The 230686-nt window shown below is 66.7% G+C and carries 214 protein-coding genes and 3 pseudogenes (2 of these 217 only partly in view); 115 read left to right on the forward strand and 102 right to left on the reverse strand.

Features of this window, described 5'->3' with window-relative positions; translation table 11 throughout:
• The 3 genes from EDF39_RS02530 to EDF39_RS02540 form a co-directional block, all read right to left on the reverse strand.
• Positions 1-788: the 5' portion of a cytochrome P450 gene (locus EDF39_RS02530; RefSeq protein ID WP_123940201.1), read on the reverse strand. Its footprint begins 475 nt before the window's first position; only the first 788 of its 1263 coding nucleotides appear in the window; it begins with the start codon at positions 786-788; its stop codon lies off the left edge, out of view.
• A complete protein-coding gene (locus tag EDF39_RS02535; protein WP_123940203.1) occupies positions 785-2326 on the reverse strand; it encodes an FAD-dependent oxidoreductase in 1542 nt (513 codons plus the stop codon). The genes EDF39_RS02530 and EDF39_RS02535 overlap by 4 nt, the downstream gene beginning before the upstream one ends.
• A gap of 342 nt (positions 2327-2668) precedes the next feature.
• Positions 2669-4117, reverse strand: a complete 1449-nt coding sequence (locus tag EDF39_RS02540; RefSeq protein WP_123940205.1) for an MFS transporter — start codon at positions 4115-4117, stop codon at positions 2669-2671.
• Between the two features lie 82 nt (positions 4118-4199).
• On the opposite strand from EDF39_RS02540, the gene EDF39_RS02545 reads away from it, so the two are divergent.
• Positions 4200-4877 (forward strand): TetR/AcrR family transcriptional regulator, encoded by a 678-nt coding sequence (locus tag EDF39_RS02545; RefSeq protein ID WP_123940207.1) that lies wholly within the window; start codon positions 4200-4202, stop codon positions 4875-4877.
• 193 nt (positions 4878-5070) lie between these two features.
• Here the strand turns inward: EDF39_RS02545 and EDF39_RS02550 are convergent, their stop codons facing one another.
• A complete protein-coding gene (locus EDF39_RS02550; RefSeq protein WP_123940209.1) occupies positions 5071-5928 on the reverse strand; it encodes an enoyl-CoA hydratase/isomerase family protein in 858 nt (285 codons plus the stop codon).
• Positions 5929-6034: 106 nt separating this feature from the next.
• Between EDF39_RS02550 and EDF39_RS02555 the strand changes: the two genes are divergently transcribed.
• Positions 6035-6628, forward strand: a complete 594-nt coding sequence (locus tag EDF39_RS02555) for a TetR family transcriptional regulator (protein ID WP_199726119.1) — start codon at positions 6035-6037, stop codon at positions 6626-6628.
• Between the two features lie 362 nt (positions 6629-6990).
• Here EDF39_RS02555 and EDF39_RS02560 read toward each other — a convergent pair whose 3' ends face one another.
• From EDF39_RS02560 to EDF39_RS02580, 5 genes are all read right to left on the reverse strand, one after another.
• Positions 6991-7512, reverse strand: a complete 522-nt coding sequence (locus EDF39_RS02560; protein ID WP_123940211.1) for a hypothetical protein — start codon at positions 7510-7512, stop codon at positions 6991-6993.
• Between the two features lie 173 nt (positions 7513-7685).
• Positions 7686-7982: a hypothetical protein gene (locus EDF39_RS02565; RefSeq protein ID WP_123940213.1), complete on the reverse strand. Its 297-nt coding sequence runs from the start codon at positions 7980-7982 to the stop codon at positions 7686-7688.
• Between the two features lie 306 nt (positions 7983-8288).
• Positions 8289-9038, reverse strand: a complete 750-nt coding sequence (locus EDF39_RS02570; protein ID WP_123940215.1) for a metallophosphoesterase — start codon at positions 9036-9038, stop codon at positions 8289-8291.
• Between the two features lie 100 nt (positions 9039-9138).
• Positions 9139-9708: a hypothetical protein gene (locus EDF39_RS02575; RefSeq protein ID WP_123940217.1), complete on the reverse strand. Its 570-nt coding sequence runs from the start codon at positions 9706-9708 to the stop codon at positions 9139-9141.
• 67 nt (positions 9709-9775) lie between these two features.
• Positions 9776-10309, reverse strand: a complete 534-nt coding sequence (locus EDF39_RS02580; RefSeq protein ID WP_123940219.1) for a hypothetical protein — start codon at positions 10307-10309, stop codon at positions 9776-9778.
• A gap of 298 nt (positions 10310-10607) precedes the next feature.
• On the opposite strand from EDF39_RS02580, the gene EDF39_RS17885 reads away from it, so the two are divergent.
• Positions 10608-10868: a helix-turn-helix transcriptional regulator gene (locus EDF39_RS17885; protein WP_123940221.1), complete on the forward strand. Its 261-nt coding sequence runs from the start codon at positions 10608-10610 to the stop codon at positions 10866-10868.
• Between the two features lie 62 nt (positions 10869-10930).
• On the opposite strand, the gene EDF39_RS17890 is transcribed toward EDF39_RS17885, so the two are convergent.
• Entirely contained in the window at positions 10931-11182 is a 252-nt protein-coding gene (locus tag EDF39_RS17890) for a helix-turn-helix domain-containing protein (RefSeq protein WP_123940223.1), read from the reverse strand.
• Between the two features lie 709 nt (positions 11183-11891).
• On the opposite strand from EDF39_RS17890, the gene EDF39_RS02595 reads away from it, so the two are divergent.
• Positions 11892-12905 (forward strand): hypothetical protein, encoded by a 1014-nt coding sequence (locus EDF39_RS02595; protein ID WP_123940225.1) that lies wholly within the window; start codon positions 11892-11894, stop codon positions 12903-12905.
• Between the two features lie 104 nt (positions 12906-13009).
• Here EDF39_RS02595 and EDF39_RS02600 read toward each other — a convergent pair whose 3' ends face one another.
• Positions 13010-13654, reverse strand: coding sequence for a hypothetical protein (locus tag EDF39_RS02600; protein ID WP_123940227.1), 645 nt, complete (start codon positions 13652-13654; stop codon positions 13010-13012).
• A gap of 1090 nt (positions 13655-14744) precedes the next feature.
• On the opposite strand from EDF39_RS02600, the gene EDF39_RS02605 reads away from it, so the two are divergent.
• From EDF39_RS02605 to EDF39_RS02665, 12 genes are all read left to right on the forward strand, one after another.
• Positions 14745-14978: a hypothetical protein gene (locus tag EDF39_RS02605; RefSeq protein WP_123940229.1), complete on the forward strand. Its 234-nt coding sequence runs from the start codon at positions 14745-14747 to the stop codon at positions 14976-14978.
• On the forward strand, positions 14971-15411 hold the full coding sequence (locus EDF39_RS02610; RefSeq protein ID WP_123940231.1) for a hypothetical protein: 441 nt from the start codon (positions 14971-14973) through the stop codon (positions 15409-15411). Before EDF39_RS02605 ends, EDF39_RS02610 begins: the two co-directional genes overlap by 8 nt.
• Positions 15412-16602: 1191 nt before the next feature.
• Positions 16603-17469, forward strand: a complete 867-nt coding sequence (locus EDF39_RS02620) for a hypothetical protein (protein ID WP_123940235.1) — start codon at positions 16603-16605, stop codon at positions 17467-17469.
• A 322-nt stretch (positions 17470-17791) separates the two neighbouring features.
• Positions 17792-18742, forward strand: coding sequence for a hypothetical protein (locus tag EDF39_RS02625; protein ID WP_123940237.1), 951 nt, complete (start codon positions 17792-17794; stop codon positions 18740-18742).
• Positions 18743-18792: 50 nt separating this feature from the next.
• Complete coding sequence (locus EDF39_RS02630; protein ID WP_123940239.1) at positions 18793-20472, forward strand: hypothetical protein; 1680 nt, start codon at positions 18793-18795, stop codon at positions 20470-20472.
• A gap of 252 nt (positions 20473-20724) precedes the next feature.
• Positions 20725-21489: a type IV toxin-antitoxin system AbiEi family antitoxin domain-containing protein gene (locus EDF39_RS02635; protein WP_123940241.1), complete on the forward strand. Its 765-nt coding sequence runs from the start codon at positions 20725-20727 to the stop codon at positions 21487-21489.
• Between the two features lie 2 nt (positions 21490-21491).
• Complete coding sequence (locus EDF39_RS02640) at positions 21492-22271, forward strand: metallophosphoesterase (RefSeq protein ID WP_123940243.1); 780 nt, start codon at positions 21492-21494, stop codon at positions 22269-22271.
• 68 nt (positions 22272-22339) lie between these two features.
• Positions 22340-23377 (forward strand): hypothetical protein, encoded by a 1038-nt coding sequence (locus tag EDF39_RS02645; RefSeq protein ID WP_123940245.1) that lies wholly within the window; start codon positions 22340-22342, stop codon positions 23375-23377.
• 179 nt (positions 23378-23556) lie between these two features.
• The gene (locus EDF39_RS02650; RefSeq protein WP_123940247.1) at positions 23557-25047 is read left to right on the forward strand and encodes a hypothetical protein; all 1491 of its coding nucleotides are present in this window, start codon (positions 23557-23559) and stop codon (positions 25045-25047) included.
• A 79-nt stretch (positions 25048-25126) separates the two neighbouring features.
• A complete protein-coding gene (locus EDF39_RS02655; RefSeq protein WP_123940249.1) occupies positions 25127-26026 on the forward strand; it encodes a DNA adenine methylase in 900 nt (299 codons plus the stop codon).
• A 373-nt stretch (positions 26027-26399) separates the two neighbouring features.
• A complete protein-coding gene (locus tag EDF39_RS02660; protein WP_123940251.1) occupies positions 26400-26639 on the forward strand; it encodes a hypothetical protein in 240 nt (79 codons plus the stop codon).
• Positions 26578-28137 (forward strand): deoxyguanosinetriphosphate triphosphohydrolase family protein, encoded by a 1560-nt coding sequence (locus tag EDF39_RS02665; protein WP_123940253.1) that lies wholly within the window; start codon positions 26578-26580, stop codon positions 28135-28137. Before EDF39_RS02660 ends, EDF39_RS02665 begins: the two co-directional genes overlap by 62 nt.
• Positions 28138-28409: 272 nt before the next feature.
• On the opposite strand, the gene EDF39_RS02670 is transcribed toward EDF39_RS02665, so the two are convergent.
• The 3 genes and pseudogenes from EDF39_RS02670 to EDF39_RS02680 form a co-directional block, all read right to left on the reverse strand.
• A complete protein-coding gene (locus EDF39_RS02670) occupies positions 28410-28808 on the reverse strand; it encodes a hypothetical protein (protein WP_123940255.1) in 399 nt (132 codons plus the stop codon).
• The gene (locus EDF39_RS02675; RefSeq protein ID WP_158613134.1) at positions 28801-29334 is read right to left on the reverse strand and encodes an ImmA/IrrE family metallo-endopeptidase; all 534 of its coding nucleotides are present in this window, start codon (positions 29332-29334) and stop codon (positions 28801-28803) included. Before EDF39_RS02675 ends, EDF39_RS02670 begins: the two co-directional genes overlap by 8 nt.
• A 135-nt stretch (positions 29335-29469) precedes the next feature.
• Positions 29470-29739: pseudogene (locus EDF39_RS02680) on the reverse strand (YfbU family protein); the annotation flags it as partial.
• A 935-nt stretch (positions 29740-30674) separates the two neighbouring features.
• Here EDF39_RS02680 and EDF39_RS02685 point away from each other — a divergent pair.
• Together EDF39_RS02685 and EDF39_RS02695 are read left to right on the forward strand one after the other, a co-directional pair.
• The gene (locus tag EDF39_RS02685) at positions 30675-33632 is read left to right on the forward strand and encodes an RHS repeat-associated core domain-containing protein (protein WP_158613135.1); all 2958 of its coding nucleotides are present in this window, start codon (positions 30675-30677) and stop codon (positions 33630-33632) included.
• Positions 33633-34704: 1072 nt separating this feature from the next.
• Positions 34705-35817, forward strand: coding sequence for a CHAT domain-containing protein (locus tag EDF39_RS02695; RefSeq protein WP_158613136.1), 1113 nt, complete (start codon positions 34705-34707; stop codon positions 35815-35817).
• A gap of 600 nt (positions 35818-36417) precedes the next feature.
• On the opposite strand, the gene EDF39_RS02705 is transcribed toward EDF39_RS02695, so the two are convergent.
• On the reverse strand, positions 36418-36957 hold the full coding sequence (locus EDF39_RS02705) for a hypothetical protein (protein ID WP_123940267.1): 540 nt from the start codon (positions 36955-36957) through the stop codon (positions 36418-36420).
• A 258-nt stretch (positions 36958-37215) separates the two neighbouring features.
• Between EDF39_RS02705 and EDF39_RS02710 the strand changes: the two genes are divergently transcribed.
• Positions 37216-37689, forward strand: coding sequence for a hypothetical protein (locus EDF39_RS02710; protein WP_123940269.1), 474 nt, complete (start codon positions 37216-37218; stop codon positions 37687-37689).
• Between the two features lie 607 nt (positions 37690-38296).
• On the opposite strand, the gene EDF39_RS02715 is transcribed toward EDF39_RS02710, so the two are convergent.
• The gene (locus EDF39_RS02715) at positions 38297-39139 is read right to left on the reverse strand and encodes a hypothetical protein (RefSeq protein ID WP_123940271.1); all 843 of its coding nucleotides are present in this window, start codon (positions 39137-39139) and stop codon (positions 38297-38299) included.
• A 401-nt stretch (positions 39140-39540) separates the two neighbouring features.
• Here EDF39_RS02715 and EDF39_RS02720 point away from each other — a divergent pair, with 401 nt between their 5' ends.
• Both EDF39_RS02720 and EDF39_RS02725 read left to right on the forward strand, forming a co-directional pair.
• On the forward strand, positions 39541-40344 hold the full coding sequence (locus EDF39_RS02720; RefSeq protein WP_123940273.1) for a DUF1883 domain-containing protein: 804 nt from the start codon (positions 39541-39543) through the stop codon (positions 40342-40344).
• Between the two features lie 294 nt (positions 40345-40638).
• Positions 40639-42204 carry an LA2681 family HEPN domain-containing protein gene (locus tag EDF39_RS02725; protein ID WP_123940275.1) on the forward strand — a complete coding sequence of 522 codons (1566 nt, stop codon included), beginning with the start codon at positions 40639-40641 and terminating at the stop codon, positions 42202-42204.
• Positions 42205-42974: 770 nt separating this feature from the next.
• On the opposite strand, the gene EDF39_RS02730 is transcribed toward EDF39_RS02725, so the two are convergent.
• Together EDF39_RS02730 and EDF39_RS02735 are read right to left on the reverse strand one after the other, a co-directional pair.
• Entirely contained in the window at positions 42975-43253 is a 279-nt protein-coding gene (locus tag EDF39_RS02730; RefSeq protein ID WP_123940277.1) for a hypothetical protein, read from the reverse strand.
• On the reverse strand, positions 43250-43939 hold the full coding sequence (locus EDF39_RS02735; RefSeq protein WP_123940279.1) for a helix-turn-helix domain-containing protein: 690 nt from the start codon (positions 43937-43939) through the stop codon (positions 43250-43252). The genes EDF39_RS02730 and EDF39_RS02735 overlap by 4 nt, the downstream gene beginning before the upstream one ends.
• 482 nt (positions 43940-44421) lie before the next feature.
• Here EDF39_RS02735 and EDF39_RS02740 point away from each other — a divergent pair, with 482 nt between their 5' ends.
• Together EDF39_RS02740 and EDF39_RS02745 are read left to right on the forward strand one after the other, a co-directional pair.
• The gene (locus tag EDF39_RS02740; protein ID WP_123940281.1) at positions 44422-44988 is read left to right on the forward strand and encodes a hypothetical protein; all 567 of its coding nucleotides are present in this window, start codon (positions 44422-44424) and stop codon (positions 44986-44988) included.
• Positions 44985-45164, forward strand: coding sequence for a hypothetical protein (locus tag EDF39_RS02745; protein WP_123940283.1), 180 nt, complete (start codon positions 44985-44987; stop codon positions 45162-45164). The genes EDF39_RS02740 and EDF39_RS02745 overlap by 4 nt, the downstream gene beginning before the upstream one ends.
• 221 nt (positions 45165-45385) lie before the next feature.
• Here EDF39_RS02745 and EDF39_RS02750 read toward each other — a convergent pair whose 3' ends face one another.
• The 3 genes from EDF39_RS02750 to EDF39_RS02760 form a co-directional block, all read right to left on the reverse strand.
• Positions 45386-46534, reverse strand: coding sequence for a hypothetical protein (locus tag EDF39_RS02750; protein ID WP_123940285.1), 1149 nt, complete (start codon positions 46532-46534; stop codon positions 45386-45388).
• Between the two features lie 348 nt (positions 46535-46882).
• Complete coding sequence (locus EDF39_RS02755) at positions 46883-47179, reverse strand: helix-turn-helix domain-containing protein (RefSeq protein WP_158613137.1); 297 nt, start codon at positions 47177-47179, stop codon at positions 46883-46885.
• A 105-nt stretch (positions 47180-47284) separates the two neighbouring features.
• Complete coding sequence (locus tag EDF39_RS02760) at positions 47285-47497, reverse strand: hypothetical protein (protein WP_123940289.1); 213 nt, start codon at positions 47495-47497, stop codon at positions 47285-47287.
• Positions 47498-47515: 18 nt separating this feature from the next.
• Between EDF39_RS02760 and EDF39_RS02765 the strand changes: the two genes are divergently transcribed.
• The 5 genes from EDF39_RS02765 (at position 47516) to EDF39_RS02785 (ending at position 52583) form a co-directional block, all read left to right on the forward strand.
• Positions 47516-47788, forward strand: coding sequence for a hypothetical protein (locus EDF39_RS02765; protein WP_123940291.1), 273 nt, complete (start codon positions 47516-47518; stop codon positions 47786-47788).
• Positions 47785-48459 carry a hypothetical protein gene (locus EDF39_RS02770; protein WP_123940293.1) on the forward strand — a complete coding sequence of 225 codons (675 nt, stop codon included), beginning with the start codon at positions 47785-47787 and terminating at the stop codon, positions 48457-48459. Before EDF39_RS02765 ends, EDF39_RS02770 begins: the two co-directional genes overlap by 4 nt.
• 25 nt (positions 48460-48484) lie before the next feature.
• Positions 48485-49483: a hypothetical protein gene (locus EDF39_RS02775; protein ID WP_123940295.1), complete on the forward strand. Its 999-nt coding sequence runs from the start codon at positions 48485-48487 to the stop codon at positions 49481-49483.
• Positions 49484-49632: 149 nt separating this feature from the next.
• A complete protein-coding gene (locus tag EDF39_RS02780; RefSeq protein ID WP_123940297.1) occupies positions 49633-50688 on the forward strand; it encodes a hypothetical protein in 1056 nt (351 codons plus the stop codon).
• A gap of 188 nt (positions 50689-50876) precedes the next feature.
• Positions 50877-52583: a hypothetical protein gene (locus tag EDF39_RS02785; protein WP_123940299.1), complete on the forward strand. Its 1707-nt coding sequence runs from the start codon at positions 50877-50879 to the stop codon at positions 52581-52583.
• Positions 52584-53519: 936 nt separating this feature from the next.
• On the opposite strand, the gene EDF39_RS02790 is transcribed toward EDF39_RS02785, so the two are convergent.
• Positions 53520-54065 carry a hypothetical protein gene (locus tag EDF39_RS02790; RefSeq protein ID WP_123940301.1) on the reverse strand — a complete coding sequence of 182 codons (546 nt, stop codon included), beginning with the start codon at positions 54063-54065 and terminating at the stop codon, positions 53520-53522.
• Between the two features lie 95 nt (positions 54066-54160).
• Here EDF39_RS02790 and EDF39_RS02795 point away from each other — a divergent pair.
• Positions 54161-54319: pseudogene (locus tag EDF39_RS02795) on the forward strand (IS3 family transposase); the annotation flags it as partial.
• A gap of 346 nt (positions 54320-54665) precedes the next feature.
• On the opposite strand, the gene EDF39_RS17415 reads toward EDF39_RS02795, so the two are convergent.
• Both EDF39_RS17415 and EDF39_RS02800 read right to left on the reverse strand, forming a co-directional pair.
• A complete protein-coding gene (locus EDF39_RS17415) occupies positions 54666-54836 on the reverse strand; it encodes a hypothetical protein (RefSeq protein WP_158613138.1) in 171 nt (56 codons plus the stop codon).
• 147 nt (positions 54837-54983) lie between these two features.
• On the reverse strand, positions 54984-55340 hold the full coding sequence (locus tag EDF39_RS02800; RefSeq protein WP_123940303.1) for a VOC family protein: 357 nt from the start codon (positions 55338-55340) through the stop codon (positions 54984-54986).
• A 199-nt stretch (positions 55341-55539) separates the two neighbouring features.
• On the opposite strand from EDF39_RS02800, the gene EDF39_RS02805 reads away from it, so the two are divergent.
• The 5 genes from EDF39_RS02805 (at position 55540) to EDF39_RS17895 (ending at position 63034) form a co-directional block, all read left to right on the forward strand.
• A complete protein-coding gene (locus tag EDF39_RS02805) occupies positions 55540-56538 on the forward strand; it encodes a type II CAAX prenyl endopeptidase Rce1 family protein (RefSeq protein WP_233572939.1) in 999 nt (332 codons plus the stop codon).
• Positions 56525-57796 (forward strand): sensor histidine kinase, encoded by a 1272-nt coding sequence (locus EDF39_RS02810; RefSeq protein WP_123940305.1) that lies wholly within the window; start codon positions 56525-56527, stop codon positions 57794-57796. The genes EDF39_RS02805 and EDF39_RS02810 overlap by 14 nt, the downstream gene beginning before the upstream one ends.
• Positions 57793-58464, forward strand: coding sequence for a response regulator transcription factor (locus tag EDF39_RS02815; RefSeq protein ID WP_123940307.1), 672 nt, complete (start codon positions 57793-57795; stop codon positions 58462-58464). Before EDF39_RS02810 ends, EDF39_RS02815 begins: the two co-directional genes overlap by 4 nt.
• A 710-nt stretch (positions 58465-59174) precedes the next feature.
• Complete coding sequence (locus tag EDF39_RS02820) at positions 59175-62291, forward strand: RHS repeat domain-containing protein (RefSeq protein ID WP_158613139.1); 3117 nt, start codon at positions 59175-59177, stop codon at positions 62289-62291.
• A gap of 587 nt (positions 62292-62878) precedes the next feature.
• The gene (locus tag EDF39_RS17895) at positions 62879-63034 is read left to right on the forward strand and encodes an antitoxin VbhA family protein (protein WP_158613140.1); all 156 of its coding nucleotides are present in this window, start codon (positions 62879-62881) and stop codon (positions 63032-63034) included.
• A 231-nt stretch (positions 63035-63265) separates the two neighbouring features.
• On the opposite strand, the gene EDF39_RS02825 is transcribed toward EDF39_RS17895, so the two are convergent.
• The gene (locus tag EDF39_RS02825; protein ID WP_123940311.1) at positions 63266-63538 is read right to left on the reverse strand and encodes a DMT family transporter; all 273 of its coding nucleotides are present in this window, start codon (positions 63536-63538) and stop codon (positions 63266-63268) included.
• Positions 63539-63734: 196 nt separating this feature from the next.
• On the opposite strand from EDF39_RS02825, the pseudogene EDF39_RS17900 reads away from it, so the two are divergent.
• Positions 63735-63998: pseudogene (locus EDF39_RS17900) on the forward strand (DUF6578 domain-containing protein); the annotation flags it as partial.
• Between the two features lie 41 nt (positions 63999-64039).
• On the forward strand, positions 64040-64189 hold the full coding sequence (locus tag EDF39_RS17425; protein WP_158613141.1) for a hypothetical protein: 150 nt from the start codon (positions 64040-64042) through the stop codon (positions 64187-64189).
• A gap of 50 nt (positions 64190-64239) precedes the next feature.
• Here EDF39_RS17425 and EDF39_RS02835 read toward each other — a convergent pair whose 3' ends face one another.
• Positions 64240-65262: an LLM class flavin-dependent oxidoreductase gene (locus EDF39_RS02835; RefSeq protein WP_123940315.1), complete on the reverse strand. Its 1023-nt coding sequence runs from the start codon at positions 65260-65262 to the stop codon at positions 64240-64242.
• Positions 65263-65445: 183 nt separating this feature from the next.
• Here EDF39_RS02835 and EDF39_RS02840 point away from each other — a divergent pair, with 183 nt between their 5' ends.
• The 5 genes from EDF39_RS02840 to EDF39_RS02860 all read left to right on the forward strand — a co-directional run bounded on the left by EDF39_RS02840 (position 65446) and on the right by EDF39_RS02860 (position 72646).
• Entirely contained in the window at positions 65446-67347 is a 1902-nt protein-coding gene (locus EDF39_RS02840; RefSeq protein ID WP_123940317.1) for an ABC transporter ATP-binding protein, read from the forward strand.
• A 78-nt stretch (positions 67348-67425) separates the two neighbouring features.
• A complete protein-coding gene (locus EDF39_RS02845; RefSeq protein WP_123940319.1) occupies positions 67426-68640 on the forward strand; it encodes an FAD-binding domain-containing protein in 1215 nt (404 codons plus the stop codon).
• A gap of 124 nt (positions 68641-68764) precedes the next feature.
• Positions 68765-69382: a PadR family transcriptional regulator gene (locus tag EDF39_RS02850; RefSeq protein ID WP_199726121.1), complete on the forward strand. Its 618-nt coding sequence runs from the start codon at positions 68765-68767 to the stop codon at positions 69380-69382.
• Positions 69383-69385: 3 nt separating this feature from the next.
• Positions 69386-71146 carry an AarF/ABC1/UbiB kinase family protein gene (locus EDF39_RS02855; protein ID WP_123940321.1) on the forward strand — a complete coding sequence of 587 codons (1761 nt, stop codon included), beginning with the start codon at positions 69386-69388 and terminating at the stop codon, positions 71144-71146.
• An 84-nt stretch (positions 71147-71230) separates the two neighbouring features.
• Positions 71231-72646, forward strand: a complete 1416-nt coding sequence (locus tag EDF39_RS02860) for an MFS transporter (RefSeq protein WP_199726122.1) — start codon at positions 71231-71233, stop codon at positions 72644-72646.
• Between the two features lie 52 nt (positions 72647-72698).
• Here the strand turns inward: EDF39_RS02860 and EDF39_RS02865 are convergent, their stop codons facing one another.
• Positions 72699-73874: an alcohol dehydrogenase catalytic domain-containing protein gene (locus EDF39_RS02865; RefSeq protein WP_055964143.1), complete on the reverse strand. Its 1176-nt coding sequence runs from the start codon at positions 73872-73874 to the stop codon at positions 72699-72701.
• 156 nt (positions 73875-74030) lie between these two features.
• Entirely contained in the window at positions 74031-75752 is a 1722-nt protein-coding gene (locus EDF39_RS02870; protein ID WP_123940325.1) for a sodium:proton antiporter, read from the reverse strand.
• Between the two features lie 144 nt (positions 75753-75896).
• On the opposite strand from EDF39_RS02870, the gene EDF39_RS02875 reads away from it, so the two are divergent.
• From EDF39_RS02875 to EDF39_RS02930, 12 genes are all read left to right on the forward strand, one after another.
• A complete protein-coding gene (locus EDF39_RS02875) occupies positions 75897-76475 on the forward strand; it encodes a MarR family winged helix-turn-helix transcriptional regulator (protein ID WP_123940327.1) in 579 nt (192 codons plus the stop codon).
• 10 nt (positions 76476-76485) lie between these two features.
• Positions 76486-77388 carry an NmrA family NAD(P)-binding protein gene (locus tag EDF39_RS02880; RefSeq protein WP_123940329.1) on the forward strand — a complete coding sequence of 301 codons (903 nt, stop codon included), beginning with the start codon at positions 76486-76488 and terminating at the stop codon, positions 77386-77388.
• A gap of 143 nt (positions 77389-77531) precedes the next feature.
• A complete protein-coding gene (locus EDF39_RS02885; protein WP_123940331.1) occupies positions 77532-78341 on the forward strand; it encodes a DUF1206 domain-containing protein in 810 nt (269 codons plus the stop codon).
• Positions 78342-78443: 102 nt separating this feature from the next.
• The gene (locus EDF39_RS02890) at positions 78444-79841 is read left to right on the forward strand and encodes a hypothetical protein (RefSeq protein WP_123940333.1); all 1398 of its coding nucleotides are present in this window, start codon (positions 78444-78446) and stop codon (positions 79839-79841) included.
• A gap of 237 nt (positions 79842-80078) precedes the next feature.
• Positions 80079-80783: a GAF and ANTAR domain-containing protein gene (locus tag EDF39_RS02895; protein ID WP_123940335.1), complete on the forward strand. Its 705-nt coding sequence runs from the start codon at positions 80079-80081 to the stop codon at positions 80781-80783.
• A gap of 20 nt (positions 80784-80803) precedes the next feature.
• Positions 80804-81550 (forward strand): GAF and ANTAR domain-containing protein, encoded by a 747-nt coding sequence (locus EDF39_RS02900; protein WP_055964134.1) that lies wholly within the window; start codon positions 80804-80806, stop codon positions 81548-81550.
• Between the two features lie 44 nt (positions 81551-81594).
• A complete protein-coding gene (locus EDF39_RS02905; RefSeq protein ID WP_123940337.1) occupies positions 81595-82221 on the forward strand; it encodes a hypothetical protein in 627 nt (208 codons plus the stop codon).
• Between the two features lie 180 nt (positions 82222-82401).
• A complete protein-coding gene (locus EDF39_RS02910) occupies positions 82402-83670 on the forward strand; it encodes a sensor histidine kinase (RefSeq protein WP_123940339.1) in 1269 nt (422 codons plus the stop codon).
• On the forward strand, positions 83667-84728 hold the full coding sequence (locus EDF39_RS02915; RefSeq protein ID WP_123940341.1) for a hypothetical protein: 1062 nt from the start codon (positions 83667-83669) through the stop codon (positions 84726-84728). Before EDF39_RS02910 ends, EDF39_RS02915 begins: the two co-directional genes overlap by 4 nt.
• A 37-nt stretch (positions 84729-84765) precedes the next feature.
• Positions 84766-86391, forward strand: a complete 1626-nt coding sequence (locus tag EDF39_RS02920; protein ID WP_123940343.1) for a CDP-glycerol glycerophosphotransferase family protein — start codon at positions 84766-84768, stop codon at positions 86389-86391.
• Positions 86392-86453: 62 nt separating this feature from the next.
• Positions 86454-88958 carry a CDP-glycerol glycerophosphotransferase family protein gene (locus EDF39_RS02925; protein WP_123940345.1) on the forward strand — a complete coding sequence of 835 codons (2505 nt, stop codon included), beginning with the start codon at positions 86454-86456 and terminating at the stop codon, positions 88956-88958.
• Between the two features lie 141 nt (positions 88959-89099).
• Positions 89100-90332: an FAD-dependent monooxygenase gene (locus EDF39_RS02930; protein WP_123940347.1), complete on the forward strand. Its 1233-nt coding sequence runs from the start codon at positions 89100-89102 to the stop codon at positions 90330-90332.
• A 228-nt stretch (positions 90333-90560) separates the two neighbouring features.
• Here the strand turns inward: EDF39_RS02930 and EDF39_RS02935 are convergent, their stop codons facing one another.
• Positions 90561-91247 (reverse strand): hypothetical protein, encoded by a 687-nt coding sequence (locus EDF39_RS02935; RefSeq protein ID WP_123940349.1) that lies wholly within the window; start codon positions 91245-91247, stop codon positions 90561-90563.
• A gap of 348 nt (positions 91248-91595) precedes the next feature.
• Between EDF39_RS02935 and EDF39_RS02940 the strand changes: the two genes are divergently transcribed.
• Positions 91596-91985, forward strand: coding sequence for a VOC family protein (locus EDF39_RS02940; RefSeq protein WP_123940351.1), 390 nt, complete (start codon positions 91596-91598; stop codon positions 91983-91985).
• Positions 91986-92036: 51 nt separating this feature from the next.
• Here the strand turns inward: EDF39_RS02940 and EDF39_RS02945 are convergent, their stop codons facing one another.
• From EDF39_RS02945 to EDF39_RS02970, 6 genes are all read right to left on the reverse strand, one after another.
• Positions 92037-92252, reverse strand: coding sequence for a hypothetical protein (locus EDF39_RS02945; RefSeq protein WP_055961719.1), 216 nt, complete (start codon positions 92250-92252; stop codon positions 92037-92039).
• Positions 92253-92465: 213 nt separating this feature from the next.
• Complete coding sequence (locus EDF39_RS02950; RefSeq protein ID WP_158613142.1) at positions 92466-92999, reverse strand: MarR family winged helix-turn-helix transcriptional regulator; 534 nt, start codon at positions 92997-92999, stop codon at positions 92466-92468.
• A 438-nt stretch (positions 93000-93437) separates the two neighbouring features.
• Entirely contained in the window at positions 93438-94127 is a 690-nt protein-coding gene (locus tag EDF39_RS02955) for a triacylglycerol lipase (RefSeq protein ID WP_233572940.1), read from the reverse strand.
• Positions 94128-94280: 153 nt separating this feature from the next.
• Entirely contained in the window at positions 94281-94856 is a 576-nt protein-coding gene (locus EDF39_RS02960; protein ID WP_123940355.1) for a YdeI family protein, read from the reverse strand.
• Between the two features lie 3 nt (positions 94857-94859).
• Positions 94860-95300 (reverse strand): DUF1801 domain-containing protein, encoded by a 441-nt coding sequence (locus tag EDF39_RS02965; protein ID WP_123940357.1) that lies wholly within the window; start codon positions 95298-95300, stop codon positions 94860-94862.
• Between the two features lie 75 nt (positions 95301-95375).
• Positions 95376-96482, reverse strand: a complete 1107-nt coding sequence (locus EDF39_RS02970) for an FUSC family protein (RefSeq protein WP_123940359.1) — start codon at positions 96480-96482, stop codon at positions 95376-95378.
• Positions 96483-96602: 120 nt separating this feature from the next.
• Here EDF39_RS02970 and EDF39_RS02975 point away from each other — a divergent pair, with 120 nt between their 5' ends.
• Positions 96603-96953, forward strand: a complete 351-nt coding sequence (locus tag EDF39_RS02975) for a hypothetical protein (RefSeq protein WP_123940361.1) — start codon at positions 96603-96605, stop codon at positions 96951-96953.
• 4 nt (positions 96954-96957) lie between these two features.
• On the opposite strand, the gene EDF39_RS02980 is transcribed toward EDF39_RS02975, so the two are convergent.
• On the reverse strand, positions 96958-97398 hold the full coding sequence (locus EDF39_RS02980) for a MarR family winged helix-turn-helix transcriptional regulator (RefSeq protein WP_123940362.1): 441 nt from the start codon (positions 97396-97398) through the stop codon (positions 96958-96960).
• A gap of 35 nt (positions 97399-97433) precedes the next feature.
• On the opposite strand from EDF39_RS02980, the gene EDF39_RS02985 reads away from it, so the two are divergent.
• Positions 97434-98126: an MBL fold metallo-hydrolase gene (locus tag EDF39_RS02985; protein WP_123940364.1), complete on the forward strand. Its 693-nt coding sequence runs from the start codon at positions 97434-97436 to the stop codon at positions 98124-98126.
• Between the two features lie 25 nt (positions 98127-98151).
• On the opposite strand, the gene EDF39_RS02990 is transcribed toward EDF39_RS02985, so the two are convergent.
• The 3 genes from EDF39_RS02990 to EDF39_RS03000 all read right to left on the reverse strand — a co-directional run bounded on the left by EDF39_RS02990 (position 98152) and on the right by EDF39_RS03000 (position 99806).
• Entirely contained in the window at positions 98152-98877 is a 726-nt protein-coding gene (locus EDF39_RS02990) for a gamma-glutamyl-gamma-aminobutyrate hydrolase family protein (RefSeq protein WP_123940366.1), read from the reverse strand.
• A 66-nt stretch (positions 98878-98943) separates the two neighbouring features.
• The gene (locus EDF39_RS02995) at positions 98944-99333 is read right to left on the reverse strand and encodes a DUF86 domain-containing protein (RefSeq protein WP_123940368.1); all 390 of its coding nucleotides are present in this window, start codon (positions 99331-99333) and stop codon (positions 98944-98946) included.
• Complete coding sequence (locus tag EDF39_RS03000; protein WP_233572941.1) at positions 99330-99806, reverse strand: XRE family transcriptional regulator; 477 nt, start codon at positions 99804-99806, stop codon at positions 99330-99332. The genes EDF39_RS02995 and EDF39_RS03000 overlap by 4 nt, the downstream gene beginning before the upstream one ends.
• Positions 99807-100026: 220 nt before the next feature.
• Here EDF39_RS03000 and EDF39_RS03005 point away from each other — a divergent pair, with 220 nt between their 5' ends.
• From EDF39_RS03005 to EDF39_RS03015, 3 genes are all read left to right on the forward strand, one after another.
• Positions 100027-101553 carry an AlkA N-terminal domain-containing protein gene (locus EDF39_RS03005; RefSeq protein ID WP_123940371.1) on the forward strand — a complete coding sequence of 509 codons (1527 nt, stop codon included), beginning with the start codon at positions 100027-100029 and terminating at the stop codon, positions 101551-101553.
• Complete coding sequence (locus tag EDF39_RS03010) at positions 101550-102077, forward strand: methylated-DNA--[protein]-cysteine S-methyltransferase (RefSeq protein ID WP_123940373.1); 528 nt, start codon at positions 101550-101552, stop codon at positions 102075-102077. Before EDF39_RS03005 ends, EDF39_RS03010 begins: the two co-directional genes overlap by 4 nt.
• Positions 102078-102192: 115 nt before the next feature.
• Positions 102193-103005 (forward strand): DUF1992 domain-containing protein, encoded by an 813-nt coding sequence (locus EDF39_RS03015; protein ID WP_123940375.1) that lies wholly within the window; start codon positions 102193-102195, stop codon positions 103003-103005.
• 129 nt (positions 103006-103134) lie between these two features.
• Here EDF39_RS03015 and EDF39_RS03020 read toward each other — a convergent pair whose 3' ends face one another.
• Together EDF39_RS03020 and EDF39_RS03025 are read right to left on the reverse strand one after the other, a co-directional pair.
• The gene (locus tag EDF39_RS03020; RefSeq protein WP_233572942.1) at positions 103135-104340 is read right to left on the reverse strand and encodes an AI-2E family transporter; all 1206 of its coding nucleotides are present in this window, start codon (positions 104338-104340) and stop codon (positions 103135-103137) included.
• A 156-nt stretch (positions 104341-104496) separates the two neighbouring features.
• Entirely contained in the window at positions 104497-106878 is a 2382-nt protein-coding gene (locus EDF39_RS03025; RefSeq protein ID WP_123940377.1) for a transglycosylase domain-containing protein, read from the reverse strand.
• A gap of 223 nt (positions 106879-107101) precedes the next feature.
• Between EDF39_RS03025 and EDF39_RS03030 the strand changes: the two genes are divergently transcribed.
• From EDF39_RS03030 to EDF39_RS03050, 5 genes are all read left to right on the forward strand, one after another.
• Positions 107102-108175 carry an acetamidase/formamidase family protein gene (locus EDF39_RS03030; protein WP_123940379.1) on the forward strand — a complete coding sequence of 358 codons (1074 nt, stop codon included), beginning with the start codon at positions 107102-107104 and terminating at the stop codon, positions 108173-108175.
• Entirely contained in the window at positions 108172-109839 is a 1668-nt protein-coding gene (locus EDF39_RS03035; RefSeq protein ID WP_123940381.1) for an AtzH-like domain-containing protein, read from the forward strand. The genes EDF39_RS03030 and EDF39_RS03035 overlap by 4 nt, the downstream gene beginning before the upstream one ends.
• A gap of 106 nt (positions 109840-109945) precedes the next feature.
• On the forward strand, positions 109946-111148 hold the full coding sequence (locus tag EDF39_RS03040) for an alanine--glyoxylate aminotransferase family protein (RefSeq protein ID WP_123942238.1): 1203 nt from the start codon (positions 109946-109948) through the stop codon (positions 111146-111148).
• Complete coding sequence (locus tag EDF39_RS03045; protein WP_123940383.1) at positions 111145-112383, forward strand: allantoate amidohydrolase; 1239 nt, start codon at positions 111145-111147, stop codon at positions 112381-112383. Before EDF39_RS03040 ends, EDF39_RS03045 begins: the two co-directional genes overlap by 4 nt.
• 5 nt (positions 112384-112388) lie before the next feature.
• Entirely contained in the window at positions 112389-113207 is an 819-nt protein-coding gene (locus EDF39_RS03050; protein ID WP_123940385.1) for a MurR/RpiR family transcriptional regulator, read from the forward strand.
• A 92-nt stretch (positions 113208-113299) separates the two neighbouring features.
• On the opposite strand, the gene allB is transcribed toward EDF39_RS03050, so the two are convergent.
• The 8 genes from allB to EDF39_RS03090 all read right to left on the reverse strand — a co-directional run bounded on the left by allB (position 113300) and on the right by EDF39_RS03090 (position 121965).
• Complete coding sequence (gene allB, locus EDF39_RS03055; RefSeq protein ID WP_123940387.1) at positions 113300-114637, reverse strand: allantoinase AllB; 1338 nt, start codon at positions 114635-114637, stop codon at positions 113300-113302.
• Positions 114638-114845: 208 nt separating this feature from the next.
• Positions 114846-115436, reverse strand: coding sequence for a pyridoxamine 5'-phosphate oxidase family protein (locus EDF39_RS03060; protein WP_123940389.1), 591 nt, complete (start codon positions 115434-115436; stop codon positions 114846-114848).
• A 30-nt stretch (positions 115437-115466) separates the two neighbouring features.
• Entirely contained in the window at positions 115467-116279 is an 813-nt protein-coding gene (locus EDF39_RS03065; protein WP_123940391.1) for a creatininase family protein, read from the reverse strand.
• Complete coding sequence (locus EDF39_RS03070; RefSeq protein ID WP_123940392.1) at positions 116276-117601, reverse strand: FAD-binding oxidoreductase; 1326 nt, start codon at positions 117599-117601, stop codon at positions 116276-116278. The genes EDF39_RS03065 and EDF39_RS03070 overlap by 4 nt, the downstream gene beginning before the upstream one ends.
• Positions 117602-117837: 236 nt before the next feature.
• Positions 117838-119013: an ABC transporter substrate-binding protein gene (locus EDF39_RS03075; RefSeq protein ID WP_123940394.1), complete on the reverse strand. Its 1176-nt coding sequence runs from the start codon at positions 119011-119013 to the stop codon at positions 117838-117840.
• Positions 119014-119071: 58 nt separating this feature from the next.
• Positions 119072-119908, reverse strand: a complete 837-nt coding sequence (locus EDF39_RS03080; protein ID WP_199726124.1) for an ABC transporter permease — start codon at positions 119906-119908, stop codon at positions 119072-119074.
• Complete coding sequence (locus EDF39_RS03085; protein ID WP_123940396.1) at positions 119908-120690, reverse strand: ABC transporter ATP-binding protein; 783 nt, start codon at positions 120688-120690, stop codon at positions 119908-119910. Before EDF39_RS03085 ends, EDF39_RS03080 begins: the two co-directional genes overlap by 1 nt.
• A 6-nt stretch (positions 120691-120696) precedes the next feature.
• On the reverse strand, positions 120697-121965 hold the full coding sequence (locus EDF39_RS03090; RefSeq protein WP_199726125.1) for an amidohydrolase family protein: 1269 nt from the start codon (positions 121963-121965) through the stop codon (positions 120697-120699).
• Between the two features lie 231 nt (positions 121966-122196).
• Between EDF39_RS03090 and EDF39_RS03095 the strand changes: the two genes are divergently transcribed.
• The gene (locus tag EDF39_RS03095) at positions 122197-122742 is read left to right on the forward strand and encodes a helix-turn-helix domain-containing protein (protein ID WP_233572943.1); all 546 of its coding nucleotides are present in this window, start codon (positions 122197-122199) and stop codon (positions 122740-122742) included.
• A 28-nt stretch (positions 122743-122770) separates the two neighbouring features.
• Positions 122771-123757, forward strand: coding sequence for a PDR/VanB family oxidoreductase (locus EDF39_RS17830; protein ID WP_123940400.1), 987 nt, complete (start codon positions 122771-122773; stop codon positions 123755-123757).
• Positions 123758-123932: 175 nt separating this feature from the next.
• On the opposite strand, the gene EDF39_RS03105 is transcribed toward EDF39_RS17830, so the two are convergent.
• Entirely contained in the window at positions 123933-125258 is a 1326-nt protein-coding gene (locus tag EDF39_RS03105) for an amidohydrolase family protein (protein ID WP_123940402.1), read from the reverse strand.
• A gap of 185 nt (positions 125259-125443) precedes the next feature.
• Here EDF39_RS03105 and EDF39_RS03110 point away from each other — a divergent pair, with 185 nt between their 5' ends.
• Complete coding sequence (locus EDF39_RS03110; protein WP_123940404.1) at positions 125444-126496, forward strand: XdhC family protein; 1053 nt, start codon at positions 125444-125446, stop codon at positions 126494-126496.
• Between the two features lie 177 nt (positions 126497-126673).
• Here EDF39_RS03110 and EDF39_RS03115 read toward each other — a convergent pair whose 3' ends face one another.
• From EDF39_RS03115 to EDF39_RS03140, 6 genes are all read right to left on the reverse strand, one after another.
• Positions 126674-129478 carry a molybdopterin cofactor-binding domain-containing protein gene (locus EDF39_RS03115; RefSeq protein WP_123940406.1) on the reverse strand — a complete coding sequence of 935 codons (2805 nt, stop codon included), beginning with the start codon at positions 129476-129478 and terminating at the stop codon, positions 126674-126676.
• Positions 129475-130365 carry an FAD binding domain-containing protein gene (locus tag EDF39_RS03120; RefSeq protein ID WP_123940408.1) on the reverse strand — a complete coding sequence of 297 codons (891 nt, stop codon included), beginning with the start codon at positions 130363-130365 and terminating at the stop codon, positions 129475-129477. The genes EDF39_RS03115 and EDF39_RS03120 overlap by 4 nt, the downstream gene beginning before the upstream one ends.
• Before the next feature lie 152 nt (positions 130366-130517).
• Positions 130518-130775 (reverse strand): hypothetical protein, encoded by a 258-nt coding sequence (locus EDF39_RS03125; protein WP_123940410.1) that lies wholly within the window; start codon positions 130773-130775, stop codon positions 130518-130520.
• Positions 130772-131491 carry an ABC transporter permease gene (locus EDF39_RS03130; protein WP_123940411.1) on the reverse strand — a complete coding sequence of 240 codons (720 nt, stop codon included), beginning with the start codon at positions 131489-131491 and terminating at the stop codon, positions 130772-130774. The genes EDF39_RS03125 and EDF39_RS03130 overlap by 4 nt, the downstream gene beginning before the upstream one ends.
• A 14-nt stretch (positions 131492-131505) precedes the next feature.
• On the reverse strand, positions 131506-132468 hold the full coding sequence (locus EDF39_RS03135; protein ID WP_123940413.1) for an ATP-binding cassette domain-containing protein: 963 nt from the start codon (positions 132466-132468) through the stop codon (positions 131506-131508).
• A gap of 58 nt (positions 132469-132526) precedes the next feature.
• Complete coding sequence (locus EDF39_RS03140; protein WP_123940415.1) at positions 132527-132901, reverse strand: hypothetical protein; 375 nt, start codon at positions 132899-132901, stop codon at positions 132527-132529.
• A 443-nt stretch (positions 132902-133344) separates the two neighbouring features.
• Here EDF39_RS03140 and EDF39_RS03145 point away from each other — a divergent pair, with 443 nt between their 5' ends.
• Complete coding sequence (locus EDF39_RS03145; RefSeq protein ID WP_123940417.1) at positions 133345-133719, forward strand: hypothetical protein; 375 nt, start codon at positions 133345-133347, stop codon at positions 133717-133719.
• Positions 133720-133857: 138 nt separating this feature from the next.
• On the opposite strand, the gene EDF39_RS03150 is transcribed toward EDF39_RS03145, so the two are convergent.
• Complete coding sequence (locus tag EDF39_RS03150; RefSeq protein WP_123940419.1) at positions 133858-134718, reverse strand: SDR family oxidoreductase; 861 nt, start codon at positions 134716-134718, stop codon at positions 133858-133860.
• Positions 134719-134809: 91 nt separating this feature from the next.
• On the opposite strand from EDF39_RS03150, the gene EDF39_RS03155 reads away from it, so the two are divergent.
• Positions 134810-135529, forward strand: a complete 720-nt coding sequence (locus tag EDF39_RS03155; RefSeq protein WP_233572944.1) for a TetR/AcrR family transcriptional regulator — start codon at positions 134810-134812, stop codon at positions 135527-135529.
• A 78-nt stretch (positions 135530-135607) separates the two neighbouring features.
• Here the strand turns inward: EDF39_RS03155 and EDF39_RS03160 are convergent, their stop codons facing one another.
• Positions 135608-136087 (reverse strand): nucleoside deaminase, encoded by a 480-nt coding sequence (locus EDF39_RS03160; protein WP_055961594.1) that lies wholly within the window; start codon positions 136085-136087, stop codon positions 135608-135610.
• A 238-nt stretch (positions 136088-136325) separates the two neighbouring features.
• Between EDF39_RS03160 and EDF39_RS03165 the strand changes: the two genes are divergently transcribed.
• A complete protein-coding gene (locus tag EDF39_RS03165) occupies positions 136326-136496 on the forward strand; it encodes a CsbD family protein (protein WP_123940423.1) in 171 nt (56 codons plus the stop codon).
• 161 nt (positions 136497-136657) lie between these two features.
• Here the strand turns inward: EDF39_RS03165 and EDF39_RS03170 are convergent, their stop codons facing one another.
• Genes EDF39_RS03170 through EDF39_RS03180 form a run of 3 tightly spaced genes read right to left on the reverse strand, consistent with a single transcriptional unit; the run spans position 136658 to position 140540 of the window.
• Entirely contained in the window at positions 136658-137647 is a 990-nt protein-coding gene (locus tag EDF39_RS03170) for an aldo/keto reductase (protein ID WP_123940425.1), read from the reverse strand.
• The gene (locus EDF39_RS17430; protein WP_158613143.1) at positions 137647-138552 is read right to left on the reverse strand and encodes a PD40 domain-containing protein; all 906 of its coding nucleotides are present in this window, start codon (positions 138550-138552) and stop codon (positions 137647-137649) included. Before EDF39_RS17430 ends, EDF39_RS03170 begins: the two co-directional genes overlap by 1 nt.
• Entirely contained in the window at positions 138549-140540 is a 1992-nt protein-coding gene (locus EDF39_RS03180; RefSeq protein ID WP_123940429.1) for a beta-galactosidase, read from the reverse strand. Before EDF39_RS03180 ends, EDF39_RS17430 begins: the two co-directional genes overlap by 4 nt.
• Positions 140541-140755: 215 nt before the next feature.
• Here EDF39_RS03180 and EDF39_RS03185 point away from each other — a divergent pair, with 215 nt between their 5' ends.
• The 5 genes from EDF39_RS03185 to EDF39_RS03205 all read left to right on the forward strand — a co-directional run bounded on the left by EDF39_RS03185 (position 140756) and on the right by EDF39_RS03205 (position 148608).
• A complete protein-coding gene (locus tag EDF39_RS03185) occupies positions 140756-142081 on the forward strand; it encodes an ABC transporter substrate-binding protein (RefSeq protein ID WP_123940431.1) in 1326 nt (441 codons plus the stop codon).
• A 71-nt stretch (positions 142082-142152) separates the two neighbouring features.
• Positions 142153-143142 (forward strand): carbohydrate ABC transporter permease, encoded by a 990-nt coding sequence (locus EDF39_RS03190; RefSeq protein WP_123940433.1) that lies wholly within the window; start codon positions 142153-142155, stop codon positions 143140-143142.
• Positions 143139-144056: a carbohydrate ABC transporter permease gene (locus tag EDF39_RS03195; RefSeq protein ID WP_084816092.1), complete on the forward strand. Its 918-nt coding sequence runs from the start codon at positions 143139-143141 to the stop codon at positions 144054-144056. The genes EDF39_RS03190 and EDF39_RS03195 overlap by 4 nt, the downstream gene beginning before the upstream one ends.
• A 40-nt stretch (positions 144057-144096) precedes the next feature.
• Positions 144097-145107, forward strand: a complete 1011-nt coding sequence (locus tag EDF39_RS03200; protein WP_123940435.1) for a LacI family DNA-binding transcriptional regulator — start codon at positions 144097-144099, stop codon at positions 145105-145107.
• 147 nt (positions 145108-145254) lie between these two features.
• Positions 145255-148608 carry a S8 family serine peptidase gene (locus tag EDF39_RS03205; protein WP_158613144.1) on the forward strand — a complete coding sequence of 1118 codons (3354 nt, stop codon included), beginning with the start codon at positions 145255-145257 and terminating at the stop codon, positions 148606-148608.
• A 36-nt stretch (positions 148609-148644) separates the two neighbouring features.
• On the opposite strand, the gene EDF39_RS03210 is transcribed toward EDF39_RS03205, so the two are convergent.
• The 3 genes from EDF39_RS03210 to EDF39_RS03220 are packed head-to-tail and all read right to left on the reverse strand — an operon-like array spanning position 148645 to position 150520.
• Positions 148645-149274 (reverse strand): NTP transferase domain-containing protein, encoded by a 630-nt coding sequence (locus EDF39_RS03210; protein ID WP_123940439.1) that lies wholly within the window; start codon positions 149272-149274, stop codon positions 148645-148647.
• 29 nt (positions 149275-149303) lie between these two features.
• Positions 149304-150029 carry a hypothetical protein gene (locus EDF39_RS03215; protein ID WP_233572945.1) on the reverse strand — a complete coding sequence of 242 codons (726 nt, stop codon included), beginning with the start codon at positions 150027-150029 and terminating at the stop codon, positions 149304-149306.
• Positions 150030-150046: 17 nt separating this feature from the next.
• Positions 150047-150520 carry a hypothetical protein gene (locus EDF39_RS03220; protein ID WP_055961561.1) on the reverse strand — a complete coding sequence of 158 codons (474 nt, stop codon included), beginning with the start codon at positions 150518-150520 and terminating at the stop codon, positions 150047-150049.
• A 274-nt stretch (positions 150521-150794) separates the two neighbouring features.
• On the opposite strand from EDF39_RS03220, the gene uraD reads away from it, so the two are divergent.
• Together uraD and uraH are read left to right on the forward strand one after the other, a co-directional pair.
• The gene (gene uraD, locus EDF39_RS03225; protein ID WP_123940443.1) at positions 150795-151313 is read left to right on the forward strand and encodes a 2-oxo-4-hydroxy-4-carboxy-5-ureidoimidazoline decarboxylase; all 519 of its coding nucleotides are present in this window, start codon (positions 150795-150797) and stop codon (positions 151311-151313) included.
• Positions 151310-151636 (forward strand): hydroxyisourate hydrolase, encoded by a 327-nt coding sequence (uraH, locus tag EDF39_RS03230; protein WP_055961555.1) that lies wholly within the window; start codon positions 151310-151312, stop codon positions 151634-151636. Before uraD ends, uraH begins: the two co-directional genes overlap by 4 nt.
• Positions 151637-151786: 150 nt before the next feature.
• Here the strand turns inward: uraH and EDF39_RS03235 are convergent, their stop codons facing one another.
• Together EDF39_RS03235 and pucL are read right to left on the reverse strand one after the other, a co-directional pair.
• Positions 151787-152263 (reverse strand): nucleoside deaminase, encoded by a 477-nt coding sequence (locus EDF39_RS03235; protein ID WP_123940445.1) that lies wholly within the window; start codon positions 152261-152263, stop codon positions 151787-151789.
• Positions 152264-152268: 5 nt separating this feature from the next.
• Positions 152269-153162 (reverse strand): factor-independent urate hydroxylase, encoded by an 894-nt coding sequence (pucL, locus tag EDF39_RS03240; RefSeq protein WP_123940447.1) that lies wholly within the window; start codon positions 153160-153162, stop codon positions 152269-152271.
• 135 nt (positions 153163-153297) lie between these two features.
• Here pucL and EDF39_RS03245 point away from each other — a divergent pair, with 135 nt between their 5' ends.
• The gene (locus tag EDF39_RS03245) at positions 153298-153513 is read left to right on the forward strand and encodes a hypothetical protein (RefSeq protein WP_123940449.1); all 216 of its coding nucleotides are present in this window, start codon (positions 153298-153300) and stop codon (positions 153511-153513) included.
• A 95-nt stretch (positions 153514-153608) separates the two neighbouring features.
• Here the strand turns inward: EDF39_RS03245 and EDF39_RS03250 are convergent, their stop codons facing one another.
• Complete coding sequence (locus EDF39_RS03250) at positions 153609-153956, reverse strand: MmcQ/YjbR family DNA-binding protein (RefSeq protein ID WP_055961546.1); 348 nt, start codon at positions 153954-153956, stop codon at positions 153609-153611.
• Between the two features lie 36 nt (positions 153957-153992).
• Between EDF39_RS03250 and EDF39_RS03255 the strand changes: the two genes are divergently transcribed.
• Positions 153993-154340, forward strand: a complete 348-nt coding sequence (locus tag EDF39_RS03255) for a LysR family transcriptional regulator (protein ID WP_055962423.1) — start codon at positions 153993-153995, stop codon at positions 154338-154340.
• A 31-nt stretch (positions 154341-154371) separates the two neighbouring features.
• On the opposite strand, the gene EDF39_RS03260 is transcribed toward EDF39_RS03255, so the two are convergent.
• From EDF39_RS03260 to EDF39_RS03270, 3 genes are read right to left on the reverse strand one after another with little or no spacing between them, the layout of a single operon-like run.
• On the reverse strand, positions 154372-156105 hold the full coding sequence (locus tag EDF39_RS03260) for a glycosyltransferase (RefSeq protein ID WP_123940451.1): 1734 nt from the start codon (positions 156103-156105) through the stop codon (positions 154372-154374).
• Between the two features lies 1 nt (position 156106).
• A complete protein-coding gene (locus EDF39_RS03265; RefSeq protein ID WP_199726126.1) occupies positions 156107-157303 on the reverse strand; it encodes a hypothetical protein in 1197 nt (398 codons plus the stop codon).
• Complete coding sequence (locus EDF39_RS03270) at positions 157300-157761, reverse strand: MarR family winged helix-turn-helix transcriptional regulator (protein WP_199726127.1); 462 nt, start codon at positions 157759-157761, stop codon at positions 157300-157302. The genes EDF39_RS03265 and EDF39_RS03270 overlap by 4 nt, the downstream gene beginning before the upstream one ends.
• Positions 157762-157879: 118 nt before the next feature.
• Here EDF39_RS03270 and EDF39_RS03275 point away from each other — a divergent pair, with 118 nt between their 5' ends.
• Both EDF39_RS03275 and EDF39_RS17765 read left to right on the forward strand, forming a co-directional pair.
• Entirely contained in the window at positions 157880-158878 is a 999-nt protein-coding gene (locus EDF39_RS03275) for an alpha/beta hydrolase (protein ID WP_123940453.1), read from the forward strand.
• Positions 158879-158960: 82 nt separating this feature from the next.
• Entirely contained in the window at positions 158961-160127 is a 1167-nt protein-coding gene (locus EDF39_RS17765; protein ID WP_158613145.1) for an NlpC/P60 family protein, read from the forward strand.
• Positions 160128-160367: 240 nt separating this feature from the next.
• On the opposite strand, the gene EDF39_RS03285 is transcribed toward EDF39_RS17765, so the two are convergent.
• The 3 genes from EDF39_RS03285 to EDF39_RS03295 all read right to left on the reverse strand — a co-directional run bounded on the left by EDF39_RS03285 (position 160368) and on the right by EDF39_RS03295 (position 163200).
• Positions 160368-162092, reverse strand: a complete 1725-nt coding sequence (locus EDF39_RS03285; RefSeq protein WP_123940458.1) for an MFS transporter — start codon at positions 162090-162092, stop codon at positions 160368-160370.
• Between the two features lie 80 nt (positions 162093-162172).
• Entirely contained in the window at positions 162173-162751 is a 579-nt protein-coding gene (locus EDF39_RS03290; RefSeq protein ID WP_199726128.1) for a PadR family transcriptional regulator, read from the reverse strand.
• Between the two features lie 95 nt (positions 162752-162846).
• The gene (locus EDF39_RS03295; RefSeq protein ID WP_123940460.1) at positions 162847-163200 is read right to left on the reverse strand and encodes an SdpI family protein; all 354 of its coding nucleotides are present in this window, start codon (positions 163198-163200) and stop codon (positions 162847-162849) included.
• A 53-nt stretch (positions 163201-163253) separates the two neighbouring features.
• Here EDF39_RS03295 and EDF39_RS03300 point away from each other — a divergent pair, with 53 nt between their 5' ends.
• Positions 163254-164768 (forward strand): cryptochrome/photolyase family protein, encoded by a 1515-nt coding sequence (locus EDF39_RS03300; RefSeq protein ID WP_123940462.1) that lies wholly within the window; start codon positions 163254-163256, stop codon positions 164766-164768.
• 24 nt (positions 164769-164792) lie between these two features.
• Here the strand turns inward: EDF39_RS03300 and EDF39_RS03305 are convergent, their stop codons facing one another.
• From EDF39_RS03305 to EDF39_RS03315, 3 genes are all read right to left on the reverse strand, one after another.
• Entirely contained in the window at positions 164793-167588 is a 2796-nt protein-coding gene (locus EDF39_RS03305; protein WP_123940464.1) for a hypothetical protein, read from the reverse strand.
• Between the two features lie 165 nt (positions 167589-167753).
• Entirely contained in the window at positions 167754-168821 is a 1068-nt protein-coding gene (locus EDF39_RS03310; protein WP_123940466.1) for a glycoside hydrolase family 6 protein, read from the reverse strand.
• Positions 168822-168973: 152 nt separating this feature from the next.
• Positions 168974-170188, reverse strand: a complete 1215-nt coding sequence (locus EDF39_RS03315; RefSeq protein ID WP_123940468.1) for a multidrug effflux MFS transporter — start codon at positions 170186-170188, stop codon at positions 168974-168976.
• Positions 170189-170228: 40 nt separating this feature from the next.
• Between EDF39_RS03315 and EDF39_RS03320 the strand changes: the two genes are divergently transcribed.
• A complete protein-coding gene (locus EDF39_RS03320; RefSeq protein ID WP_123940470.1) occupies positions 170229-170729 on the forward strand; it encodes a MarR family winged helix-turn-helix transcriptional regulator in 501 nt (166 codons plus the stop codon).
• A gap of 131 nt (positions 170730-170860) precedes the next feature.
• Here EDF39_RS03320 and EDF39_RS03325 read toward each other — a convergent pair whose 3' ends face one another.
• Complete coding sequence (locus EDF39_RS03325; RefSeq protein ID WP_123940472.1) at positions 170861-172108, reverse strand: mannosyltransferase family protein; 1248 nt, start codon at positions 172106-172108, stop codon at positions 170861-170863.
• Between the two features lie 83 nt (positions 172109-172191).
• Here EDF39_RS03325 and EDF39_RS03330 point away from each other — a divergent pair, with 83 nt between their 5' ends.
• Positions 172192-172770, forward strand: a complete 579-nt coding sequence (locus EDF39_RS03330) for a molybdopterin-dependent oxidoreductase (RefSeq protein ID WP_055961509.1) — start codon at positions 172192-172194, stop codon at positions 172768-172770.
• Between the two features lie 37 nt (positions 172771-172807).
• Positions 172808-173527: an FAD-binding oxidoreductase gene (locus tag EDF39_RS03335; RefSeq protein ID WP_233572946.1), complete on the forward strand. Its 720-nt coding sequence runs from the start codon at positions 172808-172810 to the stop codon at positions 173525-173527.
• 86 nt (positions 173528-173613) lie between these two features.
• Here EDF39_RS03335 and EDF39_RS03340 read toward each other — a convergent pair whose 3' ends face one another.
• The 3 genes from EDF39_RS03340 to EDF39_RS03350 form a co-directional block, all read right to left on the reverse strand.
• The gene (locus tag EDF39_RS03340; protein WP_123940476.1) at positions 173614-174645 is read right to left on the reverse strand and encodes an aldo/keto reductase; all 1032 of its coding nucleotides are present in this window, start codon (positions 174643-174645) and stop codon (positions 173614-173616) included.
• Between the two features lie 68 nt (positions 174646-174713).
• Complete coding sequence (locus tag EDF39_RS03345; protein WP_123940478.1) at positions 174714-175073, reverse strand: hypothetical protein; 360 nt, start codon at positions 175071-175073, stop codon at positions 174714-174716.
• Between the two features lie 38 nt (positions 175074-175111).
• Positions 175112-176272 (reverse strand): acyl-CoA desaturase, encoded by a 1161-nt coding sequence (locus tag EDF39_RS03350; protein WP_123940480.1) that lies wholly within the window; start codon positions 176270-176272, stop codon positions 175112-175114.
• Between the two features lie 194 nt (positions 176273-176466).
• Between EDF39_RS03350 and EDF39_RS03355 the strand changes: the two genes are divergently transcribed.
• Positions 176467-177165, forward strand: coding sequence for a DUF308 domain-containing protein (locus EDF39_RS03355; protein WP_123940482.1), 699 nt, complete (start codon positions 176467-176469; stop codon positions 177163-177165).
• The gene (locus tag EDF39_RS03360) at positions 177162-177449 is read left to right on the forward strand and encodes a hypothetical protein (protein ID WP_199726129.1); all 288 of its coding nucleotides are present in this window, start codon (positions 177162-177164) and stop codon (positions 177447-177449) included. The genes EDF39_RS03355 and EDF39_RS03360 overlap by 4 nt, the downstream gene beginning before the upstream one ends.
• A 198-nt stretch (positions 177450-177647) precedes the next feature.
• Here EDF39_RS03360 and purB read toward each other — a convergent pair whose 3' ends face one another.
• The 3 genes from purB to EDF39_RS03375 are packed head-to-tail and all read right to left on the reverse strand — an operon-like array spanning position 177648 to position 179992.
• Positions 177648-179030 carry an adenylosuccinate lyase gene (gene purB, locus EDF39_RS03365; RefSeq protein ID WP_123940484.1) on the reverse strand — a complete coding sequence of 461 codons (1383 nt, stop codon included), beginning with the start codon at positions 179028-179030 and terminating at the stop codon, positions 177648-177650.
• Positions 179027-179584 carry a low molecular weight protein-tyrosine-phosphatase gene (locus EDF39_RS03370; protein WP_123940486.1) on the reverse strand — a complete coding sequence of 186 codons (558 nt, stop codon included), beginning with the start codon at positions 179582-179584 and terminating at the stop codon, positions 179027-179029. Before EDF39_RS03370 ends, purB begins: the two co-directional genes overlap by 4 nt.
• A gap of 3 nt (positions 179585-179587) precedes the next feature.
• Positions 179588-179992 (reverse strand): phage holin family protein, encoded by a 405-nt coding sequence (locus EDF39_RS03375; RefSeq protein ID WP_055961492.1) that lies wholly within the window; start codon positions 179990-179992, stop codon positions 179588-179590.
• Between the two features lie 53 nt (positions 179993-180045).
• On the opposite strand from EDF39_RS03375, the gene EDF39_RS03380 reads away from it, so the two are divergent.
• Genes EDF39_RS03380 through EDF39_RS03395 form a run of 4 tightly spaced genes read left to right on the forward strand, consistent with a single transcriptional unit; the run spans position 180046 to position 184716 of the window.
• Complete coding sequence (locus tag EDF39_RS03380) at positions 180046-181110, forward strand: histidinol-phosphate transaminase (protein ID WP_123940488.1); 1065 nt, start codon at positions 180046-180048, stop codon at positions 181108-181110.
• A 35-nt stretch (positions 181111-181145) separates the two neighbouring features.
• The gene (locus EDF39_RS03385) at positions 181146-182309 is read left to right on the forward strand and encodes a thiamine pyrophosphate-dependent dehydrogenase E1 component subunit alpha (protein WP_123940490.1); all 1164 of its coding nucleotides are present in this window, start codon (positions 181146-181148) and stop codon (positions 182307-182309) included.
• Positions 182306-183325 (forward strand): alpha-ketoacid dehydrogenase subunit beta, encoded by a 1020-nt coding sequence (locus EDF39_RS03390; RefSeq protein WP_055961484.1) that lies wholly within the window; start codon positions 182306-182308, stop codon positions 183323-183325. The genes EDF39_RS03385 and EDF39_RS03390 overlap by 4 nt, the downstream gene beginning before the upstream one ends.
• A gap of 14 nt (positions 183326-183339) precedes the next feature.
• Complete coding sequence (locus tag EDF39_RS03395) at positions 183340-184716, forward strand: dihydrolipoamide acetyltransferase family protein (protein WP_123940492.1); 1377 nt, start codon at positions 183340-183342, stop codon at positions 184714-184716.
• On the opposite strand, the gene EDF39_RS03400 is transcribed toward EDF39_RS03395, so the two are convergent.
• The 5 genes from EDF39_RS03400 to EDF39_RS03420 form a co-directional block, all read right to left on the reverse strand.
• Positions 184713-185381, reverse strand: coding sequence for a DedA family protein (locus EDF39_RS03400; protein WP_123940494.1), 669 nt, complete (start codon positions 185379-185381; stop codon positions 184713-184715). The genes EDF39_RS03395 and EDF39_RS03400 overlap by 4 nt on opposite strands.
• Positions 185382-185554: 173 nt before the next feature.
• Positions 185555-186199 (reverse strand): response regulator transcription factor, encoded by a 645-nt coding sequence (locus EDF39_RS03405; protein WP_123940496.1) that lies wholly within the window; start codon positions 186197-186199, stop codon positions 185555-185557.
• Positions 186196-187422: a sensor histidine kinase gene (locus EDF39_RS03410; RefSeq protein ID WP_123940498.1), complete on the reverse strand. Its 1227-nt coding sequence runs from the start codon at positions 187420-187422 to the stop codon at positions 186196-186198. The genes EDF39_RS03405 and EDF39_RS03410 overlap by 4 nt, the downstream gene beginning before the upstream one ends.
• Before the next feature lie 132 nt (positions 187423-187554).
• Entirely contained in the window at positions 187555-188373 is an 819-nt protein-coding gene (locus EDF39_RS03415) for an ABC transporter permease (protein ID WP_123940500.1), read from the reverse strand.
• Entirely contained in the window at positions 188370-189299 is a 930-nt protein-coding gene (locus EDF39_RS03420; RefSeq protein ID WP_123940502.1) for an ABC transporter ATP-binding protein, read from the reverse strand. The genes EDF39_RS03415 and EDF39_RS03420 overlap by 4 nt, the downstream gene beginning before the upstream one ends.
• A 116-nt stretch (positions 189300-189415) precedes the next feature.
• Between EDF39_RS03420 and EDF39_RS03425 the strand changes: the two genes are divergently transcribed.
• The 9 genes from EDF39_RS03425 to EDF39_RS03465 all read left to right on the forward strand — a co-directional run bounded on the left by EDF39_RS03425 (position 189416) and on the right by EDF39_RS03465 (position 195777).
• Positions 189416-190321 carry a metal ABC transporter solute-binding protein, Zn/Mn family gene (locus tag EDF39_RS03425; RefSeq protein WP_123940504.1) on the forward strand — a complete coding sequence of 302 codons (906 nt, stop codon included), beginning with the start codon at positions 189416-189418 and terminating at the stop codon, positions 190319-190321.
• 13 nt (positions 190322-190334) lie between these two features.
• A complete protein-coding gene (locus EDF39_RS03430; protein WP_123940506.1) occupies positions 190335-191174 on the forward strand; it encodes a metal ABC transporter ATP-binding protein in 840 nt (279 codons plus the stop codon).
• Positions 191171-192091 carry a metal ABC transporter permease gene (locus EDF39_RS03435; protein ID WP_123940508.1) on the forward strand — a complete coding sequence of 307 codons (921 nt, stop codon included), beginning with the start codon at positions 191171-191173 and terminating at the stop codon, positions 192089-192091. The genes EDF39_RS03430 and EDF39_RS03435 overlap by 4 nt, the downstream gene beginning before the upstream one ends.
• The gene (locus tag EDF39_RS03440; RefSeq protein ID WP_123940510.1) at positions 192088-192495 is read left to right on the forward strand and encodes a Fur family transcriptional regulator; all 408 of its coding nucleotides are present in this window, start codon (positions 192088-192090) and stop codon (positions 192493-192495) included. Before EDF39_RS03435 ends, EDF39_RS03440 begins: the two co-directional genes overlap by 4 nt.
• Before the next feature lie 168 nt (positions 192496-192663).
• Positions 192664-192900 carry a 50S ribosomal protein L28 gene (gene rpmB / locus EDF39_RS03445; protein ID WP_055961461.1) on the forward strand — a complete coding sequence of 79 codons (237 nt, stop codon included), beginning with the start codon at positions 192664-192666 and terminating at the stop codon, positions 192898-192900.
• A complete protein-coding gene (gene rpmG / locus EDF39_RS03450; RefSeq protein ID WP_055961458.1) occupies positions 192900-193067 on the forward strand; it encodes a 50S ribosomal protein L33 in 168 nt (55 codons plus the stop codon). Before rpmB ends, rpmG begins: the two co-directional genes overlap by 1 nt.
• Before the next feature lie 2 nt (positions 193068-193069).
• Positions 193070-193375: a 30S ribosomal protein S14 gene (gene rpsN / locus EDF39_RS03455; protein ID WP_055961455.1), complete on the forward strand. Its 306-nt coding sequence runs from the start codon at positions 193070-193072 to the stop codon at positions 193373-193375.
• A gap of 126 nt (positions 193376-193501) precedes the next feature.
• Positions 193502-193789 (forward strand): HU family DNA-binding protein, encoded by a 288-nt coding sequence (locus EDF39_RS03460; protein WP_055961452.1) that lies wholly within the window; start codon positions 193502-193504, stop codon positions 193787-193789.
• A 101-nt stretch (positions 193790-193890) separates the two neighbouring features.
• Positions 193891-195777 (forward strand): cytochrome c oxidase assembly protein, encoded by a 1887-nt coding sequence (locus tag EDF39_RS03465; protein ID WP_123940512.1) that lies wholly within the window; start codon positions 193891-193893, stop codon positions 195775-195777.
• 111 nt (positions 195778-195888) lie between these two features.
• Here the strand turns inward: EDF39_RS03465 and EDF39_RS03470 are convergent, their stop codons facing one another.
• The gene (locus EDF39_RS03470; RefSeq protein ID WP_123940514.1) at positions 195889-197004 is read right to left on the reverse strand and encodes an LLM class flavin-dependent oxidoreductase; all 1116 of its coding nucleotides are present in this window, start codon (positions 197002-197004) and stop codon (positions 195889-195891) included.
• A gap of 60 nt (positions 197005-197064) precedes the next feature.
• Positions 197065-200982: an SCO7613 C-terminal domain-containing membrane protein gene (locus tag EDF39_RS03475; RefSeq protein WP_123940516.1), complete on the reverse strand. Its 3918-nt coding sequence runs from the start codon at positions 200980-200982 to the stop codon at positions 197065-197067.
• A 132-nt stretch (positions 200983-201114) separates the two neighbouring features.
• Here EDF39_RS03475 and EDF39_RS03480 point away from each other — a divergent pair, with 132 nt between their 5' ends.
• The 3 genes from EDF39_RS03480 (at position 201115) to EDF39_RS03490 (ending at position 204920) form a co-directional block, all read left to right on the forward strand.
• Entirely contained in the window at positions 201115-201726 is a 612-nt protein-coding gene (locus EDF39_RS03480) for a TetR family transcriptional regulator C-terminal domain-containing protein (protein WP_123940518.1), read from the forward strand.
• A 179-nt stretch (positions 201727-201905) separates the two neighbouring features.
• A complete protein-coding gene (locus tag EDF39_RS03485) occupies positions 201906-203687 on the forward strand; it encodes an APC family permease (RefSeq protein WP_123940520.1) in 1782 nt (593 codons plus the stop codon).
• 6 nt (positions 203688-203693) lie between these two features.
• Entirely contained in the window at positions 203694-204920 is a 1227-nt protein-coding gene (locus EDF39_RS03490) for a saccharopine dehydrogenase family protein (RefSeq protein WP_123940522.1), read from the forward strand.
• Between the two features lie 70 nt (positions 204921-204990).
• On the opposite strand, the gene EDF39_RS03495 is transcribed toward EDF39_RS03490, so the two are convergent.
• The 5 genes from EDF39_RS03495 to EDF39_RS03515 all read right to left on the reverse strand — a co-directional run bounded on the left by EDF39_RS03495 (position 204991) and on the right by EDF39_RS03515 (position 210493).
• Positions 204991-206658 (reverse strand): HAD family acid phosphatase, encoded by a 1668-nt coding sequence (locus EDF39_RS03495; protein ID WP_123940524.1) that lies wholly within the window; start codon positions 206656-206658, stop codon positions 204991-204993.
• Positions 206659-206787: 129 nt separating this feature from the next.
• Positions 206788-207189, reverse strand: coding sequence for a DUF6314 family protein (locus EDF39_RS03500; protein WP_123940526.1), 402 nt, complete (start codon positions 207187-207189; stop codon positions 206788-206790).
• A 1-nt stretch (position 207190) separates the two neighbouring features.
• Positions 207191-208429 (reverse strand): ABC transporter permease, encoded by a 1239-nt coding sequence (locus tag EDF39_RS03505; protein ID WP_123940528.1) that lies wholly within the window; start codon positions 208427-208429, stop codon positions 207191-207193.
• Positions 208429-209403: an ABC transporter ATP-binding protein gene (locus tag EDF39_RS03510; RefSeq protein WP_233572947.1), complete on the reverse strand. Its 975-nt coding sequence runs from the start codon at positions 209401-209403 to the stop codon at positions 208429-208431. Before EDF39_RS03510 ends, EDF39_RS03505 begins: the two co-directional genes overlap by 1 nt.
• Positions 209404-209461: 58 nt before the next feature.
• The gene (locus EDF39_RS03515; protein ID WP_123940530.1) at positions 209462-210493 is read right to left on the reverse strand and encodes a hypothetical protein; all 1032 of its coding nucleotides are present in this window, start codon (positions 210491-210493) and stop codon (positions 209462-209464) included.
• Between the two features lie 78 nt (positions 210494-210571).
• Here EDF39_RS03515 and EDF39_RS03520 point away from each other — a divergent pair, with 78 nt between their 5' ends.
• Positions 210572-211882, forward strand: a complete 1311-nt coding sequence (locus tag EDF39_RS03520) for an ATP-dependent RecD-like DNA helicase (protein ID WP_123940532.1) — start codon at positions 210572-210574, stop codon at positions 211880-211882.
• A gap of 111 nt (positions 211883-211993) precedes the next feature.
• On the opposite strand, the gene EDF39_RS03525 is transcribed toward EDF39_RS03520, so the two are convergent.
• From EDF39_RS03525 to EDF39_RS03540, 4 genes are all read right to left on the reverse strand, one after another.
• Positions 211994-212659, reverse strand: a complete 666-nt coding sequence (locus tag EDF39_RS03525) for a heme oxygenase (biliverdin-producing) (protein ID WP_123940534.1) — start codon at positions 212657-212659, stop codon at positions 211994-211996.
• An 80-nt stretch (positions 212660-212739) separates the two neighbouring features.
• Positions 212740-213165 carry a DUF4383 domain-containing protein gene (locus tag EDF39_RS03530; protein WP_055961421.1) on the reverse strand — a complete coding sequence of 142 codons (426 nt, stop codon included), beginning with the start codon at positions 213163-213165 and terminating at the stop codon, positions 212740-212742.
• A gap of 72 nt (positions 213166-213237) precedes the next feature.
• A complete protein-coding gene (locus EDF39_RS03535; RefSeq protein ID WP_055961418.1) occupies positions 213238-214497 on the reverse strand; it encodes a chloride channel protein in 1260 nt (419 codons plus the stop codon).
• On the reverse strand, positions 214494-215567 hold the full coding sequence (locus tag EDF39_RS03540; RefSeq protein ID WP_123940536.1) for a type IV toxin-antitoxin system AbiEi family antitoxin domain-containing protein: 1074 nt from the start codon (positions 215565-215567) through the stop codon (positions 214494-214496). The genes EDF39_RS03535 and EDF39_RS03540 overlap by 4 nt, the downstream gene beginning before the upstream one ends.
• Before the next feature lie 547 nt (positions 215568-216114).
• On the opposite strand from EDF39_RS03540, the gene EDF39_RS03545 reads away from it, so the two are divergent.
• Entirely contained in the window at positions 216115-217080 is a 966-nt protein-coding gene (locus EDF39_RS03545; RefSeq protein WP_233572948.1) for a glycoside hydrolase family 6 protein, read from the forward strand.
• A 16-nt stretch (positions 217081-217096) separates the two neighbouring features.
• Positions 217097-217888, forward strand: a complete 792-nt coding sequence (locus EDF39_RS03550; RefSeq protein ID WP_123940540.1) for an oxygenase MpaB family protein — start codon at positions 217097-217099, stop codon at positions 217886-217888.
• A 339-nt stretch (positions 217889-218227) separates the two neighbouring features.
• Here EDF39_RS03550 and EDF39_RS03555 read toward each other — a convergent pair whose 3' ends face one another.
• Positions 218228-219232: a ketopantoate reductase family protein gene (locus EDF39_RS03555; RefSeq protein WP_123940542.1), complete on the reverse strand. Its 1005-nt coding sequence runs from the start codon at positions 219230-219232 to the stop codon at positions 218228-218230.
• 45 nt (positions 219233-219277) lie between these two features.
• Positions 219278-219886 carry a helix-turn-helix domain-containing protein gene (locus EDF39_RS03560; RefSeq protein WP_123940544.1) on the reverse strand — a complete coding sequence of 203 codons (609 nt, stop codon included), beginning with the start codon at positions 219884-219886 and terminating at the stop codon, positions 219278-219280.
• Positions 219887-220076: 190 nt separating this feature from the next.
• On the opposite strand from EDF39_RS03560, the gene EDF39_RS03565 reads away from it, so the two are divergent.
• Complete coding sequence (locus EDF39_RS03565) at positions 220077-221747, forward strand: NCS1 family nucleobase:cation symporter-1 (protein WP_123940546.1); 1671 nt, start codon at positions 220077-220079, stop codon at positions 221745-221747.
• Positions 221747-222487 carry an aspartate/glutamate racemase family protein gene (locus EDF39_RS03570; RefSeq protein WP_123940548.1) on the forward strand — a complete coding sequence of 247 codons (741 nt, stop codon included), beginning with the start codon at positions 221747-221749 and terminating at the stop codon, positions 222485-222487. Before EDF39_RS03565 ends, EDF39_RS03570 begins: the two co-directional genes overlap by 1 nt.
• Before the next feature lie 99 nt (positions 222488-222586).
• Here the strand turns inward: EDF39_RS03570 and EDF39_RS03575 are convergent, their stop codons facing one another.
• Positions 222587-223690 carry a calcium:proton antiporter gene (locus tag EDF39_RS03575; RefSeq protein WP_123940550.1) on the reverse strand — a complete coding sequence of 368 codons (1104 nt, stop codon included), beginning with the start codon at positions 223688-223690 and terminating at the stop codon, positions 222587-222589.
• 127 nt (positions 223691-223817) lie between these two features.
• On the opposite strand from EDF39_RS03575, the gene EDF39_RS03580 reads away from it, so the two are divergent.
• The 7 genes from EDF39_RS03580 to EDF39_RS03610 all read left to right on the forward strand — a co-directional run.
• Entirely contained in the window at positions 223818-224030 is a 213-nt protein-coding gene (locus EDF39_RS03580) for an Rv0909 family putative TA system antitoxin (protein WP_123940552.1), read from the forward strand.
• A gap of 251 nt (positions 224031-224281) precedes the next feature.
• Complete coding sequence (locus EDF39_RS03585; protein WP_233572949.1) at positions 224282-225658, forward strand: MFS transporter; 1377 nt, start codon at positions 224282-224284, stop codon at positions 225656-225658.
• Between the two features lie 426 nt (positions 225659-226084).
• Positions 226085-226870, forward strand: a complete 786-nt coding sequence (locus tag EDF39_RS03590) for a DedA family protein (RefSeq protein WP_123940555.1) — start codon at positions 226085-226087, stop codon at positions 226868-226870.
• Entirely contained in the window at positions 226867-227895 is a 1029-nt protein-coding gene (locus tag EDF39_RS03595; protein ID WP_158613146.1) for a LacI family DNA-binding transcriptional regulator, read from the forward strand. Before EDF39_RS03590 ends, EDF39_RS03595 begins: the two co-directional genes overlap by 4 nt.
• Positions 227896-227993: 98 nt before the next feature.
• Positions 227994-229319: an ABC transporter substrate-binding protein gene (locus tag EDF39_RS03600; protein ID WP_123940559.1), complete on the forward strand. Its 1326-nt coding sequence runs from the start codon at positions 227994-227996 to the stop codon at positions 229317-229319.
• Between the two features lie 102 nt (positions 229320-229421).
• Positions 229422-230411, forward strand: coding sequence for a carbohydrate ABC transporter permease (locus tag EDF39_RS03605; protein ID WP_055961380.1), 990 nt, complete (start codon positions 229422-229424; stop codon positions 230409-230411).
• Positions 230408-230686, forward strand: partial view of a carbohydrate ABC transporter permease gene (locus tag EDF39_RS03610; protein WP_123940561.1) — the start only. The gene runs 666 nt beyond the window's last position; only the first 279 of its 945 coding nucleotides appear in the window; the start codon lies at positions 230408-230410; its stop codon lies beyond the right edge, outside the window. The genes EDF39_RS03605 and EDF39_RS03610 overlap by 4 nt, the downstream gene beginning before the upstream one ends.

Consider the following 230686-nt stretch of genomic DNA (forward strand, 5'->3'; position numbering starts at 1 on the left):
ATCATGTTGACGGTGGTCTCGTGTCCGCCGATCAGCAGCATGATCGTGGTGCTGATCATCTCTGAGGGTGTCATGGCGCCGTCGGGTCCGTGGTCGTTCACGAGGCCGGACAGGAGGTCGCCCTGGGGTGTTCCGCGGCGAAGCTCGGCGAGGCCGCCCAGGTAGGCGCCGAGTTCCTGCGTCGCCGTCGCGGCCTCGCGCTGGAGCGTTGCGGCCTCGTCGGGTGTGGTCGCCTCGGGGGGTGCGATGATCGCGGCGCTCCAGGCGTGGAAGCGGGGTTCGTCTTCGTGGGGAACGCCGAGGACGTCGCAGATCATCATGACCGGTAGCGGGTAGGCGTAAGCCTCGACGAGGTCGATGGTGCCGGACTCGGGGAAGGCGTCGATGAGTCCGGCGGCGGCCCGTGCGATGTCCTCGCGCAGCGAGTCGATGTAGCCCGCGTGGTTCGGTGGGCCGAAGTGGCGCATGGTTTGGCGGCGGAGCCGGTCGTGGTCGGGTGGGTCCTGCATGACGAACGCGGACGTGAGGCTCGGGCCGGCGTCTTCGGTGTCGGCGCGACCGGCGAGCGGGTTGGAGCTGATTCGCGGGTCGTGGACCACTTGAAGGATCTCGTCGTAGCCGGTGATCAGGAACGCGCCGTCGTCGAGGCGCTGGACGGGTGCCCCTTCGCGGAGGTCCGCGTAGAGCGGATAGGGGTCGGGGCGACTCTCGTGGTCGAGGAATCGGTTCCAGACGGCGGTTCCCCCGGTGACGGGGCAGCCGGAGGTGGGGTCGGTGGTGTCGGTCATGCGCGTGTCCTTTCGTGTGCAGTGGGTGCGATGGCGTTGGGAGTGCCGCCGTGAAGGGGGTGGACGACCCGGGGCTCGGCGGTCGAGCCGTCGACCGTGCGGCCTTGCGGAGGGAACGAGGCACCCGCGGCGACCTGGCGCCGGTAGTGTTCGATCCACTTGACTTGGTCCATGCCCGCAGCGCCGACGATGCGGTCGCCGACGCCGTAGACGGCGACGAATACTCTCTCGGCGAGGGATCCCTGGGCGATGACCACCGAGTCCGCGTCTGCGGGTTCCCCCACGGACTTGACGACGTGGCCAAACTGCGTCGACCAGAAGACCGGCACCGCGTCGTATGCGGCGTCGCCGCCTGAGAGCATGTTGCGCGCGGCGGCATTGGCTTGGGCGACCGCGTTTCCCCAGTGCTCTCTCGAGGTGCGGCGACCGTCGCCCGAGGGATGCAGGAACGCGGCGACGTCGCCGGCCGCGAACACTCCGGGGGCGGTGTCGCCATTGACGTCCAGGACGCGGCACGCGGCGTCGCAGTCCACGCCGAGGGGTCCGGTCGAGATCCCGGACCCTGCGAGCCAGTCGGTATTGCGAAGTGCTCCGATCGCGACGACCACGACGTCTGCGTCGATCTCGGTGCCGTCCGAGAGCGTCGCGGCCGTGACCGCGCCTTCGGCGTCAGCGTGGAGCTTCGTGACGGTGGCGTTGGAGCGCAGGTCGATCCCGTGCTCCCGCTGGATCTCGCCCAGAACGCCGGCGACGGTGTCGCCCAGAGCGCCGGCCAGGGGTGCGGGTCCCCGGTCGACGACAGTGACCGGGATATCCAGGCTTCGGCATACGGAAGCGATCTCCGAGCCGGTGAATCCTGCGCCGATCACGAGGACGCGACGCGGACCGGCCGCGAGTTGCTGCCGCAGGTGTTCGGCGTCATCTGAGGTCCGGATCGTGTGGATGCCATTCAGTGCGGCTTCGTCGCGGTTCGGCCAGGGTCTAGCTCTCGTTCCAGTCGCAATGAGTAGCCGGTCGTAGGACACGGCTCCGCCGTCGGCGAGGTGCACGATCTGCGCTCGAGGGTCGAGGCCCGTGGCTGCGACGCCCAGAATCCAGTCCGCACGGAGGTCGGCTGTTCGCGGGAGCTGAGTGCCCGAGGGGGCGATTCCGAGGAGGACCTGTTTGGACAGGGGGGGACGATCGTAGGGCTCGTGAGGCTCGTCTCCGATGACCGTGATCGATCCGCTGAATCCGCCGGAGCGCAGAGACTCAACGGCGGTGAGCCCCGCCAGCGAGGCACCGACGACGACGACGCGATCTGACGCGGCGAGATCGGTCGGGGTGGGCGTTGATTCTGGTTGTCGGCGCTCGTGATCGATTCGAATCGCCTGCACGGGGCATGCAGCAGCGGACTGGATGACGCGGGCACGAACCGACTCGGATGGGTTCGGGTCGTAGACGAGTGCTTCGTCGCCCTCGAACCGGAACACATCCGGCGCCAGGAAGGCGCACTGCGCGTAGCTCTGGCATTTAGTCATGTCGACGGAAATGCGCATTCTTGTCTCCTCGATTGCTTCTCGTGGTCAGCTGGATGGATTGCTGAGAGCCACGGCCCTGTCCACGGTTTCGAATTGGCGAGTTGAGACCGGCAACGCGTTGTCGCAGAATGCGGCCGCAGGCGACATTCAGCGGTGAACAGGACAGCGGCCGGTTTCATTGAACGGGTGGTGACATACCTCTACTTTCACGGGAATGCGTCCGGTCCAAATCGTGCGACCGAAGCGATCGCGCTACTGCGTTTGCAGTAGTGAGGCGCGCGGACGAGTCGGGGAACCGCGAGGGTTTCCTAGGCGAGACGTCGAGCGCGATTCGTCCCGTGGAATGCGCAGACCGACCGGTCACACTTCGCTGCGACCCGACGAAGGCCGCGTCGTGAGCAGAGCGATGACCGCGGCGACGATCGCAGCTACGGCACACACCGCGAAGAGGATCTGGTAGCCGCCGAGCGACGGCAGCTGTGTGCCCGCAATCGTGACCGTGGCGAGGATGGTGCCGCCGATTGCGCTTGCGAGAAAGCTGCCCAGCGAGCGGATGAGCGTGTTCACGCCGTTCGCGGACGCGAGTTCATGGCTGGGAGTGTTGGCCGCGACCAGCGCAGGGATCGCCGCGTAGCCAATGCCGGTACCGATTCCAACGACGGTGCTTCCGACGACGATCTCCCAGAGGGAGCCGGTGACGGTGATCCGGAGGATCCATCCCACGGCGACGATGAACCCACCGATAGCGAGCGTCTGGCCGGCTCCGATGCCGTTGATCAGGCGGGCGGCGACGGGTGACAACACGAGCATGGCGAGGCCGCTGGGGAGCATCGTGAGCCCGGCGACCAGTGTCGTGGTCCCGAAACCGTAGCCCGACGACTCGGGCGCCTGCACGTAGGTCGCAGTGCCGATGAGCGATGCGAAGAGCGCGAAGCCGATGAAAAGCGAAGCGATATTCGTCAGCAGGATCGGGCGCCTCGTCAGTGAGGCCAGATCGACGAGGGGCTCACGGTGCCGCGTCTCCCATAGGCCGAAAGCGGCGAACAACACGACCGTGGCCACGAACAGGACGATGGTCCGCGGCGAACCCCAGCCCCAATCGCTTCCCTGCGCGAGCGGGAGGAGAAGCGTGACGAGCGCGCCGGCGAGGAGGGCAGCTCCAACGAAATCGATGTGACCGCCCGCGCGATCTTTTGGCTCCGGGACGAGGAGCATGATGCCGAGGAACGCCACCGCTGCAGCGACGGCGGTGACCCAGAACAGCGTGTGGAAGTCGCCACCTTCAGCGATGAGCCCCGCGAAGGGGAGCCCGAGAGCGCCGCCGACACCCAGCATGGCCGAGATGGTGGCCATGGCCGTCGCGCGCCGGCGTGCGGGGAGCAATGTGGCCAGAAGGCTGATTCCGAGGGGGATGGCAGCAGCGGAGATACCTTGGATCGCTCGTCCGATGATGAGCACGACGATGTCGCTCGAGAGTGCCGTGATGAGGGACCCGACGAGCATGGCCCCAATGGCCACGAGCAACATCAGCCTCTTGCCGAACATGTCGCCCAGTCGGCCCATGAACGGGACCGCGATCGCGCCGACCAACAGAGTCGATGTGAGTAGCCACTGGACGGTCTCGGGCGACGAGTGGAGCTGCTGCGGAAGGGCAGGGAGCACGGGAATTAAGAGGGACTGCGAGAGCGAGACGACGAGCGCGCCCAGGCCGACCACCCCTAGCCAGAGGCTTGATCGGCGACTGCCGACGTGCTCGGCCTCCTCTTCGAGTTGAGTGGGAGTGCTGGCCGTATCGGGCTGAGCTGTCATGCAACGCAATCTACGTCAATCAATTGATTGAATCAATTCCTAAGATGGCATCAATCACAATGGAGTGAGGCAAAGGAGGCCCATGTCGAACCAGGTGAACGGGCGATCGGCCCTTGTCGGAGTTCGGGAAGCCCGCGTCGCCGCCACTCGGTCGTCCATCTTGGACGCAGCGGAACGCTTGTTCGCCGAGCAGGGAGTCATGTCCGTCTCGAACCGTCAGATCAGCGACGCGGCAGGTCAGGGCAACAACACTGCTGTGAGCTATCACTTCGGGACGAAAGTCGACCTCGTCCGCGCGATCGTGCAACGACACCAGATCGACATCGATGCCCGGCGCGATCGAATCGTGGCCGAGACTGTCGGGTCGGATTCCGTCCGCGATTGGGTTCGGTGCTTGGTCCAGCCGACGGCAGAGCACTTCGCGGAACTCGTCCATCGCGGACACGAGACGTACTACGCCCGGTTCAGCGCTCAGGTTCTCGCCGATCCTGAACTGCGGACTATCGTGACGACGAATATCGATTCGATGCCCTCGCTTCGCCTGGCGCTGGAGAACCTTGACCGATGCCGTCCCGAGCTGCCTCCCGTCGTGTACGCCGAGCGTGAGAACATGTCGCGGCAGCTCATCTCGTGGGGCTACGCCGGGCGGGAAATGGCTATTGCATCCCAGGCGAATGGAGTCGATTGGAACGCCTACGCCACGATCCTGGTCGATGCCGTCACGGGCCTGTGGCTCGCGCCTTGGACGCCGTTGCAGTGACGCCCCAACCCCGAATTCGCGTTGGCCGTTGAATCCAGTGATCTCACGTGTTCACGTCCGCGCCAGAGAAGCGAACTCAAGGGTGACGAGAGCGAGATCCGTGAAGGCTAGATAAAGCGCTCGCGCGACACTGCCGATGGTGGGCCGGTGCGCCGCATGAGGCACCGGCCCTCCTGTACTCAGAGGCCCCTTGTCACAGTCCGCGGATAAGAGCTTCGAGGTGGATCTCGCCTTCACGGGTCTGCATGCCCGCCACGAGAAGTGACTGGGCGCGGTCGGCCGCCTCGGGAGTGAAGAGCGGCCCGAGAAGGAGGTTCTCACGGGCGAGTCCAGCGCGTGTCACCGCATTCGGGACGGCATTCACCGCGTTCTTTACTGCAGTCACGATCTCGGGCCTCAATTGGCCAATGCGCCTGGCGAGGACTGTGACGAAGGAATCAATCTCGTCGAGGGGAAGTGCCCTGTTGACGAGGCCGTATCGTTCTGCCAGCTCAGCGTCGACGAGCTGGGCTCCGAGCAGAAGCTCGAGAGCGCGCGCGCGGCCGACGAGAGAAGTCATGTACTGGGTGCCGCCGCCGCCGGCCATGATGCCCATCATCACCTCCGGCTGAGCCTGGCCGGCCTTGCCGATCGCGGCGAAACGCATGTCGAGCGCCATAAGGAACTCGTTTCCGCCGCCACGGGCAAGGCCTTTCAGCTTGCCGATTGTGACCTGAGGGAGTGCGCGAACTTCCTCATGGACGACCTGCATGAGATTCAGGTCGGAGGGGAACTCCGCGTCGGGATTCGCCGCGACGGTCGCGGCCCCCGCGGCTGCCATCACGTCGGGTTCCGTGATGAATCGCGTGTCTCCGTGAGCTATGAAGATGTCGGGATCGGCGCTGTCGAAAACGATGACTCGGACGTCGTCGTCGGTCCGAACTTGCGTGATGAATCGGCGCAGCGAGGGAAGGAGTACCTCGTCGGAAAGATTGAGGGGCGGGTTGTCGATCGTGACGGTTGCGACACCCTCCAAGACGATGACTCGAAGGGCGGGAAGGTCGTACGGCATGTGTTGCTCGCTTTCATTAAACTCGGGGTCATGAATGACACTGAGTATCAACATATGCACTTAACTTCATTTGTGCAAGCGGGTTTCTCGCCTGTAGCCTCGGACCGTGAATGGAGTGAGCACGAGAGAAATCGGGCGAGCGGCCGTCCGAGATGAACTCGCCGCGGTTGGTCTGCAAGGTTTCCTCGAGTCGGGTTTTGACGCCGTCACCTTCGATGACCTGGCAAGGCGGGCGGGAGTCTCGAGGAGTACCTATTTGCGGTACTTCGGCAGCAAGGAAGATGTCGTGCTCTGCGTCTTCGATGCCCTCGGTCCGCAGATGGCGGAAGCGCTCACTGACCAGGCGAGCATTAGTGACGATTGGGCGGCGTTGCGGCACGCTGTCGAACCCGGGGTCACGCTTCTGACAGCCGATGCAGCCTTTGAGCTTTCGCGACTTCGCCTCGTCTGGACCACGCCGTCTCTCTGGGCGCGGCTACATGAGAAACAGGAGACTTGGAGGCCGCGGCTGGTGGAGTTGCTTGCGGAGCGACGCCCCGAGTCAGCGGTGCCAATAATCGCCTTGCGGACACGCGTTATGGCGGCTTTGGGATGCCTGATGGTTGCCTACGACGCTTGGATTGAAAGCGACGGACTCGAGAGTCTTGATGACCTGCTCGATCAGGCGTTCGCGTCCTTAACGGGAGACGATCAGGAGTAGTTTCGCCCCTTTCACGTGGTCTACCAGCCCATGACTCCAGAGATTGGGGCGGGCCTGCCGCCCGACTGTGCCTCTGCGAGCTGGCCCGGGCGACTTACGCGGCAGACTAAAGGCTTGAGAGCGTCAGCACGCTTGTCCGGTTCGCGTTCAAGGCGCCCCGTGGCCCCTGACCGCCAATCATTGCGCTGCGCTGGATGAGGGCCGAGAATCGATTCATGCAGAGCGAAGCGAGGGATGATTCCTCGTGGATCACGTCCGAGATCAGGGCGCTCATCGAGGAATCGGAAGCTGGGGACACCCGCTCATTTGAAACCGTTGATGAGATGATGCGAGTACTGCGGGGTCTTCCGGGAAGTACCGACTCAGCTCAGTAACCAGTTGCTCATGCGTGTGATGGTTTTGACACGCTCGCCTCGCCCGGTTTGGGCAAGCCCGGGCGGCATAAAGTTGCCACCTACCGTCCACAGGAATTCCATGCCGACGCGGCATCGTTCGAGACGGTGTAAAGGTACCCCCGGCTTGCAAAGTATGGGAGTTCCATCAAGAGACGGCTCGCCCGACACGGTTCGCTTTGTCATGTCGACCCAGTACTCACCAGCTGAAGTGACGACTTGCCACCCACCCGTGTCGCTATCGAGGAGTTCCACGGTTCGCTCACCCTCGAGAAAGATCGCCCCAATATTGGGACGAGAAGTCATCGGCTCCATGGCTTGGAGCGACACTGCAGCCAAGTCGCGGAGGGAGTTGAATTCGTCCGCTGGCATCAGGATCGCTCGTCCTTTCGGGGCGATGATCGTGATGCGGTCGAGGCGGCTGGTCACGTTTGCCAGGAGGTCCTCTAAGTGGGACATTACTTCGGATGCGTCAACGGTCAGCTCAGGCAAGGCCGCAGGCGAGTTGCGGGCCATCTGTGCCTGCGCCTGGCGCTGCTCTCGTGCATCGTCTGATGGAGGTCTCTGATCAATGCGGCTGATGTTCGTGACGACGCCGCCGGGGGTCGTTTCATTTACGTGGCTCGGGTCGCCAGGGTCCGAGGAGAGCCAGGTCGCCCGCTCGCCTATGCGGCAGCCGAGTAGAGCAACGAGTGTGGACGATGACCGGATTCTCCGCCTCTGGAACCGCCCCCATCAGGCTTGGTGAGTGTCTTTCGGTCGAGGTCGACGATGTAGGCGTCGGGCCCGATCGCGACTCGCCACGAACCCGAGTCAGAATCCAGCAGCTCGGAGACGGTATCCCATCGGTCGGTGCGGGCGCCGGCGTCGGCACGGGGCACGGCGGGATCCGACAAAGCGACGAGGGACCTGGCCAGAGGAACCCAGTCCGCGAAAAAGCCTTCGGGAATGAGAACAGCCATGCCCCAATCGGAGCGGATTCGGACGGGCTCATGCCGCGTGATGCTCGCCAGCAGAATTGATGGGAAGTCGGCTCTTGCCGTTTCAGAGCTGATCTCCCTCATGGCTTCGAACCCACCCCGAGCGTCGGGCGCCTACGAGACATCGTGTCGTTCGACATCGGGTGGATTCGTTGCCGGCGTTTCTGCGGCGCCGTCACTGCCGCTGAGCCGGTCGTTTAGGAGAGCGCTTTTCTGAGCGATGAGCAGCGATAGATGCTGCACCAGTCGGTTTTCTTCGCCCTTCGGCATAAGGCCTCGTCTCGTCGCCTAGATCCATTGGAAGTCGAGCGTGGCCATGGTGAGGATGCCTGCGTTGCCAGGCGAGCGGTTGTCGGCAAGCGAATAGATTCGCCGCGGCGCTCCGGGCTCCGTTTGCCCTCTGACGTGCATGTGGCCGTGGAAGACAATTGCGGGGTCCACTGCTTCGCAGAGGCCTGAGATCAGCTCGCGAGATCGGGCGGAAGCGGCCAATCGCTCAGGACGCCATCTCTTACTTGCCCTGCCGTTGATGATCGCGGCAACGCTCGCGGGACCGCCTAGGACAGCTTCGTGCGTAAGCAGAATGTCGACATGTCCGAGAGCCGCGGCTGCATCGAAGAGGCCGGGCGCGGGCACCTCTTGCGGCCACCAGTTCACACCCTTGACGAGGTCGTCCTGGACGGAAGCGCCCGTACCGAACGAGAGAACGCTCCGTCCGCCAAGGCCGAAGCGATACCCCGGTGGTAGGGCAAGGACGTGTTCCGAAAGCGGTGTCGGCTCGCCCCGCCGCCACTCCTGCTTGGCGTCAAGCCGGTCTCGATCATCGTGGTTCCCAGGCGTGACGAGGACGTAGTCGATGTTGTGTCCGCGGCAACGTTCGTCAATAAAGTTGAGGAAGGCCTTGGCGTACTTGTCGGTTCCGATCTCGAGGTCGCCGAGTTGGAGGATCACGCGGACGTCGGGTGCGGCGGTGGATATCCGTGAGAAGACGTTCATGATCCAGGTACGGTCGTTGTGCCAATCTCCGGCGACGGCCACTCGCTCCTGGGCGGCCAGAGACTTGCGAAGGCGCGCCAACTCGACAGCGCGCCGTTCGTGCCTGTCTGGAGGAAGGGGGCGGTCTTCGGATGCGTGGACCTCACTCACGGTTCGCCTCGAAAAATTGGGGTGATGGTTCGTGGCCTCGAAGTAAGTCGATCACGGCCTGCGGCTCCAAACGCTCTGACAGCCAGCGCGCGGGCGAGAGCGGACTCACGCCCCGCAAGGCTGCTTGAGGGTCATAGATCGCTTCCCCGAAGGACCAGTAGTACATGGGCGCGTCGGCTGCGATGATCTCCTTGCTATGAGGGAGGAGGCCGTCCGAGGTGTCGGCGTCGAATTCCCACATCGGCGTCGCGGTCGTGTCTCCGTTGGTTCGTCCGATGAGCTTGCCGTCGTCGTAGATGTCTTCCAGCCTCTCGACTGGCACCTTCAGCCGCTCGGCCGCGGTCGCGTCCATGTACGAAGCGGCGAGTCCGACAATGAAGGCCAGAATCAGCTCCTGCTGGAATTCACCGGATTGGACGGCTATCTCGGCGGCGGCAAGGTCGCCTTCGGTGACCGATCCCTCGTGGAGAATTGCGCGGCGTTCGCGCTCTGGCAGTCGAGACGGCCGGGCCGGTGGAGCCTGCTCCAGCACGAAAGCCGCTCCTGCGAGGGCAAAGGGCACGTCGATGCCTAGTCGAACGAGTTGGGCGAGGAACCGGCTGAGGCCGTCGTTGTGAGGGGTGACGGGGTTAGTCATGTCGTCCTTCCATGCGGATGACAGCGAGGGCGCTGTCGACGGGAAAGCCGAAGTGCAGCCATTCGACGATGTTGTGGTCGGCTTCGGCAATGAGTGCGGTCTGCGGGGTTGCCATGATGATCGCCAGTTCGATCCACGAAAGGCGCCCCTCGGCGGCAGCCAGGACCGCACGAATGTGCGGGACGAGGCCGCTCGGGCTGCCAGCGTCGTATTGCCAGGTAGGTATTGCGAGCGTTCCGCCAACGGTTACCGCCTGGAGGTCGCCATTGGCGAGAAGCCTTTTGATGCTCACGCCATCCAGGCCCAGGCGTGCTGCGGCCTGACGAAGTGATTCGGCACGCACGGGTCGTCTGGCCAGACCGGCGCTCAATACGGGACGACTCGTCGAGGCTGTCGTGGTCGCCTGAGGAGGAATGTGCAGAGCTTCCAAGTTCGTCGCCACGCTCCCAAGTAGCTGATCGGCATCGATGGACGCCGCGCGGGCTGCAGCGAAGAGGCCGGCGATCTTGTCGGTGATGTCTGTCATGAATGGGAGCCTTCGATTCGAGGGGTCGGTGGTCTTTAGCAGCCGTGTGGCTGCTTCCTCTCAAACCGGCGTCCCTCACCGGTGGCAACGCAAAACCTGGTTGGCGGTTTGGCTAGGGCGAGCGTCCGCACCCGCCAGCCGAGAGACCTTCGACCGTCTCTGCACGGTAGATTTGCAACGTCGGGAGGCATCGCAGGGCGCCAGGTCGCGTCGGATGAGCGGCCAGGAATGGACCTATCCGAGATGTCGCCTGCGATGCCATACCCCGAGTTTAGTCCTCATATGAGGACTGCGCCACATGAGCAAAAAGAGGAGATGCCCCGTGACTGCCACGAACGAGCCGAACCTCGACGCTCTGCGGGGCGCCACAGTATCGCTCCGAGTCGCGCGCGGCCTAAGTGTCGACGACCTGCACACGCGATCTGGCATCGCACGCTCAATGCTGTTCAGGATCGAAAATGGCTCCGCCACCGGAAGCCTCGTGACTTGGTTCCGGATCGCTCAAGCCCTCGAAGTTCCACTCTCTGACCTGGTCCAACACCTCGAGTCGCCCCGGTAGGCCGACGCACCTGCCGACGAAAGCACCGAAGCTCCCTGTTGACGAACCCCGTTCGGTGCAGGTCAGTCTTTTTCAGAAGACAACGATGCGACGACATCCCCTTCGGCTTTGGCTTGCCGAATCCACGTCGAGATTGTTCCTTCGGGTACGTCCAGCAACCGGGCCAGATTCCGAGCTGAGAGGCCACCCTGATTGGCCTGAAGGACGAGACGTCGCCGCTCCCGAGTGACCTCCCTGCGGGCGATCGACATGGCGCGTATGAGGGCCAGTAGGGGTTCGTCTCCGGGGCTGGGCTGACGTGAGAGCTTCGGCATGAGTGATTCCTTCGTAGGCGGCGATTGTCGTCACGCTTGCGGCCCGAATTTGAGCATGCAAAAATGCGTGGCGTCACCACTCATGCGTCGGAGATGTGCCCACGGCGAAAAAGCCGGAAGATCCCTCTCGTCCTGTTTGCAGCAGGAAGGGAAGAACACTATGACCGGATGGAAATTCACAGATTTCCAAGCCGGTGTTTGACGTTCCTAAAGTTACTGGATCACCGCCCTCAAATGAAGTTGCGCGCATCAGGGGGCCACCCACTTGCCCCGTGACACTTCGTGTATGGCGTGTACTGTACGTCAACCTTTCTCTACGAACATTTCAGAAAACACCGAGATATTCTCGGGACTCGCAAAAATCTCTCGACCGCATAAATCCCCCTGCCATGATTTCTCGCGGCGTCCTTCGGCCTTGCGCGAAGGCTGGAGGCGCAAGGAAGCGTCCTGGTTCTTGTCGTGAACCGCCTTCCGGGGCGTCGGTTCTCTCGTAAGTCATCCCGCCGGCGCCCACCCCTACTTGAGAAAGCGTGTACATGCCAGCCCTCCAATACGGCCTAAGCTTCGGGACTGACCAGCGGACGTTTCGGTCAGGTCAGACGCCCAAAGGCTGGGAGTTTTGGCGGCCGCACGCTTCGCGACGGGGTTACACGGCACCAGCGCAGGACGGGCTCCGAGGCTCAGATGTCATGACCGGCCGGCAGCTGGCATGAGCGCGGAAAGCGATAAGCAGGTCCGCCGGGTGCACAAGATTGGACTGCCTGCGTACTGCGCCGAGAGAAACGTTCTCTACGAGTTCGTGGGATACGACGACGTCGACGGACCGGACTTTGGCGCGCAAAACCCCCTACTTGTTGCCCTAGTCATTGGACTGTGCCAAGGCGGAGCGTTCGCCTCCGAGGTAATGCTTCGAGTGTTCGATGTAACCGTCGAATCGCGGGACTATATCGAGTTCGAGGCCCGCCCGCCGGCCGAGTTCATCACTCAAGCTCGGTTCGATTACAGCGACCCAGCCGGCATCCCCGTAATCGCCATCCCCGGTCCGGCCATCGGACTCGGGCAAAACCCTCATAAGGCCAAACCGGGCCACGCCAGCGAAGTCATGCACGCAGCCGTACTCGCCAGCCTCCTAGCGACCGAAGAGGATCTGGACCTACGAGATGACACGAGTATCCACGACCCCTTCGAGGATGCAGCGTATTACGTGCTCAGCTTCTATCGCGTAAAGGTGCTCGCGGGGCTATTCGCCCTGAGCGAGCCGCTGACTGGCGACAGTTTTGACCTCGACGCCAACAGCTTCGACTACATGGCGACCAAGCTCAAGAAGCGGCTCGCGCCTCGACCGGCTAACCCCGCCTTGGGCCGCCACGACATGTTTGTTGATCGTCGGTCCATCGCGGACCAGGTGATCGGCATGGTGACTGCCTTATGGTGCACAGTCGCCGGCGCGGCCGCCGATTACGCGGTTGCCCAGATTCCCATACCGCCGGCCGCACTCGAGAGCATCCATTGGGACACGCAGGTGGGCCACTTCTGGGCCGAGATGCGGGACACGCTCGTGAAACTGCCGAGAGGCTCATTCCCGCCTACCCAGTCCGTCGAGGCGGTCGTAGGGAAGCTGGCCCCGATGCTGCACCGATGGCTTATCTTCCTCGGCTTCGAGTACCGACTGAGAGACGGTCGCCCGTGGTTCGGGACCGTCGAGGAGGACGCTGGCTTGTAAGGGCCGAGTCCACACCGGCCAGCGACATCAGGACTCTCGATGAACGCCAAGAATAATGGGTGTCGCCCCATTGGAGAGGAGTTGCCGAGAGCGCATGAGCCTCCCTAGCGCTGCTTGGATTTTTTCTTCCTGGACTTCTTTCGTGACTTCGGTCGCACGTCCGGACCGTCTGCAACTTGCACAGACTCTTGCCGACGTGCGGACGTCTGGAGCGCACCAAGCTGCCTGTCGACAGTTTGCATGTAGGCGTCGTAGTTCTGAACGTTGCTCAGCGTTCGGAGTGCTCGCAGACAAACTGAAATGATGAGAACAGCCGTAACAATGCCGACGACTTGTCCGACGAGTCCAAATCCATTTATGAGTGGACTAATTCGAAAACTGTCAATTACCGAAGCACCTTGCTGAATGGCGAAAAACGCTGCCGTGACAATGCCCCCAACGGACCCGTAAAGCGTCGCGCGCAGGCCCTGGGCGATGAGGTATTCCAGGAGAAGTCGCCTATCTTCATGCATTCGTTCCGCAGCCGTCACCTCACCGGTGACCCGGGTGACTCTTTCAGCGGATCTCCTCGAGCTTCGAAGTGCAAGGGCCTGTTCCACTCTTGGCTGAAGAAGGTTGCCGCCAACCGATAGCGGAATGGCGGCAATAAGGCCAAGAACGAACAGAGTAACTTCCACGATCCACCTTTTGAAATCTGAGAAGTGGGCCTCCCCTGGATGACCATAATTGATGCCCTGCTCAAGCGGCAAGAATCTCTCCTCTGTGCCGCTGACCTCGAGCATTTGGCAGCAGAGATATAGCCCGATGACCCTCCGCACTTTTGCCCTCAAGCTGCCAAAAGCGTGTCTTCGTTATCGCCGACGCCACGCTCTCCCACGTGTGACCATGGGACGCCCGCCCTGTCGATCTAGTCGTTGCGGACTCGCTTGAGAATTGCAGCGGTAATTACCCTCTAAACAGCGGCAGCGGTAGTGACGGATTTCCGCGCACGGACGAGCGCTACGGCTCTTCCCCAAAGTCAGGGGGAAACGGTTGTGGCATGGGTAAGGCCTCTCATAGAACGCGAGAACCTCAAACCCTTGCGAGTATCCAAAAGGTGAGGATCGTCACCGTCAATCGAACGCACGTCAGTTACTGACGGTGCCTCGCGCCTCCTAGCCGCGAATCAGCATGTGTGGATACTTCTCGGCCCAGGCCAACGATCTCAACGCCAAATCAAGGTTGCTTTCCTCTGTCGAAGACCGGAGCCGCTGGTTACGAGGCTCTGGAAACAAAACGTCATCTATTCCGCATGACCTTGCGGGACCGCAAGCACCACATCAAACCGGCCGATTCGCGGTCATGTGAAACGAACAGTCGGCCGCAGGATACGTCCTTCCGCCCCAAACGAGGGGCACTGATGATCTGCTCGCTTCAGTCGGGGACCGATAGCCTCGGGCGAGGGGGCGCAGTCGGGTTGACGACTGGCGCCAGAGGGGAATCGATGAAAGACCTGGATATCGACTTGGCTTCTGCCAAGTCGTATGGGTTGCTGGAACACGACCGGCGGGATCGCGGGGCAGCTCGTTGCTGGGGCTTTGTCGCCATAACTGGGGCGGCGTGCCTAGCTGAGGATCTGTCGCAGAAGAATATGCTCGCAATATGGTCAGGAGGGGGCAGCAGGATCGTCGAGCTGAACGCCAGGCGCATGAGGCTCTCGACGCGTCTCTTAACGATCAGCAACACGGTTCTTACGAACCCCCGGACCGAAATGTCTGTGCCGAGCAGTCCTGGTATCGGCCTGCTGACGATGCAGACACGATCAGGATCGAGCCGCATCTCTGGCGCCTTAGGGGTCGGGTGGTCGATTTCGCTGTCATCGTCAAGACGCAGCAGCTCGACGGTGAGTGGGAAGAGGTGGCCCGTATCGACTGCTGCCATGGGCATGCTCACCTGCATCACCTGAATGGAACGGTCACGTCGCTTGCTCCTCTGCACAGCTGGGAAGACGTCAACGCGAACGTGGCGTTAGCCCTCACGGCGGCCCAAAACTACGCGACTACAATTCGAGACGTGAAGGAGAATGATGGCTGAGAACATCAACACCGCTCTGGACGATTTTCGTTTGGAAATTGACATACTGATTGCCCTCGGTGGTCGACAGCTTACGGTTCGCGATAACAACGGTGAATGCCCCGTAGTGGCTGCTTTGGAGGAAGAGCGCCTTCCCGTGCTCCTCCGGCGAGTGGAGAGCGTCGGTGGTTACGCCAACGTCTTCACGAAGGGTCGGGGGTCCTCGATTCGTCATTTTGTTGTCATGGATGCGACCGGCGCCTTGGACGTTCGCGGGGCCGAAACGATGCTCGACGCGGAGCAGCCCAGTCCCGAGAGCACGGTGGGCATGTTTGTCGACTATTTGTCGCGGCAGAAGGCGGGGGTCCTGCTTCCTGCGCGCCTCCGGTCTGACGGTTCGATGCGGGTCAGCTTGCCCACGAGGCAGGTTGAGTTGATTGAGGCCGACGCTTAGCTTCCGAGAAGCCGTAGCGTTCGGTTCTCATGTCGCGTGACGAGCACGGGTCCAACGCGTCCCAAAGGAGTTGGCGGAATCACCGACACTTGAGCGAGGCGGCCGCGCTGATTGTCTTCTTCGCCTACTGCGTCCTGGTCATGACGGGTATTGCGACCGTTCTAACGGTCTCGGCGGAACCAGTCGACTTCGCCAAGTCCTTTGCCTCACTCGGGCGTCAAGTTGCAGTTGACGCGGTGTGGCTCGTGCCCACGCTGATTGCGACACTGGTGCTTCTCATCGGTGTGCCTTTAGCGCAGGCTCGTTCGGCGACGGATGACGTCGCTCTTATTCGGCGCCGAGTGGCAGTGTGCAGTTATGCGATCGCCGGTGTTGCGGTGGCAGCGATTGTGCTGGCGGCGGTTGGTTCGATTGGGGACGCTGCGACGGCTGAGCGGATGTGGTCTGTCGCTATCGTCTCGGCCGTCGCTGTCGCCATCTCACTGTGGACGGGAGGCCTCGTTTTCGGCACACTGCGCGAGAGGCTCCGGGCAGCGACAAACGGGGTGTCCACCACCCAGGCCGCTTACGTGGCGTTGCGTTCAGCCGGTGCCGGACAGCAGGGCTTGCGCGGGACCGTTCTCTTTCGCATCTTGCTCCTCGTGGGCCTAGCCGTGACTGGAGTAAGCACAGTTGCTGCTCTAGTCGGCGCGCGCGAAGCCGTCACGTCCCTCGTGACTGCCATCGCAATCTTCGCCTTGGTTTTGGCGTCAGTTTCTGTCCCGCTGAGCTTGGCTTTCGTGGGTAGCTTCATGCTCACTGATGCAAGTTCTCCACGATTCCTGCGGTGGGCTCTCGGAGGCATGGCTCTTCTATCGGCCTCCTCCGTAGGCTTTACCGTCCTCTCGACCGGTATTCGCACGGGCATCCCTCTTTCGATAGTCGCAAGCCTTGTCTTAGCCCAGCTGCTCCCTGTTCTGTGGGCGATCATCCCTAGTTGCTGGGGCTCGTGGACCCTGTTGCAGCTCGTTCGTGGCTGGCGGATGCGGCGTATACGCCTGCGTCGTCTCGCTTACCGACAAGAAGTCGTCGACCTGCAACGTCGCACAGCAACCGGGGAATAACAGCCGACAACAGGCTGATTACGACATCGGCCGCCGAACAAGTCCCACACCTCATAGTTCATTTCTGAACTGGAATTAGGGTGTGACTGTGGCGACTAAAAGCAGTGTTCCGAAAGTGATTCCCCGCGCCCTTCCGTCTGGGGCAAGTAAGTGGGAATGGCCTGGTTACGGGGAGCCTCCGGCTCGTCAGCATGTTCCGTATGAGTGGGCCGTCACCAACTTTGCGGCCCGCTACTTCCGTGATCGCTTCTACGAGCACGAGGATTTGCGGATAACACGTGAAGTTACAACGTCGAATGCCGTTTTCATGAGCAAGCTCGGGGCTCGATTTGGCCTGAGCAGGTCGAGTGTGATGCGAACCATTGATGGGACACGCTGGCTAACAAGTGCTGATGTAGGGCACTTTTTGCGGAACCCAGAGACCGCAATGGGCATGCGCGATGTTGTCGATCATTACCGCCTGCTACACAAAAGTCAGACTCAGTCGGTCGAGTCGCTGGCTTCTTGTGTGGGTGCCGTCCGCCTGGAAATGTTGGGTCTGTGGAGGGACGAAATGACTTCTGAGGAACGGGTGGCGACGCTCGATGTGCTTGCTTCTGCCGTGGGTGAACTGCTCACGCTCGGAGCCGAACTGGAGCTGTCGATTGCCAAACGGAACGATTTCTCGCCCACCCACGATGTGAAGTGGATTCAGCTAAGGCAGTTTTTTGCCGAGAGCTTCGGGACCGAAACTTCAGCTACTGATCTCGCGCTGAGCCACATGTCACGAACTGAACACGTCCGGCGCCTCGTCGGAAACACGCCCACGACGGTCCTAGAGGTCTTTATGCGCATGCGCGACGCAAGACCGGATGTCAATCGTGGACAAGTCGCCTCGACTCTCAGCCAGCTCTACCGGCAGAAGCAGTTGGAGCGAGTGTCGAAGGGCATCTACCAACAAAAGCGAACAATCTAAACCAGAAAGGCCCACCTGCCCCCATGAAGAGCCGCTCAGGCGGCGCAAGTAAGGCTCCTACCGATTCGTGCATAAGCACGCCCAGCAAGAGCCTTCAAGCATCCAGTGCCCCCGGATGCTTCGAAGGTACTCCAGCTGTGATTGGTTCGCAAGCCTCTCTGCGTCGTACCCAGATTCCCTTTTCAACGCCCCGAGCTATTGACACTGATGGGCCCCGCCGCCTCATCAGACGGCCTGTTCGACGGCGCCCGCCTGGGCCGTCATCCGCCCCAGTTGGACGTCGCTCCCGCGGGCCCGTCCCTCGTCCAGCGGGAGGTGCGGCATGAGCCACAACCGCGTCCTGCTCAGGCGGGTATGGATCTACGAGCCGGAGCAGGTCTACTCCCTGTACCGACACCGATTCCACGAGAAGGGGTGGTTTGTCACTCATCGCATAACCATCGAACGGTGTGCGCGATCCATCAACCCGGCGACCCCGAGTTCAGCGCTGAACGCGATGGTGGCTGTGTCCTACTTCTTCCGCTGGGCCGTGGAGAACCACCTGTCCTTAGAGATGGAGGACCTGTTCCATCCCGACACCGTCGAGTGGTACATCTCCGACTACCTCGCCCGGCTTAGTCCTCTCCGGGCAACGACGCACAGGTCCATGCTGCGTCGGATCGGACCTGAGGTCACTCGACACGCGCCGTGGAGGCCCAAGCCGGAGGCGTTCACGCGTCTCAAGCTCAAGGCGCCCTACAGTGCCCGTCAGACGACCGGCTTCGACCGAATCCTCACAGAGCAACCCACGGAGAAAGCCCGTCGCATCTTCGCCGCCATCCTCTACCTGTGCCTCGGGGCGGGTCTGCGGGGTCCGGAGGTGGCTCTGGTGCATGCGCACCACGTCACTCGCCACGACGGCTGTGTCTCGGTACGCGTTGAAGGGCCGAAGCCTCGTGACGTCCCAGTCCGTCACGAGTACGCCCAGCAGCTGTTCAAGCTGGCCGTGGAGTACCCGGAGGGCCCGTTAGTGGGCCACGTTCGTGAGAACGAGAAGGACGTCACCTCCAAGCTCAAGCGGTGCCTAAAGGTGCCCGATTGGTCGCCGAGCTTTGTGCCTGCTCGCCTTCGCACCACCTGGATGGTGAACGTCCTCAACGGTGACGTGCGCCTTTCAGCGGTCCTTGAGGCGGTAGGGGTCGAGGGACACTCCCTCCGGGACCTCGTCCCGCACCTGACCGAGCGCGACGATCCCGATGACGAGGCCGTGCGCCTAGCCGGAGGATTGCTGTGAGGGGCGCAGGATTCCGGGCGCCTCGCCCGGTGAAGTCCGATCAACCGCTGATGACCATCCACACCACCCGGAAGGCGTTGAGTATCTCGCGGACGATCATCGACCGCGCGGAACTTGACGGTGGCGCGCTGGTGTTCGATCGGTTGCGCCGCGGGCAGTGCCGTCTGATGTCCTTCCGGACTCTGCTGATCGTCGGCCTTGCCTTCAAGATCCAGGACCCCCGCCGGAACTGGAACTTGTCCCAAGTGGCTCGCTTTGTCCACCAGTTCAACCGAGCCGAGAGGGCCCTGGCCGACCTCGCTGACTTCGCTGGAACGTCTGATCACATCGAGACCGCCCTGCGAGCCATGGCCCGCTTGCTGGAACCGGAAGGCAGTTTCCACCGTGTCAACCCGAAGACCGGTGAGGTTCGGCCTCGCCCTGTGGGAATGATGACCCTCGACCAGTTCTGCAACCGAATCGTTGAGGCCAGCATTCCTCCGGTCTTCCAGCCCGCCCAGGTTCAAGCGTTGGACTCCACCGACGTGCCAACGCCGGCGAAGAAGCAGTTCTGGCCCAAGAAGCCGGATCCGGTCGTCGACAGCGACTACATGCCGCCCGCCCCGGAACCTAAAGATAAGGAGGAACGGGGCTCCAAGGGGTGGCCGCGCGTCGGCTATGACGGGCGACTCCAGTGCTCCCTGGACCTCGACGCCCGTCTCGGGTGGCGGACGCAGACTGAAGACCATGACACCCACGCCTTCAACGGACACGACCTGCATCTGCTGGTCGACGCAGGGTTCGTCGGCTACGAGACGATCGTCTACTTCATCCGCGGCATGCTGTTCCGGCCCGCAGGAACCTATAAGGCCGATTGCGGAATCGCCCTCATCGACTCGCTTCGGTATGGGTTCGAAGCAGAGTGGCTCGCCACTGATCGCGGCTACAGCTACTGCAAAGCCGAGAACTGGGTTCGCCGGCTGGACGAGCGGGGCATCAAATACATCCATGACCTACACGCGAACCAACGGCGTTCCAAGATGCCTATCCGCAACAAGGCCGCGATCTGGATCGACGGGGTGCTGTTCACGAGTGCCCTGCCGAAAGAGTTGCGGAAGCTGGAGAACTTCACCATCGACATGAGCGACGAGGACAAGTCCAAGCTGCGGGAGAAGTATGAACGCCGCATGCAGTACGCGTTCATGGCCAATGGCCCTGTGCGGCCTGACGGCAGCGTGCAGCTCAAGGGCCCCGCGATCTCGGGCCGCCTTCGATGCCCGAACGTCGCGATCTCCAGGCGGTATGCCATGAGCAAGCCCGAGACGAAGTGCCAACCGAACTCGTGCGATTGCGGCTCGACGATTGTTGTCTACCCCCAGGAGAGCGCCCGGGAGCGTCAGCCGATGCCGTTCGGGACGACCCGGTGGGCGGAGCTGTACGGCATGCGGACCGCCGTGGAGAGCGCCAACTCGAACTTCAAGATCTGGCGCGGCGTCCTGCACCGGCACAGCAGTTTCGTTTTCGGGACCACGCCCAACGCGATCCTTCTTGCCCTGCAATGCGCCGCGATCAACGTCAGCCTGTTCCACGACGCCTACGACGACAAGGTCACCATCAAGACCACCAAGTCCGAGCATGTCCCGCCAAAGAGACGTCGCCGGGGCGCAGCCCGTGCGCTGCACCAACGCAGGGCGCGCAGCAAAAAGCGCCTGACGGGACCGCAGCCGGTCACCCAAGGTCGTCGGCGCTGATCACACACGGGGCGGTGCCAGCCCTACTTGGCTGGCACCGCCTGTCTTCCCCTCCAGAAAGGTAAAGCCCTTGTCTCATCAGCAGCTCGTTCGCCCAACCACCCGGGACCCGCACATCGACCGTCGTCCTGTTGCCCATGTCGAACCTCCAAACGCCGGCTGGACGCGCCAGTTGGTGCAGGTCCGTGCGTCCAATCGCGACCTCCTCGTTGCCGTTGGGACACGGCGGCGCCTCATCGTCGGAGTCCTCTCGTGAGCGTTTTCGAGTGGATCTACGAGGCCGAAAGCTTGGACGGCCGCCTGACCCGCTTGGCCGCAAGTACGCACGGCATTTTCACCTCCGAACAAGCCGGGCGAGTCGGCCTCACCCCGGAATATCTGCGCCGCAAAGTCACAGACCAGGTTGTCGAAGTTGTTGACGAGCGTTCCATCTACCGTCATCTCGCAAGCGAGGCGCCCTGGTACGAAAGCTTCTACCGCGCGGAGTGGGCGTCGATCCATCCGGCGCAGTTCGCCGACGAAAGAACACGCTCGTACAGGCAGCCGCGAGACGTCATAACGGGGCAGTGGGCACTCAGTATGCAGGGTTTCTTCCCGTTCTACCCCCGAGGCCTCTTCCTCTTCTCCGAACCGACGTCAACAAGCTCCGCGTGCATCGACGTCGTTGTCCACCCCATTCAGCCAGAGGACTGGACTTGGACGGCTGGGCTCCCAGTGGCCCGACCTGCCACGGCGATCGCGGACATGGTCCTTGCCCAGGACGACGAAGACGCCATCCGGGACAACTTGCAAGAGGCCGTCCGGCAAGGCGACTTCGACTTGCGACGGTTCTCGGAGATCGTCGAGGCCAGCGCCTTTCGCAACCCCGCGATAGCTGAGAGTGGTGCGGAGACCTTTGGGCGGCTCTTTGGCACGGGAAACACCTGGATTACCCGTGACGACGTCGTGACCTCGACAGCCTTTGATGGCCGCGACATCACCGTCACCTCCACCTACCCCTCGATTGAAAGGCCTTGAGCATGTTTCACCTCGACGACGAAACACACGTCCTCATTGCCGGTGACTGGCACAGCAACCTGAGCTGGCTCCTGAACGTCATTCCACGAGCCCGATCGGCGTCCCCGACGGCGCGCACACTTCTGCAGCTCGGCGACTTCAACATCGGCGCGGGGCGCCACGCCAAGGCGTTCGTCAACATGGCCGACTCGCTCTGCCGTGGACAGGGTATTGAGCGGCTTCTCATCACGCCGGGGAACCATGACCATTGGGGGCGCCTAGAAAACATTGAAGGCTGGCACGAGGGGCGTCCCGCTCAGATCTCGGAACGCATCTGGGTCCTGCCCCGTGGGTATCGATTCGCAATCGGAGGTCGCACCTTCATGTCCTTCGGAGGTGCAGCTTCCCTGGATCGCCACGATCGCGTTGAAGGCGAAACGTGGTGGCCGTCTGAGGTTGGAAGCGATCTCGAATTCTCTTCCGCCGCGGCCGCAGGACGAGCCGACGTCATGCTGACGCATGAAGCGGTTGATGGGGCCACGTCCGCCACGGACAGCATCACGGCCGGCCACAATCCGTACCACTGGCCAGGCGACCGGCTTGAAGCCTCCGCGGAGTCGCGGCGACGGACTACTCACCTCTGGAACGTGGTGCACCCGGCGATCCTTTTCCACGGGCATCTTCATGCAGGAGCAACCGGTGCCCTGAATGACGGCAGGAGGGTCTACTCACTCGACATGGACGCCCGACGCGGCAACCTGGGTGTTCTTGACTTGGAGACCCTCAGTTGGGTTTGGCACTGACGCCTGTGGGTCGCGTGACCTGTTCGGGGTCGAGCGGGCTCGGCGGCATCGGTGCAACGCTACTTGACATGGCTCACCTATTGAACGTGGACGGCGCTAACGCCTCGGTCCTACAAGCGACTTCGATGACGGCGGAGGGATTGAGCGAGACGGACAGCCTCGAGGCGTGGATTAAGAAACACCCCGAAGTCATCGACGAAACTCTGATGGTAGTTACGACCCAGTTCAACAGTTGGGAATCTGGTTCGGACGTGGCACGAGAACGGCCGGACGTTCTCGCTCTCGCGACCAGCGGTGAGCTTGTGGTCATCGAACTTAAACGCGATCGCGATCGCCGCATCCACCTTCAGGCAATCACTTACGGAGCCCTGGTGGCGGGATTCACGAAGGAGATCTTGGCCGACGCTCACGCAGAGTGGTTGAGGAAAGAGTCTGGTCGCACGGTTACGGCAGCTGAGGCGCTCCAGATCTTGGAGGATCACGTTGAGCCGGAATGGTCTGAGGATCTGTTCCAGCTCCCCAGGCTAGTTCTGGTTGCAGAAAGGTTCCCAGCCCAGGTTCTGACCACGGTTCAGTGGCTTTCGGCGATTGCACCCAACATGACCATTGAGTGCCACGAATATCAGCTGTTCAATCGGGATGGAGATATTCTCGCGAGCTTTCAAAAGCTCTATCCCGTAGATGACCTGGAAAGTAGGCGTCTGCGTCCCATGATGACGGCCAACACGACTGTCGTCCGCGACCAGTTGACGACCAACACGCGTCGAGCAAAGTCGGTCACCATCATTGATGAGTTCCAGCTGATCCCCGATGGCAGCAGCATGACATTTAGTCTGGAGGGGCTCGTTCGAACTGAGTCTGTTCAGAAGGTTGAGGCTTGGCTGGCGGAAGATGCGGAAAGATCAAGCGTTAGCTGGGCCTCGCATCCTGTGCGCCCGCTCCGCTGGGCATTGGAACCAGGAAAGACTTGGACTCCATCGTCACTCCGAGACGAGATCTTCAAACGCGCGGGCCTTCCCAAAGTCTCGTTTTCTGCCGCAGATGCGTGGCAGTACGAAGGCACAAGTCTCTACTGGCTCGCTGATTCTCGGGACAGTAACGGTTGAAGGACGCAAAGCACACCTAGCTAGGACGAGGCAGAGGGCGGCATCCCTCGATGTCCTGATCTGATCACAGCTGCCCGTCGATCCACGCTGATCACCCGACCATGTGCAAGCGCGCACCTAAACTCGCCGGGGGAGTCGATAGCAGGGTCAACCGAGATCCAAACTCCAATGGGGGAATTATGAACGAACGCATCTCCGTAAGTTGGGACAAGCTGCTCGACTTGGTCCTCGACGACATCAATCCCCGTCATGAACCGACAAACGACCGAGAAGTCATCATCGACTACCTCGTCCACAATGAATCCGTTTACCCGCTGGCAGCAGACATTGCCCGATACGGACTCAGCCCGCTAGAAACGTTCGGAGGTATGCGCGCCACCGGCGACATTGTTGTGCTGGAAGGAAATCGGCGCCTCTGTGCACTCATGCTCCTCCATGACCCCAGCCTTGCACCATCTGCCGAGCGCACAGCCTTCACATCGCTCGCCGCGTCCTTCCAACCCGAGATAGTTGAGATTCAGGTGGTTCTCTTCCCCACACGGGAAGAGGCCAACGTCTGGATCGAACGAAAACATCAAGGGGCCGCAAACGGCATTGGACCCCGTCAGTGGAGCGCAGTCCAGCAAGCACGTCACTTTGGCGAGAAATCACAGAACGCGTTGGCGCTCCGTCTGCTCGACCTCGCCTTCGAATTCAAATTCATCACAGCAGATCAGCGGAGCAGCCGTGTGATCACGACTGTGACGCGTTACGTGTCGAACACCGTCTTTCGAGAGCAGGGTCTCGGGATCACATCTGGACGGTCCTCAGCCGAGGTCAAATGGGACACTTCCAAGGCCTTGTTCAAGAGACGCCTTGAGCGGTTCATGATCGACCTATTTACCGAAAAGGGGCCGGTCAACTCACGATCGAAGTCACCTGAACGCGAGGAATATGCCAGAACGGTTCTAATTCCCCTGGACCCCTCTGCCGCCTCCGAAGAAGGCAGCGACGATGACGACAACTTGCCCGAGGACAAGGTGGACAGTCATGAAGGACCCCGAAGGGAAGAGGCCCGCGACGCGGTCGAGGCAAGTCCGCCGACTCTAGAAGGACAAGGTGGCGGAGGGGAAGCAAGATCAGATCCAGGTGGGAAAATGAAGATGGGCGATGCGGGGGCTGCATCCGGCGTTAATGCCAGCGCCAGCCCGGCAAACCGGCTGCCCAATCCGAGCGCCCGCTATCGGTTTTTCTCAGAGAACAACGGCTTCGACGTCACGGGGGTGAAATTGCAGCGCATCGTTAGCGAACTTGGTCGAACAGACAAGAACCATCCCCTCGCCGCCGCCATTCTTGCGCGGGTCCTCATCGAGTACGTCACGTTCTTCTACAGCGAGAACCAGATGGGCAAAGAGGTCGATGACCGCGCCAAACTTCATAATGTGGTGGTCTGGGTGTGCGAGGACCTTGAGAACAAGTCCAAGAAGGGCGGTTCGATCACTCTCACGCGTGACGAAAAAAATGCCCTACGACGTCTTAAGACCGGGGCGCCTCAGCACTCCTACGTCTTCAGCGGCTCGTATTTGGGGGCGGTGGCTCACGGACACGGCTTCCCAGAGTGGAACGCTTTGATCTCGAATTGGGATGAGATCGAGGCCATCATTGTTTGGCTTGCCAACAGCACGGATTGAAAACGGGTGCAGGACCTACCCCGCCCGGCGGTCGCGCTCCGTTAGCGTCTATCCAAGACCTCATCACGGAAAGACCCGCATGCCTGTCACGCCTTCACCTCTCCGATATCCCGGAGGAAAAACGAGCCTGCAAGGGCTCACGACCCAAATCCTGACGGACAACAGCCTGCGACGCGGCACCTACGCGGAGCCGTTCGCCGGGGGTGCGGGTCTGGCCTTATCGCTTCTCTTTCGCGGGGACGTGCGGAGGCTTGTCCTCAACGATCTTGACCCTGCAATCTGGGCGTTTTGGAACGCAGTCCTCACCGAAACCGAAGCGTTCGCCCGCATGATCGAAGCTGCCGACATATCCATGAGTACCTGGCAGATGCACCGGGACGTGATCACCCACCAGGACGACGTCTCTCCCGTCGACCTTGCTTTCTCGACGCTCTTCCTCAACCGCACCAACCGCTCTGGCGTCATCTTGGGTGGAGTCATTGGAGGCAAGGACCAGACCGGACCGTACAAACTGGACTGCCGTTTCAACCGCGACGACCTGGCCGCAAAGGTGCGTCGGATTGGGCGCTATCGCACAAGCATCGATCTGCACCGGAAAGACGGTCGACAATTCCTGACGGACATCGACGCGGCTTGCGATGGCGTGTTTTTTTTCATCGACCCTCCTTACTTCCATAAGGGTTCAGGGCTTTACGCGAACTCCCTTGAGTACAAGGACCACGAGATGCTTGCGGCAACCGTAACTGGGCTGCGCAATCCGTGGGTGCTTACTTACGACTGGACCCCAGAAATCCGCGACCTGTATGGAGACTTCGACCACCACCAGTTCGACATCAACTACAGCGCCTCCGTCAAACGAGTCGGTCAAGAGCTGCTCGTCGGTAGCCGCGGACTTCACGTCCGTCACGCCCTCGAAGGCCGTGGATTCGATCGAGACGACAAAGCACAGCGACGACTAGCCCGAGCCGCCGCGTCTTAACATCCTGCCCCGGACGATCAGACAGGTGCTTTCGCGCGAGGCGCAGCTCGTTCGCTTCGCGGAGTAACTCTTTGCGCGCCAGCCCTCAGACGCCGAAACGGACCAGGCGACCGGTCGCTTCCTAGACGCCAAATTGGCATAGTGAACGCATCCAGCTACGGCGAGTTGGAGCGCGTCTCGAAATGCAGTGCAACCCGCGTGACGATGTTCGCGACGCGGGCGACGAACAGAGCGCGAGTTGGCGCACGCCGAAAGTACCCCGACTTTGTGTGCGCCGTGACGCCATGGGGGACCGGCATCTGTTAAATTGGAATGTGCGTCGCTGGCTACGAGAGGCGCGGGCGTGAGCAACCGACGAGATAGGGCGATGGCTATGGGCAACTTGGTCGCAATGACATTTGATGAGCAAGTGAAAGCGCTGCGGACGATGGCAGACGAACTGGTCAAAATCCTTCGCAATGCGGGACTTCCGCTGAACGTCGACGAAGCTCTCAGGCAGGCGGCGCGAGCCCTGACCGTGGCCGTGTCAGAAATGCGATTTGCTCTCTCGTATGCGGCGAGCCGCAAGATGGTGCGCATCGACCGGATCAGCGACACGCTCCAAGCCGCGTAGGCCTGTCGTGGGGGAGAACGATGGCACTGCTCTGCCTGGACTTGTTGAGCTGTCTGACGGATCGCTAGTCGTACCGGATCAGCAGGAACGACGGCACGCCAGGAAAGAACCTTCCGAGGCGACTGGAGATGACGTCCGGACGGAAACGGAACGCGATCGTGGGCGGGTTGCCTACTCCCCATTCCTTCGTCGACTTGCCGGAGTAACGCAGGTCGTAAGCCCGCAGCTAAACAGCACTCGGTTTCACACGCGGGGGTCGCACAGTCATAAGGTGTCGTTGCTGTCCAGGGAGATTGCCGAGCAGCTTGTCCGGCGTGCGCACCGAGAGGCCGCCATCGCGGATGTTATTCGACTTGCGGGAGGCCTTGATGTGTCTGCAACTGAAACAGCGGGCCTGGCTCACGACCTCGGGCACCCACCCTTCGGGCACGCGGGTGAGCAAGAACTCAACAAGTGTCTCCGCGATGTGGGGGTGTTCGATGGGTTCGAGGGAAACGCTCAAACATTCCGCATCGTCGCCAAGCTCGCTGTCGGGAGGCTTGGGGATCCTGGACTGAACCTGACTAATGTGACCCTCGCGGCGGTTGCCAAGTACCCCTGGGGTCGACCCAGTGTCACCAAGAAGGCCCTGCCTAAGTTCGGGGCCTACAAAAGTGAAGCAGAGGACCTAATTCGTGTCCGCGGTGCCATCGGGCTTGGCGATCCGGACAACCCCCTACAGCAAAGCCTTGAAGCCAGCATCATGGACCTGGCGGATGACATGGCCTATGCCATCCATGACCTCGAAGATTTCCTGGCGGCCGGAGCAATCAATCCGGGGCGCGCAATCGCCAGCATCACCAAAGCTCTCGAGGACCTCGACGCCGACCAGGCTGTCCAAGACATCTCCCAAAATGCGTTCGTCGTCGAATCCCGCGACCTCGCCGAAGGGCGTGAGGGCTTCTTCTCCATGGGACAGTTCCGTGAGGCCTTGAATGAAACCCTAAAATTTCTTCAAGGGTCAGCTGCTGCAACGGACGAGACTTATATCGAGCAGGTAAAGCTCCGAACTGATCTCAGCGGGCAGATCGCGGACTTGTTTGGAGGCATCACAGTCCGCCCAACCGGCCCCTACGCAAACGGCCCCATGGTGTATCTGGAGCCGCGCGCCTGGCACCAAGTTCAGGTCCTAAAGGTGATCACGAAAAAGTTTCTCGTTGTGACGCCACGGATGGGTTACATCCAACAGTCGCAACGTCAAGTAATCCGTCAACTATTTTTTCGCCTCGTCACGTGGCTGAAGACCGGCGTCGACTTCGGGGAATTGCCGGCAGCATTTCAAGAAACTTTGGCTTTATCCAATGCGCACCCTGTGGTCGACAACCACTTGTTTGACCAGCACTATCGAGCCATCAGTGACTACATCTGCAGTATGTCCGATCACGAAGCACTGGAGAAATCTCAGTGGCTGAACGGGACGGAAGTACCCGGCATGATTACTCTGTCGTCGCCGGCGTAATCGCAGGCGCCGCTTCGCGGATGCTTCGGACGCTGGAGAGGGGGGGATAAGCCCCAAGTTGACGCCAGTTTTGGGGTACTCAAGGTTACTGTTGAGAGACGCGTAGACCCGCATTCAAGTACATGCGATGTTGTTGTAGGAAAGTATGTTTCTGCACTCACTAGCCAGCGATGAACGTCCGAGACTCTTTCTCAGCGGCGGGCAGGTGCAGTCCGCGGTCGCTGGTTACGAGCAACTCAGCTGCTCCCGGCGTCCCGCGACCTGGTCAGCGCTCAGGTAAAAAACCCCTTAAAAATGACTCGCGCGGCAACGACAAAAACCCCGACAACCGCGGATGACAGCCACAAAAGATCCAAGGAGACGCACGCCCAGTAGAGCACAGGCGCGGAGATTTTCTTCTCACGGAAAGCAGGCTTCATGAGATGACCGAACTCGCGTTCGGCTAGGTAGGCGAAGAAGCTTGTGGCGGGATGAAACAGGAGGAAGTATTTGAGGGCCTCCGGGATGCCCGAGTTGTTGGCAACGTAATCAACTTGGCTCTGATTCTCGGAGGGCGTTTGAGAAGTGACCTCCGGAGGCTCGCGGGGTTCGTCAGCGGACTCCTTGAATGCCTCGGCGGCGAGCTTCTGACGTTTGGACCTCGCGGTGCCGTCGGGGGTATCGCTATCCATTGACGAGCAATTTGAGGTTGTTCAGTCTCCAATAAGCAGAGTCGCGCGAGGTGTCGAAGATATCGGCCAGATCATCAATGTCGTCGAGGCGAGCCCACTCACGCCGGACAGCTTGTTCAGGCATCAGGAGGGCGGCGGCCAGCATGTTGGCCTGGACTTCCTTGTACATGTCATCGGGTTTGTCGTAGTCCGCGAGCGGTTTGCGATCCTCGATGAACTCAAAGTCTCGGGCGGGGTCGTCATGCAAGACGGCGTGCGAAAGCTCGTGCGCGATCGAGAACCGCTGCCTTTGCGGGAAATCAAACGCATTCACTTCCAACAGGTAGTCGAAGTGCGCCGCTGACGTGTGCCTTTGGATGCGCGCAGACACAGTGTCAGGACTGAAATCGACCATGACCACCTCGCAGCCAAAGTTTCGCGCAAGACGGGTAACGTTAACTGGGGGGCGCGACGACGCGTTCGCATCTTCCCGCATTTCCACGGCCAAGCGCTCAATGGCGCGGGGCGAAATAAAACGAGGGGGCATGAGCGCAGTGTATTGCCCGAACGGATTCATGTCCGGCGGCAGCCCGAGCTGACCTCAAATTCCTGCGGGACTTCCTCGGCCCCGTTACCCTTAGAGGTTGCAAGACGCGTCGAGCCGCCGCTGCTCTACCTGCTCCTATTTACGCGACGCGTACACGGACGCCTGCCCAATCCGCGTCACTTCCTTCGCCGAGAGAAGCAGGTCGTCTCGGGTGAACTGACGTTCGCGAGAATTGAAGATGCGTCGGTACTCGGCCAACATGCGCAAACAGACGTCGAGCATGGGTGAGTGCGAGGTTCCGTTGTCATTGGCTTCCAGAATCGGTCTCGGCGATGCCCTGCGGTCGGTGGAGACCATGTAGTTAACGTAGGAGCCCATGTGGCTTTCGAGGTTGTAGTCGAAGCCGACGAATTCCTGGCAGGTTGAGGCCTAGCGGGTGTCGACTCAACGTGATGCCATCTGTAACGGCGCGCTCGCGCGACTCATCTGTGCCGGCACTTGGACGAGGCCGCGGGCACGACGCTGAGAAGCGGGTTCCCAGAAAGGCTCCCGGTAGTTGTACGGGCCGCGTGCTGCTTCGGTCCATTGGTAGCAGTGCGAGGCATGTCCCTACAGCGCAATCGACGCGCCGACTGCCAAGTCCGTGGATCGCGGTACTGGCTTCAGAAGGCTTGTGATGAACGGTGCATCCCGTCTTAGCCGCGCGTGAATGGCCAAAGCTTTCCACATAATTCTTGGCTCCATCACCACTCCCCCGTTTGGGGGGTAGACCCTCCGTGCAGGGGTCAATACTGTCGCCTAGGACAGTCGAATCGTGAGGGGCGACTGCTCAGATCACATTTTCCTCCGCCTGCCCAAGGCGGTGATTGTCGCGCCCAAAGGTGGGCGCCTGTGCTCAAGGGGGCCAAGTGGTGTCAAAAACTTCTCGCAGGTCTAGGGGCAAGCGCGCCGCGCTTCGCACCGGACTAATCGCTGTTACATCCCTTGCTCTAGTTGGGGGGGTGGCGCAGGCAGCGCAGGCAGCCTTGCCCACAGGGCCGTCGACTACGGGTGTAACGGGATCCAGGCCAAACGCAACCCAGCTGTCCTTCCCTGTCGACGACCGAGTCCAGGCCAAAGTTGACGTGGCGACAGGCAACCTCATGGTTTCGACGAATGGGTTGTCTCTTGTGGGAGTCAGCGGCTCTGTGCCTGTCGGGGCCACTTACAACTCGCGAGGATGGCAGAGTGCTACCGATACCGGTCTGGCCCATGGGTGGACGCCAAACTTCGCTGGCACGGGTAGCCTCACCACAACGAGTGCGGGAGTCGTTCTAACACAGACCGATGGATCAACGTGGGTGTTCACTTCTCCCCCGTCAGGGTCGAATGCCTACGGCGCGCCGGCAGGGCTCAAGGTCGCTCTGGCTAAGACGTCATCCGGTTTCGAACTAACCGACCTGTCTTCGCGGCAGGTCACGACCTTCGACGCCAACGGCAACGCTCTCTCTGTGGCGGATAAGAACAGCAACAAGACGGTTATCAACCACGACAGCGCTGGCAACGCTACATCGATCGTTTCAACGGCAGGGCCAGTTGATGCGCGAACCGCAACTCTCGCGGACAACGCCACCGGATACGTCTTCTCCCAGACGAATGTCTACTCGACGAGGAACGTTAAGTACACGTACGAGGGTTCGAGTGGGAATCTCACCCAATTCATCGATGCTCTTGGTAAAACGACGTCGTTCACGTACTCCGGAACAGACCTGACGAAGATTACTTCACCCACGGGCGCAACAACCTCCTTCACCTACTCCGGTAACAGCCACAAGGTCACGCAGGTCGATCAGTCGAACAGCACCGTCGGAGCATCGGGTACTTCTACGACGCGGCTCAGCTACCCATCAGCGACGCAGACGTTGGTAGCTGGCCCCAATACGGATTTGGGCACTCCGGTGGCATCCGTCCCGAACACAAAATACACGATCGATTCGGCTCAAAATCTCGTGACCAAGGCCATCGACGCCGAGGGTCGAGAGCGGGGGGCTTCCTACAACACCCCCTATAGCCTGGACGCGAAGACATCGACCGTTGGGTCAACAACATCGTCGACCACCACCCAGGAAGCCACAACTGGCACGTTCGGTCAAAACAACAATCAGTCACTGACTGCGGTGCAGGGCCAGGGCGGTGCAACATCCACGACGGCTTACGGCTCCGGGTCAACGGCTTACATGCCCACGAAAACCACTCGCGACTCGAACATCGCCGCTGGGGGCGCGTACAGTTCCGAATCGATTGACTACGGCTACGACGGTCTCGGCAACTCGATCTCGTCGTCCTCCGGTGTAAGCGGCGGCGGGCAGGTCTCCGCAGCGATCACTCGGAACGGGGACGGCACAGTAGCCACCGCAACAGCTCCGGACAATGGAACGAATAAGACCGTCTACACCTACAATTCAAACAAGCAACTGTCGAAAATTACGCCTGTGACTGGATCAGGTCTTGGCGTCAAGAGCTTCTCGTACGACGACTTCGGTCGGATGTCTACCCAGAGCGACGGGGCCGGACGAAGTACCACCTATACCTATGACAAGAACGACAAGCTCTTGACAACCGCTTTCTCAGACGGCACCGGAACTGTTACCAACACCTACGACGACGCGGGCAACCTCCTGACGCAGGCATCGGCCTCCGGAACAGTCACCAACGCGTACGACCAGCTCTCCCGCCTCACCTCCACCTCGAACAGCGCCGGTGGCGGGACGATCAGCTACGGATATGACAAGGCATCGAACCAGACGTCGTCAACCGACTCACTAGGAACCTACACAAATACATTCGACAACTCTGGCGCGCTGGAGATCACAAAATACCCCAAGGCTGGCGGATTCCAATACACGGACTACGCGACAGACGACCATGGCAGGCGCACCGACACGTGGTTGCAGGCGTCCGGCACATTCGATAACGCTACGACGTCGACTTACCCGAGCAAGTGGGCTGGCCACTACAAGACCAGCTACGACGGAAACGGTCGAGTTTCACGCATCATTGCCGAAACGCAGGCCGCTTCAAGCGCGCCAACCACTGTGTTCGATACCAGCTATTGCTACAACGCCGCGACCAGCACGGCGACTTGTTCGAACGCCAAGGCAACTGATACGTCAAAGCTCCAGTGGTCGAAAGACAACCAATCGGGGCAATTGACAAAATACGCCTACGACAACGGACGCATCAAGAGCGTGACCCAGTCCGGGGGAAGTGCGAACACTACCTGGGCCTACACCTATGACAACCGGGGGAACCGCCTAAGCGCTGCTGCTACGGGTGCAACTACCAAAACATTCACCTACAACGCGGCCAACCAAATTACGAACACTGGCTACTCCTATGATGGGGCTGGCAACCTTACGGCTACCCCGACGCAGTCATTCACCTACAACGGGGCACAGCAGATGACCCAGGCAACGAAGGATGGCAAAACAACCGCCTACACCTACGTAGGAGCTGCGCAGAATCAGGTTCTCTCTGAATCCACTTCGACAGGTAACACTTACAATCTTGTATATGGTAAATCCGGTATTATCCAGTACAAGGTTAACTCCAACGTCGCCGACGTTTATTCCGACCCTGTGACTGGGCAGTCGACCATGTTGACGACTTCGTCGGGAATCGCTTGCATCTACGTGTTCGACGGCATGGGCAACCCGGTGGGCATGCTCACGGATTATGCAACTCAGGCGTTCAACATTGCCTACGACCCTTACGGAGTTGGGACCCTCGCTGACGATTCGTCGACCGGCGGCGGTTACACGCAGAACCCCTACTCCTTCAAGGGCGGGGTGCAAGACCGGGCCTCCGGCCTCGTCAAATTCGGTATTCGTTGGTACAACCCTGCTACGGGCACATGGACTCAGCAAGACACCTTTGACGCTCCCCTAGACCCCAAGAACGGTAATCGGTATCAGTTCGCTGGCAGCGATCCCATCAACGGGTCGGACCCCAGTGGTCGATGGGTCCTGGGTGGGTCCTTGCAGGTGTGCGACGTCATCTGTGGAAGCATCGGAATTAGCCGTGACGCTAATGGCGATTATGGGGTGTCGTTCGGACTTGGTACCGGAACGCCGGGTGTTTCGGCTGGACTCCAAGGGACTGGAGGAACAGTGCAATCGGGGCCGAGCGCCGAACTCGGCTGCAGCGCCGGGCCCATTGGCGGCTCCGTCAATCAAGATGGACAGGTTTCCGGATCAGTGGGGGAAGTGTCGTCACCCCAGTGCTCTGCAACCGTGAGCTACACCCAAAAACTCACCTGACGACATTAGTGAAACGACGATAGAAAGCACAACATGGTTCTCCTAGCCCTGCTCGCAGCGAGTCCGAAGTCCGACTACGTTGCACCCCCGTGGCTGATTGCCATCGTGGTGATATTCATGATCTGTGTCGCGGGTTATCTTTTGATCCGTCGACGAAAGTAAGACCGAAAGAGAAGTGAAGATACCCCGGGCACAGGCCGGGGTATCTTCATTTATCCCGCGAAGACCCTTGATGCGTCGCGAACGCAGAGATCGATCTCCCTGTCTGGGCTGCGGTGTGCCGATTTGGTGGTAGCAGCGAATGTAATTCATCAGGCCACTAACAAAGCCGCCAGCCCTCTCCGGTGTCGACTTACGCCTAAACACCTTTGACTTCGTAGAACCCTTCAGGGTGCAGCTCTCACCGCCTCGCATCTACGGTTGGCCAGCTTGGGGTCGACGGGCTCAACCCATGCACTGTCGATTCGACGCTCTCGCCTCTGTCGAACTGTGGGTGGCCAAGGGTAGCGTCGCAGCATGACAGATAAAGGGTGGCCGAGAGATAGGTACGTAGGGCCAGGCGGGGGAGAGTACGTCGGTCCTGGTGGCGGCGAATACGTTGGACCGGGTGGAGGGCGCTATGTCGGCCCCGGAGGCGGAATGTATGTGGGCCCCGGAGGTGGCATGTATGTAGGTCCTGGAGGGGGCTTGTACGTAGGCCCGGGAGGTGGCCTGTCTGTTGGCCCTGGTGGTGGTCTGTCGGTGGGCCCCGGGGGTGGCTTGTCTGTTGGCCTCCGCGGAGGGTTTTCGGTTGCGCCGGGCGGAGGGCTTTACGTAGGACCGTGTGATCAGCCCTACACGAGCAACGTGCCGCCATGGGAGGTCTTCATTGCCGAGCTGCGGGCACGGGGCATGGACAACTATGCCGATCAAATAGCTAAGGCCCGAGGTATTCGCGGCTAGCTGGCTAGCATCGAGGTCACCTGCACACTTCAAGGCGAGATCCGGCGGGCAGAGTGAGCCGATCGAACTCTCAAGTACGAAGACGACCAGCAGGGCGAGAACGTCCTACTACATGGGGATGAGGACGCATTTGAGCAAGTCAGACGAGGTACGACGGAAACTGGCCGAACTAGCCAAGAAGCGGGCGGCGCTAGAAACCGAGATCGGCAAGGCCGAGAAGAGGAAGAGCGATAAAGAAGCGGAGGTCGCTTCAAGGTCAGCCCGCGCGTCCTCCACAAAGAGTGATTCGAGCCGCCGGACGTATCTGCGGCAAGCAGAGACAGCTCGGAATGCCGCGCTCGGAGAGCAAAAGAAGCTCGCCTCGCTCGCTTCAAAGCGCGCCGACCTTAGTAAGCAGGAAGCGGCCGGCAACCGAGATCTCAACAGCGCCATCCAGCGCGAGAACACTCTTGCGGCGCGGCAGGTAGACAAAGATCGCCGCGATGCGGAAACGGCACGCCGTGCAGACGAACGTCAGCGACAGCAGGATCGCCTCGAACAGCAACGCCACCGTGCGGCCGTAGCCAATCAAATTACTCAGTCCGAAGGGCGCCTGGGCGCCCAAATCGCGGCAATTCGTGAGCCCAAGGCTGAGCCGCTCAGGATCCTCTACGGCACCGCAACGCCCGATGGTGAGCTTCGGGTCAGCCAAGAGATCCGGCGAGTGGAGGCCGCCGTGCGCGCAGCCGTGCATCGAGACCAGGTCTCCATTCGGCACGCACCCGACATCACAAGCGGCGACCTACTCGATTACGTCACGTCCTTTCAGCCCCACGTCGTTCACTTCTCAGGACACGCGAACGCTGAGGAATTGTTCTTCGACGACGGTTCGATGGAGGGCGGCTACCAAAGTGTCCCCATTCAATATTTCATGGACGCGCTATCTGCCGCGGACGAGCCGCCGCAACTAGTCGTCTTGAACGCCTGCAAGTCAGCCGAAAATCTCCAGCCGCTTCTCGCCCGAGTGCCGATGGCGGTTGGGATGAGCGCCTCGGTCGGTGACCCGGACGCCATCACTTTTGCAACCCGCTTTTACCGCGCGCTTGCTGACGGGCAGTCAGTTCAGGGAGCGCTCTCGCTGGCAAGCGCCGACATGAAGATGAATGGCTTGGATGACTATGACCTACCCACCATCGTTGCCGCAGACGACATCGACCCAGCTACGGTACGACTCGTAGTCAACGACAGGTCCGAACGGGAGTAATGAGTCGCTCCAGCACCAGAGCTCGGTGCGCATTGAAGATGAAACAACTGGAGCGAGTTGCCGATAGGGTCCCAGCCCTGACTTGCCTCGCGGAGCCAGCTAGCAGAAACCGCGAGATGGGGGACTTCCTGAACATCCTTTCCACGGGCGCAGCCTCGGTGCCACCAGAGCTGGCTCCTGGCCGTCGGCAACATGTTCGTGATCTCGTTGTCAGCGCGTCGGGGTCCCGTGGCCGAAATGGAAAGGGTTCCAGGGCGATGGAATCACAAAGCTCGACGGAACCGTTGGCGAGAAAAACTCTTATGGAAACGACGCCAACCCGCCCCGCGGCTAGCTAGCTGCCCGCGCGGTCATTTCTTGGCGCGCTTACGTCCGTCCCGCCCGCAATAAGCCTGGGGGCCTTGTTCTCGGCGGATAGGTTCGTTGCCGCTTCCGCGGAATCGGGGTCACGACGCATCCGGGGCACGTGGTAATGCCTTGCTCCTACTGATTGATCCAGTCGAGATCCACGACAGGAACCGCACCGCATCGGCGGCAACGCATGAGCCGTTTGCCGGAGAAGTCGATGGCTCTCTCCGCGGACGATCCTGCTGGCGCCACTCATTGACCTGCTGTCGGCTGCTTTCCGCGTCGAGTGAGGGAGCCGGACAGGGCGACGGACTCAGACATGACATCTATTGCCTCGACGAGACGGCGAAACACCGGTTCGAAGTCGTGTGGGGTGAACACGCGACCGTCGAGCCGAGCATCTCTGCCCGAACGGTCGGCTCGGACGCTCTTGTAGCCAAACCAGACCCCGGGAACGTCTGGGACGGCTCGCGTCCATACGCGTTGCAGTATCTGATTGCGGTCGTCGAGCGCGTCCCGCGCGATGAGCAGCGAGGCCAGCAGCCGAGCAACGACGTCCTGTTCGTGTGGCTCCGTGTAGAGACGGAGGCGCTTACGAATCGTCTTCTCGTTCTCTGCGCGGGTGGCGGCGAAGTACTGTTCGGCAACCTCGTCCTCGACATTGCTTGCAACGGCGGCGATCTTCATCTCCACGACGGAAGCCAGAGCAGCTGTTCGGCCGAGCAGGCCCATGAGTTCTTCTTCGCGGGTTGTCATCACGCGTTGGGGGATGCCGTACTGGTCCTCTGTCATTTCGCGAACCTAGCAGTCGAGGAACGGGCGCCAGGTTCGACCGCTTGCGTCTCGCGCGGACGGCGAGGCGATGACTTCAACAGACACGCATCATGGAGACATGACGCGTGACCCCGACTTAGCCGAGCCCCTAGGCCTCATTCGGGGCTTCGGCTTCCTCGCCTACGGGCGAGGATGCGCCGCCGGTGGTCCCGAACGTGGAGCGTCCGATGCTAGAGGGCCTCCCGATTGGCCCTCCGAGACTCTGGCCCATTCCACGTGATCAATCAACCACACAGCTGCTCGTTTCCGTTTCCCTACCAGCGCAAGCGTGATGACGCTCTTCCCACCATCCAGAGATTTAACTCGGCGATTGCCGTTGTAGTACGGGATTCCGATGCGCGCTTGTCCTGGGAGGGACATCGCGTTCATCGCCATGGCGTGCGCGACGTGGTGGCGAGTGTCTTTGACTCGGTTGAAGACAGCGACGAAATCGCTGCGGTCGCCGGTGACCGAAGACTTGTTTGCAAGGCGCAAGAAGATGGTGCAACGGTCGACATCCCGAATGCGGGGGACGTGCTGCCCGGCTATCGGCATCTCGGTGCTGTCGTCCGGGTGGGCGGCCCGCCACTCGCTGGCGAACCAAGAGAGGTTATCCAGGAGACGGTCCCAGAGGACCAGAAGATCAAGGAGTTCGATAGCGAGTTCTCCGTAGAGAGTCTGATCGTCTTCGGGAATGGAGTCGGAAAGTAGACGCACCTTGCCACCGTAGGGTGGCGAAGAGCGTCGAGAAGACAACGTGTCGGTATCTGTGTGCTGGGTCGCCCGGCCTCCAGGCCGATGCCGTCCGCCATGAGAAACTTTTCGACGCTCATAGTCACAGGTCACACGCCGCCGAGAGTGCAGTTGGTGCGGCATGTCATCGTCAGCGTCAAACCACTCCCGAGGGGCAGCCTGGGCTCTTTAAATCTCGGCCTTGATCCGTTCCTCAAGCCGCATGGGCGCCCCGCGAGGAAGCCTCTTCCTGGGGCCACGCTCAGAGCAAGGTCAGGAACGCGCGACGGGCGTCGTTCGGCCCCAGGCCTCGGCCGGCTGTTCGATCTGCAATTGAGGCCCGACCATGAAGACACTCCTTTGCTCTTGTTTTCCGAAGTGATCATGCCCATTTCACGTACGGTGATGAGACTCCTGTCGTTCGGCGCTTCGATGAGGCGTCCGATCAAGTGGGCGGTCGCGGATAGTTCGGGCGATGGATCCTACAGAATTGATGGTCCATCGAACATGCCGTCAGTATCCTGCTCGTGGCTAGAGACCTCGGCGGCGCGACCATCTGGGAACGATGCTCCTCACTACCGCGATCCTATGGTTGGGGCGGGCGTAGATTACTGTGCTGCTCGGCCGCCCATCGCCGGAAGAGCCCGACGGTAGCCGCGAGATCGGCAACGGCGACTGCGAATAGAAAGCCGAACGTCGACTCGTCGATGGGGTGCTTGGAGGGGACCTGAATGCTTTCTGGCGACATCCCCGCGCCAGCCGATATGGGTACGTTTCCGTGCGAGATTCCAGCGCACGTCATCCAAGCGGCGTAAAGAGCGCCGGGCGAATCCGGGTGGAGCGAGAGACTTGCCCCTCGAACAATGCCGGAGAGACTAACGCGCTGGGACTCCATGATCGAGTCGGCATCCAGACGTTTGATTGGCCCTGCGATTGCGGTGATCCTGCGACGGAGATCGTCGACGCCGCTGAGGTCGGGATCGCTCTCTGACTCGACAGCCATGTCCACGGCGTTCATCGTGTCCCACCACATTCGTTGAAGGACCCGTGCGATGCCTTCGCGCTGGCTCTCGACCGACATTAACCAGTGTGCTGTTGCGGTGCACTCGATCGACGTGCGCAACACTACGAACGAGGCAAGGGTTGGCCACGGACGCACGTCGGCCGCCTCTGCGTACTGGACGCCAAGGCGGAGCTGCGTCTTAATCAGAGTCGATGGAAGAAAGGTCACTGTGTTTGCGAAGTGCCTGTCAAGCGCGTCTGCCTTGCCGCCCGGTTGAACCACAAGAAGGTCGAGGGCTTCCGTAAGGGAGGCGAGTTGCTTCCGGGCTTCGGACATGATTCGACGACCGTTCACTTTGAAAAGCTTGGCCCGTTCCTTTTCCATCATCGCGGCGAGGTACGCGTACTCATCGTCGTTGGCGTGCATGTGGACAGCGTAGTGACGCGCCATCGTCGAATCTGCGTGGTCGGACGCAGCTACTGAACCGTAACCTCGCGATTCACACGGGCTGAGGGATCGGACGCACGAAGTCTGAGGCGCAGCTACCGGTACGGCACGGCAAGACAACATCCGCATTCGAAAAGACTCGCGATCCGACGTGCGCCTGGCGTTGCGGGGCACTCCCTGGCTTGTCGCCTCTTGTCCTTGTATGCCAAACATGCTTATCGAAATATGCTCCACAACCTTCGCTTTCCTCCGGCCGGCCCATGAATGCGGGGCTAGATGAAAGGCCCGGATCAGCCTAGGTGCGGAGACTGCCTGTACAACGACTTCTCGTCAACGTCGGAGGGTGTCGCTACCGTAAGCGCAATCGAAAGGTGGTTGCCATGGAGCACGTAAAGTATGACCTCGGTCATGTCAACAAAGGCGCAACCGTAGTTGTCACGCTAGGCAAGCAGGCGAATGTTCTCCTCATGGACGCGTCCAACTACAGAACCTATGCATCAGCCCGCGGTGGCCGATACCGTTACACGGGTGGTCTCATGAAAAGGTCACCCGCACGCATCCCTGTCCCGAGTTCGGGCCATTGGTACGTGGCTGTGGACCTTGGCGGGGCGGCAGGAACAATCCGAAGCAGTATAGAAATCGTGCCACCGCCAAGAGGAAATCTGCCCGCCTACCGAGAGCCGGCCGAGCGGAGCCTGGCCGACGTAGTCGACACCAGGACCCCGCAAGCTCCAGGTACGGACGACGAACTGGACGGTCGCACGTGGGACGTGTTTCTGTCCCATGCAAGCGAAGACAAGGTAGCCGTAGCGATCCCCTTGGCGCAGGCGCTGCAAGACCGAGGCGTTAGCGTCTGGCTCGACAAGGCCGAACTCAGAATCGGCGACAGCCTCAGACGCCGTATCGACCGGGGCCTCCGAGGTAGTCGCTTCGCGGCCGTCATATTCAGTGAGCACTACTTCACTAAGGGTTGGCCCCAATACGAACTCGACGGAATTGTCACTCAGACAGTTGGCGGTCGTCAGAACCTTCTGCCCATCTGGCACGAAGTCACACGCGCCGACGTCGAAGAGCACAGCCCGTCCCTCGCCGACAAGCTTGCCCGCAGCACCTCCGACTCGTCCATCAACGAGATCGCTGACGAGATCGCCGAGCTGGTCATCTCATCGCGGACGAACGATTAGCTACGTGAAATAAACGGCTCCTCATCAGCCTTTTGTGGAAATGGACATCTTGGGTGCGAAACCGGGTGGACAAGCGGGCGCTAGAAGCCCGTCAAATCAGGGGTGACTTGGACAAGCTGAATAGAGGCGGACATAGTTATCGTGTCGATCCCATACCAGGACTGCAGTGAGCGCTCACGCGGTGCAGTGCCGGTGCAGTAGAGCTGATCGGTGCAGTCGCTGTACCGAGTTGCGGTGCAGTCGGGTTGGCTGTTGCAGTCGATGTTGCGTTCTCTCAAGATGAAAGGCAGCTGATTGGCTTCCACGTTCCGGGATGTCTTCGATGCTGCCGTTGGTGTTGCTGATGTCTCTGACAGTTCGGCGGCATTAGCGCGGCTTCAGGCGCTATCGGACGAAGTGACGCGCGCGGATTATCTGGCCCCGGTCGAGCGGGTCTCGTTGCGGTTCACGTTGTCGTCGATCGCGATCAATGCTGGCTCTGATTTCGAATCGGCGGACTTGATCACGTGGGGTCAAATGCTTGCGGAGTCGGTTGCCCTTGATGACGACAGTCCGGACATCTTGGTGCCGCAGGCGATCTACAACGTCGCCAATGCGGGCTTCGAGTTAGCTGGTCTCGAAGCGAAGGCCGATGGTCGAGAGGCGTCTCGTCCTTCTGAGCGGCTGAAGTATTTGGAGGCTCGTCGCAGGCCGCGTGTCCTTTCTCGCTTTGTGGGCGGTTACTTCGATGCTCCCGCGGAAACGCGGAGTCGTGCGTTGACGAACCTGGCAAACGTCCTCGATGACTCGGGTCGGTGGGTTGAGGCGTATGCGGCGTACGCGGATGCGTTGGCGGTGTGGCCAGTGAATGGGAATGCGGCTGGAAATATGGCCGAGCTGTTGCGCCGGCGTCTGGTCGTGGGCCGCGAGCAGCGCGGTCACGTTGCGGCGGTCTATGACGCGCATGTCCGGCTGGCGAAAAGTTTGCGCGAGAACACCGTCGAGATCGCCGGGCTGGCCGTAGCCGATCGCTGGGAAGCATTGGAGGAGACTGGTAGTGAAGGGCATCTCGCACATGGAAGCGCTGACGGCGATGTGTACGGTTCGTGGGTTTCCGTGAATCGGCTCGCGCTTGCTTCTGCGGTGGAGGGGTTGGGGACGGATGATCTCCGCTGGGACACTGCCACAATCCGGCATCGTGTTCCTACCGTGGAGGATCGGGCGACGCCGGGCATCTTCGCGGCGCTGAACGTTCTGAAGGCGGAGTACTTGGTGGCACGGCGGATGGCGTTCCGTGGCCTTCAAGCGATCGAGGAGTCGCAGGGGAGGCAGCACGATTCGGATACGGGCGTGTATGCCGACACTGAGGATGACGCGTTGTACGGTGAGGCTCCGGCGTCGTTGGTGTTGGCGCAGCGCGCCGCCCTGGACGTCTTGGACAAGATCGCGGTAGCTGCCAACGAGCACTTCGAAGTGGGTCAGCGTCCAGGGGGAGTTAACTTCTCCATGTTCTGGATCGAGGGCAAGACCGGTGAGCCCCGCATTTGCCTCGACGAAGACAGTCAGGCTCAGCGCGCGTTGCTCGCGCTGGCAGAGCTAAATTCCGACATTCACGAAGACGGCTTGTATCCCGCGGCGCGTTTACTTCGCAACGCTGGCACGCACCGGATTGTGCATGCGACTTTCGGGGAGTCGACTGGCGCAACGAAGGAGACGTTCAGCTCGGTGGAGATCCCCGAGTTAGAAGCGGCGGTGATCGAGGCACTTCAAGTGACCAGGGCTGCGTACCTGTACTTCCTGGACTTGGTTGATCTCTCTCTGGATGACGACGAGGGCGACGTCGTTGCGGGTCAAACGCGGGAGATTGGCCTTCAGGCCTAGGGGCACCTCTATTGTCGTCGAGGAAATCTAGGCCAGCGACGCTCGTCGTTGGCGGGTAGTGGCGCCCGGGGAGCGGACGCCACCCTTCAGCTCGTCTGAGGTCGGTGATCTCGTTGAGCCAGGCCATCTTTTCCACGTCGGACATGACACTCAGGTTCCGGGCTGGGTCGATCTCCCGAAGACCCAGGTCGTAGACACGGTCGTAGTCGCCGTTTTTGAGGTGATCCATCTTCGTCCGCGCGGTGCCGAGAGCAGCGTCGTCCGTCTGTGACTTCCGTTCTCCGAACCAGACGATCAGGTCTCGTTCGGTCCAGTCCAGGGTGACATTGAGGAGGTCGAAAATGCTCCTCATGCTGGGCTCCGGGCGCAGGTTTGCCATGAGGGTCTTGGACGAGTAGACGCCGACCTCTGAGCCGTCGAAGTGGGCGTGTAGGAGCAGCATCGATCGGCGATACGGGCGGCCGGTGAGTGATTCGATGGTGCGTCGTGTTGCGGCGGCGAAGTCAGTGGCCCGAATAAAGGGCTCCATGGCGACGTCGGCTGCCCTTGCTGGCGGGGGACCCAGGGTCGCGATGTCCGCGGCGGCGACGAGCTTGTCCAAACGGCTGGGCTGGCTTGCCGGTTTGCTGCTGTCCGAGGCGGGGTCGCGACGTGGCTTCGCGGGTTCGCCGCCTGCTCCACCAGGTTCAGGGAGTGAGTCATGGCCTGAGTCGCTCTCTCTGTCAGGGCTGATGCAGACGCGCCCAGTTGGCTGGAAGGTGCCCATGGTGTCAGCCGATCTTCTCGATGGACGTGAGCCAGTTAGTGGTGCGTCGGGTCAGGATCCCGTAGTCGCGGATCTGGATCATCATCACGAGGGGTTGCCCGATGACAGGCATGGTGCGGGCGAGGAGCGGCTGTTGCTCGTCGTCCCGTCGAAGCTCCTCGCCGTTTTCGTCGGGAAACCTCGCGATGACCAGCGCATCAAGGTCGAGTCGGTAGCGAGAGCTGGACAGGGTGGTGATGAAGTAGACGCCGCCCGGGTTCTCCGGATCGAGATTCCCGCTCATGAGTCGACCACTTCCCCGTCTGCCGGAGGCACTTCGACACCACGGGAGCCCTCTTGGGCCGTGCAGGTGCTTACAAGTTCCATGACGGCTCTTGCCGATCCACCAGAGCGAAGCCAGTCGACAGCGGACATGGCGCAGCCGCCAGGGCCGACGATGTAGGGGAACATCATGATGTGCTTCGACTCGTCCCAGGTGATGCCGGCTCGGGTCAAGCACGAGGCGATCGCGTTGCATCTCGGCAGGAGGTCGCCGAACGGGAACTGCCAACGGGCGAGGCGCCAGTCGCCGTTCACCATCACGGCGAACAACTCCCCGCGCCCGATCATGTCGCGGATCACCCGTGGCGACATGCGGAGCAATTCCGCAGCCTGGTCGACGGACCAGGTGCTGAGCATGTCGGCCGTCCACTCGGCCAAGATGGCCGCCTTGTGACCTACCGGGTCCGAGTGGGCGATTCTGCTGAGACGGTCCAATTCGGTCGGGTCTTTGTGGGCCTCGCGAGAGTTGCGTCGCACCGCGGGAAGCGCCAGCATGACTGTGTCGAACGCCCGGAAGAAGTCGTCGAGGAAGCTGTCGACCGAGATGTGCTCCAGGGCCAGACGCTTCTGGAGGCGAACCACGAAACGTGGGCCGAGGCTGGCGCTGGAGAGCTTCGACTTTGTTCGTGACCACTCCTTTGCGACCATGTGGGCTTCACTGATCACCTCGACGGCGGATGCCGCCCCTTCCTGGAGAGCGAGTAGCCGAGGACTCGGTCCCGCGTGGGGGCCCAAGGTCAGGCCTTCACAGATCCAGAGCGCGGCCTCCCAAGCGCCGCCACCGGCTTGTTCGAGCACGCGCTGCGCGGTCGAAAGCTGAAGGGCTCCGACGAGGCCCACATTGAACGGTTCTTCGGGGTTTTGCGCACCATCTGCTGCAACGCCTCGCCGCCTACAAGCGCCACCGCCCTACGGCTCACGGGAAGAGTGCCGAGATCGACGCCGTCTACCCGATCTGCATCATCGACCGTGTCATCCGAGAAGAGATCGCCACCGTGTACCACTGCGTCGACGGAGGCGGGGTGCATCCCTACGGTGAGGGCCACACGACCTGGGCGCCGTTGCAGAAGCTCGCAGAGAGCATCGCCCGAAACGGAATCCTCCTCTCCCCGAGTAACAGGGACCTCGCCGTGGAACTGCTGCCCATCGAGTGGGTGACGATTGCCGACGACGGCGTGCACCTTTGGAACCGCACCTACCGTGGCGAAGGGCTGATCCCCTGGCGGAAGCGCAAGAGCAACCACCACCAGCACGACGGGAAATGGCCCGTCTACGTGAATTCGGTCCGGCCCGAGACGATCTTCTTCCGCGACCCCGAGACCGGCGTCATCCACGAAGCTCATCAGACCGGAGCGATCGACTACGACGCCCCGCGCGCCATCGAGACCGCGATTGCCTCCGTGAACGTGCCCGAGAACCGCGTCAAACGTCTCTCCAAGTCCAAGCGGAAGCGGAAGATCGGCCGTGCTATCCAAGGGATCGTCGACCGGACTGACGCGTCCCTCGGCATCTCCGACTGGAAGGCCCGGATCGAGGAGCGGGCCAAGGGCCACAGGGACATCTTCCACATCACCCTGCCCAACGACGTCGAACCTGCCAGCCCAGGCGCGGAACGGGTCGCCAGCGTTTCCCCCGCCGACGTGTGGGGGGACGACCAGACCGTAGCAAGTACCGAATCCGAAGGAGAATTCTTGTGACCATCGCAACCGTGGCGTCGTCGCTTAACTGGACCTGGGAGTACGTCTGCTCCCACGCCTCCGCCCTCGATCCACTCCCAGCCCTGAATGTTGGGTTGTCCGATGTGGTTGTTCGACTCGCGCCACACCATGCCGTCGAGGATGTCGGCCGGGTCGACGTCCTCGGCAGGCAGTGACCACGTCTGCCCGAAGGAATCACGCCAGGAGAGCTGCCCGAGGCCCGCCGCACCCCAGCCGGGCCGACCTCGCCCGCCTGGCCGAGGAGAGCCACCAAGCAACGGTTCGACTGGAGGCCATTGCCTAAGCGCCAGGAGCCCATCAGCGCGACGCCATCCGACACTGAGGCGCTGGCATGCCGTGACGCGCTTCACTGCGAGACGTCGTGTTCGCTGCCCGGTCAGATCTCGTACCGGTCGACGGCCCTGGCACGCGTGACGGCCACCTTGATCGCCTGCCGGCACGCGTCGATCGCCGCCGCATTCGATGTCGAGAGGCCGGTCAGCCGTTCGTGCCGGGCAATCACCTGATAATCCGTCATCTCTTCGACCCACCACTTCACGGCGTGACGTTCCTCGGCACTGGAGCATTCAGGCAACAGGAGGCTCAACAACCCGGGCCGGACCACACCCTCAGCCATCAGGATGACGGTGTTGCCGACAGCTGCCGGTTCATCGGAGGCGGCCATCGCGGCCGCGCGCAAGTCGTCGACCTCCTGGCGCACATCGACCGTCGCGGGAAGGACCTGACCCGAGGTCAGGCCGAGGAGCGTCGGCAGCGCCACGGTGCGAACCCAGGCCTCGATGTCGCTCATCTCAGTCTGCAAGGTCACCCATCCACCCGTCAGGGGACGGCGGATCGTCGCCGTCGCCCAGATGTCGAGTCCCACCGGAATGTTGGGCGGGCCCGACGCGATGAGATCACCCACCTTGGCTGGCTGTCCCGATGGTTCAGCGACGATCATCCCGGGAACGAGGAAGTCCGGTGTCACCTGTCCGAGCTGCATCTGCGCGATGGCCGGCACGCGGTGCTTCGACGCGTTCGAGTGCTCCACCAGCAGCGCCAGCGGGGACGGTTTCGGACCCGTCCACGTGAACGGCTGGATGCTGCGGAGCGCCTCGGCAAGCGGCGATCCAACGGACAGGGGTGGCATGCCGGCCCGACGCTTGTCCGCTAACCACGCGTCGAACGATGGCTCGTCCTTCACTGCCGACACCTCGATCGACCGTGCCTCCTTCTCCGTCATGGGCCGCACGAGATCGTGCTCGACCGCAGCGAAGAGAGCGTGTTCGAGGACGTTGCGCAGGTTGTTGACGACGTCCGCCGTCAAACGGGAGACGATGGGCGGGATGGGGCGAATCCCGGCAATTCGCACCTCCACGTTGGCGCCATCCCGCACCGATTCGAGGGCGAACGCCTCGCGTCTCGAATGGTCCCGCAGGAGGGTGGTCAGGTCCACCATTACGTCGTCGACGTGCCCAAGGGTGGCCAGGATGTGCAACTGGTGGTCGGGAAGCCAGAGGAAGTCGTCGGGCGGAGTTACGGTCACCAGGGAAGCCTAGGGGCCGTCGAGACTGCGACCTGTGGGTGCGCGCAGGCTGACGGCCCGTGTCTCAGCAAGTGCAAGCCAGTTCGAAGTCGCTCGAACCCGACGGGGCACGGTCAGCCTCGTCCGCGCCGTCGCTGGAGCTGGGTTGGTGCGGACTGCGTCACAAGCCCGTGGCGTCCACGACGTCACGATCGTCCTCGAAGGTGCCCGGCGCGCCGCCGTCGGCGCCGTGTCCCTCGTATTCCGCGACACCATGCGAACCTGCCGACGTACAACCGGATGAGCGCATCCTCGGCGCGACGCTGAAAGAGAGACTCCAACACCGGACGCGCCCGCGGCACTCACGAACTAGCGGGGCACGTCGTGTCCAAGGAACGCCACTCGGATGTCTGCCCACAGCGCGCGCCGCTCCGGCTCGCTCAGCGCCGCACCGAGGACACGCACCACGCTGCCGATCAGGAAAAAGCCCGGCTCCGGCGACCTCTTCGTCTCCAGCCTGGCCACACTCCCCAGGGACACGCCGGCCCGGTCGGCAAGCTGCTGCTGTGACAAGCCCGCATCGACACGTGCCCGCTGAAGACGATCCGCCAACACGAAAGACGCCCCGTTCGTCAGGGGCGTCTGAGTGCTCTTGTGCCTGGCCACGACCCCATTATAGGCTATTTAAATAGGGCTATTTAAATAGTTGATCGATGCTGTAGAGACTGCTACTCTCGGAGGCACGTTCAACCGGGGAGGTGCCAGCGTGCGTCATGCTCGAACCATGCGGGAGCCCCGCGCCGTGGCCGTGTGGACGCGATGCTGAGTCAGCTCGTCGTGCGACTGGTTGACCACTCCCTTCACCTCGAACCGCGCAACCCCGGTGATGATCCGGTGGGCTTCGACCGACCCGAGAGCGGTCAGAGTGTTCCGCGCCTCGGGTCTCGTGACCTGATCCGCCTGGCCGTATTCGCGGTCGATCACGGGTACTTCCTTGACGCGGTGATCGTGCGGGACCGGACGATGGCGCCGCTTCCGGCCGAGCTGGAAGACGAGGTTTCCGACCGACTCGTGGAGACCCTTCGAACCGGGGCTGCCCTCGCCGATGACGCCCTCTCCGGGGACCGCGGCCCCTACACGGTGGTGGAGATTGAACTGGCTACGACGGATATGGAGACCATCCGGGTCGGTCGACTCGGAACCGTTGAATCAGTCTCGGAGGATGCCACGTCGGAACTCATGGAGCCTGCCTGGACGCAGCTGCACCTGTCGTGAGTGACTCGTTCAAGTCGACCGTCATTGAGGTCGCCAAGGTCGCGATCGGCGTGTGGATGGTCCTCGTCGTCTCGCCGATTCTGTCCGGGTGGTTCCCCGACCTGCCGGAGTTGGCGGGCTACGCGATCACGACGATATTCGCCGCCGTGGTGCTGGAGATCGTGTGGCTGTTCGTCTTTCTCCGGCCCGAACTGTCGCTGACGTGGACCAGGGATGCTGACCCCGACACGCAGACGAGGCTCGATGTCGTCATGGACCGGGCGAGCAACGAGAGCAGCAGCCTGTTCAAGGTGACTATCCAAGGAGTCAGGAAAAGCGGCCTTGGCCGACTCATCGTGCATCTGGCCCTCACGCACGGCCTCACGGTCAAGGTCACCGCCGTAAACGCGAATCTCCTTTTTATCCTGGATGACTACAACACCGGGTTGCAGAATCAGCCCCTCGCACGAAGCGCCACTCGCGAGTGCGGCATCGTCCTCGACATTCCCTCGCCGTTCACCACGGGCGCGATGAACTACGCCGCCGTCCGCGTCCGATCCCGTGGCGCAGAACGCCGCGGCAACTACACGATCGACTACAAGAAGTCGGGTTCCCGTGGAATCGGCGCAATTTGTGCAAGGCTCGTGCATATAGACGCGAAGGTCGTGACTATGAAAGAGCGCTGGAGCTGACATCCCTACGTTTACCGGGCGAAACGTGTCCGTCACCCCGATGACGTTGAACACCGGCGCCACACTCGACCAGCTCCTGACGTCCCTACGGGCGGTGAAGCCGTCACACTCGGCGCTGAACCCCGGGTGGGCCAGCCAGGAGAACACCGCAACCAACATCCGCGTCACCGGGCAGGTGCCACCCACCAGCGACCCGGAGATACTGGACGTCGACGGCTACTACCCACGTCGCCTCGCAGCCAGGTTCTATTACTGGGTCCACGACTCGAACCTGCCGATGCCCGAGGACGGTTCGCAAGCCCCGTCGTCGGACTACTTCCCGGACGCGGTCGACCTTCTCATCAGTGCCCAGCCCGGTGACACCTATCTGGTGCTTTTTTCCACATACAACGACACTCTCGCGGAGGACGCCGCCGACGCGCTGCTGGCGCGGGCTCGAACGGTCGATCCGCAGTCGACCTTGAACCGGTCATCGTCCGCACTGCACCTGTCCAGCTCCGACGTGTTCGTGTGGATTTACGAGCACGAACGCGCCACGAGACGGCTCGCCGCCGGTCTCATGATCACCAAGGTCGAGTCGGTCAGCACGGCCGAGACGGGCAACAAGTCAGGGCTCCTCAAGGGTGTCGTCGACTGGGACCGGATCTCGTTCCTCACTGCTCTCGCCGAGGGGCAGAACTTCGGACCGGTGACCGTGACCGTCCACCTCACTGACCTGAAGGGTGTCAACAGGGTCGTGTTTGCCCTCTGGGCCGACGGCAGTTTCAGCGTCAAAGCGACGCCGACGCACTACCGCGGAATCGCCGACCAGGACCAGCTCAAGCTGAACGCTGTCCACGACGCCGCGTATCGGATCATCCCGGCGGTGCGGGCAGCCAGGAGCGCCGACACTGCCTGGCCCGGGCGTAGGTCCACCATGATCGACGACGCCAAAGCGAAGCTGGCCTCCCACTTCGGATCGGCTGCTGTGGAGGCTCCCACGGCGACCGGAACCATCTCGACGCCCCCGTCACCAGCTCCTTGACCGGAATCCGTCACCCCGCACAGAATCGGCGCGCCATCAGGCACACCTTGTGCTGACCGTCGCAAGTCGTGTTCTCTGGGCGCATCTCGGCGGCGCATGCCACATTGCTCTCTCGAGTCACCGCCGCCGACGGACGATAGGTTTCAGTCATGGTCCTGCAGCGCCTTCCACGCCAGCCGGTACTCGACGGCATCGACCTGTTTCGTCGACTCGACGCAGATGAAGATGGGCTCACTCTCGATGATCCCCATCGGGTCGACAAAGTCGTCGCTGACGTTGCCGACAAACTCCGAGAGGCCCTCGCCACACCCACCACCGTGCAGGGCTGGCGGGCTCAGGCGATGTTCTCGTCGCTCGTGGCTGCACTTGATGAGTGCGATCTCATGACGTTCGTCGACACCGGAGAGATCTACTACGACGGGGCCAAGGTCAAGGCCCCCGACTTCTTCCTTCACCTCCGCAGCGGGCGGAGACTCCTCGTCGACGTCAAATCCCACTCGACGCCCGGCGTCTTCAGCCCGGATGCGAGCGTCAAATTCAAAGCATCCGAAGTCGCGCGCTTGTCTCGATTCGCAGAGATGTATGCCGCCGAGCTGTTCTTCGCGATCTACTTCCCGGAGATCGCGACGTGGATTCTCCTCGCGAAAGACGACTTCGAGACCACCTCGACGGGCAGTAGCCGGATCACCGTCATGGATGCCCTGCGCCGCAACAGGCTCGCGCTCCTGGGAGACCGCACCATCGGCACAGTGTCGCCCCTGGAGTTGGTTCTTCACGTCGATCCGGACAAGCGGCGCTCTGTCGACGAGGACGGGAAGGCGGTCTTCATCGTCAAGAGCGTCGAATTGCTCGCCGCCGGGACAACGATCACCGACGAGACCGAGCAAAAGATCGCGTACTTCCTTATGCTCTACGGGAACTTCCCCGCCGAGCAGGAACCTATTTTCGAAGGCGGACAGCTCACGCAGCTCCGCATGCACGCCGCCTCGGTCGAAGAGTCCGGTCACGGCTTCGAGGTCGTTGGACCCCTTTCCTCCATGTACGCGCGCCTATTCGAAGGCCGGACGACGGGGCCCATGGGAGTGACGGCCCTCGACATCAGCATCGACCCTGGAACGCTCGCGACCCTCATCCCCAAGGACTTCGACTTCGCCGGCAGCAAGTTGCCGCTTTGGGTCATGGAATTGAACCCCGGAGAGGACTAGAACAAGCCCTGGATCTGCCACGGGCACTGCGCCGCGTTGGTGTGGCAGATCTACTGCCTTCGTGACGGGTTCAGATTGGCGGGTACTGTAGCGGCAAGGGTGAAGGACCCTCATGATGCTAGCGCCCGGTTCGATGCCCGGCACCCCTCGTTTCACCCGACACTCGAAGGCACGATCAGTACTTCCACATGACTGACATCCCCGATCAGCGCACGAACCTCGTCTTCGAACCCAATGTGGATGCGCCCGCAGAATTGCAAGAGGTCTCGGCCCGCTATTGGCAGCTCGACGGCTACGACGACATCACCGGGGGGCCGAAGTGGACCCACGCAACGAGATCGATCGGCGCCGATCCGTGGTCGGGTTCGCCCCACTATGCGGCCGCGGCGGGCGGAGTCGTCTCGGCGACAGACCTCGCGTGTGCCACGTGCGACGACATCTTGACCTTGTCGTCTCGCACCACCCTGACCGACGCGCTAAGCGGCAAGCCCGTCCAGTGCCGGCGATGTGCTCGGACTCTCGATGAGCAAGCGGCGCGCATTCTCGATTCGAAAGCCGCGGAGGCCCGACAGAGGCGGGCCGAGAAGGCCAGAGCGGGTCAGGAAGAGCTCCTAGCCGCACAGGAGCAGCACGAGGTGCGTCGCAGAGCCATTGCGGCTCGCTTCAGTGTTTTCGAATCGGAGAACGTCGTGCCGGATGCCTCATTCGTTGCTCGCGTTGCCGCTATGGCTGTCATCGTGGCCGCAGACACCGAAGGCGGACTCGTTCGCGGCATTCCGCTCAGCGACGGAAGTGTGGCACCCAGCCACGCACTGGCCTCTGAGCGCTTGCTCGTCGAAGCCCAAGCCCACGGGCTCTTCGAAGTACACCCGTCCTCTCCGGAGGCGGCGTTCATGTTCGACGGAACCGATTTGACGGACTCCTGGTATCCGGGACGCGCGCACTACTACTCCGGAGGGCTGGGCAACCTGCCGTCGCGATTGGAGAACCTCGCCGACGATCTCCGAGAATGGCTCGTCCTGGAGGACCTCACGACAGAAGACGGGGAAGACCTCCAACTTCTTGTTCGCGAATTGATCGCGGCCGAGATGATCCGCTACTTCACTTTCCAGATCACAGAGCACCGCCTACCCGACCCGAACGAAAAACAACACGAACTCCTCCAGGCCATCGCGGAGCAAGGTGCCGCTCAGTTCGCCCTCGGCCACCTGTACTCCATGGCTTGGACCGCGGCGAGGGACGCCAGTTCCGCCTACCAGCGCAACCGAGGAATGCCCGCCCACGATGCCGTCACTTACGGCGTCAAACAACTGCAGCGCCTCTTGCAGAGGTTCATTGACGGTGAGCTGGAGCTTCGACAGCCCTACAGCGAACTCAAGAAGTTACCTCTCTCTGCGACGACGACGATCGTCTTCCACCAGGTGATGGGCATGAATCCCATGTCAACAACCTGGCCGGAAGCTCGCGAAGCGATCGCCGAGCATGTTGTCCCCGATGACACGGACGATGACGTATGGGGTCCAAGATGCACGCACGCATTCCCGAAGCACACCCATTTGATGGAGTGGATGCGAACTACCGCCCGCGCGTTGCCAGATGGCGCATTCCGCCGTGCGCTCGCACTCGTCGAAGACGAAGCACCGGACTCGTGCGGGCCGACATGCGATCTCAACCTGTTGCCCGGCTACGCTCAGCGCCTCGGCGACCTTCACGACAAAATTGTCGCACGAACGGGTCGGCGGGACGCCGACGTAGTAGTTGCGGAAGCGACGCTTCTCGTCGACTTCGGATCACCGCGAGCAGACGCGATCCTTCACAGAGCACTTAGCGTCGCCGCGGCCGAAGCAGAGATCGAGCCACCCGTCACGATCGAACCGCGCGACACATCCTCCTGAGACTCGGACATAACGACGTGGCTCACTGAGCGAAATGCGAAACGCGACGCAGGAGCGATTGGTCACCAATTCATTCTCGGCGCGGGAACCGAATTGGCTACGTTCAGAAGGTCGTGGACGCTGCGCGGTGCAGTGGCGCTCCGACGGTGCGAAGCCTGACGGTGCAACCGGTGCAGATGGGCACTGCAGTGCAGTCGTTCCTCCCCGGAACGACGCGCACGCGATTGTCGTCTTTCTGTGGGATTGACAGGTAGCCAACTAAAAAAGTCTTGGAGCTTTGATTGGCGGCATGCGAGAGATTCATAGGAGCTGGAAGGTTTACTGACGCGGGTGTAGCCGCGAAGCCTCATGCACCCGTTGGGTCTCACAAACCTCCAATGAGTGCGTCGTCACGGCGATACGTGCTGACACGACATCCCGAGACGGTGCGCGATGTCCTTCATCGGTGCAATTCAAGGGAGTGGATGTGCCGCTCTGGCGGGCCCGGTGGCGGATTGAGACGTCTCGAAGAGCATCAGTTTTTCAAGACAATTCGCGGTATCGCGCAGCCGTGACACACGCACTCCCGTGATCACCGAATGACCGCCGGCCGGGGCCTTCGGAAATGGATCCGCTTCTAGTGGCGGTTGGGCGGGCCCTCAGGAGCTTTTGGCTGATCACCGTTCTGCAGCAACCCAGTGTTGCCTTGCGAGGTTTGCGAGTCGCTTTCGCCCTCGTCGCCGCCTGTGCCTTCCTCAACGTCAGGCCTCATCGTCGGTGTCATCCCCGATGGAAAAGTGTGAGTTCTTGTCTCCCTCTTGGACCAAGCCAATGACACTGCCGTCGTCACCGTCGGCGCCAAACTGGAGGTACCCGACGGACGTCTCAGGCGAATCGTTCTTTGGCTCTTCAGGGGTACCTTCAGAGTCGCTGTCTTCGATATCAGGACGGGCCATGTCAGCTTCCAATCACTTCAAGTGCGTAGGTCACTGTGAGCAGAATTGTGCCAGCAGTGAGAGAGATGAATCCGCCGATAATCCAATGGGCTCGAGCGCGTAGGTCGATTTCCTGGGCTGTGATGATGTTGGCCTTATCGCGAACAATATCTTCCTCGATACTGTTCGCGGTGCGGCTGGAATCAAGGTAACGGTCGACCAGCCGCTGAGCTTGAATACCAAGGCGTTTCCCGGGCCGCATTGCCACCGCGGCGCATAGAAGGCTGAGGCTCGCCAGAGCCAGAGCGCAAATCCCTATGGCACCGGCTGTAGTCCATACCTGAGCCGTGGATGCAGCAACAAGGACTCCGGCTGCAACAGCCAGGAAAGAAGCCCTGTTCGCAACAGATGCTGACCTCCCGGTCGCGTCGGTTACGAGCTTGTCGAGTTCCTCGTTGAGTAGTCGTGTACGCCTCGATTTTTCTTTCGACGCTGCTGACCTCATGTCAGCCTGCACACTCTCCGGAGAGGGCTGGGGAGTGCCGGTGGCTGCGCGCAGGCGTCTCATGGTCTTACCGTAACGCGAACTGCAAGGGGCTGTTCAAGAACGAAGCGATCCGCAACGGCTAGCCGTTCCGGACTGGCGCTCTCAAGGGCCTCGCGGACGTCGAAGAAGTCACCTTCGACTGGGTCTCCTGGTACAACAACGACCGCTTGCACTCGTTCCTCGGCGACGTTTCGCCCGAGGAATTCGAAGCCAACTATCACGCTGTTAAAACCGGCCCGTCAGCCGACGAAGCCGCCAACATAACGGCGGTATGAAACCCGAGACGGTTCACCCTTCTGCCCCCAGGACGGTAGGAAGCCGCCAGCGACCCCCTCATGCGGCGGCATGTGCCCCCGACTCATAGCCCCTGGGCTCGTCGGAGGCTTCTCTCCGCCCGAAACCCCTTTCGAGGCCAGGTGACCTTTACTTGCGCCTCTGCCGTAAGACGACGACCGCCATAACGATAACGATGAAGATGGCCCCAAGGATGTTGAACCAGATCGGGGTTCCGCCAGTGTGGTTTGGAACGGCGGCAGTCAAAAAGAGGGTCAGAAAGCTCACCCGCTCATAGTGCCCTGTCGGAGCCGCTCCGCGGCGCTCCCTCGTATCCACCTCCGGCTCTCACAAGGTCTTCCCCATCAAGTGCGACACCGTCTTTTCCACGAGCCTGTTCTCACTTGTCGCGCAGTCTGCCGACGGGAACACGATCACCTGCAAGATCACGGTCGACGGCAGGGTCATCTCGACCAACACGTCCACCGGTCCGTAAGCCGTTGCTACCTGCTCGGGCAACAGCTAACCAAACAGCAAAGAAAGAGGCCCTCTCCGGCGCACACTAGTGCGGTGGGGAGGGCCTCTGTCTTTGCCAGACCGTTGTGGGTCTTACCTAAAGGCCGGCGTGAGGCTTACTACCGACTTAAATGTATTTGCGATGGTCCACTAGCCCTGCGGCGGCGAGTACAGCTGCAGGTCGTTGCCTTCGGTGTCTTTGAAGGGCAGGATCCGCCCCCACGGGTGCTCACTGATCTCGCCCTGGATGTCGGCACCGTGGTCGTTCAGGCGAGCGAGCTCGTCTTCGATCGAGCCGTCGGGCTGGAACGAGATGACGGCGCCGCCCGACGACGACACCGAGGCGTCTTCGCGGCCGTTGAGCCCGATCATGAGGCCGCCTGCGTCGAGCTCCGACCAGTCGGTGTCTTCGCTCTTCACTTCCAGTCCGAGAGTGTCGCGGTAGAACGCAACCGCTCGTTTCATATCCGTCACAGGAACCCAGACGGTTGCTACTCCATGTGCCATGTGTTCATCCCGCTTCTCTTCGGTCAGCGCGTCTGACCCTCACTCAGCTCTACGCCCCTTGAGCGAGAAGTGCCGCAGGTACCGCCGTGAGATGTCTGCCTGGACGGCGCGTCGGATCCTTTGCATCTTTCGACGCAAGGTTCAGCCGTGCGTTCTTTTGCCGGTCGTTCGGGGGAGGGCTCGTTCTTAGCGTTGGAGTGTGGTCGTTCCGGGCCACCCGACGAACGGAGGCATCATGGCGACGATCATCGAGAACCGCCCCAAGACCGGCACGGAAGCCCCTACACGAGGAGGGATCGGCGGAGTCATAGCCCGGCGCCCTCTCGTCAGCTTCTTCGCCCTTGCGCTGGGCTTGAGCTGGCTGGCGTGGGTGCCGTACATCCTCTCGCCGCACGGGCTCGGGGTGTGGAACATCCATTTTCCGGAGTTCCTCGGGTCAGCTCAGTTCTCCGGCGTGCTTCCGGGAGCGCTCCTCGGGCCGCTGGGCAGCGCCTTCCTGGTGACAGCGGTCGCGGACGGGCGTCCGGGCCTTCGACGGTGGGTCGGTCGGCTCTGGCGGTGGCGGGTCGGCTGGTATTGGTACGCGCTGGCTCTCGTGGGCGTGCCCGCTCTGATCGTGCTCTCGGGGCTGCCGTTCTCCGGCGGAAACGTGCAGGCACCGTCGGCCCTCGCGCTGGGCGCCCTGGTGCCGGGGCTGATCGTGCAGATCTTCTCGACCGGGCTGTCAGAAGAGCCGGGCTGGCGTGACTTCGCGCTGCCGCGCCTCCAGTCGCGCTTCGGCGCCCTCGGCGCCGCAGCCGTGCTCGGACCGCTCTGGGCCCTCTGGCACATGCCCCTCTACCTCAGCGACTGGGGCGGCTGGCCGACCGCGCCCTGGACCGACCCTCTCGTCTTCATCGCGTTCACGATCACGTTCAACGTGATCATGATCTGGGTGTTCAACCGCACCGGTCAGAGTCTGCCGCTGGTGTTGCTGCTGCACGTCGGTGTGAACAACACCATTTCGACGCTCTGGGCAGACATGTATCCCGGGATTACCGCCTCGACGATGTTGATCGGCCTCGCGATCCTGTCGACGATCGGCGCGACCCTGCTGATGGTGATCACACGGGGGCGCCTGGGATACGACCCCGCCCGCGACGACGAACCGACTCCCGCCGGGGCCCGACTCGTAGGATCGACCGATGACCTCCGATGACGCACGCCGGCGACGAACGACCGTCGCCGTTGCGAGCGGCACGGCACTCGTCTCCATCGGCCTCCTCGTCGGACTGCCCGCCCTCGACCGGGTCGACGAGGTCGGGCCGGTCGGGTCGTACCCTGCACCCCTCAGCGGGGAGTGGATCGGTTTCGCCCTCGTGCTGCTCGCCCAGGCCGCGGCGCTCCTCGCCTCGGGGCGCACTCCCCGAGCGACGCCGGTGGCGGTCGCCTTTCTCGCAGTCGCAGGATCCGCCGTCTCGCCGGGTGACTTCCACACCCTGGCGGAACTCGCCGTCATCGTCTCCGTCGCGCTCGCCGTCGTCCGGGTGCGGCTCGGCGTGCTCTGGCCCGCGCTCGCCGCAACGGCAGGCCTCGTTGTCGTTGCGGAGGTGACCAGTGGGATCCTTGGGGCGGATGCGCCGTTCGCGGCGGCCCTGGGGCAGGGGCTGCTGCAGGCGGCTGGGACTGTCGGGCTGCCTCTGCTCGTGGCCCTCGTGATCCGCTCGCGTCGCGATGAGCGATCAGCGCGCACCGCAGAAGCGTCGGCGATCGGCCGAGAGCAGGAAGCAAGGATCGACGCGGCGGTGTCGCGGGAACGGACCGCCATGGCGCGCGAGCTGCACGACATCGCCGCGCACCACCTCTCGGGGATCGCGCTGATGGCCGCTGTGATCGATCGTCAGATCGACTCCGACCCGGAGCGGGCCCACGAGGGCGTGCGGCAGGTTCGGGAGGAGAGCACGGCCGTTCTCGACGACCTGCGCCGACTGGTCGGACTGCTGCGCGACGACGCCCCGGCCGAGCGGGCCGTCGAGACCGTCGCGGGGATCCTCGACCTTGTAGAGCGAACCGCGCTGCGCTCTGATGTGCGGCTCGAGGTTCGCACCGCGGGCGATCAGGCGCACCTCGCCGACGGTGTCGGACCGCTTGCGCAACTCGCCGCGTACCGAACCGCTCAGGAGGCGCTCGCGAACGCCGCTCTGCATGCTGCGGGAGCTCTGGTCAGGGTGACCATCGACGATCTCGACTCGGCCGAGGTCACGATTCGGATCGAGAACGGACCGGCTGCGGTGCCGGCCGCGTCGACCTCGTCTTATGGGGGGAGCGGGGTGCGTGGAATGCAGGAGCGGGCCGATCTCGTCGGAGCTCAGCTTCAGGCGGGGCCGACTGATGACGGTGGATGGCTAGTAGAGCTGACGCTGACCCGTGAGGTGCCTCTTGCCGCTGACGATGAGGGTGCCGGGGTGTCGGCGTGATCCGGGTGCTCGTCGCGGATGATCAGCCCTTGGTGCGCGCCGGGATTAGCGCGCTTCTCGGCGCTGAGCCCGACATCGAAGTGGTGGCCGTGGCGGCCGACGGGGGAGAGGCGTTGGAGCTCGCTCGGCGCACCGCACCCGACGTCGCCTGCCTCGACATCCGTATGCCGGTGCGGAACGGGATCGAGGTCGCGCGCGAACTGTGTGGCCCGGACGCCGACCCGGTCGTGCCGGTGCTGATCCTCACGACTTTCGGTCTCGACGACTACCTGTTCGGGGCGCTGGAGGCCGGGGCATCCGGGTTCTTGCTGAAAGACGCCGATCCTGACGTGATCATCCGGGCGGTGCGCCAAGTCGCCGCCGGGAACGGCACCGTCGATCAGGCGCTTACGCGCCGGGTCCTGCGCGAGTTCGTGTCGAGGCGGAGCCTGCAGCCGGTCACCGGCGATCGGGCCGACGGCCTCCTGACCGTTCGTGAGCGCGAGGTCTTGATGCTTCTCGCCCAGGGCATGTCGAACGAGGAGATCGCGGCCGAACTCGTCGTCGAGGTGTCCACGGTCAAGTCGCACCTGGCTCGCATGCTGCCGAAGCTCGGCGTGCGCTCCCGCCTCCAGGCGGTCGTGTGGGCGTACCAGAACCGGATCGTGGCGGTGCCGGGCGCGGAGTAGGGGGCGGCGGTGGGTGCTGCTGAGTGGTGACGACTGGGTGTTTCGTGCCGCAGCCAGGTCGACACGTTGCCGTTCTCGTTTTTACCTAGCGGAGCTTGCGCGCCTCCGATTCGCCCTCGATGAACGAGGGAGCGACGGTGAAGATGTACAGCGTGATGCCGCCTCCACCCTTGAGTGGGAAAGTCCGGGGGACTTATCCATATAGCGAGTGAGACGCGCCGATCGTTACCGGCGATGGATGGGCATTAGTTGGCGTGCGAGACGCGTGCACGGACGCAAGCGATTGGACCCGAACGGTGGCAACAGAGCCGATGACAAGAGCAAATTATTGTGCACGGGATCCTCGACCGGGAACCCCCCGTAAGGGGGGTGATTCTCCCTCGAATTGGGGGTGTACCTTGCGTTCTAGGGCGGTGTTTTAGGAAATCCTCAGGGGGGAAATCTTCAACCAGCGGTCTCACGCGACCGCTTCGGACTGGCGACAGCTCTTCCTGGTGTTCGTGTTCTTTTCGATCACAAACAATGAGGTTTAAATGCCCAGTTCTGCCACTCTTCCACCGCGCCGCGGGAAGGTTTTCGCCCTGAGAACCGCTCTTGTAGGTGTCACGTGTATCGGCCTTGTCGGCGGATTTGCACAGGTCGCTCATGCGGCCATCCCGACCGGTCCTTCATCGACAGGTCTCACCGGCTCGCGTCCGAGCGCGACCTCTTTGCCGTTCCGTATCAGCGACCAGGTTTCCGCGTCTGTCGATGTCGCGACCGGCAACCTTCTCGTTTCCACGCAGGGTCTCGCTCTTCCCGGAGTGAACAGCACCATCCCGTTGGGTCAGACGTACAACTCGCTCGGCTGGCAGACCGGCTCCAACTCGACCGCTGCCGCTTACAACTGGTCCCTCGGCCTCGCGTCCGCCGGCAGCCTGTCGCTTGTCGGAACGAACGTGGTCTACACCGGTGGCGATGGTGTCACCTGGAAGTTCACGCCCGTCTCCGGTTCCACGACGGGTGCCTACACCTCGCCTGCCGGCTTCAAGCAGGACCTCGTCAAAGGCACCGGCACGACCGGGTACACCCTCACCGACCGCACCTCCCGCCAGGTAGTCACCTTCAACACGGATGGTGTCGCGACGTCGGTCGCCGATCGCAACGGCAACAAGACCACCCTCAACGACTACGCAGCCGGGGTTCCCGCGACCGTCGTGTCGACGGCCGGTCCCAGCGGTTCGCGCACGGCGGCGCTCAACTTCAACCCGAGCACCCTCGCCACGACGATCACCCAGACGGCGGACCAGTACAACACCCGCACGGTGAAGTACCAGAAGGACTCCTCCGGGAACCTGACGGGTTTCACTGACGCGGCCGGGAACACGACCACGTTCGCCTACTCCGGGCACGACCTGACGTCGATCACCGGTCCGACCGGCGCGGTGACGTCGTTCACCTACAGCGGCACCACCCACACGGTGACCCGCATCGACCAGCAGAACACCACCGCCGGTTCCCCCGGCACCTCCACCACCAGGCTCACGTACCCGTCGGCGACGCAGACTCTTGTTGCGGGCCCGAACACGGATGCCAGCGTCGCCGTCGCGACGGTCGATCACACCACATATTCGATCAATTCCTCGCAGGAGCTGGTGAATAAGGCTGTTGATGCGGCGGGCCGTGAGCGATCGAGTACTTACACCGCCAACGCCGACACCGCGACTGCGACCGTCGGTGCGACGGGCGCTGCCGGTACGGGCACCTCGTCCGGAACCTACGGCGCCAACAGCGGCAACTCGTTGACAAAGTCGCAGGCTCCTGGCGGCGCGTCGACGTCAACGACCTATGGGTCGACGACGTCGACGGCGTATCTGCCGGCTTCCACCACGGATGCTGACGGAAACAAGAGCATTCAGACGTTCAACGGTGCCGGTAACCAGCTCACCAACGCGGACGCGTCCGGCGCGACCGCCACGCTGACCTACAACGACAACGGCACCGTCGACACCGCCCTGGCACCCGGTAACGGCACCAACAAAACCGTGTACACCTACAACGCCAACAAGCAGCTCTCGACCGTCACCCCGGTGACGATCACGGGCACAGCTCTCGGGGTGAAGACCTACACCTACGACTCCTACGGCCGGAAAGCCTCTGAGACGGATGGGCGCGGGAACACCACCCGGTACACCTACGACAAGGACGACCGGCTCCTCACGACCGCCCTGGCCGACGGATCCGCCACGGTCACGAACACCTACGATGCCGCCGGGAACCTGACGAAGTCGGTCAGCCCGACCGGCACGATCTCGAACACGTTCGACCAGCTGAACCGTCAGCTGACCACCGCCAACACGGCCGGTGGCTCCGAGACGTACACGTACGACCAGGCCTCCAACCAGGTGTCCTCGGCCGACTCGTTCGGCACGTACACGAACACGTTCGACCCCGCCGGGAAGCTCACCAGCACCACCTACCCGAAGGGTTCCGGCACTCAGGTCGTCCGGTACAAGACCGACGACCAGGGACGCCGCACCGACACGTGGCTGCAGTCCAGCAACACGGCCAACACCACGTGGGCTGCTCACGAGTTGACCAGCTACGACACCTCCGGTCGCGTCAAGGAACTGAAGTCGTTCACCGGCACCGGTGACTCCTCGAACACCCTCGTGTTCGACACGGTCTACTGCTATAACAGCGCCTCCGCTGCACCCACGTGTGGCACCGATTCGACTGCCGATCACGCAAAGCTCCAGTGGACGAAAGACACCACCACGGGTCTTGCCAATAGTGGGCAGCTGACGAAGTACACCTACGACACCCAGGGCCGCCTGACCAAGGTTGCCCAGTCCGGTGGCGCAGGAACCAACAGCACCTACACGTACGCCTACGACGCCCGTGGCAACCGCACCAGCGCGGTCGTCACCGGATCGAACCCTTCCACCCAGTCGTTGGCGTACAACGCTGCGAACCAGATCACCACGGCCGGGTACTCCTACGACGCCACCGGAAACCTCACCGCAGCACCGGGTGCGACGTACACGTATAACGGCTTCCAGCAGATGACCGCTGCGAAGAACACGGCGACAGGCGTCTCTACGAACTACACCTACGCCGGCGCCGACCAGAAGGCGCTGCTTTCCGCAGCTACCGACGGGGGACGTTCGTACAACTACACGTACGGCAAGAACGACCAGCAGGGAAACCCTCAGCTCACCACCAACACGTCCAACGGCAACGGTGCGCACGTGTACAGCGACCCGATTACAGGCCAGGCACTCATGCTGACCACGTCATCGGACATCGACGCCTTGTACGTCTGGGATGGCATTGGCAACCCTGTCGGTCTGCTTACGGACTTCGCCACCAACTCGTTCTCCTACAGTTACGACCCTTACGGCGTTCAGGCCCTTACGGCAGGCGGTACTGGAAATGGCGCAGGCCAGAATCCTTACGCGTTCAAGGCTGGCGTGACTGACCGTGCCTCCGGACTCGTCAAGTTCGGCATTCGCTGGTACGAAGCCGAGACCGGTACCTGGACGCAGCGGGACACGCTCGACGCACCACTCGACCCGTCCAACGCGAACCGATACCAATTCGCTGGTGGGGATCCTGTCAACGGGAGTGATCCCACTGGGCAGGCCATATCCGCTTGTGGGGCGACTGCTGCGGTGGCCGGCATTGCAGGTTTTGCCCTCGCTGCTGGTGCTTTGGTGTTGTCTCCCTTTACCGCCGGGTTGACACTCCCACTTGTTGCTGCTGGTCTCGGTGTTGGGTCGTTCCTCTTTGGAGCTACCGGAGCAGCCCTAGGGGTCTACTACTTAGGTTCAAACGGAAACTGCTAAACGATCTAAAAAGGACTGAAACAGTGGAGATTGACCAGGATGACGTGGAGTCAATGCGCCGTGGCTTTTGGGCTATCGGCCTGGTTCTAGCGCCTATCGAGCTAGCTATAGGCATTGTCGTATTTCTGCTCGGTCAGACTTGGGCCCTCGCCCTAGTGGCCGTCGGCGTCGTTGCCTTGATCTTCTTCTTCATGGGATATCGCAGGGATAAGAGTCACCGCTCGGCCTAATCGCCGAGGCTCTAAGTTCACGAGTGGCGGGTTGGTCTAAAACCGACCCGCCACTCGTGCACCAAGCGGGTAACAAAGATGGTCACCCCGACTCTCGACCTTGTCGGGACCGGCGCTTGATAATCGATCGCCAACGAAAGCCGGCAGAAACGATCGTTTCTGCCGTGGCCGGAGGGCATCTGGGAGGGCCTCGGACCTACAGCCCTGCCGAATCGTCAGAACTCATCGTCAGAACCTTTAGCGTTAAAACCTGGCGTCCTTCGTTTTTGCCGCCGGGTTGGTAGAAGTTATTGACAACGGGGGAGGACCCAGATTGCCACGTCGACGACCGAGACCGAGCGTGCCCGCCGGCAACAGATGGTAGACGAGACTCGCACCTCCACCGCCCTCGAGGGAGGCCAAGCCTCCGACGTCACCACCGCGGCCGAGGATGCTTGGGTTCGAGGAGAGCTGACGCTCGAGCAGATGAGCGCCGTCATCCGACGCGCGCACCCTTCGCTCAACGATCGCTGAGCAGGGATGGCGAACGTATCTGGGCGCCACACATCTGTCGTTGGAATCAATTTGCTCGGCAGCTGAGAACGCAGATGGCCTCCCGGGAAAGTGAGATCGACCGTCTCCCGCGCCGACGCCGCGGAACACCTTCCGCAGTTAGCCGCGGGTGTGGCGGCTAGGTCGCCTCGCTAAGTGAACGCCTAGACGCAACTCGCACGGTCGGGCAGTTTCGACACGACCGTCTGATGCCTACTGCATGCCGGTGGGGTGCTCGGGATGGTCGTTGTGCTCCTCGGTGCTTGAGACTTGCCCGTTTCGATGGCCGGCCAGGATGCGGATGTAGGTGTAGCCCAGAGCAAGCATGACGACGCCCAGAATGATGGACATATAGCCGGATGGATCATTGTGGGCGAGTTCCACGATGCCCAGCGCGAGGCTGAGCACGCCGACCACGGGGGATCCGACCGCCAGGATTCGCATGAGGCGGGGGTTTCGCCGAGGGGGTTGGGAGTGTTCTTCCATTCGCTCACTCTAGGAGTGGGGCTACGCCCGTCGGACGCGGTGAGGGCCGCGCCGCCAGCGGGCGCACGCTGCTGCTCGTGCCGCGGGAGCCGACCGTGTCGAGGACGCCCGCCGACAGGTTATTCGGGACCACCGGGATCCTGAGCTCCTGTGCGGAGTGGGCGGCGACCGAGGCCCGACCTGCGAGCATGGCCCCATGCTCGTGTGGTTCAGTGACTGGCAGCTCGCCGAGGAGCGGCTCCTCATCACGGTCGGCGACGACGTCGAGTGGGAGCTCTACCCGGCCGACGCGGCGTGGGTGACTCGCCTGTTCGGTGATCGCCTCGCGGTCGAGTGGGAGTACGACACGTATGGCGATGCGGTCGAGCAGCCGTCGCGGCGGGTTCGTGGTGCGGTGGTGGATGTTCGCCGTGTCCGGTGCGTTCTGGTCCACGACAGCGACGGTCTCGGGCCTCGTCCGGGTGCGGCGGTCATGAGCCCGGTGCGCGACACGTCGGGCTCATGGATACGGAGACCACGGCGCCGGTGGTGGCGGATCCTGGTCGTGGTGGTCTCCACACCGGGTGGCGGTCATACACGAGCATCTACGGCAGCGGCGACGTCGAGTTTCCCTTCGGCTATGTCGTCACCCTCGCGGTCGACGACGAGTGAGTCTCGGTGCTGCAGGATCCTGGACGGCGAGCGTCTTAGACGACATCTGACTAGGCAGCGGCGGGCGCCCAGCCGAGCTCCGGGCCGAGGTGTTGGGCGAGGTCGGTGAGGATCTGCGCGTAGTCGTCGGGCTCGAGCGCGAAGGGCAACGCGAACGCGACCTCGTCGACGGCCTGATAGGCCGGGTCGGCGTGCAGCGTGTCGGCGATCTCGGCCGAGGTGCCGACGATATCGGCCGCGAACAGCAGCTTGCCCGGGCCCTGGGGCACACCGACGCGACCCGCTCGCGATTCCGCGTATGCGGCGTAGCGGGCCCGTTGCTCCGGCGTCGCCGAGTCGGTCGGCACCACGACGAGGCCCTGCGAGACGCGAGCGGATGCGGAATGCTGATGGGCGTCGCGGTAGGCATCGATCTGGGCGCGCTGGTTGACGGCGAAGTCGGTGCCCTGCTCGGCGCGAGTCACGCTCGATGCCAGCAGGTGGAAGCCGTTCTCACCCGCCCACACCGCCGACCGGGTGCTGCCGACGCCGCACCAGAGGCGATCGACGAGGCCGGGGGAGTGGGGCTGCACGATGTCGCTGAACTCTTCGATGCCGCGTCGTTCCGGTGAGGGGTTGACCGCATCGCCCCGCACCAGGTCGCGCAGGCGAAGGAGGCGGTCGTAGCCGAGGTCTTCGTGGTCGGCGGTGTCGGGGTAGATCGCGTCGCGGTACAGGTCGAAGTTCATCGGGGTTCCCGCCGAGAAGCCGGGGTTCAGTCGGCCGCCCAGCAGCACGTCGACGGTGCCCAGGTCTTCGGCGAGGCGGAACGGGTTCTCCGCACCGATCGGCGTGACGGCAGTACCGAGCTCGATGCGGCTCGTCCGCTGCGACGCGGCGGCCATGATCGCGACCGGCGACGAGATACCCGGCTGCAGGTGCCGATGGCGGAGCCACGCACTGTCGAAGCCGAGCTGCTCGCCGCGCTCGATCACGCGCAGGGTGTCTTCGTGGCCGGCGGCCGGAGACGCGGGGTCGAACGACCCGATCGTGAGGAAGCCGAGACGCTGGAGAGGGGAACCGTGGGCGGGCATGCCCCCAGTCTCGCAGGGACGCCGGTACGGGCCCGGGCGTGGCGGGCCCCCGTGCGCGACATCGGTCGGCGGTCGAGACGCTCACGGCACGGCGCGGAGTGGGTTAGTCTCGCCGTGCTCCCGGCTGCACCACCGCCACGTGCACCGACCAGGCTGGGCCGGGGGTCGACGGAAGGAACCGCAATGAGCATGGAGTCCGCGGCCTGGAGCTCGCTCTACAAGATCTCGTCCGCCCGAGACGGAAAGCACGGTATCTCGCGTGCCTCTGTGCGTCGGATCCTGACGTTCTCGGTGCCCTACCGGGCCAAGCTGATCGTCTTCATCCTCCTGTCGGTCGTGGGAGCGTTCCTCGCGGTAGCGACGCCGGTGCTTGCCGGCAGGGTCGTCGACGTCATCGTCGCCAACGGCGCGATCGCCACGATCGTCTGGCTCGCGATCGGCATCGCCGGGGTGGCCCTGGCCGATGCCGGTGTGTCGCTCGTGACGCGCTGGTACTCGGCGCGCATCGGCGAGGGTGTGATCCTGGATCTCCGCACGGCGGTCTTCAACCACGTGCAGAAGATGCCGATCGCGTTCTTCACCCGCACCCGGACGGGCGCCCTCGTGAGCCGCCTCAACAACGACGTGATCGGGGCGCAGCAGGCCTTCAGCGGCACGCTGTCGGGCGTGGTTACGAACGTCGTGGCGCTGATCCTCACCCTCATCGTCATGCTCAGCACCTCCTGGATCGTGACCGTCCTCGCCGTGGTCATGCTGCCGATCTTCCTGATTCCCGCGCGCCGGATGGGCAGTCGACTCGCCGCGTTGCGCCGTGAAGCCGCCGACCACAACGCCGCCATGAGCACGCAGATGACCGAACGTTTCTCGGCGCCCGGCGCCACCCTCGTCAAGCTGTTCGGCCGGCCCGACGACGAGGCCGAGGAGTTCCGCGTGCGCGCCGCCCGCGTGCGCGACATCGGGGTGCGCGCCGCGATGCTGCAGTTCGTCTTCGTGACCGCCCTGACGCTCGTCTCCGCTCTCGCCCTCGCTCTCGTGTACGGGCTCGGCGGTTTTCTCGCACTTCGCGGCCAGCTGAACACCGGCGACGTGGTCACCCTGGCACTCCTCCTCACCCGCCTCTACGTTCCGCTGACCGGCCTCGCGAGTGCCCGAGTCGAGATCATGAGCGCGGTGGTCAGCTTCGAGCGCGTCTTCGAGGTGCTGGATCTCGAACCGCTCATCCAGGAGAAGCCCGACGCCGCCGGCGTTCCCGATGGGCCGGTTGCCGTCGAGTTCGACGACGTCCGCTTCGCCTACCCGTCGGCGGACAAGGTGTCGCTCGCCTCCCTCGAGGAGGTCTCCACGCTCGACACCCGCGGCGGCGACGAGGTGCTGCACGGCATCTCCTTCCGGATCGAACCGGGGCAGACAGTCGCCCTCGTCGGGACGTCCGGTGCCGGAAAGTCGACGATCGCGCAGCTTCTCTCGCGCCTGTACGACGTCGACAGCGGCGCCGTGCGCCTGTCGGGAACGGATGTCCGCGACGTCTCCTTCGCGTCAATGCGTCACACCCTCGGCATGGTGACGCAGGACGGCCACCTGTTCCACGAGACCATCCTCTCCAACCTCCGCCTGGCGAGGCCGGAGGCGACCGACGACGAGGTGTGGGACGCCGTCCGAAGAGCACGGCTCGAACCGCTCATCCGGTCGTTGCCCGACCAGCTCGACACCATGGTGGGGGAGCGCGGCTACCGGCTTTCCGGGGGTGAGCGTCAGCGGATGACGATCGCGAGACTCCTGCTCGCCCAGCCGCGCGTCGTCATCCTCGACGAGGCGACGGCGGCCCTGGATTCGACGTCGGAGGCCGCCGTGCAGGCGGCGCTCAGCGAGGCGCTCGAGGGACGGACCGCCATGGTGATCGCACACCGCCTCTCCACGATCCGGAGCGCGGACACGATCCTGGTGATCGAGGACGGATCGATCGTGGAGCGCGGCACGCACGAGGAACTGCTGGCCATGGGTGGGCGGTACGAAGAACTCCACCGGACCCAGTTCGCGGTGCAGAAGAACGTCGCGGCAGACGAGGAAGCGTTGAGCCCGAGCTAGTCGAGTCGCGACACCGGCGCTCGCCAAATCCGTCCCCTTTGTCGGCCTTTGCGGCGTCACGGGGCGCACGATGGAGCAGTGTTCATCCCCACCCGATCCGCCGGCCTCGACGCGCTCGATGAGTTCGTCCCCCGCGCGGGCTCCGACTACGCCCGCAACCGCAATCACGACCTCGGTGTGTCGAGGGACAACGTCTCAGAGCTGTCGCCCTACGTGCGCCATCGCCTGGTGACCGAGCACGAAGTCGTCGCCGCCGTCCTCGAACGACACAGCCTTCGCAGTGCCGACAAGTTCGTGCAGGAGGTGTTCTGGCGCACCTATTGGAAGGGCTGGCTGGAACAGAACCCCGAGGTGTGGCGTCGCTATCGCCGCGACGTGGGGGAGTTCGCGACCGGCGATCTCCCGGAGGCCTACCGCGACGCCGTGGCCGGGCGGACCGGCATCGACGCGATGGACGCCTGGGCGCTCGAGCTCATCGACACCGGCTACCTGCACAACCACACGCGGATGTGGTTCGCCAGCATCTGGATCTTCACCCTCGGCCTGCCCTGGCAGCTCGGCGCCGACTTCTTCTACCGGCACCTGCTCGACGGAGACGCAGCGTCGAACACGCTGTCGTGGCGGTGGGTAGCGGGCCTGCAGACCAAGGGCAAGACCTACCTCGCGTCGGCCTCCAACATCGCGCAGTACACGGAGGGCCGTTTCTCGCCTACCGGGCTCGCCAGCGAGGCCCGGGCGCTCGCCGAGGATCCCCTCCCGCCGCGGGCGGTTATCGAGCGGGACGACGTCGTGGGGCAGATCGGTGAGCGTGTCGGCCTGCTGCTGCACGAGGAGGACCTCGAGGCCGCCAGCCTGCTCGCCGAGCAGCCCGGGCTCGCCGACCGGCTGGTGGCGACTGCCGCAGTCGCCGACTCGGGAGAGCGATCTCCGTTCGAGGCATCGGAGGCCGTGGCGGCGTTCACGGCGACGGCCCTCGACGATGCCGCGGCCCGCACTCTCGATGCCGGCGAACGCCCGGCCCGGATCCTCGCCGACACGCTCCCCTCGACCGTCCTGCGCTGGGCGGAGTCCGAACAGCTCGACACCGTGGTCGTCCCCTTCGCACCGGTCGGCCCCGTCCACGAGAGGCTCGAGAAGCTCCGCCCGATCCTCGCCTCGGAAGGGGTCGCCCTCGTCAGCGTCCGCCGACGGTGGGACAGCCTGGCGTGGCCGCACGCGTCGCGGGGGTTCTTCCCGTTCCGAGAGCAGATTCCGACGCTCGTACGCCAGCTGGGTGTTGCGCCCTCGCTGTGACCAGAGAGACGGCAGGATCCGCCGGCTAGGCCCGAACGCTTGAGGACGAGTCAGACGAGACACGCCGTCCAGGGCCGAGATGTATCGTCAAGATCCGCCATGCGTCCTGAAGGGACACCCTGTTATGCGCTCGTCGTCTTCGCCCGGTTTCGATCTGCGGGGTGCCGTCGAAGGTCTCCGGCAGACCTTCTCTTCCCCCTCCATGGCGGACGCGAGCCCCGACGTCCGAGAAGGCGACGGAGAAGGCGGCGACATTCGGGCGGCCATTCTCCGCGAACTCAGCGAGGAGTCGATGCACGGCTACCAGATCATCCGCGCCATCGAAGCCCGATCCGGCGGTGCGTGGAAACCGACCCCCGGTACGGTCTACCCGACTCTGCAGGTGCTCGACGATGAAGGACTGGTCTCGGCCGCGCAGGTCGGCGAACGCAAGGTCTATTCGCTGACCGACACGGGGCGCTTCGCCGCTGCTGCCGCTGCCGACTCTGCTGCCGCTGCCTCTGCTGCTGCCGACTCTGCCAACACCGGCTCCGCCTACGCCGCCTCCGGGTCACCGAAGGCACCGCAGCAACCGTGGGGTCAGGGTGTGCACGGAGCTCTCGCTCTCACGAAGTCCGCCGCGAAACTGGCCCAGGTGATGACGCTGGTCGCCCAGACCGGCACGCCGCGTCAGACCGAGCGGGCCGTCGCCGTCGTGGATGAGGCGCGCCGCAAGCTCTACGCGATCCTCGCCGAGGAGTAGGGCATGCCGCAGGCCAGTGGCACGCCCGCCGCGCCGCAGACCAGCCGAGCCTCCCGGAAGCGCTACCGCAAGATCGTGCGGTTCGCCTGGATCTTTCTCGCGCAGGCTTGGTGGTACGAGCTCTTCCTCCCGCGCATCGGTCTTCGGCGGTTCGCCGCTCGCGGTCGAACCGCGAGGCTGCAGTTTCTCGCCCAGCGCTTTCGCGTGCTGGCGGTCGACCTCGGCGGCCTGATGATCAAGGTCGGGCAGTTCCTCTCGGCGCGACTCGACATCCTCCCGCCGGAGGTCACGAACGAACTGCAGGGATTGCAAGACGAGGTGGCTGCGGAGCCCTTCGACAAGATCCGCGAACAGACCGTCGCCGAGCTGGGCATGCCGCTCGAGTCGGCCTACGCCTTCTTCGACCCGACTCCGATAGCCGCGGCTTCCCTCGGTCAGGCGCACCGGGCGCGGCTGTCGCCCGCGCTCGCGGCCGACCTGGGATTCGAAAACGTCATCGTCAAGATCCAGCGACCCGGCATCGACGAGATCGTCGCTGTCGACCTGGCGGCGCTGCGCCGCATCGGCGGCTGGCTCTCGCATGTGAGCCTCGTGTCGAAGCGCGCCGATGCCCCCGCACTCGTCGAGGAGTTCGCCGCGACGAGTCTCGAAGAGATCAACTATCTGCACGAGGCAGCGAACGCCGAGCGCTTCACCGCCGACTTCGCCGGAGACCCGGTGGTCGAGGCGCCGGTGGTGGTGTGGGAACGCAGCTCGCTGAGAGCGCTGACCCTCTCCGACGTTTCGGCGATCAAGATCACCGATGTCGAGGCCCTCAACAGGGCGGGAATCGATCCTTCGGCAGTCGCCGACGAGTTGGCACGCGTCACCTTCCAGCAGATCTTCGTCGCGGGGTTCTTCCACGCCGACCCTCACCCGGGCAACATCTTCGTCACCCCGATCGCCGCAGGATCCAGCAGGGCAGGGTCCGACACGGCAGGATCCGACGCGGCAAGATCCGACACCGGTGCCGGCGTGAAGTGGCACCTGACCTACGTCGACTTCGGCATGATGGGCGAGATCTCCGACCCGCTCCGCGCCGGCCTGCGAAACTTCATCCTCGCCGCCGTCGGACGCGACAGCCGAGCCCTGGTCGCGTCGCTGGGCGAACTCGGCGTGCTGCTGTCGACGGCTGACACCGACGAACTGGAACGGGCCATGTCGGCGCTGTTCGATCGCTTCGGCGGCTTGGGCATTGCAGAGCTCCAGACCATCGATCCGCGCGAGCTGGAGGCGTTCGGGCGGCAGTTCGGGGAGACGATCCGCGTCCTCCCGTTCCAGCTGCCCGAGAGCTTCCTGCTCCTGATCCGCACCATCTCGCTCGTCTCGGGCGTGACGAGCGCCCTCGATCGCGACTTCAACATGTGGGACGCCGTCGACCCCTTCGCTCGCACCATCCTCAGCACCAATGGCCGCGATGCTCTTCGCGACCTGCCCCAGCAGGCGCTGGCCTACGGCACCACTCTCGCTCGGCTACCGAGGAGGATGGACGAGCTCGCGACCCGGATCGAGCGCGGTCAACTCGCCGTCCGGACACCCGAGGTCGACCGCCGTCTTCGGTCGGTCGAACGCTCCGTCAACCGACTCGGCTCGGCAATCGTCTTCGCGGCCCTCCTCGTCGGCGGCGTCTTCCTGCGGTCGACCGACGAGGTGCTCGGCACAGTTCTCATGGCGACGGCGGCGGTACCTCTGCTGCATCTCGTCTTCACGCTGCGGAGGCGCTAGCTCACGGTCTCGAACACGGCACACGAGTCGTCCCCTGCCCAGGGTTTCGATCCCCGACGTTGGCGGGCGCTGTTCGTCATGCTCATGGGCCAGTTCGCCGCGTTGCTCGACGTCAGCGTCACGAACGTGGCCCTCCCGTCGATCGGACGCTCGACGGGAGCCGGGCCGGCGGAGCTCCAGTGGATCGTCAGCGGGTACATCCTCGCGTTCGGCCTCATGCCCGTCATCGGCGGAAGGCTCGGCGACACCCGAGGGCGGCGCCGCATGTTCATCATCGGAGTCTCGGGCTTCGTGCTCGCCAGCGCCTGCGTGGGCCTCGCTCCCGTGCCGCTCGTGATCATCGCCGCCCGGGTCGTGCAAGGGCTCTTCGGAGGCATCATCGGGCCACAGGTGTCCGGTTACATCCAGAACGCGTTCCCGAAATCCGAGCGCGGCCGGGCGTTCGGCGGTCTCGGGCTCTCGGTCGGCGTCGGCACGGCCCTCGGGCCCGTCATCGGTGGCCTCCTGATCGCTCTCGGCGGCTCCGACTTCGGGTGGCGACTCGTGTTCTTCATCAACGTGCCGATCGGCATCGTCGCGGTGATCCTGGCGCGTCGATGGGTGCCGAAACAGGAGCCCAAAGGATCCGGGTCGGGCCGGCTCGATATCGCCGGTGCGGTTCTCCTCGGCGCGGCGCTGTTCTTCGTCCTGTTCCCGATCGTCGAGGTCAACGAGGTGCACAGCGGCTGGGTGTTCGTCTTCTTCATCCCCGCGGCGGTCTTCCTCGTCCTGTTCCTCCGACGCGAGTCGCGGCTCACGCGCGAGGCAGCGTCGCCGCTCCTGAACCTGCAGCTCTTCCGCGTTCCTACCTTCGTGACCGGAGTCGCCTTCGCTGTGGTGTTCTTCTGCAGCAACACCGGGATCCCTCTCATCCTGTCGCTCTACTACCAGAACGGCCTCGGCTTCACTGCCCTGCAATCGGGCCTCGGAGTGTCAGCGCTGGCGCTCGGCTCTGTGCTCGGGGCTCCCGTCGCGGGCCGACTCGTGCCCCGGATCGGGCGCCCGCTCGTCGTCGGCGCGGTGTCGGTGTTCTTCGCCGGCACGATCGCGATCGGTGCCGTCATCCAGGGCGAGCCCGACCTCACCGACCCGGCCACCGTGATCCTGCGTCTCGCGGTGACGCTGTTCGTGCTCGGAATCGCCGGCGGCGCCATCGTCACCCCGAACCAGACACTCTCGCTCATGGACGTCGATCCGCGCATGGGCGGGGCCGCGGGCGGTGTGCTGCAGACCGCTCAGCGGATCGGGTCGGCTACCGGGCAGACCGTCCTCGGCACGGTGTTCTTCGCCCTGCTCGGCTCGGCTGTCGCCTCCCGGACCGAGGGCATGCCGGCATCCGAGGTAGGTACCTTCGCCGACGCGCTCAGTCTCGCTCTGATCGTCTCGCTGGTGTTCTCGGGAGCGGCGCTCACGCTTGGGCTCGTCGACCTGCGACGCAAGGCAACACACCACCGGCCCTAGCGAGTGCTTGCTAGGGCCGGTGTCACAGCACTGTTAGTGGTTGGCGACCAGGTCAGGGCTTGAGGACGACCTTGATGCAGCCGTCGCCCTTCGTCTTGAAGAGGTCGTACATCTCAGCGGCCTGCTCGAGCGGCACGGGGTGCGTCACGAGGTCTTCGGTGCCGAGGGGATCCGCAGGATCCTCGACCAGTGGCATGAGGGTCTCCGTCCACTTCTGAACGTTGCACTGCCCCATGCGGAGGCTGATCTGCTTATCGAACAGGTTCAGGAACGGGGTCGGGTCGGCGGTGCCGCCGTAGACACCGCTGAGCGACACCGTGCCACCGCGGCGGACGACGTCGAACGCGAGGTGCATGGCACCGAGGCTGTCGATGCCCGCCTTCTGCATGACGGCCTGGCCGACAGCGTCGGGAAGAACGCCGGCCATCTTCTGGAACAGCCCCACCGCGCCGTGCTCGTGGGCTTCCATTCCGACGGCGTCGAGGACGGAGTCGGGGCCGCGGTCGTCGGTCATCTTCTTGATGATCGCCGAGACGTCGTCGGTGAGATCGAGCGTCTCGACACCGTGGCGCTCGGCCATGGTGCGGCGCTCGGGAACGGGGTCGACGGCGATCACTCGGTAGCCCTTGTGGACGCCGATGCGGCTGGCGAACTGGCCGACCGGTCCGAGACCGAGAACGACGAGCGTGCCGCCGTCGGGAACTTCGGCGTACTCGACGCCCTGCCAGGCGGTCGGAAGGATGTCGCTGAGGAACAGGTACCGCTCGTCGGGCAGGGTCGCGCCGACGGTGATGAGGTTGAAGTCAGCACGCTGAATGCGAAGCTGCTCTGCCTGTCCGCCCGGGGTCTGGCCGTAGAGCTTCGAGAAGCCATAGAGGGTGGCGCCGGAGTCGTACTCGGTGACCTGAGTGGTCTCGCACTGCGAGAACAGGCCGCGGTCGCACATGAAGCAGTGACCGCAGGCGATGACGAACGGGACGACGACGCGGTCGCCGACCTTGATGCGCGAGACCTCGGTTCCGACGGCGGTGACGACGCCCATCGTCTCGTGGCCAAGGACGTCGCCCTTGTCGAGGTAGGGGCCGAGGGCGTCGTACAGGTGCAGATCACTGCCGCAGATTGCTGCCGAGGTGACTCGGATGACGGCGTCGGTGGGCTCGATGATGGTGGGATCGGGGACTTCTTCGACAGACACCTTGGTGACGGCCTGGTACGTGAGAGCTCTCATACTTCAGGTCTACTCGGTCTTTGGTTGGCGGCCTCGGAGACTCGGAAAATACGACCCCGGGCTGAGGGAGGAGTCAGTGCTCATCCTTGAGTCCGGTCGCAAAAAGGACGTTCACGAGTGAGACGCCTTCAGCGTCATTTCCTCGTCACCTCCTCGTCACCTCCGCGGAGTGAGCCGCGTCTCTTCGAGATCGAGCATGCGTTGCGCTTCGGCCAGCACCCGAGAGGAATACGCGCCGCGGCTCCTGGCATCGAGGAGGCGTTCTCGCTCGGCTTCGACGATCGCGAGCCGGACCTGCCGGTAGACCCGGTGGGGGGTCTCATCGGACGACGACACGTTCTTCTCCGATCGCTCCCAGGCGGACTCGGCTCGAAGGAACGATGCCTGCCGAGCGCGTTCGAGCACGTCGGGATCGACCCCGTCGACACTGTCGGTGGCATCGTCGGGGTTTCGGATCACTTCGAGGGCGCCGTAGCTGATCTCGTCCAGCAGGGTCGCGAGTTCACGGCGGTCGTCGTACCGGTCGACCCCCTGGATGCGGAGGACGCGAATCAGAATGGGCAGGGTGGCGCCCTGGCCGATGAGCGTGGTCACCGCGACGACGAACGCGATCAACACCAGCTGAGGTCGGTACGGGAAGTCGGGGAGGGACTGGGCGGCGGCAAGGGTCACGACGCCGCGCATCCCGGACCACGACAACACGAGGCTGCCCTTCCAGTCGATTCTCTCGGCACGCAATTGATCGAGGTCCGCACGCTGCCGCTCATAGCGGAGGGTGGCGGTCTGGCGTCGACGGTTCGCGATCAGTCCGCGTTTCGGAAGGCGCAGGTCGTGCTCGAGGGAGAGCCAGCGCCGGAAGGTGTCCCGCTCCTTGTGCCGCTCCCGAAATTTGAGGGCCAGAACGAGGGGGCTGAGCCAGGCGAATCGCAGGGCAATCAGCCCGATGGTGATGAGCAGTCCGATCCCGATGGTCTCCGCGACGCCGGTCTTGCCGGAACTGTGCACCTGCTCGATCAGGGTACGGATCTCGAGCCCGATGATGAGGAAGACCGCGTTCTCCAGGAGGAACTGGATGGTGCGCCAGTTGATCCGATCGCTGATCCTCGCCTGGGCCGTGAATCGACTCGGGCTGGCATGCCCGGAATACAGCCCTGCCACGACCACGGCGAGAACGCCCGAGGCGTGAGCGGCCTCGGTCGGGATGAAGGCGATGAACGGAACCGCGATCGAGAGGGCGGTGTCGAGAACCGGGTCGGTGAACTTCGACCGAACCACGACCGTGGCGTAGCCGGCAGCGAGACCGATCACGACCGCGACGACCACGGCGAACAGGAAATCTCGACCGGCCGACCAGGGCGTGAGAAAGCCGCCGGTGGCCGCTGCGGTGGCGGAGCGCAGAAGGACTAGGGCGGTCGCGTCGTTCATCAGCCCCTCTCCCTCCAGCACCGTGAGGAGGCGGGGCGGCAGCCCGAGGCGGCGGCCGACCGAGGTCGCCGCAACAGCATCCGGCGGGCTGATCACCGCGCCCAACGCGAAAGCAAGGGCGAGGTTCAGGCCCGGGAGAAGTAGGTGCAGGAGAAGTCCGGCGCCCGCGGTGGTGAACAGGACGAGCAGGAACGACAGGCTGGCGATCGACTCGAAGTTGCGGCGGAAATCGACCACGGGCACGCGAATTGCGGCCGCGAACAGGATCGGGGGCAGGAGACCGTCAAGGAAGACGTCGTGCGGGATCTCGATTGCCGGAACCCCGGGGATGTAGGAGAAACCCACACCCACGAGCACCAGGATGATCGGCGCGGCCAAGCCGAGGCGTCTGGAGAATGCCGCCACGGTGACGATGACCGCGATGCCGATGACGGCGAAGAGTTCCAGCTGCACTGGCTCACCGTAGTCGGGTACACGAACTCGGTTGACCACTGCCCGAAGTTGCTCGCACCTTTTGGCATTAGTCGCCATCGGTCGGGTCGTCGCTGGTTCAGATCATCTTTGACAAAGACGATCTTGCAGAGGTACGGTTCAGCTATGGAAACTTCGTCGACGACCGGCACACCGGTGTCGCTTCCGGACATCGATTGGGGTGCCGCCGGTATCGAGACCGAACTCGGTTGGTCTCTCGCGGTGATGTACCAGGGGTTCTCCCGCTTAGGCACGAGGCCGGTCGCCGACATTCCTGGCGGTCCACGGGGGTACCAGGTGCTCGTGGCGATCACCACAGAGGAGCCCTCCTCGCAGTTGGCACTTGCTCACCGTCTCGGAATCGACAAGACCCAGATGACCTATGTGATCGACGGGTTGGAATCGGGCGGGCTTGTCGAGCGTCGACCGAATCCGACCGATCGGCGCGTGCGCCAGGTGTATCCGACTGATGTCGGCAGGACTCTGCTGGCGTCGGCACGTGTGGCCCTCCGTGACGCCGAGGGTGTCCTCATGCGACATCTCAGCCCCGCCGAGCAAACGCAGCTGCGCCGGCTGCTCGCCCGGGTCGCACTGGGGGCCGGCGACGTCGAGTCCTCCATCTCCGACACCCAAGCAGCCAACGAATACCCTGTCGCTTCCCCCGAACGATCCCGCCGCCCGCTTTCTTCAACCTCCCACGATTGAGACGTTCCTCATGACCACAACCATCCTCGTTGCCGGCGCCACCGGTGACCTCGGCCAACGCATCGTCCGCGAACTCCTGCAGCACGATGTCCGGCTCCGGGTCCTCACCCGACCCGGCTCCGCATCGGCCTCCGCGCTGTTCGGCGATGACGACCGCATCGAGGTCGTGAGCGCCGCCTACTCGGACCACACCGCGCTGACCGCCGCGTCCACCGGGGTCGATGTGGTCGTGTCGGCCGTCAGCGGCATCCGGCCCGTGATCGTCGATGCGCAGCGCGCTCTTCTGAAGGCGGCCGTCGCCGCCGGAGTGCCGCGTTTCATCCCGTCCGACTATTCGGCCGACTACCGTTCGATCGCCCCCGGCAGTAACCGCAACTTCGAGATCCGTCGTGAATTCGCAGCCGAGGTCGATGCGGCGCCCATCCAGGCGACCTCGATCCTCAACGGAATGTTCACCGACCTGATCGCCAGCGAGGCGCCGATGATCCTCTTCGACCGTCGGCGGGTCCTCTTCTGGTCGTCCGCCGACCAGATTCTCGACTTCACGACCAAAGACGATGTCGCCCGGGTCACCGCCCTGGCAGCTCTCGACGATACGGCGCCCCGCGTCATCGAGATCGCCGGCGCTCAGGTGACGGCCCGCGACATCGCCCGGACGCTGACCGAGCTCACCGGCACGCCCTTCAAGCTGCAGTGGGCCGGCACGACCGGAACCCTGTCTGTCATGAGCAAGGTCGTCAAGCGCCTGTCCAAGAACCCCGACGAGACGTTCCCGGCCTGGCAGGGGATGCAGTACTTCGTCAGCATGTTCAGTGGCCACGCGCAGTTGCTGCACGTCGACAACGACCGCTACGGCACCCACACCTGGACGACCGTCCGCGACGTCCTCGAGGAGCACCTCGCCGGCGCCTAAGTCGTGCGCCGAGATCGCACTTGCGGTCGGGTGCACCCGACCACAAGTGCGATCTCGGCACGGATGAGGTCACGGGGCGCGAGCATGGTGCCGTCATGGCCCAGAATTGCCCCACGACGCACCACCAGCTATCGGAGAACGCCATGACCAGCCCCAGGGAGATCCGCTCCGCCGCCGGGAAGGTCGGCGACAGCCACGCCCTCGAAGTGCTCGCACGCGCCGGATTCGCCGCCAGCGGCCTCGTCCACCTCCTTCTCGGATACCTCGCGATCCGCGTCGCCCTGCACCAGGGTGGTAAGTCAGACCAGTCGGGCGCCCTCGCTCAGGTCGCCAAGCTCCCCGGTGGCACGATCATCCTGTGGCTGACGGTCATCGGCCTGTTCGCGCTGGGGCTATGGCTGGTGATTCAGGCGGTGCTCGGCATCGGCTCGTCGTCGAAGAAGCGCTGGGTGCGCAGCCTGGTCTCCGCTTCGAAGGCGGCAGCCTACGTGGCCCTCGGATTGACGGCGGCACAGACCGCTCTCGGCAGCGCTACGAGCTCCACCAGCACGTCCACCAATGCCAGCGCATCGATTCTCACGCTGCCGGGTGGTCGGATCCTTCTGGTCGTCGTCGGCCTGATCGCCATCGGCGTGGGCGCCTACTTCGTGGCGAAGGGATCGAGGCGGAAGTTCCTGGATGACATCGCCCTGCCGTCGGGAAGCACGGGTCGTGCCATCACCGGCCTCGGCATTCTCGGCTACGTGGCGAAAGGCGTCGCCGTCTTCGTCGTCGGAATTCTCTTCATCGTCGCTGCCGCCACGCTCGACCCGCAGAAGGCCTCCGGTCTCGACGGCGCGCTGAAGGCGCTCGCCGCTTTGCCTTTCGGGCAGGTGATTCTGATCGCCGTCGGGGTGGGGCTCATCTGTTACGGGGCGTACAGCTTCGCGCGGGCACGCTTTGCGCGTCTGTAGCCGCGCGCTGAGCGGATTCGTTTCTGCCGGGCCAGCTAGCTCGCTTAATGAGAAGACTTATCGATAAGCTCTGAGAATCATTCTTGACTAGAAAAGATTCCCATGAGATCTCCCTCCCTCACCCGCATCCAGGCAGCGGCCGTCGGCCTCGCGCTCCTCGTCGGCGCGGCAGTTACAGCGCCACTGCCGGCCACGGCGGCCACCGCGGCCACGGCAGCCCCCACCCGAGCAACCCACACCACAGCGACCCACACGACTTCCGCCGGCCACGACTGGCTCGTCGCCGCCGACCCCGCGGCACACGCGGTCTACGTCGTCGACCCCGCGACGGGACGACGCACGGGCAGCCTCAAGGGCATCGAATTCGGTACGCACGCCGGCACTGTGCAGCTCGGGCACGGGCGCATCGCCTTCATGGACGAGTCGAAGCCCCAGCTCGAGGTGGTGAGCATCTCGGCCACGGGACGTCCGTCGGTCGTGGCGAGCTATCGGATCCTGAATAAGGATGGGCGGTGGGAGCGCGCGGGCTGGCTCGCCGCCGACCCGTCACGCCGGTACATCGCCGTCGGCTCCGACTTCGACGGGTCGACGAAGCAGCAGGTCAGCGTCATCGACCTCGCGAAGAAGAGGGTCGAGACGGCGCGGATCACGACCTCTGAGGTCAAGCTGGCGACGACGGGGGAGACCGGCACCGAAGAGATGGAGACGTTCCTGGTCGGGTCGCCGCTCCGGCTCGTCGTGACCGCGGGGGGTCGGTTCGATTCGTACTCGGTGTCGAGGATCCTGAAGGGAGATTCGACCCCGCCGGTCACCGCGACGACGGCGCTCGGCGCGTATCCGCACGGCCCGATCATCAGTGCCGACGGCCGCGTGATCGGCTCCACCCTGCACGACGGCTTCGAGACGGTGCTGGTGACCAAGCGCGGCTTCGGGCGCTCGACGAGCACCCCCTACCCGCAGGTCGCGGTCCAGAGCTACCGCCCGCGCATGGCTCCCGACGGCACGACGGCGGTCGGAACGCAGGCTCAGTCGGCGCCGACATCGACGCAGCCGGCCGCCGATATCGAGGCGCTGCTGACCTCCTCGTCGACCCGCACCTCGCGCGTCGCAACCCTCTCGCTCGGCACCGGAGTCGCCACGCGGGCGGCTGTCGCGAAGGGCTTTGCTGCCGCGGTCGTCACCCACGACGGCACCGACACCCTCACTCTCGTCAGCAGGGGTCGAGACGGGCTCTTCACCGGCACGAAGAAGAGCGTTGTTCTGCCCACTCTCGGTCAGACCACCGGCACCGGCTCGCAGGCGCGCTTTCTCGCAGCGACCAACGACGGCTCGCAGCTCTTCGTGACGCGGGCCGGCACGGGAACGGTCATCGAGATCGACCTCGTGCGCGGGGTGCCGAGGGTGCGCGGTGCCGTCGCCCTTCCTTCGGCGCTCGCCGATGGCGGCTACCTCACTACGGTCGACTCGGGGCAGGCACCGTTCGACCTCAGCGGCCGATGAGCTGACGCCGCTCGGCCGCATCGCTGTCTCGCGGCCGATGCTTCGCGCGGGCATGCTTCGCGCGTCTAGCCGCGCGCGTTCGACTCCAAGCGTCCGAGCAGGCGCCCACCACGGCTAAGGTGAGGCACGGCCGGCACCTAGGCCCAGCGCTCCGTGACCCGATCACCGGATGAACGCAGGCTCCTGGAGGCCCCATGACGACGCACCGACTCGTGCCAGCGGGGCCTCGGTGCGCCTGTGGCTGAGCGGCTCGACTTCTCGGATGCGGCTCTCGCTCTGGCGCAGGCGTTCGAACCGGATTCCGACCTCTGCGGCCCATTCGTCGCGGCGATCGGTGTGACCGGTGCGGCCGTGTCGACCCTGGGCGACCCTCTCGGCTCCGAGACCATCTGCGTCACGGACGACTCGGCCGCCCAGTGGGACGAGATCCAGATCGACCTCGGCGAGGGGCCCTGCTGGGAGGCACTCTCGACCCGCCTTCCCGTCTTCGAGCCCGACCTGCAGCACTCGTCGGAAACCTCGTGGCCTCTGGCGCGGCAGGCTCTCTACGAGACCGGGCTGGCAGCGGTGTTCGCCTTTCCGTTGGTCGTCGCCGGCATCAACGTCGGGGCCATCGACCTCTACTCGCGCGTCTCGGGGGCGATGAGCTCGCGGCAGGTGGCCGACGCGGGTCTGCTGTCGACGATCCTCGCCCGGCAGGTTCTGCGCCGTTCCCTTCGGGCACTGGAAAGCGAGGACGAGGATGCTGGAGGTGGCGGGGGCGACTACTCCCGCCGTGAAGTGCACCAGGCGACCGGAATGGTGCTCGCTCAGATGGGCATCACTCCGGTCGATGCACTCCTCGTTCTTCAGGGCCACGCCTTCGCCAGCGGCCGCTCGGTCCGCGACGTCGCCGCCGACGTCGTTGCCCGCAGACTTGACTTCACCGCCTTCGACAATTGATTCCAGGATTTGAGGAAACCGTGTCCGATTCTCGCGAGACCCTTCTCGTTCGCACCTTCGTGACCGTCGCAGACTCCCTGGTGGCCGACTACGACATCATCGACCTGCTGCAGACCCTCGTCGATCGCTGTACGGATCTCTTCGACGCATCCGCGGCCGGCATCATCCTCGGCCCAGACGACCGACACCTCGAAGTGATCGTCTCGACGGGCGAGGCGAGCCGCAGCATCGGCCTCATGCAGCTCCGGGCCGGCGAGGGGCCCTGCGTCGAAGCGGTGACGAGCGGTCGGGTGGTGTCGGTGTCGAGCAGGGCTGAGATGCACGACCGGTGGCCCACGTTCGCCGACGCGGCATCCGAGTCGGGCTACGTCTCGGTGCACGCGATCCCGCTCCGCCTCCGCGGAGAGACGATCGGATCGTTGAACCTCTTCCGCGACCTCGAGGGCGCCCTCAACGAGTCCGATGCCACCGCTGCTCAGGCCCTGGCCGATGTCGCGACGATCAGCGTGCTGCAAGAGAGGGTCATCCGCGACAGCACCCTGGTCCGCGAGCAGCTCCAGAGAGCCCTCGACAGCAGGGTCGTCATCGAGCAGGCCAAGGGTGTCATCTCGCACACCCATCAGCTCGACATGGACTCCGCCTACCGCCTGATCCGCTACCACTCCCGGTCCAGCCAGACGTCGCTGTCTGCCGTGGCCGCCGGAGTCATCGACGGCAGCGTGAAGATCGAGCTGCCGACACCGCCGCGCGGAGCGAGCACGCCGTGAGCCGGGCGGCCGGGTCGGAACGCGCGCGACGCGGAGTCGGGATCGTGCTCGCACTGCAGACGGTCGTGCTGGTCGTGGTGGCGGGAGCCCAGGATCCTGCGCTCCGCCCGGTCACGGCAGCTCTCGGGGGCAACACGGCCCGGCTCGTCTCGCGGGTCGACGTCGGCATCGCGTTCGCCGTGGTGGTCGCCCTCCTCGCCCTCGCAAGGTTTCTGCCGCCGCGATGGGCAGCGCGGGTCGACCCGCTGCTGACCACCCCGATCGCGGTGTTCGTGGTGGCCGAGCTCGACGGCGTGAGAGACGTCGGGGCGCTCGTCGGCATCTATGCGCTCGCCTCGGCCGGGGTGCTGTTCAGGATGGTCCAGGCGGTCAGCGCCCGCGAGAGGGCCGGGACTGGAGCAGGTTCCGGCGGTGGCATGGGGTCGCGCCGGGCGCTCGGCTACGGCGCGGCGGTCGGAATCGTGCCGTGGGGCATCGTGGCGTTCCATCAGGTCGGGGCGGGAATCGTCGGGAGCCCGGTCGGCTTCACGATCGTGCTGATCACGCTGCTGGCTCTGGCGACTGCGATCGGGGAGTTCGTCGCCGTGTGGCGGGATTCCGCGATCGTGGCGACGAGTGTGCGCCTCGTCGGTCTGTCGGCCGTGGCGTGGATGGTCGTCGCGGCGGTCTGAGTCGGCCGCGGTCGTCCACCGATCGGAGGTGGGCAGGGGTCGCGGTGCGCCGCGAAGTGGGGGCGCGATGCCCCTAAGTGGGTTCGTGCGCCGGCGAGACGCAGCATTTACGGTTGAGCAACTTAGCCGGGGAGGCGGGTCTTGATCGTGACGGGCAATCCAGTGCACAGAGGAATCAGCGTGATTTCTTCCTCTGTCGTTTCGCGATGGCCGGTGCCCCGGGTTTCCGCTTCGGGCCGGATCGTCGATGCCGGAATGCGTCGGTTCGATCGTCTCTTCGACCTGATCGTCGGCGGGTTCGGCGTCCTCTACTCGCTGCAGACCGCCGATTCGTTCGTCGCCGATGCCCCGTCGTTAGCGGATCCGCTCGGCGCTGTCGTCATGTCGATGGTCGGCCTCGCCATCCTGGCGGGGCTCGGCCCTCTCGTTGTACCGGCCCGCGCCAGGCTGTTCTTTCTGCTCGGTGCGGCGGTCTACGCGGGTGCGCTGCTGCTGTGGGCGGCTACGTTGACGCCGCCGGTCTCGACGGATCCCATGCCCTGGTTGATCGCCCTGTCGCCCGTCGGTGCCGCGTACCTTGCGCGGGGCGCCCGCTCCCGTGTCGTGCCGATGGTGTTCGCGTTCGTCGTCAGTGCTCTAGCGAGCATCGGTCTCAGGATCCGCGGCGACGTCGCTCTCTCCGACGTCGCTGTGGACGGCCTGTTCATGGTCGGCCTCTCCCTCGTCTTGGTGCTGCTGCTCGGGACCGTCCGCCACCGGGTCGTGGCCGCCGCGAACAGGCAGCAGCTGGCGGTCGACACCTTCGCGGCGTCGCAGCTCGAAGATGCGACCGAGCACGAGCGCAACCGAACCGACGCGCTGCTCCACGACGCCGTGCTGACCACGTTCCTCTCGGCGGCTTCGGCGGGCGACCCCGAATCGGAAGACCTCGCGTCGCGGATGGCGGCCAACTCGTTGCGCGTGCTGATGCACGTCAACGCGGTCGGCCGCAACGAGCAGGTCCTGCCGTTCGGCCAGGTGCTCGCCCAGCGATGCGAGCAACTCGGCATCTGGCTGAGCCACTTCGACCAGGATCTGACCGCGGTGGAGGTCGTGATGCTGCCCCCGGAGGTCGCTCACGCTCTCGTGGGCGTTCTGGTGCACTCGCTCGCGAACAGCGTGCAGCACGCCGACGGAGCCACTCGGCGAACCCTTCGGGGCCATCCGCTGGGATCCGACGGCATTCGACTCATCGTCGAAGACGACGGGTGCGGCTTCGACCCCGGGTCGATCGGGCTGCAGGGCGGTGGGCGCGGGAACGAGGCGGCTCGGGAGCTTCGAGCCCTCGAGGGGCGTGTCGATGTCGAGTCGGCCCCGGGAGCCGGCACCCGCATCGTCTTGAGCTGGGGTTCGGTGGCCATCGTCGGCACCGACCTCTACACCGAAGAAGAACGACGGGTGCTTCCATGATCAACGTCCCGAGGTGGCTGACTCTCGGCCTGGTCACGAGTTTCGCGCTGTTCGCGATCGTCTTCGGACTCGTTGTCGTGGTGTCAAAGCCCGAGGTGGTGCAGCCGGCGATCGGACTCGCGCTCTTCGCGACCGCGTTCACCATGTGCGTCTTCGCGCCCCAGAACGCCGCTCCGTCTCACCGCCGCGCCGGCTTCATCGCGATCGTCGGGCTCCTGCTTCCCATACTCGGGAGCGCCGCCCTGAACCCGTCGACAGACTCGTTCTCGAACGGCGCCTGGTACGTCAGCGGCGTCGTGTGCCTGGTCGTGGAGTTGTTGCTGCGTCACCGCCAGAGACTCGCCTGGCTGGTTCTGGCTGGGCTTGTCGTGCAGACCCTGGTCTGGGCCGGCCCGTGGGGTCTTCTGCACTTCGGAATCATCGCCACGATCTTGATGGTGGCCGTCGTCACCGTCTCGGCGTGGGCTATCGGGGTGACCGGCGCGGAGATCTCTCGGCACGTCGAATCGGAGCGCCAAGCGGCGACGTGGCGGGCCGCACAGGAGGCCTTCCACGCCGAACGCCAGGTGCGCCTCGGCACCACCGCGCTGGTCGCCGCACCGATGCTCCGGGCGATCAGCGACAAGCGCGGTCGACTCACCGCGGAAGACAGGGCAGAGTGCCGGCTGCTCGAACAGACCATTCGAGACGAGATCCGCGGACGTCAGCTGCTGAGCCGCGAGATCCGCGAGCAGGTCATGCTCCATCGACGACGTGGGGCCGTAGTCCAGGTGAACGACGACGGCGGCCTCGACGACCTCGACCCCGTCGATCTGGAGCGTGTGCTCGGGCAGGTCGCCGCGGCGATCACAGGGCTGACCTCGGATCGGATCATCATTCGCACGGCGCCGGCCGATTCACCCACCGCTATCACCGTGGCGGCCATGTCGGTCGACCCCGTGGCCGTCGCGCTCGGCCTCGACGGCGAAGACGACCAGGTCGACCTCTGGCTCGAGCTGCCGCGGGCTGTCGCCCCCGAGCCGACCCTTCGTGACTCCGTCAGCATCACGACGCCCTGATAAGCCCGAGGGTCGAAAGCAGTAGTCTCGACCTGCCATGGCCACCCCCACCCTGACCTCGCTTCGTCGCACGGCACACCGGGCGATGGAGGTCGAGTCGCGCGCGTTCTCGCGGCGGCGTCCGGTCGATCGGCGAGTGGTCTTCTTCGAGTCGTTCGACGGCAACGGCGCTCTCTGCAACCCCGAGGCGATCTTCCGAGCACTCATCAAGGATCCCGGCTTCGCCGACCTCCGCTTCATCTGGTCTCTCCGGCCCGGGCACGATCACGACCTGGTGCTCACCGAGTTCGGAGGCGACGCCCGGGTCCGGTTCGTCGAGCCCGGCTCGAAGGCGTACGCCCGAGCCGTGTCGACGGCGGGCTACCTCGTCACGAACTCCACCTTTCCGCGCTGGTTCAGCCGTCGAGACGGCCAAGTGGTGCTGAACACCTGGCACGGCACGCCGCTGAAGAAGATGGGCTTCGACATCGACGACCAGCCCGCCCGGGTCGCCAACGTGCTGCGCACCTTCTTGCACTCCGACTATCTGCTCTCGAGCGGCGACTACATGACCGACACCCTGTATCGGCAGGCGCACCGGCTCGACGGGCTGTTCGACGGGCGGGTTCTGCAGCTCGGGCTCCCCCGGGTCGACGCCCAGTTCGCCGACGCGGGGGAGCGCGAGGAGACGATCGCGGCCCTCCGTGACGCCGGCCTCGACCTCGACGGACGCCGGCTGGTGCTGTTCGCACCGACATGGAAGGGCACGTCGTTCGTGCGCCCCGACGATCCCCGGATCCTCGTCGACCAGGCCCGCGACCTGCAAGACCTGCTCGGTGACGACTACCGGGTCGCACTCAAGGCGCATCAGGTCGTGCACGACAGCGTGAGCGAGCGAGCGGGCACCGGTCTGCTCGTGCCGAACGACCTGCCGACCAACCACGTGCTCGCGGTCACCGACCACCTCGTCACCGACTACTCGAGCGTCTTCTTCGACTTTCTGACGACGGGTCGGCCCCTGCATTTCTTCGTGCCCGACATCGGCGACTACGGCGACTATCGGGGCCTGTATCTCGAGCCGTCGACCTGGCCCGGCCGCGTGACGACCACCCTGGCCGAGCTGGCCGACTCGGTTCGGGCTCCGCTCGACGAGGCGGGTGTCGAACGACTCGCGGCGGCACGGCGACGATTCGCCGGCGACGACGACGGGCGCGCAACGGCACGGGTCGTTGACGCGGTGTTCCGCGGTGTCGTCGACCCCGACCGGTCGCGAGCCCTGAACGAGTCGACCGCGCCTCGCGTGCTCCTCGTCGCCGGTGGCCCGACCGACCGCTGGGATCCCGCCGTCGCCGACCGCGAGATCGCCGCGATCGACCTCGACACGACCGACCTCACCGTGCTCGTCTCCGATTCGCGCAAGCGGGAGTTCATCGCGTGGCAGAAGAGCCTCGACCGAAGGATCCGTGTCGTCGTGCGGCAGGGCGGCCTCGAGGGCTCGAAGTTCTGGTCACTCGCCGCTCGCGTCACTGGCCGGCGTCCGCTCTCGCAGTGGCGCGCCGAGTTGCGGCGCCTCTTCGGCCTCAGCCGTTTCGACGCGGTCGTGGTCGCTACTCGGCACCCCTTCTGGGTGGCTCTCGGCGAGACCGCCAAGGCTGACGTCCGGCCCGGCTCGGCGCGTTCTTAGGCGTTTCTCTGCCAGTTCACGGTCTAATGCTCCGGGGGCAGTGATCCCCGCGAGGAGATCCCATGAACGTGCCGTCCGTACTGAACCGCGCCGCCCGCATCGGGCTGAAAGCCGCCCGGATGGAGGCGCTCGCGCGATTTCGGCGTGACACGATCCGCGACGACACCGTGCTCTACGAGGCGTTTGCGGGCACCGGCCTGCTCTGCAACCCCGAGGCGCTCTTCCGCGAGCTGCTCGACGCACCCGACTTCGCGCACCTGAAGCACGTCTGGGTGCTCGACCAAGCGCACATCGACGACGAGGCCACGCTGCGCGAATTCCGCCGCGATCCTCGCGTGCGTTTCGTACTCCGCGAGTCGCTCGCCTACCTCCGCGCCGTGTCGACCAGTAAGTACCTGATCAACAACGCGACGTTCCCGCAGTGGTTCTCGAAACGGCCCGGTCAGGTCTACCTCAACACGTGGCACGGCACCCCGCTCAAGGCGATGGGCTTCGACATGCCGGGTGGGGCACGGCAGTCGGGCAACACCCTCCGCAACTTCGTCGCCGCCGACTACCTGCTCGCCCAGAACCCGTTCATGACCGAGACGATGTACGGCTCGGCCTACAAGCTCGACGGGTTCTTCCGGGGCCGGATCCTCGAGGAGGGCTACCCCCGGGTCGACCGCCAAGAGCTCACCGAGGCAGACCGGGTTCGCGTCGTCGACGAGCTGGTCTCGGCGGGCCTCGCCATCGGCCGCCGTCGCGTCGTGCTCTACGCGCCCACCTGGAGGGGCGAGTCGTTCGGCGACCCGTCCGACGACATCGAGCTGCTGCTCGCCCGGGTCACCGACCTGCAGGCGAGACTCGGCAGCGACTACGTCGTTCTGCTCAAGACCCACCAGATCCTCGAGCGCTTCGTCGGCGGCAACCCGCAGCTCGCGCGGGTGCTCGTGCCGGGGCGCATTCCGACCAACCGACTCCTCGGCGTCGTCGACACCCTCATCACCGATTTCTCGTCGATCTTCTTCGACTTCCTGGCGACCGGTCGCCGCATCGTGTTCTTCGCCCCCGACGCGTCGTCGTACGGCGCCGGTCGCGGCATGTACTTCGAGGCCGACGAGCTCCCCGGCCCGGTCTGCTCCGAGATCGTCGACGTCGCCCGGGTGATCACGGCCCAGGATCCGGCGGACCCCGAGCTCCGCACCGACGTCCGTGCCGCCTGGCAGGCCCGCTTCGTGCCCCGCCCCGAGCACAGCGCCGCTCGCGTGGTCGACGTCGTGTTCCGAGATCGAACCGAGGGGCATCGGATCCTCGAGCCGTCGGCGTCGGCCTCGAACCGCACCTCGGTGCTGGTGCATGTCGGAGACCTCGCCTCGAACGGGATCACGTCGGCGGGCCTCAACCTCCTGGCCGCTCTGCCGACCGAACGCTACGACGTGAGCATCGCCTACACGGTGACCAAGTCGCCGCAGCAGGTGCACAACGCCGACGCGGTGGCGGGATCGGTGCGGCACTTCCGCCGCGAAGGCGGCATGAACGGCCCGAAAGCCCAGCAGCTGCGACGCCGGCTGCTCTACCGCCGCGGAGTCGCCGACGCACACGCGGCAGATGCCGGGCAGCAGACCCTCTGGGACGACGAGTGGACGCGGTGCTTCGGATCGTCGACCTTCGACTTCGTCGTCGACTTCAGCGGCTACAGCCCTTTCTGGGCGACGCTGCTGTTGCACTCGCCCGACGCACCGCGCTCGATCTGGCTGCACAACGACCTCGCCGCCGAAGTGGGGCGCGAGGTCGCGGGCAAGCGACCGCTCGCCGTCAGCCTGCCGGCCCTCTTCGGCCTCTACCCGTCGTACGACTCGCTGGTGGCCGTGTCACCGGCGCTCGCCGCGATCAACCAGCGGAAGCTCCCACCCTCGGCTCTCGGGTCGCGCACCATCGACTCCGCGGTCAACCTCGTCGACGCCTCGAGGATCCGTCGGCTCGCCCCCGCACCCGTCTTCGAGGGCGAGCCGCTGCCCGCTGACGGCGCAGTCCCCGAGTGGGTCGAGGCCCTGGGGCGCGACGACGACTCCGTCTGGCTCGTCACCGTCGGTCGCTACACGCGCGAGAAGAACCAGAAGCGGCTGCTCGCCGCGTTCGCGGCGGTGCGTTCGTCGTCCGAGACGGGGTCGACGCTCCGGCTGCTGCTCGTCGGGCACGGCCCGCTCGAGGCGGAGCTCGAGGCTGAGATCGAGCGGCTCGGGCTTCGCGGCGTCGCGTTTCTCACCGGTGCCCTGCGCAATCCGTTCTCGGTGCTGCGTGCAGCCGACTGCTTCGTGCTCTCGAGCGACTACGAGGGCCAGCCCATGGTGCTGCTCGAAGCGGCGACGCTCGGTCTGCCGATGGTGTCGACCGAATTCGGGTCGATCGCCGACGCGCTGCCCGAGGGAGTCATCCACGTAGTGCCCGCTTCGGTCGACGGCCTCGCCGAGGGGATTCGTGCGTTCCTGCGCGGCGAGGTGACCTCGCAGCCGTTCGACGTCGACGCCTACAACGCGATGGCGCTCGGCCAGTTCGGTGCTGCGGTCGGCTTCGCTCGGGTCTAGGGGGCTCGGCGCCGTCTAGTCGCGTTTCGCAGGTCTAGTCGCAGAATTCCGCGACTAAATCCGCGAAACCCGACTAGGAGCGCGGGCCCCGGGCCAAAGTAGACGGCAGTCGCAAGAATGGACGTCGACGAAAGGCACCCCATGAGCCGTCCCACCGCCCTGATCTCCGGGGCCAGCATCGCCGGCCCCGCACTCGCGTTCTGGCTGAATCGCTACGGCTGGCAGACCACCGTCGTCGAGCGCGCGCCCGAGTTCCGCAGCGGCGGTCAGAACATCGACATTCGCGGCGCTGCCCGGGAGGTGCTCCGCCGAGCGGGGCTCGAAGAAGCCGTCCGAGCGGGCACGACAGGCGAGGTCGGAACGCGGTTCCTCGGCAAGGGCGGAGCGGTCGTCGCCGAGTTCCCGGTCAAGGCCAGCGACACCGAGGGGGCGACGGCCGAGCTCGAGATTCTCCGCGGTGATCTGTCGCTCATTTTCGTCGAGGCCTCGAAAAGCCTTGACGGTGAGCCCGGCACGACCTACCTCTACGGTGACCGGATCGCCGAGCTCGACGACACGGGGTCGGCCGTCGATGTGGTGTTCGAGAGCGGTGCCCGCGGATCCTTCGATCTGGTGGTCGCCGCCGACGGCATCGGGTCGTCGACCCGCTCGCTGGTCTTCGGCGACGCCGTCGTCGAGCCGATCGGCATGGAGATGACCTATCTCACGATTCCGCGCACCGACAGCGACACCCCGTGGTGGCGCTGGTACAACGAGCCGGGCGGTCGGGCCGTCACCCTGCGGCCGGACCGGCACGGCACCACACGTGCGGTGCTGTCGTCGGTGATCTACGGCGATCCGTCGTCGGCGCGCGACAAGCGTCGAACCACCGAGCAGCAGAAGCAGCACCTGCGCGAACACTTCGCTGACGTCGGCTGGGAGGCCCGGCGAGTACTCGACGCCCTCGACGACGCCGATGACATCTACTTCGAGACACTAGGCCAGGTGAAGGCGCCGTCGTGGACGAGGGGCCGTGTGGTGCTGACGGGAGACGCGGCGTGGTGCGCCTCGCCGGTGAGCGGCATGGGCACGAGCCTGTCGATCGTCGGTGCCTACGTTCTTGCTGGCGAGCTCGCCGCGCACGTCGATCACCGCGACGCTTTCGCCGGCTACGAGCGGATCATGCGGCCGTATGTCGAGCAGGCGCAGAAGCTGCCGCCGGGGGTTCCGCAGGTCGCGAATCCACGCACCAGGGCCGGGCTGGCGGTGTTCCGCGCGGGCCTGCGGGTCGCGTCGAGCGGTGTGATCTCGGCGCTCGGCGGGCGGTTCTTCCGGCCGCCGTCCGACAAGATCGAGCTGCCCGACTACGCGCACCTCGAGGCTCGGGCGCGCTAGTCGAGCAGATTACGGTCAGCATCGCCCGCCGCCGACCGGGCAGCGGAAAAGCCCGCCGCACCCGAGGGTGAGGCGGGCCCTATCGGGCGCCCGGAGGAATCCGGTCTCCGGGCTGATCCCCCGCCGATGCGCCAGCGGGAGACTCCTGGCCGCCGAGTGGAGGGGCGGGCTGGCAACTGACGAAGAGCCCGCCGCTGGGATGCGGCGGGCTCTCCGTGGGAGGGGGTGTTACTCGGTGATCTGGGCGCTGATGGTGGCGACTCCGACGAGGAGGTCGGCCTTGACGGCGTCGGTCTTGAAGGTGGAGTTCAGGAGTTTCGCGGCGACGCCGGAGACGTGGACGGTGGTGCCGGTGAGGACGCCGTTCTTGCCGTCCATGGAGAGGGGCTTGAGGCTGCCGCCGTGGAGGGAGAAGATGTAGGCCTGCTGGACGGCCATCTTGCCGTTGACGAGGACGTCGCCGTAGAGCTTGGAGTTACCCGGGTTGACGGTGAAGTTCTCGAGGGTGACCTTGGTGGAGCCGGCGGTGAGGTTCAGGCCGGATCCGTCGTGCTCGACGATGCCCTGGACGTAGGGGCGGTAGGAGCCGTCAGGGCTCCAGTAGACGAGCGATCCGCCGGTGATGGGGAAGGCGATGTCGCTGCCGGTGAGGGTGGCTTTGCCCTCGGTGGAGGGGGTGAGGCCGAGGCTCTTGAGGGCGGCGAGGAAGTCGCTGTCGAGGGCGACGGAGGTGTCTCCGCCGAAGATCTCGGGGACGGCCGCGGCCGGGGCGGGGACGGTCGACGATGACGCGGCGAGGTGGACGTTCGAGGACGACGGGGCGGCGTAGGCGGTGGAGACGCCGAGGCCGGTGACGCCGGCGACGAGGAGGCCGGCGGTAGCGAATCCGACTGTAGCTTTCGAGAACTTGCGCATGATAATCCTTTGATGGATGTTGCTTGGACGTTTCCGGTAAGCCCGGTGCGTATTCCTGGGGCGTTTGCCCGATGTCTTGTGTTCGCTACCGTCCATCAAAGGGTTTGCTTGCTCGCGAAAAACTTTTGCAGGGCCCTCGCGAGAGTGATGGCATGGGGCCGACCCGAACCGGCCCCATGCCGTGCCCGGCAACCCTGATCCTTGCCGCCGGAACGACCCAATACTCACTCCGGCGCAGTCCCCACAAAAGGCCTGGACACAAACCGGACCGGATGGTATTGAGCGATCGTCTACTTCGCGGCGGTACGTGCGAGGGCCTTGAGGAGTCGCCCGGGGTTGGATGGATGCATGCCGACACTTACCGGAATCGACCATGTGGCCATTACCGTCAGCGACCTCGACGCGAGCAGTGCCTTCTATGAGCGACTCTTCGGGTTCGGCCCGATCGGCTCCCTCGACGGAGACGGCTTGTCGCGGCGGCTCTTCCGGTTACCCTCGGGCACGAACATCGGTCTCACTCAGCATGAGCGGGGCGCGGGGGGACGGTTCGATCCGTTCACACCGGGGCTGGATCACGTCGGATTCGCCGTGGAAGGTCTCGACGAGTTGCGAGCCTGGGCAGCGCACCTCGATGCAGTCGGGTTCGCCAACTCGGGCCTCGTGGAGGCCGACTACGGCACAGCCCTGAGCGTCAGGGATCCCGACGGCGTCGCCCTGGAGTTCTTCGTCGCTGCGTAGGCCCGACCCTGAGTGTCGTCGACCATACGTCGCGTCGACAATACGTCACGTCTAGGACGCGTCGCGCTCGTTCAGAGTGCGTGTGCCGACGAGGCGGTCAGTTGCCGCGGTCGCCATTCTGCCAATGAAGTCGGCGTATGTCGGCTCGGATTCGAGAGGCTGCTGCTGCGGTGACGACGGCAGCAGGATCGCGGGCGCGCGGCGGTGACGCAGGGTCGAGATGCGGACAGGTTCGACGGAGGGCTCGGAGCGGTAGAGGCTGCTCATGCAACGACCGCCAGCAGAAGAGAGGCCGGCGCGAGGCCGGAGGGCAGCGAATGGGTGATGGGCGGGGTCATGGCGACCTGCGATTCTGGTGAAGCCGCGTAAAGCTTCGTCTCGTCCGGGACACCCGACGTACCGCCTGGACTCCCGAAACAAGGGGAGAGAGATCGATGGTCACGCCGAGGGATTGTGCATCCCGATCTCTTCGAGACTAGGTCAGACCACCGACATTGCGGGGTCGATGTCGTTAAGTGGCTTAGCGACCGGTGCGCCCTTGTCGAGCGAGAGGGTGACCGCGTCGAGCAGACTGACGACTCGTTGCGCCTCGCGCGCGGTGATCGTCGAGAGCTTCATGCGGAGGGCGTGCTGACTCGTGCCCGCCGCGTCCTGGAGCATAGCCCGGGCTACGGGCGTCAGGCCGAGGAGCTGACCGCGACCGTCCTCAGGATCCGGCTGCCGCGTCACGAACCCCCGTGTCATGAGCCTGTTCAACAGAATCGTGGTGGCGGCGCTCGTCACCCCGAGCATGTGGGTCACATCGCGGGGGCGGGGGGTGCGACCGACGTTCTCCAGGCGCGCGATGTACTCGATGGCGCTGAGGTCGTTGGCCCCGATACCGAAGTGGTCACGGAGTCGGCACCGGTGCAGGGCCTCGGCGTCTTGCAGGGCGTAGAGCGCTTGGATCACGGCGCCGGAGGGGGTGGCCGGATCAAAATCGTAGAGGGGCGGTGTGACGGCCTCGTCGTTCATGCTGTTCTCCTGGAGCCGAAAGCCCGGCATCTCGATCGAATCAGCGCGACGCGACAGTATTGAATCTACCCACCGCCGCTGGTCACGGCCAGGGATGTCGTTCTGCGGCGGGGCAGTGTGTCGTGTTGTGCCGGGCCGGGCCGGGCCGGGCCGTGCTTTGCTGCGTTGCGCTGGCCGTAGCCGGGAGGTGGCATCTCCCTAGAGACGTTTCGCGCCGCATCAAATTTGACGCGGATCGAAACGGTGGCCGCGGCCCTTTCGATTTCGGTCGAATTTGACGGCGCGCAAAACGTCTCTGACAAAGGGTCGACCCCCTGACGCCAGCATCGATATATCACGCGAGGCGGGCGGGCAGGGGGGCCAGGCAGGCAGGCGGGCACGGGGCAGCGAGGGAGCACCGCCGGGCCGAAGCGCGGGGACGAGCGGCGGGGGCCGGGCTCAGCGGGCCGCAACGGCGAGAACTGTTCGGATCGTGCGGGGGAGCGCCAGGATCCTGAAGTGTCCGCCCGCAGGCAACCGGATGTTCTCGGCCCCCGGCAGACTGCTGCCCTCGGGGATGTGCGGGTCGAACTCACCGAAGATCGACACGATGCGGGCGTTGACCTCCCGGTTGCGGGCGAGAAGCAGTGTCGTCGCGTCGCGCGGCGAGAACGCGCGAAGGCTTTTCAGCACCAACCAGGGGGCGTATCGCGAACCCGAGAACGGCGAGCAGATGGCGACCATCGACTCGATCCGGTGCGCGTCGTCGAGCAGCGCCATCACGTATTTGCCGATCAGACCGCCCTTCGAGTGGGCGACGATCACGACATCGGTCAGCTCGTGCTCGAGCACATAGGTGGCGACATCGTGCGCGGTCGCCTCGACGGGGCGGCTGTTCCAGTGCAGCGAATCGAGCACGTGCACCGGGTGGCCGGCGGCATGCACCCGAGCGATGAGGGGTCGCAGGAACGCCCAGGTCTCCCACACCCCCGGGATCACGACGACCGGGCGTCCGTCTCCACTGAGATAGAGACCAGGATCCCGGCGCCCGACGATCGCCCTCACCTGCCAGTGAGCTGCGAAGGCGTAATCCCGCACCCACCACACGATGTTCCGCGCGATGCGACGTGCGAGTGCGGAGAGCTTCACGACTCGACGCTACTCATCTCGTCGCAGGCCGGCCCGCGTCGCCTCCGGTCGGGTTGGGCGTGCAGACGTCATGCGGACAGTCGCACGTGCCGCGGCGCGACGGCTAGTCCGTTCGGCGTCGGGTAGGCGTGGATCCGCACGGACGGCTCCGCGTCAGAACGGCAACTCGCCGCGCTCCAGCATCGCGATCAGCTTCGCGAGGCGGTTGGTGCGAGTCGTGGCATTCGGCGCCGTCACGAGTCGATGAATGAACGCGTACCGATTGGCGCTCGATGCCCCGGCGAAGAGGACTGCCGCCGCCGGTGTCGCGGATGCGAGGGCTGCTACGAGATCGTCCGGGACTTCGGCGGTGGCCTGCCCGGCGTAGGCACGATCCCAGCGCCCGTCGGCCTGGGCCCGGTCGATCTCTGCTTGGCCGCTGGGGCGCATCCGGCCCTCCGCTGTGAGCGCGGCGACGAGGCCGATGTTGCGCTGCGACCAGAGCGACGCCTTCCGTCGCGGCGTGAATCGCTGACTCGTCACCTGCTCGTCGACGCCCTTCTTCTGGCTGTCGATCCACCCGCTGCAAAGCGCCTCGTCGAGAGCCTGTGGGTAGGTCAGCGACGTGGGCTCGGTCGTGCCCTTCTTGGCCAGGATCAGCCAGATGCCATCGCTGGAGGCCTCGTTGGCATCGAGCCAGGTGCGCCATGCCGCCTGGTCTCTGACGACGAGTCGCGGATCCTCGGTCACCGGCTATTTCTTCTTCGCGGACGCCTTGGCCGCGGCCTTTGCGGAAGTGCGGTCCGCGATCAGGGTGATGGCCGCACGGACGAGGTCACGGAGGCCCTCCTCGTCGACGACGTCGGATTCGAAGTAGTCGATCGAGCGGCGCTTGTTGCCCTCCAGCTCGGCGTTGAAGATGCCCTTCGGGTCGGGCAGCGCGGCGCCGTCCATGAAGCCGATCTTCACCTTGCCCTCGAAGATGTTGCCGACGCAGATGATGCCGCCGAGCTCCCAGACGGGGGAGCCCATCCACTTCCAGGTCTCGACGATCGCGGGGTCGACCGATCGGATGATGGCGCGCAGCTGAGCGAGGCGCGCGCCCCGCCAATCGGGGTGCTTGGCGATCAGAGCGTCGATCTGCTCCGCGGCGGTGGGGGCTGCCGTGTCTGCACCTGCGGCTGTGTCGTCCATGCGCTCATTGTGGCGCGAGTCGTGGTTCCCGTCGAGGATGCTCACGATGAGGGCGGCGAGCTGCGCGGCGAAACCTCAGAATCGACCAATCGTGGCCTCGCGCACCGGATGATTTTGAGGTTTCGGCGAGCGGGTCGCCAGCAGCACGACGACAGCGACGACGACACCGATCACGGTTTCGACGAGGCGATCGCTCACCAGCTCGGCCAGGGGCAGCGGCGATGCGAGATGCACCATCACCAGAGCCAGCGGCGTGACGCCGACGGTCGCCAGCGCGTAGTTGCGCAGGATGAACAGCTCCGCCCAGAGCTGAGCCGCGGCGACGATCACGATCAGCCAGACGAGGGGCGGGTCGAAGCTGAGCAAAAGGGCGGCGAGAGCCACCCCCAGGATCGTGCCGACCAGACGCTGACTGCCGCGCCCCAGCTGGGCCCCGAGCGTCGCGCCAGAGAGCGGCACGGTCGCGGCGACGGCGGCCCAGTAGGGGTGACCGATGCCGACCGCGGTGGCGAGGGCCCCCGCCGCGAGTGGGCCGACGAGGTAGCGGACGATGTCGCGGCGGACGCCCGGCGCTCCGAGGATGTCGCGGAACGGAACCGCGGGGCGCAGGCCGTGCTTGGCCGGTGTCGAGGGTGCGGCGCTGTCGCGCAGAGACGGCAGGATCCGGCCCACCTGCCCCAGCAGCACCGCAAAGGTCGCTGCGCCGAGAGGGAGCACGGCCGCCCAGATGAGGTCGGCCGATGCATGGGCGAACGCCGAGGTGCTCCCGGTCGCGAAGACCAGGAACAGCGACGGCACCGGCAGTAGCCCGATGCGGCGGGAGAGGAGGAGGCCGGCGACCGAGAGGACGGCGATCGCCATGACGGCGAGGAAGGAGGCGGGGGCGACGACGCCGACCAGGGTGCCGACGACGACTGCGGTGGTGAGCGCAAGGCCGGCAGCGGCCTGCAAGCGCCAGCGGGCGGCATATGTCGCGTGGCGGCCGAAGACGCCGGCCATGGCGCCGAACGTCGCGTAGAGCGTGAGGGTCGGGTGGCCCGTGAGCGACAGGATCGCGATCGGCAGCACGACCGCGATGGCCGCGCGGATCGCTCCGGCGTGAGCTCGGTTGTGCGGCAGCACGGAGAGGAACTCGCGCCGCCACTCCGAGCGGATGGTGGTGGGCGCGGTGGACAAGTGCATCACGTAATTATATAACTATAGCTGTATGAAAGCGAGGGCTGCCGGATCCTGAACTGCACTCAGCTCTGATCGTTCCGCCGCGGATTAGCGGAACAGGCCGCACAGGAGAATGATGTCTCCGTGACCCACGATCTGATGACCCCCGAGCAGAACCTCCAGCGAATCATGTGGACGGGCACGATCTGGTTTATCGGTGCTGCCGGTTCGGTAGCTCTGGCTCTCGGGCTGCTGCTCGCCTCAGGGTGGCGGCCGGCCGTGCTGGCCGGCGGGATCGCCGTGCTGTGGTGGGTGGGAGCCGCGCTCACCGCGCTCAGCATCGGGCTCATGGGCTGGTCGGGGTGCCCGATCCTCGAGGTGAGTGTGCCGATCGCCGACCGGAACAAGACGCGAACGATGCAGATCGGAACGCTGTTCTACATCGTCGGCGGGGCAGCTGCGCTGTTCGCCGTGCTGCTCGGCCCCGCGCACTAGCTGATCAGCGGTCGGCCATCGCCTCCGAGAGCGCGTCGAGCAACGCGGGCACGCGGGCGAGCAGGGCACGCTCGTCGATCGACAGCGACGCGCGAGCGGCCTCGAGCACGACGCCCGCGCGGAGGCGGCGTGATTCGGTGACCACGTCGGATCCTGCGGTCGTCAGCGTGATGAGCACGCCGCGGGCGTCGTCAGGGTCGGAGGCTCGGGCGACGAGCCCGGCCCGCTCGAGTTCGGCGACGACGGCGCTGGCGCTCTGGTGTCGAATGCGGCGGAGGCGAGCTAGCGCCGCGATACTCTGGGCGCCGTCGCGCATCAGAAAGCCGAGCGTCTCGATCTGCCCGTCGCTCTCGTGAGCGGTTCGGTCGCGGACGGCTCTGACCAGTACTCCGACCGAGCGGCGGAGTTCGTCGGCGGAGTCGAGGTCGAAGGGGTCGGTGCTCATGCAGCAACTATACAGTTTGGCTGTATAGTTGTGGGATGGAGCTCACCGGAACGGTCCTCACCAAATACACCCACGCGACGATCGTCTTCACCAAGGGCGAGAACTCGCTGGTCGTCGATCCGGGCAGCTACACGCCGAACTCGGCCGAGCTCGTGGCGTCCGCCGAGGCCGTGCTCGTCACGCACGACCACGCCGACCACTTCGACGCGGAGGTGCTCACCGCGGCCCTCGGCGCCCGACCCGAGCTGACGGTCTACGCCCCGGCGTCGGTCACGTCGGCCCTCTCATCGGCCCAGCCTTCCGCCGGCGACTCTGCTGCCGCCGAGTCGGTCGGCACGATCGTCACCGTTTCGGCTGGCGACACCTTCACTGCCGCCGGGTTCGACATCGCGGTCTTCGGCGACGACCATGCCGTGATCCACCGCGACATCCCGCTAGTGCAGAACGTCGGCTACCTGATCGGCGGCGCCGTCTTCCACCCGGGCGATGCGTACCTCGAGCCGGGCGTGCCCGTCGAGACGCTGCTCATGCCGGTCAGCGGACCCTGGATCAACACCGAGAAGGCCGTCGACTACGTGCGTGCTGTGGCTCCGACGTCGACGATCCAGATCCACGATCTGATGCTGAGCGATGCGGGCAAGGGATCGACGGCGCAGTTCCTCGGCGCCGACGGCCTCACGGGAGTGCCGATGACGCTGCTGGCGGTCGGCGAGTCGACGACGCTCTAGCTGCCCTCCGCGTGACCGGAGCGGCCTAGCCGGCAACCGCGTCGCGAGCCGCTGCGAGGAGGTCGTCGAGGACGGTTCCGTCGGATCCTCGGTCTTCGGGGTGCCACTGCACCGCCCACATCGGCGCCGACTCGTGCTCGATCGCCTCAACGGTGCCGTCATCCGCCCGGGCCACGACTCGCAAGCCCGAACCCGGCCGGTCGACGGCCTGGTGGTGCGACGACTGCACGGTGAATGCGGTATCGCCGACGATCGCGGCGAGCCGGGAGTCGCGGTCGACTGTGACCTCGTGCCGAAGCATGTCGGATCCTGCCGGACCGGCCGCGACGTGACCGCCGTCGTGGAGGTGCTGCACGAGATCGCCGCCGAGCGCCACGTTGATCACCTGCATGCCGCGGCAGATGCCGATCAGCGGTGTGCCCGACGCGACCGCCGCCCGCACGAGTGCCGTCTGGGCTCGGTCGGCGTCGCCGAAGATCTCTTCTCGCCCGGGGTAGTCGGCTTCGCCGCCATAGAGCGCAGGATCCACATCCTCACCACCCGTAAGAAGCACGGCATCCGAGGTGGCGAGTTCGGTCTCGAGTTCGGCGTCGTCCGAGACGACGCGCCGCACCGCGAACCCCGTCCGGACGGCCGCCGCCGCGATGCTTTCGCTCAGTGTGCGCAGCTCGGCGCCGTACGCAGGGTCGGCGCGCTCGCGGTCGCTGACGTCGACGAGGAGGAGGCGGGGGTGCTGGTTTTGCTCGTTCACGCGACGATTGTGGCAGAGCGTTGGTGCAGGGCTGCGCGTCTACCCGGCTGGTTGCGGTCGACCGCGTCAGTCGGGGCCGACGATGGCCCGAATCGCCTGGGGGAGCTCCCTCTGCAAGACGGCCCAGATGATCGTCTTGTCGGCCGACCGGTAGTTGTGAGCCAGGATGTTGCGGGTCGCTGTGATCGCGGCGAGGGGAAGGTCGGCGGGTAGCCTGCCGAGCCGCTCCGGAGGGATGCGGTTGCTGACGATGTCGTGGAAGTGGATGATGACGGCCTCGGCCGCCCGGTAGGTGAGGCTGTGCGGTTGGTCGAACTCGGTGACGCCGCGATCGACGATTGCCCCGACCTCGTCGAGCAACCCCCGCAGGGCGTCTTGAACTGCAGGCCAGCGATCGACCTCGGGAGTGGCCGGGGGCGTTGCGCGCGGCCGGGGGCTGAACTGGCCGTCCGTCACAACAGCACCGCCTCCTGCGACACGTGGGCGAAGTACGCGTTGTCGACCTGGCTATCGGTCAGCACATCTGTCGAGAAGCCGGTCAGTGTCTCGACCTCGCTGCTGAACCCTCCGAGATCGAACAGGCTCGCTCCTGGACTCACAGCGACCAGCAGATCGATGTCGCTCGATTCGGAGTCAGTGCCCCGCAGGGCGGAGCCGAAAACGCGAACGTCATGGAGTCGATGGCGCAAAGCCGCTTCGCGGACATCCTCGGCGAAGACAGCCAGGGCGACGCTCGGGCGCAGGCGAGCGGCCCGGAGGATCGTTTGGAGGGTTTCGGGTCGAGGCCGTTTCGACCCGTTTTCGTAGGCGGAGATGGTCGGCTGCTGGATGCCGGCAGCCGAAGCCAGCTCCGCCTGGGACATGCCGACGTCGTCTCTGGCCAGCCGGATGAGGCGGGCGTACTGGGCCGCTCTGGCGCTTCGCTCCACGGGAATCCTCCGATATAGACGTCGTCTATGGTACCTGTCATCCGGTCGCGTCCACCAGGAAGGTGCGGCCGCTGCGAGACGCGTTACGGACTCGGAGACGTGCCGCGGCGCGTGGGGGAGTCCGGGATACGCGGTGCGGCGGATAGGGCGGGCGTGGGGGCGCCACTGCCGTGTCGGAAAACCGCTAGCGGGTGTCAGGGGCCGGTGTGAGGATGGAGCCATGCACCTCGACGACACGGTCTGCCGCGGCGCGGTCCGAAGCCGCGACGCGCGCTTCGACGGCTTCTTCTACACGGCAGTTCTCTCGACCGGCATCTACTGCCGGCCGAGCTGCCCGGCACGCACTCCGAAAGACGCAAACATGGTGTTCCACGCGTCATCGGCGTCGGCTCAGGCGGCGGGCTTCCGTGCCTGCAAGCGGTGTCGGCCCGAAGCCGTGCCCGGCTCTCCCGAGTGGAACGTCCGCTCCGACACGGTGGCGCGGGCGATGCGGCTCATCGCCGACGGCGTCGTCGACCGGGAGGGTGTGCCACGTCTCGCCGAGGGCCTCGGCTACAGCGTCCGCCAGGTCGAGAGGCTTCTGAACGACGAGCTCGGCGCCGGGCCCCTCGCTCTCGCGCAGGCGCAACGCGCGCAGTCGGCACGGATCCTGATCGAGTCGACTGATCTGCCGATGTCCGATATCGTGTTCGCCGCCGGGTTCTCGTCGGTGCGCACCTTCAACGACGTGCTCCGTGCCACCTACGCGACGACTCCCAGTGCGCTGAGATCGGCGGCCGGCACCGACGCCCGGCCGTCACCCGACGGCACCGTCATCCACCTTCGGTTGGCGTTCCGGGAGCCCCTCGACCCGTCGAACCTGCTCGGGCATCTCATTGCGACGGGCGTGCCCGGTGTCGAAGAGTTCCGCGACGGGGCCTACCGGACGACCCTGCGTCTGCCTCGGGGCTGGGGCATCGTCTCGGTGCGCCGCCCGATCGGCTCTGCTTTTCCGGTCACCCTGCGGCTCAGTGACGTCCGCGACGTCTCGGCGGCCGTGAGTCGGGTGCGTCGTCTGCTCGACCTCGATGCCGACCCGGTGGCCATCGTCAGCCACCTTCGGGCCGATCCGCATCTTCGCACTGCCGTCGAGGCGGCACCCGGGCGGCGCGTTCCGCGGGTTTCCGACCCCGAGGCATTCGCGCTCCGGGCCGTGCTCGGGCAGCAGGTCTCGACGGCCGCCGCCCGCACTCATGCGGCGCGACTCGTTCAGGCGTTCGGCGAACGGATCGACGACCCCGACGGCGGCCTGACCCACCTGTTCCCGACGGCGGAGGCCGTGGCCGGTGCGTCATCGGAGGCACTCGACGCGGCCCTTCGTGTGCCCGGTTCCCGTCGCCGTACCCTGCTCGGCGTTGCCGGGGCGCTTGCCTCGGGGGCTGTCGATCTCGGTGCCGGTGCCGACTGGGCCGAGGCCCGCCGACACCTCGACGCGCTGCCCGGCATGGGGCCGTGGACCATCGAGACAATCGCGATGCGCGCCCTGGGCGACCCCGACGCCTTCCTCGTCGGCGATCTCGGTGTCGTCAAGATCGCCGCCACCCTCGGCCTGCCCACCGACAAGCGGGGTCTCGAGGCAGCGTCGCGTGCCTGGTCGCCGTGGCGCGCCTACGCCGTGCAATACCTCTGGGCGCTCAGCCCGCACGCCGTCAACACGATTCCCGACCACGACGTCGTTCTGCCTCCTCTCGAAGGGCCTCCCGCATGACTTTCACGACCATCGACTCCCCCATCGGCGAACTCACGCTCGTCGCCGACGCCGACTCGACCGCACTCCGAGCGCTCTACATGGTCGACCACCGTCATGCCCCCGGCCGCGAGACCTTCGGCGATCGGGTCGACCCGTCCGTCGGGGTCTTCGCCGCCGCCGCCGACCAACTCCCGGCGTACTTCGCCGGGTCGCGGCGCACCTTCGACATCGTGCTCGACCCGGTCGGCACCGACTTCCAGCGCGCGGTCTGGCAGCAGCTCGTACTCATTCCGTACGGCGAGACCCGCACCTACGGCGAGATCGCCGTCGCGCTCGGCAACCCGAAGGCGGTGCGTGCCGTGGGGCTCGCCAACGGGCGCAATCCGCTGTCGATCATCGTGCCGTGCCATCGCGTCATCGGAGCGAATGGCGCGATGACGGGCTTCGGCGGCGGCGTCGAACGCAAGGTGCATCTCCTGGGCGTCGAGGCCGGGGTCGCCGGGCGGCCGGTGCCTGCGGTGCAGCCCGCCCTCTTCGCGTAGCGCCTGCAAATTCGAAGGAGAAACGCGCCCGCCGCGACGCAGACAGTGCGATCGGCGGGGGTCAGGCCGCCGAATCTCCTTCGAATTTGCACGGGTGCGGCGTAGCGTGGCGGTGATGGCCGAGCAACACGAACCGCAGGATCCCAGACCACCCGCCGCAGGGCCCGCCGCCCCTCGCGCTTCGGGTCGCTCACCCGCTGCCGCGCCGTCCTCGCAGGTCGAGCGTGTGCGCGACACAGCCCGCCGCGATCCGTCCCTTGCCGCGGTCCGCTACCGCCTCGAGCGCGCCGAGTCCGACGCGCGGGCTGCCGAGGCTGGCGCTGCGGGCGCTGATCCGACCGCTGGCGCTGGGGGCGCAGGCCCCACCGCTCCACCCCGCTCAGACGCGAAGCGCGCCCCCACCGCCGCCGAACTCCGCGCGATCGCCAAGACCGCCCTCGATCGCGCGATCGACGCCGGCGAGTTCGACAATTCGCCGCTCGCCGGCAAACCCCTTCCCGGGCTCACCGGCGGCCACGATCCCGACTGGTGGATCAAAGCCAAGATCGAACGCGAGGGTCTTTCGGGGGTGGCTCCTCCGGCGCTGTCTCTCCGCACCGAGAACGCACAGCTCGACGACCTCCTCGACTCGATGGCGACCGAGGCGTCGGTGCGCGCGACGCTTTCCGACTTCAACTCGCGAATCGTCGAGGCTCGGCGGCAGCTCGCCGGCGGGCCACCCGTGGTGACGCCGTTGCGCGATGCCGACGCCGAGGTAGGGCGGTGGCGGGCGCGGAGGGAGGCGCGGCGCGCGGCAGCGGCAGAGTCAGCGGCGCTGGCCGAGGTCGAAGAAGCTGCCCAGCAGACGACATGGCGAGCCCGACGCCGGGCCGCTCGGGCTCGGCGCGCCCAGGAGCGGGGGCTCGGGGGCGCGTCCGCCGGATCCTGAGCTTGTTCGCCTGGAAAATCTGAGAGCGATCCGGCTGAGGCACCCCCATACAGCAGTAACGGGTGTGACCCAGAGCCAGGATCGCTCTCAAATTGGCGGCGACAAACCGCCAGCGGCAGCAGCCGAGTGTTACGCCTCGGGTACGACCTCCGACGTCGCATCCTTCTCGGCCGCGCGCTGCGACTCCGACTTCCACTTGCCGCGCGCGACGTACGTCACCATCACGTTGAGCACGGCGATCGTCGGCACGGCGAACAGGGCGCCCGGGATCCCGGCGATGTACGAACCGCCAGCAACCGCGAACACGACCGCGAGCGGGTGCACCTTGACGGCGTTGCCCATGACGAGCGGCTGGAGCACGTGCGCTTCCAGCAGGTGCACGATGATGACGCCGCCGAGCATGATGAGCGCCTGGAGCGGGCCGATGAACAGCAGGGCGATCACGACGGCGAAGGCCCCCGAGACGATGGCGCCGACGACCGGGATAAACGATGCCAGGAACACCAGGACGCCGATCGGGACGGCCAGAGGCAGCCCGAGGAAGAACGCGAACAGGCCGACGCCGAGTCCGTCGACCGCCGCGACGAAGATCTGCACGCGCACGAACGTGGCGAGCGTGTGCCAGCCCGCCTGGCCGGCGCCGTCGACCGCGGCACGGGCGCGACGCGGGAACAGCCGGGTGACCCACTTCCAGACGCCGTCGCCGTCGATGAGCATGAAGATCGTGGCGAAGATCGTCAGCAGTCCGTCGGCGATGAAGTGCGCACCCCCGAGCCCAACTGCCGCGACACCGGAGAGGAGCGACTTCGAGCTGTCCTGGATGGCCGTGGTGGCCGAGTCGAGCACCGAGTTGTAGTCGCTGCTCGTGAGGTTGAACGGGGGCGCGGCGAGGAACTGCTTGACGACCTCGAACCGGTCGACCGACTTCTTCTCGAGTGCGGGGAGCCCGGCTCGTACCTGCAGGACGACGAGCAGCACGAGCCCGCCGAAGATGACGATCGCGAGCAGCAGTGCGACGACGATCGACAGCCACTTGGGAACGCGGTGACGCTCGAGCAGGCGGACGAACGGCTGCAGCAGAGCCGAGATCAGCAGCGCGATCAAGAACGGCACGACGATTTCGGCGAGCTTCTCGATAAGGAACAGGAAGACGGCAAGGCAGGCGACGACGACGAGGATCCGCCACCCCCACGCCCCTGCGATCTTCATGCCGTTCGACACGGTGTCGTCGGCCCGGAATGCCGGAACGACCGGGCCGGCCGAGACGCGGGCGTCGCGCGGGGCGCGCGGGTCGCGCGAATCGTCGGAGGAGTGAGAGAAACCGGGGATCTTCATGAGCTGCGTGTGCTCGGCTTTCTGGACGGGTGCAGGGAGGCCGCCGGTGCGGTGGCTACCGATGAGTCGGCTAGAGACGACCCATCGTCACGCAGAAACTGCGCGAACTGCAATGTACCGCCCAATTGTCGAGCAGTGCGCGCCCCCGAGTGGGGCCTACGGCGAGGGCGTCGGAGCGGCGGTGGGGGCGTCGGTCGTGCCGGTGCCGCCGGTGCCCGTTCCGGTGCCGGCGCCCGCGTCGCCCGCGCCGCCGGTCCCGCTTGCGCCGCCGGTGTCAGTCCCGGCCGCGCCGCCCGTGTCGGTCGTGCCGGTGTCGGCCGTGCCGGATCCTGCGCCCGTCGCCTTGGACGAGGACGAGGAGGACGACGACGAAGACGAGGATCCGCCCACCGCGCTCGACCCGACCTCCGATGCCGGCGGCGCGGTGAGCGTGTCTCCGCCGTACGCGGCGTCGAGCGACGCCAGGATCGGCTTCGCGATCAGGAACTTCACGTTGTAGCCGTAGTTGGAGCCGATGTAGGTGTCGTAGAACGACGTCGACCCGGAGACGTTGCCGACCCAGGTCGCCGTGGCCACCTTCGTCGTCGAGGTGACGAGCCAGTTCTGCTCGGCGTTGTCGTTGGTGCCGGTCTTGGCGAGCATGTCGACGCCGTCGTTCGGGTTCGCCAGGGCTCCCGTGCCACCCGCTTTCAGCACCGTCTGGAGGGCGTAGGAGACGCCGGCAGCGACCTCGGATGACATGCCCTGCGTGCAGCTCGTGGGAGTTGCCGTGATCTTCGTGCCGTTGGCGCCGGTGATGCTGTCGATGGCGACCGGGGTGCAGACGACGCCGTTGTTGGCGATTCCGGCGTAGGCGGTGGCCATCGTCAGCGGCGAGATCGTGTTCGTGCCGAGGATCGACGACGGCACCGAGCTGAGCGTGCCGCCGGTGGTCGCCGTGTGCACGCCCATGTCGGTGGCGGCCTTGATGATGTTGCAGAGGTCGAGCTGGGTACCCATCTCGGCGTAGGCGGTGTTGATCGACTCCTGCGTGGCGGTCAGTACCGACATCGACGACCCCACCGATTCGGCGTTCGCGACCGACCAGGTGCCCGAGCCGATGTTTGAGCAGCTGTTGGTGAATTGCGAGAACGAGAAGTCGTGCTCGCCGGTCGTGACGTAGTCCGACAGCGAGTGGCCCGCCTCGAGCCAGGCCGCGAGGGTGAACGCCTTGAATGCCGATCCGGTCTGGAACCCGGTCGACCCTCCGTACGCCTGATCGGTGTTGTAATTCACGCCGGTCTGCCCGGCCGTCGCCTGGTCGCTCTGCGTGTAATCGGTGTTCTGAACCATGGTCAGGATCCGGCCCGACCCCGGCTCCACAGCCACGTTCGAGGCGCCCACATCGAGCCCCGCCACCGTCGCCGGCATCACTGCGCTGAGTGACGCCTGCGCCGTCCGCTGCTGGGCCAGGTCGAGGGTGGTCTCGATCTTCAGGCCACCCTGGTTGAGCGTTGCGAGCCGGGCGTCGGCGGTCGACCCGAAGGCTTCGTCGTTCTTCACGACGTTCAGCACGTAGTCGCAGAAGTACCCGGCGTCGTACTTCACGGCCGACGCGCAGCCGTTCGTCGCCGCCGTGATCCTCGGCGTGATCACGCTCGCCGTCGCCGCGGTCAGCTGTGCTTTCGTGATGCTGCCGTGCACGTACATCCGCTGGAGCACGTAGTCGCGGCGCACCTGCGTCAGGGCGTAGTGGTTGGCCGATCCGTTGGCTTTATCAGTCGGTTGGTCGATGCGGAGGTTCGACGGGTTGTTGATGATCGCGACAAGTGTGGCCGATTGGGCGATTGTGAGTCTCGATGCGGAGACTCCGAAGTAGTACTCGGCGGCGGCTTGGATGCCGTAGATGTTGCCGCCGAAACCGACGATGTTGAGGTAACCGGTGAGGATCTCCGACTTGGAGTACTTCTTCTCGACGCTGATCGCGTAGCGCATCTCGCGGAGTTTGCGCTCGGGCGTCACCGCCGTGACGTCTTCATAGCACTTGGTCGCCTTCGCGGCGTCGGTGTTCTCGGTCGCACACCGCTCCACGAGCACGTTCTTCACGTACTGCTGCGTAATCGACGAGCCGCCCTGCACGCTGCCGCCGAGCGTCGTGGCGAGCACCCCGCGAATCGTGCCGGCGACGTCGATGGCTCCCTCGTCGTAGAAGCGCGGATCCTCAGTGTCGACGGCAGCGTTCTTGACGGCCGTGGCGATCTGGTCGGCGGTGACGTCGGTGCGGTTCTCCGTATAGAAGGAGGCGATCTTGACGTTCGTCGAGCCGTCTTTCGCGTACAGGCTGGAGGCCTGCGCCGGCGGGGTGATCTCGAGGTAGCTCGGCAGCGAGTCGAACGCGTCGACGCCGGTGGTCACGGTGTTCGAGGCGACCACGAGAGCGGGCACGGCGAGCACGGCGCAGAGGAGTCCGGCCACGAGGCTGAGCCCGGCGAAGCCGCCGAGGGCTCGGAGCCCGCCGAGGGTGCGGTCGTGGGCACGGGGGAGTCGGGTTGTCGTCACATCGAACCGTACGAACGCCTCGCCATGAACAGCCTGGGGTGAGGGCCCGTCTCAGCGAACCGGGGGGTGGCTCTTGCAGAACGTGCAGGTTGTCGGCCGTCCAACCCCGTGCTGGAGCCTCCGAGTGCCGCCAATTGCGCTCCCATCGGCGGCCCCGCCAGCATTAGGCGGCACTCGCGGCCACGCAACAAGCCCGAAACCCGGCCTCGCTAGGGTGTCAGCCATGATCCTGCAGCCGGGCCACGGAGCGATCCCCGCCGACCTGTACCTGCCCGCGACCGGCCCGAACGTCCTGTGGGGGCGGCTGCCCTGCGCGGCCGACACCGCCGTGCTGACCGTCGACCCGGGCGCGGAGGTGACGATCGACACCCTCAGCCACGAGGGGATCCTCGAAGACCAGGGGCGCGATCCGCTCGCCTACTTCGGCACCCATGGCGTGGCCGCCGACGAGGTGCTCGAAGACGCCATCGCCGTCGCTGCCTCACAAGGACTGCGGGATCCTTCGGTCGACGGCCCGCACGTCGTCACCGGCCCGATCGCGATTCGCGGCGCCGAGCCGGGCGACCTCATCACGATGACCCTCGTGACCGCGACCCCGCGCGTGCCGTACGGCGTCATTTCGAACCGGCACGGGCGCGGTGCGCTGCCGGGCGAGTACCCGCGGGGTGGTCTGAACGTGAGCGTCTTCGCGACGGTGGACGAGGATCCGGCGGGAGCGCTCCTCGGAACGATGCCGCGCACGCCGGGAGGGCCGCACGACGTGCGGTTCCCGCTCCGTCCGTTCTTGGGAATCATGGGCGTCGCTGTCGCCGGCGACGAACGGCCGCACTCGGTGCCGCCCGGCGCGCACGGCGGCAACATCGACATCAACCTTCTGGTGGAGGGAACATCGCTGCACCTTCCGGTGCAGGTGCCCGGCGCCCTGGCGTACGTCGGCGACCCGCACTTCGCGCAGGGCGACGGCGAAGTCGCGCTGACCGCCATGGAGGCGTCGCTCCGCGTGACCGTCCGCCTCGATCTGATCAAGCGGGAGGCGGCGCTCGCCGCATTCGGTGAGATCGCCGGGCCGCTCGCCGAGACCGCCGACTACCTCGTGCCCACCGGCATGGACGAAGACCTCGACGTCGCCGTGCAGAACTGCGTGCGAGCGGCGATCGACCTGCTGCATGCCCGCTTCGGCATGGACGAGAGCCTCGCCTTTGCGTACCTGTCGGCCGCGACCGACTTCAACATCTCCCAGGTCGTCGACCTGGTCAAGGGCGTCCACGCCAGGATCCGAGTGAGCGACTTCGAATGACGACCATCACCTCTCTGCAGGGCGAGCTGCCCGACGGACTCATCCCCGCTTTCGATGCCTACGAGACGGCACTGAAGAGCAACGACCAGCAGGCGCTCGGCGAGGCCTTCGAGCCGGGAGCGGAAACGCTCCGGGCCGACGGCGGCGGGCTCCTGGTCGGACACGACGCGATCTCGGCGTTCCGCGGTCGCCGTTCGCAGGCGCCGCAGCGTGAGATCGTCCAGGTGCACGTGCGGGTGATCGACGCCGACACGGCCGTGATCGTCTCGGTGAATGCCCCGAAGGCGGGCGGGCGCGGGGTCGTGACGCAGCTGTGGCGGCGAAGCGCGGCTGGTGCCGACGCGGTCGGTGTCGGTGTCGGTGTCGGTGCCCCTGCCGGCGCCCCTGCCGACACCGCTACCGACGACGGAACAGGCGTGTGGCGCATCGCCACCGCGCAGGTGCAGGCGCCGACCCCGGTGTTCGACACGCGCATCTGGCGCGTCGTGGGCGCTCCTCTGATCGAGACCACCGCGGATCCTTCGTCTCCTCCCGGCCCCCTCGCAGGCGAGACCGTCGCCGTCAAAGACCTCTTCGCCGTGGCGGGCGTGCGCATCGGCGCCGGTGTGCCCGCCTACCTCGACGAGCAGGTCGACAGCGAGTTCCACTCGCCGGCCGTACAGGTGCTGCTCGACGCCGGAGCCTCGGTGCTCGGCATCGCTCAGACCGACGAGTTCGCGTACAGCATCGCCGGCCGCAACTCGTCGTACGGCACTCCTCCGAACGCCGTCGTGCCCGGTGCGATCTCGGGCGGCTCGTCGTCGGGCCCGGCCTCGGCCGTCGCACTGGGTCACGCGAGCATCGGGCTCGGCACCGACACCGGCGGGTCGATTCGCGTGCCCGCCTCGTACCAGGGGCTCTGGGGTCTCCGCACGACCCACAAAGCGATCCGTCGCACCGACCTGCTGCCGCTCGCGCCGACCTTTGACACGGTCGGCTGGCTCACCCGCGACGCCGATCTGCTGGGCCGTGTGGCGTCCGCGTCGTTCGAGAGCGTCGCCGCCCGGTCGTCGGCTGTCCAGCGTGAAGTCGACCCGTCGTTCGTCGTCGACCGGCGGCTCAGCGCGTCTGTCTCGCCCGACGTCCGTGATGCGTTCGGCTCGCTCGTCGACGCCCTGCCCGCCGCGGGGTTCGAGGCCCCGGCCGAGGTCGCACTCGGCGACATCGCCCACCTCTACGAGCTGTTCCGCATCGTGCAGGCGGCGGAGGCGTGGGCCTCGCACGGTGACTGGATCACGGCGCACCCCGGATCCTTGGCTCCCGATGTCGAATCGCGCTTCCTCTTCGGCCGCAGCGTCGACGCCGCGCACGAGGCCGACGCGCGCGCCGAGCTGGTGGCCCAGCGCGACCACCTCGACCGGGTGCTCGACGGCAGGATCCTGCTGCTCCCCAGTGCGTCGTCGCCGGCTCCGCTGCTCAGCTCGACGCCGGCAGAGATCGACGTCGTTCGGTCTCAGACGCTCGGTCTCACCTGCATCGCCGGGGTCGGCGGGTATCCGGCGGTGTCGGCGCCGCTCATGTCGGTGCCTGGCGGGCCCGTCGGGCTCTGCCTGGTCGGACCGCGGTGCACCGACCTGGCGTTGATCGGCATCGCGGCTTCGCTCGAGGTGGCCCTGCGCTCCTGAATGCAGGCGCCGCCACCCGCAGCGAAACGCGCTTGAAACACAAGTTGCATAGACTGGCCTCGTGAAACAGTCTTTTCAGCCGATCGACCCGCCCGCGCGACTCCTCATGGGCCCCGGCCCGATCAACGCTGATCCGCGCGTACTGCGCGCGATGTCGGCGCAGCTAGTCGGCCAGTACGACCCGTGGATGACGCAGACCATGGACGAGACCCAGGTGCTCTACCGCCAGGTCTTCCAGACGCAGAACGAGCAGACGCTGCTGGTCGATGGCACCTCGCGAGCCGGCATCGAAGCCGCTCTGGTCTCGCTGATCGAGCCGGGTGACCGAGTGCTGGTGCCGATCTTCGGCCGCTTCGGGCATCTGCTGCGCGAGATCGCCGAGCGCTGCGGCGCAGAGGTGCACGTGATCGAGGTGCCCTGGGGTCAGGTGTTCTCGTTCGAAGCAATCGCCGAGGCGGTCGAGCGCGTGCAGCCGAAGCTGCTCGCCGTCGTGCACGGCGACACCTCCACCACGATGGCTCAGCCGCTCGAGGGGCTCGGCGAGCTCTGCGAGAAGAACGGCGCGCTGTTCTACACCGACGTGACGGCGTCCTTGGCGGGCAACGCGTTCCACGTCGACGACCTCGGTCTCGATGCCGTGACCGCGGGCCTGCAGAAGTGCCTCGGCGGCCCGTCCGGCTCGGCGCCCGTCACCTTCTCACAGAAGGCGGTGGACGTGATCACCGCCCGCAAGTCGATCGAGGCGGGAATCCGCACCGAGGGCGATGTCGTCAGCGCGCACCCGATCCGGTCGAACTACTTCGACCTCGCAATGATCTTCGACTACTGGGGCCCGAAGCGCCTCAACCACCACACCGAGGCCACGACGATGCTCTACGGCGCCCGCGAGTGCGCCCGCATCGTCGTCGAGGAGGGGCTCGACCAGATGGTCGCCCGGCACACGCTGCACGGGAACGCGATGCTGGCAGGCCTCCGCGGTCTCGGGCTCGAGATCTTCGGCGACGTGACCCACAAGATGACGAACGTCGCGGCGGTCATGATCCCCGACGGCATCGACGGCGACGCCGCTCGTGGCGCGATGCTCAACGACTTCGGCATCGAGATCGGCACCTCGTTCGGACCGCTGCACGGCAAGGTCTGGCGCATCGGCACCATGGGCTATAACGCGCGCAAAGACACGGTGCTCACGACTCTCGCCGCGCTCGAGGCAGTGCTCCGTGTGGGCGGCGTGACGGTCACCGGCGGTGGTGGAGTGGGGGCGGCCTACGACGTCTACTCCGACGCGGGTCGTGCCGAGGTGCCCGCGTGATCGACGCCCGCGAGATCCTCGTCCGGTGCGACGCGCTCGCCCGCGAGTCGTCTGACCCGAACGGCATCGAGCGCGTCTACCTGTCTCCCGAGCTCGCGGCAGTGAACCGTCGTGCGGGCGAGTGGATGAAGGAGGCCGGCCTCACCACCTGGCTCGACGGGGCCGGTAACCAGCGAGGGAGGTTAGAGGGACGCGAGCCAGGCCTCCCCGCCGTTCTTCTCGGATCGCACCTCGACACCGTTCCGAACGCCGGTCGCTTCGATGGCATCCTCGGTGTGATGCTCGCCATCGCCGTCGCGGAGCGCCTCCGCGAGAGCGCCGCCGAGCTGCCCTTCGCCCTCGAGATCGCCGCCTTCGCCGACGAGGAGGGCACCCGATTCGGCACGGCCCTCCTGGGCTCCCGTGCCCTCGCCGGCACCTGGGACGACGCGTTCTGGCACCTCACCGACGACAACGGCACCACCCTGCGCGAGGCCTTCGTCGAGTTCGGCCTCGACCCCGAGCGGATCGCCGATGCCTCGCCGAAGCGCGGTGAGATCGTCGCCTACCTCGAGGCGCACATCGAGCAGGGCCCCTACCTCGAAGAGGCCGATCTGCCCCTGGCGGTCGTCTCGTCGATCGCCGGTGCGCGACGGTTCGCCCTCACTCTCACCGGCGAGGCCGGCCACGCCGGCGGAGTCCCGTTCCACCGGCGGCACGACGCTCTCGCCGGCGCGTCCGAGGTCGTCCTCGCGGTCGAGCAGCTCGCACGCTCGGCGGGCTGCGTGGCGACGGTCGGGCGCCTGCAGGCGTTCCCCGGCGGAGTCAACGTCATCCCCGGCCGGGTCGAATTCAGCCTCGATCTCCGCGGAGAGACCGATGCGGCGCGCGACGGCGTCTGGCTCGGCATCCAGGCGGTCGCGTCCGAGGTCTGCGACCGTCGCGGCCTCGCGTTCGCCGTCGAAGAGACGCACAACGCGCCCGCGGTCGTCGCCGATGCGTCGCTGCAGGACTCCATCCGCGCGGGCATCCGCACGGCGACGGGCGAACAGGATCCGATGGTCCTTTTCTCCAAGGCGGGTCACGATGCGATGGCGGTCGCCGACCTGGCTCCCTGGGCCATGCTCTTCATCCGCAACGGGCACGGCGGAATCAGCCACCACCCCGACGAGACCGTCACCGAGGCCGATGTGGCCGTCGCGCTCGACGCGTTCGAGGCCGCCGTCCGGGGCCTCGCCGCTTCGCAGACCGCCTAGCGCAGATGCCCGTTCACGAAGACATCGAGACAAGGATCCGCGACACCTACGACAGCCTCCCGCCGGGAGCGCGCCGAGCGGCCGATCATCTCCTCCGCCACCCCGACGACGCTGCCGTGTACAGCGCCACCGAGATCGCTGCCGCGAGCGGCGTCTCGAAGGCCACCGTCTCTCGGCTCTTCCGCACCCTCGGCTACGTCGATGCGCAGGAGGTCCGGGAGCACGCCCGCGCGCTGAGAAGCACGGGCGTGCCCGTGTCGGTGGGGCCCACCGCCGACCTCGCGGCTCACCTCCGCGCCGAGCACGCGGCTCTCGACCTGATGGTCGACGGGCTGGCCGATGGGCGCCTCGATCGGGCGGCGGAGCTGCTCGCCTCGGCCCGCGAGGTCGTCGTGGTCGGATTCCGCAACAGCTATCCCGTCGCGCTCCACCTGAGGCAGCAGCTCACGCAGGCGCGGGGCGGGGTGCGGATCGCACCCGCACCGGGCCAGTCCGTGGGGGAAGAGCTCGGTGGCCTGGGGGCGGAGGATGCAGTCGTGCTGGTCGGCTTCCGACGCCGACCCCGAGGGTTCGGCAGCGTGCTCGCCGCACTCACCCGGAGAGGGGTGCCGATCGTGGTCGTGGCGGATCCTGAGTTCGGGTCTTCGGGCACCGTGACGCTCGTCGCACCCGTCACCAGCCTGTCGGCGTTCGACTCGTACGCGGCGGCGATGAGCCTGGCCAACCTGCTGGCCTCGGCTGTGCTGGCGCGTGACCTTCGTGGCGGCCGGGCGCGCGTGGAGGGGATCACCGCTCTCTACGGGGAGCTGGGCGAACTGGAGTAGCGGGACGGTTCAGAACTCTGGCAAAACCGGCCGAAACGAGGGCTAATCCCTGGGATTCGGGCAGTTCTGCCAGCGTTCTGAACGCCGCTCCGTTACGGCCGTGCGACGAGCTGGCCCACCAGTCCACCGCCCGAGACGCCGCGCTGCCACACGGTCTCGACCGAGCCGACGAGAGCGGCACCGTCGAAGGCACTGACCGGATTTTTGTGCGCGAGCGCGGCTGCGTCGACCGTGAACGGCGCTTCAGGGTCGAATGCGACCAGGTCGGCCTGCGCGCCCACGGCGATGCGGCCTCGATCGCCGAGCCCGATGAGATCGGCGGTCGAGGTTGCCATCCAGCCAACGACCGTCTCGAGCGGGATGCCCCGTGCCCGGGCTCCGGTCCACACCGCGCGGAAGCTCAGCTCAAGACCGGAGATGCCACCCCAGGCGAGGTCGAAGTCGCCGTCGCCCGCGAACTTCAGCTCGGCCGTCGAGGGGGAGTGGTCGCTTGCGACGAGGTCGATGGTGCCGTCGACGAGGGCTGCCCAGAGCTGCTCCTGGTTGGCGGCGTCGCGGATCGGCGGGCAGCACTTGTACTGGGTGCCGCCGTCGGGGATGTGCTCCTCGTCGAACGAGAGGTAGTGCGGGCAGGTCTCGACCGTGAGCCGGAGCCCCTCGGCTTTCGCCGCCCGGATCGCCGGAAGGGCAGCCGCCGACGACAGGTGCAGGATGTGCGCGCGGCCGCCGGTGCGCCGGATGGCCTCGATCACGTGGTCGATCGCCGACTGTTCGGAGGAGTCGGGGCGCGAGCGGACGAATGCGGGGTAGTCGGCGCCCTCGGGGTGGGGAGCCGAGTCGAGCGTCGTCGGGTCTTCGGCGTGGACGATCAGGAGGCCGTCGAACGCCGCGATCTCGGCCATCGCCTCGTGGAGCTGCTCGGTCGACAGGTGCGGGAACTCGTCGACGCCGGAAGGGGAGAGGAACGCCTTGAAGCCGAAGACGCCCGCGTCGTGCACCCCGCGCAGGTGCCCGAGAGAAGAGGGGATCGCTCCGCCCCAGAAGCCCACGTCGACCGAGGCCTGCGGCCCGGCGGCGGCGCGCTTGAGCTCGAGGGCCTCGGGTGTCGTCGTCGGAGGGATGCTGTTGAGCGGCATGTCGATGATCGTGGTCACGCCGCCTTTGAGGGCGGCCTTCGTGGCGCTGGCGAAGCCCTCCCAGTCGGTGCGGCCGGGCTCATTCACGTGCACGTGCGTGTCAACGATGCCGGGGATCAGCACCTGGCCCTCGGGGAGCGTGCGGTCTTCGAGGGCGGTGACGGCCGAGTCGATGTCGTCGATCGCCGTGATGCGGCCGTTCGTCACGCTCACGGCCGCTGGGCGGAAGGCGCCGTCGATCAGCACCGATCCGGATCGGATCACGAGGTCGATGGGGGCGGCATCAGTCGTCATCCCCTGATTTTACGGGACTCAACGGCCTCGAAACGGCCCGGAGGCGGCGGCGGTGGCGAATTTGCGAGCAATCCGTTTTCGCACCCTTGAGGTTGCGCGACCGAATGGGACGAGCAGCTCGGATCACTCTCAAAATGGTGGCCTGGCGGCGCCGGGGCAAAGCGGTCACCCACCAGGCCACCCACCAGCCCTCCAGTCAGTCGAGCCGCTACCCGGCCAACAACCGCCTAGACCACGACCCGTCGGCGGCAAGCGAGAACTCCACCCGCTGCGACGCCGTATCGCCGTTCGATGACCAGAAGGTGAGCCGCGTCGGCGTCACGAGGTAGCCGACCCACGACTCGGGCTGCTCGAACACTCCAGCGTGGGCCTCCTCGAACGCCACCCACTGCGCCACTCGCTCGTCGCGCGGCAGGGCCGCGAACTCGTGCGTGTTCAGCCAGGCGAGCTGCTTCAGGTAGGGCGACCGTGCCGCATAGGCCGCCGCGACGTGGGCCGGTGGCGCGGGGGCGGCAGTGCCTCGGATGACGACCTGGTGCGTGAACCCCGGCCAGAGCACGGTGATGGCCACGGCCGGATGCGCCGCGATGTCGGCCGCCTTGCGCGAGGCGCCGTCGGTGTTGAAGTAGAAGCCCTTCTCGTCGAACGAGGTCAGCAGCACCGTGCGGGCATCCGGGTCGCCGAAGGAGTCGACGGTCGAGAGGGTGACTTGCGGGCGCTCCGGATCCTCGTTGGATGGCAGCCAGTCGACCAGGAGATCCCATGCCTCGTCGGGGATAAGCGTGTCCGGCACCGTCACGAGAGCACCGTCATCGCGCCAGCACCGTCATCACGACACCGTGCCCGGCTCGAGCGCGGGGTGGTCGAACCGCGCGATCTCGGCCAGCGACGCGACGCCCGCTTCGATGGCCGTCTTGTACAGCGACGCGCCCCACTCGGCGTTCGCCTCCGACGCATCGCCGACGACGCCCGCCTCGCCGAAGTCGTTCGACAGCCAGCCGAAGTGCACCGGGCCGCCGTTGAACTTCACGTAGTCGAGGTCGAGCATGTGCTCGGGAATCCACCGTTCGGCCTTCGACATGTCGACGAGGTCGGGGCGGAGGTGCAGGATCATCGACGTCTCGCTGTGGCCGCCGTGCACTCCGAAGCCGTGCTCGTCGGGGCCGTTGGTGCCGTCGCCGCCCTTCATGTTGGAGCCCATCAAAAAGGTGCGCAGCCCGAAGCGGCGACGGAGTTCGCGGAGCGCCACCTGCAACAGGGCGATGTTGCCGCCGTGGCCGTTGTAGAAGACGACCGTGCGGGCCGGGGTGTTCGCGATGGAGCGGCCGAGGTCGACGACGGTCTGCATCAGGGTGTCGGCGTTCAGCCACATGGTGCCGGGCGCCCAGTGGTGCTCGTCCGATTTCGTGTAGGCGAGCGACGGGAGCAGCCAGACATCCTGCCCCTCGGCGGCGGCGGCTTCGACCACGCCGCGTCCGATCAGGTCGGCCATCAACCAATCGGTGGAGAGAGGAAGGTGTGGTCCGTGGTGCTCGATGGCTCCGGTCGGGATCACGAGGATCGACGACGATGTGAGCGTCGAGGCGAGCGCGGGGCCCGACAGGTTGACGAGGTCGCGGCTGGAGGCAGATGAAGTGGTCACGAGACTTTGGCTCCGGTGTTGATCGTGGCGTCGACGAGCTTGCCGGGGTTCAGCAGCCCGTTCGGGTCGGTGGTCGCGGCGAGCTCGCGGGTGCGAGCGGGCTCGAAGTCGACGAACCACTGGTGCGGGTTGTGGAACCCGACGCCGAGCTCTTTCAGGCGGTCGAATCCGGCGTAGACGTCTTCCGCCGACGAGTACGTGCCGGCGAGCATGCCGATCGGGCGCCCGTGCGCGGTCTCGATGTGCAGCATCCCTCCGGGGTAGACGGCGTGCACCTCGTCGATTCGGTCGATCAGCGCGTCACCCGACACCTCTACGTGGAAGTACGTGTCGGGGTAGGCCTTCTGCAGCCATTCGATGGGGTGGTTGTACGACATCATGCTGATCTTCATCGACGTCTGCGGCCCCTCGCGGACGTCTTCGACGCGACCCCCGGCGGCCTCCACGAGCTCGGTGGCACGTGCGACGGTCGAGGCGTCAAGGATGGCGCGGAGCGATGCGCGACCCTGGGGAATCCCAGGATCCGACGGAAGCGCATCGGCCAACGTCGCGAGGTCTCCCGACGCCAGCCGGGGGAGCGGATCGAGCTCACCGAAGGCGCGAATCAGCGGAAGAAGCTGCTCGAACGTGTCGAAGCTCGCGAAGAATCCGAGCCACTCCTGCAGCGGTTCGAGGGCGATCGTTGCGCGGACGATGATGCCGGCCGTGCCGTAGTTGTGCACGTAGAGCTGAGCTTCGTCGCCTTCGACGTGGACAATCTCGCCGGTGCCGTCGGCGTGGACGACATCGAGCGCCCTGACGAAGCCCTGGTGGTTCGAGCCGTGCTTGATCGAGCCCGTGCCACCGGATCCTCCCGACAGGAATCCGCCGAGCGACGACTGAGCCGTCGACGGGTACATCAGGATCTGCTGACCGGCCTTGTTGGCGGCCTGCTCGAGTGACACCATCGTCGCGCCGGCCTCGGCGGTGAGCTCGCCGTCGCCGACCGACACCACCGCGCGCGCCTTCGTCATGTCGAGCACGAGGCCTCCGGTGAACGGGATCGCCTGGCCGTAATTGCCGGTGCCCTTGCCACGCGGGGTGATCGGTACGCCGTGGCGCGAGGCGGCGCCCACGACGGCGGCGATCTCGTCGGCGGTGGTCGGGAAGGCGACGACGTCGGCGAGGCCGAGCGGCAGCTGCGCGCTGATGACGGGCGAGAGGCGCGACCCGTCGACGGAGGCCTTCTCGCGGGCGGCGAGTTCGACCGAGACGCCGCGCTCGCCGAGGAGCTCGCGGAGTTCGGCCACGAGGGCGGCGAGGTGTTCCGGGGTGGTGGTCATGACAGGGCTTTCTGGATCATGGTCGCTGCCTGGTGTGGTCGATGCCGTGTGGGTGGAGGATTGTTGAAACGGTTCGGCGGTGGTGGACCGCCACGTCACTGGATGACCGGGGTGGTGGACTGCCACGTCACCGGACGACCGAGGCTTGTCCGAGGTCCGGTGCCGTGGCAGCCCACCGCGGTGGGCACAGCTTGTCCGAGGTCCGGTGCCGCGGCCACCGGCCGCGATAAGAAGGGCTAGAAGCCGATCGACTTGTCGATGAACTCGTTCGTGAAGAGGTCTTCCGGTGCGAGGCCCGACTTCAGCTTCGTGCCCGACTTCTCGTAGATCGGAGTGTCGATGTCGATGACCTTCTGGATGCGCTCGGTGTCCATGTCGCCGACGTAGTCGTTGTCGCCGTTCGACGCGATCTTGAGCTTCTTCATCGTCTCGACGCCGTAGTTGGCCACGTCCTCGTCGTAGACCCAGCCGTTGTTGTACTGGGTGACGAGGTTGGCGACCAGCTTGTTCGTGGTGCCGGGGTTGGTGATGTAGTCGACGTCGGCCTGCTGAAGCACGGGCACCAACTTCTTCAGGCAGGGGCTCAGCTTGGTGAGGTCGCCGGTGCGGACCGACATGGCCTCGGGGTAGATCGGGTAGCCGGTGTCGTTGACGAGCTGGTACTTGACGTCTTTGCCCCAGGCCGCGACCTGGTTCTTGTAGATGAACGGCTCGGCGGTGGCGAAGCCCTGCTGCGCGTCGTTGCCCTTCGCGACGACGAACTTCGACGGGGTTCCGTCGTAGCTGCCGTCGGTGACGCTCTTCGGCAGGATGCCGTTGCCGATGAGGTACTCCATGTAGGCGGAGCCACCGAAGTAGCGCACGACGCCGTCGTTCTTCTCGAGGGCGGCGCCGAGCTCCTTGATCGTGGTGACGTCGGGGTAGGTTGCGGGATCCCACATGATCATCTGCGGCGAGATGTCGTTCTCGGCCATGACAGCGGTGGTGGGGAGCTTCGCGGAGTTCTGCACGCCCTCGTCGGTGGTGACGTAGCCCAGCATGATGTCTTTGTCCTGGTACATCTGCGACGAGACGGAGGCGTAGCCGATGGCCGGGCCGCCGGAGCGGATCTCGACCTGGACGCCGGTCGATTTGCCGCCCGACATCAGGGTGCCCGAGACGCTCTTCTTGCTCGCGTCGACCTTGTAGTCGTCACCGAGGAGCTCGTAGAGGTGACCGTGGTCGGCCTCCGGGTTCCAGTCGGTCTGGATGACGACGTTGGCCGGGCAGACGCTCGACAGGTCGACGGCCGCGGCGGCGGAGGTCGTCTTCGTGTCGGTCGTCGCGCCGCTGTCGGAGGAACAGGCAGAGAGGGCGAGCGCCGAGACGGCCACGAGGCCGAGGCCCGCGAGGGCGCGCTTGGGGAGGTGCATGGGATCTCCTTGATGTGGGTGCTGTGTGAAGGGGAGGGTGCTGTGTTCGGGTGGGGAGCTAGTTCTGGTCGTGCCACTTGCCGATCGCGAGGCGACGCAGCACGTTGAAGAGGACGAAGACCAGCACGCCGAGGATGGAGGCGGTGAGGATCGCCGCGTACATCTCGGCGCCGTTGAGGCGCTGGTTCTCGACCGAGATGAGCACGCCGAGGCCGCCGTTGCCCCGCTGGAAGAACTGGTCGGCGACGACCGCGCCGATCACGGCGAGGCCCGCGGCGTTGCGCAGGCCGACGAAGATCGACGGGAGGGCGGCGGGGAAGCGGAGCTTGGTGAGCATGGTCCAGCGACCGGCGCCCTGCAGCTGGAACAGCTCGCGCTGACCCTTGTCGATCGACTGGAGGCCGAACAGTGTGGAGGCGATCATCGGGAAGAGGCAGAACAGCACGGTGACGATCACACGCGACTTGAACTCATAGCCGAAGAGCGAGCCGATCAGCGGCACGAGCGCGAGGATCGGGATGCAGAGCAGCACGACCGCATACGGGAAAAGGGCGCTCTCGAGCCACTTCGCCTGGGCCATGATGATGGCCCACAGCATGCCGATGACGACGCCGATGACGAGGCCGACCACGGCCACGAGCATCGTGTTGCCGAGTGCCTCGGCGAGTTGCTTCTGGAAGATCGGCTCCGTGAAGACCGCCTTGAGAATCAGGTGCGGGTACGGCACCAGGAACGGCAGCCCCTTCACCTTGTCGTAGTAGAACGCGGCGATGTAGAAGAGGCCGACGAGCACGAAGAACACGACGATCGGCAGACCGATGTTCATGGCGCGCGAGCTCGAGGCACGGCGGCGCGAAACCGTCTGCCGAACGATTCCGGTGGTGTCGATGGCCATCAGCGGTGCCCCTCTCGGAGAGCGTGTGAGACTTCGCCGACGAGCTTCGCGAACTCCGCCTCGAAGCGGATCTCCGGGCTGCGCGGCATGGGGAACGGCACGTCGAAGGTGTCGACGATCGAGCCGGGTCGACCCGACATGACGATCACCTTGGTCGACAGGTAGACGGCCTCCGACACGGAGTGCGTGATGAACAGCCCAGCGAACTGCTGCTCGACGAAGAGCCGGAGCAGTTCGTCGTTGAGGCGCTCGCGGGTGATCTCGTCGAGGGCGCCGAACGGCTCGTCGAAGAGGAAGAGCTCAGGATCCAGCGTCAACGATCTCGCAAGCGACGTTCGCATGCGCATTCCCCCCGAGAGCTCCTTCGGCAGGTTCTTCTCGAAGCCCGAGAGGCCCACCAGCTCGATCGCCTCCTGCGCCTTTGCCCGGCGCTCCTTGGCGGGTCGCCCGTTCAGTTCGGCGAGTAGTTCGACGTTGTCGCTGACGGTGCGCCACGGCAGCAGCGTCGCGTCTTGGAAGACGTAGCCGATGCGGTCGGTCTTCACCGCGGCGGTTCCCTCGGAGGCCTGCTCGAGGCCCGACGCGATGCGCAGCAGTGTCGACTTGCCGCAGCCGGAGGGGCCGACGACGGTGACGAACTCGCCCCGCTTCACGGTGAGGTCGACGCCCTGGAGTGCGATGGTGCCGTTCGGAAACTGCATCGCGACGTTCTGGAAGTCGAGCAGCGTGTCGGTGCCGCCGGGGGGCGTCCGGGTGGGGCTTGCCGGAGCTGTGGTCGTCATGGGCGGCTACCTGGTTTCGGTGAGGAGGGCGGGATCGGGCAGGGGAACCGCGACTTCGACGGTGGAGCGGCTTCGAGCGACGAGGCGCCCCGCGTGGATGACGTAGCGGTCGGCGGGCGCATTGGCAGTGACGTCGGCGAGGCTTGTGCCCTTGACGGCGAGCAGCTCGGCCTTCGCCCCGACTCGGGCACCCGCCTCGGGTAGGGCCATCACGGAGCGGGCTCCGTCGCTGACGGACGTGTAGGCCTCGTCGATGGTGAGGTGACCGGCGGTGACCATGAGCATCGTTGTCTCGAGGGCATCGCTGCGGCCCAGGGGGTTGAACGGGTCGCGCACGTTGTCGGCACCGGCGGCGAGACGGACTCCGGCGTCCAGCAGCTGGCGCGCGGGCGTGAGGCCCCGCGGCATCGAGACCGGGTGCTCCCAGCCCTGCAGGTAGAGGTTGGTGATCGGGTTGGCGATGACGCCGATGTCGGCCTTCTTCACCGCCGCGATCATCAGGTCGCGGGCTTCGGCGTCGACCGTTCCGAGTCGCACGCAGTGGCCCGCGCTGACCGGGACGGTCCAGTCGGCCACCGTCTCGGCGAACTCGTCGAGGGTGATCGCGCCGGCCAGGCTCTCGTCGGTGTGCAGATCGACGCCCACTCCGCGGCGCGCGGCGATCGCGAGGAGGCGCTGCAGGTCGGCGCTGGGGTCGGGTGCGAGGTGCGACGAGCCGCCGACGAGGTCGACTCCCAGATCGAGGGCGGCCTCGATGTCGGCGTCGGGCACATCGGGTCCGGCGAGAGCCACGAGTTCGAGGTCAACGAGGCCGCGGAGCTCGTCACGAACCCGGACGAGCGCCTCGGCACCGCGAAGAGGCTCGTCGCCGAGCAGGATGTCGACGTGGGTGCGGATCGACGTCGTGCCGTTCGCCAGCATGCGGAGGATCTGCTCGCGCGCCCGGCTCGCGATGTCGTCGACGGTCATGGTGCGGGCGTACTCGCGCCACGAGGTGATGGCCGAGACGAGGTCGCCCATAGGCGGCCGGATCGCCTCCCACGAGAGGGCCTTGTCGAGGTGCGCGTGCGGATCGGCCGGGGCGGTGAGGAGCACGAAACCGCGGAGGTCGAGCACGGCGGGGTCGCCGGTCGCGGGGGAGCCTGCCGACGGGGACGAGGATCCTGCGGTCTCGATTTTCACGACCGTCTCGCCGTCGATCGTGACATCGACGACTGAGCCGTCGGGAAGCGTCGCCCCGGTGAGGAGGCGGAGGCGCTGGGGAGTGAAAGTCACAGGGGTCTTTCGCGGGAGGAGGCGAATTCGTCGAGCGGGCGAACGAATGTTGATGTGCTCAACATGCTTGAATCTACGGACGCCGCGTTTCGGCCACGTAACGCCGTCGTTTCGACGTGTTAACTGCGGCGGGTCGATTCGAATCGCCGTGGTACACAATTCGAGTCCATTCATCCGAAGGAGCACCCCGTCACCTCGCTCGACACCGCGATCGACCAGCAGTCGCTGCTGGTGGGCCGTCGCATCCGGGAGCTCCGTCGAGCCCGGAAGCTGACGCTCGTGCAACTCGCTGCGGCGTCGCAGTTGTCGCACCCGTTCCTGTCGCAGCTGGAGCGCGGGCTGGCCCGGCCGAGCATGGTGTCGCTCGAGCGGATTGCCCGGGCGCTCGGGTCGTCGCAGGTCGAGCTCCTCGCCGCGATCGACGGCGAGGGGCGCGCCGATCAGCCGGGAATCCAGGTGGTTCGGGCGCACGAGGGTGCCCACGGCCCCTACGGTCAGGCCGAGGGGCGCGTGCTGACGGAGGGCGACCGCAGCTTCCACCCGATGCTGCTCGTCGGCACCAGCACCGAACGCGGCGAGTTCTTCAGCCACGCCGAAGACGAGTTCGTGCACGTGATCGAGGGCACCATCTCGATTGACTTCGACGACGGAGTGCCGCGGACGCTCAGCACCGGCGATTCGATCTACTTCGTCGGCGGCACTCGGCACCGCTGGTGGGCCGTCGACACGATCGGCTACCGGGTGCTCGTCGTCAAAGAGAGGCCGCAGTCGCTGTGAAAGACGGCGCCGTGAACAGGAAGTCGCTATGAACGCTCCCGGAACCACCGAGGGTCTGCACGAGACCCAGTTCGACGTGCGGGTCGTGTCGCGCACCCGCGCTGCCGACGGGGTGGAGCTGTTCGAACTCGGTTCGATTGCCGGGTCGGGCCTACCCGGCTGGAGCGCCGGGTCGCACATCGACGTGGTGCTGCCGGGCGACGAGGTGCGGCAGTATTCGCTGACCGGAGCGCCGCAGCCGGGGCGCAGTGACACGTGGCGCATCGGGGTGCTTCGAGAGGAGCGGGGCCGGGGCGGATCCTCGTGGTTGCACGACTCCGTGCAGGTCGGCGACACCCTCACGGTGGCCGGCCCACGCAACCACTTCGAGTTCGTGCCGACGCACGGCACCTCGTACGTGCTCGTCGCCGGAGGTATCGGCATCACACCGATCTCGTCGATGGCGGCCGCCGCGGCGCGCGCCGGGGTCTCGTACGAGGTGCACTACGCCGGTCGCTCGCTGTCGACGATGGCGCTAATCGACGAGCTGTCTGCCGCTCACGGGTCGGCTCTGCACCTGTACTCAGGATCCGACGGCGTCCGTCTCGACCTCGATGCCCTCTTCGCCGGAATGAAGCCCTTCACGACCACCTACTGCTGCGGCCCGGCTCGGCTGATCGAAGCGATCGAGGAGGCGGCTGCGCGTGCTGGCCGCCAACTCGTCGTCGAGCGCTTCGAGCCGAAAGAGGTCGGTGAGCCGGTGCTCGCGTCGGCATTCGAGGTCGAGCTGGCCTCGACCGGCGTGACAATTACGGTGCCGCCCGACCGGTCGATCCTCGACGTCGCCGAAGAGGCCGGAGCGCTCGTGCTCTCAAGCTGCCGCGAAGGCACCTGCGGCACCTGCGAGACGGTCGTGCTCGAGGGGGAGGTCGACCATCGCGACTCGATCCTGACGCCCGACGAGCAGGCGGCGAACGAGGTCATGTACGTCTGTGTGTCGCGGGCGGCGTGCCCGCGGCTGGTGCTGGAGCTGTAGGGCTGCTGCTGCTGCTGCTGCTGCTGCTGCTGCTGCTGTTGGTGTTGGTGTTGGTGCATCGCCAATTTGCGAGCGATTTGCGCGGCTCACCGCCTCCAGACGCGGTCCGCTGGCGGTTTTGCTCTCAAATGTGCCCAGGATCCGCGACGCCGCCCACGAGCCTCGGCCGCCGGCGCTACCGCCCGACCCGCTCCCGCACCGCTGCTACCAGCTCTCGCTCGTCCGCTTCGACCAGCTCGTAGTCGCGCACGACGACCCGCCCGCCGACCACGACGTGCCGCGGCCGCCGCCCGGGTGACGCCCACAGCAGCCCGGCCACCGGGTCGGCGATTCCCGCGTCGGCGACGCCCGCGACGTCCCACACGCAGAGATCGGCTGCTGCGCCGGGCCGCAGATGCCCGAGCTCGGGACGCCCCAGCCCCGCGGCGCCGCCGGCCATCGCCATGCCGAGCACCGTTCGGGCGCTGAGCGCCGGGCCGACCAGCGGTGCGACCTGCATCGCGAGGCGTGCGTCGGCGAGGAGGTGTCCGGCGTCGTTCGATCCGCCGCCGCTCGTGCCGAGGCCGACCGTGACGCCGGCTTCGCGCAGGGCGTGCACGGGCGAGATGCCCCAGCCCATGGGGAGGTCGCAGCCCGGGGCATGTGTCGCCGTGACACCCGCCGCCGCGAGCCGGGCGATCTCGGCGGGGGTCACGTCGCAGAGGTGGGCGATCGTCACGTCGTCGGCGAGCCAGCCCCACTCTTCGAGGAGGTCGAGCGGTCGGCGCCCGTAGCGCTCGAGGGCGATGGCGGTGTCGACCTGCTCGTTGGCCTGGGTGCGACGTCGGAGTCCGTGGCGGGCGGCGACCTCGCCGAGCAGCTCGAAGGTCTCGCGGCTGTCGCTGTGCACACCGGCGGGGCCGACCGCGACCTGTAGCAGTCCGTCGGAGCGCACCCCTCCGATCGCCCCGGGCACGAGGGCCTGGACGATGGCTTCGGCTGACTCCGCGGCGTCCTCGGGAGCATCGCGCGCCGATCCGCGCACGAACACGAGCCGCCCGCCGAGCCTGGCGGCGGCATCGGCGGTCGCCCGCGCGATGGCGGTTCGATCGGCGACCGACGTTTCGGCGGGCCAGTTGAGGTGGTGATCGGCGACGGTCGTCACGCCGCTTAAAAGCCCCTCGGCCACCCCGACGGCGGCGCTCGCCTCGAGCAGCGACGCGTCTATGCCCGCGGCGGCATACGACGCGGCCATCGCCGGAAGCCATGCCGACATGGGCACACCCCTTGTGCCGGGCAGGGTGCGGAAGGCGCTCTGCAGCAGGTGGTGGTGGGCGTTGACGAGCCCGGGCGTGACGATCGCGTCGGTTGCGTCGAGGAGTTCGTCCGCGCCGGAGTGCGGGTTCGCCTCGCCGGCGGCCGGTTCATCCACCACGACGCCGCGATCGACGAGCACCTCGCCGCCCTCGATCTCGGTGGATTCGTCGACGAGAAGGGTGGTGGCGCCGGTGACTCTGAGCATGCCCGCATCGTTGCAGGTGCGTGTGTCGAGTGTGTAACGCGCCCCTCTGCAAATTCGAAGGAGAAACGCGAAGTCGACCCCGCCGGATCCTGATGTTCTCGTTGTCGCGCGGCAGGATCTCCTTCGAATTTGCAAGACGGGCCGGGCGTAACCCGCGCGAAACCCGGGCGTGCGACCCTTGAGGCATGTTCGAGATCGCCGACCGCCTGCTGGCAGCGCTCGACGCGGGCCGCACCCTCGCGATCGCCACCGCCGTCTCGATCGAGGGCAGCGCCCCGCGCACGGTCGGCACGTCGATGGCCTTCGACGGCGAGAGCGTGATCGGCTCCATCGCGGGCGGATGCGTCGAGGCCGCGGTCGTCGCCGAGGCCGAGCTCGTTCTCTCCGACGGCCTGCCGCGCACGGTCGAGTACGGCGTCGACGACGAGACGGCGTTTAGCGTCGGTCTCAGCTGCGGAGGCCAGCTCAGGATCCAACTCGAACGCCTCGACTCCCACCACCCCGTCCTGCCGCAGCTGCGCGCCGCTGCAGCCGGACGTACCGCGGGTGCGGCCCTCGTCGTGTCAGGCCGCGTTCCTGCCGGCTGGCAGTCGCGCATCGACGCCGAGCTCGCCGCCCGCGTGGCTGTCGGCGGCTCCGGGCTCGCCGAGCTCGACTGCGACGGAACGCGCATCGAGGTCTTCTACGAGGTGCAGGCCGCACCCGCGCACTTCGTGATCGTCGGCGCAATGGAGTTCTCGACGGCTCTCGCCGCTGCCGCGCGGGTGCTGGGGTACCGGGTGACCGTGACGGATCCTCGTGCTCTGTTCACGACGGCCGACCGGTTCCCGGGCGCCGACGTGGTGGTCGGCTGGCCGCAGCGGGTGCTGCCGACGCTGGCCCTCGACGAGCGGTCGGTCGTCTGCATCTTGTCGCACGACGCCCGATTCGACGCCCTCGCCATCGAGCTCGCACTGGAGTCGCCCGCGTTCTACGTCGGAGCGATGGGCTCGCGCCGCACGCACGAGCGCCGGATGGCGTCCCTGCGCGAACGCGGAGTGCCCGAGTCGCTGTTGGCGCGGCTGCGGTCGCCCATCGGGCTCGATCTCGGGGCCTCGACGCCGGAGGAGACGGCGATCTCGATCCTGGCCGAGGTCATTGCCGCTCGCACGGGTGCGTCGGCGGCGTCGCTCGCGACCACGCGCGGGGCGATTCACCGGCGCCCGCGGCTCGGCCTCGAGATGGCCGAGTCTGCGTGAATCACGAGTCGAGCCGGTAGATCGCGCCATCTCGCGCGCCTGACATGGGGGTGCCCGTGCAACCTCGCGCGAATCGGCCAACCTGACCCGCCGCGGCGCGTCACTTTGGCCGATTCGCGTCGCCTTGCCAGCGGCGCGCGGCGACGACCGCCAGCAGCAGCGTCCAGCCGCACGCGGCTACGCCTGCAGCAACCGCCACAGCCGATCGCGCGACATCGGCAGCTCGTGCGGCCGCACCCCGATCGCGTCCCGCACGGCGTTCGCCAGCGCCGGAGCCACCGGGTTGTACGGCGCCTCGCTCATGCTCTTCGCCCCGAGCGGCCCGAGGTCGTCGTGCGTCGCCGCGAACAGCACCTCGGTCACGGGCAGGTCGCTGAACTTCGGCGTCCTGTAGTTGCGGAACGCCGTCGTCGTCACCAGGCCCGCCCCGTCGAGCATCATCTCCTCGTAGAGCGCCGTGCCGATGGCCTGCGCCGTGCCGCCCTCGACCTGGCCGCGCAGCTGCTCGGGGTTGAGCACCGTGCCGGCATCGGCCGCCTGAACGGAGCGCAGGATCCGCACCTCACCGGTGTTCCGGTCGACCGCAACGCTGAAGCCGTGCACATTGAACGCGACGGACCTCGGGGTGCCGTCGTGGCTGCCGTCGGCGCGGAGTTCTCCGTGGGCGAGGAGCTCGGCGGCGGGGACGAGGCGGCCGGGGCCCCATGCTCCGGCCGGCATGAGCACGCCGTCGGGGGTGAGAGCGACGTCGACGAGCCCCAGGTCGGTCGAGACGGGAACGCCGGGATTCTGCGCCGGGTCTCCGACACCGGTCACGATGGCCTGTGCCCTCGCGATCATCGCGATCTTGAGCTTCTGCGCGGCGGCGTAGAGGGCCTTGCCGGCGACGACCACTCCGGCCGAGCCGAACGCCCCGGTGTCGTAGCGGGCGACATCCGTGTCGGACTGCTCGATCACGATGCGGTCGGGCGTGGTGCCGAGCACGGTCGCGGTGAGCTGCCCGTGCACGGTCGTGGTGCCGTTGCCGAACTCGGCCGTGCCGACGCCGATCGTGTACGTTCCGTCGGCGTTGAGGGCGACGGTGGTGTCGGCGAAATGGCCGCGGGGCGGCATCGTGGCGATCATCGCCATCGCCATGCCGGTGCCGAACGCCCACTGGTCGCCGGTGGGCACGGGAGTGGCCCCGATGAGCGAGCCCGAGTCTGCGGGAGGCGGCCCGGCGAGGGCGTTCTGCACCAGGTCGAGGCACTGGTCGAGTCCATAGCTGCCGAAGAGAAGGTCGCTCTCTTCGTTCGGGTCGACGACGGTCATGTGATCGCCGGGAACGACGACGTTGCGGCGCCGCAACTCGAACGGGTCGATGTCGAGCTTGCGAGCGAGCTCGTCGAGGGCCGACTCGACGGCGAAGATCACCTGGCCGAGCCCGTAGCCGCGGAACGCCCCCGACGGCAGGTTGTTCGTGTAGACGCTCTCGGCGTCGACCCGCTTGTTGGGGGCCCGGTAGACCGAGATCGACTCGTGCACGCTGTGGAACATCACGCCGATGCCGTGGTTGCCGTACGCGCCGGTGTCCATCAGCTCGTCGACGGCCAGAGCGGTCAGGATCCCGCCCGCCGTCGCTCCGACCTTCACTCCCACGCGCATCGGATGCCGCGGTGGGGCGATCGTGAACTCGTCTTCGCGCGTGAACTCGTACTGCACCGAGCGTCCGGTGCGGAGCACGGCCATCGTGACGAGGTCTTCGGTGAGCAGCTCCTGCTTGCCGCCGAAGCCGCCGCCGACCCGTGCGGCGAACACGCGCACTCGGTCGGTCGGCAGGCCGAAGATGTGGCAGATCTCGTCCCGCACGAGGAACGGCACCTGGGTGCTGGTGCGCAGCACGAGGCGGCCGTCGTCGTCGATCCAGCCGCGGGTGGCGTGCGTCTCGAGGGCCGCGTGCGTGATGCGCTGCGTCTGCCAGGTGCCTTCCACCGTCGCGGCACTCGCGGCCAGGGCGGCATCGACGTCGCCGGTCTCGCCGTGCATCTGGGCGACGACGTTGCGCGACGGGTCGGAGATGCGCGACTCGGGGCCCTTCTCGCCGTGCACGAGCGGTGCACCGGGTTCTCGGGCGAGCGCGGGGTCGAAGACGGCGGGCAGCACCTCGTACTCGACGACGACCGCCGTGAGGGCGAGCTCCGCCTGGCGCACTGTGTCGGCGACGACTGCCGCGACTCGCTGCCCACGGAACCGCAGCACCGGGTCGAGCACGAGTGTGTCGTCGGGGTCGTCGGTGCGGTTCTCGTGGCGGCCGGTCGAGAACAACGTCGCGGGGGAGTCGCGGTGCGTGAAGACGACGTGCACGCCCTCCATCGCCTCGGCGGCGGTCGTGTCGATCGACGTGATGCGGGCGTGCGAGTGCGGGCTCTTCAGCACCGCGAGGTGCAGGGTCTTCGTGGGGGTCGTGAAGTCGAGCGTGTACTGCTCCCGCCCCGTCACGACGCGCATGCCGGCGGGAGCCTTGGTCGACCGCCCGGCCGAGTCTCCGGCGGGTGCCACCTCGGTGTTCGTCACGCCGCAGATCGCATCACGGATCGCGCGGTAGCCCGTGCAGCGGCAGAGATTGCCCTTGAGGAGGCGGGGCAGGTCGGCGCCGTCGGCAATCTGCTCGTCGGTGAACGTCGACGCGGTGACGACCATGCCGGCTGTGCAGAAGCCGCACTGGAGGCCTGCTGCATCCGAGAAACGCTGCTGCATCGGGTGCGGGTGCGCCGGGCTGCCCAAACCCGCGACGGTGGTTACGTGCTTGCCCTCGAGCCGATGTGCCGGGTAGATGCAGGAGTGCACCGGCTGATCGTCGACGAGCACCGAGCACGCGCCGCAGTCTCCGGCGTCGCAGCCCTTCTTGACCTCGTAGTGCTCGTTTTCGCGCAGCACCGTTCGCAGTACCTGGCCCGGGAGCACGGTGGCGTCGAGCTCTTCGCCGTTGACGTCGAACTTCATGCGTCGCTTCCTGTGTCAGTGTCAGTGCTGGTGCTGCTCCACGTGCTGGTGCTGCTGTCCGTGTCGGTGCTGCTGTCCGTGTCGGCGCTCAGCTCCGCCCGGATCTCCTCCGCGAAGCGCATCGACACCGCGCGTCGCCAATCGGGCGCGCCATGCGGGTCCGAGTACCAGTCGGAATACCGGCTCAGCGCGTCGCTCAGTTCGGCCGCCTCGGGCACCGAGTCGAAGCGCAGCTGCACGGGCCGGGGTGTCGCCGCCGTCACCGTGATCACGCACTCGCCCGTGGCGTCGACCCGGCCGATCACCACGGCGGCGGAGCGGCCGAGGTTCGACAGCGAGATGCGCCGGAACGCCGTCCGCGATCGGAGTGAAGCCAGCGGGATCTCGAACGAGCGGATCACCTCGTCGAGCGACAGATCGGTGGCCCGGACGCCGGTCACGAGGTCGGAGACCAGGATCCTGCGCTCCCGCCCCTCGGCCCCCCAGATCACCGCGCGCGCCCCGAGCCCTGCCAGCAGCGACGTCATCGCCCCGGCCGGCAGCGCTGTCGCGACGTTGCCACCGACAGTGGCGAGGTTCCAGATCTTGAAGCTCATGAGCAGCGACTCGGCGCACTGCCGGAAGAGCTGCTGCGCCGGCCACTCGGGGTCGAGCGCGAAGTCGGTCAGCTCGCGGATCGTGCACGTCGCCGCCACGACGAGGTGATCGGCGGTGGTTTCGATCGGGGTCCAGCCGAGGGCGGTCAAGTCGACGAAGCCGGTGTGCTCGGGCGGCTGCGGTTCGGAGAACAGCCAGGTGCCGCCGCCGAGCGGTCGGACGCTCTCGCCCAGCACGATGTCATCGCGGGTTCGGGCCACCCGGATCTCGTGAACGTCGATCAAGTCCATTGTTTGCTCAGTCAACATCACCTTTGTTTCGGGCGCGTTGCACCGGGCCGGTGCGGGTGGTTTGCGTGCTGCCGCGTGGGGCTACGGCTCGTGACCCGACGCGCATCGGCCGACCTCGCGAGCCGCGGCGCTGTGACCTTGGCCGATTTGCGTCAGGTCGCGCGGGCTATGAGGATCCACACGATGATTCCGATGATCGGCAGTAGTACGAGGAACGTGATCGGCGGAGCATTCCGGTGGTTCATGCTCTTTCCAAAGGTCAGAAGGAACACGCCGACGGCCAGCGGCACGAGCGAGAGTGTCGTGCCGATGCTCACGAGCACCAGCGACAGGGCGGCGAGGGCGAACGCCGCCGCGCATCGGAGGTGGACGGAGTCGAGGTGTCGGCGGCGCGTGGTGCTGGCTTTCATTTCACTTCTTTTCGCAACTGGCGGACCCAACCCGCTGCGAGCGGAAGAACGGTCCAGAGGAGGAGGGACGAAAGGGCAGGGCCGATGCCGACTGTCTCGAGTCCGGAGGATTCCCAATCGAGGTTGGGCTTTAGCAGCCACTGGCTAAACGCCAAACTCGAAATCCACGGGCCGACGTCAGGAAAACGCAACGAGATGAAGACGTCGTACGCGACCGGCACAAGAAGTGTCACTGAAATAGCGAGTGCGGGTATCAGGAGGAGGTACCCCATTGCGACACCCGTGAGGGCGGCTGTGATGGCCAAGACGAGAATCGACCAGAGGGTTTTGGCGAATTCGGCCCAGTCTGTCGCCTGGAACGCCGCCGGGTGCATTACGACAAAGATTGCCTTCGTAGTCACGACGATGGCGCTTGCCAGCAACAGGACGAGCAGGACGGTCGCCGTCAAGCGTGCGACGAGGATTGTGCTCCGGCGCGGTACCAGGGAGAAGGTCGTTACGGTAGCCCGTTGGCTCCACTCGCTGGTAGCCGAAAGAGCTGAAATAACAGGCAAGAGAAACGGCAGAGGTATGAGTGCGGACCCCACGAAGCTGTTGAGGTCCGGTTCTCCGGTTGACGCAAGAACGGCGAAGCCTGCTGCGAGAACGAAGATGACCGCGAGCAGCACCAGCGCCGACTTGGTGTCGACGCACTTGCGTAGCTCTATGTAGGTCAAGCGCGGCAGCCAGGTCATTGTTTGGGCCGCCCAAGCAGATCGAAGAGCGCGGAATCGTCGCCAGCCGCATGCTCACCCGACGTGGTCTCCAAGAAGAAGTCCTCGAGGGTTTGAAGGGGAGCAGAGGTGAGGCTGTCGATCGCGATAGTCGAATCCCGTGCGATTCGACCGACGATGTCTGGCGCAGCCTCCACGAGAAGAGCGGTGTGATCGGAATTGGCGTGGGCGTTGATGCCTCGCGACGTGAGGCGCTCGCGGAAAAGGACGTCGTTTTCGGTCGAGACAACTGACTCATACGCGGGGCGGAAGGCCCGGGGCTCTTGTTCTCGCGCCCGGCCACGATCGATGACGATGAGTTTGTCAGCAACCATTTCTAGTTCCGCCAACTGGTGACTCGACACGAGGGCCGTCCCGCCCGTTGCGGCGAACGACTTCAGGAGTTGGCGGAGCCACCGGATGCCCTCGGGGTCGAGTCCGTTCGCAGGCTCGTCCAGGATCAAAAATCGCGGCGCCCCAAGAGTCGCGACGGCGATTCCAAGTCGCTGGCGCATGCCCAGTGAGAGAGAACCCACCCTCTTGTTCCCGACTGACTCGAGGCCGACTGCTGTTTGACAGGCCCGTGTTCGAGCCTTGGTTACCCCGATAGTGAGAGCGGCGAGCCGCAGAGTCTCGCGCACCGTACGGCCGTCATGGTGAGCCGAGGCGTCCAAGAGAACACCGACGGTGCGACCGGGGTTATGGAGGTCGACGTAGGGGACGCCATCAAAATAGGCCTGCCCGGCGTCGGCTCTCGTGTGACCGAGAATCATCCTCAGCGTTGTGGATTTACCTGACCCGTTGGGGCCGACAAACCCTGTGATGGTGCCGCCTGCGCAGTCGAAAGAGGCCGCATGGACTGCAGTTTTGCCTCGATAAGTTTTGGTCAGCCCCTGCACGGACAACTTCGCTGACGGTTGCTGGAGCACGGCGTTTTGCATGCGGTTCCCTTCACCAGGAGTGGGGTCGGGCGCGCCTGCTAGGCGCGCCCGACTTCTATCAGTGGAAGTGGTTCCAGATATCCCAAGCTCCAACGATCGTTCCGAGCCAGTTGACTGCGGCCACGAGTGGCTTCCAGACGTACTTGACGAACCACGAGTAGGCCTTTTTTACGCCGGCCACGAATTTTGACCATGCACCCGGAATGCCTTTGATGATGCGGATGATCGCGTCGAAACGTCCGCGAGTTTCTCCCGGAGCCTGGGGCGACGCCGATTGCGTGGGTGTCGGCGCCTCCGTTGGGGTGGGAGGCAGCACCTGGCTGTTAGAACCCAGATACATGGCCGCGGATGAACCAGGTGCCAGGGTGCTGGCGGAGGCCGACGATGCGGCTCCGATCCCCAGCAGTGCGGGTGCCACCAATACAAGCGTCACCCCGGCCTTGTATCTCCATGCTTTCCGGGTAGTATTATTTTGCATTTCACTGACTTCCGATATCCACCCCCAGGCCCTCCAGCGGTGGTACGCCGAACCAGGTGCAACTGGCGAGGCGGGCCTCGGGCTCCACCGTCGGGGCTCGAGGCGAAAATTAGTATGTCATACGCCTGACGTTGGATTTCTTATTCGACGCTAATCGGCCAAACCGACCGGGCGCGCCGCGTCGAAATGGCCGATCTGCGTCGCGTTACAGACGCCCTCGGAGCCGTGCCCCCTGGAATGGGGGTGAGCAATGGTTAGTCCGCCAGAAGGGGGACACCTACAGTTGCATTCATCACCGGAGTGAACACCCCTTCCGGAGGCGCCCGAATCGCCTCAGGATGCACCCGGTGACGAGTGGTGACCGTTACCCGCGGTCGCCGAAGAAAGAGGCATCTGACATGGTCAGTTCCCGAACCCGATCCGCCCGAATCATTCACGCGCTGTTCCGCGAGGCCCCTCATCTGCAGTCGACCATCCTGACGGTCGGCCGCGCCGAGGCCGCCCGCTGGGGCAGTGCCCGTCGTGTCATCACCGTCTCGAGCGGAGCCGAGACCCTCTCGGCCGCCTGGTACATGAACGAGGTCTGGCACATCGGCCGCATCAGCCTGAGCCACGGCCACGCGCGCATGTCGCCGACCCGCGTCGTCGCGAGCGACCACGATGTCGTCGAGCTGCTCGTCCGCACGGTCGAGCAGCGCGCCGAGTCGAGCCCGCTAGCCCAGGATCCGGCAGCCGCCGCTGAGCCCAGAGTCCTCGCGGGCCACTTCGCCTAGCGCGTCCTGAGGGTCGCGGCCCGGCTCTGCTGAGTCGACGCGAGTCGGCCGACGTCGGGCGACGTCGGGCGCCGCGGCGCTGTGACCTTGGCCGATTCGCGTCGGTTCGGCGGGGGAGGACTGCCGGATCCTCGGGTTTCAGTGCTGTTTGGCGGGAGTCTCGAGCAGATCGCGCACGCTGCGGGGCGCTCGACCCAGTAGTTCGCCGAGAAGGGGGTCGGTTCCGGCGAAATAGCCGCCGGCCGCCGCCTGGTACATGCCCAGCACGAAGTGCGCCATGAACTCCGGCTGGCCCGATGCGACCTGGGCGGCGATCCACTCGTTCTCTCCGAGCACCCGGGTCTCGACCGGACGGCCGGCGACCTCGGCGGCGATGGACGCGACGTCGGTGAATGTCGGGGCATCGGGGCCGGTCACCGTCGTCGGGCCGTCGTAGGCGCCTTCGGAGAGCAGGATCCGGGCAGCGGCCTCCGCGGCATCCTCCCGGGCGGTCCACGACACGGGCCCGTCTGCCGGAACCGAGATGACGCCGGTCTCGCGCCAGTCGCCGAGGAACCAGGCGAGGCTATGGGCGTAGAAACCATTTCGCAGGGAGGTCCAGGCCACGCCCGACTCGGCGAGAAGCTGCTCGGTGGCGAAGTGGTCGCGCCCAGGGCCGAAGGGGGTGTCGGCCGCGGCGCCCTGGTGACTCGTGTAGAGGATCCGCCCGACGCCCGCCGACACGGCCGCCTCAATGGCCGATCGGTGCAGCTGCACGGCGTCCGCCTGCGGGTCGCTCGACGACACGAGCAGGAGCTGGTCGGCGCCCTCGAAGGCTGCCGGGAGGGACGCTGAATCGGAGTAGTCCCCCTGTCTGATCTCGACGCCCTGCTCGGCGAAACGGGCGGCCTTCGCCGTATCGCGGGCCACGACGACGAGCTCGGAAGCGGGTCGGGCGAGGAGGAGATGGTCGAGGGTGGTGCCGTTCAGAGCGCCGGTGGCGCCGGTGACGATGATCATGGTGGGCCTTTCAGGTCAGTGATATCGCTGGAATCAAATGCAGGCTATCAAGGGAATCAAAGCGTTAGCAAGGATGCGTTATCGTCGATACGTGAGCGACATCAGGATCCCGGCCGACACCCGCGAGCGCATCATCGACGCCGCTGCCCGGCTGCTTCGCGAGCGGGGCCCAGGTGCGCTGACCACCCGGGGCGTCGCGCAGGAGGCGGGCGTGCAGGCGCCCGCGATCTACCGCCTCTTCGGTGACAAAGACGGACTGCTCGAAGCCGTCGCCGAGCACGTCATGGCCGCCTACGTGACGACCAAGGCGGCGATCGTCGAGGAGGCCGAGGCCGCACGCGTTGACCCGGTTGTCGATCTCCGCGCCGGCTGGCAGGCGCAGGTCGAGTTCGGGCTGAGCAACCCCACTCTGTTCCGGCTGCTGAGCGACCCGGATCGGGTGGTGACCTCCCCGGCGGCACGCTCGGGCAAGGCGGTGCTCGAGGCGCGCATGCACCGGGTGGCGGTTGTCGGCAGGCTTAAGGTCTCTGAGCGCCGGGCCGTCGAGCTGTTTCAGGTGGCCGGGGTCGGGTTGATCACGACTGTCTTGGCGACACCGCCGGAAGAACGCGACCCCCGGCTCGCCGACGCTGTACTGGATGGTGTTCTGGCGCAGATCCTCACCGATGCTCCGGTCGTCGCCGATGGGCAAGCGCTGCCGACCGCGGTCGCCTTCCGCGCGATGGCGCCGACGCTGGCCGGCCTGAGCTCGTCGGAGCGCCTGCTCATGGTCGAGTGGCTGGACCGGGCGATCGCGGCGTCGGAGGGGTAACCCTCAGCCAAAGTGACGCGAATCGGCCGACGTCGCGCGCCGCGGCGCTGTGATTTTGGCCAATTCGCGCCGGTTCGCTCAGGAGGAGTGCTTGGCGGTCCAGTCGGCGAAGGGGGCCGTCGCGTTCGCGACCTGTCCCTGCTCAGCGGGCAGTGATCGATCCTCGATGCTCTTGGTGTATTCGTCGTAGAACGTGCCCAGGCTCATGAGACGGTTGCCGTCTTCGTAGTGCTCGGCCTCTTCCTCGCGCGAAACCGCGTAGATCACGCGGTCGGGCTGGGCGTAATAGAGGGCACCGAGGCACATCGGGCACGGGTAGGCGGTGACGTAGGCGTCGAAGCCGCGGAGGTCGGTGATGCCCTGTTCGGCGGCCATCCGGATGGCGCGGATCTCGGCGTGCGCGGTGGGATCGCCGGTCTGAGCGACGTGATTCTGCGCCTCGACCACGACCTCCCCGTCGCGGACGAGCAGGCAGGCGAACGGCTTGCCGCCCTGGTCGACGTTCTCCTGAGCTCGTTGGACGGTCAGGGCGGTGAAGGTGTCGTCGCGATCGGTCATGACTTCGAGCGTGCTCTTCGGCGGCTGGCCCGGTGCCGAGGATTCGGGGGACGAGCGCGGCGAGGAGGCGTCGGTCCGCAGCTAACCGACGAGGATCGGCCAATCCGACCTGGCGCGCCGCGTCGGAATGGCCGATTCGTGTCGATTTCCGCGTCACCTGAGCATCTGCGGGGGACTCGCGCCTACCATCTGCCGAAAGTCGGGGATTCCCGGCGCGAGGTGTTGAGAAGGGAACGTCATGTCCATTGGAGACAAGGCAAAAGATGTCATTCAGAAGGCCGCCGGCCACGCTGAGGAGTTCGTCGGCAAGAAGACCGACGACGACGAGCTGAAGCACCAGGGCCAGAAAGACCAGGCCATGGGCGAGGCGCGCAAGAAGACTGAGGACGTCAAGGACAACCTCAAGTAACGACGCACTACGCCACGACCCCCGTCACCTTCCGAGGTGGCGGGGGTCGTGTCGTTGCGCGAGGGCGCGACGCCGCGCTATGCGACGCGGAACGGCCAATCCGACGCGCCGCGGCACGTCGGATTGGCCGTTCCGCGTCGGGTTGCCCAGAGCCGTGCCCCCTACGCGTCGAGCGCGATCCCGGCCGGCACCACGGCGTCGAGCTCGGCCCACAGCGCCTCGGGCAGTGCGGCGGTGGCGTCGTCGATGGCCGACTCGAGCCGAGGCAGGGAGGAGACCCCCACGACGGTGGAGTGGATCCTGGGCTCACGAATGCTGAACTGGAGCGCCGCCGTCTGAAGCGGGATTCCGTACGAGTCGCAGACGCCCTGCAGGCCGTTCACGGCGCGGAGGATCTCGGGGGTCGCGGGCTGGTAGCCGTACGAGCCGGCGAAGCGTGGGTCGCCGGTGAGGATTCCGCCGCCGTACGGTGCCGCGTTCGTGATGCCCATGTTCCGGGCGGTCGCCGCGTCGAAGAGGTCGGAGGCCGACCGGTCGACGAGTGTGTACCGGTTGTGCGTGATGAGGGCGTCGAAGAGGTCGGTCTCGACGAACTGCTGCAGCATGCCGACGGGGCCGCCCGAGATGCCGATCGAGGAGACGAGCCCCTCCTCTTTCATGGCGACGAGCGCCGCGACCGGGCCGTCTGCGGCCATCGCCGCGTCGAACCCGATCGTCTCGGGGTCGTGCAGGTGCATCACCTGGATGCGCTCGAGGCCGAGCCTCGACAGCGACTCCTCGAGGGAGCGTCGCATCCGGTCGGTCGAGAAGCTGCCGGTCGCGACGTCGCGGTCGAGTTTCGTCTGCACGACGAGGTCGTTGCCGACCGACCCGTCGACGACCGCGGACGACGCGGCCAGGGCGCTGCCGATCAGCGGCTCGCTGCGCCCCTCGCCGTACTCGTTCGAGGTGTCGAGGAAGTTCAGAGTCGACCCGCCCTGCGACACCGCACCGAGACGCAGCGCGCCGATCGCCCACGACCGTGCGATCTCGGCGATGCGCACGTCGGCGTCGGCCTGCGACTCCTCACCCTTGGGGCGGCCCCACGACGATGTTCCGATGCAGAGGGGCGAGACCGAGAAACCGGTTCGGCCGTAGATGCGCTGTTCCATCAGTACTCCAACTCATATGACACGCAGGCGAAGCTGTCGGACGACGGTGCCCACGAGTTCATGTTCAGTGTGCCCTGTCCGCCGGTGAGGTGGAGCACATCGCGTTGACCGGAGCCGTCGGGCTCCATCGACCGAATCACGACGTCGACGTCGCTCGCATGCCCCACGGTGCCCGGCGGGAACGACAGGTAGACGACCCGTGACCCGTCGGGCGACACCTTCGGAAACCAGTTGACGCGCTCGTCGTCGGTCAGCCGCTTGACACCTCGACCGTCGCGGCGCATGCGGTGCACTTGCGAGTGGCCGCGCGTCGATGAGCCGAGCTCCGAGCCGAAGTAGAGCCACCCGTCGGTTGACCAGTCGCACCCCACCGAGTCGGCGGTCCAGCCGCTGAGGCGGGAGACCTCCCGCGTGCCGAGGTCGAGCAGAAACAGCCCGCTCACGAAGTCGAGCCCGTCGCGACGCTCGGCGCCGGTGAACGCGAGAGTCCCACCGTCCGGCGACTGCCCCTGCAAGAAGTAGCCGAAGACTCCGTCTCGATCAGGCGAGACCTGCACCGGCTCACCACCCCCGACGGGCACGGCGAAGAGGTGCCCGGTGGTCTCCGACGACGAGTAGATCGTTGCCCCGTCGCGCGAGACGAGATGGTCGTTGTTGTGATCGTCGAGGGCGCCCGAGGCGATCGGGGTCGGCACCCCGCCGGCCGCGGGCACGCGGTAGAGGTGGCCCGCGGCGTTGACGATCAGCGACAGCCCGTCGGGCGTCCAGTTCGGTGACTCGTAGGCGACATCGTGCGACTCGTGGACCACCCGAGTTGTGCCCGTGACCGAGTCGACCACCAGGATCCTGCACACCTGACCCGGGGCCAGCGTCCGCCAGGCAACCTCCTGCAGGATCGGGATCACGCGTCGTCGCGCAGCACGACCGCGTCTCCGGCTGTCACGACCGTGCCCGTGGGCAGCGTCGCGTCGCGGTCGGTGTGGTTGATCCAGGTCGTGAACGTCACCCCGTCGGCTCGGCGCGACACCCGCTCGACACCGCGGAGTGCGACCGGCCCGGCCTCGACGCCGGCGTCGGCGTAGGCGCCCACCAGCACGTCGGCGAGCTGCTCGGCGGTGAAGTCGGTCGAGAGGTACCAGGCGTGACCGGCACCGAAGGAGTTCCGCGTGACTGCCGCGCCGCCCGCCATCGGACCGTCGACGTAGGCGTCGATCGACTCGGCACCCTGCAGCAGGATCGCGTCGGTCCAGCGGCTGCCGACCGCGCCAGAGCTCAGCTGCACCGGGGTGTCCTGGGGAAGCGGGCCGAACTCCTCGACCGTGAGCCCGAGCACGTCGCGGAGCGCACCGGGCATCGCGCCATCGTGCACCGTGTCGTGCGAATCGACGATGCCCGTGAAGTACGACGAGACGAAGGTGCCGCCGGCCGCGACGAACGCCTCGATGTTCGTGCGGGCTGTCGTCGAGATCAGGTAGAGGCTCGGAGCGACGACGAGGTCGTACGTCGAGAGGTCGGCTTCCGGGTGCACGAAGTCGGTCGTAATGCCGTCTTCCCAGAGGCGCGTGTAGAACGTCTCGATCTGGCGCCGGTGGGCGAGCTCGACGCTCGGTCGCCACTCGAGATCCTGCGCCCAGAACGACTCCCAATCCCAGAGGATCGCGACCGACGCGTGCACGCGGCTGCCGACGGCGGGTGCGAGCGTTCCGAGCTCGGCACCGAGGGCGACGGTCTCGCGGAACACCCGCGACGTCTCGCCCGCGTGGGGCAGCATCGCCGAGTGGAACTTCTCCGCGCCGTAGCGGGAGGCCCGCCACTGGAAGAACAGGATCCCGTCGGCCCCTCGGGCGAAGTGCTGCAGGCTGTTGCGGCGCAGCTCGCCGGGCTGCTTGCGCAGGTTGCGCGGCTGCCAGTTGACGGCCGAGGTGGAGTGCTCCATGAGGATCCAGGGACGCCCGGCCGCGAGCGAGCGGGTCAGGTCTGCATCGAGTGCCAGCAGCACATGGTTGTCGGTGCGCTCCGCGACGAGGTAGTGGTCGTTCGAGACGATGTCGACCTCGTTCGCCCAGGTCCAGTAGTCGACCGACGGGCAGTTCGTGGCCATGAAGTTCGTGGTGACCGGGATGCCGGGCGACAGCCGGTGCAGGATGTCGCGCTCGCGGCGGAAGCACTCGAGCAGGGCGTGGTTGGTGAATCGGGCGAAGTCGAGGCGCTGCGATGGGTTGACGACGGTAGCGGCGGTGCGCGGGGCGTCGATCTCGCTCCACGCGCCGTAGCGCTGACCCCAGAACGTCGTGCCCCAGGCGCTGTTGAGTGCGTCGAGGGTCGTGTAGCGGGCGGCGAGCCAGAGGCGGAAAGCGGCGACCGACGCCTCGTCGTAGCTCTCGGAGATCGGCGCGCCGTATTCGTTGTGGACGTGCCAGAGGGTGACGGCCGGGTGCGAGCCGTAGCGTTCGGCGAGAGCCGTGACGATGCGGGTGGTCGCCTCGGCGTAGGCGGGCGAGCTCGGGCTGGCCATGCCGCGCGAGCCGAAGCCGAGGGGCACGCCGTCGCGGGTGACCGGTCGCGCCTCGGGGTACTTCGCCCAGAACCAGGCGGGCGGCGAGGCGGTCGGGGTACCGAGGTCGATCGCGATGCCGGCCGTGTGCAGCAGCTCGATGACCTCGTCGAGCCAGACGAAGTCGAATTCTCCCTCGCGGGGTTCGAGCAGCACCCACGAGAAGATGCCGATGCTGACCAGGTTGACCCCGGCCTCGCGCATGAGACGAATGTCGTCGTCCCAGACCTCGCGAGGCCACTGCTCGGGGTTGTAGTCGCCGCCGAACGCGATGGTGGAGGTGCCGGGGAGCCAGCCGCTGCCAGTGCCAGGGATCGTCTCGGGCTGGGTCGTGGTCATTCGGTTCTCCTCGCTGAAAACAGGGCTTGGCCCGGCTGGAACTGTTACCGGTTACGGAACTGTAACCGGTGACAGAGTCGAGTATCACCGCAAAAGACGGGCTTGACAAGCCGGTGAGTGCGTGACGTACTGTAACCGCTAACAGTCACAGGTCCCGGCACCGGGCGTGCACAGCAGCCGACGCGAAGACGCTCGGCACTCAACGAGGAGGAACAATGCGCAGAACCATTCGCGCCGCAATCGGAGCGGGCGTCCTGGCCGCGGCTCTGGTCATGACCGGCTGCTCGAGCAGCGGATCGTCGAGCAGCAACGACGGCAGTCTCGGCACCGCCGACAAGCCAGTCAAGCTGACCTTCTGGGGATGGGCCCCCAACATGGACAAGGTCGTCGACACCTGGAACTCCACCCACAAGAACATCCAGGTCACCTACGTCAAGACCGACGCGGGCGACCCCGCCGTCACCAAGCTGCTCACCGCCATCAAGGCAGGATCCGGGGCTCCCGACCTCATGCAGGCTGAGTACCAGAAGATCCCGACCCTCGTGTCGGCAGACGCCATCATCGACATCAAGAAAGACGTCTCCGATGCGACGACGTCGAAGTTCTCGGACGGCGTCCTGTCGTCGGTGACCCTAGGATCCGACGCGCTGTACGGGATCCCGCAGGATTCCGGCCCCATGATGTTCTACTACCGCGCTGACATCTTCAAGAAGCTCGGGCTCTCCGTGCCCACCACCTGGGCGGAATACGCCGACGCCGCGAAGAAGGTGCACGAGGCCGACCCGAAGAACTACCTCGGCACGTTCTCGTCCGCCGACGCCGGTGAATTCGCCGGTCTCACGCAGCAGGCCGGCGCCTCCTGGTGGGGCTCCGACAAGGACTCCTGGTCGGTCGACATCGACTCGGCCGCGACCAAGAAGGTCGCGTCGTTCTGGGGCGGACTCGTCGAAGACGGCGTGATCGACAACCAGCCGCAGTACACGCCTGAATGGAACAAGGGCCTCGCCGCCGGCACGCAGGTCGGCTGGGTCAGCGCCGTCTGGGCGCCCGGCGTCCTCGCCGGCAATGCACCGAAGACCGCCGGCAAGTGGAAGATGGCGCCGCTCCCGCAGTGGACCGCGGGCGAGCAGGCCACCGGCAACTGGGGAGGGTCGGCCGTCGCGATCACCTCGCAGTCGAAGAACGTCAAGGCCGCCGTGCAGTTCAACACCTGGCTCAACACGAGCAAGACGGCTGTCAGCCAGATGGTGACCGACGGCGGGCTGTACCCGGCCGACACGGTCGACTCGAAAGAGGCCCTCGCCACCGGCAACGGCTTCTTCAAGAACCAGCCCGATTTCTACACCCAGGCCGCCAAGATCGCCGAGACGGTGAAGCCCTTCACCTACGGACCGAACGTGAACGTCGCCTACTCGGCATTCAACGACCAGTTCGGCAAGGCAGCTCAGGCCAAGAGCCAGCAGGCGTTCCTCGACGCGGCCGCGCAGATGCAGAAGATCACCGTGGCCGACCTCAAGAATTCCGGCTTCACCGTTAAATAGCAGCGTCCACTCCTCAGGGGCGGGCCCGAAGTCAGGGTCCGCCCCGCCCCCTTCCCCCAGGAGGACTAGAAATGACCACCACCGTCGACGTCGACCAGACCGCCCCCGGGCGCGATCCGGCGGCGAAGCCGTCCGCGCCGGCCCCCCGGGCCACCCGCCGTCGCCGTTTCAATCCGACCCCGTACGCGATGCTCGCCCCCGCGGCCATCCTCTTTCTCGTCTTCATGGCGGCGCCGATCGTCTACACGCTGATCCTCAGCCTGCAGAAGACCGAGGTGCAGGGTCTCGGACTCGGATCCGGCGCTCGAAAGACGGTCTTCGCGGGCCTCTCGAACTACGCCGCAGCGTTCTCCGACCCCGACTTCCTCGCCAGTGCGGGCCGGGTGGGCCTGTACGGGTTGATCCTGGTGCCAGCCATGCTGGTCCTCGCGCTCGTCTTCGCGCTGCTCCTCGACTCCAAGCGCACCCGGCTCGCCGGCTTCTCGCGCGTGGTCATCTTCCTGCCCTACGCCGTCCCCGCCGTCATCTCGAGCCTGCTCTGGGGATTCCTTTACCTGCCGAGTGTCAGCCCCTTCGTCGACCTCGCGAACGCACTCAACCTGCCGTCGCCCGACGTCCTCTCGCAGGGCACCGTCATCTTCGCCATCGCCAACATCGCCCTCTGGGGCGGCGTCGGCTTCAACATGGTCGTGATGTACACGGCACTCAAGGCGATCCCGACCGATCTGTACGAGGCCGCTCGCCTCGACGGGGCAAGTGAGATCCGCGTCGCCCTCGCCATCAAGATCCCGATCATCCTGCCGTCGCTCATCATGACGGCGATCTTCTCCCTGATCGCGACCCTCCAGGTCTTCGCCGAGCCGACCACGCTGAAGCCCCTCACCAACTCGATCTCGAGCACCTACACCCCGCTCATGAAGGTCTATCGCGACGCCTTCATCCGCAACGACGTCAACTCGGCCTCGGCGACGTCGATCATCATCGCCGTCACGATCTTCGCGCTCTCGTTCGTCTTCCTCCGGGTCGTCCAGCGCCGCGCCTTCCAGGAGGAGAACTCATGAGCACCGTCACCAAGCCCCTCTCCTCGCGCTCGTCGATGGGCCGCCCGCCGTTGGCCAAGAACCGGTCGGGCCGGATCGGCGCGAACGACAAGACCAGCTACACGTCGACGATCATCCTGCTGCTCGGCGCGCTCTACTGCCTCCTGCCGCTGGCGTGGGTGCTGATGGCGTCGACCAAGTCGGGCGGCGACCTGTTCACCAGCAACACCTTCGTGCCCTCGGGTCACCTGTTCGACAACATCGTCGAGCTCACCCAGTACCGGGGTGGCCTCTACTGGCGTTGGATGCTCAACACGGCCCTCTACGCCGGAGTCGGCGCGTTCCTCTCGGCGGCGGTCTCGGCCTTCGCCGGTTTCGCCCTCGCGAAGTACACCTTCAAGGGCAAGCAGGCCACGTTCATGGTGCTGCTGGCCGGCGTGCTGGTGCCCGGCGTGATCCTGGCGATCCCGCAGTACTTCCTGCTCGCGCAGGTCGGCCTCACCAACACCTACTGGGCCGTGCTGCTGCCGCAGATCATCAGCCCGTACGGCATCTACCTGGCGCGCATCTACGCGGGTGCCTCGGTGCCGAACGAGATCATCGAGGCCGGTCGCACCGATGGGGCGAGCGATCTCCGCATCTTCCTGCGGCTCGCGGTGCCCATGATGGCGCCCGGACTCGTGACGGTGTTCCTCTTCCAGTTCGTGGGCATCTGGAACAACTTCATGCTGCCGTACATCATGCTCGGCGACGACCGCCTCTACCCGATCACCGTGGGGCTCAACGGTCTGCTCAACCAGGGCTCGACCGTCCCGGCGCTGTACTCGCTGGTGATCACCGGGGCGCTGCTCTCGATCATCCCGCTGGTCGTGCTGTTCCTCGTCCTCCAACGGTTCTGGAAGGTCGATCTCGGTGCCGGAGCCGTCAAGTCCTGATCCCGTGGTCTCGGCGATCGACCGCAATAGACTGCGAATCGTGACCGAGACCGCCAGGCGACCGACGATCCGCGACGTCGCGTCGGTCGCCGGGGTCTCGAGCGGCACCGTCTCGCGGGTGCTGAACGGGCGCAACTGGGTGAGCCCCGAGTCGAAGGCCGCCGTGCAGGCCGCCATCAAGAAGACGGGCTACCGCGTCAACGGTGCGGCGCGGAGCTTGGCGATGAGCCGGTCGAACACGATCGCCTTTCTGCTGACCGAGACCCAGGCGGTTCTCTTCGAGGATCCGAACTTCGCGGCTCTCGTGCGGGGAACTTCCGCCGAGCTCGGCAAGCGCGACATCTCGTTCGTCTTGATCATGGCGGGCGACGAGGCCGAGCAGAACCGGGCCCTGAACTACGTGGCGGCCGGCCACGTCGACGGCGTGCTCCTCGCCTTCACCTCCGCCCACGGCAACCCGCTCGTCGAGCGCCTCATCCAGGCGAACGTGCCGATGGTCTCGGCGGGTCAACCCCTCGGCTTCGAGGGCGAGCTCGGTGTCGTGGCGGCCGACGACCTCCAGGGCGCCATCGCGATGACGAAGCATCTGCAGAGTCGCGGTCGCACGCGCCTGGCGACGGTCGCCGGCCCGCGCGATACCCCCGGTGGGCGGGCCCGGCTCGAGGGCTACCGCCGTACCCTCGGCGACGACTTCGACTCGGCTCTCGTGCGGCACGGTGACTACACGCGCGATAGCGGCGTGGCGGCGATGCAGTCGCTTCTCGAGGCCGACCCGACGATCGACGCCGTCTTTGCCGCGAACGACGCGATGGCCGCCGGTGCGATCGACGTGCTGCTGCGGTCTGGGCGCCGCGTTCCCGAGGACGTCGCAGTCGGCGGCTTCGACGACTCCACGTTCGCGACCTCGACCCACCCCGCGTTGACGACGATGCGTCAGCCCTTCGATCGCATCAGCGCCGAGATGGTCCGGGTGCTCCTCGACATCATCGACGGCGCCGGCACCTCGACGATGATGCTGCCCACCGAGCTCGTCGTTCGCCAGTCGACCTGATTCGCGGTTCCGGTGGCATAATCTCGCCCCCCGCTAGCGGCTAGACAGATCCGTCTGGCAAAACCCGCGTGTTTTGTTGTGAAGTCACTTTGAGTCTGGCAGGCTCACTCCAACTCGACCGTGATTCACCTTCCCCAAAGGAACTACGTGCGCCCATCCCGCCGGTCCGTCGGAACGCTCTGCGTCGTCGCCGCCGCCACCATCGCCCTCGTCTCCACCCCACTCACCGTCGCGTCCGCGGCACCGGCGAATCCCCTCGGTTCCGCCTCGAAGACCGCTGATCTGCTCAAGCTCAGCTCGCCGCTCCGCGAGGCCAAAGGATCCGTCGCCGCCTTCATTCGCGTATCGGGCACCGGCGCACTGAGCGTTGACGCCTCGGCCAAGGGCGGCAAGCTAACCGGACGACCCCAGTCGACCGCCGCGAAGAACCGCGTGAGCGCCATCCGCCAGAACGCGGCGGCCGTCACGAAGGCGCTCGCCGCCCAGGGCCCGAAGGTCACGACGCTCTACACGACCGAGTACACCGTTCCCGGTGTGGCCGTCATCGCCGACGCCGGCTCGCTCGCCACCATCGCCGCCCGCTCCGACGTCGTGAGCATCACGCCGATCGCGCCGAAGAGCATTCCCACCCCCGTCGCAACGAAGGGGGAGGCCTCGCCGCTGAACTCGACGTCCGACGTCTACACCCGCGCCGTCCAGGCCTGGCAGCAGACCGGACACACCGGCACCGGCGTCAACATCGCGGTCATCGACACCGGCCTCGACTACACGCACGCCGACTTCGGTGGCCCCGGAACGACGGCCGCCTACGACGAGGCTCTCTCTTCGACGGGAGCGCCGGATCCTGCGCTCTTCGACTCGGCGAAGTTCCTCGGCGGCACCGACTTCGCCGGCCCGACGTACGACGCTGACCCGTCGTCGCAGGCCTACGACCCGGTCCCCAACCCCGACGCCAACCCCATCGACGGGCGCGGCGGCGGACACGGATCCCACGTGGCCGGCACCGCGGCCGGCTTCGGCCTCGATTCCGACAAGAAGACCTTCACGGGTGACTACACGAAGCTCACCGAAGACGAGGTCAAGACCATGTCGATCGGCCCGGGCACCGCGCCCGACGCCGGTCTCTACTCGCTCAAGGTGTTCGGCGACGGCGGCGGCTCGACCGACCTCACCGGTGCAGCCCTCGACTGGGTCGGCCAGGCGCTGACCGAGGGCAAAGACATCAACGTGATCAACCTCTCGCTCGGGTCCGACTACTCGAACCCGGACGACCCCGACAACGCCAAGATCGACTCCCTCGTCGCTCGCGGTGTGCTGCCCGTGATCGCCAGCGGCAACGCCGGCGACTTCACCGACATCGGCGGCAGCCCCGGAGACGCGGAGAACGCCCTCACCGTCGCGGCCGCCACGACCGGCGCCGCCGTCTTCGACGGTGTCGACGTCACCGCTCCCTCGTCGGTCGCCGGCACGATTCGTGCCCAGTACTCGATCTCGTACACGAAGCCGCTGGCGCTGACCGACGGCGTCGTCACCCTCCCCAGCGCGGCCAACGCCGCCGGCTGTGACCCGTACACGGCCGCCGACGCGGCCAAGGTCAAGGGCAAGGTCGTTCTTCTGAAGTGGACCGACACCGCCCTCGAGTGTGGTTCGGTCAAGCGTTTCGACAACGCCACCGCGGCCGGTGCCATCGGTGTGCTCCTCGGCGGCTCGGTCAACGTGTTCGACGCGGGCATCAGCGGCAACGCCGTCATCCCCGGAGCCGAGATCACCAAGGACGCCTACGCGAAGCTCCTCCCGGCCGTCACCGCCGCCGAGGCCGGGGGCACCCCCGTCACGGTCTCGTTCAAAGACTCGCTGCGGCTCTTCGACCAGGCGATCGACTCGACGCTCACCGACACCCTCGCGACCTTCTCGTCGCGCGGCGTACACGGCTCCTACTCGAACATCATCAAGCCCGACGTCGCCGCCCCCGGTGTCAACGTCGTCTCGGTGAGGTCCGGCACGGGCACCGACCGCGAGGCCGAGAGCGGCACCTCGATGGCCACCCCCGACACGGCCGGCATCGCCGCGCTGACGTTCGAGGCGCACGATGGCTGGAGCGCACTCCAGGTCAAGCAGGCGGTCATGAACACGGCCACCCACGATCTGAAGAACGCCGCCGGAACCCTGTACTCGACCCTGAGCCAGGGAACCGGCCGTATCGATGCGCTCCAGGCGGTCACCAACCAGGTGACGGTCACCTCGACGCAGAACGCCGGTCTCGTGTCGGCGTCGTTCGGGGTCGTCCCCGTCTCGGCCGCAAAGACCGCGACCCGCACTCTGACGCTGCACAACTCCGGCAACGCCTCGCAGACGTTCACGACGTCGTACAGCAGCCGGATCACACAGCCGGGCGTGAGCTTCACTCTCTCGGCGCCGAAGGTCGTCGTTCCTGCTCGCGGGGACGCCACCCTCACGCTGACGATGAAGATCGACCCGTCGAAGCTGCGCAAGGTGATCGACCCGACGCAGGACGCCACGACGAACGTCAGCGGGGTCGACTTCGTCCGCGAGTTCGTCGCAGCCGCTTCCGGCTACGTGAAGTTCGACTCGGCCGATCGGACCAAGTCGGGCCTTCGCCTGTCGGTGTTCGCCGCTCCCAAGCCGGTCTCGGCCAACACCGCGACCAGCCCCGTCTTCGCGAAGTCGACGAGCACCCAGGCGACGCTGAAGATCTCGGGTACGACGCTCAACCAGGGAACGGGATCGCAGGCCTACCTGGGCCTCGCCGCCCCGTTCGTGCTGGGGGCGAACAGCGCAAAGCTCACCTTCCCCACGGGAAGCCCGAAGCAGAGCCTCGCCGGCGCTGACATCCTCGCGGTCGGAGCATCGAGCAACGCGCCGAACCTCACCGACAAGAACAAGGGGATCGTGTCGTTCGGTATCAAGACCGCCGGCCCGATCGCGAACCCCGGTCTCGACGGAGCCCCGGAGGTCTTCATCGACACCAACCGCGACGGCACCGACGACTTCGTGTCGTACGTGACGAAATCGGCCTCGGTCGACGCGACGTTCGTGGCCACCGACAACCTGTCCACGAACAAGACGGTCGACCTCCAGCCCTACAACGCGAACTACCTCGATAAAGACGTGAACACGTTCGACAGCTCCGTGGCAGTCCTCCCGGTCTCCCTCGCCGCCCTCGGCTACACGACGAAGTCGAAATCGACCGCGTTCAACTATCACGTCGCGACGTTCTCGAACTACGCGCCGGGCCTTGCCGAGACCGACAGCACTGTGGTCGACAGCACCCATTCCGCCAGCTTCGATGCGCTCAAGCCGTCGCTCTGGTTCTCGCAGAAGAAGGCCGACGACCTCGGCGGAGTTCTGCTGCGCGACCAGTCGCCGGGCATCGCGGTGCACCGCACCAAGGCGAGCACGAAGCAGATCCTGCTGCTCCACCTGCACAACGCGGTGGCCAAGCAGGCGCAGACGGTAACGGTGACCACCAAGAAGAAGTAACGGCGGGCGACTGACGCCGGGCGGGCCCGGGATCCCTCAGGGGGTTCCGGGCCCGTCGCCTGTCTGGGGCCGGTTGTGTATTCCAGGCCGGTCGTCCGTCTGGGGCCGGTCGACGTCGTCGCCGGTAGCCAGGTCGCCACACTCCACTTCGAAGACACCGTGACGCGCGAGGTACGGCCGGGCGCCGCGATCACCGCTGAGTTCGGACGCAAGGGCTGCCCAGTGGTCACGGCCGATGAGCACCGGGTGGCCCGGGCGACCGCCGAAGACGGCCTGCCGGAGAACGGCGCGGGCGTCGACCCCCTCGAAGTCGGCCGAAACGCGAAGGCCGACACTCGCGGGCAGCCCGGGGAGGTCGACCAGCGTGATGAGCGCGGCATCGGCGTCACTCGCCGCGGCGGCATCGAGCCCCGCCCGCAGGCTGGCGGCCATCCCCGACGCCCAGTCACGAGCGACCACCACGTGCACGCCGGGTGGCACGAGGCCACGCGCCTCATCGGACGAGGATCCGAGGACCACTGTGACCGAGGAGGATCCTGCGCTGGTCAGCATCGCGCAGGCCTCCGCCAGCCATGGTGTGCCGTCGGGGTGGCGCATCAGCGCCTTCGCCCGCCCCATTCGCGTTCCGGCGCCCGCGGCGAGGACGATGCCGTGCAGGGTGGCCATGGCTTCAGTGTTGCAGGCGTCAGAGCGCCTCAGGCGAGGATGACTTGATCGCGGACGATTTCGATGGTCGCGGCGTCGACGCCGACGACGAGATGCAATGGCGGACGGGCGAGGACGAGGCCATACGCGGAACGGACCCTGGCGGATTCTGCACGTGTGAGGCCGTGGCCGATGCGGTCTGCACGGGTGACGAGAGAGGCGAGGATTGAGAGGTCGTTGAGGTGACGATCACCGATCGCGCCTTCACCAATGAGCATCGCAGACGACTTGGCGACGATGGCTCCTTGCAGTGTGGGGCGGAGGACGCGACCCACGACGCCTTCCACCTCTGCCTCGATCACTTCGGATCGGTCGAGCGCACCTTGCCCGCCCGGTGCTGCGATGGTCCGGCCGCCGGTCACTCCGACCCGGTTGTCGGCTCGCTCGCCCAGGAAGCGCGGGATGAGCACGTCGATCTGCGCCTTTCCCCTCCGCCAGCGGTGCTGGACGCCCCTAGCGCCCTCGATGATGGACGGAGCTTCTCCTGCGGACTCGAACCCGAGGCGATTGAGGGTCGCTGTGAAGTCGTACAGCATCTTCGGCTGAGCCCGAATGTCGAGGACGGTGTCGGCGTCTTGTGTGGGTCGTGGTGGGGCGGCCCCTCGCTCCCAGCACAGAGAGTGAACCATTTGGCCGCCGACGAGTGCCCAGTGCTTTGGGTGCGCCTCGTAGACCTGGAACAGCGCGTGCCATGCCTCGGCCTGCGCGCTCGTCATGGCTGGTGCCCGAATAGTCACGCGTCGACCTCGTGGAAGAGCTCGGCGACGCGGGAGCGCTCTCGGACACCCTCATGATGTGCGAGATCGACCAGGAGAAGCCCGAGGGGTAGAGGCGAGGGCGGCTTCTCGTCGGATACGTGCAGGAAAACGTTGGGCTGCTGGGAGGGGCGGAGCAGGTACTCGCGGCGGATCGCGTCGACTTCTGCCTTGGCGACGCGGGCCTCGAGCTGACCTGCGCCGGCGATTTCGGCCCGCGGATCACTGAAGCCGGATTTGACCAGGCGGTCGTCCTCGGAGAGATCGTCGAGGTCGCTGGGGGCGACCTGAAGCCTCAGGGGTGCGCTGTCTGGTACCCACGCACTCAGGATGCGGTCGGGGTGCGGACTGTGAGCGAGCTCGCTCAGGTAGCGGCGAAGCCGGGCGCGTTCAGAGGCGGACAGGCCCTCCGTGGCATCTCCGGAGAGGACGGCGAGGAGGTTAGCCCGCATACGGTCTGCAAGGGGGCGACTCGCTGCCGGTCGGTGGGCGGAGGCCTGGTCGACAAGCCAAAGACGTCCTACCTGTCGTGCTGGGATTGAGCCCTGCTCGATGAGCGCGCGGACACGTCGAGGTGAAATGCCCTCTCGCTTGGCGAAGTCGGCGACACTCTCCTCAGGCATAGACACAAAGGTACCGCCGTCGGTACGGATCTGTATAGATGCAGGACGGGAGTGCTAATCAACCCTGGCGCCCGCGGCGAGGACAATGCCGTGCAGGGTGGCCATGGCTACAGTTGACCACACCATGATCGACGTCTCCGAAGCCGACCTCTCCGCAGCCCTGCACGTCTCCCGCTTCGTTCGTGAGGTCGCGGCAGCATCGCCCTACGCCGACTGGCCTGCTCTCCGCGACGCCGCGCACGCGTCCGCCACCCCGCTCAGTCCGGCCGAGATCGACGAGGCGATGGAGTCTCACCCGCGCATCGGCGACAAACCGACCGGGGCCGACGCCGCCGCCGAGTTCAGCCGGCGCGAACAGCAGGCTGTCGATGTCGACGACCAACACCTGCTGAAGGCCCTCGCCGAGGGCAATGCGACCTACGAGGCGCGCTTCGACCGCGTGTTCCTGATCCGGGCCGCCGGGCGCAGCCGTGCCGAGATCGTCGACGAGCTCGACCGCCGACTCAAACTCGACGATGACACCGAGCTGTCGATCGTCGGCCAGGAGTTGCGCGACATCGCCGTCCTCCGCCTCGAATCGGTCTACGCCGACGACGCAACCTCGACAAAACCCCGCGCATGAGCCACGTCACGACGCACGTGCTCGACTCGTCGGTGGGGCGCCCGGCGGTCGGTGTGGCAGTCGAACTGCAGGATCCTTCGGGCCTGGTTCTCGCGACCGGCACCACGAATGCCGATGGGCGCGTCGCTTCACTCGGCCCCGACCGGCTCGCGGCCGGCGCGTACCGACTGGTGTTCGCGACCGGCGCCTACTTCGCGGCTTCGGGTACCCCGACGTTCTACCCGCGAGTCACGCTCGACTTCGATCTCGCCGACGTCGAGGCGCACTATCACGTGCCCCTGCTGCTGAGCCCGTTCGCCTACTCGACGTATCGCGGCAGCTGAGCCGGATTTATGGGTGTGACGCCGCACGTAGCCGCGAATTTGAGAGCGATCCGCACCGCGAGTCACACCCGTTACTGCCGATACACGTCGGTAAGCAAAAACCACTCGCAAATTGGCCCCGAGTGGAGCGAAGCGGGCTACAGCTGACAGCTAGTAGTCGGTCCGGCCCTCTTTGGCCAGCCAGTCGTCGAACGGAGCCGACGCGTCGTCCGGGCGCACCGAGTCGATCGGCAGATCCCACTCCGACCGGGGAGTGGCGAACAACTCGTAGAACGCGAGATCGTCGAACCCGCCGCGAGCGGCGTCGTACCTGTCGGCCGCGAACACGACGCGGTCGAGCCGGGCCCAGAGCGACGCCGACAGGCACAGCGGGCACGGCTCACACGACGTGTACAGCGTGGCGCCCGCCAACGAGAAGTCACCCACGACCTGACAGGCGGCACGGATCGCGACGACCTCGGCGTGCGCGGTCGGATCGAAGTCGCGAGTCACCCGGTTCTGGCCGGTCGCGATCACCTCGCCGTCACGCACGATGACGGCGCCGAACGGACCGCCACCCTCGGCGACGTTCTGCTGGGCGAGCGCGATGGCCTGAGCGAGGTATCCCGGATCCTGAAGTGTGTTCACTGCGTTCACGCTAGACCAGCGGAGGCGCGCCAGGCGTCGTTCGCCGGCGGAGCGTCATCGCGCAGGAGGGTCGCCTCGATCAGCCCGTAGGCACGATCGGAGGCGAAGAAGACCTCGCCGCGGTTCTCGATGCCGAAACGACCGAGGTCGTAGTCGAAGTGGTGCTTGTTCGGCGCCTTCAGTCGCACCTCGGCGATGAACGGGAAGGCCTCCATCACGGCCGTACCCATGTGCCAGAGCGTCTGCTGCAGGGCCAGCGACTGCAGGGTCGCGAACTCCTTGACCATGAGCGCCTTGATCTCGGGGTAGACGGCGTTCCAGTCGACGTCGACCGAGGTGAAGCGCCACTTCGCGTCGAGGGCGGTCGCCATCACGCGGTCGTGGGTCTCGGGCAGGGTGGTGAACTCGTCCGAGAGGAAGCCGGCGAACTCCGAACCCGTGCTCTTCAGCAGCACCAGGTCTTTCAGCCCGCCGATCACATACTCGCCCGTGGCGTCGACCGTGATCGCGGCGGTCCGCACCTCCTGCCCTTTGCGCAGCCAGGTGTGGTCGTGCTCGGTGCCGTCGACGAGCGCTCGCTCCCAGGCGAACTCCTCGATCTCGATGCGCGCGCCCTCGACGGGGTCGGTCTCGGTCACGAAGTGGCGTGCGAGTTCGAGACCGTACTGCTCGATCGCCTCGACGCCCTTCGTCTTTGCGAACGCGTACGCCGTGTTCTTCTGCGTGTCGGTGGGCAGCACGTTCGACTGGTCGCCCGAGAGGTACGCCTCGGCGAACGGACCCCGCAGAGCCGTCGTCACATTGAGGTCGTGGATCTCGTGTCGAGCGGTGTCGCGGACGATGCGCACGACGCGCGACTCCGCTTTTCCGTACTGGTTGTCTCCGAGGATGATCGCCATGATGTTGATTCTGTCAACATCGTGTGACAGGGATGTTTCACCGTCGTTCCGGGCGATGACGCGAATCGGGCCGGAGTCGACTGTCATAGCGCTCAGGATCCCTCGTGGCCGGTTCCGATCCGCTAGCGTCGACGCGTGGCATCGAAAGCACAGCGAGCAGCGCAACGTCGCAAAGAAGAGCGCCTTCTCGAGGAGGAGCGCACCATGCGCCGACGACTCCTCTTCATCGTGCTCGGCGCCGTCGCGACCGTCGCGGTCGTCGTGATCATCTTCGTCAGCACGATTCATGCGAGCGACAACGTTCCGGTGCCGACTGTGTCGCCGAGCCCGTCGTCGAGCGCGACTCCGTAGAGCGCAACTCCGTGAGCTCTGGGCTGGGCGCAGTCCCGGCCTGCGGCCTGCGTCGCTTCCTCAGGATCCGGCGGGTGCGACCCGGCCCAAACGCATCACGCCACCGGCCGCCGCACCCGGGGCAACGTCTGCACCACGAGGCGGTACGACTCGGCGATCAGATCCGCCACGAGGTCGTCGGGCAGGGCGCCGTCGAGGTCGACCGTGATCCAGTGCCGCTTGTTCATGTGGTAGCCCGGCGTGATCTCGTCGTGGTCGCGCACCAGCACGAGGGCGTCCTCCGGATCGACCTTCAGCGTGATCGACCCGCGATCGCCCACGAGCGGCGAGAGGGCGAAGACCTTGCCGCGCACCTTGTAGACCGCCGTCTCGAAACCGAACGGGTGCGTCAGCTCCGCCGACGGCAGATTGGCGCAGAGGTCGTATGCCGCCTGGTCGTCCATGCGTCGATCCTGCCGCACCGACGGTAAGTTGTGCAGGTGAAGATCAGCCAGCTGCGCCATTTCGTCGTCGCGGCCGAGGAGCTGCACTTTCCCCGAGCGGCTCAGCGGCTCGACATCTCGCGCCAGAAACTCAACTCGTCGCTCGCCGCCATCGAGGCCGAATACGGCAAGACGCTCTTCGACCGCACCGACCCCGAACCGCGACTGACGCGGGCCGGTCAGGCGGCGCTCGCCGACGCCTACGCGGAGCTCGCCAAGCCCTCGACCCCGCCTCCGCCCGAGCCGAAGCCGGCAGGCGGCAAAGCGAAGGCCTCGAAGGGTGTCGGACGCGGCAAGGTGCTCAAGGGCGAACCCAAGCCTTTCAAGAAGCGTCAAGGGCGCTGACGCGGATCCTGAGTTCTCGACGGGACGAACGCTACGACGTCTGCTGCGTCAGACCGTGCTCGGTCTTCTCCCAGTAGTGCGGGCGGGTCAGCAGCTGCCAGAGCCCCTTGTAAGCGGCGAGCGAGTGCAGGATCCAGTACACCGGGTTCAAAAGTGACCACAGGATCAGGTTGAACGTTCCGCGTTTAAAAGGCCCCATCATCGACAGGTACACCATGATCCCGTTGCCGATGAGGAAGTTGAACAGGCAGATCCAGAGCACCCAGACCGGGAACACCGACGAGATGACCGTGCTCGGGATCGCCAGCGAGGCCGCCGTCAGCAAATAGAACGGGATCACTCCGAGGAACGTTGCCGGTGTGCCCCCGATCAGCAGGGCGAAGGCGAGGAACCGGACGATACCGACCTCGCGGATGAGGGCGACGGGTCGCCTCGCGTGCACGAGCGTGGTCTGCATGTAGCCCTTGATCCACCTCGATCTCTGGCGGATGAAGTTCGGGATGGAGGTGTTGGCCTCCTCCATCGTCGTGGAGTTGATCACGCCGACGCGGTAGCCGATGGTGGAGGCTCGAATGCCGAGGTCGGCGTCTTCGGTCACGTTGTATGGATCCCAGCCGCCGAGTTCGATGAGCGCCTCGGTGCGGAAGTGGTTCGACGTGCCGCCGAGGGGGATCGGGAGGTTCGAGCGGTCGAGGCCCGCGAGCATGTAGTCGAACCAGTACGAGTACTCGAGCGTGAACATGCGGGTGAGGGCGTTCTCGGTGGCGTTGAAGTAGTTGAGCGCCGCCTGCACGCACACGGTGTCGTCGCCGCCGCGGTCGAACGCGATCAGGGCCTTCTTGAGCTGATCGGGATCGGGGGTGTCTTCGGCGTCGTAGATCACGAGGTAGCTGCCCGAGGCGAGGAAGAGGCCGACGTTGCAGGCGCGGGGCTTCGTCTGCGGGTGCCCCTTCGGCACGGTGACGATGTGGAAGTGCGCCGGCGGCTCGGCCTTCTCGATGGCCTGGCGCGTCTCGAGGTCTTCCTCTTCGATCAGGATGAGTACCTCGAGCTTGTGCACCGGGTAGTCGAGCCCGCCGAGGTTGTCGATCAGCTGCGCGACGATGTTCGCCTCGTGGAACACGGGTACCAAGACCGTATAGACCGGCAGGTCGTCGTCCGAGAGCTCGGCGACCTCGGTGTCGGTGATGCGCTCCACGACGTCGAACCGCGCGCCCTGTAGAGACACGAAGAACTTGAAGGCGGTTCCGGCGAGGAACACCAGGCTCACCGTCGCCAGCACGCCGATCGCCGTCTGGCGCGGCCACAGCAGAGCGAGCACGACCAGCGCGATGCCGAAGACGAGGCCCGAGATCTTCTGGCTTCTCGAGAACACGATCCGGCCCGAGAGCTCGGGGTTGCGGAGGAACAAAGCGTTCGCGGCGTCATCGGCGACCTTGTCGCCGAAGACTTTGAGGGCGATGCTCTTGAGCTCCCACGGCCCAACGCGCGTGAAGACGACCGGCTCGTCGAACTCTTCGCTGAGAGCGTCGGCGAGGGCGGCGTCGTTGAACCTCTCGGTGGAGGCGATCAGGAGGGTGCCGTCGGCAAGCCGGCGCAGGGGCAGCCAGTCTTCGGTGATGTAGCGCTGCCCGGATCCTCGTCGAACCAGGTCGAGGTCGATCGAGTGGGCCCAGGCCGGATCGAGCGACAGGGGGCGGCCGGCGCGGTGCCGACCAGCGCCCGGCTCGGAGACCAGGGGGGTCGAGGTCGTCGTGGCGTCCATATCAGTTCCATCCGAGCGCGTGCGTGAGAGAGCCCATCCAGTCGAGCACGACCGGACGGTTGTAGGCGGCCGCCCAGGCGATGATGATCTGCGCCCCCGCGACGATGGTGATCAGGGTCGTCGCCCGCCTCGTGGTGGCGGCGGGCAGGATCGCGATGCCCATCATGGTCATGATCAAAAACGTGTTGCCGGCCGCGTTCAGCGGGATGAGGTCGAACACGTAGCCGAAGATCAGCGCGACGAAGAGGAACGTCGAGATGAGGATCGCGCCGGGCCGTCGGACGAGCAGCGCCAGGGCCCAGCCGGACAGCATCGGAGCGAGGATCAGAAAGCCGTTCAGGGTTGTGACGAGCTGCGGGAAGAGCGCCCAGCGAGTCGGGTCGTAGGTGAACTGGGTCGTCAGCACAGCGAAGGGGCGGTGGAGGAACACGAGCTGGAGAAAGAACACCGTCACGAAGGTCGACAGGGTGGGGAAGAGGATCACGAGGATGTTCGAGGCACGCGCTCCGCGCTGACCTCGCCGTGCGAGCGTCAGCAGGGGCGCGGTGACGCCGGCGACGGCGATGTAGACGAGGCCGCTGGTGCTGCTCAGGGCGCTCACCATGAAGAGGAGCCCGGCCCGGAAGCCCGCCTGGGTGTTGCGGTTCACGATGAAGCGGAACATGTTGATCGCGCCCACCCCGAAGAACGCGATGCCGAGGAAAGCCTCGAAGTTCGTGGTGACCGTGTAGGCGAAGAGGGGATTGACCGCGAGGGCGATAAAGAACGCGGTCGCCTTGATCCGGGGGAACCGGCGCTGGTGCATCACCTCGATCATCTGCTGCAGGAACGGCCCTGCCACGACGGCGCCGGCGATACCGAGACCGAGCGTTCCGCCGGGGATGAGCGAGGCCAACACCGTGCCGATCGGCGGGTAGAGGCTGCCGACCCACGACACATCGGCGCGGGTCCAGTCGATCTGATCGACCCGGGCCAGGAGATCCTGGTTGACGGTCGTGCCCGACGTGAGTCCGCCGGAGAAGTGCTCGATCAGCGCGATGACGACGAAGGGCGCGGCCAGCGCGAGTCGTAGCAGCCAGCGGTTCGAGGCTTTGCGGGGGAAGGCGTCCAGGCGGACGCGGGGCTGGCGGGGCGCGACGCGCGGCAGGACGGTCGACTCTGTGCGCGCGGGGGCCGCCCCGGTCGGCAGGACGGTCATCGCGTCGCCTCGACCGGTATGGCTGCGCTCAGGTCGTCGAACACCCGCGTCAGCCGGCCGACGTCATCGCGATCGACCACGGTGCTGAACAGCACGCGGTAGCGCTCCCAGATGTCCGCGACGACCTCTCGGCCCTCCGACGTCAGCGAGACCAGCAGGCTGCGCCGATCAGTGGGGTTCGGTCGTCGCGCGAGGTAGCCGGCCTTCTCGAGGCGGTCGGCGAGGAACGTGATCGTGCTGGGGATCTGACAGAGGAGCTGCCCGAGCCGGGTCAGGGTCATCTCGCCGTGAACGCGAAGAGTCAGCAGGGCTCGAAGCTCGACGGCGCCGACCCCGTGGTCGACAATCAGCTGCGAGGTCATGCGCTCGTTCTGACCCTGAAACCGCTGGAACGCGCCCAACAGGTGGTGCACGCTCGTCTCGTCGGGAGCCTCGGCTGCGCTCTGGGTGGTGATCACGTCTACTCCCGGTGGATCTCCGGTCTGAAGTTCAGAGGCCGGATAGTCCAAGGGTAAAAATTCTCACCGTCCGTTCCAAGCCCCCAAGGGAGGGGTGTAGACGGGTCAGACTGGAGCGATGCGCACCCCCACCGCCCTCCTCGGCCTGGCAGCCCTGACCGCAAGCGCCGTCGTCACGAGTGAGCTGATCACGCCCCGCCCGGCGGTGGCCGCGATCCGGTGGCTGTTCGACCGCGGCACCCGATCATGCGTGCGCGAGATGGAGCAGTACTCGACTGCCGGGCCGGTGGTGGAGCGCCCGGGTATTCGCTACGGCAGGATCCGAGACGACCTTCGCTACGACCTCTACCGCCCTCTCGGCGAGGTGCGCCCCCGCCCGACCATCGTGTGGATCCACGGCGGCGCCTGGGTCTCGGGGTCGCGGGCCGACGTCCGCCCCTACGTCCGCGACCTGGCCTCCGAGGGCTACACGACGGTGGCGGTCGACTACACGGTCGGCCCAAACGCTCGCTACCCCACGCCGCTCCGCCAGATCGACGACGCCCTCCGGCACCTCCTCTCCAACGCCGCCGAACTCGGCGTCGATCCCGGCCGGATCGTGCTCGCCGGTGACTCGGCCGGTGCGCAGCTCGTCAGCCAGCTCGCCGCCGCCGTGACGAACCCCGCCTACGCCGCGCGGATCGGCTTCGAGCCGAGCCTCCGCCCCGAGCAGCTCGCAGCGACGATCCTGCATTGCGGCATCTACGACTTCGAGGCCGTGGCCGAACTGCGGGGCATCATGGCGTGGGGGTTCCACAAGGCACTGTGGGCCTACACCGGCACCCGTCGCTGGACGCGCTCGCGGCGGGCGGCGGGCCTCTCGACGCTCCCCGCTCTCACCTCCGCCTTTCCGCCCTCGTTCGTGTCGGGCGGCGACGCGGATCCCCTCACCAGGATCCAGTCGATCCCGTTCGCCGATCGCCTCACCGAGCTGGGAGTGCCGGTCGCTCGGCTCCTCTGGCAGGACGGGCGCCGACCCGGTCTGCCGCACGAGTACCAGTTCCACGCGCACCTGCCCGAGGCCCGCGAAGCCTACGAGGCGACCGTGAAGTTTCTGAGCACGACCCTCAACCCCTAGTTGAACCGGATATCGCGAGAAGACCGCGACCCTAGGAATGGAGGTTGATCCGGCCCCAAAATCCCCCCTAGGGTGGATGCCGATGACAACGACAGACCTCGCCTCCGTTGAGCCGCTAACCCGCCGCTCCGGTCGTCGAGCGGCTCCTGTCGTCTCCCAGAGCAACGACCTTCCCCGAGTTGCCGGTGCGTCCGAGGTCGGCGGCGCATCCGCCCCGGTGCTCGACACGGTCATCAGCCCCCGCCGCGCCGCGCGAGCGGCCCGCGAGGCCGCCGCTGCGGCCGAGCTCGTCTCCGGTGCCCCCGCGGCTGCGCCCACCTCGCCCGTCGTTGCGCCCGCGGCCACCCGAGTTGCAACCGAGGCGCCCGTCGTCGAGTCGCCGGCCGTGTCGGATCCTGCGCTTTCTGCCCCGACCTCGTCGACCACCGGCTCGTTCGGCGGGCTCGCGGCGAGCATCCCCGGGCACGTGCACGGGCGTCGGCAGACGTTCGTCTCGGCTCCTGCCGCTCCCCGCCGCCGCACCGCCCCGCAGACCGCTGCGGTGCGCCCGGCCGCAGTCGCTCGCACCCGTCGCGGCAGTGTCGCCACGACCGCTCGACGCGTCGGTCTGCTCACGATCGTCTGCGGCATCGTCGCGACCAGCATCATCCCGGCGCTCGACGCCACGCAGAGCCAGGCATTCGCTGCGGGCACGGGTACGGGCGCCGCATCGGTTGCGTCGGGCAGCCAGCAGTACGCCGTCTCGAGCAGCGTGACCACCACGGTCGGAGCCCGCGACGGCTACGGCGCCACCTCGGTCGTCGACTACGAGAAGACCGCGATCTCGGCCCGCGAAGCCCTGGGGGTCACCGACTACACCGGGCCCTCCGCCGCCGACTACCTGGCCAAGCCGCTCTACGATCACCTCGATCGCGCCGAGGTCTTCCAGGTCGCCCTGCAGTACCTCGGTACCCCCTACGTGCACGGCGGCGGCGACCCCTCCGCATTCGACTGCTCCGGCCTCATCATGTTCGTCTACGCGCAGTTCGGCATCGACCTGCCGCACTACGTGCCGACGCAAGACGCCATGGGCACGACGATCTCGCAGAGCGAGGCCGTTCCCGGCGATCTCGTCGTCTTCGACAACGAAGAGCACGACGGCATCTACGCGGGCAACGGCATGATCCTCGACGCGCCGAAGCCCGGCGGTTTCGTGACCGTCCGCCCCATTTGGGATCAAGCGCACCACTTCGTGCGCATCGCCGGCTAGGTCCGTTCAGGACTCTGGCAAAATCGGCCGATCTGGCGCCTGAGCGGGTGGAAACGACGCTTTTGCCAGCGTTTTGAACACGCTCGGGCCCTCAGTCTACGAATTCGGCTTTTATTGGCCTGTCTCGCGCGTGGTCTGACCTGTTTTGTCGGCTGACGGCCCGGCCTAGCGCTACGAGAGTGCAGAAAACGGCCCCCGAGCCAGACTCGGGGGCCGTTTTGTGCACTCTCGCCGAGCGGGTCAGGCCTTCGGCTCGGCGTCGGGCTCGACGTCGGCCGCATGCGAGCCGTGCGTCGTCGCGGGCGCCGCGGCGTGGGCCCCGTGCCCGGCGTGGATCGGCTCGGCCGGGTGCTCGGGATCGGCCGCGTGGGCGCCGTGCGCGCCAGCACTGCCGTGCGCGTCAGCACGGCCAGCCTCGCCAGCACCCGGCTTGTCGCCTGCACCTGCACCAGCACCGGCACCGGGCTTCGCGCCGGCTGGCGCTCCGCCGAACCCGACGCGCTTCGGCAGTGCGAACACCAGCACGAAGGCGGCCACGGCGAAGATCGCGCTGACCATCATCGCGTGCGCCGACGCGGTGGTGAACCCGGCCGCGAACTCGGCACCGGCGTTGGGGCCCGGCTTCGGGGTGACGATGCCACCGAACAACACCGAGCCGATGATGGCGATGCCGACGGCGGAGCCGATGCGTTGGATGGCTGCGATCACGGCCGAGCCGGATCCTGCGTCTTTGCGGTCCACTGTCGCGACGATGAACTGGGCGTTCGGCGCGATGAAGAGCCCGTTGCCGATACCGGCGATGGCGAGCGGCGCGAGGAGCATCCAGTGCGAGAGGTCGGTGCCGGTGACGTTCAGCAGCAGAAGCCAGATCCAGATGAGGCCGATCGCGACGAGGGCCGTTCCCACGATGAGGACGGTGCGACCGAGGCGCTGCGAGAGACGGTTGCTCTGCGAGGATCCGAGGATCGACCCGACCGCGAAGGGGATCGTGACGGCGCCGGACTCGAGCGCCGAGTGCTGGAGGCCGGTCTGCCAAAGCAGCGAGATCGTGAAGAAGATGCTGGTGAAGGCCGCGAAGTAGACCAGCGCGAGGATCAGCCCGCCGGTGAACTGAGGGTGCTTGAACAGCGACGGCGGCACGAGAGGCGAGCCGTCGCGGCGGGCGACCCGGACCTCCCAGAGGCCGAACAGGGCGAGGAGTACGACGCCGCCGGCGAGGGTGAGGTAGGTCCAGAGCGGCCATCCGGCGTCCTGGCCCTGGATGAGCGGCACGAGGAGGGCGACGAGGGCGGCCGAGACGAGGATCACGCCGAACCAGTCGAGGCCGGCCGGAGGGCGCGGGGCGCTCTTGTCGCGCTTCGGCAGCCAGATCGCAGCGAAGATCAGGGTCGCTGCGCCGATGGGCAGGTTGACGTAGAAGACGGTCCGCCAGCCATCGGTGTCGCCGAACGCCTGGATCAGCAGACCTCCGACGATGGGGCCGAGCGCCGACGAGACGCCGATGACGCTGCCCATGATCGCGAAGGCCTTGCCGCGGGACTGCGGCGGAAAGAGGATCTGGATGAACGCGGTCACGGCCGGAACGTAGATGCCGCCGGCGAGCCCCTGGATCACGCGGAAGACGACGAGCTGCTCGTCGGTCTGCGCGATTCCACACGCGAACGACGCGACGGTGAACAGGGCGATGCCGGTGAAGAACACCCACTTGTGGCCGATGCGATCGCCGATACGGCCGGCCGGGATCAGCGCGAGACCGAACGCGAGCGCATAGCCCGAGATGATCCACGAGATCGTCGACTCTGAGGCGTCGAGCGAGGTGCGGATGGTGGGGAGCGCGACGTTGACGATGGTCGTGTCGAGCAGGGCGATGAACATGCCCATGAGGAGGACGACGAGGGATCGCCACGCCGTCTTCGAAATGGGCGGTGCGCTGGGCTTGGAGGCCGCTGCGGTCGCGGTGGTCATGATCGGGCCTTTCGTGCCGCAGTCCGGTAGGGGCCTGAGCGGCCGGTACTGGTGCGGGGGTTGCGGGGTGTGGGGAGGGGTTAAGAGGTGGCGCGGTCGGGCTCGACCCGCGCGCGTTCGTCGTCGACGATTGCCGGAAGATGCTTCTGCAGTTTGTGGAGCCAGTCGATCTCCGAGCGGAGCCGGTGCTCACCGTGGGCGATCACGAACTCCTCGCCGACCGTGAGCCACTGTCGGGCCCGCTCGTTGTTCGCGACGGTCTCGTCGAGCAGGCGCTCGTACGCGTCGACGCGCTTCTGGATCGTACGCGGCAGTTCGTCGAGGCGCTCACGGTCGAGGCGGGCGAGTGCCAGGTCGAACGGGTCGGGCTTCGGCGAGACCTCGAGAAGGGTCGACCGGTGCAACGTGGCGAGGACGTCACGACCCCGGTCGGTGATGGCGTAGACCTGGCGCTCGGGGAAGTGGCCTTCGCGCTCGGTCCGGACCTCGGTCAGCAGCTCGTCGGCCGCCAGCCGCTTGAGGGCGCCGTAGAGTGCCCCGACGCTGATGTCGGTCCACAGCGCGATGCGCTCCTGCTCGGCCTGCAGGCGGAGCTGGTGCCCGTGCATCTCTCCGTAGCGCGCGAACGCGTCGAGGATGAACAGGCGGATGGAGGACACGCGACTACTCTCGCGTGACTAGTGGTTCTTGTCAAGCCGCGTGAAACCTCAGAAGTGACGGGCGAGGCGGCCTGAAAGCCGTCGAATTCGAGGTCTCACGCCTCGTCGACGTGCTCGGCGGCGATCGTGTCGAGCGCCGCACGGTTGCCGCGGATCACACCCCACGCCGCGAACACCAGGAAGAGCACGATCACCGCGACGACGAAGAACTCGGGCGTCGCGGGCCGTAGCAACAGCACGATGCCGCCCGCGGCCATGATGACGCCGCCGATCGTCACCGGCAGCAGCGCGGCGTGGTGCCCGGCCTGCCAGGCGCTCTCGGACGCCATGAAGTAGCGGTAGCGGATGCCGGCGATGCTGTTGATCGGGAGGAGCCCGCCGGTGGCGGCAACGGTCACGCCGACGATCAGGAGGGCGGCGACGAAGAGGACGATGGCGGCGACGATCACCCGCCAAGCCTAGAGCCGGTACGAGACGACGGCGGGCGGGTACTGTCCACCGCATGCTCGAGCACGACGCGCCTCCGGAGGCCCCCACCCGCTGGCTCTTCACAGGCCAACTCGGCTCGCTGTTCGACGACGGCGGCCGGATCCTTCTGATCGAAGCGAAGTCGCTGATCTCGGGCCGTCTGATCCACCGGGCCAAGGCGCACCTGCTGCTCTCGGCGATGCGGCACCGCGCCCGCGAACTCGGCGATCGCTGCGAGTACCACCGCGTCGACAGCTACGACGAGGCGTTGGCCGCGCGCACCGAGGCGGGCTTCGACAACGCCGACCTCGAGGTGATCGACCCGACCTCGTACGCGGCGAGGCGCTTCGTGCGGAACGTGGGGTGCAGGATCCTGGTCTCCCGCGGCTTCGTCACCGACGAGAGCGTCTTCCGAGAGTGGGCAGATGCGCGCAAACCGGGCTCCAGGATCCTGCTGGAAGATTTCTATCGGACCGTGCGGGAGCGCACCGGGCTGCTGATGGAGGGCGACCAGCCCGTCGGCGGGCAGTGGAACTATGACCACGACAACCGGGCCGCTCCGCCGAAGAACGCCGTCACGCTGGGTCTGCCGGATCCGTGGTGGCCGACCGAAGACGACATCGATGACGAGGTGCGCAGCGACCTCGACCGCTGGCAGGCCGAGGGGAGCGTGACACTGGTCGGGGCCGACGGACCACGCCGGTTCGCAGTCACCGAGTCGGAGGCGACCCTCGCGCTCGATGACTTCGTCGAGTCGAGGCTCGGCGACTTCGGGCCGTTCGAAGATGCCACGCTGACCGGCGACTGGACGATGGCGCACTCGCTGCTGAGTGCGCCGCTCAACCTGGGGTTGCTCGATCCGCGAGCCGTCGTCGAGCGGGTCGCAGCCGAGCACGCGAACGGCAACGCCCCGCTCGCGAGCGTCGAGGGGTTCGTGCGGCAGGTCGCCGGCTGGCGCGACTACGTGTGGCACCTCTACTGGTATCTCGGCGAGGGCTACACCACCGGCAACAACGCGCTGGAGGCGCACGAGCCGCTGCCGGAGGCGTTCACCACGCTCACCCCGGACGCGATCGAGGCGAACTGCCTGCACCATGCCATCGACGGGGTTCGCGAGCACGGCTGGGCGCATCACATCCAGCGGCTGATGGTGCTCGGCAACTGGGCCCTGCAGCGCGGCTACGACCCGAAGGCGCTCAACGACTGGTTCGTCGACATGTTCGTCGACGGCACGCCCTGGGTGATGCCGGCCAACGTCGTGGGCATGTCGCAGCACGCCGACGGCGGCATCGTCGCGACGAAGCCGTATGCCTCGGGTGGCGCGTACATCAACCGGATGACGGACTACTGCGGCGGCTGCCGATTCTCGCCGACGAAGCGGCTGGGCGAGGATGCGTGCCCGTTCACGGCCGGGTATTGGGCGTTTCTCGACCGGAACCAGGCGCGGTTGGCGACGAACCACCGCATGGCTCAGCCGTTGGCCGGGCTGCGGGGTCTCGCCGACCGCGAGGCCGTCGTGGCGCAGGAGCGGGAGCGGCCGCCGCTCTAGGTCGGAGTGCGGCCCCGGCCCCGCCTACTTCTTCGCCGCCACGGTGAACGACCCCGCCGCCCGGTGCGCCGACCCGTATCCGGTCGCCGTCAGCAGGTGCTTGCCCGCCTTGAGGCTGGCCGTCTTCGTCACTGGAAAGCGGATCGTGCCCTTCGAGCTGGCCGTGATCGTCTGCAGGACGACGCGTCCGTCGAGCGTCGCCTTCACGCGCTCACCCACCCGGAACCCGGATGCGCTGAGGGCCACCGCTTTGCCGGGCGTGACCGTCGCCGGGCTCGCGCTGATCGTCGTCGCCGGGGCCTGGGCCTCCGCGCAGGGGTCGCCGGCTTTGCCGACGGCCGGGGCCGACGCGACCGGGCGACCCTTGTCGGTGATCACTCCGTCGTCTTCGCGGACGGTCAGCTGGCCGATCGAGTCGCCGATGATCACGCCACCCTGCGTGTTGCTGAGGGTCATGCCGTAGCCGGTAAGGGGCTGATTGGACGCCTTCTTGTCGCCCAGCAGGGGGATGCTGACGGCCTTGCAGGTCTGCCCGGGCTGGAACGTGACCTTCTGCATCACCGCGGCGACTCGGTCGTCGTAGGCGTAGTCGAGGTCGAAGTAGACGGCCCCGGCCGAAACCGCCGGCTTCGACAAGACAATCGCGGCTTTGGCGCTGGCGCGCCCGTTGCCCTCGTCGATGGTGCGGTTCGCCAGGCTGGCTGCGACCCGCGTCGTACCGCCCGGAGTGCCGAGGGTCGGGGTGGGCAGCAGCGACAGGTCGCTGAGAAGGATCCCGCCGTTCTTGGCAGGCACGTCGATGGTGACCTCGGTCACGGCGGTGAGATCGACGGCGCCGGCGCCGGCGCCCGTACCAGCGGTCGCGAAGGCCGAGAGGGGGATCCGCGCCTGCTGCAGCAGGGTCTTGCGTGGCGCACTGGAGCTCCCCGGCAGCACCTGTCCGGCGTCGCTGAAGTCGGAGAGGCGCCTGGTCGACACCTTTCCGGCGGCGTCGTGCAGGCTGATCGAGACGTCGGCGGCCTTGGTCGCCTTATCGTCGGGAGTGAGTCGCAGCGAGAGTGTCGAGAAGCCTGAGAAGTCGCGAGCGGCCGCAGCGACGGGCACGTGCACCTCACCGCCGGTCTTCTTCGCCTTCGGGACGACGTGCAGCGACGGGGTCGACGGCACCGACGGTGCCAGGTAGGCCTCGGTGAAGTCGGGCACCGTCGTCACGTAGCCGTCGACGCAGGCGGGCAGGGCCGGCGCTGCGCCGTACCCCATCGCGCTCGCGCAGGTGACGGCGGTGATGTCACCAGAAGTCGTCACCGAAGGATCCTTCGTGGTGAAGAGGGCGAGATCGCGCCGGGTCGCACCCGGGAGCGAGGCCGACACTCGCAGGTCGGCGTCGCCGATGCTCGCCGGCTGGCGGTTGCTTCCATCGAACATCGGCAGGAACCGCTGGTCGCCGCCGAGGGTGAGGCGGAAGAATCCGCTGATCAGGGTGGTGCCGACCGCCGACTGGCGATCCGCCGACAGGCGCGTGGTCGTAGCCGACTTCGCCCCGCAGACCGCGTCTTCGTCGTCGTACCAGTCGTCGGACGACGCCAGCTTGTACTTGCTGGGCGTCCAGATCGAGTTGAAGAAGTTGTGGTCGGCGCCCATGACCAGCACGGAGGAGCGCAGCACGTCGTCGCCGAAGGCCGTCCGGGAGTCGTCGTAGAAGTGCTGCCCCTGCAGATCGGAGACGTCGCCGTCGCAGTAGGGGAGCACCACGGCCATGTTCGTTGCGGGAAGGGTCATCCGCCCGAAGTCGGTCGGGGCGAGGGGGAGGACGGCCTTGATCCCGAACGGGGTGGCGCGCTGCTGGTTGAGCAGCGCCGCGCGGACGACGCCGTCGCCGCCGCGCGAGTGCCCCATGAGGCCGACGTCGTTCAGGTCGAGCTTTCCGGCGAGCAGGGGCGACAGGCCGGGGGCCGTGCCGGCGTCGGCGCGCTTGAGGAGGTCGAGGTGGTCGAGCACGAGCTGGCCGCGGGCGACCGCTCCGCCGTCGTCGGCGAGTGAGCCGTCGAGGGCGTTGATGGCATTCGCCGAGATCGAGACGACCACGTAGCCGTTGCTCGCCAGCGCGTTGGCCGCCGAGTTGTAGCCGAGGTAGCTCGGAATCTCGGTCTGGTGTCGCGTGCACGGCCACGCCTGCTCGCTGGGGAGACCCCCGACGCAGGCTTCGTGGCGACCGTGCAGGAACACGACGACCGGGCGCTTGCCGGGGGCATCCGTGGGCACGAAGACCGCCGCGCGCATCTCGCCCTTGCGACCGCCGAATCCGCGGAGGGTGACGGCCTCGTCGCCGAGGTCGTAGTCGGCGCGAGCGACGGTGTACTGCCCGGTGGCCGCCGGGTCGGTCGAGAGCGGTGTCGGCTTGTTGTCGGGGGTGACGAGGGGGGTCGCATCGGCAGCCGCGGCACCGGTAGACGACGCGTCGGAGTCGCTCGACCAGCCGAGCTCGACCGATTGCGCGCTCGCGGCGGCGGGATCGGTGGTGGTCACGGTCAGCTGACGCCGGTCGAGGCTCTCGGCGGCAATGCCGACCGTCTGACCGTCGACCTTCAGCACGGGGGCGGCTCCGCGCAGGGGCACCGGCGAGTCGACGTCGAGCTTGACCTCGTAGCCGCCCGCCGTCTTGGTGACCGTCCAGTCGGAGCCCTCGGCCACGGGCGCACCCGCGGCGGCATGCGCCGGAGTGGCGAGCGCGGTGCCCGCCAGGGCCAGCACGCAGGCGACGGCGGCGGCGCCGAGCAGTCGGCCCCGCAACGGTGTGCGAATTGTCGTCGTTCGACCCATGATCGTCCCCTCGTGCAAGCAGGGGGAGCGCCAGCGCGTCCCCCGCCGGTCACACTAGGGCACCGAGCGGCAGCGGCGCGAGCACTTTACGGTGCGATCGAACGCTGACCGGAGCACGGAGCGCAGGATCCTGCGGTTCGCCGCTCCGGCTTCGGTCGAGGGCGCTCAGCTCCCGGCCGCGTTGCGGACGAGACGCTCGGCGTACGACGCGAACCACACGCCGGCGTCGGGCCCGCCGTTGCAGTTGCCGTCGCTGATGCCGGGGGTCTTCACCCAGAGCAGTGCGTCGAGCCCGGTGGTGCCGTCGGTGGCGTGCGGCTGCTGGCCGAGCCCTGCGCCGTCGGGGTTGCACCAGGTGCCCTTCCAGCCCTGGCCGTTGCGCGAGACGTCGATCACGTAGTGCGAGTCGCCGGTCAGTGCCGACACCTTCTCGGCGAAGGCGCGTTCGTCGTCGACCCCATAGAAGCTGGCGACGTTGGTGAAGAAGCCGCGGGCGTCTTCGATGCCGGCCTTGTCGAGCCGATCGGCGATCACGTCGGGCTGCACCCAGTTCGAGTTGCCGGCGTCGAGGTAGGCCGGGATCTTCGCGGCCTTCAACTGCTCGACGGTCTTCTTGATGAGGGGGAGTCGCCGGTCGGTCTCATCGGGGCAGTTGCTCAGCATCGCGAGCGAGTCGGGCTCGATGAGCACGGCCGCGCGGTGGCCATCGAGGGTGTCGGCGATCGCCTGCGTCCAGATCGGGTACTCCTCGGCGCTCCAGCCGCCGGCGGAGTAGTCGCCGCAGTCGCGGTTCGGGATCGCGTAGAGCACGAACACCGGGGTGGTGCCCTCGGCTTCGGCCGCTTTCACGTTCGCGCTCACGACCTTCTTCACCTTCGCGACGCTGTACTGGTCACCGAGCCACATCGCGACCGGCGTCTGCGCGATCTCGTCGGCGGCTGCTGCGGCACGATCGTTGCCCTTGTCGCGGAGGCTCTCCGCCGCGCGAGCCGCAAGGCTGTCTTTTTCGCGGTAGAGGCCGCCCTCGAAGATCATCGACGTGGGTTCGTTCTGGATCGTCACGGGGGCCTTCGTGCTGCGTTCCGGGGTGGGCTCGGGGCTCGGCTGGCCCGCTGTGCAGGCGCTGGCAAGGAGGGCCAGCCCCGCGGCGATCGCGGCGACGGCGAGGGGGCGTGTGCGGTGCGGGTGGCGCGAGCGGCGCCTGAGGTGCGGTCGTGTGGTGCGATGAGTCATCGGGCCCCGATCGGCGAAGAGGTTCGGTGGGCGCCCTGCTTCGCACGCGCCTCTAGTCCACCACGCCCCCTTCGCCCAGGGCAATCGTCGCCGCCCGGCGAGACCTCGAATTCGACGTCCCGCCGGGGCGAAAACCCGTCGATTCCGAGGTCTCAGCGCCGCCGAGCCGCGAGTGCGAAAGAGGCGACGGCGATCACGGCAGCGGCCACCATCACGACGGCCAGCGGCAGCGCGGTGTGCTCGCCGCCGAGCCCGACGAGCGGCGAGACGAGCGCCGCGAGGGCGAACTGGAGCGCTCCGAGCACGGCTGAGCCGGTTCCGGCTGCTCGCGGAACTGCGGAGAGGGCCAGGGCTGTGGCGTTTCCGAGCACGAGGCCGAGGCTCGTGACCGCGACGAAGAGCGGCACGGGCAGCCATGCCGTGGGGGCGCCGAGCAACACCAGCGCGAGAATGGCCAGCGTCGCCACCAGGATCAGCGCGAGACCCACCCCGACCAGCGACCGCTCGGGCCGGGTCGCGGCGAGCTTGGCCGAGATCGCGCTCATTGCGACGAGCCCGACCGCGTTGAGCCCGAACAGGAGGCCGTACTGGGGTGCCGACAGCCCGATCATGGTCTGATAGACGAACGGCGAGGCCGAGATGTAGGCCATCATGACGGCGAACGCGAAGGCGAACGCCAGCGTGTTGCCGACAAAGACGCGCGAGCGGAGATCGCGAAGACCCGAGGATCCGGCCGCCGCCGCCGACACCGCGGCCGCTCTCCGCTCGGGCGTGTGCGACTCCCGCACCACTGCCGCGACCGCGATCGCACTGACGGCCACGATCCCGAAGACGACCCAGAGGATCCCGCGCCACCCGATGCTCGACACGAGCAGGCTCCCGACGAGCGGTGCGACGACCGGGGCGACTCCGCCGACGATCATCATGAGGCTGAACGCCTTCGCGGCGGCCTTGCCGACGGCGAGGTCGGAGATGATCGCGCGTCCGATCACCATGCCGGCCGCACCGGTCAGTCCCTGCGCGAGTCGTGCGGCGATGAGGATCCCGATGGTCGGGGCGAGCGCCGCGACCGCGCTGGCGGCGATGCAGATCACGGCGCCAATGAGGAGGGGACGGAGTCGTCCGAAGCGGTCGGAGAGGGGCCCGAAGACGAGCTGGCCGATCGCGATGCCGATGAGGAACGCGGTCAGCGAGAGCTGCACGGCCGTGGCGCTCGTGTCGAGTTCGCGGGTCATCACCGGGAACGCCGAGAGGTAGAGGTCGGTGCCGAAGGGGGCGAGGGCGGAGAGGAGGGCGAGGACGACGAGGAGACCCGGGGTCAATCCCTTGTGGCCCGTGGGCTGCGCGATCGTGGCGGTGGTAGTCATAGTTATAGAACTATAAAGGAACGACGGCTAGTGTGTAAGCATGACTTCCGGATCCGTCGACGCGTCCACCTGGGCGGAGATCGCCGACCGCATTCTGGTCATCGCCCGCGAGCTCCAGACCCACGGTCTTCCCGACGATGTGATACACCTCGTCGGCTCCGAGCAGAACGTCATCCGCTTCATCCACCGCAACCCCGGGTCGAGCCCGAGTGCCGTCGCGGCCGGAACGGGGCTCCAGCGCAGCAACCTGAGCTCCGCTCTCCGTGCCCTCGAAGCGCACGGCCTGGTCGAGCGTCGAGCCGACCCGGACGACGCCCGCCGCATCCAGCTCTGGCACACGGTCAAGGCCGACGCGAATCTCGCGCGCCTGCAAGACGGTCGCGCCGAGACCATGCTCAGCGCCGTGGCCGCGGCCGACGGGTCGCACCCGACAGCTGGGGATGTCGAGCGGACGCTGGCCGTGCTCGACCTCGTCGAGGAGGGCATCGCGCACCAGCGGCAGGCGTCGGCCGGGTTCGAGAGCCGCCCCGAGGGATCCTGAGGGCGGCCCCGCTCCGCACCCCCGCTCCGAATTTGAAGGAAAAACCTGCGGCGGCCGACGGTTTCATCGCGATCGGCCGGGGTGGCGTGCCGGTTTCTCCTTCGAATTTGCAGCAGGCGCCGAACGAGCGGCTACGGCGGCCCGGTCAGCCACAGCGTCACCGCGGCCGTGATCTGCAACCCCATGCCCGAGGCCAGCATGAGCCGCCGGATCGCGCGGTGGTGGGTGACGCTGTCGACGGCGAGCACCGGGGCGAGCGGCATGATCAGCCTCGGCAGACTCCACTGCGGCAGGAACACGGCGAACAGGTAGAGCGCGTACGACGTTAAGAAGGCCCTCACGTCGAGCCCGAGTCGACGGAGCGACGGTTTGTTCATTCCCCAGAACCAGAGTGCGACGATCGCCAGCGCAACGACCGCGCCCAGAATGCCGAGCCAGTGCACGGTCATCAAGAACCACGGTGTGAGAGGGATGAAGGGCGGCTTGTAGCCGATCATGTCGGTCCACCACGACATCTCGGTCTCGAGGTAGGCGTCGCCTCGACCGGTGAAGGCGGCGGCGATGAACGGCCACGCCAGACCCGCCGCGGCAATCGCCAGGCCGCTGAGCACGGCGATCACGCGTTCGGCTCTCGGGAACTCGTCGCGGTGCTTGACGAAGCGGTACACGACGACGATCAGCAGGGCGAGGGCGAGGGCGACCGCTCCGGGGCGAGTGAAGGATCCGAGCACTCCGCACCACGTGAGGATCCCGTAGCGGCGCTTCATCAACGCCCACATCCCGGCGAACAGGAAGAATAAAAACATGCTCTCGGCGTAGCCGGTCTGCAGGATGAATCCCATTGCGCCGAAGCAGAAGAACGTCGTTCCCCAGAGAGCTCCGAGCGCGTCGACGCGGAGCCTCAGGAACTTGTGGAGCATGACCGCCGCGAGCCCGCCGAAGACCGTCGCCACGAGCACGGCGACCGTGCCGGTCTCCCATCCGGTGAGTTGCGCGATGAGCCGGTTGGTCCAGGGGAAGACCGGGAGGAACGCCCACGCATTCGACTGGACGGCGCCGGCCGCATCGACGGGGAGCTGCTGCGGGTAGCCGTGCTCGGCGATGCTCGTGTAGAAGCGGGCATCCCAGACGTTCAGAAAGCCGATCAGGCCGCCCGTCGGGCCCGCGTCGACGTAGCCGTTGCCGTAGTGACCGGGGTCGGAGGCGGCGATCCGGTACAGCACGAACATCAGTGCCGTGGAGAAGACCCGGGAGATGGCGTAGATGACGACTACGGCCACCCACAACGGCATCCGCTGGGCCGCGGCCAGGAGTCGGGAGGGAGCTGCGGCGGGTGCGATCGACGCGGCTTCGACCGCGACGGGTTCCTGTGCCAGCACAAGTGATTGTAGGCAGGTGGAGCGCGCGCCTTTCACTCACGAGCGAGCGGTGCCATGCTGAAGGCTTGGGCTGAGGAGGCGCCGTGGTCGGATTCACCGGTTTTGCCAGCAGGCGTCGCGCGGATCCTGCGCTCCCGCCGGGTCAGTATCTGGAGAAGGGCTTTCCGGTTCTCGCGACCGGCCCCGACCCTCAGATCAAGCGCTGGGAGCTGCAGATCGCGACCGAGAATGGCGCGAAGTCGCTCTCGTGGGACGACTTTCTCGCTCTGCCGCAGGAGACGATCGCGACCGACATCCACTGCGTCACGAGCTGGTCGAAGCTCGGCACGAACTGGCGGGGCGTCTCGCTCGACACCCTCTTCGACGGCCTCGAGACGACGCACGAGTTCGCGATGGCCCGCAGCTATGGCGGCTACACGACCAATCTGCCGCTCGCCGACCTGCTCGGCGGCAAGGCCTGGATCGTGCACGAGTTCGAGGGGGAGCCTCTCCGCAGCGAGCACGGCGGCCCGGCCCGCCTCTTCGTGCCGCACCTGTATTTCTGGAAGAGCGCGAAGTGGGTGCAGGGCATTCAGACGATGCCGGTGAATACGCCCGGTTTCTGGGAGGGGCTCGGCTACCACGCGCACGGCGACCCGTGGAAGGAAGAGCGCTACTCGTGACGGCCGAGTGACGAACGCGTGGCGCCCAGCCGTGTGCGTGGGCGCTCGTGACGAGACCTCGACGGCGCGCAGCATCCGGCTCCGGGTGGAGGGCCTCGGCCCAGTCGTTGCTGGCCAGCACGTCGACGTGCGCCTGACTGCCGACGACGGCTACCAGGCTGTGCGGTCGTATTCGCTCTCGGCCGTTCCCGGCGGGCCGCCTCTCGTCTCGCCCCTCGCCGACGACGAGGTCGAGCTCACCGTCGAGGAGCTTCCCGACGGCGAGGTCTCCCCGTACCTCGTCGGCGGACTCGAACCGGGCGACCCCCTTGAGATCCGCGGGCCGATCGGCGGCTGGTTCGTCTGGCACGACGCCCAGCCCGAGCCGGTGCAGTTGATCGCCGGCGGGTCGGGAGTCGCGCCACTCATGGCCATGCTCCGGGTGCGCTCGGCCGGTGCCGGCACCGCGCCGTTCCGGCTGCTCTACTCGCTGCGCGATCCCGAGGCCGAGTACTACCGTGACGAGTTGGCCGAGCGGGAGCGGTCAGGATCCTTCTCGGTCGCCCGGGTCTGGACCCGTCGCGCACCCGAGGGCGTCACCACGACGATCGGCCGCCTCGACGCCGAGCGTCTCGCGTCGCTCGTCTTTCCGCCCAGCGCCGGCGCCTCGTTCTACGTCTGCGGCCCGAACGGGTTCGTCGCCGCGGTGTCGGAGGCGCTGGTCGGGCTCGGCCACGACCCGGCGACGATCCGCACCGAACGCTTCGGCGGGGTCTAGCCCGCCAGGTGCCCCGAGTGCCGCCATTTGCCGCCGCTCAGCCGCGGCTGTCGGCAATCGGCGGCACTCGCGAGGAGGCCCCGACCCTAGCGACCGCCTTCGATCTTCCGGTTCCGCTGCGCCGCGCCGGCCACCCCGTACGGGTAGTCGTCGGCCAGTGGGGCGCTCGCCGCACTGAGCCGTGCCACGTCGTCGTCGCTGAGCCCGAGACCCGAGGCGCCGAGGTTGTCGACGAGCTGCTCGACCGAGCGGGCTCCGAGAATCACGCTCGTGACGGTCGGCTGGGCGAGCAGCCAGGCGATCGCGACCTGCGAGGCGGTGCCGCCATGCTCCGTCGCGACCGATTGCACGGCGTCGAGCACGTCCCAGGTGCGCGGGTCGGCGTTGCGGGCCTCCCACGCCTCCATGCCCCGTGCCGGGTTCTCGCCGAGTCGCGACGCACCGGTGGGTGCCTCGTCGCGCTTGTACTTGCCCGTCAGCCAGCCGCCGCCGAGAGGCGACCACGGCAGCAGGCCGATTCCGGCGTCGGCGGATGCCGGCACGACCTCGTGCTCGATGTCGCGCACGAGCAGCGAATACTGCGGCTGCAGGGTGACGGGCGGCACGAAGCCGAGCGCCTGAGCGCGGTGGACGGCTTTGGTGAGCTGCCAGCCGAGGTAGTTCGAGAAGCCGTAGTAGCCGATCTTGCCGGCGGCGACGGCGTCGTCGAGAAAGCGCAGGGTCTCGTCGATCGGAGTCAGGGCGTCCCACGCGTGCATCTGGTACAGGTCGACGTGGTCGACGCCGAGGCGCGTGAGCGACGCGTCGAGCGCCGTGCGCAGGTGGCGGCGCGAGAGACCGAGGTCATTCGGCCCCTCGCCCATCGGGAACCGGCCCTTGGTCGCGATGACCACCTGCTCGGCCTCGGTGGGGTGTGTTTTCAGCCAGTGCCCGATGATGGTTTCTGACACACCGGACGAATACACGTCGGCGGTGTCGATAAAGGTGCCACCGTGTTCGACGAAGGTGTCGAGCAGGGCGTGCGAGGTGGCTTCGTCGGCTTCGGCGCCGAACGTCATCGTTCCGAGTGTCAGCTCTGACACGACGGCTCCCGAGGAGCCCAGGTTTCTATAGTCCATGGGCGTGACGCTAGTCCGTGAGCGCTCACTCGGTCAGCCACACGAGGAACTGCGACGAACCGGGCCGCTCAGAGCCGCCGGAAGAGCCGCCGCAGCCGCCCCGTCCACTCGTCCGTCAGCCCGTTCGACAGCGCGGCGATGCCCGCCGCGCCTTCGACCGTGGTCAGCTCGGGGAGCGACCGTTGCACGTAATAGGTGCGCGCCGTCTGAAGACTCGCGAACGTCAAGTCGAGTTCGACGGCGGCGGAGCGCAGGATCCTGAGCCGCTGCTCCTCGGGCAGGTCGCCGCTTTCCGCCAGCAGCGCGATGCTCGGCGACTCCACGCCGTCCGCGAGCCACGCCTGTGCCCGCCCGGCCAACCCGTCGACGTCGTGTATGCCGAGCATCCGAGCGGCCTCGGCGAGCCGGATGTCGTCGAGGGCACTCATGCCCGCGAGCCTACCCACGGGGCCGGGAGGCGGCCCGGCTAGCGCGGTCTGTACTCCGCTGCCATCGGGCAGTCGAACGGCACGCGCGCGGCAAGGCCGACTCGGTTGAGATACGCGATGACCGTGCCGAACGCCTGGCCGATCGTGGTGCGCGTGTAGGGCACCTGGTGCTCGGTGCAGTGCTCGCGAACGAGCTTCGATGCGGCACGGAGGTGCGGGCGGGCCATGTTCGGGAAGAGGTGGTGCTCGACCTGGTAATCGAGGCCGCCCATTGCGATGGTCATCCAGCGACCGCCGGTGATGTTGCGCGAGGTGAGCACCTGCTTCGAGAGGAAGTCGACGCGGCTCGACTCGGGGATGATCGGCATGCCGATGTGGTTCGGAGCGAAAGCCGAGCCCATGTAGAGGCCGAAGATCGCCAGCTGCACGCCGACGAAGGCGAACGCCATTCCGACCGGCAAGAACCAGAAGATAAGGCCGAGGTAGATGGTGAAGCGCGCCGTGACCATCGCGATCTCGTGCCAGCGCTTGTCGACCTTCTTGCGACCGAACAGCGTCTTGTACGAGAGGAGGTGCAGGTTGACGCCTTCGAACAGCAGGATCGGGAAGAAGATGTAGCCCTGGCGCTGCGTGAAGAGGCGAGAGAGACCGCGCTGCTTGACGGCGTCCTGCTCGAGGAACGAGACCGTGTCATAGGCGATGTCGGTGTCACGACCGATCGTGTTCGGGTTGCCGTGGTGCTTGGTGTGCTTCGACGTCCACCAGGCGTAGCTCATGCCGACGACGCCCGAGGCGAGAATCCGGCCGACCCGGTCGCTCGTCACACCCGATGCGAACACCTGGCGGTGAGCGGTCTCGTGCGCCAAGAAGGCGTACTGCGTGAAGATGAGGCCGATACTGGCGGCGATGAGCAGCTGGAACCAGCTGTCGCCGAGCAGGACGGATCCGGTCACGGCGGCGGCGAGCAGCAGGGTCACGCCCACGAACATGGCGACGTAGAACCCGGTGCGGCGCTCGAGGAGACCGGCATCGCGTACTTTCGCGAGCAACGCCGTGTAGGTGCTGATCGGCTTCGAGGTCTCACCCGAGGTGGTGCCGCGGAACCCCGCGGGCAGCTCGGCGTGGTTTCGGACGCGCATCGGCGCCGGGGCCTTGGCAGCGGGCGCGGACGCGGGGGAATCGAGAACGGTCAAAGTCATCTCCCAGAGGGAATCGACTTCTCAGTCGCGGGTGCGAGCGGATGCTCGGGTGCAGATAAGCCGACCGTAGTGGCGGTTGCTGAGAAGGTATCGGGAGTCGACGGGTGCCGTGCGCTCGACTCCGAGCGACACCGTGAGGCCCCCACGGTGCGCGGGGTAAACTCGATCGTTCCCCCGACCCCGGAAGAAGACACGTGACGGCCACCCACCACGACCCCGCGCTCGACGCGCGGTACTGGCCGGTCCCCGTCCTCCGGGCGGTGCCGCTCCTCGTTCTCGGCCTCGTCACGACGTTCGTCAACGATCACTCGGCCAGCATCGGCCTCACCGTCTTCGGGTCGACCACGATCGCGGGCGGCATTCTGCTCGCCGTCGCCTCGTGGCGGTATCTCGCCGATGCGTCGAGTCGAACATTGGCCGTCGTGCAGGGCGTCGTCGGAGTCGTCTTCGGTCTCGTCGCACTGCTCGCCCCCTCGGGTGGGCTCCCGACGCTCGTGGCCGTCGTCACCGGCTGGGCCGTCATCACGGGCGCCCTCGAGCTCTTCACCGGGCTTCGCCGCCGCCGCGAGAGCCAGCTGGCCCGCGACTGGATGCTGCTCGGTGGGCTCACCCTGGCTCTCGCCCTGGTCTACCTCGTAGTGCCGACCGACTACTCGAAGCAGCTCGGCGGCATCGAAGAAATCCGCGGCACGCTGACGTCGTCGACCATCCTGGTCGGCGTCGTCGGGGCCTACGGCGCCCTCGTCGGCGTCTTCCTCATCATTCAGGGGCTCTCGCTCAAGTGGCAGACCGGCCAGCCAGAGACGTATCGCGCGCCCGGCTCCGGCGCCGCAGAACCCCGCGTCTCAGGCGAGACGCACGACTCGAGCACCGACGGAGCACATTCCTCATGACCACACCCACCAGGCGCGAGCGCGTCCGCCCCGCCGAGCTGCTCGGGCTCTCCGCCGTCTTCGGCCTCTTCACCGGCCTGATCGTCTTGCTCGCCACCCGCGAGATCAACCTCGCCGGCATCTTCCTCTGCATCGCCTTCATCGTCGGCGTGGTGATCCTCGCCATGCTGGCGCTCGCCGCGAAGCCGAACGACGCCGAGCTCCACGAGATCCGCGACGAGAACGGCCGCGTCAAGGGTCTGCTCGAGAATGACGACTTCGACGACCGGCCTTCGCACCACTGAATCCTTTGGCGCGGCGCGCGCCGGGACGCCGGGCCTCGGACAAGCCTCGTCCACCCGGCCCTGTGTCTCCTGGCGTGGCGCGTGCCGGGACGCCGGGCCTCGGACAAGCCTCGTCCACCCGGCGTTCCGGCACGCGCCACGCGGGCACGCACCGCCCCGTCCGAAACAGCAGAGACGGGGCCGAGGATCCCGCCCGACCTACTTCTGCAGGAAGTCGACGAGCGAAGCCGCCAGCCCGACGTACCCGCTCGGCGTCAGCGCGACCAGGCGTGCCTTCGCGTCGTCGCCGATGTCGAGCCCCTCGACGAACGCCACGAGCTCGGCCTGCCCGACGCGGTGGCCGCGGGTCAGTTCTTTGAGCATCGCGTAGGGGTCGCTGATCGACGAGCGGCCGGCGGTGATCTCGGCGCGGATGACCGTCTGGATGGCCTCGCCGAGTACCTCCCAGTTGCCGTCGAGGTCGGCGGCCAGGGCGGTGGTGTTAATTGCGATCTCGCCGAGGCCGCGGGTGATGTTGTCGAGCGCGAGGAGCGAGTGGCCGAAGGCCACGCCGATGTTGCGCTGTGCCGACGAGTCGGTGAGGTCGCGCTGCAGGCGGCTCGTGACGAGCGTCTCGGCGAGGGAGGAGAAGAGCGCCGACGAGATCTCGAGGTTCGCCTCGGCGTTCTCGAAGCGGATCGGGTTGATCTTGTGCGGCATCGTCGAGGAGCCGGTCGCGCCGGCGACCGGGATCTGCGTGATGTAGCCCATCGAGATGTAGGTCCAGATGTCGGTGGCGACGTTGTGCAGCACGCGGTTGGCGTGGGCGACTCGGCTGTAGAGCTCGGCCTGCCAGTCATGCGACTCGATCTGGGTGGTGAGCGGGTTCCAGGTGAGACCGAGCCCCTCCACGAACGAGCGGGAGACGCTGACCCAGTCGACCGTCGGGTCGACCGCGACGTGCGCGGAGAACGTGCCGGTGGCGCCCGAGAACTTGCCGAGGTACTCCGACGACGCGATCTGGGAGCGGATGCGCCCGAGGCGGTAGGCGTAGACGGCGAACTCCTTGCCGACCGTCGACGGCGTCGCGGGCTGGCCGTGCGTGTGCGACAGGATCGGCGTGGTGGCGTGCTCGCGGGCAAGACCTTCGAACAGGGCGATGACTCTGTCGAACTTCGGCAGCCAGACGTCTTCGACGGCGGCCTTCACGGTCAGCGCATACGAGAGGTTGTTGATGTCTTCGCTCGTCGCGGCGAAGTGGGTCAGCTCGGCGACCCCGTCGAGGCCCAGCTCGGCGAGGCGTGCCCGCACGAAGTACTCCACGGCCTTGACGTCGTGGCGGGTGGTGGCCTCGACCACTGCGAGCTCGTCGATGGCGCTCTGGCCGAAGTCGGTGACGACCCGGCGGAGAGCGGCCTTCTGCTCGTCGGACAGCGGCGCGGATCCTGCGAATCGTCGATCGGTCTGATCGATCAGCCACTCGACCTCGACATGCACGCGAGCCCGGTTGAGGCCGGCCTCGCTGAGGTGTTCCCCGAGCCCTTCGACCGCCTGGCGGTAGCGACCGTCGAGAGGGCTGAGGGGCTGCATGGGAAGGCTCATGTGGTCGATCCTTGTCGGAGTGCTGGTTCGATCTGCCGAAACAGCGCGGTCGACGCGTGCTCGACCATGTCGAGCACGGTCTCGAACATCGCGTCGTCGGAGTAGTACGGATCGGGAACGTCAGTCCCGTCGCCGGCGTGAACGGCGGAGCCGTCGCGGTCGAATTTTAGCAGGAGCTGGACTTTCGACCGGTCGTCGTCGGAGGGAGCCCAGCCCTTCAGGATCCGCTCCTGACCGCGATCGAAGACGACGAGGAGATCGTGCCTGTCGTAGTCCGCCGCCTCGAACTGGCGGGCCCGGTGCTGCGAGCCGTCGAAGCCCCGCCCGGCGAGTGCGGCCACCGTGCGTGAGTCGGCGCGTTCGCCGACGTGCCAGTCGCCGGTGCCCCGCGATGCGACGGTCACCCGATCGCCGTAGCCGGCCTTCTCGACGAGATCGCGGAACACGACCTCGGCCATCGGCGAACGACAGATGTTTCCGGTGCAGACGAAGACGACGCGGAACAGCGTCAGCTCATCGCCGACCTCGTCGAACTCGCTGACCTCGAACGCCATGGGTCAGCGACGACCGCGCACGTCACCGAAGAGCGGTCGCAGCACGATGCCGATGAGCCAGGCGATGATCGCCAGGACGAGGGCCCCGAGGATCCCCCACCCGAGATTGTCGACGACCAGACCGAACCCGATGAGCTCCGAGACCCAGGCCACCACGAGCAGCAGGATTCCGTTCACGACGAGCGAGATCAGCCCGAGGGTGAGGATGTACAGCGGGAAGGCCACGACGCGCACCACCGTGCCGACGATGCTGTTTACGAGGCCGAAGATGAACGCGACCAGGAGGAAGGTCAGCACGGTGGGCACCACGGTGCCGTCACCGAACGACACCACGTTGACGCCGGATACGAGAAGCGTCGTGAGCCAGAGGGCGAGCGCGTTGATCACGAGCCGGACGAAGAATCGCATGGGCACAACTATGCCCATCCGTGGGCCCGGGTGGTAGCCCGTAGTCTGGCTTCGTGACCGTTCCCGTACGTCTTCGCCCCGAGATCGCCGCTCTCCCGCCCTACCGCCAGGGCAAACAGGCCGACCCGGACGCCTTCAAGCTGTCGAGCAACGAAAATCCATTCGAGCCTCTGCCCGCTGTCATCGAGGCGCTCCACGGGGCTCTCCAGGTCAACCGGTATCCCGATGCTTCCGCTGCCGCTCTTCGCCAGATCCTCGCCGACCGTTACGGCGTCGGCCTCGACGAGGTTCACATCGGCGCAGGATCCATCTCGGTCCTGTCCCAGCTTCTCCTCGCGGTCGCGCAGACGGGCGACGAGGTGCTCTACTCCTGGCGTTCGTTCGAGGCCTATCCCGGTCTCGTCACCGTGACCGGTGCGACCAGCGTGCAGGTGCCCAACCGCGCCGACGGTGGCCACGACCTCGTCGCGATGGCGGCGGCGCTCACCGATCGCACCCGACTCGTGATCGTCTGCTCGCCCAACAACCCGACGGGGCAGATCGTCACGACGGCCGAGTTCGAGACCTTCATGGCCTCCGTGCCCGAGTCGGTGCTCGTCGTGCTCGACGAGGCCTACGCCGAGTTCGTCACCGACGAGGCGGCCGTCGACGGGGAGTCGCTCACCGAGCGTCACCCGAACCTCGTCGTACTCCGTACATTCTCCAAGGCCTATGGTCTTGCAGGCCTCCGGGTCGGCTATGCCATCGGCCCCGCCTACATCCTCGATGCCGCCCGCTCTACCGCCATCGCCCTCTCGGTCACGGGCCTCGGGCAGGAGGCGGCGATCGCCTCCCTCGCTCACGAGGGCGAGCTCCTCGAGCGCGTGGCCCGCATCGTTCGCCTCCGCGACGACGTCCGCAAGGCGCTCCTCGACCAGGGCTGGGACGTGCCGCCCGCTCAGGGCAACTTCCTCTGGCTGCCCACGGGAGAGCACACGGCCCACGCCGCCGGGGTGTTCGACCAGCACGGCATCGTCGTCCGGGCGTTCGCCCCCGAGGGCATCCGCGTCTCGATCGGCGAGGCCGCTTCTGTCGACAAACTCCTAGCAGCCGCCCAGGAGGTTGTTCACGCCCTCTAGCTCTCTCGGAGCGGGTCGCAGATAGGCTCGATCGCATGTCATTCGACACCACGAGTCACGCGGCGCCCTCGACGGCGCCTTCTGCCGGGGCGCAGCCCGAGACGGTTCAGCTCCTCGACCCCGCCGGGGTCCTCCAGGAGAACGACCGCACCGCCGAGTTCCTCCCCACCATCGAGGCGCTCTCCGACGAGACGCTCCGTCAGTTCCACCGCGACATGGTGCTCACGAGGCGGTTCGACGACGAGGCCGGCAACCTGCAGCGTCAGGGCCAGCTCGCCCTCTGGGTTCCGAGTCACGGGCAGGAGGCCGCCCAGGTCGGGTCGGCCCGCGCCAGCCGGCCGCAAGACCACCTTTTCCCCTCGTACCGCGAGCACGCCGTCGGCATGGTGCGCGGCATCGACCCGGTCGACGTCGTCCGTCTGCTCCGCGGTAGTACCCACGGCGGCTGGAACCCGGCCGAGCGGCAGAACTTCCACCTCTACACGTTGGTGATCGGCTCGCAGACGCTGCACGCCACCGGGTACGCGCTGGGCATCACTCTCGACGGCGACTACGCCACCGGCGATCCCGAGCGCGACACCGCGGTCATCACGTACTTCGGCGACGGCGCCACCAGTCAGGGCGACGTCAGCGAGGCCTTCGTCTTCGCAGCGAGCTTCCAGACGCCCGAGGTCTTCTTCCTCCAGAACAACCAGTGGGCCATCTCCGTTCCGGTCGCCACCCAGTCGCGCACGTCCCTTCACCTCCGCGGTGAGGGCTTCGGCATTCCCTCGACGCAGATCGACGGCAACGACGTTCTCGCGAGCTACGCGGTCACGCTCCGCGACCTCGACGCGGCGCGTTCCGGCGGAGGCCCCCGCTTCATCGAGGCCCTCACGTATCGCATCGGCGCGCACACGACGTCAGACGACCCGACGAAGTACCGCACCGACGCCGAGCTGCAGTCGTGGATCGCGCGCGATCCGATCGTGCGGTACGAGGCCTACCTGCGAGGTCGAGGTGAGTCCGACTCGTTCTTCGCCGCCGTCGAAGAGGACGCGAACGATCTCGCGAACGACGTCCGGGTGCGCACGCTCGCCCTCGAGAAGCCCTCGACCGACCTCATTTTCGACAACGTCTACAGCGAGCCCCACCCGCGCATCGACGAGCAGAAAGAATGGCTCTCGCACTACGAGTCGTCGTTCGGAGAATCAGCATGACCAACACGCTTCCCGGTACCGCCGAGACCGCCGCGCCCACCACTGAGACGCTGCCCCTCGGCCGCGCCCTCAACGCGGGCCTCCGCAAGGCCATGAGCGACGACCCCCGTGTCGTTCTGCTCGGCGAAGACATCGCCACGCTCGGCGGCGTGTTCCGCGTGACCGAGGGCCTCAAGACGGAGTTCGGGGCCAAGCGCGTCATCGACACGCCTCTCGCCGAGAGCGGCATCATCGGCGCCTGCATCGGTCTGGCCATGCGCGGCTTCCGCCCCGTCGCCGAGATCCAGTTCGACGGGTTCATCTTTCCCGGCTTCGACCAGATCACGTCGCAGCTCGCCAAGCTCACCGCGCGGCACGAGGGCACCATGCCCTTCCCCGTCGTGATCCGGGTTCCGTACGGCGGGCACATCGGCGCCGTCGAGCACCACCAGGAGAGCCCCGAGGCCTACTTCGCCCACACGGCCGGGCTCCGGTCGGTGAGCCCCTCGACTCCGCACGACGCGTACTGGATGATCCAGGAGGCGATCCAGTCGAACGACCCGATCATGTTCTTCGAGCCTAAGAGCCGGTACTGGCCGAAGGGTCCCGTCGACTTCACGGCGCCGGGCGCACCCCTGCACGCAAGCCGGGTCGTCCGCACGGGCACCGAGGTGACCGTCCTCGGTCACGGCGCCATGGTCTCGGTCCTCCTGCAGGCCGCCGAGATCGCCGCCGAGGAGGGCATCAGCATCGAGGTCGTCGACCTCCGTTCGCTCTCCCCGGTCGACTACGGCCCGATCCTCGAATCCGTGCGCAAGACGGGTCGTCTCGTCATCGCGCAGGAGGCCCCGCAGAACGCCAGCATCGCCTCCGAGATCGCCTCGACCGTGGCCGAGAAGGCCTTCTACTCGCTCGAGGCCCCCGTCCTCCGGGTGAGCGGCTTCGACACCCCGTTCCCGCCCGCCAAGCTCGAATCGGTCTACCTCCCCGATGCCGATCGCGTGCTCGAGGCCGTCGACCGCGCCCTCGCCTACTGAGAAAAGAAGCCCGCGTGACCACCACCACAGCTAGCAACGAATTCCACCTTCCCGACGTCGGCGAGGGCCTCACCGAGGCCGAGATCGTCGAGTGGAAGGTGGCTCCGGGTGATTCCGTCGCCCTCAACCAGGTCATCGTCGAAATCGAGACGGCGAAGTCGCTCGTCGAGCTGCCCTCGCCGTTCGCGGGCGTCGTCGACGAGATCCTCGTCGAGCAGGGCCAGACCGTCGCCGTGGGTGCCCCCATCATCCGGGTGGCCGGAGGCGACATCCCCCGCACGCCGGCCGACGAGATTCTCGAGGCCGAAGCGGACGAGGCGGCCTTCGTGGCCGCGACTCCGACCTCGGCGGCGTCGGCCGAGGCGGTCGCTGACGAGGGGTCGGGCTCCGTGCTCGTCGGCTACGGCATCACGGGCGGGCACGCGGCGACGCGGCGTCGACGCCCGACCAAGGGCGAAGCCGACGCCCGGGTGCAACGCGTGGCGGAGGCCAAGAAGCGCCGCCCCGAGTCGGTGCCGGCGGCATCGGCGCAGCCGGTCATCGTCAAACCCCCGATTCGCAAGCTCGCCAAAGACCTCGGGGTCGACCTCGCAGTGGTCGAGGCAACCGGGCTCGCCGGCGAGACGACCCGCGACGACGTCATCCGGCACGCGAAGCAGGCAAGCGTCTTCCACAACATCGAAACGCCCGAGTGGAGCGAGGAGCGCGTCGAGCGGATCCCGGTTAAGGGCGTCCGCAAGGCCATCGCGTCGGCGATGGTGTCGAGTGCCTTCACCGCGCCGCACGTCAGCCTCTTCGTCGACGTCGACGCCACGCGCACGATGGAGTTCGTCAAGCGGCTGAAAAACTCCGCGCAGTTCGCCGGGGTCAAGGTCTCTCCGCTTCTGATCATGGCGAAGGCCGTCATCTGGGCCGTCCGTCGCAACCCCATGGTCAACTCGGAGTGGACCGACCGTGAGATCCTGGTCAGCCACTTCGTCAACCTCGGCATCGCGGCGGCGACCCCCCGCGGCCTCATCGTGCCCAACATCAAAGAGGCGCAGGCGATGTCGCTCCTCGAGTTGGCGCAGGCCCTCGAAGAGCTCACCCTGACGGCCCGCGACGGCAAGACCCAACCGGCCGATACCGCGGGCGGCACGATCACGATCACCAACATCGGGGTCTTCGGCATGGACACGGGCACGCCAATCCTCAACCCGGGCGAGGTCGGAATCATCGCCCTCGGCACCATCAAGCAGAAGCCCTGGGTGGTCGACGGTGAGGTGCGTCCGCGCATGGTCACGACGATCGGTGCGTCGTTCGACCACCGAGTCGTCGACGGCGACGTGGCCTCACGTTTCGTCGCCGACGTCGCGAGCGTTCTCGAAGAGCCGGCGCTGCTGCTCGACTAGCCCGCGCTGCTGCTTGACGAGACCGTCGCGCGGGCCCCGCAGGCAGTCTTCGCGCGACGCTTCAGGATGATCCTTCGGGCCAGCGCGCCGACGATGAGCAGCGCCAGCGCCGCGGCGAACAAGTACCCGAACGAGTGGAGGTACTTCTCTACGGCGGTGAGTGATGAGCGCAGCAGGTAGCCGAGGCCGACGTAGAGCCCCGACCAGATGAACGCGCCGGAGAACGACGCGGCGAGAAACCGCGGATAGTTCGCACCGGCCACGCCCGCTGCGGCGGGCGTCAGGATCCGGACGATTGGCACGGGCCGGGTGAAGAGGATCGCGCGGGCGCCCTGCTTCTCGAGGAGGGCGAGGGCGCGATCCCAGTGGTGCGGCCCGAACTTCTGCACGAGCCGGGTCTCGCGGATCCTGCCCCCGTGTCGACGCCCGAGGAGGTACCCGACGTGGTCGCCGGCGCAGGCGAATACCGTCACCAGAAGAAACATGACGACGGCGCTCCACGGGGTTGTGAGGGTGGCCGATGCGATCAGGATCGCCGTTTCGCCGGGAAAGACGAGGCCGAGCCCGAGGCCCGACTCGGCGAACGACAGGGCGGAGCCGAGGGCCCACACGAGACCGACGGGCAGGGCGGAGGCGGCGTCGGTGATCCAGCCTAAGAAGTCCATGGCCGTCAGTGTCTCCGTTCAGGGTGTCGCCGGGCATCGGACGGTCGGACGACCGGGGTCGTCCTTCAGTGCCGTCGTGGAATGCCATGGCGCGACCGCGTATCGTCGAATCCATGTACGATATCAGATATTACACACTGCGAGCGGAGTGCGGGTGGGGAGGCCAGAGGGAGCTACACGAGCCCCCGCTGGTAGGCGTAGATGACGGCCTGCACCCGGTCGCGGAGTTCGAGCTTGGCGAGAACCCTGCCCACGTGAGTCTTCACGGTCGACTCGGAGAGAAACAGCGATGCCGCGATCTCGGTGTTCGACAGCCCGCGGCCGATCGCAACCAGCACTTCGTGCTCGCGATCGGAGAGGGGAGAGGGAGCGCCGGCCGCATTCTCGGGCATCTTGCCCCGGTACATCTCGAGCATCCGCTGGGTGACTCTCGGCGAGATGATGGCCTCGCCGGCCGCGACGGTGTGGATCGCCTGGATGAGCTCGTCAGACGGAGCGTCTTTCAAGAGGAACCCGCTGGCACCGGCGTTCAGGCCACCGAACGCGTATTCGTCGAGATCGAAGGTGGTGAGGATGATGACCCGGGTCGCTGCGTTCGCCGCCACGATCTGCCGGGTCGCCTCGATTCCGTCGATGCCGGGCATACGGACGTCCATGAGAACGACATCGGGGGAGAGCTCGGCCGCTCTCGAGATGGCGTCGCCGCCGTTCGTGGCTTCGCCCACCACTCGGATGCCCTCCACGGCCCCGAGCACCATCGCCATGCCGGCACGCAGGAGATCCTGGTCGTCGACGAGAAGCAGACAGATGTCGGTCATTTCGTTCCTTCGATGGCGGTCGGCAGCATCATGCGAACACGCCAACCGCCCCCATCCTGCCCGGTCTCGGGATTGATGGCAGGCCCCGCAGCGACGGTCCCGCCGAAGGCGACGGCTCGCTCGCGCAATCCCAGGAGGCCGCGACCGCTCCCCACCGACTCCGGACGGCCGACAAAGATGCCGTCGTCGGTGACGTCGAGCGTGGCACTCGTGCTGTCGTAGTCGAGCGAGACGAGCACTCGTCCGGGCTCGCGCGAATATCGGAGCGCGTTCGTCAGGGCCTCTTGAACGCCGCGGAACAGGGCCACCTGAATTGCCCGGTCGGTCGGAGGCGTGCCCTTCTGCTGCACCGCGACGGGAAGCCCGGCGCTGCGGTAGGTCTCGACGAGGTCGTCGAGCTCGGCGAGCGTCGGCTGGGGGGCGAACTCGACCTGCCCCTCGTCGCGGAGCACCCCGAGCAGACGCCTCATGTCGCGGAGGGAGGAGCGGCCCACCTCGCCGATCTGCCGGACCGCTTCGCGGGAACGGTAAGGATCCGACGTGGCCACGGCCGCGGCTCCATCCGACAGCCGAATCATGACCGAGAGGCCGTGCGCCACGACGTCGTGCATCTCGCGGGCGATCCGTGCTCGCTCTTCGATCGCGGCGAGCTGCCCCTGCTGGTCGCGCTCGCGCGTCAGCTGCGCGGCCCGGTCGAGCAGTGCTTCGAGGTACCGACGGCGGCCTCCGACGGTCACCCCGATGAGCAGCGTGATGGCGAAGGTCACGGTGAGGAGGGCGAGGGAATGCGGGGAGCCCTGCACCAGGATCTCGACCCCGGCGTTGAGCGCGACCGCGAGAGCGGCGCCGATCCAGGCGAATGCGAAACGGTCGTAGACGGCGACGGCGTAGAGGGCGAGCACGAGCACGGTGGCGGGCACCGTCGTGTTGGCCAGCGTGAGGCCGAGGCTGCAGGCGAGTGCAACGCCGAAGCAGGTGAGTGGTCGTGACCGCCGCCAGAGCAGAGCGGCGGCCCCGACGACGGGGAGCGCGAAGAAGCCGCTGACGAGCCAGTCGGCGCCGACCAGGCCCGCGCCTGTGTCGACGGCCTCGAGGTAGCCCACGATGAGCGCGAAGACGACGAGGAGCCAGTCGGCGAGGCGGGCGTGTCGCATCCAGAAGCGCCGCACGAGCCCCGGCGGCCGCGGAAGCAGCGGGTCGACGTCGAGCGGCGCGGTGGACACGGCTCCAGGGTACGCGGACACACCGTGCCCCTCCCGTCGGAAAGGGAGGGGCACGATGGGAGCGTTCGCGCGACGAGGTGCGTCGGCAGCCGTGACCGTTGGGAAAGCGGGGCTGTCAGGGGGCCGGGGCACTCACGCGTCGCGCTTGGCGAGTAGCCCGAATGCCGCTACCGCGGGAGCGACGAGCCAGGCGATCGTCAGGCCGAGGTTCAGCGCGAAGTCACCGCGGAAGTCGGCGTCCCAGATGCTGCGGGAGACGACCTGCCCGGAGCTGCCGAGGATGTAGTCGTCGAGATGCACGTCGCCGAGGGGGACCAGGGAGAGAACGATTGGCAAGACGAAGAAGATGCCGGCAACGACAGCGATGCCGGCGGCGGAATTCCGGAGGATGCTGGCCGTCGTCACGGCGAACCACGCCACGAAGACGAGGTAGAGGGCGGACGCGGCGATCGAGCCGACGACGATGGCGTCGCTGAGAGAGGCGAGCAGGTCGGTACCGGTGAGAATCGGTGCGGCGACGGCATAGCCGAGCAGAGACGAGACCAACGACAGGATGAGAGTGACCACGGTCGCGACCACGAGCTTTGCCGCCAGCACGGGGAACCGTCGCGGGGTGGCGGCGAGTGTCGTCTGGATCATGTTCGTGGAGTACTCGTTGGTGACGAGGAGGACCGCAAGGACGCCGATGATGAGCTGGGCGAAGCTGACCGATGCGCCGACCGAAGAGGAGGTCGCGCCGGAGGCCGCGCGACCGACAACCTCGGCCGAGCCGTAAGTCGAGGCGACCAGGGCGCTGAAGGCAACCGAGATGACGATCATCACCAGCGAGATGACGAAGGTCGAACGGAGGGTGATGAGCTTGGTGAACTCCGACGACACGACGCCGCCGAAGCTCCAGTGGGTCGGTGTCGAGACGGACGTGGAGCTGCGGGTGGGGGCGGTGGTGGTCATCGGTTGTTCTCCGGGGCGTTGTGGTTAGCGGTGCGGTACTCGACCGCGTCGTCGGTGAGGGCGAAGAAGGCCTCTTCGAGGGAGGCCTGCACCGTCGCGATCTCGAAGAGAACGATGCCGGCCGAGGCTGCGACCTCGGCGACCTGGCGGGTGTCGGAGCCGGCGATCTCGGCTGTATCGGCGGCGGTCGTGGTGACGACGGCGCCGTGCGGTGCCAGTAGCTGGGCCAATCGCGCGATGTTGTTGCTTCGGACGCGGATCGACTGGCCACCCGAGGAGGCGATGATCTCGTCCATCGAAGCGTCGGCGATTACACGGCCCCGACCGAGCACGATGACGCGGTCGGCTGTCTTCGCCATCTCGTCCATCAGGTGGCTGGACAGCAGCACGGCTCGGCCCTCGGCGGCGAGTGAGCGGCACATCGAGCGGACCCACTGCACCCCCTCCGGGTCGAGGCCGTTGACGGGCTCGTCGAGGATGACGGTCTGCGGGTCGCCGAGGAGGGCGCTGGCGATGCCCACGCGCTGACCCATGCCGAGCGAGAATTTGCCGACGCGCTTGCCAGCGACGCTTTCGAGGCCGGTCAGGGCGATGACGTCGTCGACGCGACGGTTGGAGATGCCGTGTGTGCGGGCGATGCAGCGGAGGTGGTTGCGAGCCGTGCGGGCGGGGTGTGCGGCCTTTGCGTCGAGCAGGACTCCGACCTCGTGCAGAGGTGCCGCGTGCTCGGCGTACGGCTTGCCGTTGACGGTCACCCGGCCCGAGGTGGGGCGGTCGAGGCCGACAATCATGCGCATCGTGGTGGATTTGCCTGACCCGTTGGGGCCGAGGAATCCGGTGACGAGACCTGGCGCGACGGTGAAGTTCAGGCCGTCGACAGCGGTCTTGTCGCCGTAGGTCTTTGTGAGGTTACTCGCTTCGATCATGCGTCAACCATAGATCAATGCAAAATGTTACACAATAGATTTGGAGACTTGGCTGGTTGGAACCACGGTGCCATCGCTGTTGACAATGATTATCGTTTGGCGATACCGTCGGGAACGTGAAAACAAGCCGCCTCCTGCCCTCGCTCGCCCTCGCCGCCACAGGTGCCCTCGCGCTCGCCGGCTGCTCCGCCTCGGGTGGTGCCGCACCGGACGACAGCACGATCAAGGTCGTAGCGTCCACGAACGTCTACGGCGATATCGCAAAGCAGATCGGAGGATCCTCGGTCACCGTCACCAGCATCCTGTCGAACCCGAACCAAGACCCGCACGGCTTCGAGGCCGACGCCCAGACGCAGCTCGCGATCTCCAAGGCCGACCTCATCATCGAAAACGGCGGCGGCTACGACGACTACGTCGACACCATGCGCTCGTCAACGAACAGCAAGGCGACGCTTCTCAACGCGGTGAAGGTCTCCGGCTTCACCTCGAGCGACGGCGAGCTCAACGAGCACGTGTTCTACGATTATCCGACCATGTCGAAGCTCGCCAACAGGATCGCCACCGACCTGTCGACGGCGAACCCCGACGAGTCGAAGACGTTCTTCAACAACGCGGTGACGTTCAATACGGCGATGGAGAAGCTCGAGGCGCAGACGGCTGCGCTGAAGAAGACCTACGACGGCGATGCCGTCGCCTACACCGAGCCGGTGCCCGGCTACCTGTTCGACGCGATCGGCCTGAAGAACGCCACGCCGGGTGCGTTCTCCGAGGCGGTCGAGGAGGGCGAAGACGTGCCGCCGTCGGCCCTGAACGAGACGCTGAAGCTGATGACCGGCAAGAAGGTCGCCCTGCTCGCCTACAACGAGCAGGCCGGAAGCCCCGAGACCGAGCAGGTGCAGAAAGCGGCCGAGACCGCGGGCGTCCCCGTCGTCCCGGTGACCGAGACCCTGCCGAAGGGCGACGACTACCAGACCTGGCAGCAGAGCAACATCGACGCGGTCAAGGCGGCGCTCTCCCAGTGACAGTGACCCAGCAGTGACGCCCGTCCTCAGTCTCCGGGGCGCCAGCCTGCGCTTCGGCGACCGCGAACTCTGGGCCGGGCTCGACCTCGACGTCGAGCCCGGCGAGTTCGTCGCCGTGCTGGGCCCGAACGGTGCCGGCAAGACGACGCTGCTCAAGGCGATCCTCGGGCAGCAGGAGCTCACGGCGGGAACGGCCGAATTCCTCGGTCGGCCGGTCCGCCGCGGGCACCGGAGGATCGGCTACATCCCGCAGCAGCGGTTGATGGAGTCGGGCACTCCGCTCCGCGCACGCGACATGATCGCGCTCGGCATCACGGGCCACCGCTGGGGTCTGTGGCGCGAGTCCCGTGCCGAACGGGAGCGCGTCGACGCCCTCGTCGCCGAGGTCGGCGCAACCGACTTCGCGCTGGCCCCGGTGGCCTCGCTCTCGGGCGGGGAGCAGCAGCGGGCGCGGGTCGGGCAGGCGCTGGCTTCGGATCCTGCGCTTCTGCTCTGCGACGAGCCGCTCATCTCGCTCGACCTGCGCCATCAGCGCGGCGTCACCGACCTGATCGACGAGCAGCGTCGCAAGACGGGTGCCGCGGTGGTCTTCGTGACGCACGACGTGAACCCAATTCTCGACGCCGTCGACCGGGTGGTCTACATCGCCGGCGGCCGCTTCACGATCGGCACTCCCGACGAGGTGCTCCAGGCTGATGTGCTGAGCGCGCTGTACGGCACCCCGGTCGATGTCGTGCGCACAATGGGGCGCATCGTGATCGTCGGCAGCAACGACGCCGCCCACGACCACGATGGCCACGGCCACCACGCTGACCACGGCGACGACCTCGACCCAGAAGGGCCCGTGCGGTGAACGCCGACATCCTCACTCACATCCTCTCGTTCGAGAACTTCGGCGAGCTCGTCGTGCTCGTGCGCAACTCGATCATCGCCGGAGCCGTACTCGGCATCGTCGGCGGGCTCATCGGGCCGTTCGTCATCACCCGCAACCTGCCCTTCGCCGTGCACGGCATCAGCGAGCTCTCGTTCGCCGGCGCATCCATCGCGCTCCTGCTGGGTATCAACGTCGTGACCGGCTCGCTCATCGGAAGCGTGCTCGCCGCCCTTCTGATCGGCCTGCTGGGCAGTCGGGCACGGGAGCGGAACTCGATCATCGCCGTGCTCATGCCGTTCGGGTTGGGGCTCGGTATTCTCGCCCTCGCCCTCTATCAGGGGCGGTCGGCCAACAAGTTCGGACTGCTGACCGGCCAGATCGTCTCGGTCGACAATCCGCAGCTCGGCTGGTTGCTGGCGATCTCGGCGATCGTGATCGTCACGCTGATCGTCGTCTGGCGGCCGCTCACCTTCGCGAGCGTCGATCCGGACGTCGCGGCCGCAGCCGGTGTCCCGGTCCGCACCCTGTCGATCGTCTTCATGCTCGCGCTCGGGTTGTCGGTGGCCGTCTCGGTGCAGATCGTCGGCGCTCTGCTCGTGCTGTCTCTTCTCGTGACGCCGGCCGCCGCAGCCCTGCGGATCACCGTCTCTCCGTTCTGGGTGCCGGTGCTGAGCACGGTGTTCGCCGTCGTCTCGGTCGTCGGGGGCATCCTGCTCGCCCTCGGGGGCGGCCTGCCGATCTCGCCCTACGTGACGACGATCTCGTTCACGATCTGGCTGGTGTGCCGCCTCGTCGGCGGCCGACGCGAGCGTCGCGGCGGGCGCAGAACGAAGGATCCGACGGCTCGGCTCGCATCTCGACCCACCGCCGCAGTGAACGAAAGGGTGCCCTCATGAAGCGCAACACCTGGCAGCGCGAGGCCGTGCGGGAGGCCCTGTCGACATCGGCCGGATTCGTCAGTGCTCAGGCGCTGCACTCGACCCTGCGCGAGAGCGGTTCGCCGATCGGCCTCGCGACCGTCTACCGAGCGCTGTCGTCGCTCGAGTCGGGGGGCGAGGCCGACAGTCTGCAGCAGGACGGCGAGAGCCTGTTCCGCGCGTGCACCCCCGGCACGCACCACCATCACCTCATCTGCCGCAATTGCGGAACCACGGTCGAGATATCGGCCGACCCGGTCGAGCAGTGGGCGCGTCAGGTCGCGGCCGAGAACGGGTTCACCGAGGCGAACCATGTCGTCGACGTCTTCGGGCTGTGTGCGGTGTGCTCGGCGCAGGTTGCCCAGGCCGGGCGTGTCGTCTAAGCTTGCTCTTTGGTTGGGTGCTATCTGCGCCCATGTATGCCGAATCTCCTTCGCTGTCACCTCGGTGGCGGGCCGCTCTGGTGGCGGAGACGAAGCGTGCCGACAAGTGACCTTGGGTAGAACCCGTGTGCAAACGCGGGTCTTCTACGGTATTTACGGAGGAAAACCATGGCAGCAACCTGCCAGGTGACTGGAGCCGTTCCCGGCTTCGGGCACAACATCTCGCACTCGCACCGACGCACGAAGCGTCGTTTCGACCCGAACGTGCAGAAGAAGACGTACTACGTGCCTTCGCTGCGCCGTAACGTCACGCTGACGCTGAGCGCCAAGGGCATCAAGGTCATCGATGCTCGCGGCATCGAGAAGGTCGTCAAAGACCTCCTCGCACGTGGGGAGAAAATCTAATGGCAAAGAGCCAGGACGTCCGTCCGATCATCAAGCTCCGCTCGACGGCGGGCACCGGTTTCACGTACGTGACCAAGAAGAACCGTCGTAACAACCCCGACCGTCTCGTGCTGAAGAAGTACGACCCGGTCATCCGCAAGCACGTCGAATTCCGCGAGGAGCGCTAAACATGGCCAAGAAGAGCATGGTTGCGAAGAACAACCAGCGCAAAGTGATCGTTGCTCGCTACGCGACGAAGCGACTGGAGCTGAAGAAGGCTCTGATCGACCCGAACGGCACCGACGAGAGCCGCGAGGCCGCTCGCGTGGGCCTGCAGAAGCTCCCGCGCAACGCGTCGCCGGTCCGCGTCCGTGGCCGCGACGCCATCGACGGCCGCCCCCGCGGTTACCTCAACGAGTTCGGTGTCAGCCGTGTGCGCTTCCGCGACATGGCTCACCGTGGCGAATTGCCGGGCATCACGAAGTCTTCCTGGTAGGTTCTGAGGCGGTTCCCCAGGGGTTTTACCCCTGGGGTCCACTCAGATCCGTCGGTCGCCGCCACCGCGGCGACTGCCCCAAAGAAGTACGCGTGCCACACACAACGTGTCCGAGGAGGACAACACATGGCTGACAAGTCACTGAACCGCACCGAGCTCGTCGCAGCTGTCGCCGCCGAGTCGGGCCAGAGCCAGGCTGCAGTGAGCGGCGTCGTCGACGCTCTCTTCTCCGTCGTCTCGAAGAACGTCGCTGACGGCACCAAGGTCACCATCCCGGGATGGATCGCCTTCGAGAAGACCCACCGCGCCGCACGCACCGGCCGCAACCCGCAGACCGGCGAGGCTCTCGAGATCGCCGCCAGCGACAGCGTCAAGGTCAGCGCCGGCTCGAAGCTCAAGGCCTCGGTCAAGTAACTCAGGCCACACCTGTTCCACAGAAGGAGCGGATCACGACTCAGGTCGTGATCCGCTCCTTCTGGTTTTCGGCGATCAGCAAGCTCGCCTAGGCTTTCCGGGTGCCCCGCCTCTCCCGACTCGCCGCCCCGGTGCTGCTGGTCGCAGCAGGCCTGGTCGCTCTGCTCGCAGCCCTCGTGTTCGGCGGTGCCGCAGCGCCACTGCCCCTGTCGGATCCTGGAGCGGTCGTCCGGTTCGGTCTGCCGGTCGCCACGTTCCTCACCGAGCTGGGCGCGTCGCTCACCATCGGCACCCTGGCTCTGGCCTGCTTCGCGCTGACTCCGGCCCGGCCCGAGTGGGGACGTGCTCTCGACATCGCCTCGGCCGGAGCGCTGTTCTGGACCCTCGCCTCGAGTGTTGCCGGGTTCTTCACGTTCCTCAGCGTCGCCGGAGTCGCGCCGGCCCTCGACGAGAAGTTCGGGCAGTCGCTGGCGTTCTTCTTGACCGGCACCGACCTCGGGCTCGCCTGGTTGATCTCGACCCTGATGGCGGCGACCGTCACCGTGCTCTGCTTCGCCGTGCGGTCGGTCGGTGGAGTCTTGGTCGTCGCACTCCTCGCCGCGGGCGCGCTCGTGCCGATCGCCCAGCAGGGGCACGCCGCCGGCACCGCCTCCCACGCGGCGGCCGTCTCGGCGCTCGGGCTGCACGTGATCGGCGCCGCGGTGTGGCTCGGCGGGCTGCTGGCAGTGGTGCTGCTGCGCCCGGTCATCGAGCGGGCTCGGCTCGCGGTGGTGCTGAGCCGCTATTCGTCGATCGCCCTGGTCTGCTTCGTGATTGTCGCCGTCTCGGGCCTCGTCAGCGCGCAGATCAGGATCGGCACCTGGCCGGCACTCGGGTCGGCGTATGGGTTGCTCGTCGTCGTGAAGGCGGTGCTGCTCATCTTGCTCGGCCTTTTCGGAGTGGTCCATCGTCGCGTCGTCATCGAGCGTGTTGCCGGCGCCAATGCCGGAACCAGCGTCGGACGGCAGACGCAGCGCGCCTTCTGGTGGTTCGTCACCGCCGAGATCGCCTTTCTCGGGCTCGCCTCCGGCGTGGCCGCTGCGCTGGCTCGCACGCAGACACCGGTGTCGCAGTCCGTCGCGAACGACACGGCCGACCTGACGCCCGCCGAAGTGCTGACCGACGTGAAGCTGCCGGCCGAGTTCACGCCGAGCCGCTGGCTGACGGCGTGGAACATCGACCTGGTCTGGCTGCTCGGCGCCGTCTTTCTCGCGGCGTTCTACCTCGTGGGGGTGGCTCGGCTGCGGCGGCGCGGCGACTCGTGGTCGGTGGGGCGGACGGGTGCCTGGATCCTCGGTCTCGTCGTACTGGTCTTCGCCACGAACGGCGCTCTGAACGTCTACTCGCCGTATCTGATGAGCGCGCACGTCGTCCAGATAGCGGTGGCGGCGTTGGTCGTGCCCGTGCTGCTCGTGCGTGGCGCACCGTGGACTCTGGCGTTACTCGCGATCGAGAAGCGCACCGACGGCAGCTCGGGCCCGCGAGAGTGGATGCTCGGCATCGTCCAGTCGCGCGGAGCGGCCTGGCTCACGCACCCCCTGGTCGGCGGGCCGCTGCTGGCGGTATCGGTCTGGGCCGTCGTCTGGTCGCCGCTGCTGCGGTGGACGGCGACCACCGACCTCGGCCGCTTCTGCCTGATCGCGGGCCTCGTGCTGGTGGGCTGGCTCTTCGCGCAGTCGATGGTCGGTCTCGACCCCGTGCCGGTGCGGGCCGGGGCGAGGCTCAGGATCCTGCTCGGCGCAGTGGCACTGCTCGCCGTCGGTGCAGTCGGTGCCGCTCTCGCCCTCACCCCGGGGCTCCGGCTTGCAAACTGGTACGGCGCCATGGGCCGCACCTGGGGGCTACCGCCGCTGGCCGACCAGCAGGCGGGCGGGTTCGCGCTCGTCGCAGCCGCGCTCGTGCTCGCTGTCGCGGTCGGTGCTGTCGGTGTCGCCGCGCGCGAGCGCTGAGACGGGCGCGGCGGTTCAGAACTCTGGCAGAACCGGCCCGATAGCGGGACTATCGGGCCGAAAGTGCGGTTTTTGCCAGAGTTCTGAACGCTCGTCGGGTCGAGACGAGGCTTAGACGGCGACGGGCGCGGGGGTCTCGGCCAGAAGCTCGCGTACCATCGGCGCCACCTCGCGGCCGTAGAGCTCGATGCTCTTCATCATCTGCTCGTGCGGCAGGCTACCCATGCTGTAACGCATGTCGAAGCGCGTCGCGCCGAGTAGACGCATGTTGTGCGCGATCTTGCGGGCAACGGTCTCGGGCGATCCCACGTAGAGGGCACCCTCGGGGCCGGCCGTCGAGAGGTACTGCTCCCGCGAGTAGGGCGGCCAGCCGCGCTCGCGTCCGAGCTGGTTCGTCTGGGCCTCCTGGTACGGGTAGAGGATCTCGAGGGCCTCGGCGTCGGTGGCCGCGATGAAGCCCGGGGAGTGCATGGCGATCGGCTGAGGAGCGTGCCCGAACTGATCGAGGGCTCGACGGTAGAGGTCGGAGTAGGGCGCGAACTGGGCCGGGCTGCCGCCGATGATCGCGAGGAACAGGGGGAGGCCGTAGTGCGCCGCGCGGATGACCGACTGCGGGCTGCCGCCGACGCCGACCCAGGTCTTGATGGTGCCGCTCTCGGGGCGCGGGTAGACCCACTGGTCGGTGAGGGCGCCGCGCTTGGTGCCCTCCCAGGTGACAGGGGCGTCTTTCAGCAGCTCGGCGAAGAGGTTGATCTTCTCCTCGAAGAGCACCTCGTAGTCCTGCAGGTCGAGGCCGAACAGCGGGAACGACTCGGTGAACGAGCCGCGGCCGAGGATGACCTCCGCGCGCCCGTTCGACAGGGCGTCGACGGTGGCGAAGCGCTCGTAGACGCGGACCGGATCGTCGGACGAGAGCACCGTGACTGCCGAGCCGAGTCGGATCCTCGAGGTCTTCGCAGCGATGGCCGCGAGCACGACCTCGGGGGCCGAGACGGCGAAGTCGACGCGGTGGTGCTCGCCGACGCCGATGAAGTCGAGACCGACCTCGTCGGCGAGGACGGCCTGCTCGACGAGGTTGCGGATGGTCTGGGCGTGGCTGAGCAGAGTGCCGTCGAGCGGGGTGCCCGAGGCGGTCTCGGTCACGTCGCCGAAGGTGTCGAGGCCGAGCTGGATCGCGGCGGGATCGAGGGTAGGAAGCTCGCGCTCCGGGTTGCTGGCGGTGGCCATGGTGTCCCCATTTCTATGCGTATGCATATTCAATCACGAAGGGGGTCGATTTGTTCCCCATCAGCGCAGGGATGACACTGTGCGACCCACCATTCGCGCATCTCGGACGCGGCGCTCGTACGTCGCGGCGACCACGATGAGCAGAACTCCGCCGACGCCCGCCCACAGCCACCACGGCACCGACGTCGTCACGAGCACTAGTCCCGGCCAGAGCTGGGCGATCGCGTGCAACACGGCGACGCCGCCGCCGACCAGGAGCGGCGCCTGGAGCCGGAGCCGCGCACCGGCCAGGAGGCTCGCGACAGCGAGCACTCCCACGGCCACCAGGCGCGGCGTCTGAACGTCGACGTAATCGGCCAGGAGCCCGGGCAGGAGCAGCACGAGGATCCCGAATCCCAGGGCGCGCCACGAGCCCACGGCCGTATCGCGACCGAGCCGCAGGGCCCCTGAGACCAGGGCGGCGACCGCGACCGGTGCGGTCACCGTCTCGAACGGCACCGATTCCGTGAGGCCGCCGAGCAGGGCTACTGCGGCGATGGCTGACGCGGCGACGAGGGCCGCCTGGCGAAGGCGGATCGCCAGCCCGCTCCTCGCACGAGCGGGGCCTCCGAGTGCGCTGGCCAGACAGCAGACGGCGAGAGCGACGACGGCGGTCACCGGTCGCTGCCAGTCGACGGCCGCGCCGAAAAGACTCGAGAGAAGCGGAACGAGCTCGGGAAGGGCGAACACGGCCACGGCCACCACGGCGAATACGGGAGCCACGGCCCTCAGGCGGCGCCGAGGATCCCGCGCGGCGTCGACGGAGTCACCCCGGTCGCGCGACCACAGCACCGCGATTCCCAGCGCGAGAAGAGCCGCCGCCGACGACCAGGCGTCGGGGTGGGCTGCGGCGATCGCGGCGGGGGAGCCCAGCGCCATCGTCAGACCGGTCGCGACGATGCCCACCACGGAGCCGGCGGCCAGCGTGGTGCGGACGTCGACGCGGGTGCGCCCGAGAGTCGTGGCGGCGATGCCGGCGAGGGTGGCCGCGGCGATGACCAGGATCGGTCGGACCAGAGGCCCCTCCGGTGAGGCGATGATCGACGGCAGGAGAGCGGTGGCGACTCCGACGCCGAAGAGCAGGGGGAAGACCGGGTGCGGGTGCGCGGGGTGAGGGGCCGAGCCGTGCGCGAACCGGAGGGCGAGCGCGGGGAGCCCGAGGGCCAGAAGAGCCAGGAGCGCGGCCAGGGGAAGCGAGTACGCCTCGACGACGGTGACGCCGGCATCGGCCAGTACCGACCACAGTGCCGTGATCGCGAGCACGGGTGCCGCCCAGGCCACGTGGTGTCGGAGGTGGGCGCCGGTCAGCGCGGCAAGCGGCGACGAGCCCGGTGTCGACGCGATGACCAGGGCGGCGATCGCGAGGACTGCCAGCGTCGGCCACGCGGGCGCCGAGAAAAGCGCAGCGGCCGAGGTCACCAGCCCGGCGGCGACGAGCGGGGCGTCCCAGGCGAAACGACGCGAAGTCGCACTGCCCGACGGCCCCCGCAGGAGCACGCGGGAGGCGATCGCGAGGCCGAGCACCGTTACGGCGAGGAGCAGCCAGCGTGTCTCGTATACCAGCGAGCCCGCGTTCAGCAGGCGGTCGGCGCTGGCGATCACGGCCGCGGGCGTGATGAAGGCAGCGGCGAGACGCTCCGCGTCGCGCTCCGGTGCCGGGACGACCAGCCAGACGAAGGCCGTGATGGCGACCAGGGCGAGGAGAGTCGCGGCCGCAAGGCCGGTGCCTGAGGGAGCGACCCCGAAGACGACGCCGGCGACCGCGAGCGCGGCGACGGCGGTGGCGGAGACGACCCGGAGGTCGAGGAGCGGAGCGCGGCGGAGCAGCGGGATGATCGGCGCGGTGGCGACCACCAGCAAGCTCACGATCGCCGTCAGGATGACGCAGGCGGTGGCGGCACGGCCACCGGGATCGCCGCCGGTCGGAGCGAGCCAGGCCGGGATCCTGAGGGCCGCGGTGACGACAACGAGCGAGACGGCCAGTGTCACCAGCGGCGCGATGATCCGCGCGGTCGCCTTCGGGAGCGATCGTGTCGACAGCACCCGGAGTCCGACGAGGAGAGACACGAGCAGGAGCAGGGCAGGAATCCACAGCGACTGAGTCAGAGGGGACTGTGCGAAGAGCAACCCGGCGGCGACCGCCACGGTCGTGCCGGAGACGCCCCGCGACACGCGCCCGTCTCGGAAAGCGGCGAGGGCCAGGCCCCCGACGAGGGCGGTCAGCGTCAGGTCGCCGGGCGGCAGGGACGTCGACAGGGCGGCGCCGACGAGAGCGAGTGCCAGGACGGCCTCCGCCGTGGTCGTCACGGCACGCCGCACAGCCGGCCGCGGCCGGAGGAGGGCCACAGCGGTCGCGGCACCGAGGGCGGCGAGAGCGAGGCCGAGCGCCGACACGGTGAGTGGAAGGATCTCGTCGGATGGTGCCGCGCGAGACGCTGCGGTCAGGTCGGCGAGGAAGGGCGCCGCGTCGGACCAGCTGACGAGTCGTCCGCTGACGCCCCCGGCCACCACGACGCTCAAGACCGTCGCGACGACGGCGAGCACGACGAGACCGGACCACGACGCCCGTGCGAGTGCGGCCCGCACGACCGGTCGGCGCTCGGACGCAGCCCGGGAGGCGAGAGCGAAGGCCAGCACGACGAGGGCGATCGACAGGGGCAGGATCCAGGCGGCCGCGGTGTCGAGACCGGCTCGCACAGCCGCGTCGAACGGGAGCAGGGCCAGAGTCACCCCGGCTGCGGCGGACGCGAATCGGCCCGGCCCCGATCGAGAGCCGGTCACCCCGCGGATTGCGAGGACCATGAACAGGGCGACCGACACGAGCAACGGAACGACCCAGCCGAGTGCGGCGTCGCCCGGGAGCGCGAACGCGGCCAAGGTCGACACGACCAGCGGGCCGGTCGAGGTGACCCGGATCCACGCTCGGTCGGTGCGGTCGCGTGCGAGCCGGGCGGCGGGGGATCCTCCGCTCCTGTCGAACAGGGTCGGGACGATCCAGACGGCGGCCGCAGCGGCCCCACCTGCCCAGAACCGGGTGGCCGAATCGGCGGCGAGGCCGGACGCGAGACCGAGAGCGGCCAGCGGCAGGGCGACGAGTGAGGCGCGGACGAGCGAGTGGAGGCCGGTCAGGCGGGAGGTGACGAGGAGCGCGACCGCGGATCCTGCGCCGAAGATCCCGACGAAGAGGAGCGGGTCGAGGCGGCCCGATCCGAAGAGCCCCTGGCTGCGGATGAGAAGGCCGTCGAGGCCGAGGAGCACGGCGGCGAGCACGCCGAGGCCCTCCGCGGTTCCCGGGAGGCGACGGTGCAGGCGGGTGGCGATGCCGAGCACGGCGGCGACCACGAGCAGCAGCAGGCCCGAGCGGACCCCCGCCGACGTGACGAGGAACGCCACGAGCGAGAAAAAGACGGCCGTCACCGAGACGAGCACGATGCCGACGGTGAGGAGGAGGACCTGGACGCCGCTTCGACCGGACGGGGTCTTCTCGAGTCGGGTGCTGCGGGGCGGCGTCGGCGGGCGAAGCGACGGCAGCGGCGATGCGGGCGGCGGGGCGGCCTGCGCGTCGCCGGTCTCGGCGGCGCGCAGCAGCGACGACAGCCGGGCGATCTCGTCGGCGGCCTCGGCGTCTTGACGAGCCATGTCGAGTCGCAGCTGGTCGATGAGCGCGCGCCGTTCGAGGTCGACCGCCAGCAGGCGATCCGAGTTCTCGGCGAGCCGTGCCGCGACCGGACCCACGAGGCGGAGGCCGCAGTGCGGGCAGGTCGTCCCGTCGAGCGTCGTGAAGCAGGCGGGGCACAGGGTCCGATTGCTCAGCACGGTCGCTGAGGGGGGCCAGACCGTGGTCGGGTGCTCGTCGATGTCGTCCTCCGAAGTGAAGCCCCAGCGGGAGGTGGGGTGGCGCAAACGTAGTGGAGGGCGGCGGGGCATATCGAGAGGCACTGTTGCCCCTACCCGGTCGCGGTGCGGCGGCGGGCAGGATCCTGAGCGGTCGACTTCGTGAGTGACCCCACGTCTGGGTCGCACGAGGACTGGGGGGTGAGGCAGGCCCGCGCTCCCTCTAGGATCATCCTCATGTCGACCAGCGACGCGTTCGCACAGGGTGGCCCCCACGGGCGCCACGCCGAGATCGACGCTGCCGCGCGCACGATCGCCTTCTCGTTCGGTTTGTCGGGCATCACGCTTCGACGCCTGGCATCGACAGCCGGTCTGAGCCCGGGTGACATCGCCGCGCACGAGCCGTCGATGACCGCGCTCGTCGCCCGCACGTTCGAAGAGCTCGCCGGGATCGAGCTCAACGAGGCGCGGCGCGACATCGCCGGTTTCGACTCGGCACTCGAAGCCCTCCGCCTTCTCGTCGGCAGCCTGCTCGAAGACACGCACGGCAACTTCAACTCCGTCTGGGCCGACGCCTGGTCGATGGGCCGCCACAACGTCGCCCTCGCGCGGGCCGCCCGGGACAACATGACCGCCTGGCACGAGCTGATCTGCTCGGTCGTGCGTCGCGGCATGGAGGGGCGCGAATTCGAAGGATCCGACTCCGACCTCGTCGCCCTGCAGTTCTTGGCCCTGATCGACTCCATCACGGCCTACTCGCTCGTCGACTACCGCACTCCCGCCGAGCGCTCGCACCTCATGCGGCGGACGCTCGAGGTGTCGCTGGGGTTGGCTGCGGGTTCGCTCTAGCTCTTGCTCTAGCTCTGACTCGTGTGTGCGCGGGTGTCTCGATCGTCTCCGGGGTGCCAGAACGTCGCCGAGCACCGCCCGAGTGCGACGGAACGGCATTGACGGTCTCTGGCGTCTAACGATTGGGTAGGCCAACCCGTTCTTCCCGCTGCTGTTCCCGCACCGTGATGGAGACTCCCATGACCACACCGACCACGACGACGCCGACGCAGCCCGTCGACACCAAGGGCCTCAAGGGCGGATCGCTCGGCCTCGTCTCGAGCGTGGTCGTCGGCATCGCGTCGACCGCTCCGGCGTACAGCCTCGCGGCGAGCCTCGGGTTCATCGTCATCGGCGGCACGCTCGTCGCGGGTGTGCACGCGCCGGGCATCATCCTGCTGGCGTTCGTGCCGATGTATCTCATCGCGGTCGCCTACCAGGAGCTCAACAAGGCCGAGCCCGACTGCGGCACGACCTTCACCTGGGCGTCGCGGGCCTTCGGCCCGATCACCGGCTGGATGGGCGGTTGGGGGATCATCGTGGCCGACGTGATCGTCATGGCGAACCTCGCCTCGATCGCCGGCTCGTACTCGTTCACGTTCGTCGGCAGCTTCGGGCTGCCGGCCGTCGCCGCCCTGTCGAGCAACGTGTTCTGGTCGACCGCCGCGGGCATCGCCTGGATCGTCGTCATGACGTACATCTGCTACCGCGGCATCGAGATCTCGGCGCGGCTGCAGTACTTCCTGCTGGCGTTCGAGGTGATCATCCTCATCTTCTTCGCCGTCTTCGCGCTCGTCCGCGTCTACTCCGGCAACGCCGAGTCGTACTCGCTGATGCCGTCGCTCGATTGGTTGAACCCGTTCACGCTCGGCCCGGGAACCATCGCCCCCGCGATGCTTACGGCGATCTTCATCTACTGGGGTTGGGACACCGCGGTCTCGATCAACGAAGAGACCAAGGATCCCGAGAAGACGCCGGGTCGTGCGGCCATCATCTCGACGGTGCTCCTGCTCGTGACCTATGTGCTGGTCGCCGTGGCCACCATCGCGTTCGCCGGAGTGGGCGACCAGGGCATCGGCCTCGCCAACGAGGACAACGCGCTGGATGTCTTCTCGTCGGTCGGTCCGGCGCTGTTCGGGGGAGGGGCGGTGGGCTCGATCCTGATGGCTCTGCTCGGCTTCTCGATCCTCACCAGTGCTTCGGCCTCGACGCAGACGACCATTCTGCCGACCGCGCGCACCTCGCTCTCGATGGCGGTCTACAAGGCCCTGCCCGAGCAGTTCGCCCGCATCCACCCGAAGTACCTCACCCCGACCTGGTCGACCATCGGCATGGGCATCGTCTCGGTGGCCTTCTACCTGATCTTCACTCTGATCAGCGTCGACCTGCTCAGCGCCCTGATCGGCTCGATCGGCCTGATGATCGCCTTCTACTACGGCCTCACCGGCTTCGCCTGCGTCTGGTACTACCGCAGAACGCTCTTCACCTCGCCGCGGAACTTCATCATGCGCGGTCTCTTCCCCCTGCTCGGCGGACTGTCGCTGCTCGGTGTCTTCGTTTACGGGGTCTACGCCTTTGCCGCTCCCGACTGGCTGACCGACGCCGACGGCAAGAACATCACCATCATCGGAATCGGTGCGCAGGCGGTCGTCGGCATCGGGGGCCTCCTCGTCGGAGTGGTGCTGATGCTGCTCTGGCGGTGGCGCCGGCCCGAGTTCTTCCGCGGCGAAACACTCGTCAAGCGCAGCGACTACGTGCTCGCCCCCGGGGAGGGTGTCGTCGCGAACTTCGGTCTGCCCGATTCGGGATACTTTCCGACCGTCGTCGCCTCCGACCTGTCGAACCTGCCCACCGGAGCGATCGCGATCGACACCGAGACCGGAAAGCGAGTTCGCGGCACCCGTCGCACCGGTGTCGCGCCGGCGTCGCCGAACGTTCCCACCAGCCCCTCCGATCCATCCGACTCCAACGAACGGCCCTAGCTCCTCATGAAGATCCTCATCATCGGCGCCGGCGGCGTCGGCTCCGCCGCCGTGCGCATCGCCGTGCGCCGCGACTTCTTCGACACGCTCGTGGTCGCCGACTACGACCCCGCCCGCCCGACCGCTCTGGTCGCCGCCGTCGGTGACGCGCGCCTGGTCGCCGCCCAGGTCGACGCCTCGTCGGCCGCCTCGGTCGCCGAGCTCATCCGCGCGCACGAGATCACCCACGTGCTGAACGCGGTCGACCCGCGCTTCGTCATGCCGATCTTCGACGGCTGCTTCGATGCCGGTGCGACCTACCTCGACATGGCAATGAGCCTGTCGACACCGCACCCGACCGACCCGCACACCCAGACCGGCAAGAAGCTCGGAGACGACCAGTTCGCCGTGGCGTCCGACTGGGCAGACAAGGGAGCGCTGGCTGTCGTGGGCATCGGCGTCGAGCCCGGTCTCTCGGACGTCTTCGCGCGCTACGCCGAAGACGAGCTCTTCAGCGAGATCGACGAACTCGGCGTGCGCGACGGGGCGAACCTCGTCGTCGAGGGCTACGACTTCGCCCCCTCTTTCTCGATCTGGACGACCATCGAAGAGTGCCTCAACCCGCCCGTGGTGTTCGAAAAAGAGCGCGGCTGGTACACCACGGCGCCGTTCTCCGAGCCGGAGGTCTTCGACTTTCCCGACGGCATCGGGCCGGTGGAGTGCGTCAACGTCGAGCACGAAGAGGTGCTCCTGATGCCGCGGTGGACCAAGGCGAAGAAGGTGACGTTCAAGTACGGCCTCGGCAACGAGTTCATCGAGGTGCTCAAGACTCTTCACATGCTGGGCCTCGACAAGACCGAGCCGCTGGAGGTCAAGGGAGTGAAGGTGGCGCCGCGTGATGTGGTGGCGGCCGGGTTGCCGGATCCTGCGACCCTCGGCGACAAGATGAGCGGCAAGACCTGCGCGGGCGTGTGGGTGAAGGGCACCGGCAAAGACGGCAAGCCGCGCTCGACCTACCTCTACCACGTGGCCGACAACGAGCAGACGATGGCGGAGTACTCGTCGCAGGCCGTCGTCTGGCAGACGGCGATCAACCCGGTGATCGCGCTCGAGCTACTGGCGACGGGTGTGTGGTCGGGGGCCGGCGTGCTCGGGCCCGAGGCATTCGACGCGCGGCCGTTCCTGTCGCTGCTCGCCGCCGATGCGCCCGAAGGTTATGGCTCGCCGTGGGGGATCGAGGAGAAGGCTCTGTAGCTGGCGTTGGCGTGGCACGCCCTACGCGGGCGGCGGTCGAGGTGGCCTTGGAGCCACCTCGACCGACCGATCAGGGCAGGTAGTACGTCGGGTTCGGCAGCTTGACCGTGCGCTTGGCGTGCCCGCCGATCAAGTCGCTGAACTGGTCGCCGTAGTTCGCCACGACGGTGTACCCGCCACCGGCTGCCGACTCGACGTGAGCGCGGGTCTGCGACTTGTACTCGATGGTTGTGCACTTCGCCGCGGCGCACGTGATGTACGAGGGCTGCTGCGATGCACCCTTGCCGGTCCACTTCGTGTAGTAGTTCTCAGCCGTGAAACCGGAGTAGCCGACCTTGGCAAGGTTCGCCAGTGTCGCGGTCTTCTGGTCGTCGTTGCGACCCGTCAGACCGATCAGCGTGCAGCCCGCGGCCTTGGCGACGCCGGCCAGGGTCGTCATGCCCGGGGTGGCGGGGAACCGCTGGTCTTGCACCCACACGTCTTGCTCGGCGGGGTCGAACGTGAAGTGCATGTCGGCCACCTCCATGTCGTACGTCCAGAGCGTGGTGTCGTCGGCGTCGAGAACGATCGCGGGCTTCTGGCCCCTGGTGGAGGCGGCGTAGCACTGCGACGCGACGCGAGGGATCTCGCGCTTGAGGATCTTCTGCATCTCGCTGATGTAGGGCGACGAGGTCTTGTTCGACAGCCCGGTGCCCGTGTCGCCGTAGTAGGCGGCGATGGTCGACTTGACGCTGTCGATGTTGGGGATTCCCTCGCCCGACTGCGTCAGACCGGAGGAGCCGTCGGCCTTCATGACGAAGTGCGTCCGGGGCGCGAGACGCGGCTCTTTGACCCCGGGCAGGTCGGCCGACGGCAGGTAGTACGTCGGATTGGGGAGCTTGAGCACGCGGTCGGCGTAGCCGCCCTGCAGGTCAGACCACTGGTCGCCGACGTTCAGCGCGATGTCGTATCCCTGCTTCTCGATGTGCTTGCGCGTGAGCGCCTTGTACTCGACGGTCGTGCACTTGGCAGTTGCGCAGGTGACGTACGAGGGCTGCTGCGAGGTGCCCTTGCCGGTCCATTTCGTGTAGAAGTTCTTCGAGGTGAAAGCGGTGTACCCGACCTTCTTCAGGTTGCCGAGGGTCGCGGCCTTCTGATCGTCGTTGCGACCGGTGAGGCCGAAGATCGTGAAGCCCATCTTTTTCGCGGTCTCGACCATCGACACCATCGACGGGGTCGCGGGGAACCGCTGGTCTTGCACCCAGACGTCTTGCTCGGCGGGATCGAACGTGAAGTGCATGTCGGCCACCTCCATGTCGTAGGTCATCAAGGTGGTGTCGTCGGCGTCGAAGACGATCGCGGGCTTCTCGTGGTGGCGGATCGCCTTCTGGTAGATCGCCTTCAGGCTGCGCGTCTGCTTCGCCACGATGCTCGACATCTCGCTGATGTAGGGCGACGAGGTCTTCGAGGCGATGCCCGTGCCGGGGTCGCCGTAGTACTTCGCGATGGTCGACTTGACGCTGTCGATGTTGGGGATGCCCTCACCGCCCTGCGTGAGCCCGGACGACCCGTCGGCCGCCATCGTGAACTGGGTGCGCGGCGCGAGTGTCGAGCTACTGCTGCCGCCCCCGTGCCCACCTCTGACCGCGTGCGCGGGCGCCGCTGCTTGCGCGGGGCCAGCGCTGATCAGAGCTGCCCCCAGTGCCAACGCCGCGACCGCGACACCGGCTTTCAGTTGAAAAGTCGAGTGCAAAAACATGTCGTCCCCTTGCGTGACCACGACCCCCCTCATCGGGGGTCACAGATCACCCTAATCAGACGGTGCGGGGTCTGCAGACTTTATCCACAAGCCTTAACGAGCGCGTTACACGAGAGGCATGCCACACCCCTACAGCCGTCGGTACGACGTCTCGATCACGTAGTCCTTGCTCGGGCCGGACGCCGCCCAGCGCATCCGCCAGCCACTCGCGTAGCCGTCGAGCCGCCCCGAATAGAGGTCGGGCGCGCAGTCGTGCTCGAGTTCGGCACCCCAGCGCCAGTCGTGGAATCCACGGCCGTCCGCGAAATTCGTGGCCCAGGATCCCTCGGGGCCGCGTTCCAGCACACGCTCGGTCGAGATCGGAACCTCCCCGCCCGGCAGGCCCATCGTGCCCGATTCCACCCACACGATCCGGTCGGGGCCGGAACGGGAGAAGGTCGCGGTGCCGTGCACTGGGATCCTTCGGTCGTCTCTTCGGTCGTCGACCATTCGGGTGAAGTGCCAGGTGCCGAGCAGTTCGTCGGGGGTCACGCTATTTGCCGACCGCCGCCTGGCGCCGAGGCAGAATCGACGTCAGCGACACCTTGCGGGTGTACTCGATCGAGCCGTAGCGGAAGAGGCGCACCGCGACCTGCAGCACGATGAGACCGAGCACGAACTGCTCGACGACGACACCGATGGCCTCGGCCGGCGACAGCGACGAGAAGCCGTTGCGGAGCAGCGCGGTGACCGGTGCCGAGTACGGGAACCAGGTGAAGATCTGCACGATGAACGAGTGCGGGTCGGAGACGATGAGCGTGACCGCGTAGAACGGCACGAACATGAGGGCGATCATCACGCCGAAGATCTGGCCCGCGTCTTTCGCCGTCGGCATGATCGCACCGACCGCGACGAGGGTGCCGGTAAAGAGGATGAAGCCGCCGATCAGGAGCAGGGCGCCGATGACCATCTGGAACGGATCGATCTGCAGGTTCGAGAGGTCGAACGAGGGGATGTTCAGGGAGCTCCGGAAGAAGAGGAAGCCGATCACGATCGGCAGCGCGAACACGAGCATCTGCACGATGCCGACGACGAAGAGCGAGATCACCTTGCCGATGACGAGGGTCGTCGGGTTGAGCGTCGTCAGGATCATCTCGGTGACGCGGTTCTCTTTCTCCTCCAGCGTCGAGGTCAGCATCTGATTGCCGAGCAGCAGGATCACGACGTAGAACAGCGCCAGGAACAGCAGCGGCGGGATGACGCTGCCGATGCCGCCCGAGAGGTTCCCGGAGGAGTCGTAGGTGGTCGCCTCGACCGGCCCGGTGCCCTGGACGAGGCTCGACAGCTTCGCATCGCCGACCTTCGCCTCAGCGCTCGCGGTGAGGATGCGCGTCGCGACCGACGAGTACTTGCCGTTGTCGAAGATGCCCTTGTCGACGCCGTAGACCTTGGTGGCCTGCTTCGCGGGATCGGCCGGGTAGGCGAAGTAGGCGTCGACGTCGCCGCTCTTGACCGCGGCGATGGCGTCGGCGCCGGAGGCGGCCTCGGTGCCGCCGAGCGACTTCACGATCGCGGGGTCGATCACGCCGGAGGCATCGCTGTACGAGAAGCTGAACTTCTGGTCTTTCTGCGACGTGACGCTGTTGTCGGTCGACGTGTTGGCGGCGACGATCAGCGCGACCACGATGCCGATGATGACCGGCACGATGAGAGTGGCGATCCAGAACCGACGCTTGGTCAGCGTGCGGGTGATCTCGAACGAGACGACCGTCGAGAGGTTGTGGCGGGCCATCAGGCAGCCACCCCCGCGGTGGGCTGGGCCGGATCCTCGGCGGTATCAGGATCCGACGCGGTGTCGGCCTCGTCGCCATACACGCGAAGGAAGATGTCGTCGAGGCTCAGCTTCGACGTCTCGAAGCCGCGCACCGCGACGCCGGCCTCGACCAGGTCGCGCAGGATGGCCGCCTCGTCGGCGCCCTCGGTCACGGTGAGCTCGGCGTAGTTGCGCTCGCGGAGCGTCACCAGGTATTTCGACGACTCAGGGATGTCGCCCGAGTAGCGCAGGCGCACCATCGTGCCGCCGAACTGATCCTGCACCTCGGGGATGGTGCCGTACGCCTCGCTGCGTCCGTTCTTCAACAGGATCACTCGATCGCAGAGCCGCTCGACCTCCTCCATCTGGTGGGTGACCATGAGCACGGTGGCACCCTGCCGCTTCTGCTCTTCGATGATGTCCATCAGCAGACGCCGGTTGACCGGGTCGAACCCCTTCGTCGGCTCGTCGAGGATCAGCAGCTCGGGCTGATTCATGATCGTCACCCCGAGCTGCACCTTCTGCTGCTGGCCGCCCGACAGCTTGTCGAGCCGCGTCACAGCCTTGTCGGCGAGGCTCACCCGCTCGAGGTAGTTCAGCGACCACCGCTTCGACTCCGTCTTCGACAGGCCCTTGAGACGCCCGAAGTAGGTCATCACGTCGATCACCGACTCCTTCTTGTAGAGCCCGCGCTCCTCAGGCAGGTAGCCCAGCCGGGATCCCCGCTCAGGCGAGAACGGCCGACCGTCGATGTGCAGCGTGCCGCCGGTCGGCTGGTAGATGCCGAGCAGCGCCCGGATGGTCGTCGTCTTGCCCGACCCGTTCGATCCGAGAAAGCCGAAGGTCTCGCCGGCCTCGATGTCGAACGACAGATCGTCGATGACTGTCGTGCGGCCGAAGACCATTCGGAAGTTCTCGATGTGGACTATCGGTGAACTAGCTGCCTGCCCCATGCGACGACCCTAGCGAACAGTCTCGTTTGGCCGCAGGTCCGTTGTCGAAATCGAGGAGTCAGCGGGGCGTGATGGTCAAGCCGTTGTCCGACCCGATCGTGACCAGGTACTCCACCTGGAACGGCACGTCACGGCTGATCGGCACATCGCTGCCGTCGTACAGCGACTGCGTGTCGACCTCGAGGTGGGCGCGGCCGGTCGCGCGAGTCACGAGCCAGACCCCCGGCGTCGCTGTCGCTCGGAGCGCCACGGGCGGGTAGGTCGTCATGCTCCACCGAGGATCCGACGTGAGCCGATCGTCGACCTCCTCCCCGAATGGGCAGCCCGCCGGGAGCAGCACCCGCTGCGGAAGGCACGTGGTCTTCAGGTACTTGGTCACATCGACTTTGACTTTGCTGAGGAAGCTCGCCTTCGGCACCACCGACACGGTCGCTCGCGCGACAGTGCCCGGGCTGGCCGCCACGACGGTCGTCGTCTTGGCGGTGAGGTAGGTGCTGTCGTGCGTCAGCTCGAACACGGCGGGAGCCAGCACCGTGTAGCGAGTGGCCAGGTCGGCGCTCGCGGCGCGGATGTCGACGCCGTTGGCCTCGAAGCGCGGGTCGTGCAGCGGTGTGACCTCGACGGAGGCGGTCGGTGCCGTGGTGAACTTCCAGCCCGAGAAGAGGCCGCCGATCGTGCCGTCGCGTTCGACCGCGAAGGTGGCCCGGCGGATCTCGCTCTGGCCGTCCTGGCCGTCGTTGCTGTCTTTGCCGTCTTGTCCGCCCTTGTCGCGGCCGAGCCGGAACTCCGCCGCCACCCGGTGCACCCCGCCGGACACGACGTCGCGGGTCGTGTGGAAATCGCGGACTCGGCCCTCTTCGGGCACAGCGAGCAGATCGTCTTCGGCGCCCGGCTGGATCCCGGCGAGATGGAGAGCGCTGTTCGTGTCGCCGCGATCGAGGGCACCGAGGTAGCCCCGCACGAAGCCGGAGGCGCTGTAGACGGTCGCGTTGAGGATGACGACCGTTGCGATGAAGGCCATGACGACGAGAGCGAGAAGGCCGCCCCAGAAGAGGAGGGCGCGCTTCGTCGTCCCCCCAGGCGCCAGCATGTCCACATCCTAACTTCGCGCGGCCGTGCCCCTCGTGGGCGCCGGGTAGATTGGAGGTGTGAACGAAAGGGGTGACGCGTGAGTCCAGCCCCCGAGCTGTCGGCCGAGCAGGCCGCGGTCTACGACGCGATCGAGAACACCCGCGAGCACATCTTCGTGACCGGCCGGGCTGGCACCGGCAAATCGACGCTGCTCAACCACCTGTCGTGGAACACCTCCAAGCAGATCGTCATCTGCGCCCCGACCGGCGTCGCGGCGCTCAACGTCGGCGGCCAGACGATCCACTCGCTGTTCCGACTGCCGATCGGCCTCATCGCCGACCACGATATCGAGCAGAACGCCGAGCTGCGCAAACTGCTCAACACCATCGACACCCTGGTGATCGACGAGGTCTCGATGGTCAACGCCGACCTCCTCGACGCCATCGACCGGTCGCTCCGCCAGGCTCGACAGCGGCGTAACGAGGCCTTCGGTGGCGTGCAGGTGGTGCTCTTCGGCGACCCGTACCAGCTAGCGCCGGTGCCCGGCGATCCCGAAGAGCGCGCCTACTTCCGAGATCACTACCGCTCCATGTGGTTCTTCGACGCGCACGTCTGGGGCGACGCGTCGCTCCGCATCCTCGAGCTCGCGTTCATCCACCGGCAGAGCGACGCCGGATTCAAAGAGATGTTGAACGCCGTGCGTCACGGCCGTGTCACCGCCGAGATCGCCGGCGCACTCAACCAGGCCGGTGCCCGAGAGCTGCCCACCGACGGCGGTGCCATCACCCTCGCCACGCGCAACGACACTGTCGCGCGCATCAACAAGCTCGAGCTCTCGCGGCTCCCCGGCACCATCAAGACCGCCAAGGCCGACGTCACCGGCGACTTCGGCGGTCGCACGTTCCCGGCCGACGACGCCCTCGAACTCAAGCCCGGGGCGCAGGTCATGTTCCTCCGCAACGACTCCGACCAGCGCTGGGTCAACGGGTCGGTGGGTGTCGTCACCCGCATCCGCGACACCGTGTTCGTCGAGCTCGACGGCGAAGAGGTCGAGGTGCAGCCCGCGGTCTGGGAGAAGTACAAGTACAGCTACTCGGCCACGACGAAAGAGCTCAAGAAAGACATCGTCGCCGAGTTCCAGCAGTTTCCGCTGCGCCTGGCCTGGGCCGTGACGATCCACAAGTCGCAGGGCAAGACCTACGACCGAGCGATCGTCGACCTCGGATCGCGCGTCTTCAGCGCCGGGCAGACCTACGTGGCGCTCAGCCGCATCACCTCGCTCGACGGCCTCTACCTGTCGCGGCCCCTTCGGCCGGCCGACATCATCGTCGACCTCGACGTGCGGCGGTTCATGTCGCAGGCGACGAGGGTGCCGGCGATCCAGGCGGAGACGATAGCGAAGTCGTAGCGGCGCGGGGGCGGCCGGATCCTTGAGGTTTAATTTTGTGTGGTCCGGCCCGCTCTGCTCCAGCGGCGTGCGGTGCGGTGCGGTGCCGTGCGGTGCTTGCCGGGTGACGCTTCAGGCGGCGCGGACGGCCCGACCGTCGAGCTCGGCGAAGAGGCTCTCGGTGAGGTCGTGAGCGGTCTGCGCCTCGTCGATGACGAGCTGCTGCTCGTTCGCTGACCATCCGACATTGTCGAGCTGGCGGCGGTAGGTCGACTTGAACTCCTTCGGCTTGGCGATGTCGGCGAAGACGTAGAAGCCGATGCCGTTCGTGTCGAAGCCGAACTGTCGCTGCATGATCGAGCGGATGATCGCGCAGCCCGACAGATCGCCGAGATAGCGCGTGTAGTGGTGGGCGACGAAACCGCCGGTGCTCACGGCCGCAACCCGCTCGATTCGGTCGACGTACCGGAGAGTCGTTGGCATGGGCGCGATCTCGCTCTGCCAGCCCTCACCGAGCAGAAAGCGGAGGTCTTCGCGGATCGCCGGCAACCGGGTCAGCGCCGGCGACATGAACATCGCCGCGACCGGATCGGAACGCCTGGCCTCGGCCGCGCGCTCGAGTGCGCCGTAGACGAAGAAGTTCTGGGCGACCATCGCGATGTAGTCATCGCGGGTACGGCGGCCGGTGAGCAGATCAGACATGAAGCGCTCGGATGCCCCGGGGCCGGACGCTCCCACCCCGGACACGGGGCGCGTGCCTCGATCGCGCAGCGCCTGAGAGAACGGGATGGTCGACATGGGCCCTCCTCGGTCGGGGTTAGGTGACCCTAACCTTAGCCCGAGTGGACGTGTGGCACCAGACCTCAGAACAGAGCGTTTCAGGCCTTCGCGACAGCGGCGGACGGGGCCCGCAGAATCACCTTGTCGGCGCCGAGACCGGCAGCGAGAAGGGCAAGGCCGACGACCAGGTGGAGCAGGATCGTCGGGGTGTTCAGCGCGAAGATGTTGGCGCCCGTGTGAGCGATGCCGAAGCCGACCAGCGCGAAGACGACCAGGCCGAGGCCGAACAGGATGTTGAAGACCTTTGCCGGACGGACCCCGCCGAGACCCGCGAGGAGAAGGACTGCCCCGAGGAGTACGTGGATCAGGCTGAGGAAGCCGTTCGCGGCGAAGAGGCCGATCAGAACGCCGCCCTCCGCGGTAGCGAACGGGTACGGCGTCGCCAGGAAGAATCCGAACAGCCCGACCAGCAGGAGGACGATACCGAAGATCGTGCTGAGCAGGCGGTTGGGCGAGTGGATCATTGGTCCTCCAGAAAGCGGTGTGGGGAAAGCCTACTTGGCGGGGTCGGCGTCACGCGACGCCTCGGGTCGGCGTCACGCGACGCCCTCGCCGCGCGGGGTCTTGGCCCACTCACGGCGACGGGTTGTCATGTAGCCGACCATGACGGATCCTGCGATTGCCAGTAAGGCCGGCACCAGAATCGCCTGGCCCTGACCGGTGAACTCGACGACCAGAACGAGGGCGGTCAGAGGAGCCCGCATCGACCCGGCCAGGAAGGCGGCTGCCGCGACGAAGGCGAACGCCGAGATGCTCGAACCCGGCCAGAGCAGCAGCCAGAAGCCGCCCAGCCCGGCGCCGAGACCCGCGCCGAGAGCCAGCGACGGCGTGAGGGTGCCGCCGGCCGCGCCCGCGCCGATCGTGCTGATGGTCGAGATGAACTTGAGCGCGACGACCAGCAGGATCAGCAGCAGCGGAGCCGTGCCGGTGAATCCCAGCTGGCCGAGAGCCCGACCGTTGCCGAGGATCTCGGGGAACCAGATCGAGAGCACGCCGACCAGGGTGAAGATCACGGGCATGACAATGAGGATCAGCCAGTTCTTTGGGCGGATGGCTCCGGCCCACTTCGCCAGGACGACGAAACCCAGTGCGGCGAACCCCACCACCGGGCCCGCGATGATCGACCAGACGATGAGGCTCGGGCTGAGCTCGAGAGGCGGAACGGTATAGAGCGGCGCCGGACTCGTGACCAGGCGAGCGACCAGCGCCGCGATGGCCGACGTCGCGATCGCGGGGAGGACGGTCGCGATGCTGAGCTCGGCGAGGAGGATCTCGACGGCGAAGACGGCCCCGCCCAGCGGCACGTCGTAGACGGCGGCGAGGCCGGCTCCCGCGCCGCACGCCACCAGGATCTTCGCTTCGCGGGCCGTCACGCCCGTCTTGCGCGTGATCCACTGCGCCACCAGGGCGGCGAGCTCGCGCGGCGCCACCTCGCGACCGATGCTCGCACCCAATCCGACGATGACGATCTGCAGAGCGATGTTGCCGAGGCTCGACCACAGGGGCATCCGCTTGCCCTGCACGGCGTCTTCGACGCTGACCACCTTCGTGCCCCACTTGCGGAGGGCCCACCAGCCGAAACCGCCGATCGTGCCCGCGAGGAAGAGCGCGAACACCTTGAGCTCGCTGCTGGGCGTGGGCAGCTCGTCGAGGAACGAGCCCTCGCCGAAGCCGTAGGTCACGTGCTCCAGCAGGTGCAGCAGCCAGCTGACGACCATGCCGCTCAGGCCGCTGCCGATGCCGACGAGGACGGTGACGAGGGCCAGGCGGAGCAGCCAGCGCGAGGGGGAGGTCACCTGACGATGGTAGCGATGCGCGGGGGTGCGCTCCGCCGCGAGCGGCCGCGGCGGCTGGTGCCTGCGCTGGCGCCCGCACCTGCACTTGCACCCGCGCCGGCACCTGCACGCGCGCCCGCGCTGGCGCCCGGCGGCAATTCAGGCTTGGGGCGCCTCCGGCAAGGCAGGGCCCAGAGGCGCGGGCCTCTCCGAGGCGGCCGCGGCCCCGGGCCTGAATTGCCGACGCCGACGCGGGCACCACTCTCGCGGTGGTTCGAGGCCGCTATCTCGACGGCGAGCAGCACGCGCTCCCACCCGTGACGGACCATCCGGTAGCTGGCGCGGACGGCCGTCCGCCCCTCGATGATGATCTCGAGATCCTTGCAGCGATCCTTCTCGAACGAGTCTTGGTGGAACGACCGGCCATCCAATTCGAGGCCGACGACACCGTTGACCACGATGTCGATGGCCTTGTTCCGGTCGACGGGCACCTGGGTCTCGACGTCATGGCCGGCTCGGCGAAACCGAGTGCGGCTGATGCTCTCGATGATGCTCTGGCACTTCTCGTCGACCCAGTCGACGATTCCCTGCACGTCTCGCGGGAGCCCCTCGACCAGCGCAGGAATCTCGCCGATGCCGAGATGCTCGGTGTACAACGCCCAGTCGAGAACGGCGACTGCCTCCTCGAAGGGCAGCTCGAGAAGGGCCTCACGCAGGGCATCCCGCAGCCCCACGGAGTGGTTGGTGCCTCGCTCGGCGACCTCGGGGGGATCCCACACCACCCGAACCCGACTCGCCCGACGCAGGCGACTCGCGTTCTTCGGCACCGACACCGTAATGCGGGGCTCCTGCCACAGCCAGGCGCCCCACGATTGAAGAGCGGATGCACCGGTCAGGCGACCACCGACCTGCACCGCGATGAATCTCGGGTCGTGAGGGGGCCAGGTCGAGTACCAGCCGCGCCTCGGCCGTCGCACCTCACCCTTACGGACGGCCCAGGTGAGATGCCGATCGTGAGCGCCCTTCTCGACGAGTTGACGTTTGTGCAGGAGGCCGCCGTGCAAGTGGACGAGCCCGGAGATGGAAGTCATGCATCCACGGTGTGGGAACGGCGTCCTTCTGTGCCGCGGTGACGTTGATCTGGGGAGAACGGCGTCGAGGAAGGGCCCTGGGGAGGCGAGGATGAGGCCGCCCCGACGCGGCCCCGGCTGGGTGGCCCGTTGGCAAATCAGGCCATAAGCGCGCCGCTGCGGAGGCGGGCCCAGGCCTGCGGGGGTGTGAGAGCGGCACGCCGCATATGGCCTGATTTGCCGACGGCAGCGGTGAGGGCTGAGGTGCCGCGGGGCTGACAATGGGCGCGAGACGCGAGACGCGAGACGCGAGACGCGAGGGGCGAGGGCTGAGGTGCCGCGGGGCTGACAACGGACGCGAGGCGCGAGGCGCAGGGCGCGAGGTGCCGCGGGGCGGTGGCGGGGGCGGTGTGTCGCGGGGCCGACGAGACGAGGGGCCGCGAGGGGCGAGGGGGCGTGGCAGGGCCAAGGCCCACGGCGCGCGGTCCCCCGAAGTGCGGCTACCCGGCCCCCTCGCATAGTGCTGAGGTGAACTCACCAACTTGGCCCTTACACGATGCGGATCCCCATGCCACGCCTGATCGCCGCTCTCGTCACACTCGCGCTTCTCGCCGTGGCCTCTGCCACCCCGGCGAACGCCGCCACCAGCATCCAGACCGCGCCGAACACCGTCCTCTTCGCCGGAGGCCTCTACAACCAGGCCGACAGCGTGGCCGCGAAGCGTGCCGCCGAGCTCCGAGCGGCGGGCAACTCGGCCGATGCCGCATCGGCCGCCTACATCGCCCGGCGTCCCGTCGCCATCTGGCTGGGCGACTGGTACACCGGCGACAAATTGGCCGCGTACGTCCTGAAGAATGCACGGGCGGCCGATGCGGCAGGCAAGACGGCCGTCTTCGTCACCTACGCGATTCCCGGGCGCGACTGCGGCGGCTACTCCGCCGGAGGCCTCTCACCGAGCGCCTACGCCGAATGGAACACCACCATCGCCACCACTCTGAAGGGCCACCACGCCGTCGTGCTGATCGAGCCCGATTCGCTCGGGCACGCCACGACGTGTACCGCGGTCGGCGAGGAGCGCTTCGTCCAGCTCAAGTCGGCGGCGGAGCAGTTCGCGGCAAACGGCGTGCCGGCATACCTCGACGGCGGCAATTCGCGGTGGCTGGCTCCGAGCGTCATGGCGGGCCTGCTGACCAAGGCCGGAATCGCCTCCGCCCGCGGCTTCTACACAAACGTCGCCAATTACGTCGATGTCACGAGCGAGCGCGCCTACGCCGACCAGATCAGCGCGCTGACGGGCGATTCGCATTACGTCATCGACGTGTCGCGCAACGGCCGAGGCTACAGGGGCACGTGGTGCAACGCGCCGGGTGCGGGTCTCGGTCAGGACCCGCACGTGACCGCCGGATCCTCGAGTCTTGATGCCCTTCTCTGGGTCAAGACCCCAGGATCCAGCGACGGCACCTGCAACGGAGGCCCCGCGGCCGGCCAGTGGTTCGCGTCGTACGCCACCGCGTTGGTGACGCTCAAGAAGTAGGCGGTAGCGTGCGGCCATGGTCCGTATCGATCCTGTGAGTGAGGCCGTGCTGTTGTTAGGTGCGGGGCGCGCGATTCTGCTGCAGCTGGCGCGACCCGATGTCGGGCACGGTGTCGCTCGGCACAGCGACTTCGCGCGCAATCCGATGGGGCGGCTGCACGGCACGCTCATGTACGTGTATGCGGTGATGGCGGGTACTGAGGCCGACCGCGAGGCAGCCGCCGGGTTCGTCAGCCGCATGCACACGCCGGTGAAGGGGATGGATGAGGGTGTGGAGTACGACGCACGCGATCCGGAGGCGCAGTTGTGGGTTGCGGCGACGCTGTACGACACGGCGATGAGGATTCATGCGCGCGTGCTGGGGCAACTGCCCGAGGCGGAGGCCGATCGCCTCTACGAGCGCTACGCGGCACTCGGCACCGCGCTCGACGTACCGCCGGGCATGTGGCCGGAGAGTCGCGCGGCGTTTCGGCGCTATTGGGACGACTCCTGCGCGCGGCTCGAGGTCGACGGCACGGTGCGCGAGCAGGCTGAGGCACTGTGGCGGGCCAGCGAGGCGCCGTGGTGGGTGCGGCGGGTGATGCCGCTGGTGCGTTTCGTGACCGCGGGTCTTTTGCCGCCGAGGGTGCGGGCCGAGTTCGGGTTGCCGTGGTCGGCCCGGCGTGAGCGCCGGGCCGATCTGCTCTGGCGTGGTGTGGGGGTGGTGTATCCCAGGGTGCCGGCCGTGGTGCGGACGTGGCCTCAGCGGTACTACCTGGGTCGGCTGCGGGGGATCGTCGCTGCGGCGCAGGAGTCGCCGGGGGCTTAGGGGAGGGCATGCCGGGCTGGCGCCCGGGCCCGGGGACCTGTGCCTGGCACCCCGCGCCGCTCGAGCGCTCGGTCACGTCGGCAAATAAGGCCATAGCCGCGCCGGGTGGGCGGGCGGCTGGACGGGGCGCGGCGTGATCCCGACCGGGACGCCTATAGCCTGAATTCCCAAACCGGCGGAGCGGAGCAAGCCCGAGCGGCCCGGAGCGGAGCAAGCCCGAGCGGAGCGAAGCAGCCCGAGCAACAAGGAGCTGCGCGAGCAACGAGGAGCAGCTGGAGCTAGCCCGAGCGGCCGCAGCAGCCGAAGCCGCGCGAGCACCAGGAGCAGCCAGCAGCCCGGTCAGCCAACCTCGGCGAAGAGCCGCCGCAGCTCGCCCGCGGCCTCGGGCCCCACCCGCGCCAACCGCTGCACCTCGGCGTTCAGCGGCGCCGTGCGCCCGTGCAGCCGCGCGAGCAGCGCGATCTCGCCGTTCAGGTAGTCGGTCTCGATGGATCCGCCGCGCTGGACGGACTGCCACGACGAGCCGCCAAGCTCATCGGGTGCGCCCGGCACAGGCCGGATGTCGAAGGCGTTGCCGCGCCGCTCGGCTTCTGCGGCGTCGGACGGCCACGAGATGCCGAGCGAGTGGTAGAGCTCGACGGCCTCGGCCTCGAGGGCGCCGTGGATGGCGCCGACCGACGGATCGGACGGACCGAGAATCGCCTGGACGGCGTTGCCGAGGTTCGACAGGAGCTTGCGGTGCTTCCAGCGCATGACTTCGTCGTCGATGAAGACGCGGAAGCCGGCCGCCTCCCAGTCGGCCTCGAGGGTCGCCAGTAGGTCGAGGTCAGCGTTGGATGCCACTGCGCCGAACCGCCCGATGATGAAGGTGCCGCTCGACGGCGCGATGCGGACCAGCACCTCTCCCGGCACGAGGTGCACGCCCGGCAGCCATACGCACACCCCGAAGACGCGATCGAAGTAGCGGGAGGCGATGCGTTCGCCTTCGAGTCCGTTGAGGGCGACCAGCACGGGCAGGGTCGAGCCGGCGGTTCCGGCCACGGTGTCACCCGAGTAGACGGGCCGATCGACCCAGTCGCGCAGTGCCTCGTCGAGCGACTGCGTCTTGGTTGCGACCACGAGCACGTCGTCGGCCTCCAGGCGCACCTCGTCGGGCGAGGCCGCCACCGGCACTCGCACGACGACGTCGCTCTCGGGCGAGCGGATCCGCAACCCGTCGGCCGCGATGAGCACGCCGTGCTCCCCCCTCGCGATGAGCAGGGGCTCGTGGGGTGACCCGTGCTGCGCGAGCCGCGCACCGAGGACTCCGCCGATGGCACCCGCGCCGATGATCACGTATCGCATACCCCCACGAAACCACCCGTGCCTGAGCCCGGCGAGAAATGGCCGCTACGAGTGGACGATCAGCCAGGTGGCCACCGCATCGTCGGTGCCGGTGTTGCCCATCCGGTGGGGCAGCGCGCACGGGAACGTGATCGAGTCGCCGGCGCGCAGCACCACCCGCTCGTCGGGGAAGTCGATCGTGAGCTCGCCGGCCGTGACCGTGCCGACTTCGTAGCCCTCGTGCGTGATGAGCGTGTCGAGGTCGGTCGCGACCGACCCCGCCGGGTACGTGGACTCGAAGAAGTCGACGCCCGTGGTGGTCGCGGGCGACAGCCGACGGAACACCACGCCGGTGCCGAGCGTCACGGGCTTCGAGGCGCCGGAGCGGGCGAGCACATACCCCGAAGGATCCGACGGCGCAGCCCCGGCCTCAGGCTCCCCGGTCGCGTCGAACACGTCTGCCAGCGGTCGGCCGAGAACCTGCACGATAGCGAGCAGCCGGCTCACGGACGGTCGCCTGACGCCGCGTTCGATCTGCGAGACGGCGCTCGCCGAGATGTCGAGGGCATCGGCGAGCTCGCGGAGGGTCAGCCCCGCACCTTTTCGCAGCACCCGGAGCCGTGCGCCGAGGGCCTCGGCATCGAGCTGGCCGACGGACGACATCTCGTCGGTCATGCTCCCCCTTGGGTCGAGAGGGTGTGAAGCAGTTGCTGTCACACGCTTGTTACAAAGGTGAAACGAGGGCGAAAAAGTGAAGCAATAGGTTCATTTTTGAAGGAGCATGAACGCCTGCCGGTGCCGAGCATCGGGATCACCAGCACGTCTCTTCCGCCCTCGAAGGGTACCAGCCGCACAGGAGGTTGCTTTGGCAACGAACGTCGTTCCACCCAGCACGTCCGCCGATCCGCGCGAGCAGGCAAACGCGCAGGCAAGCCAGCAGACGGGCGCGCAGGCAGGCCAGCAACCGGGCGCGCAGCCCCCGCTCACCGGTCCCCACGACGTCGTCGAGGCCGCCGGTCACCCGGCAGGCAGCGGCCTCGTCAAGCCCGAGTACGACCCCCGCCTCACCAACGAAGACCTGGCTCCTCTCCGCAAGCAGACCTGGGGCGGCTACAACTTCTTCGCCTTCTGGATGTCGGACGTCCACTCGGTCGGCGGCTATGTCACGGCCGGAAGCCTGTTCGCGCTCGGTATCGCGAGCTGGCAGGTGCTGATCTCGCTGGTCGTCGGGATCCTCATCGTCATGGTCTTCACGAACCTCGTGGCGAAGCCGAGTCAGAAGACCGGCGTGCCGTTCCCGGTGATCAACCGTGCAGTGTTCGGCGTGCTCGGGGCGAACATCCCCGCCATCATCCGCGGGCTGATCGCGATGGCCTGGTACGGCGTGCAGACGTTCCTCGCCGCGCAGTCGCTGAACATCATCTTCTTGAAGTTCATCCCGTCGTCGGCGGCGCTCCTCGACCATTCGTTCCTCGGGCTGAACGCTCTCGGCTGGATCTCGTACGCGATCCTCTGGGTCGCCCAGGCGGCGCTGTTCTGGCGCGGAATGGAGACGATCCGCAAGTTCATCGACTTCGCCGGCCCCGCCGTCTACGTGATCATGATCGCGCTGGCGATCTACCTCGTGGCGAAGGCCGGCTGGGGCAATATCAGCCTGAACCTGTCGGTCGGCGAGCCGTTGTCGCTGAGCGCAGCGATCCCGGTGATGATCTCGGCCGTGGCGATCGTGGTCAGCTACTTCTCGGGCCCGATGCTGAACTTCGGCGACTTCTCGCGCTACGGCAAGAGCTTCACAGCGGTCAAGCGCGGCAACTTCCTGGGGCTCCCGGTGAACTTCCTGTTCTTCTCCATTCTCACGGTGCTCTGCGCGTCGGCGACCGTGCCGGTCTTCGGCCGGCTCATCACCGACCCCATCGAGACGGTGCAGGCGATCGGCGCCCCGTTCGCGATCCTCCTCGGCGGGCTCACGTTCGTCACCGCGACGGTCGGCATCAACATCGTCGCGAACTTCATCTCGCCGGCCTTCGACTTCTCGAACGTGGCGCCACGGAAGATCTCGTGGCGCATGGGCGGCATGATCGCGGCCGTCGGTTCCGTGCTCCTCACGCCGTGGAACTGGTACGGCAACCCCCAGGCCATCCAGTACACGCTGGGCGTGCTCGGCGCTCTGATCGGCCCGCTGTTCGGCCTCCTCATCGCCGGTTACTACCTCGTCGGCAAGCAGCGCGTGGCGGTCGACGACCTCTTCTCGATGGAGCCGACAGGCCGGTACTGGTTCAAGCGCGGCTTCAACCCCAACGCCGTCTGGACCATGGTCATTGCCGGAGGCATCTCGGTCGCCGCGGCGCTCGTGCCGACGATCGTCAAGGATCTCGGCGGCCCCGACTTCACCTGGCTCGGCAACTACGGCTGGTTCATCGGCTGTGCTCTCGGCCTCGCCCTGTTCTGGCTCTTCGAGACGCTCTCGCCCCGGATGCCCGAGCTCTCCGCCACCGACGAGACCGTCAACGACGGCACGCTGGAGGAAGCCCACTGATGCTGATCCGCGTCGTCAATCCCAACACCACCGCGAGCATGACCGAGTCGATCGGCCGGTGCGCTCGCGAGGTGGCCGGCCCCTCGACCCTGGTCGAGGCGGTGAATCCGAGCATGGGCCCCGCGTCGATCGAGAGCCACTACGAGGAGTCGCTCGCCGTGCCGGGCCTGCTCGAGCAGGTGCGCGAAGGGGAGGCCGACGGCGTGGATGCCTTCGTCGTCGCGTGCTTCGGCGACCCGGGCCTGGACGCGGCGCGCGAGATCGCGTCGGGCCCCGTGCTCGGCATCGCCGAGGCCGCGATGCACGCCGCGGCGATGCTCGGGCGCACATTCGGCATCGTCACGACCCTCGGTCGCACGACCGGCCGCGCTCATGAGCTCGTCCAGCGCTACGGTTTCGCCGACGTGTGCGTCGCCGTCCGAGCCTGCGAAATCCCGGTGCTCGAGCTCGACGACCCCGCCTCCGACGCGTTCGGGAAGGTCGTCGCCGAGTGCCGCGAGGTGCTGGCGCTCGGGGCCGACGCCGTCGTGCTCGGCTGCGCCGGGATGGCCGACCTCTGCCACCGTCTCTCCGACGAGATCGGCGCTCCGGTGGTCGACGGGGTCTCGGCCGCGACCGTCTTCGCCGAGTCGCTCGTGCGCCTCCGACTCGCGACCGGCAAGCGCGGCGAGTACGCCACGCCGCCGCTCAAGCCGATAGCGGGTTTGCTGGCCGAATTCGAGCTCGGGGCGCGGGTCTAGCAGGCGCCGCGGGCTAGCAACGACAGAAGCGCAGGATCCGGCGGCTCGCAGTGGGGGCCGCCGGATCCTGCGCTCTTGAGGTCTTCGAGAACCCGCCGCTTACGGGCTGATCGCCAGGAAGACGAACGCCGCCAGGATGATCAGGTGGATGATGCCCTGCAGCCGGGTCGACCGGCCGGGGGCGACGGTGAGCACGCTCACGAGCAGAGTCAAGGCGAGGAGCACGAGCTGGACCGGGCCGAGGCCGAGCACCAGCGGGCCGTCGAGCCAGATGCTGGCCACCGCGATCGCGGGGATCGTGAGGCCGATGCTCGCGATGGCTGATCCGTAGCCGAGGTTGAGGCTCGTCTGGAGGCGGTTGCCGAGGGCGGCGCGCGAGGCGGCGATGCCCTCGGGCAGCAGCACGATGAACGCGATCACGACACCGACGAAAGTGCTGGGGATTCCGGCGGCGGCGAGACCCGACTCGATGTTCGGCTGCACAGCATGGCCCAGCTGGACGACGGAGAGCAGCGACACGACCAGGAGCACGAGGCTGATGATCGTGGCCCGGTTCGTCGGCGGGTCGGCGTGGTCGCCCGAGTCGGTGGAATCGAGGCGGGCGTCGGACGGCGGCTTGATCGGCAGGAAGAAGTCGCGGTGACGACCCGTCTGCGTCGACACGAACGCGAGCCACAGCGCCAGGGCGATGACGGCGACGAACGCCAGCTGCACGCCGGTGAACCGGCCGCCCGAGGCTCCCGTGGTGAACGCGGGCAGCACGAGGGCCGCGCCGGCGAGGGTCGCCACGACGCTGAGCGCCGCGCCGGTGCCCTCGCGGTTGAACCGCGGCAGACCGTGCTTCAGCGAGCCGAGGAACAGCGAGAGGCCCACGATGCCGTTGCAGGTGATCATCACGGCGGCGAAGGCGGTGTCGCGAGCGAGGGTCTCGGTACCGCTGCCGCCCGCGAGCATCAGCGTGATGATGAGGCCGACCTCGATCACGGTCACGGCGACAGCGAGCACGATCGAGCCCAGGGGTTCGCCGACGCGGTGGGCGACGACCTCGGCGTGGTGCACAGCCGAGAGCACGGCGCCGATCAGGATCGCACCGACGAGAATCGCCACCCCCGTCGACAGATAGCGGTGGTACGTCGCGACGACGGCTATCAGTGCGAGTACGGGCATCGCGATGGGTGCGTACGTGCGGAGCTTGGCGGCCATGGAACTCCCCTCCAGGTCGGGCTCTCAGCTTACTGAGGGTCGGCTGGGAGGACCCGGGCGGCCGGGGTGGTCTACCGTGTCGACAAACTGCGGGCAGATCGCTCGGAGCAACGCTCGGGAGGGCATCATGGCGGGATTCGACGACATCGCGAAGAAGGCGCAGCAGTTCTTGAACAACGACAAGGTCAAGGGCGCGCTCACGAACGAGAAGGCCGAAGGGGTCAGTGACAAGCTGCTCGACGCCGTGGCAGGGGCGGCCGACAAGGCTACCGGCGGCAAGCACACCGACAAGATCCAGAAGGCGCGCGACGAGGCCGACAAGAAGGTCGGCGACCAGTAGGGCTCTCCGCGGCCGCGCGGCGGGGCGGGCCGCGCGGCCGTGTGGGCGACTCGGGCGGCGCAGCCGTGTGGGCGATTCGGGCCGCGCTGCCCTGTCGGCAACCCGGGCCGCGCGCGGGTGTCGGGAATTCAGGCCATAAGCAGCCCGCCGAGGCGGAGCCCCGCGGCCTCGGGGCGCTCAACGGCGGTGAGCGGATATGGCCTGAATTGCCGAACCGAACGAGCGCCCCACCTCCGCCGTAGGCTGAACCCGTGAGCAGAGAAGCCGTCGAGTCGCCCCCGCGCGAGCCCGGCGTCTTCAGCAGGCAGTACCTCCTGGCCACCCTCGGCATGTGCGCCCTGATCGGCATCGCCGCCTTCGAGGCCCTTGCCGTCACCACCGTGATGCCGACCGTCAGCCGCGAGCTGAACGGCGAGAGCCTTTACTCCCTCGCCTTCGCGGCGCCGCTTGCGACGAGCCTGGTCGGCATGGTCGTCGCCGGCAATTGGGCCGACCGCGCCGGACCGCGTCGGGTCGTGATCACGTCCACGCTGCTCTTCGGCGCCGGCCTGCTGATCGTGGGGCTCGCGCCCACCATGCTCGTTCTGCTGCTGGGTCGCCTCGTGCAGGGGCTCGGCTCGGGCGCTGTGATCGTCGGCTTGTACGTGCTCGTGTCGCGAGTCTTTCCGGAGCGCCTGCACGCGTCCGTGTTCGCGGGGTTCGCTGCGGCGTGGGTAATTCCGGGGCTGGTCGGCCCGGTGATCGCGGGCACGCTCACCGAGACGGTGGGCTGGCACTGGGTGTTCCTCGGGGCGTTGCTGGCCTCGGTGCCCGCATTCTGCATGGTGGTGCCGACCCTGAAGGGGGTGGTGGGGCCGGCGGGGGAGCCGGTGGCGTGGAGCTTCTCCCGGATCCTGTGGTCCGTTGCCGCGGCGGTCGCCGTCGTCGGCCTCAACCTTTTGTCGGAGGTGCCTCCCGTGGTGGCCGGCCTCGTGACGATCGCCGCGGTCGTGGTGCTCGCCGTGGCGCTGCGGCCGCTGCTGCCGAAGGGCACGCTCGGGGCCCGCACCGGGGTGCCGACGCTCGTGCTGCTGCGGGGGTTGGCCGGGGCGGCGTTCCTCGGGGGCGACGTGTTCATCCCGTATCTGCTGAGCGCGCAGTACGGCTTCTCGCCGGCCGCGTCGGGTATCACGCTGACGCTCGGTGCCGTGAGTTGGGCGTTCGCGAGCTGGTTGGTCGGCAGGCTGGGCGAGCGGGTGTCGCAGCGGACGGGGATCCGCCTCGGCCTGGTGCTGATCGTCGCCGGAGTGCTTTCGGCGGTTGCCACGCCCCTCTGGCATCTCACCCCGGCCGTGATCGTGGTGGGCTGGACGATCACCGGCTTCGGCATGGGGTTCGTCTATCCGCGCTTCTCGGTGCTGGTGCTGCGGTATTCGCACGACGACGAGCGGGGCTTCAACAGCAGCGCCCTCACGATCGCCGACTCGGCGGGGGCCGCGGTGGTGCTCGGCGTGAACGGCGCCGTGTTCGGGCTGCTCGGCGGGTCGAGTGAGCCGGCCGCGTTCGTGGCGTGCTTCGCGGTGGCAGCGGCCGTGGCGGTGCTGGGGCTCGCGGTCAGCGGGCGGGCCGTGCCTCGGCGAACCGCCTGAAGCACGATGCCGATCCGCTCGACGTCGAGGTGGCTCGAGGTCGGTCACCCGTGAGGCGAGGCGTACGGCGCGACTGAGCCCCGACGTCGGCCCGAATTCCGACGTCTTGAGCTCAGCCGCGCCACGCGGCCCACTGCGAGATCTCGGGTGTCCCACCACCCGCGTTCTCTTGGTCTGATCCAACCAAAGTGAGCGCTCCACCGCAGCCCCCAAGGCGGGTGTCGGTCATGAGGGGGGCTCCCGGGGGACGCCGGCGTCCGGCTGTCGGCCAGGTGCGTTGAGGGGCCAAGGATCCGCCCGCCGCCGCTCGACCTCCCGCCGGGGTAGGGCTACCCCTACTCGAACCGGGCGGGCAGCCCCGTCGTGCGCTCGCGAGCGCGTCCGTAGCGTCGTCGGTGTCGTGAAAACCAACAGATCGGATCCGACGTGGACGCCCTCACCTCTCTTCTCCTCGCCGGAGCTGCCTCGCCGCTGATCCTGCTCGCCCTCTTCGTGCTGGTGGCCATCGACGGCTTCTTCCCGCCGGTTCCGAGCGAGACCCTGGTGGTCGGGCTGGCGTCGATCGGCTTCGCGACCGGTGCCCCGAACCCGTGGCTCGTGCTCCTCGCCGCGGCGGCCGGATCGTTCGTCGGCGACAACATCGCGTTCTGGCTCGGCCGGCGTCTCGGCATCGATCGGTTCGGGTTCACGCGTCGGCCTCGTATGGCCCGGCTGCTGGCACGGGTGCGGGTCACCTTGCGGGAGCGTTCCGCGTCGACGATCCTCACCGCCCGGTTCGTGCCGATCGGACGGGTGGCGGTCAACGTGCTGGCGGGGTCGAGTGGCTTCTCGCGGCGCTGGTTCATGGTGCTGAGCGCGATCTCGGGCGCCCTCTGGGCCGGGTACTCGATCGGCATCGGGATCCTCGCCGGTGCCTGGTTGCACGAGCAGCCCCTCCTCGGTGCGGCGGTCGCGGCCGTGGCGGCGCTGGGTATCGGCTTCGTGGTCGACGCTGTCTCGCGTCGCGTCGCACGGGCGACCGAGGCGCGTCGAGCTCGGCAGGTGCCGCGAGCGAGCGCCGTGCGACCCGCCCCGATCGCTCTCGAGATGCTCGCGCCCCCGATGGCGTATCTTCATGTGCACACACCCCCGAACTTCGACCGTTCGCCGCTCACCGCTCTCTCGCGAAGGCCCGTCGATGGTGGGGATCAGCCATGGGAGGCAGTGCGATGAGGCAGGAGAAGCTCGGGATCCGGTCCGTCGCCGAGGCCGCCGGGGTCTCTGTCACAACCGTGTCGCACGCTCTGAACGGCCGCGGCAAGGTGAGCGACAAGACCCGCATCCGGGTGCAGCGGATCGCCGCCGAGCTCGGCTACGCCCCGAACCGGATCGCGAGCGCGCTCCGGTCGAGCCGCACGAATCTGATCGGCTTCGTCAGCGAGGAGATCGCGACGACGCCGTACGCCGGCCTGATCCTGGTCGGTGCGCAGGAGGCGGCTGCCGAGCTCGGCCTCATGCTGATGATCATCAACGTCAACCGCGACACCGTCGAAGACGCGCAGATCGATGCTCTGCTCGCCCAGCAGGTCGACGGGCTCATCTTCGCGTCGTCGTCGCACCGCATCGTGACTCTGCCGAAGCGGTTCGATCCGGCGCGCACGGTGCTGGTCGACGCCTATGACCCGGGCACGACCAGCCCGACCGTGGTGCCCGACGAGGTGGGGATCGGCGTGTTGGCGACGCGGCATCTGGTCGAAGCGGGGCACCGCAGGATCCTGCACCTCACCGTCGAGGAGGACGTCCCGGCGGTCGGTGGCCGGGAGGAGGGCTACCGGCAGGTGATGGAGGCCGAGGGGCTCGAGTGCGAGATCGTGCGCGTTCCCGGGCCGGCCGATGCCGCTGCGGGGGCTTTCGCGATCGCCCAGGCCAGGCGGGGCCCCGACCGGGCGACCGCCGTGTTCGCCTTCAACGACGAGATGGCGATGGGGGTCTACCAGGAGGTCGTGCTGGCACCGGGCATCACCATTCCCCACGACGTCTCGATCGTCGGCGTCGACGACCTCCGCATCGTCGCGGCCGCCCTGCGTCCCGGGCTCACGACGGTGGCTCTGCCGCACGCCGCGATGGGGCGTCGCGCCGTCGAGCTCTCGGTGCGTCAGTTCCAGCAGGATGCACCCCTGGAGGCCTCGGTCGAGCGTCTTCCCGGTCGTCTGGTGGAGCGCGGATCCGTAGCGGCTCCTGCCGTTACCTTTTCGTGACGTATCGGTACTGGTGGAAAGCCCGTTCGGGGCGTAGCGTCGCGGCCAGCGAAATCGTTTTGGTTCTGCACCACTTTCATTGACGAAAGGTCGAAGCAATGAGGCTTCAGAAGAAACTCCTGTCAGCGGTCGCCCTCTCGGCGGCGGCGGCTCTCGCTCTCAGCGGCTGCTCCGGCGGCGGCGGCAGCTCGGCCGGCAGCAACACGGTCACCATCTCGGGTGCCTTCACCGGTGCCCAGGCCACCGCCTTCCAGGCCGACCTGACCAAGTGGGGCAAGACCCAGGGCATCACGGTCAAGTACAGCGGCAGCAACAGCTTCCAGACCGGCATCGTGACGCAGGTCAAGGGCGGGCAGGCTCCCGACCTCGCGATCTTCCCGCAGCCCGGTGTGCTCAAGTCGCTTATCAGCAACAGCATGGTCCCCCTCGACGATCTCGTCGACGTCAAGAGCGTCACGGCCGACGAAGCACAGGGCCTCCCCGACATCGCGAAGGTCAACGGCAAGACCTACGGTCTGCCCTACTCGATCAACGTGAAGTCGCTGGTCTGGTACAACCCCTCCGCCTTCAAGAAGGCCGGCTACAAGGTGCCCACCACCGACGCCGAACTGCAGGCGCTGCAGGCCAAGATCATCTCGAGCGGCGCCGGCTACCCGTGGTGCGTCGGCATCGCGTCGCAGGGCTCCAACGGCTGGCCGATGACCGACTGGCTCGAAGAGTACGTGCTCCGCTACGGCGGACTGACCCAGTACAACGACTGGATCACGCACAAGGTGAAGTTCGACTCGCCCCTGGTCAAGAAGGCCGCGACCAAGGTCGAGTCGATGATCTTCGCCGACGGCGCGGTCAATGGCGGCGGCAAGGCCATGGCCTCGACCGACTTCGGCGCGGCGGGCAACAACCTGTTCGTCTCCGGCGGCAAGGGCAAGGGCCAGTGCTTCATGATGCGTCAGGGAACCTTCATCACCGGCTTCTTCCCGAAGGCCATCCAGGCTGAGATCGCCAAGGGCGACACCTCGAACGTCAACGCGTTCACGCTGCCCACCCCGTCTGACGCCGCCACCTCCGGAACCCTCGGCGGCGGTGACCTCGTGTCGGCTTTCAAGAACACGCCCCAGATCAAGAAGGTCGCCGAGTACCTCGTCGGCAAGGAGTTCGGCACGAACGGCTACGCGAAGGACTGGTCGGCCTACCTCTCGGCGCACAACGACTTCCCGACCGCGTCGTACGACAGCCCCTTCCAGACCGTCGCCCAGAAGGCTGTCGCCGACTCCAAGGTCTTCGGCTTCGACGCGTCCGACCAGATGCCCGGTGCTGTCGGCGCCGGAACCGAATGGACGAACCTCACCCAGTGGACTGCCGGTCAGGAGAGCCTCGACGACGCTCTGAAGGCGATCGACGCCTCGTGGCCCGCCACTAGCTGATCCACCAGCGGACGGCCGGTGATCGCATCCCTATAGCGATCGCCGGTCGTCCTTCACCCCCGCACTCTCCCGCACCCTCACAACGTCGTCAGGTGGTCACCCGTGCAGATCCTCAGCGTCTTCATATCCGTCGTCGGCGGTCTCGCCGTCTCGTTCCTCATCTACCTTGGGCTCAACTTCATCGTCGCCAAGACGAACACGAGGTGGAACGCGAGGCTCCTGCCCTACGTGTTCCTCGGGCCGGTCCTGCTCCTCATCATCGTCTTCCTGCTCGTTCCGACGGGTCTCACCGTCTATCAGAGCCTCCTGAAGACCGATCAGTACGGCTTGCAGTCGTTCGGCGGACTGTCGAACTACGTCGCGCTCTTCACGACGCCGTCGTTCATCCAGACACTCATCAACAACCTGCTCTGGATCATCGTCGTTCCCGCGATCACGGTCGTCATCGGCCTCGGCGTCGCGACCCTCGCCGACCGCATGGGCCCCAAGCGCGAGAAGACGTTCAAGTCGATCATCTTCCTGCCGATGGCCATCAGCGCGATCGCCGCCTCGTCGATCTGGCAGTTCGTCTACTACTACACGGCGCCGGGCCAGCCCGTCGTCGGTCTGCTGAACGGCATCTGGACGGGCCTCACCAAGGCCGACCCGGTGGCGTGGCTGCAGAACGACACCGCCCACGTCAACAGCCTGCTGCTCATGGTCGTCGTGATCTGGCTCAACGCCGGCTACGCGATGGTGCTGCTCTCGGCCGCCATCAAGGGCGTGCCCGAGGAGACCATCGAGGCCGCTCGCATCGACGGCGCAAATGAGCGCCAGGCGTTCTTCCGCGTGGTGGCTCCGCAGATCCGCGCCACGATCGTCGCGGTCTTCATCACGGTGCTCATCACCGTCATGAAGCTCTTCGACATCGTCTTCGCGATGACGAGCGGCCAGTTCAACACGAACGTGCTGGGCATGGAGTTCTACAACCAGTTCTTCTCGTTCAACAACCCGGGGAAGGCGTCGGCCGTCGTCGTCATCCTCATCATCGCGGTCATCCCGGTCATCATCTACCAGGTCCGCACCTACCGTCAGCAGGAGGTCCTCCGATGACCGAGATCGTCCCCACCGTCGTTACGCAGAAGACCAAGACGGGCACCCGCGCCGCGCGGATGACCAAGACGTCCGCCCCCAAGAAGCGCCCCACGCTGACGATCATCCTGGGTCTCGTCGCCGTGCTCTGGATGGTCCCCGCCATCGGCCTTCTCGTGACGAGCTTCCGCAGCACCACCGACGCCCAGACGACCGGCTGGTGGAGTGCGCTCCTCAAGCCGTTCACCTCGGCCTGGACCTTCGACAACTACGTCAACGCCTTCAACGGCGCCGGC

It is taken from the genome of Frondihabitans sp. PhB161 (assembly GCF_003814635.1).
Taxonomy (GTDB): domain Bacteria; phylum Actinomycetota; class Actinomycetes; order Actinomycetales; family Microbacteriaceae; genus Frondihabitans.

What these genes read in the sequence shown, in the direction of transcription:
- EDF39_RS02535 (WP_123940203.1), bottom strand. Translation starts at nt 2,326, where the DNA reads ATGCGCATTTCCGTCGACATGACTAAATGCCAGAGCTACGCGCAGTGC.
- EDF39_RS02540 (WP_123940205.1), bottom strand. Translation starts at nt 4,117, where the DNA reads ATGACAGCTCAGCCCGATACGGCCAGCACTCCCACTCAACTCGAAGAG.
- EDF39_RS02545 (WP_123940207.1), top strand. Translation starts at nt 4,200, where the DNA reads ATGTCGAACCAGGTGAACGGGCGATCGGCCCTTGTCGGAGTTCGGGAA.
- EDF39_RS02550 (WP_123940209.1), bottom strand. Translation starts at nt 5,928, where the DNA reads ATGCCGTACGACCTTCCCGCCCTTCGAGTCATCGTCTTGGAGGGTGTC.
- EDF39_RS02565 (WP_123940213.1), bottom strand. Translation starts at nt 7,982, where the DNA reads ATGGCTGTTCTCATTCCCGAAGGCTTTTTCGCGGACTGGGTTCCTCTG.
- EDF39_RS02580 (WP_123940219.1), bottom strand. Translation starts at nt 10,309, where the DNA reads ATGACAGACATCACCGACAAGATCGCCGGCCTCTTCGCTGCAGCCCGC.
- EDF39_RS17885 (WP_123940221.1), top strand. Translation starts at nt 10,608, where the DNA reads ATGAGCAAAAAGAGGAGATGCCCCGTGACTGCCACGAACGAGCCGAAC.
- EDF39_RS17890 (WP_123940223.1), bottom strand. Translation starts at nt 11,182, where the DNA reads ATGCCGAAGCTCTCACGTCAGCCCAGCCCCGGAGACGAACCCCTACTG.
- EDF39_RS02595 (WP_123940225.1), top strand. Translation starts at nt 11,892, where the DNA reads ATGAGCGCGGAAAGCGATAAGCAGGTCCGCCGGGTGCACAAGATTGGA.
- EDF39_RS02610 (WP_123940231.1), top strand. Translation starts at nt 14,971, where the DNA reads ATGGCTGAGAACATCAACACCGCTCTGGACGATTTTCGTTTGGAAATT.
- EDF39_RS02625 (WP_123940237.1), top strand. Translation starts at nt 17,792, where the DNA reads ATGAGCCACAACCGCGTCCTGCTCAGGCGGGTATGGATCTACGAGCCG.
- EDF39_RS02630 (WP_123940239.1), top strand. Translation starts at nt 18,793, where the DNA reads ATGACCATCCACACCACCCGGAAGGCGTTGAGTATCTCGCGGACGATC.
- EDF39_RS02640 (WP_123940243.1), top strand. Translation starts at nt 21,492, where the DNA reads ATGTTTCACCTCGACGACGAAACACACGTCCTCATTGCCGGTGACTGG.
- EDF39_RS02645 (WP_123940245.1), top strand. Translation starts at nt 22,340, where the DNA reads ATGGCTCACCTATTGAACGTGGACGGCGCTAACGCCTCGGTCCTACAA.
- EDF39_RS02650 (WP_123940247.1), top strand. Translation starts at nt 23,557, where the DNA reads ATGAACGAACGCATCTCCGTAAGTTGGGACAAGCTGCTCGACTTGGTC.
- EDF39_RS02655 (WP_123940249.1), top strand. Translation starts at nt 25,127, where the DNA reads ATGCCTGTCACGCCTTCACCTCTCCGATATCCCGGAGGAAAAACGAGC.
- EDF39_RS02660 (WP_123940251.1), top strand. Translation starts at nt 26,400, where the DNA reads ATGGGCAACTTGGTCGCAATGACATTTGATGAGCAAGTGAAAGCGCTG.
- EDF39_RS02665 (WP_123940253.1), top strand. Translation starts at nt 26,578, where the DNA reads ATGCGGCGAGCCGCAAGATGGTGCGCATCGACCGGATCAGCGACACGC.
- EDF39_RS02670 (WP_123940255.1), bottom strand. Translation starts at nt 28,808, where the DNA reads ATGGATAGCGATACCCCCGACGGCACCGCGAGGTCCAAACGTCAGAAG.
- EDF39_RS02675 (WP_158613134.1), bottom strand. Translation starts at nt 29,334, where the DNA reads ATGCCCCCTCGTTTTATTTCGCCCCGCGCCATTGAGCGCTTGGCCGTG.
- EDF39_RS02705 (WP_123940267.1), bottom strand. Translation starts at nt 36,957, where the DNA reads ATGACAGAGGACCAGTACGGCATCCCCCAACGCGTGATGACAACCCGC.
- EDF39_RS02715 (WP_123940271.1), bottom strand. Translation starts at nt 39,139, where the DNA reads ATGCACGCCAACGACGATGAGTACGCGTACCTCGCCGCGATGATGGAA.
- EDF39_RS02720 (WP_123940273.1), top strand. Translation starts at nt 39,541, where the DNA reads ATGGAGCACGTAAAGTATGACCTCGGTCATGTCAACAAAGGCGCAACC.
- EDF39_RS02730 (WP_123940277.1), bottom strand. Translation starts at nt 43,253, where the DNA reads ATGAGCGGGAATCTCGATCCGGAGAACCCGGGCGGCGTCTACTTCATC.
- EDF39_RS02735 (WP_123940279.1), bottom strand. Translation starts at nt 43,939, where the DNA reads ATGGTCGCAAAGGAGTGGTCACGAACAAAGTCGAAGCTCTCCAGCGCC.
- EDF39_RS02780 (WP_123940297.1), top strand. Translation starts at nt 49,633, where the DNA reads ATGGTCCTGCAGCGCCTTCCACGCCAGCCGGTACTCGACGGCATCGAC.
- EDF39_RS02785 (WP_123940299.1), top strand. Translation starts at nt 50,877, where the DNA reads ATGACTGACATCCCCGATCAGCGCACGAACCTCGTCTTCGAACCCAAT.
- EDF39_RS02790 (WP_123940301.1), bottom strand. Translation starts at nt 54,065, where the DNA reads ATGAGACGCCTGCGCGCAGCCACCGGCACTCCCCAGCCCTCTCCGGAG.
- EDF39_RS02800 (WP_123940303.1), bottom strand. Translation starts at nt 55,340, where the DNA reads ATGGCACATGGAGTAGCAACCGTCTGGGTTCCTGTGACGGATATGAAA.
- EDF39_RS02810 (WP_123940305.1), top strand. Translation starts at nt 56,525, where the DNA reads ATGACCTCCGATGACGCACGCCGGCGACGAACGACCGTCGCCGTTGCG.
- EDF39_RS17895 (WP_158613140.1), top strand. Translation starts at nt 62,879, where the DNA reads ATGGTAGACGAGACTCGCACCTCCACCGCCCTCGAGGGAGGCCAAGCC.
- EDF39_RS02825 (WP_123940311.1), bottom strand. Translation starts at nt 63,538, where the DNA reads ATGGAAGAACACTCCCAACCCCCTCGGCGAAACCCCCGCCTCATGCGA.
- EDF39_RS17425 (WP_158613141.1), top strand. Translation starts at nt 64,040, where the DNA reads ATGGATACGGAGACCACGGCGCCGGTGGTGGCGGATCCTGGTCGTGGT.
- EDF39_RS02835 (WP_123940315.1), bottom strand. Translation starts at nt 65,262, where the DNA reads ATGCCCGCCCACGGTTCCCCTCTCCAGCGTCTCGGCTTCCTCACGATC.
- EDF39_RS02840 (WP_123940317.1), top strand. Translation starts at nt 65,446, where the DNA reads ATGAGCATGGAGTCCGCGGCCTGGAGCTCGCTCTACAAGATCTCGTCC.
- EDF39_RS02850 (WP_199726121.1), top strand. Translation starts at nt 68,765, where the DNA reads ATGCGCTCGTCGTCTTCGCCCGGTTTCGATCTGCGGGGTGCCGTCGAA.
- EDF39_RS02855 (WP_123940321.1), top strand. Translation starts at nt 69,386, where the DNA reads ATGCCGCAGGCCAGTGGCACGCCCGCCGCGCCGCAGACCAGCCGAGCC.
- EDF39_RS02860 (WP_199726122.1), top strand. Translation starts at nt 71,231, where the DNA reads ATGGGCCAGTTCGCCGCGTTGCTCGACGTCAGCGTCACGAACGTGGCC.
- EDF39_RS02865 (WP_055964143.1), bottom strand. Translation starts at nt 73,874, where the DNA reads ATGAGAGCTCTCACGTACCAGGCCGTCACCAAGGTGTCTGTCGAAGAA.
- EDF39_RS02875 (WP_123940327.1), top strand. Translation starts at nt 75,897, where the DNA reads ATGGAAACTTCGTCGACGACCGGCACACCGGTGTCGCTTCCGGACATC.
- EDF39_RS02880 (WP_123940329.1), top strand. Translation starts at nt 76,486, where the DNA reads ATGACCACAACCATCCTCGTTGCCGGCGCCACCGGTGACCTCGGCCAA.
- EDF39_RS02885 (WP_123940331.1), top strand. Translation starts at nt 77,532, where the DNA reads ATGACCAGCCCCAGGGAGATCCGCTCCGCCGCCGGGAAGGTCGGCGAC.
- EDF39_RS02890 (WP_123940333.1), top strand. Translation starts at nt 78,444, where the DNA reads ATGAGATCTCCCTCCCTCACCCGCATCCAGGCAGCGGCCGTCGGCCTC.
- EDF39_RS02915 (WP_123940341.1), top strand. Translation starts at nt 83,667, where the DNA reads ATGATCAACGTCCCGAGGTGGCTGACTCTCGGCCTGGTCACGAGTTTC.
- EDF39_RS02920 (WP_123940343.1), top strand. Translation starts at nt 84,766, where the DNA reads ATGGCCACCCCCACCCTGACCTCGCTTCGTCGCACGGCACACCGGGCG.
- EDF39_RS02925 (WP_123940345.1), top strand. Translation starts at nt 86,454, where the DNA reads ATGAACGTGCCGTCCGTACTGAACCGCGCCGCCCGCATCGGGCTGAAA.
- EDF39_RS02930 (WP_123940347.1), top strand. Translation starts at nt 89,100, where the DNA reads ATGAGCCGTCCCACCGCCCTGATCTCCGGGGCCAGCATCGCCGGCCCC.
- EDF39_RS02935 (WP_123940349.1), bottom strand. Translation starts at nt 91,247, where the DNA reads ATGCGCAAGTTCTCGAAAGCTACAGTCGGATTCGCTACCGCCGGCCTC.
- EDF39_RS02940 (WP_123940351.1), top strand. Translation starts at nt 91,596, where the DNA reads ATGCCGACACTTACCGGAATCGACCATGTGGCCATTACCGTCAGCGAC.
- EDF39_RS02945 (WP_055961719.1), bottom strand. Translation starts at nt 92,252, where the DNA reads ATGAGCAGCCTCTACCGCTCCGAGCCCTCCGTCGAACCTGTCCGCATC.
- EDF39_RS02950 (WP_158613142.1), bottom strand. Translation starts at nt 92,999, where the DNA reads ATGAACGACGAGGCCGTCACACCGCCCCTCTACGATTTTGATCCGGCC.
- EDF39_RS02965 (WP_123940357.1), bottom strand. Translation starts at nt 95,300, where the DNA reads ATGGACGACACAGCCGCAGGTGCAGACACGGCAGCCCCCACCGCCGCG.
- EDF39_RS02970 (WP_123940359.1), bottom strand. Translation starts at nt 96,482, where the DNA reads ATGCACTTGTCCACCGCGCCCACCACCATCCGCTCGGAGTGGCGGCGC.
- EDF39_RS02980 (WP_123940362.1), bottom strand. Translation starts at nt 97,398, where the DNA reads ATGAGCACCGACCCCTTCGACCTCGACTCCGCCGACGAACTCCGCCGC.
- EDF39_RS02985 (WP_123940364.1), top strand. Translation starts at nt 97,434, where the DNA reads ATGGAGCTCACCGGAACGGTCCTCACCAAATACACCCACGCGACGATC.
- EDF39_RS03005 (WP_123940371.1), top strand. Translation starts at nt 100,027, where the DNA reads ATGCACCTCGACGACACGGTCTGCCGCGGCGCGGTCCGAAGCCGCGAC.
- EDF39_RS03010 (WP_123940373.1), top strand. Translation starts at nt 101,550, where the DNA reads ATGACTTTCACGACCATCGACTCCCCCATCGGCGAACTCACGCTCGTC.
- EDF39_RS03015 (WP_123940375.1), top strand. Translation starts at nt 102,193, where the DNA reads ATGGCCGAGCAACACGAACCGCAGGATCCCAGACCACCCGCCGCAGGG.
- EDF39_RS03020 (WP_233572942.1), bottom strand. Translation starts at nt 104,340, where the DNA reads ATGAAGATCCCCGGTTTCTCTCACTCCTCCGACGATTCGCGCGACCCG.
- EDF39_RS03030 (WP_123940379.1), top strand. Translation starts at nt 107,102, where the DNA reads ATGATCCTGCAGCCGGGCCACGGAGCGATCCCCGCCGACCTGTACCTG.
- EDF39_RS03035 (WP_123940381.1), top strand. Translation starts at nt 108,172, where the DNA reads ATGACGACCATCACCTCTCTGCAGGGCGAGCTGCCCGACGGACTCATC.
- EDF39_RS03040 (WP_123942238.1), top strand. Translation starts at nt 109,946, where the DNA reads ATGGGCCCCGGCCCGATCAACGCTGATCCGCGCGTACTGCGCGCGATG.
- EDF39_RS03050 (WP_123940385.1), top strand. Translation starts at nt 112,389, where the DNA reads ATGCCCGTTCACGAAGACATCGAGACAAGGATCCGCGACACCTACGAC.
- allB (WP_123940387.1), bottom strand. Translation starts at nt 114,637, where the DNA reads ATGACGACTGATGCCGCCCCCATCGACCTCGTGATCCGATCCGGATCG.
- EDF39_RS03070 (WP_123940392.1), bottom strand. Translation starts at nt 117,601, where the DNA reads ATGACCACCACCCCGGAACACCTCGCCGCCCTCGTGGCCGAACTCCGC.
- EDF39_RS03075 (WP_123940394.1), bottom strand. Translation starts at nt 119,013, where the DNA reads ATGCACCTCCCCAAGCGCGCCCTCGCGGGCCTCGGCCTCGTGGCCGTC.
- EDF39_RS03080 (WP_199726124.1), bottom strand. Translation starts at nt 119,908, where the DNA reads ATGGCCATCGACACCACCGGAATCGTTCGGCAGACGGTTTCGCGCCGC.
- EDF39_RS03085 (WP_123940396.1), bottom strand. Translation starts at nt 120,690, where the DNA reads ATGACGACCACAGCTCCGGCAAGCCCCACCCGGACGCCCCCCGGCGGC.
- EDF39_RS17830 (WP_123940400.1), top strand. Translation starts at nt 122,771, where the DNA reads ATGAACGCTCCCGGAACCACCGAGGGTCTGCACGAGACCCAGTTCGAC.
- EDF39_RS03105 (WP_123940402.1), bottom strand. Translation starts at nt 125,258, where the DNA reads ATGCTCAGAGTCACCGGCGCCACCACCCTTCTCGTCGACGAATCCACC.
- EDF39_RS03110 (WP_123940404.1), top strand. Translation starts at nt 125,444, where the DNA reads ATGTTCGAGATCGCCGACCGCCTGCTGGCAGCGCTCGACGCGGGCCGC.
- EDF39_RS03115 (WP_123940406.1), bottom strand. Translation starts at nt 129,478, where the DNA reads ATGAAGTTCGACGTCAACGGCGAAGAGCTCGACGCCACCGTGCTCCCG.
- EDF39_RS03120 (WP_123940408.1), bottom strand. Translation starts at nt 130,365, where the DNA reads ATGGACTTGATCGACGTTCACGAGATCCGGGTGGCCCGAACCCGCGAT.
- EDF39_RS03125 (WP_123940410.1), bottom strand. Translation starts at nt 130,775, where the DNA reads ATGAAAGCCAGCACCACGCGCCGCCGACACCTCGACTCCGTCCACCTC.
- EDF39_RS03135 (WP_123940413.1), bottom strand. Translation starts at nt 132,468, where the DNA reads ATGCAAAACGCCGTGCTCCAGCAACCGTCAGCGAAGTTGTCCGTGCAG.
- EDF39_RS03145 (WP_123940417.1), top strand. Translation starts at nt 133,345, where the DNA reads ATGGTCAGTTCCCGAACCCGATCCGCCCGAATCATTCACGCGCTGTTC.
- EDF39_RS03150 (WP_123940419.1), bottom strand. Translation starts at nt 134,718, where the DNA reads ATGATCATCGTCACCGGCGCCACCGGCGCTCTGAACGGCACCACCCTC.
- EDF39_RS03160 (WP_055961594.1), bottom strand. Translation starts at nt 136,087, where the DNA reads ATGACCGATCGCGACGACACCTTCACCGCCCTGACCGTCCAACGAGCT.
- EDF39_RS03165 (WP_123940423.1), top strand. Translation starts at nt 136,326, where the DNA reads ATGTCCATTGGAGACAAGGCAAAAGATGTCATTCAGAAGGCCGCCGGC.
- EDF39_RS03170 (WP_123940425.1), bottom strand. Translation starts at nt 137,647, where the DNA reads ATGGAACAGCGCATCTACGGCCGAACCGGTTTCTCGGTCTCGCCCCTC.
- EDF39_RS03180 (WP_123940429.1), bottom strand. Translation starts at nt 140,540, where the DNA reads ATGACCACGACCCAGCCCGAGACGATCCCTGGCACTGGCAGCGGCTGG.
- EDF39_RS03185 (WP_123940431.1), top strand. Translation starts at nt 140,756, where the DNA reads ATGCGCAGAACCATTCGCGCCGCAATCGGAGCGGGCGTCCTGGCCGCG.
- EDF39_RS03190 (WP_123940433.1), top strand. Translation starts at nt 142,153, where the DNA reads ATGACCACCACCGTCGACGTCGACCAGACCGCCCCCGGGCGCGATCCG.
- EDF39_RS03195 (WP_084816092.1), top strand. Translation starts at nt 143,139, where the DNA reads ATGAGCACCGTCACCAAGCCCCTCTCCTCGCGCTCGTCGATGGGCCGC.
- EDF39_RS03210 (WP_123940439.1), bottom strand. Translation starts at nt 149,274, where the DNA reads ATGGCCACCCTGCACGGCATCGTCCTCGCCGCGGGCGCCGGAACGCGA.
- EDF39_RS03215 (WP_233572945.1), bottom strand. Translation starts at nt 150,029, where the DNA reads ATGACGAGCGCGCAGGCCGAGGCATGGCACGCGCTGTTCCAGGTCTAC.
- EDF39_RS03220 (WP_055961561.1), bottom strand. Translation starts at nt 150,520, where the DNA reads ATGCGGGCTAACCTCCTCGCCGTCCTCTCCGGAGATGCCACGGAGGGC.
- uraD (WP_123940443.1), top strand. Translation starts at nt 150,795, where the DNA reads ATGGCTACAGTTGACCACACCATGATCGACGTCTCCGAAGCCGACCTC.
- uraH (WP_055961555.1), top strand. Translation starts at nt 151,310, where the DNA reads ATGAGCCACGTCACGACGCACGTGCTCGACTCGTCGGTGGGGCGCCCG.
- pucL (WP_123940447.1), bottom strand. Translation starts at nt 153,162, where the DNA reads ATGGCGATCATCCTCGGAGACAACCAGTACGGAAAAGCGGAGTCGCGC.
- EDF39_RS03250 (WP_055961546.1), bottom strand. Translation starts at nt 153,956, where the DNA reads ATGGACGACCAGGCGGCATACGACCTCTGCGCCAATCTGCCGTCGGCG.
- EDF39_RS03260 (WP_123940451.1), bottom strand. Translation starts at nt 156,105, where the DNA reads ATGGACGCCACGACGACCTCGACCCCCCTGGTCTCCGAGCCGGGCGCT.
- EDF39_RS03265 (WP_199726126.1), bottom strand. Translation starts at nt 157,303, where the DNA reads ATGACCGTCCTGCCGACCGGGGCGGCCCCCGCGCGCACAGAGTCGACC.
- EDF39_RS03275 (WP_123940453.1), top strand. Translation starts at nt 157,880, where the DNA reads ATGCGCACCCCCACCGCCCTCCTCGGCCTGGCAGCCCTGACCGCAAGC.
- EDF39_RS17765 (WP_158613145.1), top strand. Translation starts at nt 158,961, where the DNA reads ATGACAACGACAGACCTCGCCTCCGTTGAGCCGCTAACCCGCCGCTCC.
- EDF39_RS03285 (WP_123940458.1), bottom strand. Translation starts at nt 162,092, where the DNA reads ATGACCACCGCGACCGCAGCGGCCTCCAAGCCCAGCGCACCGCCCATT.
- EDF39_RS03300 (WP_123940462.1), top strand. Translation starts at nt 163,254, where the DNA reads ATGCTCGAGCACGACGCGCCTCCGGAGGCCCCCACCCGCTGGCTCTTC.
- EDF39_RS03305 (WP_123940464.1), bottom strand. Translation starts at nt 167,588, where the DNA reads ATGGGTCGAACGACGACAATTCGCACACCGTTGCGGGGCCGACTGCTC.
- EDF39_RS03310 (WP_123940466.1), bottom strand. Translation starts at nt 168,821, where the DNA reads ATGACTCATCGCACCACACGACCGCACCTCAGGCGCCGCTCGCGCCAC.
- EDF39_RS03315 (WP_123940468.1), bottom strand. Translation starts at nt 170,188, where the DNA reads ATGACTACCACCGCCACGATCGCGCAGCCCACGGGCCACAAGGGATTG.
- EDF39_RS03320 (WP_123940470.1), top strand. Translation starts at nt 170,229, where the DNA reads ATGACTTCCGGATCCGTCGACGCGTCCACCTGGGCGGAGATCGCCGAC.
- EDF39_RS03340 (WP_123940476.1), bottom strand. Translation starts at nt 174,645, where the DNA reads ATGGACTATAGAAACCTGGGCTCCTCGGGAGCCGTCGTGTCAGAGCTG.
- EDF39_RS03345 (WP_123940478.1), bottom strand. Translation starts at nt 175,073, where the DNA reads ATGAGTGCCCTCGACGACATCCGGCTCGCCGAGGCCGCTCGGATGCTC.
- EDF39_RS03350 (WP_123940480.1), bottom strand. Translation starts at nt 176,272, where the DNA reads ATGACTTTGACCGTTCTCGATTCCCCCGCGTCCGCGCCCGCTGCCAAG.
- EDF39_RS03360 (WP_199726129.1), top strand. Translation starts at nt 177,162, where the DNA reads ATGACCACACCCACCAGGCGCGAGCGCGTCCGCCCCGCCGAGCTGCTC.
- purB (WP_123940484.1), bottom strand. Translation starts at nt 179,030, where the DNA reads ATGAGCCTTCCCATGCAGCCCCTCAGCCCTCTCGACGGTCGCTACCGC.
- EDF39_RS03370 (WP_123940486.1), bottom strand. Translation starts at nt 179,584, where the DNA reads ATGGCGTTCGAGGTCAGCGAGTTCGACGAGGTCGGCGATGAGCTGACG.
- EDF39_RS03375 (WP_055961492.1), bottom strand. Translation starts at nt 179,992, where the DNA reads ATGCGATTCTTCGTCCGGCTCGTGATCAACGCGCTCGCCCTCTGGCTC.
- EDF39_RS03385 (WP_123940490.1), top strand. Translation starts at nt 181,146, where the DNA reads ATGTCATTCGACACCACGAGTCACGCGGCGCCCTCGACGGCGCCTTCT.
- EDF39_RS03390 (WP_055961484.1), top strand. Translation starts at nt 182,306, where the DNA reads ATGACCAACACGCTTCCCGGTACCGCCGAGACCGCCGCGCCCACCACT.
- EDF39_RS03400 (WP_123940494.1), bottom strand. Translation starts at nt 185,381, where the DNA reads ATGGACTTCTTAGGCTGGATCACCGACGCCGCCTCCGCCCTGCCCGTC.
- EDF39_RS03405 (WP_123940496.1), bottom strand. Translation starts at nt 186,199, where the DNA reads ATGACCGACATCTGTCTGCTTCTCGTCGACGACCAGGATCTCCTGCGT.
- EDF39_RS03415 (WP_123940500.1), bottom strand. Translation starts at nt 188,373, where the DNA reads ATGACCACCACCGCCCCCACCCGCAGCTCCACGTCCGTCTCGACACCG.
- EDF39_RS03420 (WP_123940502.1), bottom strand. Translation starts at nt 189,299, where the DNA reads ATGATCGAAGCGAGTAACCTCACAAAGACCTACGGCGACAAGACCGCT.
- EDF39_RS03440 (WP_123940510.1), top strand. Translation starts at nt 192,088, where the DNA reads ATGAAGCGCAACACCTGGCAGCGCGAGGCCGTGCGGGAGGCCCTGTCG.
- rpmB (WP_055961461.1), top strand. Translation starts at nt 192,664, where the DNA reads ATGGCAGCAACCTGCCAGGTGACTGGAGCCGTTCCCGGCTTCGGGCAC.
- rpmG (WP_055961458.1), top strand. Translation starts at nt 192,900, where the DNA reads ATGGCAAAGAGCCAGGACGTCCGTCCGATCATCAAGCTCCGCTCGACG.
- rpsN (WP_055961455.1), top strand. Translation starts at nt 193,070, where the DNA reads ATGGCCAAGAAGAGCATGGTTGCGAAGAACAACCAGCGCAAAGTGATC.
- EDF39_RS03460 (WP_055961452.1), top strand. Translation starts at nt 193,502, where the DNA reads ATGGCTGACAAGTCACTGAACCGCACCGAGCTCGTCGCAGCTGTCGCC.
- EDF39_RS03470 (WP_123940514.1), bottom strand. Translation starts at nt 197,004, where the DNA reads ATGGCCACCGCCAGCAACCCGGAGCGCGAGCTTCCTACCCTCGATCCC.
- EDF39_RS03480 (WP_123940518.1), top strand. Translation starts at nt 201,115, where the DNA reads ATGTCGACCAGCGACGCGTTCGCACAGGGTGGCCCCCACGGGCGCCAC.
- EDF39_RS03485 (WP_123940520.1), top strand. Translation starts at nt 201,906, where the DNA reads ATGACCACACCGACCACGACGACGCCGACGCAGCCCGTCGACACCAAG.
- EDF39_RS03490 (WP_123940522.1), top strand. Translation starts at nt 203,694, where the DNA reads ATGAAGATCCTCATCATCGGCGCCGGCGGCGTCGGCTCCGCCGCCGTG.
- EDF39_RS03495 (WP_123940524.1), bottom strand. Translation starts at nt 206,658, where the DNA reads ATGTTTTTGCACTCGACTTTTCAACTGAAAGCCGGTGTCGCGGTCGCG.
- EDF39_RS03505 (WP_123940528.1), bottom strand. Translation starts at nt 208,429, where the DNA reads ATGGCCCGCCACAACCTCTCGACGGTCGTCTCGTTCGAGATCACCCGC.
- EDF39_RS03510 (WP_233572947.1), bottom strand. Translation starts at nt 209,403, where the DNA reads ATGGGGCAGGCAGCTAGTTCACCGATAGTCCACATCGAGAACTTCCGA.
- EDF39_RS03515 (WP_123940530.1), bottom strand. Translation starts at nt 210,493, where the DNA reads ATGCTGGCGCCTGGGGGGACGACGAAGCGCGCCCTCCTCTTCTGGGGC.
- EDF39_RS03525 (WP_123940534.1), bottom strand. Translation starts at nt 212,659, where the DNA reads ATGTCGACCATCCCGTTCTCTCAGGCGCTGCGCGATCGAGGCACGCGC.
- EDF39_RS03530 (WP_055961421.1), bottom strand. Translation starts at nt 213,165, where the DNA reads ATGATCCACTCGCCCAACCGCCTGCTCAGCACGATCTTCGGTATCGTC.
- EDF39_RS03540 (WP_123940536.1), bottom strand. Translation starts at nt 215,567, where the DNA reads ATGACTTCCATCTCCGGGCTCGTCCACTTGCACGGCGGCCTCCTGCAC.
- EDF39_RS03545 (WP_233572948.1), top strand. Translation starts at nt 216,115, where the DNA reads ATGCCACGCCTGATCGCCGCTCTCGTCACACTCGCGCTTCTCGCCGTG.
- EDF39_RS03550 (WP_123940540.1), top strand. Translation starts at nt 217,097, where the DNA reads ATGGTCCGTATCGATCCTGTGAGTGAGGCCGTGCTGTTGTTAGGTGCG.
- EDF39_RS03555 (WP_123940542.1), bottom strand. Translation starts at nt 219,232, where the DNA reads ATGCGATACGTGATCATCGGCGCGGGTGCCATCGGCGGAGTCCTCGGT.
- EDF39_RS03560 (WP_123940544.1), bottom strand. Translation starts at nt 219,886, where the DNA reads ATGACCGACGAGATGTCGTCCGTCGGCCAGCTCGATGCCGAGGCCCTC.
- EDF39_RS03570 (WP_123940548.1), top strand. Translation starts at nt 221,747, where the DNA reads ATGCTGATCCGCGTCGTCAATCCCAACACCACCGCGAGCATGACCGAG.
- EDF39_RS03575 (WP_123940550.1), bottom strand. Translation starts at nt 223,690, where the DNA reads ATGGCCGCCAAGCTCCGCACGTACGCACCCATCGCGATGCCCGTACTC.
- EDF39_RS03580 (WP_123940552.1), top strand. Translation starts at nt 223,818, where the DNA reads ATGGCGGGATTCGACGACATCGCGAAGAAGGCGCAGCAGTTCTTGAAC.
- EDF39_RS03595 (WP_158613146.1), top strand. Translation starts at nt 226,867, where the DNA reads ATGAGGCAGGAGAAGCTCGGGATCCGGTCCGTCGCCGAGGCCGCCGGG.
- EDF39_RS03600 (WP_123940559.1), top strand. Translation starts at nt 227,994, where the DNA reads ATGAGGCTTCAGAAGAAACTCCTGTCAGCGGTCGCCCTCTCGGCGGCG.